Source organism: Bombella sp. ESL0380 (assembly GCF_009725805.1).
In the GTDB taxonomy this organism is placed as follows: Bacteria; Pseudomonadota; Alphaproteobacteria; order Acetobacterales; family Acetobacteraceae; genus Bombella; species Bombella apis.
Map to the genome: position 1 here is coordinate 1 of NZ_WNIH01000005.1, position 230,686 is coordinate 230,686.

At 60.3% G+C, this 230,686-nt stretch carries 207 protein-coding genes, 1 tRNA gene, 1 other RNA gene and 1 pseudogene (1 of these 210 cut by a window edge); 82 read left to right on the forward strand and 128 right to left on the reverse strand.

The genetic code is table 11. The annotated features are described in order from the left end of the window. Positions 1-394: 394 nt before the first annotated feature. The 5 genes from GM608_RS05685 to GM608_RS05705 all read right to left on the reverse strand — a co-directional run bounded on the left by GM608_RS05685 (position 395) and on the right by GM608_RS05705 (position 2,693). On the reverse strand, positions 395-1,210 hold the full coding sequence (locus tag GM608_RS05685; protein WP_081563303.1) for a TIGR00282 family metallophosphoesterase: 816 nt from the start codon (positions 1,208-1,210) through the stop codon (positions 395-397). A 10-nt stretch (positions 1,211-1,220) separates the two neighbouring features. Then, positions 1,221-1,790: a 5-formyltetrahydrofolate cyclo-ligase gene (locus tag GM608_RS05690; protein ID WP_052348921.1), complete on the reverse strand. Its 570-nt coding sequence runs from the start codon at positions 1,788-1,790 to the stop codon at positions 1,221-1,223. Positions 1,791-1,804: 14 nt separating this feature from the next. After that, a non-coding RNA gene (ssrS, locus tag GM608_RS05695) (6S RNA) lies at positions 1,805-1,964 on the reverse strand. 97 nt (positions 1,965-2,061) lie between these two features. Further along, complete coding sequence (locus GM608_RS05700; protein WP_081563301.1) at positions 2,062-2,454, reverse strand: cell division protein ZapA; 393 nt, start codon at positions 2,452-2,454, stop codon at positions 2,062-2,064. A 5-nt stretch (positions 2,455-2,459) separates the two neighbouring features. Beyond that, the gene (locus GM608_RS05705) at positions 2,460-2,693 is read right to left on the reverse strand and encodes a hypothetical protein (protein WP_103765175.1); all 234 of its coding nucleotides are present in this window, start codon (positions 2,691-2,693) and stop codon (positions 2,460-2,462) included. 128 nt (positions 2,694-2,821) lie between these two features. Between GM608_RS05705 and GM608_RS05710 the strand changes: the two genes are divergently transcribed. Next, on the forward strand, positions 2,822-3,253 hold the full coding sequence (locus tag GM608_RS05710; protein ID WP_333645194.1) for a hypothetical protein: 432 nt from the start codon (positions 2,822-2,824) through the stop codon (positions 3,251-3,253). Continuing rightward, positions 3,189-3,818, forward strand: a complete 630-nt coding sequence (locus GM608_RS05715) for a thiamine phosphate synthase (protein ID WP_333645195.1) — start codon at positions 3,189-3,191, stop codon at positions 3,816-3,818. The genes GM608_RS05710 and GM608_RS05715 overlap by 65 nt, the downstream gene beginning before the upstream one ends. A 10-nt stretch (positions 3,819-3,828) precedes the next feature. Here the strand turns inward: GM608_RS05715 and GM608_RS05720 are convergent, their stop codons facing one another. Genes GM608_RS05720 through epmA form a run of 3 tightly spaced genes read right to left on the reverse strand, consistent with a single transcriptional unit; the run spans position 3,829 to position 5,998 of the window. Then, positions 3,829-4,530, reverse strand: coding sequence for a hypothetical protein (locus tag GM608_RS05720; protein WP_086431219.1), 702 nt, complete (start codon positions 4,528-4,530; stop codon positions 3,829-3,831). A gap of 5 nt (positions 4,531-4,535) precedes the next feature. Beyond that, positions 4,536-4,940, reverse strand: a complete 405-nt coding sequence (locus GM608_RS05725; RefSeq protein WP_333645196.1) for a hypothetical protein — start codon at positions 4,938-4,940, stop codon at positions 4,536-4,538. 56 nt (positions 4,941-4,996) lie between these two features. Continuing rightward, positions 4,997-5,998: an EF-P lysine aminoacylase EpmA gene (epmA, locus tag GM608_RS05730; RefSeq protein ID WP_043557946.1), complete on the reverse strand. Its 1,002-nt coding sequence runs from the start codon at positions 5,996-5,998 to the stop codon at positions 4,997-4,999. Positions 5,999-6,119: 121 nt separating this feature from the next. On the opposite strand from epmA, the gene GM608_RS05735 reads away from it, so the two are divergent. The 17 genes and pseudogenes from GM608_RS05735 (at position 6,120) to trpS (ending at position 25,245) form a co-directional block, all read left to right on the forward strand. Beyond that, positions 6,120-7,184 carry a lysine-2,3-aminomutase-like protein gene (locus tag GM608_RS05735; RefSeq protein ID WP_333645197.1) on the forward strand — a complete coding sequence of 355 codons (1,065 nt, stop codon included), beginning with the start codon at positions 6,120-6,122 and terminating at the stop codon, positions 7,182-7,184. A 146-nt stretch (positions 7,185-7,330) separates the two neighbouring features. Further along, positions 7,331-7,897 carry an elongation factor P gene (gene efp, locus GM608_RS05740; protein WP_043557943.1) on the forward strand — a complete coding sequence of 189 codons (567 nt, stop codon included), beginning with the start codon at positions 7,331-7,333 and terminating at the stop codon, positions 7,895-7,897. Between the two features lie 2 nt (positions 7,898-7,899). Beyond that, the gene (locus GM608_RS05745; protein WP_103765179.1) at positions 7,900-8,727 is read left to right on the forward strand and encodes an inositol monophosphatase family protein; all 828 of its coding nucleotides are present in this window, start codon (positions 7,900-7,902) and stop codon (positions 8,725-8,727) included. Between the two features lie 96 nt (positions 8,728-8,823). Continuing rightward, positions 8,824-9,549 (forward strand): OmpA family protein, encoded by a 726-nt coding sequence (locus GM608_RS05750; protein WP_052348880.1) that lies wholly within the window; start codon positions 8,824-8,826, stop codon positions 9,547-9,549. Continuing rightward, a complete protein-coding gene (locus GM608_RS05755; protein ID WP_333645198.1) occupies positions 9,546-11,099 on the forward strand; it encodes a hypothetical protein in 1,554 nt (517 codons plus the stop codon). Before GM608_RS05750 ends, GM608_RS05755 begins: the two co-directional genes overlap by 4 nt. Positions 11,100-11,101: 2 nt before the next feature. After that, a complete protein-coding gene (locus GM608_RS05760; RefSeq protein ID WP_043557940.1) occupies positions 11,102-12,070 on the forward strand; it encodes a peptidoglycan -binding protein in 969 nt (322 codons plus the stop codon). Between the two features lie 78 nt (positions 12,071-12,148). Then, positions 12,149-13,951: a translation elongation factor 4 gene (lepA, locus tag GM608_RS05765; protein ID WP_043557939.1), complete on the forward strand. Its 1,803-nt coding sequence runs from the start codon at positions 12,149-12,151 to the stop codon at positions 13,949-13,951. 3 nt (positions 13,952-13,954) lie between these two features. Beyond that, the gene (locus GM608_RS05770; RefSeq protein ID WP_333645199.1) at positions 13,955-15,346 is read left to right on the forward strand and encodes a glycosyltransferase family 2 protein; all 1,392 of its coding nucleotides are present in this window, start codon (positions 13,955-13,957) and stop codon (positions 15,344-15,346) included. Positions 15,347-15,360: 14 nt separating this feature from the next. Beyond that, positions 15,361-16,707 carry an NCS2 family permease gene (locus tag GM608_RS05775; RefSeq protein ID WP_333645200.1) on the forward strand — a complete coding sequence of 449 codons (1,347 nt, stop codon included), beginning with the start codon at positions 15,361-15,363 and terminating at the stop codon, positions 16,705-16,707. Between the two features lie 187 nt (positions 16,708-16,894). Continuing rightward, positions 16,895-17,140, forward strand: a pseudogene (locus GM608_RS05780) (exodeoxyribonuclease VII small subunit); the annotation flags it as partial. A gap of 178 nt (positions 17,141-17,318) precedes the next feature. After that, positions 17,319-18,227: a polyprenyl synthetase family protein gene (locus GM608_RS05785; RefSeq protein ID WP_086431226.1), complete on the forward strand. Its 909-nt coding sequence runs from the start codon at positions 17,319-17,321 to the stop codon at positions 18,225-18,227. Between the two features lie 6 nt (positions 18,228-18,233). Further along, on the forward strand, positions 18,234-20,192 hold the full coding sequence (dxs, locus tag GM608_RS05790) for a 1-deoxy-D-xylulose-5-phosphate synthase (RefSeq protein WP_103765182.1): 1,959 nt from the start codon (positions 18,234-18,236) through the stop codon (positions 20,190-20,192). Then, positions 20,192-20,947: a TlyA family RNA methyltransferase gene (locus tag GM608_RS05795; protein WP_248630590.1), complete on the forward strand. Its 756-nt coding sequence runs from the start codon at positions 20,192-20,194 to the stop codon at positions 20,945-20,947. The genes dxs and GM608_RS05795 overlap by 1 nt, the downstream gene beginning before the upstream one ends. Positions 20,948-21,019: 72 nt before the next feature. Continuing rightward, a complete protein-coding gene (gene rlmN, locus GM608_RS05800; protein ID WP_373364578.1) occupies positions 21,020-22,231 on the forward strand; it encodes a 23S rRNA (adenine(2503)-C(2))-methyltransferase RlmN in 1,212 nt (403 codons plus the stop codon). 110 nt (positions 22,232-22,341) lie between these two features. Further along, positions 22,342-23,574, forward strand: a complete 1,233-nt coding sequence (locus GM608_RS05805) for an argininosuccinate synthase (RefSeq protein WP_043557929.1) — start codon at positions 22,342-22,344, stop codon at positions 23,572-23,574. Positions 23,575-23,660: 86 nt separating this feature from the next. Then, a complete protein-coding gene (locus tag GM608_RS05810) occupies positions 23,661-24,152 on the forward strand; it encodes an FKBP-type peptidyl-prolyl cis-trans isomerase (RefSeq protein ID WP_043558393.1) in 492 nt (163 codons plus the stop codon). 103 nt (positions 24,153-24,255) lie between these two features. Next, positions 24,256-25,245 (forward strand): tryptophan--tRNA ligase, encoded by a 990-nt coding sequence (gene trpS / locus GM608_RS05815; protein ID WP_081563501.1) that lies wholly within the window; start codon positions 24,256-24,258, stop codon positions 25,243-25,245. 66 nt (positions 25,246-25,311) lie between these two features. On the opposite strand, the gene lpxB is transcribed toward trpS, so the two are convergent. The 5 genes from lpxB to rpmI all read right to left on the reverse strand — a co-directional run bounded on the left by lpxB (position 25,312) and on the right by rpmI (position 30,877). Next, a complete protein-coding gene (gene lpxB / locus GM608_RS05820; protein ID WP_081563289.1) occupies positions 25,312-26,535 on the reverse strand; it encodes a lipid-A-disaccharide synthase in 1,224 nt (407 codons plus the stop codon). A 34-nt stretch (positions 26,536-26,569) separates the two neighbouring features. After that, complete coding sequence (gene pheT / locus GM608_RS05825) at positions 26,570-29,038, reverse strand: phenylalanine--tRNA ligase subunit beta (protein WP_103765184.1); 2,469 nt, start codon at positions 29,036-29,038, stop codon at positions 26,570-26,572. A gap of 1 nt (position 29,039) precedes the next feature. After that, positions 29,040-30,110: a phenylalanine--tRNA ligase subunit alpha gene (gene pheS / locus GM608_RS05830; RefSeq protein WP_043557925.1), complete on the reverse strand. Its 1,071-nt coding sequence runs from the start codon at positions 30,108-30,110 to the stop codon at positions 29,040-29,042. A 195-nt stretch (positions 30,111-30,305) separates the two neighbouring features. After that, a complete protein-coding gene (gene rplT, locus GM608_RS05835; protein WP_043557924.1) occupies positions 30,306-30,659 on the reverse strand; it encodes a 50S ribosomal protein L20 in 354 nt (117 codons plus the stop codon). 14 nt (positions 30,660-30,673) lie between these two features. Next, entirely contained in the window at positions 30,674-30,877 is a 204-nt protein-coding gene (rpmI, locus tag GM608_RS05840; RefSeq protein WP_043557923.1) for a 50S ribosomal protein L35, read from the reverse strand. A 387-nt stretch (positions 30,878-31,264) separates the two neighbouring features. Here rpmI and GM608_RS05845 point away from each other — a divergent pair, with 387 nt between their 5' ends. Together GM608_RS05845 and GM608_RS05850 are read left to right on the forward strand one after the other, a co-directional pair. Next, positions 31,265-33,715 carry a membrane-bound PQQ-dependent dehydrogenase, glucose/quinate/shikimate family gene (locus tag GM608_RS05845; protein ID WP_333645202.1) on the forward strand — a complete coding sequence of 817 codons (2,451 nt, stop codon included), beginning with the start codon at positions 31,265-31,267 and terminating at the stop codon, positions 33,713-33,715. Between the two features lie 315 nt (positions 33,716-34,030). Continuing rightward, positions 34,031-34,342, forward strand: a complete 312-nt coding sequence (locus GM608_RS05850; RefSeq protein ID WP_197981626.1) for a hypothetical protein — start codon at positions 34,031-34,033, stop codon at positions 34,340-34,342. A 77-nt stretch (positions 34,343-34,419) separates the two neighbouring features. On the opposite strand, the gene GM608_RS05855 is transcribed toward GM608_RS05850, so the two are convergent. From GM608_RS05855 to GM608_RS05865, 3 genes are all read right to left on the reverse strand, one after another. Continuing rightward, the gene (locus GM608_RS05855; RefSeq protein ID WP_043557920.1) at positions 34,420-34,866 is read right to left on the reverse strand and encodes a SufE family protein; all 447 of its coding nucleotides are present in this window, start codon (positions 34,864-34,866) and stop codon (positions 34,420-34,422) included. Between the two features lie 94 nt (positions 34,867-34,960). Further along, positions 34,961-36,460: an ATP-binding protein gene (locus GM608_RS05860; RefSeq protein ID WP_052348878.1), complete on the reverse strand. Its 1,500-nt coding sequence runs from the start codon at positions 36,458-36,460 to the stop codon at positions 34,961-34,963. Next, complete coding sequence (locus tag GM608_RS05865) at positions 36,457-38,373, reverse strand: hybrid sensor histidine kinase/response regulator (protein WP_081563287.1); 1,917 nt, start codon at positions 38,371-38,373, stop codon at positions 36,457-36,459. Before GM608_RS05865 ends, GM608_RS05860 begins: the two co-directional genes overlap by 4 nt. Positions 38,374-38,504: 131 nt before the next feature. On the opposite strand from GM608_RS05865, the gene GM608_RS05870 reads away from it, so the two are divergent. The 7 genes from GM608_RS05870 (at position 38,505) to GM608_RS05900 (ending at position 44,342) form a co-directional block, all read left to right on the forward strand. Next, positions 38,505-38,942 (forward strand): hypothetical protein, encoded by a 438-nt coding sequence (locus GM608_RS05870; RefSeq protein WP_154981270.1) that lies wholly within the window; start codon positions 38,505-38,507, stop codon positions 38,940-38,942. A 23-nt stretch (positions 38,943-38,965) separates the two neighbouring features. Continuing rightward, positions 38,966-39,709 carry an ATP-binding cassette domain-containing protein gene (locus tag GM608_RS05875; RefSeq protein ID WP_333645205.1) on the forward strand — a complete coding sequence of 248 codons (744 nt, stop codon included), beginning with the start codon at positions 38,966-38,968 and terminating at the stop codon, positions 39,707-39,709. Next, entirely contained in the window at positions 39,706-40,587 is an 882-nt protein-coding gene (locus GM608_RS05880) for a hypothetical protein (RefSeq protein ID WP_333645206.1), read from the forward strand. Before GM608_RS05875 ends, GM608_RS05880 begins: the two co-directional genes overlap by 4 nt. Further along, positions 40,584-41,249, forward strand: coding sequence for a YdcF family protein (locus GM608_RS05885; protein ID WP_333645207.1), 666 nt, complete (start codon positions 40,584-40,586; stop codon positions 41,247-41,249). Before GM608_RS05880 ends, GM608_RS05885 begins: the two co-directional genes overlap by 4 nt. A 67-nt stretch (positions 41,250-41,316) precedes the next feature. Next, positions 41,317-42,072 carry a 1-acyl-sn-glycerol-3-phosphate acyltransferase gene (locus tag GM608_RS05890; RefSeq protein ID WP_043558381.1) on the forward strand — a complete coding sequence of 252 codons (756 nt, stop codon included), beginning with the start codon at positions 41,317-41,319 and terminating at the stop codon, positions 42,070-42,072. 228 nt (positions 42,073-42,300) lie between these two features. Beyond that, the gene (locus tag GM608_RS05895; RefSeq protein WP_333645208.1) at positions 42,301-43,488 is read left to right on the forward strand and encodes a hypothetical protein; all 1,188 of its coding nucleotides are present in this window, start codon (positions 42,301-42,303) and stop codon (positions 43,486-43,488) included. Continuing rightward, positions 43,485-44,342, forward strand: a complete 858-nt coding sequence (locus GM608_RS05900) for an NrtR DNA-binding winged helix domain-containing protein (RefSeq protein WP_333645209.1) — start codon at positions 43,485-43,487, stop codon at positions 44,340-44,342. Before GM608_RS05895 ends, GM608_RS05900 begins: the two co-directional genes overlap by 4 nt. Positions 44,343-44,352: 10 nt before the next feature. On the opposite strand, the gene GM608_RS05905 is transcribed toward GM608_RS05900, so the two are convergent. Beyond that, the gene (locus GM608_RS05905) at positions 44,353-44,532 is read right to left on the reverse strand and encodes a hypothetical protein (protein WP_333645210.1); all 180 of its coding nucleotides are present in this window, start codon (positions 44,530-44,532) and stop codon (positions 44,353-44,355) included. Between the two features lie 525 nt (positions 44,533-45,057). Here GM608_RS05905 and nadA point away from each other — a divergent pair. The 3 genes from nadA to nadC are packed head-to-tail and all read left to right on the forward strand — an operon-like array spanning position 45,058 to position 48,426. Next, the gene (gene nadA / locus GM608_RS05910; RefSeq protein WP_081563426.1) at positions 45,058-46,044 is read left to right on the forward strand and encodes a quinolinate synthase NadA; all 987 of its coding nucleotides are present in this window, start codon (positions 45,058-45,060) and stop codon (positions 46,042-46,044) included. A gap of 11 nt (positions 46,045-46,055) precedes the next feature. Continuing rightward, positions 46,056-47,522 (forward strand): L-aspartate oxidase, encoded by a 1,467-nt coding sequence (locus GM608_RS05915; RefSeq protein ID WP_249109721.1) that lies wholly within the window; start codon positions 46,056-46,058, stop codon positions 47,520-47,522. Between the two features lie 34 nt (positions 47,523-47,556). Next, positions 47,557-48,426: a carboxylating nicotinate-nucleotide diphosphorylase gene (gene nadC / locus GM608_RS05920; protein ID WP_333645211.1), complete on the forward strand. Its 870-nt coding sequence runs from the start codon at positions 47,557-47,559 to the stop codon at positions 48,424-48,426. Positions 48,427-48,430: 4 nt separating this feature from the next. On the opposite strand, the gene gloB is transcribed toward nadC, so the two are convergent. Further along, a complete protein-coding gene (gene gloB, locus GM608_RS05925) occupies positions 48,431-49,138 on the reverse strand; it encodes a hydroxyacylglutathione hydrolase (RefSeq protein WP_333645212.1) in 708 nt (235 codons plus the stop codon). A gap of 176 nt (positions 49,139-49,314) precedes the next feature. Here gloB and GM608_RS05930 point away from each other — a divergent pair, with 176 nt between their 5' ends. Both GM608_RS05930 and GM608_RS05935 read left to right on the forward strand, forming a co-directional pair. Further along, a complete protein-coding gene (locus GM608_RS05930; RefSeq protein WP_043558376.1) occupies positions 49,315-49,992 on the forward strand; it encodes a phosphatidylserine decarboxylase in 678 nt (225 codons plus the stop codon). Positions 49,993-50,003: 11 nt separating this feature from the next. Then, positions 50,004-50,870, forward strand: coding sequence for a phosphatidylcholine/phosphatidylserine synthase (locus tag GM608_RS05935; protein WP_081562888.1), 867 nt, complete (start codon positions 50,004-50,006; stop codon positions 50,868-50,870). On the opposite strand, the gene GM608_RS05940 is transcribed toward GM608_RS05935, so the two are convergent. Beyond that, complete coding sequence (locus GM608_RS05940; protein WP_333645213.1) at positions 50,786-51,304, reverse strand: hypothetical protein; 519 nt, start codon at positions 51,302-51,304, stop codon at positions 50,786-50,788. The two genes, GM608_RS05935 and GM608_RS05940, sit on opposite strands and share 85 nt — an antisense overlap. 108 nt (positions 51,305-51,412) lie before the next feature. Between GM608_RS05940 and GM608_RS05945 the strand changes: the two genes are divergently transcribed. Continuing rightward, positions 51,413-52,402, forward strand: a complete 990-nt coding sequence (locus GM608_RS05945; protein ID WP_333645214.1) for a diacylglycerol kinase family protein — start codon at positions 51,413-51,415, stop codon at positions 52,400-52,402. Here GM608_RS05945 and GM608_RS05950 read toward each other — a convergent pair. The 8 genes from GM608_RS05950 to GM608_RS05985 form a co-directional block, all read right to left on the reverse strand. Next, positions 52,326-55,199: a TonB-dependent receptor domain-containing protein gene (locus GM608_RS05950; protein ID WP_333645215.1), complete on the reverse strand. Its 2,874-nt coding sequence runs from the start codon at positions 55,197-55,199 to the stop codon at positions 52,326-52,328. The two genes, GM608_RS05945 and GM608_RS05950, sit on opposite strands and share 77 nt — an antisense overlap. Positions 55,200-55,294: 95 nt before the next feature. Next, on the reverse strand, positions 55,295-56,734 hold the full coding sequence (locus GM608_RS05955; protein WP_333645216.1) for a hypothetical protein: 1,440 nt from the start codon (positions 56,732-56,734) through the stop codon (positions 55,295-55,297). A gap of 2 nt (positions 56,735-56,736) precedes the next feature. Continuing rightward, complete coding sequence (locus tag GM608_RS05960; RefSeq protein WP_103765205.1) at positions 56,737-57,942, reverse strand: hypothetical protein; 1,206 nt, start codon at positions 57,940-57,942, stop codon at positions 56,737-56,739. Further along, positions 57,942-58,478, reverse strand: coding sequence for a hypothetical protein (locus tag GM608_RS05965; RefSeq protein ID WP_043557906.1), 537 nt, complete (start codon positions 58,476-58,478; stop codon positions 57,942-57,944). Before GM608_RS05965 ends, GM608_RS05960 begins: the two co-directional genes overlap by 1 nt. Continuing rightward, a complete protein-coding gene (locus GM608_RS05970; RefSeq protein ID WP_154981260.1) occupies positions 58,475-59,338 on the reverse strand; it encodes a hypothetical protein in 864 nt (287 codons plus the stop codon). The genes GM608_RS05965 and GM608_RS05970 overlap by 4 nt, the downstream gene beginning before the upstream one ends. Positions 59,339-59,343: 5 nt before the next feature. After that, positions 59,344-60,672 carry a hypothetical protein gene (locus tag GM608_RS05975; RefSeq protein WP_103791287.1) on the reverse strand — a complete coding sequence of 443 codons (1,329 nt, stop codon included), beginning with the start codon at positions 60,670-60,672 and terminating at the stop codon, positions 59,344-59,346. Positions 60,673-60,680: 8 nt separating this feature from the next. Further along, positions 60,681-61,178, reverse strand: coding sequence for a DNA polymerase III subunit chi (locus tag GM608_RS05980; protein WP_333645219.1), 498 nt, complete (start codon positions 61,176-61,178; stop codon positions 60,681-60,683). A gap of 112 nt (positions 61,179-61,290) precedes the next feature. Beyond that, positions 61,291-62,808, reverse strand: coding sequence for a leucyl aminopeptidase (locus GM608_RS05985; protein ID WP_192848461.1), 1,518 nt, complete (start codon positions 62,806-62,808; stop codon positions 61,291-61,293). Positions 62,809-63,021: 213 nt separating this feature from the next. Here GM608_RS05985 and GM608_RS05990 point away from each other — a divergent pair, with 213 nt between their 5' ends. Genes GM608_RS05990 through rsmA form a run of 7 tightly spaced genes read left to right on the forward strand, consistent with a single transcriptional unit; the run spans position 63,022 to position 71,910 of the window. Further along, entirely contained in the window at positions 63,022-63,813 is a 792-nt protein-coding gene (locus tag GM608_RS05990; protein ID WP_043557903.1) for a 3'(2'),5'-bisphosphate nucleotidase CysQ, read from the forward strand. Positions 63,814-63,867: 54 nt separating this feature from the next. Continuing rightward, positions 63,868-64,920: an L-threonylcarbamoyladenylate synthase gene (locus GM608_RS05995; RefSeq protein ID WP_249109711.1), complete on the forward strand. Its 1,053-nt coding sequence runs from the start codon at positions 63,868-63,870 to the stop codon at positions 64,918-64,920. Between the two features lies 1 nt (position 64,921). Then, the gene (locus GM608_RS06000) at positions 64,922-66,097 is read left to right on the forward strand and encodes an LptF/LptG family permease (RefSeq protein ID WP_249080305.1); all 1,176 of its coding nucleotides are present in this window, start codon (positions 64,922-64,924) and stop codon (positions 66,095-66,097) included. 29 nt (positions 66,098-66,126) lie between these two features. Then, positions 66,127-67,245: an LPS export ABC transporter permease LptG gene (gene lptG / locus GM608_RS06005; protein WP_081562877.1), complete on the forward strand. Its 1,119-nt coding sequence runs from the start codon at positions 66,127-66,129 to the stop codon at positions 67,243-67,245. After that, positions 67,245-69,665, forward strand: coding sequence for an LPS assembly protein LptD (locus tag GM608_RS06010; protein WP_333645221.1), 2,421 nt, complete (start codon positions 67,245-67,247; stop codon positions 69,663-69,665). The genes lptG and GM608_RS06010 overlap by 1 nt, the downstream gene beginning before the upstream one ends. Beyond that, positions 69,662-71,062, forward strand: a complete 1,401-nt coding sequence (locus tag GM608_RS06015; RefSeq protein ID WP_408863039.1) for a peptidylprolyl isomerase — start codon at positions 69,662-69,664, stop codon at positions 71,060-71,062. The genes GM608_RS06010 and GM608_RS06015 overlap by 4 nt, the downstream gene beginning before the upstream one ends. Next, complete coding sequence (rsmA, locus tag GM608_RS06020) at positions 71,059-71,910, forward strand: 16S rRNA (adenine(1518)-N(6)/adenine(1519)-N(6))-dimethyltransferase RsmA (protein WP_333645223.1); 852 nt, start codon at positions 71,059-71,061, stop codon at positions 71,908-71,910. The genes GM608_RS06015 and rsmA overlap by 4 nt, the downstream gene beginning before the upstream one ends. A gap of 60 nt (positions 71,911-71,970) precedes the next feature. On the opposite strand, the gene GM608_RS06025 is transcribed toward rsmA, so the two are convergent. The 6 genes from GM608_RS06025 to dnaG form a co-directional block, all read right to left on the reverse strand. Further along, entirely contained in the window at positions 71,971-73,212 is a 1,242-nt protein-coding gene (locus GM608_RS06025) for a cyclopropane-fatty-acyl-phospholipid synthase family protein (RefSeq protein WP_043557898.1), read from the reverse strand. Between the two features lie 233 nt (positions 73,213-73,445). After that, positions 73,446-74,066, reverse strand: a complete 621-nt coding sequence (gene rplI, locus GM608_RS06030; protein ID WP_043557897.1) for a 50S ribosomal protein L9 — start codon at positions 74,064-74,066, stop codon at positions 73,446-73,448. A gap of 10 nt (positions 74,067-74,076) precedes the next feature. Continuing rightward, the gene (gene rpsR, locus GM608_RS06035; RefSeq protein ID WP_043557896.1) at positions 74,077-74,361 is read right to left on the reverse strand and encodes a 30S ribosomal protein S18; all 285 of its coding nucleotides are present in this window, start codon (positions 74,359-74,361) and stop codon (positions 74,077-74,079) included. Positions 74,362-74,367: 6 nt separating this feature from the next. Continuing rightward, entirely contained in the window at positions 74,368-74,817 is a 450-nt protein-coding gene (rpsF, locus tag GM608_RS06040; RefSeq protein WP_043557894.1) for a 30S ribosomal protein S6, read from the reverse strand. A 192-nt stretch (positions 74,818-75,009) separates the two neighbouring features. Continuing rightward, a complete protein-coding gene (gene rpoD, locus GM608_RS06045; RefSeq protein ID WP_043557893.1) occupies positions 75,010-76,953 on the reverse strand; it encodes an RNA polymerase sigma factor RpoD in 1,944 nt (647 codons plus the stop codon). 147 nt (positions 76,954-77,100) lie between these two features. Beyond that, positions 77,101-78,954 (reverse strand): DNA primase, encoded by a 1,854-nt coding sequence (gene dnaG, locus GM608_RS06050; RefSeq protein WP_043557892.1) that lies wholly within the window; start codon positions 78,952-78,954, stop codon positions 77,101-77,103. A gap of 127 nt (positions 78,955-79,081) precedes the next feature. Between dnaG and GM608_RS06055 the strand changes: the two genes are divergently transcribed. Then, a complete protein-coding gene (locus GM608_RS06055; RefSeq protein ID WP_043557891.1) occupies positions 79,082-80,020 on the forward strand; it encodes a DMT family transporter in 939 nt (312 codons plus the stop codon). Positions 80,021-80,102: 82 nt separating this feature from the next. After that, the gene (locus GM608_RS06060; protein ID WP_081562871.1) at positions 80,103-81,056 is read left to right on the forward strand and encodes a DMT family transporter; all 954 of its coding nucleotides are present in this window, start codon (positions 80,103-80,105) and stop codon (positions 81,054-81,056) included. 67 nt (positions 81,057-81,123) lie between these two features. Here GM608_RS06060 and GM608_RS06065 read toward each other — a convergent pair whose 3' ends face one another. Then, positions 81,124-81,576 (reverse strand): GatB/YqeY domain-containing protein, encoded by a 453-nt coding sequence (locus tag GM608_RS06065; protein ID WP_043557888.1) that lies wholly within the window; start codon positions 81,574-81,576, stop codon positions 81,124-81,126. A gap of 260 nt (positions 81,577-81,836) precedes the next feature. Between GM608_RS06065 and carA the strand changes: the two genes are divergently transcribed. From carA to GM608_RS06085, 4 genes are all read left to right on the forward strand, one after another. After that, on the forward strand, positions 81,837-83,216 hold the full coding sequence (gene carA, locus GM608_RS06070; protein ID WP_043557887.1) for a glutamine-hydrolyzing carbamoyl-phosphate synthase small subunit: 1,380 nt from the start codon (positions 81,837-81,839) through the stop codon (positions 83,214-83,216). A gap of 3 nt (positions 83,217-83,219) precedes the next feature. Next, positions 83,220-86,474 (forward strand): carbamoyl-phosphate synthase large subunit, encoded by a 3,255-nt coding sequence (carB, locus tag GM608_RS06075; protein WP_081562870.1) that lies wholly within the window; start codon positions 83,220-83,222, stop codon positions 86,472-86,474. Between the two features lie 139 nt (positions 86,475-86,613). Then, entirely contained in the window at positions 86,614-87,087 is a 474-nt protein-coding gene (gene greA, locus GM608_RS06080) for a transcription elongation factor GreA (protein WP_043557883.1), read from the forward strand. Beyond that, a complete protein-coding gene (locus GM608_RS06085; RefSeq protein ID WP_043557881.1) occupies positions 87,087-88,307 on the forward strand; it encodes a threonine ammonia-lyase in 1,221 nt (406 codons plus the stop codon). Before greA ends, GM608_RS06085 begins: the two co-directional genes overlap by 1 nt. A gap of 73 nt (positions 88,308-88,380) precedes the next feature. On the opposite strand, the gene msrB is transcribed toward GM608_RS06085, so the two are convergent. Beyond that, on the reverse strand, positions 88,381-88,788 hold the full coding sequence (gene msrB / locus GM608_RS06090; RefSeq protein ID WP_043557880.1) for a peptide-methionine (R)-S-oxide reductase MsrB: 408 nt from the start codon (positions 88,786-88,788) through the stop codon (positions 88,381-88,383). A gap of 203 nt (positions 88,789-88,991) precedes the next feature. Between msrB and GM608_RS06095 the strand changes: the two genes are divergently transcribed. The 3 genes from GM608_RS06095 to GM608_RS06105 all read left to right on the forward strand — a co-directional run bounded on the left by GM608_RS06095 (position 88,992) and on the right by GM608_RS06105 (position 92,452). Continuing rightward, complete coding sequence (locus GM608_RS06095) at positions 88,992-90,296, forward strand: murein hydrolase activator EnvC (RefSeq protein WP_282799793.1); 1,305 nt, start codon at positions 88,992-88,994, stop codon at positions 90,294-90,296. 139 nt (positions 90,297-90,435) lie between these two features. Next, positions 90,436-91,950: a S41 family peptidase gene (locus GM608_RS06100; RefSeq protein ID WP_333645225.1), complete on the forward strand. Its 1,515-nt coding sequence runs from the start codon at positions 90,436-90,438 to the stop codon at positions 91,948-91,950. 4 nt (positions 91,951-91,954) lie between these two features. Further along, positions 91,955-92,452: an RNA pyrophosphohydrolase gene (locus tag GM608_RS06105; RefSeq protein ID WP_333645226.1), complete on the forward strand. Its 498-nt coding sequence runs from the start codon at positions 91,955-91,957 to the stop codon at positions 92,450-92,452. Here GM608_RS06105 and GM608_RS06110 read toward each other — a convergent pair. From GM608_RS06110 to GM608_RS06120, 3 genes are read right to left on the reverse strand one after another with little or no spacing between them, the layout of a single operon-like run. Further along, positions 92,428-94,206 carry an ABC transporter ATP-binding protein gene (locus GM608_RS06110; RefSeq protein WP_333645227.1) on the reverse strand — a complete coding sequence of 593 codons (1,779 nt, stop codon included), beginning with the start codon at positions 94,204-94,206 and terminating at the stop codon, positions 92,428-92,430. The two genes, GM608_RS06105 and GM608_RS06110, sit on opposite strands and share 25 nt — an antisense overlap. A gap of 21 nt (positions 94,207-94,227) precedes the next feature. Continuing rightward, positions 94,228-95,469 (reverse strand): CCA tRNA nucleotidyltransferase, encoded by a 1,242-nt coding sequence (locus GM608_RS06115; protein WP_333645229.1) that lies wholly within the window; start codon positions 95,467-95,469, stop codon positions 94,228-94,230. After that, positions 95,466-96,014, reverse strand: coding sequence for a DUF1285 domain-containing protein (locus GM608_RS06120; protein ID WP_086442113.1), 549 nt, complete (start codon positions 96,012-96,014; stop codon positions 95,466-95,468). Before GM608_RS06120 ends, GM608_RS06115 begins: the two co-directional genes overlap by 4 nt. Positions 96,015-96,247: 233 nt before the next feature. Here GM608_RS06120 and GM608_RS06125 point away from each other — a divergent pair, with 233 nt between their 5' ends. The 5 genes from GM608_RS06125 (at position 96,248) to GM608_RS06145 (ending at position 103,922) form a co-directional block, all read left to right on the forward strand. After that, complete coding sequence (locus GM608_RS06125; RefSeq protein ID WP_052348866.1) at positions 96,248-97,288, forward strand: MoxR family ATPase; 1,041 nt, start codon at positions 96,248-96,250, stop codon at positions 97,286-97,288. Positions 97,289-97,321: 33 nt separating this feature from the next. Further along, entirely contained in the window at positions 97,322-98,242 is a 921-nt protein-coding gene (locus GM608_RS06130; protein ID WP_333645230.1) for a DUF58 domain-containing protein, read from the forward strand. Beyond that, positions 98,239-100,995 (forward strand): DUF4159 domain-containing protein, encoded by a 2,757-nt coding sequence (locus GM608_RS06135; RefSeq protein ID WP_333645231.1) that lies wholly within the window; start codon positions 98,239-98,241, stop codon positions 100,993-100,995. The genes GM608_RS06130 and GM608_RS06135 overlap by 4 nt, the downstream gene beginning before the upstream one ends. Further along, positions 100,992-103,097, forward strand: coding sequence for a vWA domain-containing protein (locus tag GM608_RS06140; RefSeq protein WP_333645233.1), 2,106 nt, complete (start codon positions 100,992-100,994; stop codon positions 103,095-103,097). The genes GM608_RS06135 and GM608_RS06140 overlap by 4 nt, the downstream gene beginning before the upstream one ends. Before the next feature lie 123 nt (positions 103,098-103,220). Then, positions 103,221-103,922 (forward strand): ankyrin repeat domain-containing protein, encoded by a 702-nt coding sequence (locus GM608_RS06145; RefSeq protein ID WP_193599720.1) that lies wholly within the window; start codon positions 103,221-103,223, stop codon positions 103,920-103,922. Between the two features lie 97 nt (positions 103,923-104,019). Here GM608_RS06145 and GM608_RS06150 read toward each other — a convergent pair whose 3' ends face one another. The 5 genes from GM608_RS06150 to GM608_RS06170 form a co-directional block, all read right to left on the reverse strand. Continuing rightward, entirely contained in the window at positions 104,020-104,223 is a 204-nt protein-coding gene (locus tag GM608_RS06150) for a hypothetical protein (protein ID WP_043557871.1), read from the reverse strand. 39 nt (positions 104,224-104,262) lie between these two features. After that, positions 104,263-105,348 (reverse strand): DNA methyltransferase, encoded by a 1,086-nt coding sequence (locus GM608_RS06155; RefSeq protein WP_043557870.1) that lies wholly within the window; start codon positions 105,346-105,348, stop codon positions 104,263-104,265. After that, the gene (locus tag GM608_RS06160; protein WP_333645235.1) at positions 105,345-105,980 is read right to left on the reverse strand and encodes a ribonuclease HII; all 636 of its coding nucleotides are present in this window, start codon (positions 105,978-105,980) and stop codon (positions 105,345-105,347) included. Before GM608_RS06160 ends, GM608_RS06155 begins: the two co-directional genes overlap by 4 nt. A gap of 155 nt (positions 105,981-106,135) precedes the next feature. Then, a complete protein-coding gene (locus GM608_RS06165; protein ID WP_333645237.1) occupies positions 106,136-106,861 on the reverse strand; it encodes a DUF4339 domain-containing protein in 726 nt (241 codons plus the stop codon). Positions 106,862-106,890: 29 nt separating this feature from the next. Further along, positions 106,891-107,202, reverse strand: a complete 312-nt coding sequence (locus GM608_RS06170; protein ID WP_227449673.1) for a CsbD family protein — start codon at positions 107,200-107,202, stop codon at positions 106,891-106,893. A 261-nt stretch (positions 107,203-107,463) separates the two neighbouring features. Between GM608_RS06170 and GM608_RS06175 the strand changes: the two genes are divergently transcribed. The 4 genes from GM608_RS06175 (at position 107,464) to GM608_RS06190 (ending at position 117,176) form a co-directional block, all read left to right on the forward strand. Beyond that, on the forward strand, positions 107,464-108,660 hold the full coding sequence (locus tag GM608_RS06175; protein ID WP_333645239.1) for an efflux RND transporter periplasmic adaptor subunit: 1,197 nt from the start codon (positions 107,464-107,466) through the stop codon (positions 108,658-108,660). Positions 108,661-108,715: 55 nt separating this feature from the next. Beyond that, positions 108,716-111,904 (forward strand): efflux RND transporter permease subunit, encoded by a 3,189-nt coding sequence (locus tag GM608_RS06180; RefSeq protein WP_086431355.1) that lies wholly within the window; start codon positions 108,716-108,718, stop codon positions 111,902-111,904. Beyond that, entirely contained in the window at positions 111,901-115,158 is a 3,258-nt protein-coding gene (locus tag GM608_RS06185) for an efflux RND transporter permease subunit (protein WP_333645240.1), read from the forward strand. The genes GM608_RS06180 and GM608_RS06185 overlap by 4 nt, the downstream gene beginning before the upstream one ends. A gap of 497 nt (positions 115,159-115,655) precedes the next feature. Continuing rightward, the gene (locus GM608_RS06190; RefSeq protein ID WP_043558323.1) at positions 115,656-117,176 is read left to right on the forward strand and encodes an efflux transporter outer membrane subunit; all 1,521 of its coding nucleotides are present in this window, start codon (positions 115,656-115,658) and stop codon (positions 117,174-117,176) included. 342 nt (positions 117,177-117,518) lie between these two features. On the opposite strand, the gene rplQ is transcribed toward GM608_RS06190, so the two are convergent. From rplQ to GM608_RS06405, 43 genes are all read right to left on the reverse strand, one after another. Next, positions 117,519-117,935 carry a 50S ribosomal protein L17 gene (gene rplQ / locus GM608_RS06195; RefSeq protein ID WP_043557864.1) on the reverse strand — a complete coding sequence of 139 codons (417 nt, stop codon included), beginning with the start codon at positions 117,933-117,935 and terminating at the stop codon, positions 117,519-117,521. 44 nt (positions 117,936-117,979) lie between these two features. After that, positions 117,980-118,999: a DNA-directed RNA polymerase subunit alpha gene (locus tag GM608_RS06200; RefSeq protein ID WP_043558320.1), complete on the reverse strand. Its 1,020-nt coding sequence runs from the start codon at positions 118,997-118,999 to the stop codon at positions 117,980-117,982. Between the two features lie 142 nt (positions 119,000-119,141). After that, positions 119,142-119,534 (reverse strand): 30S ribosomal protein S11, encoded by a 393-nt coding sequence (gene rpsK, locus GM608_RS06205; protein ID WP_043557862.1) that lies wholly within the window; start codon positions 119,532-119,534, stop codon positions 119,142-119,144. Positions 119,535-119,584: 50 nt separating this feature from the next. Further along, positions 119,585-119,962 (reverse strand): 30S ribosomal protein S13, encoded by a 378-nt coding sequence (rpsM, locus tag GM608_RS06210; protein ID WP_043558318.1) that lies wholly within the window; start codon positions 119,960-119,962, stop codon positions 119,585-119,587. 204 nt (positions 119,963-120,166) lie between these two features. Next, positions 120,167-120,745: an adenylate kinase gene (locus GM608_RS06215; RefSeq protein ID WP_043557861.1), complete on the reverse strand. Its 579-nt coding sequence runs from the start codon at positions 120,743-120,745 to the stop codon at positions 120,167-120,169. Continuing rightward, positions 120,742-122,118 carry a preprotein translocase subunit SecY gene (secY, locus tag GM608_RS06220; RefSeq protein WP_043557860.1) on the reverse strand — a complete coding sequence of 459 codons (1,377 nt, stop codon included), beginning with the start codon at positions 122,116-122,118 and terminating at the stop codon, positions 120,742-120,744. Before secY ends, GM608_RS06215 begins: the two co-directional genes overlap by 4 nt. Positions 122,119-122,212: 94 nt before the next feature. Further along, entirely contained in the window at positions 122,213-122,701 is a 489-nt protein-coding gene (rplO, locus tag GM608_RS06225) for a 50S ribosomal protein L15 (RefSeq protein WP_043557858.1), read from the reverse strand. 1 nt (position 122,702) lies between these two features. After that, the gene (gene rpmD, locus GM608_RS06230; RefSeq protein WP_043557856.1) at positions 122,703-122,894 is read right to left on the reverse strand and encodes a 50S ribosomal protein L30; all 192 of its coding nucleotides are present in this window, start codon (positions 122,892-122,894) and stop codon (positions 122,703-122,705) included. After that, entirely contained in the window at positions 122,887-123,456 is a 570-nt protein-coding gene (rpsE, locus tag GM608_RS06235; RefSeq protein WP_043557855.1) for a 30S ribosomal protein S5, read from the reverse strand. The genes rpmD and rpsE overlap by 8 nt, the downstream gene beginning before the upstream one ends. Positions 123,457-123,468: 12 nt before the next feature. Beyond that, the gene (gene rplR / locus GM608_RS06240) at positions 123,469-123,831 is read right to left on the reverse strand and encodes a 50S ribosomal protein L18 (protein WP_043557853.1); all 363 of its coding nucleotides are present in this window, start codon (positions 123,829-123,831) and stop codon (positions 123,469-123,471) included. After that, positions 123,831-124,367: a 50S ribosomal protein L6 gene (gene rplF, locus GM608_RS06245; RefSeq protein WP_043557852.1), complete on the reverse strand. Its 537-nt coding sequence runs from the start codon at positions 124,365-124,367 to the stop codon at positions 123,831-123,833. The genes rplR and rplF overlap by 1 nt, the downstream gene beginning before the upstream one ends. Before the next feature lie 9 nt (positions 124,368-124,376). Next, positions 124,377-124,775, reverse strand: coding sequence for a 30S ribosomal protein S8 (rpsH, locus tag GM608_RS06250; protein ID WP_043557850.1), 399 nt, complete (start codon positions 124,773-124,775; stop codon positions 124,377-124,379). 13 nt (positions 124,776-124,788) lie between these two features. Continuing rightward, positions 124,789-125,094: a 30S ribosomal protein S14 gene (gene rpsN / locus GM608_RS06255; protein ID WP_043557849.1), complete on the reverse strand. Its 306-nt coding sequence runs from the start codon at positions 125,092-125,094 to the stop codon at positions 124,789-124,791. Between the two features lie 131 nt (positions 125,095-125,225). Further along, positions 125,226-125,792, reverse strand: a complete 567-nt coding sequence (rplE, locus tag GM608_RS06260) for a 50S ribosomal protein L5 (RefSeq protein WP_043557848.1) — start codon at positions 125,790-125,792, stop codon at positions 125,226-125,228. 10 nt (positions 125,793-125,802) lie between these two features. After that, the gene (rplX, locus tag GM608_RS06265; RefSeq protein WP_081562857.1) at positions 125,803-126,123 is read right to left on the reverse strand and encodes a 50S ribosomal protein L24; all 321 of its coding nucleotides are present in this window, start codon (positions 126,121-126,123) and stop codon (positions 125,803-125,805) included. Further along, a complete protein-coding gene (gene rplN / locus GM608_RS06270; protein WP_043557844.1) occupies positions 126,123-126,491 on the reverse strand; it encodes a 50S ribosomal protein L14 in 369 nt (122 codons plus the stop codon). The genes rplX and rplN overlap by 1 nt, the downstream gene beginning before the upstream one ends. 12 nt (positions 126,492-126,503) lie before the next feature. Next, positions 126,504-126,779 (reverse strand): 30S ribosomal protein S17, encoded by a 276-nt coding sequence (gene rpsQ, locus GM608_RS06275; protein ID WP_043557843.1) that lies wholly within the window; start codon positions 126,777-126,779, stop codon positions 126,504-126,506. A gap of 13 nt (positions 126,780-126,792) precedes the next feature. Continuing rightward, positions 126,793-127,029 carry a 50S ribosomal protein L29 gene (gene rpmC / locus GM608_RS06280; protein WP_043557842.1) on the reverse strand — a complete coding sequence of 79 codons (237 nt, stop codon included), beginning with the start codon at positions 127,027-127,029 and terminating at the stop codon, positions 126,793-126,795. Positions 127,030-127,031: 2 nt separating this feature from the next. Continuing rightward, positions 127,032-127,448: a 50S ribosomal protein L16 gene (gene rplP, locus GM608_RS06285; protein WP_043557840.1), complete on the reverse strand. Its 417-nt coding sequence runs from the start codon at positions 127,446-127,448 to the stop codon at positions 127,032-127,034. Positions 127,449-127,507: 59 nt separating this feature from the next. Continuing rightward, entirely contained in the window at positions 127,508-128,185 is a 678-nt protein-coding gene (rpsC, locus tag GM608_RS06290) for a 30S ribosomal protein S3 (protein WP_043557839.1), read from the reverse strand. Between the two features lie 3 nt (positions 128,186-128,188). Continuing rightward, positions 128,189-128,614, reverse strand: coding sequence for a 50S ribosomal protein L22 (gene rplV, locus GM608_RS06295; protein WP_043557837.1), 426 nt, complete (start codon positions 128,612-128,614; stop codon positions 128,189-128,191). A 2-nt stretch (positions 128,615-128,616) separates the two neighbouring features. Further along, positions 128,617-128,895 (reverse strand): 30S ribosomal protein S19, encoded by a 279-nt coding sequence (gene rpsS / locus GM608_RS06300; protein WP_043557836.1) that lies wholly within the window; start codon positions 128,893-128,895, stop codon positions 128,617-128,619. A 16-nt stretch (positions 128,896-128,911) separates the two neighbouring features. Further along, the gene (gene rplB, locus GM608_RS06305; RefSeq protein ID WP_081562856.1) at positions 128,912-129,742 is read right to left on the reverse strand and encodes a 50S ribosomal protein L2; all 831 of its coding nucleotides are present in this window, start codon (positions 129,740-129,742) and stop codon (positions 128,912-128,914) included. An 18-nt stretch (positions 129,743-129,760) separates the two neighbouring features. Further along, positions 129,761-130,057: a 50S ribosomal protein L23 gene (locus GM608_RS06310; protein ID WP_181005181.1), complete on the reverse strand. Its 297-nt coding sequence runs from the start codon at positions 130,055-130,057 to the stop codon at positions 129,761-129,763. A gap of 41 nt (positions 130,058-130,098) precedes the next feature. After that, positions 130,099-130,713: a 50S ribosomal protein L4 gene (gene rplD, locus GM608_RS06315; protein ID WP_043557831.1), complete on the reverse strand. Its 615-nt coding sequence runs from the start codon at positions 130,711-130,713 to the stop codon at positions 130,099-130,101. 5 nt (positions 130,714-130,718) lie between these two features. Further along, positions 130,719-131,402, reverse strand: coding sequence for a 50S ribosomal protein L3 (rplC, locus tag GM608_RS06320; RefSeq protein WP_043557830.1), 684 nt, complete (start codon positions 131,400-131,402; stop codon positions 130,719-130,721). Between the two features lie 10 nt (positions 131,403-131,412). Beyond that, positions 131,413-131,721 (reverse strand): 30S ribosomal protein S10, encoded by a 309-nt coding sequence (gene rpsJ, locus GM608_RS06325; protein ID WP_018980179.1) that lies wholly within the window; start codon positions 131,719-131,721, stop codon positions 131,413-131,415. Positions 131,722-131,835: 114 nt separating this feature from the next. Next, positions 131,836-133,026, reverse strand: a complete 1,191-nt coding sequence (tuf, locus tag GM608_RS06330) for an elongation factor Tu (RefSeq protein WP_043557828.1) — start codon at positions 133,024-133,026, stop codon at positions 131,836-131,838. Between the two features lie 108 nt (positions 133,027-133,134). After that, positions 133,135-133,611 carry a 30S ribosomal protein S7 gene (gene rpsG / locus GM608_RS06335; RefSeq protein ID WP_043557827.1) on the reverse strand — a complete coding sequence of 159 codons (477 nt, stop codon included), beginning with the start codon at positions 133,609-133,611 and terminating at the stop codon, positions 133,135-133,137. 12 nt (positions 133,612-133,623) lie between these two features. Continuing rightward, a complete protein-coding gene (gene rpsL, locus GM608_RS06340; RefSeq protein ID WP_023979007.1) occupies positions 133,624-133,995 on the reverse strand; it encodes a 30S ribosomal protein S12 in 372 nt (123 codons plus the stop codon). Between the two features lie 321 nt (positions 133,996-134,316). Further along, positions 134,317-138,633 carry a DNA-directed RNA polymerase subunit beta' gene (gene rpoC / locus GM608_RS06345; RefSeq protein ID WP_043557824.1) on the reverse strand — a complete coding sequence of 1,439 codons (4,317 nt, stop codon included), beginning with the start codon at positions 138,631-138,633 and terminating at the stop codon, positions 134,317-134,319. A gap of 82 nt (positions 138,634-138,715) precedes the next feature. Continuing rightward, positions 138,716-142,882, reverse strand: a complete 4,167-nt coding sequence (rpoB, locus tag GM608_RS06350; protein WP_103765220.1) for a DNA-directed RNA polymerase subunit beta — start codon at positions 142,880-142,882, stop codon at positions 138,716-138,718. Between the two features lie 229 nt (positions 142,883-143,111). After that, complete coding sequence (gene rplL, locus GM608_RS06355) at positions 143,112-143,486, reverse strand: 50S ribosomal protein L7/L12 (RefSeq protein ID WP_333645250.1); 375 nt, start codon at positions 143,484-143,486, stop codon at positions 143,112-143,114. A gap of 62 nt (positions 143,487-143,548) precedes the next feature. Beyond that, positions 143,549-144,073 carry a 50S ribosomal protein L10 gene (rplJ, locus tag GM608_RS06360; protein WP_043557820.1) on the reverse strand — a complete coding sequence of 175 codons (525 nt, stop codon included), beginning with the start codon at positions 144,071-144,073 and terminating at the stop codon, positions 143,549-143,551. 268 nt (positions 144,074-144,341) lie between these two features. Continuing rightward, the gene (rplA, locus tag GM608_RS06365; protein ID WP_043558313.1) at positions 144,342-145,034 is read right to left on the reverse strand and encodes a 50S ribosomal protein L1; all 693 of its coding nucleotides are present in this window, start codon (positions 145,032-145,034) and stop codon (positions 144,342-144,344) included. 4 nt (positions 145,035-145,038) lie between these two features. Further along, a complete protein-coding gene (gene rplK / locus GM608_RS06370) occupies positions 145,039-145,473 on the reverse strand; it encodes a 50S ribosomal protein L11 (protein WP_043557819.1) in 435 nt (144 codons plus the stop codon). Positions 145,474-145,593: 120 nt separating this feature from the next. After that, entirely contained in the window at positions 145,594-147,201 is a 1,608-nt protein-coding gene (locus GM608_RS06375; protein ID WP_333645251.1) for an efflux transporter outer membrane subunit, read from the reverse strand. Beyond that, complete coding sequence (locus tag GM608_RS06380; RefSeq protein WP_333645252.1) at positions 147,201-148,562, reverse strand: efflux RND transporter periplasmic adaptor subunit; 1,362 nt, start codon at positions 148,560-148,562, stop codon at positions 147,201-147,203. The genes GM608_RS06375 and GM608_RS06380 overlap by 1 nt, the downstream gene beginning before the upstream one ends. Continuing rightward, on the reverse strand, positions 148,559-151,738 hold the full coding sequence (locus GM608_RS06385; RefSeq protein WP_333645253.1) for an efflux RND transporter permease subunit: 3,180 nt from the start codon (positions 151,736-151,738) through the stop codon (positions 148,559-148,561). The genes GM608_RS06380 and GM608_RS06385 overlap by 4 nt, the downstream gene beginning before the upstream one ends. 273 nt (positions 151,739-152,011) lie before the next feature. Next, the gene (locus tag GM608_RS06390) at positions 152,012-153,445 is read right to left on the reverse strand and encodes a HAMP domain-containing sensor histidine kinase (RefSeq protein ID WP_043558309.1); all 1,434 of its coding nucleotides are present in this window, start codon (positions 153,443-153,445) and stop codon (positions 152,012-152,014) included. Beyond that, entirely contained in the window at positions 153,432-154,163 is a 732-nt protein-coding gene (locus tag GM608_RS06395) for a response regulator transcription factor (protein ID WP_052348917.1), read from the reverse strand. Before GM608_RS06395 ends, GM608_RS06390 begins: the two co-directional genes overlap by 14 nt. 52 nt (positions 154,164-154,215) lie before the next feature. Further along, a complete protein-coding gene (locus tag GM608_RS06400) occupies positions 154,216-155,400 on the reverse strand; it encodes an aminoacetone oxidase family FAD-binding enzyme (RefSeq protein ID WP_103765282.1) in 1,185 nt (394 codons plus the stop codon). A 32-nt stretch (positions 155,401-155,432) separates the two neighbouring features. After that, complete coding sequence (locus tag GM608_RS06405; RefSeq protein ID WP_043557811.1) at positions 155,433-156,101, reverse strand: glutathione S-transferase family protein; 669 nt, start codon at positions 156,099-156,101, stop codon at positions 155,433-155,435. A 157-nt stretch (positions 156,102-156,258) separates the two neighbouring features. Between GM608_RS06405 and minC the strand changes: the two genes are divergently transcribed. From minC to GM608_RS06425, 4 genes are all read left to right on the forward strand, one after another. Then, positions 156,259-156,969, forward strand: coding sequence for a septum site-determining protein MinC (gene minC, locus GM608_RS06410; protein ID WP_103765221.1), 711 nt, complete (start codon positions 156,259-156,261; stop codon positions 156,967-156,969). Between the two features lie 180 nt (positions 156,970-157,149). Continuing rightward, a complete protein-coding gene (gene minD, locus GM608_RS06415) occupies positions 157,150-157,965 on the forward strand; it encodes a septum site-determining protein MinD (protein ID WP_081562853.1) in 816 nt (271 codons plus the stop codon). Further along, positions 157,962-158,270: a cell division topological specificity factor MinE gene (minE, locus tag GM608_RS06420; RefSeq protein ID WP_043557807.1), complete on the forward strand. Its 309-nt coding sequence runs from the start codon at positions 157,962-157,964 to the stop codon at positions 158,268-158,270. Before minD ends, minE begins: the two co-directional genes overlap by 4 nt. A 361-nt stretch (positions 158,271-158,631) precedes the next feature. Then, entirely contained in the window at positions 158,632-161,154 is a 2,523-nt protein-coding gene (locus GM608_RS06425) for a TonB-dependent receptor (protein ID WP_333645254.1), read from the forward strand. Between the two features lie 16 nt (positions 161,155-161,170). On the opposite strand, the gene GM608_RS06430 is transcribed toward GM608_RS06425, so the two are convergent. The 8 genes from GM608_RS06430 to GM608_RS06465 all read right to left on the reverse strand — a co-directional run bounded on the left by GM608_RS06430 (position 161,171) and on the right by GM608_RS06465 (position 174,926). Further along, on the reverse strand, positions 161,171-161,854 hold the full coding sequence (locus tag GM608_RS06430; protein WP_043558305.1) for a Fe2+-dependent dioxygenase: 684 nt from the start codon (positions 161,852-161,854) through the stop codon (positions 161,171-161,173). A gap of 145 nt (positions 161,855-161,999) precedes the next feature. Then, a complete protein-coding gene (locus GM608_RS06435; RefSeq protein ID WP_248460984.1) occupies positions 162,000-164,375 on the reverse strand; it encodes a TonB-dependent siderophore receptor in 2,376 nt (791 codons plus the stop codon). A gap of 341 nt (positions 164,376-164,716) precedes the next feature. Next, the gene (locus GM608_RS06440; protein ID WP_081563396.1) at positions 164,717-167,098 is read right to left on the reverse strand and encodes a TonB-dependent siderophore receptor; all 2,382 of its coding nucleotides are present in this window, start codon (positions 167,096-167,098) and stop codon (positions 164,717-164,719) included. Positions 167,099-167,408: 310 nt separating this feature from the next. Further along, positions 167,409-169,769 (reverse strand): TonB-dependent siderophore receptor, encoded by a 2,361-nt coding sequence (locus tag GM608_RS06445; RefSeq protein WP_333645255.1) that lies wholly within the window; start codon positions 169,767-169,769, stop codon positions 167,409-167,411. 224 nt (positions 169,770-169,993) lie between these two features. Continuing rightward, positions 169,994-171,004 (reverse strand): DNA polymerase III subunit delta, encoded by a 1,011-nt coding sequence (holA, locus tag GM608_RS06450; protein WP_043558302.1) that lies wholly within the window; start codon positions 171,002-171,004, stop codon positions 169,994-169,996. Continuing rightward, the gene (locus tag GM608_RS06455; RefSeq protein WP_227431506.1) at positions 171,001-171,747 is read right to left on the reverse strand and encodes a hypothetical protein; all 747 of its coding nucleotides are present in this window, start codon (positions 171,745-171,747) and stop codon (positions 171,001-171,003) included. The genes holA and GM608_RS06455 overlap by 4 nt, the downstream gene beginning before the upstream one ends. A 14-nt stretch (positions 171,748-171,761) precedes the next feature. Continuing rightward, on the reverse strand, positions 171,762-174,377 hold the full coding sequence (gene leuS / locus GM608_RS06460) for a leucine--tRNA ligase (RefSeq protein WP_333645256.1): 2,616 nt from the start codon (positions 174,375-174,377) through the stop codon (positions 171,762-171,764). Positions 174,378-174,386: 9 nt separating this feature from the next. After that, complete coding sequence (locus GM608_RS06465) at positions 174,387-174,926, reverse strand: DUF3576 domain-containing protein (protein WP_043558583.1); 540 nt, start codon at positions 174,924-174,926, stop codon at positions 174,387-174,389. Between the two features lie 542 nt (positions 174,927-175,468). On the opposite strand from GM608_RS06465, the gene GM608_RS06470 reads away from it, so the two are divergent. From GM608_RS06470 to GM608_RS06490, 5 genes are all read left to right on the forward strand, one after another. Continuing rightward, the gene (locus GM608_RS06470; protein WP_103765224.1) at positions 175,469-176,014 is read left to right on the forward strand and encodes a hypothetical protein; all 546 of its coding nucleotides are present in this window, start codon (positions 175,469-175,471) and stop codon (positions 176,012-176,014) included. An 83-nt stretch (positions 176,015-176,097) separates the two neighbouring features. Further along, entirely contained in the window at positions 176,098-179,928 is a 3,831-nt protein-coding gene (locus GM608_RS06475) for a Hint domain-containing protein (protein WP_333645257.1), read from the forward strand. A gap of 90 nt (positions 179,929-180,018) precedes the next feature. Continuing rightward, positions 180,019-181,005 carry an AEC family transporter gene (locus GM608_RS06480; RefSeq protein WP_333645258.1) on the forward strand — a complete coding sequence of 329 codons (987 nt, stop codon included), beginning with the start codon at positions 180,019-180,021 and terminating at the stop codon, positions 181,003-181,005. Further along, complete coding sequence (locus GM608_RS06485) at positions 181,002-181,493, forward strand: low molecular weight protein-tyrosine-phosphatase (protein ID WP_043558581.1); 492 nt, start codon at positions 181,002-181,004, stop codon at positions 181,491-181,493. Before GM608_RS06480 ends, GM608_RS06485 begins: the two co-directional genes overlap by 4 nt. Before the next feature lie 58 nt (positions 181,494-181,551). Beyond that, positions 181,552-182,499, forward strand: a complete 948-nt coding sequence (locus GM608_RS06490) for a 2-hydroxyacid dehydrogenase (protein ID WP_333645259.1) — start codon at positions 181,552-181,554, stop codon at positions 182,497-182,499. 79 nt (positions 182,500-182,578) lie between these two features. On the opposite strand, the gene GM608_RS06495 is transcribed toward GM608_RS06490, so the two are convergent. The 11 genes from GM608_RS06495 to GM608_RS06545 all read right to left on the reverse strand — a co-directional run bounded on the left by GM608_RS06495 (position 182,579) and on the right by GM608_RS06545 (position 196,493). Beyond that, a complete protein-coding gene (locus GM608_RS06495; protein WP_043558287.1) occupies positions 182,579-183,052 on the reverse strand; it encodes a TM2 domain-containing protein in 474 nt (157 codons plus the stop codon). A 127-nt stretch (positions 183,053-183,179) separates the two neighbouring features. Beyond that, entirely contained in the window at positions 183,180-183,938 is a 759-nt protein-coding gene (locus GM608_RS06500) for an NAD kinase (RefSeq protein ID WP_043558284.1), read from the reverse strand. 8 nt (positions 183,939-183,946) lie between these two features. Further along, on the reverse strand, positions 183,947-184,336 hold the full coding sequence (locus GM608_RS06505; RefSeq protein ID WP_081562697.1) for a hypothetical protein: 390 nt from the start codon (positions 184,334-184,336) through the stop codon (positions 183,947-183,949). A gap of 6 nt (positions 184,337-184,342) precedes the next feature. Continuing rightward, entirely contained in the window at positions 184,343-185,932 is a 1,590-nt protein-coding gene (gene purH / locus GM608_RS06510; protein ID WP_333645261.1) for a bifunctional phosphoribosylaminoimidazolecarboxamide formyltransferase/IMP cyclohydrolase, read from the reverse strand. An 88-nt stretch (positions 185,933-186,020) separates the two neighbouring features. Next, entirely contained in the window at positions 186,021-187,556 is a 1,536-nt protein-coding gene (locus tag GM608_RS06515) for an efflux transporter outer membrane subunit (RefSeq protein WP_227449677.1), read from the reverse strand. 2 nt (positions 187,557-187,558) lie between these two features. Further along, positions 187,559-188,725, reverse strand: a complete 1,167-nt coding sequence (locus GM608_RS06520; RefSeq protein ID WP_081562703.1) for an HlyD family secretion protein — start codon at positions 188,723-188,725, stop codon at positions 187,559-187,561. A 52-nt stretch (positions 188,726-188,777) separates the two neighbouring features. Continuing rightward, entirely contained in the window at positions 188,778-190,376 is a 1,599-nt protein-coding gene (locus GM608_RS06525) for an MFS transporter (RefSeq protein ID WP_081562705.1), read from the reverse strand. 249 nt (positions 190,377-190,625) lie between these two features. Then, on the reverse strand, positions 190,626-191,246 hold the full coding sequence (eda, locus tag GM608_RS06530; RefSeq protein ID WP_043558277.1) for a bifunctional 4-hydroxy-2-oxoglutarate aldolase/2-dehydro-3-deoxy-phosphogluconate aldolase: 621 nt from the start codon (positions 191,244-191,246) through the stop codon (positions 190,626-190,628). Further along, the gene (gene edd / locus GM608_RS06535) at positions 191,243-193,111 is read right to left on the reverse strand and encodes a phosphogluconate dehydratase (protein ID WP_043558274.1); all 1,869 of its coding nucleotides are present in this window, start codon (positions 193,109-193,111) and stop codon (positions 191,243-191,245) included. Before edd ends, eda begins: the two co-directional genes overlap by 4 nt. Before the next feature lie 328 nt (positions 193,112-193,439). After that, a complete protein-coding gene (locus tag GM608_RS06540; protein ID WP_249103278.1) occupies positions 193,440-195,206 on the reverse strand; it encodes a transglycosylase SLT domain-containing protein in 1,767 nt (588 codons plus the stop codon). A gap of 402 nt (positions 195,207-195,608) precedes the next feature. Beyond that, positions 195,609-196,493: a uracil-DNA glycosylase gene (locus GM608_RS06545; RefSeq protein ID WP_333645262.1), complete on the reverse strand. Its 885-nt coding sequence runs from the start codon at positions 196,491-196,493 to the stop codon at positions 195,609-195,611. Between the two features lie 122 nt (positions 196,494-196,615). Between GM608_RS06545 and GM608_RS06550 the strand changes: the two genes are divergently transcribed. Next, complete coding sequence (locus GM608_RS06550; protein ID WP_103765232.1) at positions 196,616-197,512, forward strand: 4-(cytidine 5'-diphospho)-2-C-methyl-D-erythritol kinase; 897 nt, start codon at positions 196,616-196,618, stop codon at positions 197,510-197,512. An 89-nt stretch (positions 197,513-197,601) separates the two neighbouring features. On the opposite strand, the gene GM608_RS06555 is transcribed toward GM608_RS06550, so the two are convergent. The 3 genes from GM608_RS06555 to GM608_RS06565 all read right to left on the reverse strand — a co-directional run bounded on the left by GM608_RS06555 (position 197,602) and on the right by GM608_RS06565 (position 199,862). Continuing rightward, positions 197,602-198,099, reverse strand: coding sequence for a hypothetical protein (locus GM608_RS06555; protein ID WP_227656506.1), 498 nt, complete (start codon positions 198,097-198,099; stop codon positions 197,602-197,604). 153 nt (positions 198,100-198,252) lie between these two features. Further along, positions 198,253-199,524 carry an ammonium transporter gene (locus GM608_RS06560; RefSeq protein ID WP_043558267.1) on the reverse strand — a complete coding sequence of 424 codons (1,272 nt, stop codon included), beginning with the start codon at positions 199,522-199,524 and terminating at the stop codon, positions 198,253-198,255. Next, entirely contained in the window at positions 199,524-199,862 is a 339-nt protein-coding gene (locus tag GM608_RS06565; RefSeq protein ID WP_043558265.1) for a P-II family nitrogen regulator, read from the reverse strand. Before GM608_RS06565 ends, GM608_RS06560 begins: the two co-directional genes overlap by 1 nt. Before the next feature lie 188 nt (positions 199,863-200,050). Here GM608_RS06565 and GM608_RS06570 point away from each other — a divergent pair, with 188 nt between their 5' ends. Further along, complete coding sequence (locus GM608_RS06570; RefSeq protein ID WP_043558262.1) at positions 200,051-201,271, forward strand: FAD-dependent monooxygenase; 1,221 nt, start codon at positions 200,051-200,053, stop codon at positions 201,269-201,271. An 82-nt stretch (positions 201,272-201,353) separates the two neighbouring features. Next, positions 201,354-202,088 carry a serine O-acetyltransferase gene (gene cysE / locus GM608_RS06575; protein WP_227449693.1) on the forward strand — a complete coding sequence of 245 codons (735 nt, stop codon included), beginning with the start codon at positions 201,354-201,356 and terminating at the stop codon, positions 202,086-202,088. Between the two features lie 253 nt (positions 202,089-202,341). On the opposite strand, the gene GM608_RS06580 is transcribed toward cysE, so the two are convergent. After that, positions 202,342-203,505 (reverse strand): aldose epimerase family protein, encoded by a 1,164-nt coding sequence (locus GM608_RS06580; RefSeq protein WP_043558260.1) that lies wholly within the window; start codon positions 203,503-203,505, stop codon positions 202,342-202,344. 351 nt (positions 203,506-203,856) lie between these two features. On the opposite strand from GM608_RS06580, the gene GM608_RS06585 reads away from it, so the two are divergent. The 4 genes from GM608_RS06585 to tgt all read left to right on the forward strand — a co-directional run bounded on the left by GM608_RS06585 (position 203,857) and on the right by tgt (position 207,651). Continuing rightward, positions 203,857-204,654: a VacJ family lipoprotein gene (locus GM608_RS06585; RefSeq protein ID WP_081563399.1), complete on the forward strand. Its 798-nt coding sequence runs from the start codon at positions 203,857-203,859 to the stop codon at positions 204,652-204,654. A gap of 47 nt (positions 204,655-204,701) precedes the next feature. After that, positions 204,702-205,307, forward strand: a complete 606-nt coding sequence (locus tag GM608_RS06590) for a phospholipid-binding protein MlaC (protein WP_227656505.1) — start codon at positions 204,702-204,704, stop codon at positions 205,305-205,307. An 89-nt stretch (positions 205,308-205,396) separates the two neighbouring features. Then, complete coding sequence (gene queA / locus GM608_RS06595; RefSeq protein WP_249080095.1) at positions 205,397-206,461, forward strand: tRNA preQ1(34) S-adenosylmethionine ribosyltransferase-isomerase QueA; 1,065 nt, start codon at positions 205,397-205,399, stop codon at positions 206,459-206,461. 41 nt (positions 206,462-206,502) lie between these two features. Then, on the forward strand, positions 206,503-207,651 hold the full coding sequence (tgt, locus tag GM608_RS06600; protein ID WP_333645326.1) for a tRNA guanosine(34) transglycosylase Tgt: 1,149 nt from the start codon (positions 206,503-206,505) through the stop codon (positions 207,649-207,651). Between the two features lie 9 nt (positions 207,652-207,660). Here tgt and GM608_RS06605 read toward each other — a convergent pair whose 3' ends face one another. Continuing rightward, positions 207,661-208,752, reverse strand: coding sequence for a purine nucleoside permease (locus GM608_RS06605; RefSeq protein ID WP_333645327.1), 1,092 nt, complete (start codon positions 208,750-208,752; stop codon positions 207,661-207,663). A gap of 38 nt (positions 208,753-208,790) precedes the next feature. Continuing rightward, positions 208,791-210,365 carry an adenosine deaminase gene (locus GM608_RS06610; protein WP_333645265.1) on the reverse strand — a complete coding sequence of 525 codons (1,575 nt, stop codon included), beginning with the start codon at positions 210,363-210,365 and terminating at the stop codon, positions 208,791-208,793. A 78-nt stretch (positions 210,366-210,443) separates the two neighbouring features. Between GM608_RS06610 and GM608_RS06615 the strand changes: the two genes are divergently transcribed. Then, positions 210,444-210,698, forward strand: a complete 255-nt coding sequence (locus tag GM608_RS06615) for a ribbon-helix-helix domain-containing protein (protein WP_086442088.1) — start codon at positions 210,444-210,446, stop codon at positions 210,696-210,698. 87 nt (positions 210,699-210,785) lie between these two features. Continuing rightward, positions 210,786-211,619: a TerB family tellurite resistance protein gene (locus tag GM608_RS06620; protein ID WP_276830389.1), complete on the forward strand. Its 834-nt coding sequence runs from the start codon at positions 210,786-210,788 to the stop codon at positions 211,617-211,619. Between the two features lie 15 nt (positions 211,620-211,634). Here GM608_RS06620 and GM608_RS06625 read toward each other — a convergent pair whose 3' ends face one another. After that, positions 211,635-213,257 carry a Do family serine endopeptidase gene (locus tag GM608_RS06625; RefSeq protein WP_333645266.1) on the reverse strand — a complete coding sequence of 541 codons (1,623 nt, stop codon included), beginning with the start codon at positions 213,255-213,257 and terminating at the stop codon, positions 211,635-211,637. A 113-nt stretch (positions 213,258-213,370) separates the two neighbouring features. Here GM608_RS06625 and GM608_RS06630 point away from each other — a divergent pair, with 113 nt between their 5' ends. The 4 genes from GM608_RS06630 to GM608_RS06645 all read left to right on the forward strand — a co-directional run bounded on the left by GM608_RS06630 (position 213,371) and on the right by GM608_RS06645 (position 215,640). Further along, positions 213,371-214,489, forward strand: a complete 1,119-nt coding sequence (locus tag GM608_RS06630; protein WP_333645267.1) for an Mrp/NBP35 family ATP-binding protein — start codon at positions 213,371-213,373, stop codon at positions 214,487-214,489. 42 nt (positions 214,490-214,531) lie between these two features. After that, on the forward strand, positions 214,532-214,738 hold the full coding sequence (locus tag GM608_RS06635) for a hypothetical protein (protein ID WP_333645268.1): 207 nt from the start codon (positions 214,532-214,534) through the stop codon (positions 214,736-214,738). 93 nt (positions 214,739-214,831) lie between these two features. Further along, positions 214,832-214,906 (forward strand) — tRNA-Thr (locus tag GM608_RS06640). A gap of 251 nt (positions 214,907-215,157) precedes the next feature. Continuing rightward, positions 215,158-215,640 (forward strand): phosphate-starvation-inducible PsiE family protein, encoded by a 483-nt coding sequence (locus GM608_RS06645; protein WP_081562771.1) that lies wholly within the window; start codon positions 215,158-215,160, stop codon positions 215,638-215,640. A gap of 88 nt (positions 215,641-215,728) precedes the next feature. On the opposite strand, the gene GM608_RS06650 is transcribed toward GM608_RS06645, so the two are convergent. The 12 genes from GM608_RS06650 to GM608_RS06705 form a co-directional block, all read right to left on the reverse strand. Next, on the reverse strand, positions 215,729-217,456 hold the full coding sequence (locus GM608_RS06650) for a carbohydrate porin (protein ID WP_333645270.1): 1,728 nt from the start codon (positions 217,454-217,456) through the stop codon (positions 215,729-215,731). A 216-nt stretch (positions 217,457-217,672) separates the two neighbouring features. Then, positions 217,673-218,518, reverse strand: coding sequence for a hypothetical protein (locus GM608_RS06655; protein WP_043558241.1), 846 nt, complete (start codon positions 218,516-218,518; stop codon positions 217,673-217,675). Positions 218,519-218,613: 95 nt separating this feature from the next. Then, positions 218,614-219,003 (reverse strand): hypothetical protein, encoded by a 390-nt coding sequence (locus tag GM608_RS06660; protein ID WP_043558238.1) that lies wholly within the window; start codon positions 219,001-219,003, stop codon positions 218,614-218,616. Between the two features lie 48 nt (positions 219,004-219,051). After that, entirely contained in the window at positions 219,052-219,513 is a 462-nt protein-coding gene (locus tag GM608_RS06665) for a chemotaxis protein CheD (protein ID WP_043558235.1), read from the reverse strand. Further along, positions 219,510-219,899, reverse strand: coding sequence for a response regulator (locus GM608_RS06670; RefSeq protein ID WP_043558231.1), 390 nt, complete (start codon positions 219,897-219,899; stop codon positions 219,510-219,512). Before GM608_RS06670 ends, GM608_RS06665 begins: the two co-directional genes overlap by 4 nt. Positions 219,900-219,982: 83 nt before the next feature. Further along, positions 219,983-221,026, reverse strand: a complete 1,044-nt coding sequence (locus GM608_RS06675; protein WP_249089587.1) for a chemotaxis response regulator protein-glutamate methylesterase — start codon at positions 221,024-221,026, stop codon at positions 219,983-219,985. A 4-nt stretch (positions 221,027-221,030) separates the two neighbouring features. Beyond that, the gene (locus GM608_RS06680; RefSeq protein WP_103765237.1) at positions 221,031-221,873 is read right to left on the reverse strand and encodes a protein-glutamate O-methyltransferase CheR; all 843 of its coding nucleotides are present in this window, start codon (positions 221,871-221,873) and stop codon (positions 221,031-221,033) included. A 10-nt stretch (positions 221,874-221,883) separates the two neighbouring features. Next, positions 221,884-222,411: a chemotaxis protein CheW gene (locus GM608_RS06685; RefSeq protein ID WP_227431512.1), complete on the reverse strand. Its 528-nt coding sequence runs from the start codon at positions 222,409-222,411 to the stop codon at positions 221,884-221,886. Between the two features lie 23 nt (positions 222,412-222,434). Then, positions 222,435-224,651, reverse strand: coding sequence for a chemotaxis protein CheA (locus tag GM608_RS06690; RefSeq protein ID WP_081562773.1), 2,217 nt, complete (start codon positions 224,649-224,651; stop codon positions 222,435-222,437). Positions 224,652-224,663: 12 nt separating this feature from the next. Then, the gene (locus GM608_RS06695; RefSeq protein WP_043558224.1) at positions 224,664-225,047 is read right to left on the reverse strand and encodes a response regulator; all 384 of its coding nucleotides are present in this window, start codon (positions 225,045-225,047) and stop codon (positions 224,664-224,666) included. Continuing rightward, positions 225,037-225,339: a hypothetical protein gene (locus tag GM608_RS06700; RefSeq protein WP_081562774.1), complete on the reverse strand. Its 303-nt coding sequence runs from the start codon at positions 225,337-225,339 to the stop codon at positions 225,037-225,039. Before GM608_RS06700 ends, GM608_RS06695 begins: the two co-directional genes overlap by 11 nt. Then, positions 225,339-226,865 (reverse strand): methyl-accepting chemotaxis protein, encoded by a 1,527-nt coding sequence (locus GM608_RS06705; protein WP_043558218.1) that lies wholly within the window; start codon positions 226,863-226,865, stop codon positions 225,339-225,341. The genes GM608_RS06700 and GM608_RS06705 overlap by 1 nt, the downstream gene beginning before the upstream one ends. Positions 226,866-227,304: 439 nt before the next feature. Between GM608_RS06705 and GM608_RS06710 the strand changes: the two genes are divergently transcribed. After that, positions 227,305-227,958, forward strand: coding sequence for a hypothetical protein (locus GM608_RS06710; protein ID WP_154981160.1), 654 nt, complete (start codon positions 227,305-227,307; stop codon positions 227,956-227,958). Between the two features lie 44 nt (positions 227,959-228,002). On the opposite strand, the gene GM608_RS06715 is transcribed toward GM608_RS06710, so the two are convergent. The 4 genes in view from GM608_RS06715 to GM608_RS06730 are tightly spaced (at most 33 nt apart) and all read right to left on the reverse strand, a layout consistent with a single transcriptional unit that may run on beyond the window. Continuing rightward, positions 228,003-228,800 (reverse strand): MotE family protein, encoded by a 798-nt coding sequence (locus GM608_RS06715; protein ID WP_081562775.1) that lies wholly within the window; start codon positions 228,798-228,800, stop codon positions 228,003-228,005. Positions 228,801-228,832: 32 nt separating this feature from the next. Further along, the gene (gene flgC / locus GM608_RS06720; RefSeq protein WP_043558212.1) at positions 228,833-229,243 is read right to left on the reverse strand and encodes a flagellar basal body rod protein FlgC; all 411 of its coding nucleotides are present in this window, start codon (positions 229,241-229,243) and stop codon (positions 228,833-228,835) included. Between the two features lie 33 nt (positions 229,244-229,276). Then, entirely contained in the window at positions 229,277-229,672 is a 396-nt protein-coding gene (locus GM608_RS06725; RefSeq protein WP_043558209.1) for a flagellar basal body protein, read from the reverse strand. 25 nt (positions 229,673-229,697) lie between these two features. Continuing rightward, positions 229,698-230,686: the 3' end of a hypothetical protein gene (locus GM608_RS06730; RefSeq protein ID WP_282802942.1), read on the reverse strand. 1,765 nt of this gene lie beyond the right edge of the window; the window shows 989 of its 2,754 coding nt (coding positions 1,766-2,754); its start codon lies beyond the right edge, outside the window; it ends in the stop codon at positions 229,698-229,700.

Genomic DNA, 230,686 nt, shown 5'->3' on the forward strand with positions numbered 1-230,686 from the left:
AGCGTTCGCTCTGAGCCAGGATCAAACTCTCAGGTTCAATCCAGACCAACAGAATAAAACATCCAGCTTAATTCAACGCATCAAACTTAAAGTCAGATACATCAGCTTCCGTCTTCCATCAGCCTTCACTAACGAAAACGCCGCCAACATATCCCTTCCAGTCTCTACTTTATAACCCATATTCTCTTGTCAATGACCACCCCAGCCGCCCCGAAACTTCCGCCCCAGCGCCGCCGGTGAATGGGCTTATACGCAGATCCCCCCGACCGCACAACCCCATCACACCAAAAAAATCAAAAAAACTTCAAAAAAAGTTACACCCCCAAAAACAGCAGAGGGAATGGACCCTGCGATCCACTCCCTCTGCCCACCCAAATAATAGAATCATCCAACCTCAGAAATTCGGCATGGAAGGTAACAAATCTCCCCCCTGCCGGAACGGACAGACCCTGATGGCAAGGCCCGTCACATCATCTGTCTCCACCATCAGGCCAGAGACAGTGGCCTTTCCACTCGCAGGCTGAAACCGTTCCGTCGGCACCTTTTTGAGCATCTTGCGAATGGCGTTCTCTTTTTCCATGCCAATCACACTATCATAGTCGCCACACATGCCTGCATCCGTCTGATAGGCAGTCCCGCCTCTCAGAATACGGTGATCGGCCGTTGGTACGTGCGTGTGTGTCCCGACCACGAGAGAGACCCTTCCATCATAAAGATGGCCGAATCCCATCTTTTCACTGGTTGTTTCTGCATGGACATCCAGAATGGCCGCATGGACGGTTCCCCCGAGACGATGCCGAGAGAGAATCGCCTCCACCGCCCGGAATGGATCATCCAGCGCATCCATGAAAACACGTCCCATCACATTGATGACCAGAACCTTCCGTCCACAGGGCAAGGTGACGACACAGCTCCCATGCCCCGGGGTTCCTTCAGGATAATTGGCCGGGCGGACAACAGCTGGAAGCTGGTCAAGCTGACCGATGAGGTCTTTGCGATCCCAGGCATGATTGCCCAGCGTGATCGCATCCACGCCACCATCAAGCAGATCCCGCGCGATCTGGGGAGACAGGCCGAATCCATGAGAGGCATTCTCTGCATTCGCCACAACCACATCCAGCGACAGCTCTTCCCGCCAGCCTTTCAGCCCACCAAGAACAGCCTCACGCCCTGACCGGCCAACAATGTCTCCCAGAAATAGCAGTCTCAATGTCTATCCTTCATTCTTTACTGATATGAATGACCTCACGCTCCGTCACGATGACTGGCAATCGATGGTCATGTTCATCCATGGGCAGGGCCTCCCTTTCCTGCGAAGACAGACCATACCCCACAAGAGCAGCCTGTGAGTGGAGCGGCAATGTCCTGTCATAATAGCCCCCCCCATAACCAAGCCGCCCTCCCTGTCTGTCGAACGCCACAAGGGGGACCAGAATGACATCCGGCGCCCACCGCCTACCTGTAGGGTGCTGCGTCCCGAAACGACCTTTCCGCATCGGCCGGTCATGCCGCCACTCCCGAAAGACGAGTGGCTGACCCCTGGGGGGAGTTTCCGGCAGAACCACACGATATCCCGCCCAACCAAGCTGCCGACACAACGGACGCAGGTCCGCCTCTCCAGGAAGGGGCCAGGTAGCAGCAATGACAGCTGGTTGCATCCGACGGAGATAGGCCAGAAGATTGGAAACAAGCTGGCGGTTCTGCCGGGGCAGGACAGAACGGCGACGGGCTAGGACTTCCTGACGGATCATCGCCTTGGTCTGATCGGAAGGAAGGGAAAGCAATGCCATGGAATCCATCACCTAGTGAAGCCGCCTTGGCCGTTGGTCTCATCAGCCCTCCCGGACCTGCTAGGGCAGGTGGGCACCGGTAATAACGTGACCACAGCCACGACAGAGCCAGTTCCCTTGGAAGTGCTTATCGGCCCAGAGGTTGATCTTGCCTGACGCACCAGGCAGCTCCGCCTCTCATATTGCACCCCTGCCCGGCGATAGACAAGCACTGGAGCCATGCTTTCTGCGGATTACAGCCACAGACAGAACCGATAGCCTCTACAGAATCTCATTCACCGGCCGCTGCCTCACCCGCAGCCGCTGCACTACCAGAAGGCCGAAGACCTTCTTCCACCCTGCTGAGCAGACTGGCCGCAATATCGGCAGCATCAGCCAGACGCCCTGCCGTCTGCTTGTAGGACGCTTCGATCTGGCGGCTACGCTCTACCAGACTGCGCTCCTCATCCGTCATCTGCTTCTTTCGAGCCTCGTAAAGATCATCCGCCATGAGAAGCGATACCAGAAACATGGCCTCGCCATCACCACGCGGCCCCAATGTTCTGCGTACTTCCTCAAGACGCTGTGAAATGGAGGCGGCAAGCGCCTTCAGATGGTCTTCCTCTCCATCCTGACAGCCAACCGTGTAGCTGAGGCCACCGACCGAAAGCGTTACCTGCGCCATGACCCTTATCTTTCCTCTTCTTCTGTTTCAGGAGACGCAGCAGCCCCGAGCGCCCCGGCATCCATCTCGAGAATTGTCCGCAGGCGGGCCTCAAGAGCATCGATCCTGTCCAGCAGGGCCTGCCTCATTTCCTTCTGTTCCGTACGCTCGGCTTCGGCCTGGATTTCCTGCTGCTCCAGAGCAAAACCAAGCTGGACAAGGGCAATTTCCAACCGTTCAAGATCCGGATTTTTCTGCATGACACTCAACTGCCTGTTCTCCTGCACTGACACCCCCACCTTCATGGCCTATGATGCACGTCTGCCATGGCAGGATTCCCCTGCACTCCCAACATGACCATCCAGCTGATTTCCCAGATGAAGCCAGAATGACCGATCTTTACAGTGCGTCAAGCACCTTTCCACCCTTTCCACGCCCCTTCATCACCATTTCCACCCGCCCTGCCCTCCTGAAGGCTCATCAACATTTCGCCACACGGCCCTTCACCATCCTCTCGCCCCTCCATGCCGGGGCAAGCCTGGGCGTAGACTGGTGGCTCCACCTCACCAGAGGAGCTGAAGCCCCTTCCATTCTTGATTGCGGTGCCAGCGCCTCACTGGCCATCAGCGCCCTGCATGAAGGGATTGACGGAGTCGTTTGCCGCGATTTCCGTGCTGGACTCCCCGACGACATGAAACATCGCCTTTTCTCCAGCCGCCCAGAAGATGACGTCATGCTGGACCTGCCTCTCTTCCATGAGACGAAATGCTGGTCAACCAGCCAACAATCTGTCACATCTGACCCTCATGAATCACTGTGACCTCTACCCTGTCATCCCCTCACTTCCCGCCCTGACACAGCTTCAGGCGCAGCTTCCTCCCCTGCTGGCGCAAGAGGCCGTCACGGCTCTGCGGCTCTGCTTCGACAGGCCACCAGAGCGGAAACAGCTGGATGCCGTTCGTCAGATGGCCTGGGAAAGAGATGTCGCCCTGATTCTGGCTCCCGCCAACCTTGATCTGCTCCATGGTCTCTCCCTCAAGGAGAGCGATGGCGTCCATCTTTCCAGCCCGAAAGATGTCAAAACCTTTGCCGGACGCAGAGACAGACCGGAAGCGTTCCAGATCGGCTGCCATTGCCTGACACTGGATGACGCCATGCTGGCCGGGGAACAGGGAGCCGATTATGTCAGCCTGCCCGCCATCGGGCTGACAGCCCTGAAGCAGTGGAGCCTGTTTGCGGAACTGCCTGTCGTGGCCGAGCATGTCTGCACCACGGAAGAAGCCTTGGCGGCCACCCAGGCCGGAGCTGACTTTCTGGCCATCACGCTGGACCCGGCAGAGAATGGCCTGGACCATTTCACGGCCATAAGTGCAGCCATCCCCTGACGAAACCCTGTTACTGGTAGGGAAGGATTGAATCCACCATATACAGAACCCCGTTGGACTGCGGATAGCCATCACCGGCCAATGTCACGGTGCCATCTTTTCCGATGACCTCCACATTCCCGAAGGCCGTGGGCTTCAGGATCACGTCATAGCCGGGGCCGGCCAATGTCCGCACCTGTATGCTCCCGCCCCTCTTCGCCGCCTTGCGCCGGATTGTCGGCATGTCCCAGTGCCCCACAAGAATCATCTGGCCAATGAAGCCCGTCAGATAACCATGCCCCGTTGCCCTCATGAGGTCCGGCCTGACCTCATGCTTGAAGGCTTCAAACGGCCCATTGGGAACAGCCAGCACGGTATGATCCTTCTCTCCCTCAAGAATGGACCAGTATCCCGCCCTTATGACGGCAGCTTCAAAATCGGCCAGCTCAATGGCACTGGCCAGATTGTCGCTCAACGGCCTGTCCTCAAAAGAGAAAGCAGGCGGCATGTGGTACCGGACCTGCGGATTGGGAGGCGCATCCGGTGCGGCAGGCCGGTATGTCGCCTGAATGCTTTTCGCCTCGGGCAAGGCCTCCGCATGGGTTGAGCCATGTACGTCAACAGGATCCTGCCGGACCACCCGGTGGCCAGAACAACCCGCCAGGACGGCAAGAACCATACAGGACAGACCCAGCCTCACGGACAGAGCCTGTCCTCCAAAAGAGCTACGCATCAGGCTCAACATCCTCCCCCATACAGCTTCCATCCCACAACCTTGTCTCCCACAACCTCAAATGTCGTCTGACAGGTAGAGCTGTAATAGCTCGGGGGAATGCTGATGCCCCCCCAGCCGCCACCATAGCCGTACCCGTATCCACCGCCCCAGCCCCAATCCCAGCTGGAATAGCCCGGCGAAACCTGCGTCTGTGTCTCGATATAAGAGAGGAAATTGTGCCCCTGTACATCGTAGGTACGGGCCGGAACCCCAAACCGCCGCAGCAGTTCAACGGTTGACTGACCAACCATGGAATCCAGAACCTTTGGCCGCTGAAGGGCCGGGACCGTACACCCGCCCAGCAGCATGACAGCCCCAAGGACCAGCCATACCCGGCGCTTTCCCGCACCATTCACATCTCGTTCCATATCCCTCCCCCTGTTCCGCACGCCTGCACCCTGAAAACAGAAAATTCCGCTCCGCCTCAGCTTAACCAAAGAATCTCCTCAAGACGAGGGGCACCCGTTGCCAGCATCACGAGCCTGTCGAAGCCCAGTGCAATGCCAGAAGTCGGCGGCATGTCGGCCAATGCCTCAAGAAAAGCTTCATCCAGCGGCCAGTCCTGCTCTGGTGTGATCTGCATCCGCCGTGCCCGGTCCGTTTCAAAACGCTGGCGCTGCTCCTGCGGGTCCGTCAGCTCCTCGAAGGCATTGGCCAGCTCCAGCCCGGCAGCATACAGCTCGAAACGCAGGGCCACCCGAGGATCAGCCGGATCACGCTTTGCCAGAGCCGCCTGTTCGGCAGGCCAGTGCGTCAGAAAGGTCGGTCGCTCCCGCCCTATATGCGGCTCGATCCTTTCCAGAAGCAGGCGGAAAAACAGGTCCTCCCAGCTTTCTCCCTCCCGCAGCACCACCCCGGCCTCACGGGCCAGACGGTCGGCATCCCCGGCACTGGCCAGCAGGTCCACCCCGACATGACGGGCAAAAGCCTCCTGCATCGTCAGGCGTTCAAAAGGCCGGTCCAGCTCCAGCATGACATCCCCATGAGAGAGACGGGGCGGCAGGACACGACGCAGCAGGTCCTCCGTCTCATCCATGAGGGACGACAGCCCGGCACCGGGACGATACCATTCCAGCATGGTGAATTCCGGCATGTGGGTCGCACTCCGCTCCCCGTTGCGCCAGACACGGGCCAGCTGGAACAGGGGCTGCCCCGTGGCCGCCACCAGACGCTTCATGGCAAATTCAGGACTGGTATGGAGGTAACGGACCTCGTCCGTGCCATCAGGACGTTCCAGAACCGTGCGGAAACAGCGCAGATGCACCTCTTCCCCCGGGGCAGGAACGGCATAGGGTGTCTCGACCTCCAGATACCCCCTGCCCTCAAAGAAGGCCCGCACGGCCTGCACCATCCGGGCACGTCGGCGCAGCAGGGGCAGGCGCTCCTGTATCCGGGCTGTCGTCTGTGTTGCGCTGGAACTCTCCATGACCGTTTCCTTCCACCCTCATCCGGCGATGCCGTTCCCTCCCTATAGGCCAGAGGCCCCGCACGGCACCATAGGCAGAGTTTTCTTGCAGGACGACGCGGCCTTTCGCTAGAGCAACTTCATGCACGATACCGCCTCATCCTCCCCGTCAGGCAGAACCCTCCGCAGCACACAATCGCTTCTCGAGGCGAAGCTCATCACGCCGGAACAGGCCCCGGCACTGGAGGAGGTGGCCAGGCATTATGCCACGGCCATTCCCCCCGCCTTCCAGCGGCTCATCACCAGCCCGGATGACCCGATCGCCCGGCAGGTCATTCCCGATGCCCGGGAGCTGCGGACCATGCCCCATGAAAGCGAAGACCCGATCGGTGATGAGGCACTCTCCCCCGTTCCCGGCATCGTGCATCGCTATGAGGACAGGGCCCTGCTCAAGCCCCTGCTGGTCTGTCCGCTCTACTGCCGCTTCTGCTTCCGGCGGGAGCATGTAGGGCCCGATGGCGGCCTGCTGGGGGAAGAGGCTCTGGAAACCGCCTTCCACTGGATAGAGACACATCCGCAGATACGGGAAATCATCCTGACCGGGGGCGACCCGCTGATGCTCTCCCCCCGCCGGATGCAACACATCATCCAGCGCCTGTCCTCCATCAGTCACATCGACATCATCCGCATCCACAGCCGTGTTCCCGTCGCCGCCCCGGAACGCCTGACCACGGCGCTTCTCGACGCCATGGAGACTGACCGTGCCCTCTGGATGGTTGCCCACATCAACCATGCCCGGGAGCTGACGGACGAGGCCCGTGTGGCTGTCCGGCAGATTCTGGGCCGGGGTATCCCCGTCCTGTCCCAGTCCGTCCTGCTGCGGGGCGTGAATGACACGACGGAATCGCTGGAGGCCCTCCTCCGTGCCCTGATCGCCGCCCGCATCAAGCCCTACTACCTGCATCACCTCGATTCCGCCCCCGGCACGGCGCATTTCCATGTGCCGGTGGAGGAAGGCCGTGCCCTGCTGGAAAGCCTGCGGGGCCGGGTCTCCGGGCTGGTCTGGCCGACCTATGTCGTGGACATACCGGGCGGGAAAGGCAAGGTTCCACTCGGGCCGGATTATCTCGTCTCCACCCCGGCCGATGAAAGCTCCGGCTCCTCGCAGGCACGGGGACCGGACGGAAAGCCTTACCCTTTTACCTAGAGTGTACAGAGGGAGCTTGCGCCCGCCCCACCGACGCGGCTAGAAGTCTCCCTGAAGTTCATCAGAGAGTTTCCGCTTCTGCCCTGCCTGCATGGCCAGAAGCCTTGAGCAATACCCGATCTTTTGCATGTACATCAGGAGCTGACATGAAACAGCAAGCCAACCTCATCCGGGCCGGGCAGGTCATCGAACATAACGGCCGCCGCTGGACCGTCCTCAAGCAGCAGATTCTGACCCCCGGCAAGGGCGGTGCCTTCATCCAGGTGGAGATGCGCGACCTCGCCAGCGGCAACAAGAGCAACGAGCGGTGGCGTACAGCCGACACCGTCGAGCGTCTCGTCACAGAGGACAACGACTACATCTATTCCTACATGGATGGCGACAACATCGTCCTCATGGACCCCGAGACGTTCGAGCAGACCATGCTGCCGAAGGACATCCTTGGCGATCAGCTCCCCTTCCTTCAGGACAACATGACCATCAGCGTCAAGCTGGTCGAGGGCGACCCGGTGGCCGTCACCCTGCCGCCGCAGGTCACGCTGGAGATTGCCGAGGCCGACCCGGTCGTCAAGGGCCAGACGGCCAGCTCCTCTTACAAGCCTGCCGTGCTCTCCAACGGCGTGAAGGTGATGGTGCCTCCTTTCATCGAGGCCGGTGAGCGCATTGTCGTCCGCACGGAAGACGCCACCTACGTCGAGCGTGCCAAGGACTGATCATGCGTCTTTCTCCCCATATGGCTGTCATGCAGAACACCGCGCAGAAAGCGGCGCGGTCTCTCCTGCGTGACTTTGCCGAGGTCGAGCAGCTCCAGGTCAGCATCAAGGGTCCGGGAGACTTTGTCTCCCAGGCCGACATGCGGGCCGAGAAGACCATCCGTGAAGAACTGGCCCGTGCCCGTCCCGGCTATGCCTTCCTTATGGAAGAGAGCGGGGCCTCTGGCGGTGACAACTGGACATGGCGCTGGATTGTCGACCCGCTGGACGGCACCTCCAACTTCCTCCACGGCATTCCGCACTGGGCCATTTCCATCGCCCTCCAGCGTCGTCATCCGAATGGGGACGTCGAGCTGGTGGCCGCCGTCGTTTACAACCCGGCCTCTCATGAGATGTTCTGGGCCGAGAAAGGCATTGGTGCCTTCCTCAATGACCGGCGCATCCGTGTCTCTGCCCGGCGCAAGCTTTCGGAAGCCATGTTTGCCACGGGGATTCCTTTCGCCAAGGTACCGGCCCAGTACCGCATGCCTTTTGGCCGCGTGCTGAGCAGCCTGATGCCCAAGGTCGCTGGCATCCGCCGCTGCGGCGCTGCCGCCCTGGACCTCGCCTGGCTGGCTGCCGGCCGCTATGAAGGTTACTGGGAGCTGGGCCTGAAGCCGTGGGACTGTGCCGCAGGGCTGCTGATTGTCCGGGAGGCCGGTGGCCATGCCACGGATGTTGAGGGCAACGACCTCGGTACCCTTGATGATGATGTCCATGTCGTCGCTGGCAACCAGCACTTCCATGCCCCCCTGCGTGAACTGGTGCACAGCGCCCTCACGCAGGACTGAAACATCATTCCACCATGACCGGGGATGGGCCGTGTTCTCTGCTATGGTACCGCCATAAAGATTGCAGGATGCGGCTCCTCCGCATAGGATGCAGGCATGAAAAACCGGCTGGCTTCCCTCTTCCCTCTGCTTTGCACGCCTCTCGTGGCGGGGCTTCTGTGCGCCCCGGCGGTGCGGGCCCAGGTTTCCACGAATCTGGATGCCCTCCCCGAGGCTGCACCAGCAACCCAGACACCCCGGCAATCCGCCCGGCAGGAAAATCGCACGGTGACCCATCCTGCCCCCGTACCGCAGGCCCCGCCCGTACCGCCGGGATATACCCGGGTTCCCAGCATTGCTGCTGAGGCTCCCAAACCGACAGTCATCACCCCACCAGAATTCCCTGTCATCCTGCACCCTGCCGTTCCCGCAGCGGACGTCCAGCCCGACGGAAGCAGCCACAGCCATACCGAGCCGCAGGAGGCGGACGCCCTGCGCATCCTGTTCGACACCGGCAGCACCGGCCTGAACGCCACAACCATCGAGTCCATCCGCCATTATGCGGAGACCATGGCCCCGAAAGCAGACACACGCTTCGTACTCCGCAGTTATGCCACGGTGCCCGGCAGCGACATTTCTGCACCCCGCCGTCTGGCCCTCTCCCGTGCCCTGGCCGTGCGTGGCCTGCTGGTACGGAGCGGCATTGCCACGACACGCATCTATCCCATCGCCCAAGGGCGGCCAGACAGTACCGACACCGCCCCTGCGGACAGGCTGGACATCCTCCCCGAAGCCAACCCCTCTCCTTCAGACAGTCCTGAAAAAGGAAACACGGCACCATGACGCGCCCGACCCGTTATCTCGTCCGTATCGTTGTTTTTCTGCTAATCATCATGGGGCTGGCCTTTGCCCTGCGGGATGTGCTGGTCCATGCTTTCATGGTCAATCCGGGACTGGACGGTGTCATCATCGCCATCCTGCTGCTGGGCATTCTCTGGAACCTCCATCTGACCATCCGGCTCTTTCCTGAAGTCCGCTGGGTCAACATCCTGCGCCAGCCACGAGCCGGGCTGAAAGTGCCGGAGCCGCCCCGGCTTCTCTCCCCCATGGCCCGTGTCCTGCGGGCACGGCGGGATGAGAATCCCGGTCTCTCCCTCTCCACCCAGACCACACGGGCCATGCTGGAAAGCCTGGAAGCCCGCATGGATGAAGGCCGGGAGATTTCCCGCTACATCACGCAGCTTCTGGTCTTTCTCGGGCTGCTGGGCACGTTCTATGGGCTGATTCTCACCGTACGTTCCGTGGCAGATGTCATCAGCGCCATGCCTTCCGGCGGGGCGGACATATCCACCATGTTCGAGCACGTCAAAACAGGACTGGTCAAACCGCTCGGTGGCATGTCCACGGCCTTCTCTGCCTCCATGTTCGGTCTGGCGGGGTCGCTCATTCTCGGCTTCCTCGACCTGACATCAGGACAGGCGCAGAACCGTTTTGCCAATGAGATCGAGGAATGGCTGGCTGACCAGACCTTTCTCGAAAACCCGGAAACAGGACCTGACAGCCCCGCAGAAGACAGACTGGCCACCATGGAAGCCTGGCTGCCACGTGTGCAGGACTTCATGCGGCTCACGACGGAAAATGTGGCCCTGCTCCAGCAGAACATCACCATCCTGCGCCGCATCCTGGAGGTGGACGGAGAGGACAACGCCAAGATCATTCTTGGCCTGCGCGCCCTGAACGAAACCATGCACAAGCTCTATGCCGATGGTGCCTTCCACAAGGACCAGTCCGCCATTCTCGGCCAGCTGACCAGCATGAATGAGACCTTCCGCAAGGGAGCTCCAGCGACACAACATGACACATCCTCCCCATCCCGTGACAATCAGGGGTCTCTCATTGAGAGACTGACGCGCATCAGCGAGAATCTCCTGCATCATCGTGAAGCAGCCGCTCAGCCTCATGATAAAGTCCTCCGTGAAGGGCAGGCCGCCATCATCGAGAAGCTGGCGGAGATCCGTGAAGCCCTGCCTCATGAACGTGAAACCACATCCCATCAGCATGATGAGGCCATCCGGGCTGGACAGACGCACATCATTGAGAAGCTGACAGAAATCAACGAGACCCTCCGCAGCCATCAGGCACCCCCTGCCGCCCCTGCGCAGGACCTCTCGCAGCTCCAGCAGATCCTTCAGCAGATCGAAGAAGGGAACCAGGCCACACTGCGGACCATGAAGGCCCTGAGCAGCAGCGTCAGCCAGCGTCACTTCGAGGATCCGGCCGTCACCCAGCTGCTTCAGGACATGGAAAGGCAGCTGCTCGGCCTGCGTACCGATATCGTTTCCCTTGCCAGAAGTGAGAAAAGCCCCTTCATCTCCCGGCGTGGGGAGGGCTGACCATGGCCCGCCGCCGTCACCGCTCCGGCTCCATCAATGCCTGGCCGGGCTATGTGGACGCCCTCTCCTCCCTGCTGATGGTGGTCACGTTCGTCCTGCTCGTCTTCGTCCTCGGGCAGGAATTCCTCTCTGCGACCATCACCCAGAGAGAACACGCTCTGGAAAACCTGAAGCAGGAGCTCACCCATCTCAGTGACATGCTCTCCCTCAGTGAGGCAAAGGTCAAAACGCTGAGCAGTGCCGAGCAGGAACAGCGTGCCATGGTCGCCACGCTGAAGAGCCAGCTTGATGAGCGACAGCATCAGCTGGACGACATGCAGACCCACTCAAAAGAGGTCGAAAGCGCCCAGCTTGGCAGCATTGCCGATCTCTCATCGCAGATCACCGAGCTGACCCGCCAGCTCCAGGCCGTCTCCAGTGCCCTGGAGATTGAAAAAAAGAACGAGGTGGACAAGGATGCCCGCATCGCCGAGCTGGGGCAGAAGCTCAACATCGCCCTCGCTGACAAGGTCAACCAGCTTCAGCGTTACCGTTCCGAGTTCTTTGGCAGACTGAGGGACATTCTCAAAAATCAGCCGGGAATCTCCATTGTGGGCGACCGCTTTGTCTTCCAGTCCGAGATTCTCTTCCCCAGTGGCAGCGCAACTCTCACCCCGACAGGCCAGAAACAGCTCCTCACCCTGGCCCGTACGTTCCGTGAGGTGGCGGCCACCATTCCGTCTGATGTCCCATGGATTCTCCGTGTTGATGGCCATGCGGACCGCAAGCCGATCCGCTCCACTTTCCCAAGCAACTGGGAGCTGTCATCCGCCCGTGCCATTACGGTCGTCAAAACACTGATCACCAATGGGGTGGACCCGCATCACATTGCTGCCACGGCATTCTCCGGCTATCAGCCACTGGACAATGGCTCAAGCCCGGAAGCTCTGGCCCGCAACCGACGGATCGAGTTCCGCCTGACAGACCGCTAGCCCCCTTCACCCGTGGCGGGGGCCTCCCCGCCACCACACATGCTGACAGAACTTTCAGAATCACCTAATTAGGGCGTCATGACCGACACACCGCTTCACCTCATCCGCAATTTTTCCATCATCGCCCATATCGACCATGGCAAATCCACCCTGGCCGACCGGCTGATCGAAGCCTGCGGCGCCCTGACTGCCCGTGAAATGAAGGGGCAGGTTCTCGATTCCATGGAGCTGGAGCAGGAGCGGGGCATCACCATCAAGGCCCAGACTGTCCGGCTGACCTATCCCGCCAAGGATGGCAACGTCTATACGCTCAACCTCATGGACACGCCCGGCCATGTGGACTTCGCCTACGAGGTCAGCCGTTCCCTCGCCGCCTGCGAAGGGTCCCTGCTGGTCGTGGATGCCTCACAGGGCGTCGAGGCGCAGACTCTGGCCAACGTCTATCAGGCAATTGATGCCAACCATGAGATCGTCCCCGTTCTCAACAAGATTGACCTCCCGGCCGCTGAGCCGGAACGTGTCCGTGCCCAGATCGAGGAGGTGGTCGGCATCCCGGCAGATGATGCCGTGGAGATCAGTGCCAAGACGGGCCTGAACATCGAAGGCGTGCTGGAAGCCCTCGTCCAGCGCCTGCCTGCCCCCAAGGGTGATGCCGAGGCTCCCCTCCAGGGGCTGCTGGTGGACAGCTGGTACGACAGCTATCTCGGCGTCATCATCCTTGTCCGCATCAAGGAAGGCCGCCTGAAGCGGGGCGACAAGATCCGCATGATGCAGACCGGGGCAACCTATCATGTCGACCAGGTCGGCGTGTTCCTGCCCAAGATGCAGCCGGTCGATTCCCTTGGCCCGGGGGAGATGGGCTACATCAATGCCGCCATCAAGACCGTGGCGGACTGCAATGTCGGTGACACCATCACGCTGGACAACCGCCCGGCGGAAAAGGCCCTGCCCGGCTTCAAGCCCTCCATACCGGTCGTCTGGTGTGGTCTCTTCCCTGTCGATGCCGACGATTTCGACAAGCTGCGCACCAGCCTCGGCAAGCTGCGGCTCAATGACGCCTCCTTTCACTTCGAAGCGGAAACATCGGCTGCCCTCGGCTTCGGGTTCCGCTGCGGGTTCCTCGGGCTGCTGCATCTGGAGATCATCCAGGAGCGTCTCTCCCGTGAGTTCAATCTGGACCTCATCGCCACCGCTCCCTCCGTCGTGTACAAGATGCACATGAACAACGGCGAGGTCGAAGAGCTGCACAACCCGGCCGACATGCCGGAGATCAGCAAGATCGACTATATCGAAGAGCCGTGGATCAAGGCCTCCATCCTCGTGCGGGACGAGTATCTGGGGTCCGTCCTCACCCTCTGCACGGAACGTCGTGGCGTCCAGATCGACCTGACCTATGTTGGAGACCGGGCCATGGTCGTGTACCGCCTGCCCCTCAACGAGGTGGTGTTCGACTTCTATGACCGTCTGAAATCCCTCACGCGGGGTTATGCCTCCTTCGAGTATCAGATGGATGGTTACGAGGAGAGCGATCTGGTCCGCATCTCCATCCTCGTCAATCACGAGCCAGTGGATGCCCTGGCTTTCATCGCCCACCGTACCGTGGCCGAGACACGGGGCCGGGCCATCTGCGCCAAGCTGAAAGACCTCATCCCCCGCCAGCTCTTCAAGATCGCCATCCAGGCCTCCATCGGCTCCAAGGTGATCGCCCGTGAGACGCTGGGGGCTCTCTCCAAGGATGTCACGGCCAAATGTTATGGTGGTGACATCTCCCGCAAACGCAAGCTGCTGGAAAAGCAGAAAGAGGGCAAGAAACGCATGCGGCAGTTCGGCAAGGTCGAAATTCCGCAGAGCGCCTTCCTCGCCGCCTTGAAGATGGACTGACCCATGCCCCGGACCGCCGCCCTTCTCTGCGTCCACAATGAAGCCAACAGGCTTGGCTGGTGGATCGCCCACCATATGGCGGCGGGTTTTTCGGCCCTGCTCATCTGTGACGACCATTCCACCGATGGTACGCAGGACATCCTGACCCAGGCAGCCCACAACTACGACATCCGCCTGCTGACAACGAACCGCCAGGAAACAGACAGCCTGCACCGCCATCAGGATGCCCTGCTGACCATGCTCCAGCAGGAGGGCGACCATTTCGACTGGATCATCCAGCTGGCCGTGGATGAATATTTCACGCCTGATGGCGGCTCCGTGAAGGCGTTCCTGACCGGGATGGAGGCAGAACTGGGGGCAGAGACCTTCCAGAAAACCAGTCATCTCCCTGTCAACTGGTGCCTGACCGGCCTTGGCCAATGGGCCCACAAAACCCTTGATGGGCAGATGCCCCATCCACGGGCCCTCTTTCAGACCCACGCCGACAGCAATTTCCCGGACAGCCGGGTCACACGGTCTTTTTTCCGTCCTTCCAGCAGACAGGGCCTGCCAGACCCGTTTGCCCATATCCATGCAGCGCCGGACTGGTCCGCTGCCCGCATCCTGCATGATGCTGCCACCAGCAGCCACACACCGCAGATGCGCCGCCACTTCGACCGCAGCGAACAGTTCTACGACAAAGGGCAGGCTCTCCTGCCCCAGACGCTGGATATCAGCGCCCATCTCCTTCAGGGCCTGATCCTCGGTGCCTGTTACGCCATACAGAATGGACAGGCCCCTACCTCCTCCACCGGGGCACCTCCCCCCGAGACCGCCTGCCGCTTCAACCGGTTCCATCTGCACCGCGATGGACAGCGGCTTGCCCTGAACAGGGACAGCCGCATGACAGGCTTCCACCCCCTTGAGGAACTCCGGGACAGTCCCACGCTGATACCGCTCTGCCTCATCAAGCCGGAAAACCCCGTACCGGGAATGGAAAATCGGGCATGGCTGTATGCAGACCGTCCGTCTGGCCTCCCATACCTGCCCGCAGCAGCCCCTGCCTCCACCTGTTTCCCGACCCTGCTGGACTGCCTGCCCCTCCATCTCCAACAGGATGACGGAGCTGTCAGGCTCTCGCTCCGCCCGACGGCGCTGGCTTTCCCCGATGACGCCCCCGTAACCCTCGTCCCCGCAGAGATCTCCTCATTCTCCAGGCTGGACCCCGTGGAAAACGCTCTCCAGCACTTTACACTCCATGGTTTTTCAGCCGCTGGACTCCATGAAGCCATACGGCAGGGCCGGTGGCTCTCACCATCCGTCATCGGGGCTCTCTATGCCCAGCTGCCAGAGCAGGAGGCCCGTACACTCTTTACCCCCCTGCTCTACCGGCTCTTCCACGACTGGCCCCGCTAGACATCCCCTCTTTCATGAAACATGACGCCGTGATCCGCTCTTCCCTTGACCATTTCTTCCAGATCACCCGGCGTCACTCAACAATCCCCCGTGAAATCAGTGCCGGACTGACCATTTTTGGCTCCATGGCCTATATCATGGCCGTCAATCCGGCTGTTCTGGCAGGTGCCGGACTGGCCCGCCATGACATGATCATGACCACCATCGCCGGTGCCGTAGCCGGAACACTGCTCATGGCCCTATGGGCACGGCTGCCCATAGCCCTGGCCCCCGCCATGAGCAGCAATGTCCTGTTTGCCCAGGTGGTCGTTCAGCAGGCCCATGTCTCACCCTCCACGGCCTTCACGGTCGTCCTCTTCAGCGGGATGTGTTTCACGCTCCTCTCGCTCACACGGCTTCGCCTGAAAATCATACAGAGCTTTCCACCCTGCATCATACTGGGCATCCAGACAGCCATTGGCGCTTTCATCGCCCGGATCGGTCTCATCTCCGCCGGAATCGCCGTCCCATCCGCAGGCGGGCTTGGTTTTGCCTCCCTCTCGCACCCGGCCGTGATCCTTGCCCTGGCTGGGGTGATGTTCTGCCTGCTGCTCCAGCTTCTCCGTATTCCCGCAGGGCTGCTTGTCACCATCATGGTCCTGACCCTTGCCGGCCTTGTCGTCCCCGGCCCTGATGGGCAGGCCCTGACCCAGCTTCCCGGCCACCTGATTGACTGGCCCCATTATCCGGTCAACATGCTTGCGCCCTTCGACTTCCATGAATTCTTTCAGCATCTCGGGCTGCTGCTGCCCATCACGCTCTATATCCTGCTCAGCGATTTCTTCGATGCCACAGGAACGATGCTGACAGTGACACGACAGGCTGGGCTCTGCGGCACCAGAGAACAACCCGACCTGCCTCCCCGCGCCTTTGCAGCGGACGGAGCAGCCAGCATCATCGGGGCCCTGCTTGGAACCTGTACCGTTTCCGCCTATCTGGAAAGCCTGACAGGCGCCGAAGCCGGTGGCCGTACAGGCCTCAGCGCCCTTGTGGTCGCCCTGCTGTTTGCCCTCTCCTGTTTCTTCTGGCCCCTGATAACAGCCATCCCCGCTCTGGCAACAGCCCCTGTACTGGTCTTTGTCGGAATCATCATGCTCAGCAACCTGACCGAACTGCCCGACAATCTGGAAGAGTCCTTCCCACCCCTCTGCATGGTTCTGCTGACGGTCGTTACGGGCAGTTTCATGCTGGCCCTTGCCTGCGGAATGCTGCTCTATACGGCCATGCTACTCATCAGACGGGCATTTCACAAAGTTACACCTGTCATAATTTGTCTTGATATAATTTTTCTCTGTTACATGATTCTGCAGGGGCGGTTTTAATGAAACTGTAAGACAAAAGCCCTGATGTTCCTCGATAAAAAACGTTAAAACAGGGTTGCCACTCTCCCGGAAAAACATCACGGCGCTCCGTGATGTTCCCCGACGGGCAGGATGAGGGCTGGAAAAAATCTCTCCATCCCTGTAATGCCCTGTAAGTTTCATGATCTGAACCCCGGCTGGATAGTTCATGCCCGACCCTACGACGACACAGACAACACCGCTGCACCAGCTTTCTTTTGAAAACGCCCTGGCCGAACTTGAGCAGATCGTCCGCGGGCTGGAAAGCGGCCAGATGAAGCTGGAAGACGCAATCTCCGCTTATGAGCGCGGTGCTGCCCTGCGCCGCCATTGTGAGGAAAAGCTGGGAGAGGCAGAAATGCGTGTGAAGGCCATCGTCCAGAAGGCTGATGGCTCCCTGTCGGAAGAACCTCTGGAGAAGGCGGAACAGCCTGCCCCACGCAGAAGGGCCAACGCCAGCCCCAGAAGGCCATCACCCGCCCCAAAGGAAGGCTGGTCTTCCCCGCCGCCTCATCTGGATGATGAGATTCCATTCTGATGAATCATTGCCTGCACACACTTACGACAGCCACCTTCCGCAAGGAGACTTCCCGATGACCGACAGCCACGCCCTTCCCCTCAAGGATGCCCTCCGCCAGGCCTGTCGTGAGATCGAGGCCAGCATTGATGCTCTCCTGCCGCCAGTGCCGGGTGATGAATCCCTGCTGATCGACGCCATGCGCTATGCCGCCCTGAATGGCGGCAAACGGCTGCGAGGATTCCTCGTGCTGGAGATCGCAGCCCTTTTCGGGGCATCCCGTGAAGCCGCCCTGCGTGTGGCTGCCTCCGTCGAGTTCCTGCACGCCTATTCTCTCGTCCATGATGACCTGCCTGCCATGGATGATGATGACCTCCGCCGGGGCCAGCCTTCCACCCACAAGAAATTCAATGAAGCCTTCGCCATCCTCGCTGGTGATGCCCTCCAGACCAGTGCCTTCGAAGTCCTGCTGGAAGACGCCACAAGTGCAGACCCCGCCATCCGGGCCGAGCTGGCGCTGGCACTGGCCCGTGCCTCCGGCAGTGCAGGCATGGTGGGCGGTCAGGTCATCGACATCCGCGGGGAAGGCAAGGCTCTTCCTCTCGAGAAGGTCAAACGCCTTCATGCCATGAAGACAGGTGCCCTCATCCGCTATGCAGCAGAAGCCGGGGCCATTCTGGCAGGGCTCAAGGCCGATGACCCACGCCGCCAAGCCATCGTCCGCTACGGAACCGACCTCGGCACGGCCTTCCAGGTGGCTGATGACATTCTGGACACTACCGCCAGCACCGAAGAACTGGGCAAAACGGCAGGGAAAGATGAAGATGCCTGCAAGTCCAACTACGTCTCGCTGCTTGGCATCGAAGGGGCCCGCAAGGAGGCCCTGCGCCTGAGCGAGCAGGCCCGCCAGTCCCTTTCCTCTTTCGGTCCCCGTGCGGATACGCTCCGTGCCCTCGCTGATTATTTCGTTGAACGCAGGAACTGATTGTTCATGAGCACGTCTTCCTCCATCCCTACTCTGGGCCGTTATCCTCTTCTGGATCGGGTAAGCGTACCGGCGGACATGAAAAACCTGTCCATCGAGCAGCTCACCACCCTGGCCGAAGAACTCCGCTCGGAGACCATCAATGCGGTTTCCACCACGGGTGGGCATCTGGGTGCCTCCCTCGGCGTGGTCGAGCTGACGGTCGCCCTCCATGCAGTGTTCAACACACCGGATGACCGGGTGATCTGGGATGTCGGCCACCAGGCCTATCCGCACAAGATCCTGACCGGCCGCCGTGAGCAGATCCGCACGTTGCGCCAGCCGGGCGGTCTCTCCGGCTTCACCCGCCGGTCGGAAAGCCCCTACGACCCCTTCGGTGCGGCCCATTCCTCCACGTCCATCTCTGCTGGACTGGGCATGGCTGTTGCCCATCACCTCTATGCGGAGGACCATCCTTCCTACCGGGAACGGAATGTCATCTCCGTCATCGGGGACGGGTCCATCTCCGCCGGCATGGCCTATGAGGCCATGAACAATGCCGGGGCCATGGGTGGCAAGGGGGCGGAACGGCTCATCGTCATCCTGAATGACAATGAGATGTCCATTGCGCCGCCTGTCGGGGCCATGTCCAACTATCTCAGCCGCCTGATGTCCTCCCGCCGCTTCCTCACCCTGCGGGACATGGCGGGCAAGCTGGCCAAACGGCTGCCCTCCCGCATTGAGCGCACAGCCAAGCGGGCCGAGGAATATGCCCGTGGCATGATCACCGGCGGCACGCTGTTCGAGGAGCTGGGCTTCTATTACATCGGCCCGGTAGATGGACACGACATGCACCAGCTCGTCCCCATCCTCCGCAACCTGCGGGATGCCGAGGACAAGGGACCCGTCCTGCTGCACGTCATCACGGAAAAGGGCCGTGGCTACAAACCGGCCGAGGCCGCCGGGGACAAATATCATGCCGTCGCCCGCTTCGACGTGGAAACCGGCAAGCAGAAAAAAGGGCCTGCTGGTCCCCCCACCTACACGGATGTCTTCTCCCGCGAGCTGCTCCACCGGGCCAACCAGGATGACAGGGTGGTTGCCATCACGGCAGCCATGCCGTCCGGCACCGGGCTGGACAAAATGGCCCAGCAGCATCCTGACCGCTATTTTGATGTCGGCATTGCCGAGCAGCATGCCGTGACCTTTGCCGCCGGGATCGCCAGCGAAGGGATGCGTCCCTTCTGCGCCATCTACTCCACGTTCCTCCAGCGGGCCTATGATCAGGTCATGCATGACGTGGCCCTCCAGAACCTGCCCGTCCGCTTTGCCGTGGACCGGGCCGGGCTTGTCGGTGCGGACGGCGCAACCCATGCAGGCTCCTTTGACCTGAACTATCTCTGCTGTCTGCCCAACATGACGGTCATGGCTCCGTCTGATGAGGTGGAGCTGCTTCACATGACGGCCACGGCATGGGCGCATGACAGCGGACCAATCGCCCTGCGCTATCCCCGTGGGGCTGGTCTGGGCCAGAAACTCCCCGATGAAGGGGAAATTCTGGAAATCGGCAAAGGCCGCATCATCCGCTCCTCCGAAGGAGAAGGCGTAGCCATCCTTGCTCTCGGCCCCCGCCTGCACGAGGCCCTGAAGGCCGCCGAAACGCTGGCCAGGGACGGTATTGCCGTCACCGTGGCCGATGCCCGCTTCGCCAAGCCCGTTGACGGTGCGCTGATCGAATCCCTCGCCCGCCAGCACAGGGTCTTCATCACCATTGAGGATGGCGCACCGGGTGGGTTCAGCACGCAGGTAGTGCAGCATCTGGCCGAAACCGGCCTGCTTGATCAGGTCCGTTTCCGCCCCATGGCCCTGCCGGATACGTGGATCGACCACAACACTCCTGCGGCCCAGTACGAAGAAGCGGGCCTGACAGCCCGTCACATTGCCGATCTGGCCCGCAAGGCCTTTGATGGCAAGGCTGGGGCCTGATGGCCAAACGCCGTGCGGACCAGCTCCTTGTGGACAGGGGGCTGGTGGAGACACGCAGCCGGGCACAGGCCCTCATCATGGCCGGGCTGGTCTATGCCGGCCCGCATGGTGACAGGCCCGTCAAAAAAGCAGGGGATCAGCTCGCTGAAGACATGCCCCTGACCCTGAAAGGGCAGGACCATCCCTGGGTCTCCCGTGGCGGGCTGAAACTGGCCCATGCACTGGAACATTTCCCCCTCTCTGCAGAGGGAAAGATCGCCGTGGATGTCGGAGCCTCAACGGGCGGCTTTACCGACGTGCTGCTCCAGAATGGAGCGGCAAAAGTCTATGCCGTGGATGTCGGACACGGCCAGCTGGCCTGGAAGATACGCTCCGATGACCGTGTGGTGGTGCTGGAGAAAACCAACGCCCGCCACCTGAATGCCGAACACATACCCGAGGCCCCGGACATCGTCGTCTGCGATGCCAGCTTCATCAGCCTGAAAACCGTTCTGGCTCCGGCCCTTGGCATGGCAAAAAATGGGGCCTGGGCCGTGGCCCTCATCAAGCCGCAATTCGAGGCAGGCCGGGCCGACATCGGCCCCAAGGGGGTCGTACGGGACCCCGCCGTGCATGAACGTGTCTGCGAGGAAATCCGGGACTGGTTTGCCAGCCTCCCCGGCTGGACCATCCTTGGCCTGGTTCCCAGCCCGATCACCGGGCCCGAGGGCAACAGGGAGTTCCTCATCGCCGCCCGCAAGGACGCCATCGGGTAAGCCCACCCTCGCCCCTCACTTTTCTGACCCGGAAACGGGTTCCCATGCTATAGCCACCACATGACACATCCGATGCCTTCTTCAGCTCCCATTTCCTCCGATGCCGTGAATGCCCTCAACGAGAGCGAGCGCAAACGCATCGAGGCCAAGTCAGCCCTGTTCGCACCGCCAACACCGGTCACGGAGGATGGACGCCGTGAGCTGGTCGGCCTCTCCCGGGAAGAGCTGGCCGGGGTCCTGACCGAGATTGGCGAGAAGCCCTTCCGGGCCAAGCAGCTCTGGCACTGGATCTATCATCAGGGTGTGACGGACTTCTCCCGCATGTCCACCATCGCCAAGCCCTTGCAGGCCAAGCTGGAAAAGCACTTCATCGTCGGCCGCCCCAGCCTGACGACGCAGCAGACATCCAAGGACGACACGCGCAAGTTCCTCTTCCGCTTCCGGGACGGGCAGGAGGCAGAGACTGTCTATATTCCAGACAGGCGGGAAGACCGTGGAGCCGTCTGCATCTCCTCCCAGGTGGGCTGCACCCTGTCCTGCACCTTCTGCCATACGGGAACGCAGAAGCTCGTCCGCAATCTGGGAGCAGCCGAAATTGTCGGGCAGTTCATGGCAGCACGGGACAGCTATGGCGAATGGCCCAGCCCCAAGGGCGACACGCCCCGCCTGCTCTCCACCATCGTGCTGATGGGCATGGGAGAGCCGCTCTACAATTATGAGAACGTCGCCAAGGCCATGAAGATCATCATGGATGGCGAAGGCATCGCCCTCTCCCGCCGCCGGATCACGCTCTCCACCTCCGGCGTCGTGCCCATGATGGACCGCTGCGGTGACGAGCTGGGCATCAATCTGGCCATTTCCCTCCATGCCGTCCGCAACGACCTGCGGGACCAGCTCGTACCGCTGAACCGGAAATACCCGATCGAGGAGCTGATGGCCGCCTGCCACCGCTATCCGGCCGCCTCCAACTCCCGCCGCATCACCTTTGAATACATCATGATCCGGGACGTGAATGACAGTGATGCCGAAGCCCGGGAGCTGGTGCGGCTGATCCGTGGCCTGCCCGCCAAGGTCAATCTCATCCCCTTCAATCCATGGCCGGGATCGGACTTCCGCCCCTCCACACGGGAGCGGCTGGCCAGTTTTGCCCAGATCGTCATGGATGCCGGTTATGCCGCCCCCATCCGCATGCCCCGTGGCAAGGACATCCTCGCCGCCTGCGGGCAGCTCAAGACACAGAGCGAGCGGAAACGGCAGGCCGAATCCCGCAAAAACGAGGCCTGAGCCTTCCCTTGCGGATATGGGCCTCTGGCCCAATGGCCTGACAGCTGTTACAAGACCATAATAACTTAACGATATCTGGTTCTGTCTTTCAGCAGAGGTATATAACGATCATGAGCAAAGCCTCAGGCATCAAGAAAGTCGTTCTGGCCTATTCCGGTGGGCTGGATACGTCCGTCATTCTCCGCTGGCTTCAGGAGCATTATGGCTGCGAGGTTGTCACCTTCACGGCTGATCTCGGTCAGGGGGAAGAGCTAGAACCCGCACGCCGCAAGGCTGAATCCCTTGGCGTGAAGGAAATCTTTGTCGAAGACCTGCGGGAAACCTTCGTCAAGGACTACGTCTTCCCGATGTTCCGTGCCAACACGGTTTATGAAGGCCAGTACCTGCTGGGCACCTCCATCGCCCGCCCGCTGATCTCCAAACGCCAGATCGAGATTGCCGAGGCCGTCGGTGCGGACGCCGTGGCGCATGGTGCGACAGGCAAGGGGAACGATCAGGTCCGCTTCGAGCTGGCCTATTACGCCCTGAAACCGGACGTGAAGGTTATCGCCCCATGGCGTGAATGGGACCTGACCTCCCGCACCAAGCTGCTGGACTTTGCCGAGAAGAACCAGATTCCTGTCACCAAGGACAAGCGGGGCGAGGCTCCGTTCTCCGTCGATGCCAACCTGCTGCACTCTTCCTCCGAAGGGAAGATTCTGGAGGATCCCTCCCTGCCGCCGGATGAGATCGTCTTCCAGCGCACCATTTCCCCGGAAGCTGCCCCGGACAAGGCAACCGAGATCACCATCGACTTCAAGCATGGTGACCCGGTGGCCATCAATGGTGAGGCCCTCTCCCCGGCCAATCTGCTGGCCCGCCTCAACGAGCTGGGCAAAGCCAACGGCATCGGCCGTCTCGACATCGTGGAGAACCGCTTCGTCGGCATGAAGTCCCGCGGCATTTACGAGACGCCCGGCGGTACCATCCTGCTCCAGGCGCACCGCTCCATGGAGTCCATCACGCTGGACCGTGAAGCTGCCCACCTCAAGGACAGCATCATGCCCCGCTATGCCGAGCTGATCTATAACGGCCTGTGGTTCTCCCCGGAGCGTCACATGCTTCAGGCCCTGATCGACAGCAGCCAGAAATCCGTCAATGGCCGTGTGCGCCTGAAGCTCTACAAGGGCAATGTCATCTGCGTGGGCCGCGAAAGCCCCGACAGCCTGTATGATGCCCGTGTCGTGACCTTCGAGGATGACGAAGGTGCCTACAATCAGGTGGATGCACAGGGCTTCATCCGTCTGAACGCCCTGCGGCTGCGGCTGGGTGCCAACAAGGGACGCCGCGGCGGCACACCCTGAGCCTGCCGTCTCCACCGGGTCTGACGGCCCGGTGGTGCCCGCCTTTTCCTCCCAGCTTGCAAAGAGGCATTTCCATGTCCCGTTGTCTGCGTTCTTTCTTCCGTTATCTGCCGGTCTGCGCTCTGGCTGGTCTGCTCGGCCTGACAGGCTGCTCTGGCGACCAGAAACCGGACCTGACACCCCAGCAGTTCATGGATCAGGTCTACAAACAGCCCGGAGTGCAGAAACTGCCTGATGGTCTGGCCTACAAGGTCCTGAAATCTGGCCCCAAGGATGCGCCCCACCCACAGAAGGGAGCCACCATGATGGTCATCTATGAGGGCCGCCTGCCAGACGGGGGCATTTTTGATGCCTCGGAAATGCACACCGGCGCCGCCTACATGGAGATGCCTCTTGATGGTGTCATCGACGGCTGGATGGAAGGGCTGCCCCTGATGCGTGTTGGCGATACGTGGGAGCTCTATGTCCCGCCCCAGCTGGGGTATGGCAAACGGTCCATGGGGATCATCCCGCCCAACAGCCCGCTGATCTTCAAGATCCAGCTTCTGGGTGTCGAGGATGACAATTCCCTTCAATAAGGGCATAGCCTTCTGCCATCTGCCCAGCCAGCAGGGTTTTCCGCCGTCCCCTCACCTCTGAGCGGGGCGGCTTTTGTCTTTTCCTTCTGTCAGGACCATGTTCATGCAGCGTGTTTTTTCAGGAATCCAGCCAACAGGCATTCCCCATCTGGGCAATTATCTCGGAGCCATCCGCAACTGGGTCACCTTGCAGAAGGACCATGACTGCCTGTTCTGCCTTGTGGACATGCACTCCCTGACCATGCCGTGGTCCCCGGAGGCCCTGCGTGAACAGACACTGGCCTCCACTGCCTGCCTTCTGGCCTCCGGCATCGACCCGACCCGCCTGTACAACCAGTCCGCCGTCAGTGCCCATGCCCGCCTCGGCTGGATTTTCAACTGCGTGTCCCGTCTGGGCTGGCTGAACCGCATGACACAGTTCAAGGACAAGGCAGGCAAGAACCGGGAAAACCATTCCGCTGGCCTGTATGTCTATCCCAACCTCATGGCGGCGGACATTCTGGCCTTCCACGCCACACGGGTGCCCGTGGGTGACGACCAGCGGCAGCATCTTGAGCTGGCCAATGACATCGCACAGAAGTTCAACCACGATATGGGTGTCGAGTTCTTCCCGCTGATTGAACCGCTCATTCCGCCTCATGCTGCCCGTGTGATGAGCCTGCGGGACGGCAGCAAGAAGATGTCCAAGTCCGACCCGTCTGCCCAGAGTCGCATCATCCTGAATGATACGGCAGACGATATCGCCCAGAAGATCCGCAAGGCCCGCACGGATGCCGAACCTCTGCCCTCCGAGGAAGCCGGGTTGGAAGGCCGCCCGGAGGCCCGCAATCTGCTGACCATCTACGCTGCCATGTCCAACAGGACGTTGGCTGACGTGCTGAGCCAGTTTGCCGGCCAAGGCTTCGGCACCTTCAAGCAGGCTCTGGCTGACCTGCTGGTCGAAACACTGGCCCCCGTGGCCGATGAAACCCGCCGCCTGATGGATGACAAAACTCACCTCATGCAGGTCCTGCGCCAGGGAGCCGAACGGGCCCGTGCCGTCTCGGAACCGATTGTGAGCGAGGCGGAAAAGCTGGTTGGCTTCCTGCGCTGAAAGCACTCCCAGGTTGCCATCCTTCGGCATGAAAAAAGCCTGTCCCCTAGCAAGGACAGGCTTTTTTCATGAGCGCCGCAATTCAGACAATGGCGTTTCCATCAATGCCAATACCTCTCTGGCCGCTGACATGGCAGGCAGCTCCCCGCCCGGAGCTTCCAGCATGGCCAGAATATCGGCAAAAGCCTCCTGCTGGGCCTGCCGCTTTGCCCCATCTGTCAGGAGAGAAGTAATTTCATCCGCCAGTTTCTGGGGAGTACAGTCATGCTGGACCAGTTCTGGCACGACTTCACGCCCTGCCAGAATATTGATCATGGAAATGAAGGGAAGCCGCAGGAAAAGCCGCCCCAGCAGGGCTGAAAGCGGATTGACCCTGTAGGTGACCACCATGGGTACCTGCCCTATGGCCAGCTCCAGAATGGATGTACCCGATTTGGTCAGGGCACAGTCAGCAGCCCGGATAGCATCGTGCTTGTCCTCCGTATCCGTCAGGATGGAGGGGTGAACCGCCCAGTGCCGCACCATCTTCTTCACGAGTGGGGCCATGCCCGACGTGGCCGGAATGACGGGCTGAAGATCGGGAAAACGTTCATGAAGAATTCCGAGAGTCTTCTCAAAAACAGGCAGCAGCTTTGGGACCTCGGAGGACCGGCTGCCCGGCATGAGGATCAGAATAGGGCTGTCCGACCGAATGTCATGCCGTTTATGGAAACGCTGTGCCTGACCATGCGCCACGCCCGATTGCAGGATGGGATGGCCGACAAACCGGGCCTCGGGCAGGCCCCGTTCGGCAAACCATGCTTCCTCAAACGGGAAAAGGCAGAGCAGCCTGTCCCACAACCCCCGATACCCTTTGACCCGACTCTCCCGCCAGGCCCATGTCTGCGGCGCTACATAATGCAGGCGCCGGACATTCAGCTTGCGGATGCGCCGCAGAAGCCGGAACGAAAAACCCGGGCTATCAATGGTGATGACAATATCAGGACGGCGCAGCTCAATATCCTGCTCAGCTTCCAGCAGCCTCTGTGACAGAAGGCGCAACCGGGGCAGGACTTCCATGAACCCCATGACCGTCAGGTCTTCCATCGGGAAGAGGCTCCGCAGGCCCCGGGCCTCCATCCGCCCTCCGCCAACACCAGCAAAGACCAGCATAGGGTCAATGCGGTGCAGGGCCTGCATCAGACGGGCCCCGATACTGTCCCCACTGGGCTCACCGGCCAGAATCCAGATCACCCGGCCATGGTGATGAAGGGGAACCTCACCCTCTACAGGGGCACTCTCATCCACCATGGCAGCCTCTCCTTCTTTCCCGCCGTTGCAGGGCTCAACGCCGCAGCGTTGCCCCCGTCGCCTTCTGGACGGCACTTTCTACAGCCGTCATCAGCGCATCAAGCTGAGTATCCGTCAGGCTGTCTTTCTGCGGCTGGAGGGTCACCTCCACTCCCAGAGAGCGATGCCCTGCCGGAACGGAGCCACCTTCAAAGATGTCGAAAAGACGCACATCCGTGATCAACTTGCGGTCTGCCATACGGACAGCCTTCAGCACATCCTGTATCTGCACCTTTTCATCAGCCAGGAAGGCAAAGTCACGACGGACAGGCTGAAGGACCGACAGCGTCGGGGCAGCCTTCCGCTTCACCTTGGGCAGCGGAACCCTGTCCAGCGTCATCTCAAAGAGCGCCACTGTGCCGCTCAGGCCGAAGTGACGGGCCACACGGGGGTGCAGCTCACCGAAGCTGCCCAGCACCAGCTTGGGCCCCTGCCGCACGACACCGGAACGCCCCGGATGGTAATAGCCCGGCGCATCCGCCGTGCTGCTCAGGGAAGCCTCGGCCACACCGAGAGCTGCAAGAGCCGCCATGAGATCGGCCTTGGCATCCATCCATGATGGTTCCTCGGCAGACTGACCCGGAGCTCGGCCACTCACGCCACCCCGCACGCCCGCCAGCACCATACGGGTGCCCTGCTGCCCGAAGCAGGGGCCAAGCTCGAAGAAGGAGGCATCCCCGCTGAAGCCCTGCCCGTGAGCCAGATTCCGCCCAAGGGCACGCAGCAGGTTGATGATTGGTGTCGGCCGCAGCTGGTTCAGGTCCGTTGCAATCGGGTTCAGCAACCGGTCCTGCTCCCGTCCTTCTTCAAACAGGGCCGCATCCTGATCGGACACGAAGGAAAAACCAACGGTCTCCATCAGGCCACGCCCCGCACACAGGCGGCGCAGAAGGGCTACCCGGGCCTGCTGTGGTGTCACCGCCGGAGCAGGCACCATATGGGCACGGGGCAGGGACAGGGCCGGAACTTCATCCAGACCACGGATGCGCAGAACCTCCTCGACCAGATCGGCCTCGGCTTCCATGACCTCCACACTGGCGGCAGCCCGTTCGGCCACAGCGGCATCGAGCGTGACAGCCTGTGCCAGACCATGCCCTGCCGCCACGTCATTCCGCCATGACGGCACGGAGAACACGGCCTTCTCTGCCGTGCGCTCCTGCACCTCAAACCCCAGGGCCTCGAGGATGTCCACGGCCCTGTCCGCCTCGATCTCCAGACCGCCCAGCGAGGCCAGACGCTCGAAACGCAGGCTGGCGGTTCTCTGCCATGCCGGTTCCGCCCCCGCCTCGGTCACCTCACTTGGCGTGCCGCCACACAGCTCCACGATCAGGGCCGTGGCGGCTTCCAGACCGGAACGTACGAGAGCCTGATCCACACCACGCTCGAAACGGTAACGGGCATCCGTCTGCACCCCAAGGCGGCGGCCTGTCAGGGCGATGCGCACCGGGTCAAACAGGGCGGATTCCACGAAGACATCGACCGTCTCATCGGTCACCGCACTAGCCTCACCGCCAATGATGCCCGCCAGCGACTGCACCCCGGCCTCATCCGCAATGACAAGATCATCCGTACCCAGAACCAGCTCCTGCCCATCCAGTGCACGGAAATGCTCCCCCGTGCCGGATGTCAGGGAAAGCCTGTCACCGGTCAGGCGGGCGGCATCAAAAACATGCAGCGGCCGCCCGACATGCATCATCAGATAGTTGGTCACATCCACCAGGGCGGATTGCGGCCGCAGCCCCACGCTCTCCAGACGACGCTTCAGCCAGGCCGGGCTGGGGCCATTCTTCACGCCACGGATCAGCCGCCCCGTAACATAACGGCAGGCCGGGTGGCTGATCTCCCACTGGATCGGGCTTTCACCCTGCCCTTCCACCGTCTCCGTCAGCCACGGCTTCAGGGTGCCCAGCCCCGCAGCGGCGAGGTCACGGGCAATGCCCCGGACGCTCAGCGCATCGCCACGGTTGGGCGTGATGGCAATCTCGATGACGGGGTCATCCAGCCGGGCATGGCGGACATAATCCTCACCCAGCGGAGAACCATCAGGCAGTTCAGCAATGCCATTGGACTCCTCACCGATCCCGAGCTCCCGCAGGGAGCAGAGCATCCCGTTGCTGGCCTGTCCCCGAATCTTGCCGGGCTTGATCGTCATGTCACTGCCGGGAATGTAGGTCCCCGGCGGAGCGAAAATGACATGCAGCCCCGTGCGGGCATTCGGCGCACCACAGACGACCTGAACGTCCTCGAAGCCCTGACCGGCTGAGACACGGCAGAGCTGAAGGCGGTCTGCATCCGGATGGGGAGAAGCCTCCAGAATCTTTGCCGTACGGAACCCGGCCAGACGTTCCGTCGGGTCATCCACGCTTTCGACCTCAAGGCCGATGCGGTTCAGCGTCGTGCATATCTCGTCCAGAGAGGCGGTAAAATCGAGGTGATCCCGCAACCATGAGAGTGAAAATTTCATGTCAGAAACCCTCCGTCAGCGTTGCCGGGGACAGTGATGAAAAACCGTAATGACGCAGCCAGCGCAGGTCACTTTCATAGAAGGACCGCAGGTCCGTGATGCCATTCTTCAGCATGGCCAGACGTTCGATCCCCATGCCGAAGGCAAAGCCCTGCCACTCTGCCGGGTCCAGCCCGCAGTTGCTCAGCACCCGGGCATGGACCATGCCGGCACCCAGCACTTCCAGCCAGTCCGCCCCGGCACCGATCACGCCTGTCTCCCGGGACCAGCCGATGTCAATTTCCATGGATGGTTCGGTAAAGGGGAAGTAGGAGGCACGGAACCGGACAGGCAGGTCCGGCTGACCAAAGAAGGCCCGCAGGAATTCGGTCAGGCAGCCCTTCAGATGGCCCAGCGTGATGCCTTTCTCGATGACCAGCCCCTCGCACTGGTGGAACATGGGGGAATGGGTGGCGTCATGATCGGCCCGGTAGGTCCGGCCCGGTGCGATGATGCGGATGGGGGGCTTCTCACCCAGCATGGTGCGGACCTGCACGCCGGATGTCTGCGTCCGCAGCACCCGCAGGTCCTCGCCTTCTCCGGCTGCCGGAAGGTAGAACGTGTCCTGCTCTGTCCGGGCCGGATGATGTTCCGGCGTGTTCAGGGCGGAAAAATTGTGCCACTGGCTTTCAATGTCCGGCCCTTCCGCCACATGGAAATCCATCGCCCCGAAGATGGTCGTGATTTCCTCGATCGTCCGGCTGACGGGATGGATGAGACCGGCCGGTGCCGGGGCGGGAGGCTGGGTGATGTCCACCGTCTCCTCCGCCAGACGCTGCTGGAGGGCCAGCTCCTCGATCTCCCTGCCACGCTGCTCGATCAGGGCCGTCAGCTCGTCACGCAGGCGGTTGAGGGCCTGCCCCCGCTCTTTCCGCTCCTCGTGCGGGAACGAACCGAGCTGCCGGAGCAGGCCGGTCAGTTTGCCTGAGCGTCCCAGCGTCCCCACACGGACAGCATCCCATTCCCCATGGGTGCTGGCCTGTTTCAGGGCCGCCAGTGTCTCATCCTTCAGAGTGTCGAGGTCATTGGCCATAGCCTGTCTTCCATCATCTCATGAGCCTGTTTCAGGAACGCTTCCTGCCCCGGCCCCTGAAGGTCCGGATGTTGAAACGTTTCTGAAGCAGCCTCAAAGAAAAACGGGCTGCTCCGTTGCCAGAACAGCCCGCCAATCATCAGTCCCATTCCTCACGGTCCATCAGGAGCAGACCATGAAGCATGAGGAATCCCCTTACAGGGCTGCCTGAGCCTTGCGTACGATCTCGGCAAAGGCCGCTGCATCGTCATAGGCGATGGCAGCCAGAACCTTACGGTCGATCTCGATCCCGGCCTTGTTCAGACCGTTGATGAAACGGCTGTAGGTCAGGCCATGCTCACGCACGGCAGCGCTGATGCGCTGGATCCACAGGGAGCGGAAATCACGCTTCTTGTTGCGGCGGTCGCGATAGGCATAACGCAGTGCCTTCTCGACGCGCTCCAGAGCGATGCGATAGTTTGTAGAAGAACGCCCGCGATAGCCTTTGGCCAGATCAAGGACCTTCTTGTGACGGGCGTGGGTGGTCGTACCCCGTTTAACACGTGCCATGGTTTCTTAACTCCTTATGACAGCCCGTAGGGTGCCCACTGTTTGACGGTACGGGCATCCATGTCCGTCATTGTCTGCGGACCACGGTTGCTGCGCTTCATCTTCTGCGGACGGTTAATCAGGCCATGGCGTTTGTTGCCGGGACCACAGGTCACCTTGCCAGTCGCGGTGATCTTGAACCGCTTCTTGACCGAAGACTTCGTCTTCAATTTGGGCATTTTCATCTCCTTACAGTTCTGAAGTTCCCATTCCCCTAGTGGACAACGGAAACCGCACGGCCGGGCATGCCACATCATATGGCCCGGGCGCGTGCACGACCTGTTGGCGCTTATAGGGACAACGGGGGACGGCCTCAAGCAAAAACCGCATCAGAACGGCATGTTTTTTGAGCAGTGAGCATTAACCATTGTGAAGTAAATATCACATGGTTGTGAATATGATGATAGAGGCACTCATCCAGTCCGAATTATTACCCCCTGATGCTTGACCCATGGCCCCTTCCCTGTGCTTAAAGGCAGGAGATCATCATCCATGACGGGACATTCCTGTCAGGGCAACGCTTATCCAGGTTGAGTGATCGAGTTTAACAACACTGAGGCTTATCCATGTCCTCCACTTCCCGTACGGGGGGAATCTGGGTCTCGCTGGTTGCCATCCTCATGGCGATCGTCGGCCTGCTGCTGGTTGCCGGTGGTATCTATGCCATCAGCGAAGGCGGTCCCTTCTATTATCTCATCAGCGGGCTGGGCACGCTGCTCAGCGCGTTCTTCGTCCATAAACGGAAGCCGATCGGCCTTGCTGTCTATGCGGTCGTCCTGCTTGGCACGCTCATCTGGGCTCTCTGCCTCGTAGGCCTCAACCTCTGGAGCCTCGTGCCCCGGCTGGATGTGGTCATCGTCATCGGCATCGTCCTGCTGCTTCCTTTCATCCGCCGTCCGCTGGCCGCCAACCGGCTGGCCACCATTCCTCTGGGCATCGGCGTGGTCCTCAGTGCCCTGGCACTGGTGGTTTCCGCCTTCATGGACCCGTATGACATCGGTGGTTCCCTGCCTACAGAGCAGGTCAATGCCAGCCCGGCAAACCCGGACAACGTGCCGGATGGTGACTGGACCTCCTACGCACGCACGCAGGATGGCAATCACTGGTCCCCTCTGACACAGGTCAACAGCCAGAACGTCAACCAGCTGAAGGTTGCCTGGGTCATGCGGACCGGTGACCTGCCGGACAAGTCCCGCGACCCGGGTGAGGCCACCAACGAGGCCACGCCGCTGGAGTTCGACAACACACTCTATTTCTGCTCCCTGCATCAGAAGGTCTTTGCCGTCGATGCCGTGACCGGGAAGACGAAATGGGTGTTCGACCCCAAGCTGAACGTCAATCCTGGCTTCCAGCATCTGACATGCCGTGGCGTCAGTGCCCACACGAAGCCTGAAAATGCCGTCGACAGCAGCGGCCAGCCTGTCACCACGACAGACTGCACCAAGCGCATCATTGCCATGGTCAATGACGGCCGCATGGTCGAGATCGACGCACAGACAGGCAAGGTCTGCCAGGGCTTTGGGGACAACGGCCAGGTCGATCTGCGCTTCTCCCACCAGCCTTACACGACGGCTGGGGAGTATGCCCCGACATCACCGCCCGTCGTTACCGACAAGCTGATCATCGTCAACAGTGCAGTGAAGGACAACGGCTCCGTCCACCAGCCTTCCGGGGCAACACGGGCCTATGACGTCTACACGGGCAAGCTTGTCTGGGTATTCGACGCCGCCAATCCTGACCCGAATGAAATGCCGAGCGAAGAGCATCCGCATTTCCATCCGAACTCCCCCAACTCCTGGTCCGTCTCGTCTTACGACAAGAACCTGAACATGGTGTACATCCCCATGGGGGTTGGCACGCCTGACCAGTGGGGTGGCTACCGTGACAAGGATGCCGAACGCTATCCGCCGGGTGTCATTGCGCTGAATGCGGACACGGGCAAGCTCGTCTGGTTCTACCAGACCGTCCATCATGACCTCTGGGACATGGATGCCTCCGCACAGCCCAACCTTGTGGACATCACCCAGAAGGATGGCAGCCTGGTTCCGGCCATCTACATCCCGACCAAGAGTGGTGACATTTTTGTTCTGGACCGCCGCACCGGCAAGCCGATCGTTCCGGCACCGGAGGTTCCTGCCCCGGGTGGCGCTGCCACGGGTGACCATACAAGCCCGACCCAGCCCCATTCCGAGCTGAGCCTGCGCCCGAAAGATCCGCTGTCCGACCGTGACATCTGGGGGGCCACGATCCTTGACCAGATGGTGTGCAGCATCTACTTCCACAGCCTGCGTTACGAGGGGCCCTATACGCCGCCTTCCACGCAGGGGACGCTGGTTTTCCCTGGCGATCTGGGCATGTTCGAGTGGGGCGGCCTTGCGGTTGATCCTCGCCGCCAGGTAGCCTTCTCCAACCCCATCTCCATTCCGTTCGTCTCCACTCTGGTTCCCCGTGGCCCGGGCAACCCGCGCTGGCCCGACCCGAATGGTGACAAGGGTGGCAGCGGCGGTGAGACGGGTCTCCAGCCGAATTACGGCATCCCGTACGCCGTCAACCTGCATCCCTTCCTGGACCCGCTGTTTGCCAAGTTCGGCCTTTTCGTGCCGTGCCGCACGCCACCATGGGGGGCTGTCGCCGGGATCGACCTGCGCACCAACAAGGTTGTCTGGCAGCACCGCAATGGTACGCTGCGTGACTCCCTGCATGGCTCGTCCCTCCCGATCCAGCTGCCACCCATCAAGATCGGTGTCCCGAGCCTTGGTGGCCCGCTGGCAACGGCTGGCAATGTAGCCTTCCTGACATCATCGCAGGACTACTACATCCGGGCCTATGACCTGACGACCGGCCATATCATCTGGAAAGACCGTCTCCCTGCCGGGGCACAGTCTGCACCGATGACCTACAGCATCAACGGTCGCCAGTACATCGTGACCTACGCTGGTGGGCATGGCTCCTTCCTGAGCCGGATGGGTGATTATCTGATCGCCTATGCTCTGCCGGAACAGGCCGAGAAGAAGTGAGACCCTGACAAACAGGTTGTCACAAAACAGAAAAGGGGAGGTCCAGCCGGGCCTCCCCTTTTTTTCATCATGCGGCTGATCCCGGACCATACAGGCCAGCAGCCAATATCCTTCCCGTGCAGCACTATCAGCAACCCGGGACGATGGAGACAATTCCAGAGCCCTGTCCCCCACCCAACCTCAATTGATAATATTTGGTAATGACTGGCCGTTATTCTTTAAAAATAACATAGACTTCACTATCACCAGCCTGAATTTCCTGTATAGGATAATGCCAGCCTATTCGTTCCCTGTTCTGACAGAAGGAAAACCCCCATGATGTTCCGTCGCATGGCCACATTCGCCCTCATTGCCAGTGCCCTGACCAGCCAGGTTGCCTTTGCCGCCTCTCATGGCAAGGCTCACCACTGCCGCAATGAGAAAGGTCAGTTCACAAAGTGTGAAAAGCCGAAGGCCAAGCCCTGCCGCGACAAGAACGGCAAATTCAGCAAGTGCAACACTCAGGATGCCGCCAGCGCCAAGCCGGCCGAAAAGGCCGAAGCTACAGCTGACAGCGTGAAGGACAGCTCCAACCCGATGAAGTCCGACATGCCTGCCACCGATGCTGCGGCTCCGGCCACGCACTGAGACACGGGGACAGCCCCTGCATGAAAAGGCCCTCTGGCTTTACCGCCAGAGGGCCTTTCCTGTTCCGGCCAACGGGCTCAGACTGCGGCGGCTCTTTGCCGGATGGCTTTTGCCATGGCCTCCACGCCATTGCCCCGATTGGCTGAAAGCGCCTTCACCAATCCCAGCTCATGCAGAAAAACCGGGTCAGTCGCCAGAATCTCATCCCGTGTACGACCGGAATAGACACGCAGCAGCAACGCCACCAGCCCCTGAACGATAGCGGCGTCAGACGCACCAGCAAAAAACAGACATCCGTTTTTTTCCTCAGCTTCAAGCCAGACCTGGCTCTGGCAACCCGGCACCCGGTGCGCGTCATCCTGCCAATCCTGCGGAAAGTCCGGCAGTTTCCTCCCCATCTCGATGATGTACTGATAACGCTCCATCCAGTCATCGAACAGCGCCAGTTCATCCCCGATGGCTGTGATGGCCTGTGCTGCATCATCTTCCTGCGGCTGAACAAAACAGGCTTCCCTATCGGCCATGCCATCCCCCTTCCTTCATCAATTTATGTTCGTGCGGTCCATCATAACTGGAGGCACCAAAATGGGAACCGCTCCCCTCCGAAATGTCCTCGGCTCACTGTTTCAGCAAGGGTAACAGAAGACGCATCACCGTTCCCTCTCCGGGCCGGCTCTGCACAACAACATCCCCATGATGGGCCAGAACGAAACTGTAAATGCCAGCCAGCCCCAGCCCTGTGCCTTTCCCCGCCTGCTTGGTGGTAAAAAAAGGCTCAAAAATATGGCGCTGGACCTCTTCACTCATGCCTTCCCCTTCGTCCCGGACATCAAGGGCCAGCGCATGATCCTGCTCGCAACTGGATGGGGCAGCAGGCAGGACGTGGCGTATCCGGCTGGCAGAAAGAGTCACGGTCCCGCCATCAGGCATCGCATCCCGGGCATTCACACACAGATTGAGCAGGGCCATTTCCAGCTGTTCCGGGCAGGTCAATACAGGGGGAACAGTCCCTTCCGGGAGGTCCAGCACAAAACGGATGGCCGGGACGGCTCCATAAAAACCATGCCGGAACAGGCTGGCCCGCTCCTCCAGAAAAGCCGCGATGTCAAACGGGCGCACCGTCCCACCATTCCGCCCCGCCCGGCCAAACTGAAGCAGACGGCGGGTCAGCCCCTCCCCCCGTTCCACGGTCTCCAACGCCCGGGCCAGCCATTTCTTCTGGGTGGCACGGGCCGCTTCATCTCCCTGCAACTGCCCGGAAAGAGCCTCCAGACAATTACCCAGAATGGTGAGCAGGTTGTTGAAATCATGCGCGACACCACCGGCCAGACGACCCAGGGCTTCCAGCCGCTCACCCCGGTTCAGCCGGTCTTCCACCATCACACGCTGGGTCACGTCCCGATCCATGCTGACCTGCCAGGCCTCTTTCAGCGGGACATCCTCCGGCCATTTCAGCGCCAGGCGGACAATCTCGTGCCAGCGTCTCTGCCCATCTTCCGCCACGACCTCCAGAAGCTCCTCTGCCTGCCCGTCCTCCCAGACCTTTTCCCGCAGACGGGCAATCACAGGCTGAAGAATGGCCGTGTAATGGTCACTCTCGCACGTCCCCTGATGATGCCGGTTGCTGCGGATACAACGGCCTTGCGCATCGGAAAAAACCAGACCGAACGGCAGGCTCTCCATGAGGCCATGCAACAGGGCCTGCTCCACCTTCAGGGCCCTCTGGGCCTGCCATGTCCTGTGTGCCTCATGGACGAGGGACAACACATGGTCCGCCTCCCACGGCTTGTGCACATAGGCAACGATCCTGCCGTGATTCAGGGCTGCCACAACGGCATCCAGATCCGCATATCCTGTCAGCAGAATAGCCCGGGCGTCGGAGCAGGCACTGGCACGGCTGAGAAACTGGTCCCCTGTCATGCCCGGCATCCTCTGGTCTGAAATGATGACCGAAATCTCCGGATGGGCGGCCAGCAGGGCAAGGGCCCTGCCAGGCTCGGCCGCTGTCAGAACCGTGCAGCTTTCCTCCAGCAGATCCCCGAGTGCCACGAGAATCTCTTCCTCATCATCCACCAGAAGAACACAAGGTTGGGCCTCGATACTGTAAGGCTCGTTCATGCCGTTTTTACTTCCTCCTGTGCCCTGTGCCGTTCAGGCTCCCGCACAGCCCAGCCTTCTGCCGTCTCGTGGACAGGAAGGCGAATCACGAAATATGCACCACGCCCGCCATTGGTCTGCCCATCTTTCTGGCAGCCATCTCCAGCCTCACAGGCGTCTGTCACGTCGATGGTTCCACCATGGGCCTGCACGATGCCATGAACGATGGAAAGGCCCAACCCTGTCCCTTCCCCCTGCGCCTTCGTGGTGAAGAACGGGTCAAAAATCCAGGGGCGGATCGACTCTTTTATGCCTGGACCATTGTCACTTACCGTAATTTCATAAACATCATCGTAAAGACGGGTCGCAATCCGTATCAGCCCATCATGATGCTTCTGCCCTTCCCGCCGCATATCATTCAACGCATCGGCAGCATTGGCAATGAGATTCATGACAGCCTGATGGAACAGTGTTTCCTGGCAGACCAGCTGCCGGGGTGCCTCAAGCTGGCAGTCCACGGCAATGGACCTGCCAAGCCTATGGCGGACCAGGGCCAGCCCTGTCTCTATCGCCTCGCCCACATCCACCATGCGCCACTCTCCTTCTTCCAGACGGGAGAAACGGCGCAGACGCACGACCAGGTCCCGGATACGCCCCAGCCCTGTCTTCATCGCAGCCAGACGGTCCCTGGCCCGCCGAATGCGGGTCTGACCATCCTCATCCTGCACGACGGTATCCATCCAGTGCAGGCATCGCTCGACCGTATCGGCATGACCCAGAGTGAACGCCAGAGGATTATTGATCTCATGGGCAATGCCGGCCACCAGCTCTCCCAATGAAGCCATCTTGGCCGTCTGGACCAGTCGGGCCTGTGTCTGCACCAGCTCCTCATTCGCCTTGGCCAGCTCCTTGTTGGCTCTGGCCAGAGCCTCCGCCAGCGAGGCCTGCGCCTGTGCAGCCTCCAGCGCCAGAGCCGACTGCTGGCGTTCCATCTCCCGCTGATGAAACGCCTCATTCTCCCGCCGCCGCCGGACCATGGCCCGGATGCGCAGAGCCAGCACCATGGGCGTCATGTCACTCGGAACAAGGTCCTCCAGGCCAGCTTCCAGAAAAGCCACGCAGGATTCACCCCGGAAGCGGGCTGCCTGTATGATGCAGAGAATGCGGAACGGTGTACCCCCCTGCTCCCGCAGGGCCTGGCGGCGCTGGTCCAGCAGACGGCAGAAAGCGAGGTCTGTCTCGTTATCCTGTATGTCCTCCAGCACGATGCAGTCCGGCCCGTCCGGGCCTGTCAGCCAGCCGCCATTCAGCAGATCACTGGAGCGGGTGACAGAGGTCACCGTGTGTCCATCCCGCCAGAGAAGCTCCCCCAGCCCAGCCTCCTCCGTGCCGTCCCGGCTGTTTTCATGATCCATGATGCTGGGGTCATTCCAGAAATCCAGCAGGGTCTCATCATCAGGGGCACGGACGATGACAACCCTGGCCCGCCGCATGTGCCATTGGGGATGAAGCTGGCGCTTTTCTTCCGCCAGATGCAGGAGCGTGCGTATCCGCAGCAGCAGCAGGTCAGAATGGGCAGAGCTGGAAAGGTAGGCATCGGCCCCGCTTTCAAAGCAGTCCAGCTCAACCCGTGAGGATACATCCTCCGTCAGCATCAGCACCGGTACGCCCTGCATGGCAGGAGTCGCCTTGGCACGGCGAACGAACTGCCCGGCGCTCATGCCTTTCTGGAGAGTGCAGCAGATGACCATGTCCACCTGATTGATACGACAGCGGGCCTCCAGCACTTCCAGCATCATTTCAGCACTCTGCCGGCAGACAACATCCATCCCCTCCCTGCGCAGAAGCTCATGGACCCGACTGTGAGCAGGACCGGCTGGATCCAGAAGAAGAACATGGACATCTTTTTCATCCAGCGTGGGTAAGATTTGCATTACGCCTCTCTTGAAGCTAGGTGCAGAAGCAGGAGGACAGAACAGAGGCCCCTCCGCCCTGTTTTCCGTCTCCCTCGCCATTACTATGCCATTGCCAGCCCGGCTGTCTTGCAGGAAGGTCTGAAACATTCATGGATACATCGCCCTCTTCCTCCCATTCCTCCCCGGCACGGGGCGAACGCCTGCTCTCGGCCACGCCATCACGCCAGCAGCAGGGCGGAGCCATCATGGGGCGGGTCCTGCTCAACCTCATATGGGCCGTGGCGCATTTCGCTTTCAGCTTTCTCATTCAGCTGACAGAACTGTTTGCTCCCATCCTGCTCATCCTTGGCGTCGGCTGGTCCCTGCTGCCGCACCTTGTCACCGTTGCCACGGCCAATCTCGGGTCCCTCACGGAAGACCAGCAGACGCATGAGATCGTCAATCACATCGCCCATACCATCCCCGAACAGCTCATGGTAGCCGGTCACACCCTTACACCGCACGGGCTGATAAAGGATGGTCTGCTCCTCATGGCTCTGGCAGCAGCCTCCTCCACGGCGGCGGCCTGGCTGGCCCGGAGGCTCTGAGGCACAGCCATGCGGAGCCCTGCATGATCGCCCTGGAGACGCTTCCGCTGCCTGTCGGCACGTCTCTCGTGCCGGGTGGCGTGCAGCACCTGTCCCTGCGGCTGGAACGGGGTGGCACCCTCTGGGTGACAGGCCCTGCCGAAGCGGGCAAGACAGCCCTGCTGGATACCATCGCCCTGCGCCGCCCTGCCACGGGCGGGATGATGACCCTCCTCAACCATGCCGCAGGACCCGGTCTTTCCGCACGGGGTCGCAGGCAGCTCCAGCAGCGCATCGGGTACATCGAGGCAGCCCCCCTTTTCATGGACCGCCTGACGCTGGCGGACAATATTGCCCTGCCGCTGGAGCTGAACCACCTGCGCAGAGCAGATGTGAAACGGGAAACCGACTCCATCATCCACTGGTTCGGGCTGGGGAGCCATGCACAGCTTCTTCCTCACTCACTCAGTCAGACCATGAGAATGCGGGCCGCCTGTGCCCGGGCCCTGATCACCCAGCCTTCCATCGTCTTGGTAGATGAACCAGCCCTGACCCTCTGCCCTATCCTGCGGGATCATCTTCTTTCCACCCTGCGGGGCCTGGCCAGAAATGGCACCACAACCCTTCTAGCCATGCAGCACCAGCCAGAAGGGACAGACCCTGATGACCAGCTCCTGACCCTGCCCCGGCTCCCCCCATCACCGGAAGTCTCCATTTCTTCTGCCTCCGGGAATGATCTGGCAGCCCCGCTGATCCTGTCCCCCAGAGATGAAAGGCTGCTCCCATGACATGCCTGTCCCGTGCTACAGACCGGCCTGCCCTATGGCCCCTGCTGCTTGGCCTCTGTCTCGTCACATGGTTGGCCGGGCTGGCTCTGGCCCTGCCCCATGGTGTGGATGGAGCTGTCCAACGCTGGGAAGGACAGGTGAACAGCCAGATCGTCATCGCCCTGCCTGTGATCGGCAAGGAGGCTCCCGCCCTGGCGGACAGCCTGCCCAAAGCCCTGACCGCCACATTCCCCGAAACCCACGCCACCCTCCTGCCAGAGCAGGAGGTTTCCCGACTTCTGGCCGCATGGTCCGCCCCGTGGGAGGGGCCTCTCCCCAGGATTCTCACCCTCTCGTATCATGGGGACATGACCAGACTGGCCGCCTTTATTCACAGCACCGCCCCAGAGGCCATCATCGTTCCGCCGCCGCCCCAGCTGACAAAGCTTACCCCACTCATGACAGTCCTCCAGCAGACTGCACGCCATGTCGCCCTGATGGCTGGGCTGGCAGCAGCCCTGATCGTTCCCGCCCTGCTCTATCTGGCAGCCAGAACCGTCGCTCTGGCCAACCGGCAGCAGCAGGCCGTCCTGTGGAGACTGGGCGGAAAGCTGTCCGTCCTTCACCGTATTTTTGCCCGGCGGGTCGCCCTGATGGCCTTTCTGGGCAGCCTTGCAGGCATCGTCCTGCTCCTGCCTTCACTGGGCCTCATCACCGCTGCTCTGCACCCTCTGCTGCGCCTGCCACCCGCAGAGGGAAGCATGTCGTCCTTCATCTCTCCATCACTGCTGCCAGTCCGGCTCTGGCTGGCCTTTTCCCTGATGCCGGTCCTGATGGCACTGGCGGGCTGGGCCATGGTGCATCTGGTCTGTGCCAGACAGGAGCAACAGGCATCATGAAACGGCCGGGCCCCACTGTCTGGTCTCTCTTCTCTGGTGGGGTGACCATCGCAGGATGGCTCATGCTGGCCAGTTTCATTTATTTCTGTGCCGATGCCCTGCGCCCCTCACCGGACCTGCACAGCATCCCGGCTGACTGCGACGGCATCGTTGCGCTGACGGGCGGCAAAAACCGCATAGAAGCCGGAATTGCCCTGCTCCAGCAGAAACCGGAGCGACTGCTCCTGATCTCCGGCGTTTCCCCCCATACGGGGCTGAACCATATTCTGGCCGCCACGGGAATCGGCCCGCTGCCGCCGGATATGACGCAGCGCATCAGCCTTGGATATCGGGCCGCCACTACCATCGGCAATGCATGGGAAACCGCCCAATGGGCAAAGCAGAAAAACCTGCATCATCTTGTTCTGGTCACGGCGGGGTATCACATGCGCCGCTCCCTGCTGGAGTTCCACGATATTGCCCCGCAGCTTCAGTTCCCCCCCTACTGGGTGCAGCCTCCCGCCATGAGCACCCCCTTTCATCCACACACCATGCTGCTGATGTTCAGCCAGTACGGAAAGCTGATCGGGGCCTTCATCCGTCTCATGGTCCTCCACCAGCCGGACCATGCCCAGGAAGGATTCCGCCCTGTTCCTCCAGCTTCAGGAACACCTCCCGCCTGATTTCTGGCTCGCCCATCTTTTTCCCTTGCTCTTCGGATAGATTCTGCGCCATGCAGGGAGCATTATGATGAGTCTCGTCCGTGGCAGCCTGTTCAACCTGTATCTCCTGATTCTGACCCTCGTCATGGGGGTCTTCGCCTTTCCCATCCGCCTGCTCAACCGGCGGGATGCCGCCTTGGGCTATGCCAAGCTCTGGTCCAGGGCCGTGCTCTGGGGGCTGGAACGCCTCTGCGGCATCCGCATCGTCATCAGCGGGCAGGAGAACCTGCCTGATGGCCCTGCGCTCATTGCCTCACAGCATCAGTCTTTCTTTGATGGTTTTGTCTGGATGAATACCGTGCCGCTGCCGGCCTATGTCATCAAGAAGGAACTGACATCCATTCCGCTGGTCGGCCCCATGCTCATTCTCAGCGGCATGATTCCTGTCGATCGTTCCGGCGGATCTCAGGCCCTGCGGGGCATGATGGATGCCGTGGCAAAGGCACAGGGAGCCGGGCGACAGATCATCATCTTCCCGCAGGGCACACGCACGAAACCCGGTCAGGCTGTTCCGCTACAGAATGGCGTCATCGCTCTGGCCCGACAGGCCACCTGCCCCATCCTTCCCGTAGTGACGAATTCCGGCCTGTTCTGGCCACATTCCCCGTGGCGGAAATACCCCGGCACGCTCCGGGTTGCCATCGGGAAGCCTCTCGCCGCCAGCCTGAAAGGACGTGACCTCATACCGGCCATCAGCGGCGCCTGGGAGGCACTCTGCAAGGAACATGACCTGCCCCATGAAGCTGTGGAAAACTCTGTGGATGTGAAGAAGGATAACCAGTAATTCCTGTCCCGCACGGAATGGACGCAGGTATAGACCATGAAAGTGCTGCCCTGTGGGTATCTGCCTAACCATCTGTAATACAACACATTTCATGAGGCCTGCAGAAGGCCTCCCTTTTTGCCCCGTATCAACATTCTGGTGTGATTACTCTACAAAAGGTGAAGAACCTTCTGGGGACAAAGTAACAGGCCCGTCGTTCTATCCTTCTTCCACAGCGGAGGACAAATCTTGAGCCTGTTCCGCCGCCATTTCATCCTGATCACCTCCTGTCTGTTCCTCGCTCTTCTGGCAGGCAGCTGGGGGTTGTACCTTCGGACGCAGGCCCTGCTTTCCAACCAGCTGGCCCATCTGGCCGTCCAGTCCCTGCCTTCGGACGGTCCCACCCCAACCCTGACCATACAGAAAACCTCTGCCAGAGGATGGCCTTTCGGGGCCTGGCGTCGGCTTTACGGCGTGTCCTTTCACACCCATCTCAACGGGGCCGATATTGTCGGGGCCACCCCCATGCTCCGCCTGGGTGGGAACTGGCTGGACTGGGCACATTCCCTGACCACACGGACCGAACTTCCACTACAGCTGCCGGACAGCACCATCCTCCGCATGGTCCGCAACGGCGAAAGCCTGACCCTGCGCCTGCGCAAGGCAAAACTGCGCATCAGCAAGGAAAGTCTTCCCTGTCCACCAGATGCCAGATGCCATGACCACGGCACGCTGCCCCTGTACTGGGCACATTTCCGCATTGCTGAACTGGAACTGGCCTCCTCCCGCCTGCCACACAGCCTCATGCTGAATCATCCTGCCGGGACCATCCGTTTTGCACCGCAGTCCCTGTCGCAACCTGACCCTGCCCTGCAGAACAGGCCGCTGCTTTCCGCTGCCATCACGGCCAGGGAGCTGACCTATCCCTCCTCATTTCTACAGAATTTTCGGGTGGAACAGGTTCATGCTGCTTTTGCCCTGCTACCCGGCACCAGCACGACACCCCTCAGATTGCCGCCAGAAACCGATCATGCCACATCCTCCTGGCCTGACATCCCATTACAGCTCAGGCTTCATGAGCTCAGTGCCACCATCCATCCGGTGGCTCCGGGAAAACAGGACACGCCACCGCCGCATCTCTCCCTTGGTGGCAAACTTTATGTCCCGGCCTTTTCTGGCATTCTGTCCGTCAGTCTGACCAACTGGCAGGAGCCCCTGCATGATCTGCTTCAGAGTTCATGGATCCAGCGCAACGTACCCATCGCCATGCAGGGGCTCCTGAACGACATGATGACCAGCCCCCGGATGCTGTCCCTCTCCTCCCATCCCCTGACGGTCAGCATCCCTCTTGACCACGGCGTTCCCCCGGGGCTTTCATCCGACCATTTACAGACCCTGTACAGCCATTTCCGCCAGCTTGCTCCTCATCCTCAATGACCTTCCAGAGCCTTTGCCCGACAGACCTGATTACCGTTCTCATGACATTGGGCGATGATGCACCCCACGTCGCCCTGCTGCGCCACGACCGGGACACTCCCCCCCTGGAGGAAAGCCATCATTCCCTGCAGAAACGCCTCTGCCATTGGGCGGAAACCCTGACACACTGCCCCATCGGTTACATGGAGCAGCTCTATACATTCAGCTCCTTTCCCATACGGGAACAGACGCCCCATATTCACATCACCTATCTGGCCCTGAGCCACAGCCATCCACGGGGCTGTCACGGTTCGCTTTACCAGCGTTTCCCTTGGGAAGACCGCCGGGACGAAAGTGGCAACAAGCAGCTGGCCGAGTTCATCACAGCCATCAGGCAATGGGCCGACGACAATGAGGAACGCCAGAGCCGCATCGCTCCAGCCTTTGGGCTGGATGGCCTGCCGTGGGACGATACCCGTGTTCTGGAGCGTTACGAACTGCTGTGGGAATCTGGGCTGGTGCCACGCAGCCCGCCCAAACAGAAAAACACGGACCGGGATGACCGTCGCCTTCTGGCCACGGCCCTGTCCCGGCTACGTGCCCGCACCCGCTACAGTCCAGCCGTTTTTGAGCTGCTTCCTTCGTCTTTCACTCTTCTGCAGCTGCAACAGGCGATGGAAACGGTATCTGGCCGCCTCATGCACAAGCCCAACTTCCGCCGCCTTGTCCTGCATCAGCAGCTTGTGGAAGAAACTGGCACCTACGACCGCCCAACCGTAGGACGCCCCGCCCAGCTATACCGCTTCCGGCCAGCTGCCATGGCTTCCTGCTATCTGGGAGCGGCATTCTTACCGCTTGAGGTGCCGACTCTTTAAGCGATTTTTATCACGTATGATGAAACCTCATTGAAACAGGCCCATCTTTAGAGAAAGACATCACAAAACTATCCCAATTTCCCTGTCCTGCTTCTTCCATAAGTTTGTGAAGTGCTGGTACACCCACCGACACTTCCCCCAAGGCATATTCACTCAGGGGGCGCAGACTGGCTTTCACTACTCTCATCATGCGAACGCCCTCCACCAAGAAGACCCGCAGAGTTCGCCGCCATCCCCTTGGCAAGGCCGACGAGCTTCTGCGACATCGATCCGGTAACCAAGCCGCCGCCTGCATGGCCGTGCTACGATAATCCGATATGTTCGCCCGTTGCATCTGCCCGAAAGCAGACAGGCTGCCATGAATGAGCCGAAGCCACTACCGTATTCCAAAGCCAGAAAGAGACAAAGGCTGAGCCTGCGATGATGCCCCCGCCACCATTACCCATCCGGTTCCCGGAGAAGGGCTGACCTTTCCGCCCACATATCTGGCTCCATTCCGGGTATCTCCGGTAACCGTACCCCCCAACCAGAAAACGCCACCTTCCCCTGATTGTGGAGAGCCTCTGCCCAGTCACTCCCATCCAGAATACGCTCCCGAAAGAACGGTACGATCTTTCCTCCTGACACACCCGGAGCAGAAACCCCTTGGCATGGTCTCCAGCAGGGCCTATATTATGCTCATAGTGAGTATAACCTTGGTAAGGACCTCTCCATGATGCAGGGCATTGCCCCTTCTCCGTCCCGCGCTGCGCTGTACAGCCCCGTGGCCTCCCTCATGGCCCGGCAGGACTGGGACCGGCTTTTTGCAGATGACATCGAGGCCATTCTCGAGCTGAAGCGCAAGCATAATGCCGTCATCCTCGCCCATAATTATCAGACGCCAGAAATCTTCCACTGCGTGTCCGACATCCGGGGGGACAGTCTGGCTCTGGCCCGTGAGGCCCAGAATCTGGAACAGGATGTCATCATCATGGCGGGCGTCCATTTCATGGCCGAAACGGTCAAGCTGCTGAACCCCACGAAGACCGTCCTCATCCCGGACGAACTGGCAGGCTGCTCCCTGGCCGAAGGTATCACGGCGGAAAATGTCCGCACCCTGCGGGAACGCCACCCCGGCGTGCCGGTCGTTACCTATGTGAACAGTTCCGCTGCCGTAAAGGCCGAGACAGACGTCTGCTGCACGTCCGGCAATGCACGCCGTGTCGTGGAAAGCCTTGGCGTACCGGAAGTCATCATGATCCCCGATGAATTCCTTGCCCGGAACATCGAGCGGGAAACCGGCATCAAGATGCACACATGGTCAGCCCGCTGCGAAGTCCATGAACGGTTCACCCCGCAGGAAATCCGCCAGTACCGGCGGATGCATGGCCCGCTCCATATCATTGCACACCCGGAATGTTCACCCGATGTCGTGGCAGAAGCCGACCATGCCGGGTCCACGGCCAGCATGATGGACTACATCGCCCAGCATAAACCTGAAAAGGTCATGCTCATCACCGAATGTTCCATGAGCGACAACCTCGCCGCCATGCACCCGCAGACCGACTTCATCCGTCCCTGCAATCTCTGCCCGCACATGAAGCGCATCACCCTGAAGAACATCCGTCAGGCTCTGGAAACCATGAGCACCGAAGTCACCATCCCGGCTGACCTTCAGGAACCGGCCCGCCGCTCCGTCGAGCGGATGCTGGCCATCAAGTGAAGGACCGTCCCATGCAGGGACATGCCCTTTCCCGCCACGCAGGCTGGCCAGTCATCATCGGGGCCGGGCTGGCTGGCCTCATGGCGGCTCTGGAAATGGACGGCCCCTGCGTGCTGCTTGCTCCCTCCTTCACAGGGGAAGGAACATCCAGCACCCTGGCCCAGGGCGGCATGGCAGCGGCGGTCGGTCCCGGTGACAGTCCGGCCAGCCACGCCGAGGATACGCTCAGGGCCGGTGCCGGTCTGTGTGATCCGGCCATCGTGCAGCGCATCACCGAGGCAGGACCGGGTGCCGTGGAAACGCTCCTGCGGCTTGGCGTGCCCCTGGCCCATGATGGAAAGGGGCAGCTTTCCCTCCATCTGGAAGCTGCCCACAGCCATGAGCGGATTGTCTTTGCCGGTGGCGACCGGAGCGGGCAGGTCATCCTTCAGCATGTTCTCCAGCAGGCCCGGGAAAAGGACACCATCCACTGGCTACAGGCCACGCTGGAAGGGTTCCACGCCCCTGATGGGACAGTGCAGGGTGTATGGACATCCGCCGGGTTCATCCCCACACGGCACTGCATTCTGGCCAGCGGCGGCTGCGGCGGGCTGTATCAGCACACGACCAGCCCGCTCTCCAACCGGGGTACGACACTGGCTCTGGCCGCACGAGCAGGAGCCACTCTGCGGGACATGGAATTCACACAGTTTCACCCTACGGCCCTCGTCTCACCGGGCCAGACAGGCCGCCTCTCCCTCATCAGTGAGGCCGTGCGGGGAGCCGGAGCCGTACTGCGTCTGGATGACGGCCACCGTTTTACGGAAGAACTCGCCCCCCGTGATGTCGTCAGCCGGGCCATCGCTGCCCAGCTGCGGGAAGGACGCACCGTTTTTCTGGATGGACGCTCCCTGCCGGGTGCCCCCTTCAGCGCACGTTTCCCCGGCATCACACAGGCCTGCCGAAAAGCCGGTCTTGATCCGGACACCCAGCTTCTCCCCGTCCAGCCCGCCATGCACTACCACATGGGCGGCCTGAAGGTGGACCAGACAGGCCGCACGACCCTAAAGGGATTGTGGGCCTGCGGAGAGGTCGCCTGTACCGGCCTTCATGGTGCCAACAGGCTGGCCAGCAACTCCCTGCTGGAGGCTCTGGTCTGCGGGCAATGGGCAGGGCGGGACGTCAACACCAGCCGGAACGACGGAACAGCTCCCCCTCCTGCCACGGTACCGGCACGCCCCACCTTCACGACGGACTGGCCTTTCCGGGCTGAAATGCAGCAGCATCTCGGCATTCTCCGCACCCGCACAGGACTGGAAAATTTTCTGGAACGCACCCTGCCACTGGCCCGCCAGAATCTCTGCGCCCTGACCGCCTCCTTCATCGGCTGGGCCGCCCTGAACCGCCCGGAACAGAGAGGGGCACACTGGCGGGAAGACACGCCCGGTCTTCAGCCGCCCCGTCACATCGACATGCAGCTGACCGACCTGCCCCTGTAACCTCCTTCCATCCAGCACCAGGAGACCCATCATCATGGCCCTTGAGACGCTTTTCCTGCCCGACCTGCTCTGGGAACCGGTCATCAGCAACGCCCTGCGGGAAGATTTCGGCACAGGTGGCGACGTCACCACGCAGGCTCTCATGCAGGGCCAGCCCACACTTCGGGCCTCCTTCGTCGCCCGGCAGGATGGACGGCTGGCCGGACTTCCCGGTGCCCGTCTGGCCTTCACGCTTCTGGATGGCCGGACCCGTTTCACACCCTTCAGACAGGAGGGCGACCGCATCACCCGTGGCGACGTTCTGGCCGAGGTGGAAGGCCCGGCCAGCGCCGTGCTGGGCGGGGAACGTGTGGCCCTCAACCTGCTGTCCCATCTCAGCGGAATCGCCACCACCACGGGCCAGATCGTGGGTGCCGTGGAAGGTACGGGGGTCAGCATCTGCTGCACCCGCAAGACGCTCCCCGGCCTGCGTGCCCTACAGAAATATGCCGTCCGGGCTGGTGGTGGCAGCAATCACCGCCACAGGCTGGATGATGCCATCATGCTCAAGGACAATCATCTGGCTCTTTTCGGCAGCAACATCCCCGCCGCACTGGCCGCTGCCCGCCAGCGGGCCGGACACCTCATGAAGATCGAGCTGGAAGTGGACTCCCTCGCCCAACTTGCCGAGGCGCTGGACTGCCCCGACGGGCCGGATGCCTACCTGCTGGACAACATGACCCCCGCCATGCTGCGTGAGGCCGTGAACATGATCGAAGGCCGGGCCATTGCCGAGGCCTCCGGCGGCATCACGCCCGACACGGCCCGCAGCATTGCCGAAAGTGGCGTGGACATCCTCTCCCTCGGCTGGCTGACCCACAGCGTGAAAGCACTGGATATCGGGCTGGACATCCGCACGGCCTGACAACTCAGAACTGGTCTTTCTGCTTCCGCAGGCGGGCCAGTTCTTCCGGCGTCCGGGCCATGAGGAACGGGTTGGTCTGCCGCTCCACGCCCAGCGGAACAGGCACCGAGGGCCGCCCTTCCGCCCGGAGCTGCGCCACTTCTGCCCTGCGGGCCTCCAGCGCAGGGGTGCTTCTGCCCAGTGAGGCAATGAATTTCAGGTTCCCCTGCGTGTATTCATGGCCGGGGCAGAGAAATGTCCCGTCCGGCAGATCATCAAACTGGCGGAAGCTGGCAAAAAGCTGTTCCGCAGTCCCTTCGAACAGGCGGCCACTCCCACCACTGAACAGCGTATCCCCACTGAAGAGGGCCGGGGTTCCACCCTCCAGCGCATAGCAGAGGTGATCCAGCGTGTGACCCGGTGTGGCCATGACACGGAATGTCAGCCCGGCCACCTTCACCTCATCACCGTCCTTCAGCGGGTGATCGACACCTGCCACATCCGCTGGACCATAAACCGGCACGTCGTGGCGCCGTGCCAGTTCTGCCGCCCCACCGACATGATCGCCATGATGATGGGTCAGCAGGATGGCAGCCGGAGCCTCTTCCCCCAGCACCGCCTCTGCTGGCCCGGCTTCACCGGGATCGATCACCACCCAGGGGTGCCCCTCCTTACGGACGAACCAGATGTAATTATCCTGAAAGGCGGGAACCGGCCTTATCTCCACATTCATGAAACCTCTCTCCAGACGAGGTTATCCCGCAGGAAACAGCGGGATAACGGAAGCCATGCCTCCAAGATGGCCCCTGCCACCTTTCCCTGCAAGCACACACCCAGCCCTGACCACGCCCTCCCCATCCCCGTCACGAAATACTTGACCCATCCAGCAGGTGACGTATGAGTAATCTCATGTCACTGATCAAATCTCTCAAACTCGTCCTTGCTCCGCCGCACCGTGCGGCAACACCCTTTCTGGGCATCGGCCTTCTGGCTGGTGTGTTCGGGCGGGCCACGCCATGGCGGCTGACACGGGCCCTGGGGACAGCAGGCTTTGCGTTCACAGGCTTCTGCCTCTATTTCTTCCGCAACCCACGGCGGACGTCTCCACAGGGTGAAGGGCTCGTCCTCGCCAGTGCGGATGGACGTGTGACAGGTGTTTCCATGGTCCCGCCGCCGGCTGCCCTGGAGATGGGCAGTGAGCCGGTCTGGCGTGTTTCGACCTTCCTCTCCGTACTGGATGTGCATGTAAACCGTATGCCCGTCAGTGGGACAGTCACGAAAATTGCCTATCATGCAGGCAAATTCCTCAATGCCAGCCTGGACAAGGCCTCCGAACATAATGAACGCAACGAACTGCGCGTAACTCTCCGGGATGGCCGCCAGGTGGCCGTCGTGCAGATCGCCGGGCTGGTCGCCCGCCGTATTCTCTGTGATGTGAAAGAAGGCGAACAGGTGCAGGCCGGGGAGCTGTTTGGCCTCATCCGCTTTGGCTCCCGCACGGACATCTACCTGCCACCGGGTATCACCCCCGATGTCCTGGAGGGACAGACGATGATCGGAGGCGAGACGGTCATAGCGAAGCTCTGAGGGCCAGACATATGCAGAAGCCATCTTCCGACACGGCCATGGTGCATAGATACCGGCGCAAGCGGCGCCGGGTCCGTGGGCTTTCCTTCAACCGGCTTGTCCCCAACATCCTGACGATGCTGGGCCTCTGTGCGGGGCTGAGCGCCATCAAATTTTCCATGACAGGCCATTTTACCCATGCAGCCGGGGCCCTGCTCATCGCTGCCTGCATGGATGGGCTGGACGGACGCATCGCCCGCCTGCTGAAGGGGACATCCCGTTTCGGAGCTGAATTTGACAGCCTGTCGGACTTTGTCTGCTTCGGCGTCGTGCCGCCCTTCATCCTCATGCTCTGGGCTCTGCCTGCCACGCAGCGGCTGGCCTTCATCCCGTTCATTCTTTTCACGGTCTGCATGGCCCTGCGGCTGGCCCGCTTCAACTCCGCACTGGACGACGATACGGCACCGGAATATGCCGCCAATTTCTTCTCCGGCGTGCCCGCACCGGCAGGGGCAGGGCTTGCGCTGTTCCCGGTCTTTCTGGGGCTGGAGGCCAAGCGTAACAACCTGACAGGCATCGAGCATTTCGCCCACTCCCCATGGCTGGCCGCTGGCTGCCTGATCGTCACCGCCCTGCTGCTGGTCTCCACCCTGCCGATCTGGTCCTTCAAGAACTTCAAGGTACCATCACGCTATATTCTGCCCATGCTGGTCGGTGTCGGTGCCTATGCCGCCATTCTGGTAACAGAACCATGGGGCGCTCTGGCCGCAGCTGGTGTCCTCTATCTCGTCATGATCCCACTCTCCCGCCGGTCTTACTGGCGGCTGCGGCGTGAGGCAGAAGATGCATGGGAGCCCGTGGGAGATGAACCACCCTCTGCCAGCTCTACCAACGCCTGAAGAATGGATGCGGGCGACGGCGGGCAGCCAGGGATGGACCCATAGACCCGGCTGAGCGCATGGAGGCCACCCAGCGTGGCGTATGTGTTCTTCCACAATCCACCATCATGGGCGCAGTCTCCCACAGCCACGAGGCTGCGTCCTGCGGGCATGGCCTCCCACGCACTGGCCAGATCGCCTGCGCAGGAGCGTGTCACAGAGCCGGTGACAAGGAGCCAGTCCGCATCCTCCGGATGCTGGACCCTCTGAAACCCGCTCCCTTCCAACGGGTAGGCGCTGCTTCCCAGAGACACCAGTTCCATCGCACAGCCTTCGCAGCTTCCCGCCTCAAGCGTGAACAGCCTGATGCGCCGCCCCTGCCGCCTCACGGGGCGGGGGCGCCATTTCTGTACATCCAGAAAAGCAAGAATCATGGTCAGGGGAGCTGACTGCATGGCAGATGTGATCCTCACAATGGGAACAAAACAGCAGAACCTGTAACAGAAGGTTCATGCCGGGCACTATATAGTGTCCCGGCCCAGAGTGAAGTACCCTCCCCCGCCATGCACCCACCATCCTCCTCACCGCACCCCCATCCCCGCAGAGCACTGCTCATCATCAACCCGACAGCGGGGCATCACTCTCCCCGGCGGCAGGCTGCCTTCGTGAAGCATCTGGAACAGGCCGGGCTGGACGTGCGTGTCATGGAAACCCGCTACCGGGGCCATGCTGCGGAGATCGTGAAAATCCACCTGCCAGAAGCGGACCTCATCATTGCCGGTGGAGGGGATGGAACGATTGCCGAAATTGCCCACGCCATGCTGGGCCAGTCTTGCCCTCTGGCCCTCTGGCCTGTCGGCTCTGCCAATGTGCTGGCACTGGAGCTGGGCGTCCCCTTCCATGACGCCCGCAACGCCACCCTGATCGCCAGCGGGCAGACCCGCACGCTCTGGCCGGGCTGGCTCACCACAGAAGGACAGGCCAGCCCAACCCTGTTCCTCCAGATGGTCGGGGTCGGTCCTGATGGCTGGGTGGTGCAGCAGCTCTCCACGGCCCTCAAGAAACGGATCGGCCGGGCCGCCTATGCCGTCACTGCCCTGCGCCTGCTGTCCACCTATCCCTTCCCCGCATTCGAGACAGACGTGGATGGCCGATGCTACCAGTCCCGCCTCACCATCATCTCCAAAGGGCGGCTTTATGGCGGTCCGTTCCGGCTGTTCCACCACAACCACCATGAAGAGGCCGCCTTCTCCGTCTTCATGCTGCACCGGCTGCACCCGCTCTGCCTGCTGAAGCAGGCATGGGCTTTCCTCTGCCGGAACGACTGCACCACCCCGGCCTTTTCCTTCATCCGGGGGCGGACCATCACCTGCCCCGGCAGCCAGCCCGTTCCTGCCCAGAGTGATGGGGACTTCAGAGGAACAACGCCGCTCCACATCACCAGCGCACCAGCTCCCCTGACGGTCATCTGCCCGGCTAAAAATCAGCCCCCATCTGGAGAAAGAAACTTCTTCCGGCAATGTAGCCTGAATATTGGGAAAAGGCGGTATTGAAGGCCCCATCCGGCACGAAGGGCGGCCGACGGTTGAACAGGTTGCTGATGCCTCCCATCAGCTGGAACTGGTGCCACGTCCCTGACACCGTCACGTCATGCAGGATCGTTCCTCCCACGTGGGTCCGCCCGGATGTGGCCGGGTCAAGATCACGGTGCCCGTCATTCATCCTCATCCCGCTGATGATGCGTGTCATCCAGATGAGGCTGACATGGTCATGCCGCCATGTCGTGCTGATGTAATGCTGCTCCCGTGGTCGGCCACTGCCATTCAGATAGAGCAGACGACCTGTATAGTCCTGCCAGCTCCCGTTACGGGTCAGCTTCTGCCTGTAATTCAGAAGATACTGGGTGTTTTCATGAAGGCTCAGCTGGTCCCTGTCGCCCAGGGGCAGGCTGTAATGCAGGCTGAAATCCAGACCATCCGTCTTCAGGGCACCGACATTCTGCGGCAGGGCCTTGATGGCCGTGATCTGCCCGCTGCTGGAACGGGGCAGGATGGCACTACAGAAATCCGGCTCGCTGCCCGTGTAACATCCATCCAGAAGCGTCTGCGTGCTGAGGGTCGAGATCATGTCCCGCAGGCTGTAATGCCAGTAATCGACAGAGAGCCGCAACGCCCTGAGAGAGTGGGGCGTGATGTCCATGCCGACCGTTGCCGTACGCCCATATTCCGGCCCCAGCCGAGGATTGCCACCGGAGAGGGTCGGCAGCTGCCCGACCAGTGAAGAGGTGAAGCTGGCCGGGTTGATTCCTTCCTTCTGGCACCGTGCCTGCACCGCTCCCGCACGGCTGCCATAGCTTCCCACATGGGCGCAGGGATCGGATGCAGAAGCATAGCTCAATGTCTGGCCGCCATAGACATCATACAGCCCCGGCTGCCGGAACGAGGTGCCCAGCGTCCCCCGGAAGGCCACGTCCTGAACCGGTGCCCAGTGCAGGCCGGTCTTCCAGTTCAGCGGTGTTCCGTAATGACTGTATGAAGAGACACGGCCCTGAAGGTCAACCGTCAGGTCCCGGGCCAGTGGCGCACGCCGCAGCAGGGGAAGCTGGATTTCTCCATAACCCTCCGAAACGGTGAACCCACCGCCCGTATAGGCCCCCGCCGCCCCTGTGGACGCCCCCTGCGCCACGAGGGCATCAGGGTGATAGCTCAGCTGCTCCCCCCTATGTTCCATGCCTGCCGCCACCCCGACCGGCCCGCCATACATCCACGGCAGGGCAAAGAGATGCGGGTTCCGCAGGCGCAGCATCGTGTCCCGCAGCTGATAGGTGGCCCGGTCCTTCTGGGTGAACCGGACATGATCCTTCGCCTGCTGGCTGTAAGGCGCAAAAGGATTCTGCAACACGCAGCCCTGCGCCGCCTGGCATATGCCCGGGTCATAGACCACGGGACTGCGGGAATCCGTCACATCCAGCTGTCTCGTCCCTGTCGTTTCCAGCAGGTTGCGGTAATTGATCATGTCCTGCGTGTGAGAGGACAGATGGCTGCGCCCGTAGGTATAGGAGAGGTCATAATCCCACCCGGCTCCCAGCTGTCCTTTCAGGCCGGGCAGGAAGGTCCATGTATCAGTGTTGATGTGATTGCGCCGTGGCCCGACATCTTCCATCCGCTTGATGATGGACGCATCCCGCCCCCACGGATTGTACGGACTGGCCGCCGGCAGCAGCCATGAAGACGGCAGTGTGGATGGCGGGACACTCCCCTGCACCGGCGCTGGCGACTGGGTCCGTTCCACGAGCGTATGGCTGTATCGCATGGTGCCATAGAGCGTCACGAACCGGGAAAACCGCTCATGGGCATCAAGAGAGGCCGTGCCGTCATCATGGCGGTTCATGATCGTGGAATAGCGGGCAAAATTGTACAGATCGTCCCTGGTGAAGCGGCGGAAGCCGCCCTGCCCGTCCGGCACCATCTTCTGCCCCGTCTGCGGATTGATGAGCACGCCGGAAGGAATGATGGACGACCCGTAACTGGGGCTGCCCGTGGCCGGATTGTCATTCTGTGGCAGGGCTGACCAGCTGCGGTCCCGGTTATAGATGGGGCCGGTCGTGCTGTAGCTGCCCGCCAGCGTGACGTTGCCCCGCCCCTCATCAAAATTCATGCCGTGATAGGCGGAGACCTCGCCACCCCGGGCATCCCCGGCCTGCGCAATGCTCCCCCGCATGGTGATGTTGCTGCCCGTGAGGTCGTGCCGCAGATGGATGTTGATGACCCCCGCCACGGCATCCGCCCCATACAGGCCGGACCCGCCATCCTTGAGAATTTCCACCTTCTCGATCTGCTGCAACGGGATGGTGTTGAGGTCTACACATTCGGACCCGGCATTGAGGGTCGCCCTGTGCCCGTCAATCAGCACAAGCACCCGCCCTTGCCCCAGATTCCGAAGGTCCGTGCAGGATGCCCCCTTGCCCCCGTTGGTCAGGCTGTTCGGCGAACCGGATGAGCCGATGGAAGGCATCCTTTGCAGATAGTCCCCCAGAGACGTCACGGCACTGCGCTGTATCTCCTTCCCCGTGATGGTCTGCACGGGATTGGGGGATGTCTTCCGCCCACCCTGAAGGTAAGACCCTGTGACCGTCAACTGCTCGACAGGCTGGAAACGGGCCTGTGCTGCCTGATGTGCTGGTCCGTTGCCCCTGTTTCGAGAATGTTCTGATGCTGAGGGAGTTTTCACCGTCCCGGCCGTCTCAGGCTCCGCCACTGGCGGTTGGGCCTGCGCGGGCAGCACCGTCAGGACCGGGCAGACCAGCCCTCCACCCAGCATGAGGGCAACGCCCTGTCTGATAAACCGCACAGCCCCTCACACAGCGCATGATGAATCTTAAATCATATTTTATATGTTATAATATAACACCCTGACGGATACCAGAGCTTTTCAGGCAGGCCACCTCACAAGGCAACTCCGGCGGGCGACAGGCCCAGAGATACCAGCGCAAGCCCCAGCTGTTCCGGCTCATGCCCTTCCAGCACGGAACCCAGCACGGCCAGAAGAGGCACAAGCGGATCCCGTATCTGCACACTGGCCAACCGTCCCTCCTTCAGCACGACATGGTACCAGACATCTCCTCGGGCTCCCTCGGCCACGCCCAACCCTTCATCAGTACGGGGCATGGCCTGGCGCTCACTCTCCGCACCATAATCGGCGACAATACACTCCAGGATTTTCAGGGCTTCCTGACTTTCTGCCAGACGCTGCCGACTGCGTGCCCAGGCATCCCCTTCATGACGCCCAGCCCCACCCATCGCCCGCGTGCGGACACCCTCATCCATGTAACGCATGTCCAGATACCGCCCACTGGCCCGGCCAATCACCCCACCCAGCGCATAATCCCACGCCAGTTCTGTCGGCACGGTGGCTATGGTCTTCAACCGTCCATCCGACAAACGGGCCAGCTGTCTGATCTGCTCCAGCCGTGGGGCCATCCCCTGCACCACGGCCTGAACAAACGGAATCATCGCATCAACGCCACTGCTTCCCTCCAGCCTGATGCTGTCTGTCAGACGGCGGGACAGACCATGCGCCGTACAGAGACCCGCAAGATGCTCCCGGGCATGGTCGCACAGGCTCGCCATCAGGCCAGCACCAGCCTGATGGGCCGTCTGCGCCAGATCAAACAGATGCAGCCCCAGCCGCTCCACCTCCAGCAAAATGAGCCGTCTGTCCCGCTCCCGTGGGTCTATCTGGCGATTTTCTGCCTGCTCCAGCGCCCGGACGAACGCCAGAGGATGGGCCACAAACCCACCTGCCGAAATCCGGGCCACCAGCGGCATGGCCTCCTGCGGTGTCAACCCGACCAGACGGGACAGGACACCACGATGGCCAGCCGCAATCTGCACCTCCACCTGCTGCATCACACCGTCGGCCAGCACATAATCCACACCCAGCAGGCCCGGTATGGCCGTACGGAAGGGCGCAATCCTGCATCGTGGCAAAGGCTGCCCCGTCCCCTCGCTGACAGGCAGGGGACGGGCAGACAATGGCGCCGCAAGGGACCAGCTGCCATCATCCAAAGCCGGACTGTCATCCAACGCAGACCAGGCCTCCACACCCCAGAGGTCCCTGGCCATACGCTCCCCCCACTGGGCCGCCGGGAAATACTGCGAGGCTGCCTGATAACGCCCCTGCACCACCGCTGTACTGAGCAGCAAAGGCTGCTCACCCTGTAACAGGAACAGGGCCGTGGCCCATTCCTCATCCGCCCAGAAACCCAGCAGGGACATCAGCCGGACATTCTGCTGCAACAGATGCAGCCAGCCCTCCGCCGTCACACGGTAATGAAACAGCCCGACACGCTCCCCTTCGGGCAGGACGACTGATCCTTCCGTCATGTTCAATGTCCTTTCAGGTCAGGCAAGGGAGGAACCAGCATGCCTCCCCAGACCAGCAGCGCAACGGCCAGCAGGGCCAGAAGAACCAGCAGCAGAAGGAGCTCCCGCATCACCCAGCCACCACGCTGCCAAACGGCCAGAACACCCTGCGGCATGGTTTCCAGCTCCAGATGCCGGAATCCCAGCATCACACAGGCCAGCAGCCCAAGCAGGGCCGGCCAGCCCAGCAGCGGCGCCATGACAGCCAGTACGATCATGATGACGGGCAGGACCATCTGCACCGGCAGGGCAGCCACACCTCCCAGAAGCAGGCCATCACATCCCAGCCGCAAGGCCGTGGCGAGCAGGGCGCCCCCATAAAGCAGGAGAAGGCATGGCATCTGCCCTGTTCCCGCAGCCAGCACGCCCAAACCCGTCATCCATGAAAGAAGTGGAAAACTGCCCTGTCGCCCCAGAAACGTGCCTGCCAGAGCCAGCAGTCCAGCCACCACCATGAGGTGCCGCATGAAAGGGGTCACGGCCAGCAGCGCCATAAGAAACAGCGGAACAAAACGCAGCCCCGCATCCAGCAGGACCAGCTCTGCCCGGCTGGACACGGCACTCCCCAGCCCCGCCATCATGCACAACCCTGTCAGCGCCAGAACCTGCCCAACCTGGGCTGCACTCTCGCTGCTGGAAAACACACCCCCTCCCTGCATCACTGCAAAGCCAAGCCCCGCCAGTATCAGGCCACTCAGCCGCAGACGGACCACCTCCCAGGCAGGCATGGCCCGCCGGGTTGCCCGGCCATCCCACCAGGCCAGCAGGACAGTCCCGGCACCATCAAAAAACAGGGCTGCCAGAGGGGGGCGCAGCAGAAGCCCCATAAACACACAACCTGTTACCAGAAAGGGCAGATAGACGCTCATCCCTTCCCTGAAGGACGCCGTCCCCGTGATCGGTTCAGTTCTGCCCCGCAGAACAAAGAGCAGCGCCGGTACACAGGCCTCCATGGCCAGACAGACCTCCTGTCCCCACGTCATGCCGGACGAACAGCCCAACAGGGCCAGGCCACTGAGACCCAGCCCCAGCCGTGCCATGAAGCTGGCCTGATCGGGCCGGCGTGAAGCCCACAGGACCCAGACCACCAGAAACGGCCAGCACATCAACCCGAACAGCACAGGAGACGCAAACAGTCCGGAAGAGAAAGACGCGGCAGCCAGCATCATCACCCTTCCTCCACCCGCAGCCAGGCCAGCCGGGGCAGAAGCACAAGTGCCAGGAACACCATGACCGCCCAGAGTGCCACAGCCGTCACGAACAGCCCCCATGAAGGCAGGATGGCCGCCATCACCATGAGGCCATCCACAGCCATGATCAGCCCGCAGAACTGGGCCAGAGCCACACCACAGGCTGCTGCACACAAACCGGCCAGCACCAGACCGATGCCAAAAGTCGGCACCAGTCCGAGACCTGCCCCAAAGAAAGCCAGAACAACCTGAAGGAGCAATGTCATCACGACAGGCAGCAAACCCCGCCCACTGGCAAGGAGACGCCCTTGCTGGCCAACAGCAAAATGCCGCACGAGCCCCCACAGGATCAGATTGAAGACCGGCAGCAGCAGGGCACAGAGACCTGCCAGCCCTCCCGTACCGGATGTCCCCGCAATGATGGCGCAGAACCCGCCATAAAGCGGCAGCCAGCGACCATCCCGCCCCAGCCTCAGCAGAACGAATACCAGTGCGCAGGCAAACCCGGCCATCATACGGCAAACCTCCCGGCAAGCGCCATCAACCCGGCCAGCCCCAGCAGAAGGGCCACAAACCGTCCATGCCGTCTCATGCCTGTCATCTGCCCCAGAGCTACCAGAACACTCCCCCCCACGAACCTGACAGACAGCCCGAGAACTCCCCCCGGCCCCTCCAGACCAAACAGGACAGGCAGCAGAAGATCCCCCAGAAGCAGCGACCAGCCAGCATGATACACGCCCACGATCACCTGTCGCTGATCCCGTGCCAACCGGCCAACAGGCTGGCCCCTCGCCACCATGTCATCAGCCAGTGTCTGGCGATCCGGCAGGGAGGTCGTCAGGGCCAGCGCCACGGCACAGCAGAGGGCTGTCCCAGCCAGACTGGACCCCGGTGCCGCCAGCAAAAGCTGCTGCACACCCCGCAGGCCGGTCACACCCGGAGCCGCCAGCACGATGAAAGCTTCTGTCAGACAGAGGACTAGGCAGCAGCGTCCATGCATCCACCAGAGCGGCCCCGGGACAGCCCAGAAAGCGCCAGCCAGCAGAACACTCCCCATCAGCAACGGGTCCGCCAGCCATGCACCCATCACGGCACCGACATCCGGCATGACGATGGACAAACCCGCCAGACAGAGCAGCACCAGCAGCCCCAGAGCCAGCATCAGCCCATCCTCCAGCGGCAGGCCATGCCGCAGGGTCAGCCGCCAGAATGCAGCCATCCGGCCATATCTCTCCCGCAATGGTGCCACAGCCCTGCCAACCAGCAGGGCCGGAACATCCTCCCCCAGCCAGAACATTACCGGCAGGAGAAGCAGGATCACGGCCAGCTGAAGGCTCAGCTCCAGCAGAACACGAAGGCCAGAAAGCAGAACCATGCCCATCATTGCGCCAGCCCCATGACAACCAGCACACCCCCCAGAAAGACAAGCCAGAAAACTGCTTCCGGCTCCTGCACAGGGAGAAGGGACAGAATCTCCCTTGCGGAAAGACGAACACTGCGAACCTGCCGCTGCCCCCGCATCAACCACCGCCGCAGGCCCCGGGGACGGACAGGCTGTGCCTGCATGTAAGGCTGGAGACTACCCAGCATGGGGCTGCTCCCTCCATCCCGTTGCAGGCCAGCATCCGGCCCATCACGCCAGCGCCCACGGGACAGGCAGAACCAGAGAGGCAGCAGGCCCGCCCAGAAAAGCGGCAGGGCCATCAGACTGCCATCACCACCGGACAGGCCATACAACCAGGCCGCCCAACCCGCACCATGGCCCGTCATCCAGCCTGCCACCATGCCACAGGCCGAAGGCAGCCCCATGGCCAGAAAGAGACCCCATATCCAGGACCGGCGGCGCTCCTCTGGCAGGACGGCCGCACCTTCACCCAGCAGCACCATGCCATCCCCACAGGCCAGCCCCATGATGGCCACCCCCAGCAAACAGCCCACCACGGTCCATCCTTCCGTACTGCTGCTCAACCCCAAAGCCGCATGAAGACCAACCCACCCTACGACAAATCCCGGCAACGGCGGAGCTGGCAACAGCAGCAGGGCCGCCCGGTGCCAGATCACAGCCAGAGACTGACAGACAAGGTCCAGCAGAAGCGCAAAAAGGGCACCCTCCACCCCAAGGTCCATGCCCTGTTGGCGTGAAATTTCCACAATGCCCAACAGAAGCACGGGCCGCACCAACCGACAGTGCCGATACAGGGAGAGCCGGTCCGGCCACGCCCCGGCCAGAAGACATACCCCCGCCAGACCGACAGCGGCCAGAACCCACCCCAGAGGATGCAGAGCAGCCAACCCATGCCCCAGCCCCAGCAGCAGGAACAGGGCGACCAGACGGGCCGCCCCATCGCTGCCGGCCCGGCCCGCAGCCCAGAGACAGACGGCCATCAACCCCACGCCCCCTGCCCCATCAGGCAGCAGACCATACCCAACCAGCGCCGGAATCCCCCAGACGGGCTGAAAAACGGTCCCTCCTCCCATGAGGGTGAGCGACACGGCTACCAGACAGGCCGCCGCCCCTACATGGTGCGAGACTGCCAGCGCCAGCATGGCCACGACCATGCCTGCCATGTGGCAGCCGCCCCGCCGCCAGAGAGCCAGTGGCACGGAACGCCAGAGCCCGCTGACAAAAATGCGGACATGCCTCTCCCCACAGAGCAGCACGGCCATAAAAACCAGCAGACAGACCATGAAAGGGTCATGAAACGACATGTCCGGCTTTACCCTGCCCTTCTCCAACCTCTGGCGTCCTGCTGCCAGTATGTCAGGCGGTATCCGGCCTGTTTCATCTCTTTCCAGCGCAGACGGGCCTGCTGGACGGCGTCCCCGTCATGCCCGTTGAACAGGTCGAAAATCCTCCTGAACCCCGTCAGCGCCCCATCCCAGGCCCCATTCATGCGGAACAGGAAGGCGCCGCCATTGGGTAATTCATCACACGCTGTCAGCCAGACAGGCTGGCGGTCCGCATGGCCCATCGCACGGCTGCCATGTGGCAGCCAGACACCGGCAGGCGTGGCCCACAGGGCCTCGTCCAGCATCTTGACCTGCCCGGCATCCTGACAGCGGATCACGGCACGCTCGCCAGCCTCAAGCGTCCGGTTCAGCAGGGCAGGCAGGGCGGTTTCAAAAGACGTCCGTGTCAAATGATAGAACCCCACCTGCACGTCCTGCGGCGGATACACCCTGTGCGTGACCAGCCCATCAGACGGCTCCTGCATGTCATGCCTCTTTCATGAAAAGCCCTTGCCGGTTTCCTTTCCCACAGGGGGGAAACCAGCAAGGGCCAGCCCGGACATGCCCCCCTGCGGGGACTGCCCGTCTCTCCATCCCTCAGTACCGGGACGTTCTCTCCTGATGCAACCGGACAAACCGGTCCAGCAGCCGTACACCAAACCCACTGGCACCTTTAGGGGTAATGGCAGAAGCCTGCTCTGCCCACGCTGTGCCGGCGATATCCAGATGAGCCCAGGGTGTATCCCCGACAAAACGCTTCAGGAATTCGGCTGCCAGAATGGAACTGCCCGGCCGTCCCCCGATGTTCTTCATGTCGGCAATGTCGGAATCAATCCGGCGATTGTAAGAGGCCCCCATCGGCATGCGCCACAGGGTCTCACCGCTTTCCTCACCAGCCTGGGCCAACGCACTGGCAAGCTGGTCATCATTGCTGAACAGCCCAGCATGATCGCTGCCCAAAGCCACGACAATGGCCCCTGTCAGCGTGGCCAGATTGACCATCAGGGCCGGTTCAAAAGTCTGCCGTGTGTAGGACAGGAGATCCGCCAGAACGAGACGCCCTTCCGCATCAGTATTCAGCACCTCGATGGTCTGCCCGCTATGGCTTTTCACGATGTCACCCGGACGTTGGGCCGCCCCGGAAACCATGTTTTCCACAAGGCCGACAACCCCCACGGCATTGACCGGTGCCTTCCGGCGGGCCAGAGCGCTCATCACGCCCACAACAGCGGCAGCACCGCCCATGTCCATCTTCATTTCATCCATGCCAGCAGCGGGCTTGATGGAAATGCCACCGGAATCAAAGGTCACACCCTTGCCGATGAAGGCCAGCGGCGCACTGTCAGTCCCGGCAGCCCCCCTATGCCGCATGATGACGGTGAAAGGCGGCTTCTCGCTGCCCTGCGCCACGCCCAGCAGGGCCCCAAAGCCAAGCTCTTCCATCCGGGCACGGTCCAGCACCTCGACCTCCAGCCCCAGAGATTCCAGCTCTTTGATGCGCTGTGCAAATTCCTCCGGGAAAAGGACATTGGCGGGCTCGTTGACGAGGTCCCGCGTCAGGAAAACACTTCTGCCAAGCCCTTCCAGCTCCTTCCAGCCTGCCCGGGCCTCTGCCAGCTGTCCGGCATCAGGCAGGACCACATGCAGTGCCTGAAGGGCCGGTGTCCTGCTGCTTACCGTTCTGTAGCGGTCAAACCGATAGCTACCCAGCTGGGCACCCAGGGCGATTTCCGCCGCCAGCGGCGCCTGCCCGGCTTCCAGCAGCAAGGCAGCGTCCTGCGCCTCGACACCGCTGGCCTTCAGCAGTTTCACAGCCTCACCCCCGGCACTCCGGGCCGCCGTCCCAACACTCTGCGGCTCATCATCCGCCGGGGCGCAGCCCAGAAGGTGGAACTGCGCCACAGCCGCTGATGGAGCTGTCAGGCTGAGAGTCTGTCCGGCCTTGCCAGAGAAGTCCCGCAAGGAAACAGCACGGGACAGGGCACCGCCCAGAGCCTCATCATGCTGGCGGAACACGGCACCCTGTGCAAACTCCGCTCCATGACAGAGCAGAACAGCGGAAAGGCCATTACCATCTTCCGGGCGGGCTGCTGCTGTAAAAGAAATATCGATCATGATCATCCTGTTTCATTCTTCTGGCAGGCCCCACCTTCTGCAGGAACAGCATGGACCCTGCCCTCATCTGCAAAGAAAGCCTCAGCCCCGGCCAGGACTGGCGGACCAGCCTCACATGAGCGTGACGGGATGGGACTTCCTCTTTTCAGTCCGCCCATCATAGCAGAGAAGAGGAGAAGTGACGAATGATCCATAATACGGTAACCTGTTGCCATGACTGTTTCCCCCGAGACCCTCCCACACGACCATGAGCTGCTGACGCTGGCTCTGGAAATTGCCACCGAAGCCGCCGGGATCGTAAGAGAGATCCGTGACCGTGGGTTCCAGACCGAGATCAAGGCCGATTCCTCGCCTGTCACGGAAGCAGACAAGGCATCGGAGCGCCACATCCTCGCCCGCCTGCGGGACGCCTGCCCGGCCATCCCCGCCATTGCGGAAGAGGAACATGCCGCAGGCATCCATGTCCCGGCGGGCAATAGCTACTGGCTGATTGATCCCCTTGATGGCACACGGGGGTTCGCCGCCGGAGGGGAAGATTTCACCATCAATATCGGGCTGATCCGCAACAACAGGCCCGTGCTGGGTGCCGTGGCCCTGCCCGCCAGACAGGGCGTGTATGGCGGGGGTATCGGGCAGGGAGCCTTCCAGCTGATCGGCACGCAGCGCCACCCCATCAGGACGACAGAGCCGGGACCGGATGGGCTGCGGGTTCTGACATCATCTCACCACACATCCGAGGCCCTGCTGAAAAAATGGCTGGCCGGGCGGCATGTCCAGTCCGTCACGCACATGGGGTCTGCCGCCAAGATCATCCTCATTGCCGAGGGCAAGGCTGATTTCTACCCCCGCTTCGGTCCGACCATGGAATGGGACACCGCTGCCCCGCAGGCCATCCTGGAAGCCGCAGGCGGGCACCTGCTGGACGATGCAGGCCAGACACTGCGCTACGGCAAAAAGGGCTGGCTCAACTCCCCCTTCTTCTGCACCGGCTATTCGCAGGACTGACCTCCCCCTCCCAACTCTCTCCCCCTCCCCGCTTCATCACCCGGTATCATCACCATGCCCCATACTGCCTCCTCCCATCACCGCACAGAACGGCTCGACCAGGACCATGATGGTATCCGGCGTGCAGCCCGGCTGCTCCGGCAGGGGGCTCTGGTCGCCTTCGGGACGGAAACGGTCTACGGGCTGGGAGGGCTGGCCACCTCACAGCGGACAGTGGAGCGTATCTTCAAGGCAAAAGGACGCCCATCCTTCAATCCCCTCATCAGTCATTTCGCTTCAGCTGATGCCGCCTTTGCCGAGGCCGACATGGCCATTCCCCTGCATGACATGGCCCGACGTCTGGCCCAGCGTTTCTGGCCCGGGCCGCTGACACTCATCCTGCCCCGCCATGCGAAGAGCCGTATTGCACAGGCGGTCACCGCAGGGTTGGAAACGCTGGCGGTCCGTGTTCCCAAAGGCCGTGCGGTGGAAGACCTGCTCCGCCTGGCCGGGGCTCCCATTGCGGCTCCTTCCGCCAATCGTTCCGGCAGGGTCAGCCCTTCCACCGCACGTCACGTTCTGGACGAGCTGGAAGGCCGGATTGATGCCGTGCTGGACACGGGGCCCTGTGCCGTCGGGCTGGAAAGCACCGTGCTGGACCTCTCCGGGTCCCGCCCCATACTCCGCCGCCCCGGAGGCGTGACGCTGGAAGAGTTGCAGGAAATCTGCGGTCCCATCATTGTGGCCGACCATGCTGGCGCAGCTGATGGCACCAGCCACCCCAACGCCCCGGGGCAGCTCTCATCCCATTATGCACCGTCCCTGCCTGTCAGGCTGGATGCTACCCACGCCCAACCCGATGAGGCCTTCCTGACCTTTGGGGACACACAGGCTGAGACAGTTTCCTCCAGCCTCACCCTCAATCTCAGCCCCGATGGCAATGTGGAAGAAGCTGCCCGCCGCCTGTTTGCCAGCCTGCGCCAGCTGGACCAATCTGCCAGTCGGCAGGGACTGGCCGGCATAGCCGTGGCTCCCCTGCCGGATGCCGGGCTGGGCCGTGCCCTGAAAGACAGGCTGAAACGGGCGGCCGCTCCCCGCCCGACGGATTCTGCCGCTCCCCCAACCTGACATGGCCCGGCTCCATGCAGGCAGGGGCGGGCGCCTCATAAAACCCGAAAGGCTCCTCCCCCTGCGGGAACGTTACATCCTCCAGCACCTGCTTCTGGGACTGGCCGCCCTGACGGGCGGAGCCACTGCCCTGATATGGCTGACCCAGTCGCTGCATTTCATCGGCATGATCGTCCAGCACGGTCTCTCCCTGCCAGCCTTCCTGCATCTGACCCTGCTGATGCTCCCCTCCTTCATCACCGTCATTCTGCCGGTGACCTGCTTCCTCGTCATTCTCTGGGTCTATCAGCGGCTGGACAGTGACCGGGAACTGACCATCCTCCAGGCTACCGGTCTGTCCCCTCTACGACTGGCCTGCCCCGGCCTGCTCTGCGCCGGTTTTGCCACTCTGACAGCTTATGGATTGAGCCTGTGGGGGGCACCTCTCGCCTATCATCACTTCCACCGGTATGAGCTGGAAATCCGCAACCGGGCGGCCGCCTTCCTGCTGGAAGAAGGGGTCTTCACCCCCATCTCGAAAGCCATGACCGTTTATGTCCGCGAACGCCGCAGCGATGACAGTTTTGGTGGTATCATGATTGAGGACAACCGGGTTCCGACCAATCCCGTGACCATCCTTGCCGAGGATGGGCTGGCAGAGCCGCACGGCAATACGCTGCGCCTGATCCTGCATAACGGCTCCCGCCAGACACTTAACCGCCGGACCGGGGAGCTGAGTACCCTGCTCTTCCAGCTTGAAACGCTGGATTTCGGCTCCCCACATGACCAGGCCCTCAGCCCGGACGTGGCGGAACTGACCATGTCCCAGCTTTTCCACCCACAGGGCGATCTGTCCCCCCATGCACGCAACAAGCTGCTCATCGAAGGCTGGACACGCCTGACCGGCCCGCTGGCCTGCCTGTCCTACGGCATGATCGGACTGCTCTGCGTGCTGCGGGGGCGTTTCAGCCGCCATGGCAACATCATCCGGCCAACAGTGGCCATCCTGAGCGTCGTGGGGCTGATGATCCTGTCCCTGATGCTCAAGAATCTGGCGGAAAGAGACCCATCACTCGTGCCCCTGCTATGGACGGAGGTTCTGCTGCCCATTACCCTCGGGGGAGGGCTTCTGCTGTGGGATGCCACCCGCCGTTACAGGCTGTCCGCCGCCCCTGTTCCCTCCCCGGCCTCCCGCTAGCCCGACACGACAGAGAGCGCTGCGCCCCCATGGTCCATTCCGGTTTCTCTTTCACTCTTGCCCGTTATGTCGGCCGCCGGTTCGTCATGACAACGTGCCTGACCCTATTGGCCCTGACCGGACTGATCTCCCTGTTTGACTTCATCGACCTCCTCCGTCGGGCTGCCGCCCATCCAGAGGCTGGCCTCATGCGCGTGCTGGAAATCACCGCCCTGCATGTGCCGTATTATGTGATCTATATCCTGCCCTTTGCCATATTGCTGGGGGGTGTGATCTGCTTCTCCCGTCTGGCCCGGTCTTCCGAACTTGTCGTAACACGGGCGGCGGGAATATCCGCCTGGCAGGTTCTCACCAGCCCTGCGCTCTGTGCCGCGCTGATGGGACTTGCCGTCAGTGCCGGGCTGTCGCCCCTTTCCTCCTTCAGCTACGGGCTGGCGGCCCAGCTGGACAAGACATGGCTGCGGGGCCAGCACGACCATGACGGAACCCGTTTTTCCGATCTATGGATACGGGACCCCGGCAATCCGGCTGCCCATGGTGATGTCATTTTTCATATCGGCACACTCCAGCAGCAGGGCCGGACCCTGCGCGGGCAGGCCATCACCATCTTCCGGCTGGGTCATGACATGACACTCCAGCAGCGGATGGAAGTCTCCGAAGGTCTGCTTGCGGATGGCTTGTGGAGACTCCATGGCGTTCTTGTCCTTTCGGATGGCCATCCCCCACAATGGAAAAATGACAGCCTGTTCCCCTCCGGAATCACTGCGGAAACCTTAAAACAGCGCACCCTTCCGGCCGATGCCCTGTCCCTCTGGGCATTGCCCGGGGTGATTAAACTGTTGCGTCATTCCGGTTTTTCCACGATACCTTATCGTCTCCACTTTCAAGGGCTACTGGCCCTTCCTATGCTGGCCGTCACCATGACGCTTGTTTCCGCCGGTTTTTCCATGCGCCCAGCCGGGCGGGGCGGGATCATGCGCATGCTGGGCGTTGGTGTCACCGCTGGCTTTGCCCTTTTTGCTGTCTCCAAAATAGCCGAGCAGCTGGGAAAGTCTGGAGCTCTACCCCCGTTCCCTGCTGCATGGGGTCCGGCGGGTGCCGGTTTGTGTCTTGCCGCAGCCCTGCTGCTGCACTTGGAGGATGGCTGATGCCACTGTCTGATGACTTTCCATTCCGCGCTGGAAAGCCCCGGTCACTGCTTAGCCAGGCCCTTGCAGGGACAGCCCTGGGGGCCCTGCTTCAGGTCATTCCTGCCTCTGCCCAGCCCGCCCCGCAGACCACTCCCGACAGCACGGCAGCCATGGCGGGCACAGCTCCCCGGGCAAAAGCCCCGAAGAATGCCCGCACTCTGCCCTCCAGCCCGACGACGGACAGTTCAGCAGATGGGCGTGTTTCCAGCTCAGACCCGGTGACGTATCTGGCCGACCATGAAAGCTACGATAAAACCGGGCTGCTCATTCTGGAGGGGAATGTCCGCCTCTGGCAGGGCGAGCAGACCCTCCGGGCTGATACGGTCACCTACGACCGGGCAGCAGGCATCATCAGGGCCATCCATCATGTAGCCCTGACACAGCCTGACGGGACCATCGCCTACGCTGACCATGTCGAGCTGGCCCACGGCATGAAAGATGCTGTCAGCTCCTCCATGTATGTCCGCATGCCAGATGAGGCCAAACTCTCCAGCAGCGGCATGCGCCGGAGCAACAGCCGCGTGACGGATTTCGCCAACCCCGTCTATACGGCCTGTCCCGTCTGTGCGGCTCACCCCGAGCGCTCACCCGTCTGGGACATCAAGGCCCATGGCATGACGCAGGACAAGGACAACCAGAACATAGAGTTCGACCGGGCCTGGCTGCATGTCCTTGGTGTGCCGGTCTTCTATTTTCCTTATCTGCCTGTCACGGATCCCAGCTCACAACGCCACAGTGGCCTGCTGAATTTCAATGTCAAACCCCATGACCATTATCTGGGTACGGTCTTCAGCCTGCCCTATTACTGGGTCATTGACGGACATCAGGACGCCACCTTCACACCGCTGGTCTCCACCAAATCCGGCCCGCAGCTTTCCACCATCTACCGCAACCGCCTGAACAACGGTTATATCCGTTTTGAGGGCGGGGTGGCTGATGACACCCTGCGGGGACGGCCCTTCTACAACGCCTTTGGCGAGCTCAGCAACGGCGGGAAAGAACACGGCGCACAGGCCTATATCGCCAGCCGTGGCGAGTTCAATCTCTCTCCGCACTGGCGGGTTGGCTTCAATGCCAATCGTGCCACCTCAGCCAACTACATGCGCGACTACAGCCTGCCAGGCTATGGCAACGACACGCTCAATTCCAACGCCTATCTGGAAGGCTTCGGGGTCGGCTCCTATCTCCGGCTGGATACGCAGGTCTATCAGGGGCTGAACCAGGGGCTCATCAACAACAGGGACCTGCCCTATTCCCTGCCCCGCTTCACCTATGAGTTCCAGGGAGAGCCGGACCGGCTCGGCGGGCGGCTGAGCATCCACACGACCGATTTCGTGGTCCTGCGCGAGCGTGGTGCCAACGACCAGCGTGGCGAGCTTGCCCTCCAGTGGGATCGCCCATGGACCAACCGTTGGGGACAGCAATGGGTGCTGACCGCTCGTGTTGACTCCATGCTCTACCACGCCACCCGCATGCATGAGCAGCCGCTCTATGAAAATGCAGGCTCCCATGTCCGGGGGCAGGCCCAGCCGACGGTGGCTGTCAAGGTCAGCTGGCCCTTTCTCCGCTCCTTTGCCAAAGGGCATGGCACGCAGGTTCTTGAGCCCATCGTGCAGCTGATCGCCGCCCCCAATACCGGTAATGCCCTGCACAGACAGCTCCCCAATGAAGACAGCTTCGCCTACGAATTCAACGATACGACGCTGTTCGCGCTGAACCGGTACATGGGCACCGACCGGCTTGATGGTGGCCTGCGGGCCAATATCGGCCTGCATCAGAACTGGAGCTGGAATGGCCGCTCCATCGACATGCTGATCGGGGAGAGCTTCATCGAGCACCCCACCCGTGGTGGTCCGGCCTATCTTGCCTATTCTGGTGTCCAGCACACCTTCTCCGACCCTGTCGGACGGATCCAGATGACACCGTCGCGCTTTTTCGACCTGACAGCCCGCGGGCGCTTCAATCCCTACAGCCGGAGCTTCGATTACGGGGAAGGGCTCGTTTCTGCCGGGCTGCCTTTCCTGCGTGTGTCGGCCGGGTATGTCTATGAGCCGATAACATCATATTACTATTACTACACCCCGCATTTCAGACATCTGGACCCCACAATCCTGAACAATCCCTATCTCAGCAAGACAAGCGAGATCAGCGGGGGCGTCACGGGCCGCTGGAAAAACTTTCACTTTTCCTATTATACGAGGCGCAGTCTTTCCCGTAAGGAATTTGTGGCGAACGGAGGTGCAATCGGTTACTCTAATGACTGTCTCACATTGAACATCTATATTTCCCGTCAGAATACCCGCATCGGTGGGCGGCGTCCTAAACCGAATGTCGGCTTCAGCATTTCACTCAAATCTCTCGGTACGTTCGGAAAATGATCTTGACCACGTCCTTCTGCTCCCGTCTCTTCCGCTCCACCCTTCTGCCCCTGACAGCCTGCGCCGCCCTGATGGTCGGCGGTGGCGCCGTGGCCGCCCGCCATGGGCAGGCCCCAGCCCAGAAGCAGGCAGCTGCGACCCCATCAGACCAAGCAGGTTCTCCCTCTGCCCTGACAGAAGACCAGATCATTGCGATCGTGAACGGGCAGATCCTCACACAGCGTGATGTGGAAGACCGGGCCCGACTGTTTGCCGTTTCCACCGGGCTGCCCCTCACCCCCGAAATCATGGCACGGATGCGCAGCCAGCTCATCAACCAGCTGATTGATGAACGGCTGAAAATGCAGGAAATCCTTGGCCGACACATCAATGTCGAACCTGAGCAGATTGCCGAGGCTATCCACACCATTGAGGCCCGCAATGGCATGCCGGAAAATGCCCTGCGGAACCGCCTGAAAGCGGATGGTATCTCCCTGACGACCCTGATCGACCAGCTGCGTGTCCAGATCGGCTGGATGCAGGTTCTCCGGGAAGACCTCGGCGTTCGCAGCCGTGTGACCCCCCTCCAGATCACCCAGCGTGAGCAGGCCCTTCAGAATGAAGCAGGCCGCCCGCAATATTTCATCAGTGAAATCTTCATCCCTGTCATTGATCCCCGTCATGATGAGACGGAACTCTCCTTTGTGAAGACCATCATTACACAGCTGCGCAACGGAGCTCCCTTTCCCATCGTGGCAGCCCAGTTCTCACAGGACCAGTCCGCCCTTCAGGGGGGCTCCCGCGGATGGATGCAGGAAGACAACATCGAGCCGGAAGTACTTTCCGTCATCAGAAAAATGCCGGAAAATGCCATCTCCAACCCCATCAAGGTTCCCGGCGGTTACGCCATTGTCACTGTTCATGCCCGCCGGACCATCGGCAAGCAGATGGGGACACTCCTCAGCATGAGGCAGGCTTTCTTCCCCTTCAGCTCTGCCCTGAATCCAGCTGAACCGACAGACCAGCAGAAGCTCTCCCTCCAGAAAGCTCTTCATGCGTCCCAGACCATCAAAAGCTGCAATGAGATGGAGAGTCTGAACACCTCCCTGGGCAATACCCGCCCCAGCAATCCTGGCCTTCAGGTCATGGAGCGTCTTGCGCCGCAGATGCGGCAGGTCGTGGAGAAAATCCCCACGGGGCATGTCTCCCGCCCGCTTGTGGCACCGGATGGCATTGCGCTCATCATGGTCTGCTCCCGTGAAGAACGCAATCTGGCACAGCAGACACCCGGCCAGATTGCCGACCAGCTGATGAATGAACGTGTTGAGCAGGCCTCCCAGCAGCTCCAGCGTTCCCTGCGCCGCCACGCCATCATCAAGCTCCGTCCGGCCGCCAAAACCGTATTGTCCCACGGATGACACCCGAGACTGCCCTGCCCCCCCTTCCTTCCCTGCGGGAGAGCATCCGGGCGCATGGGCTGGACGCCCTCAAGACACTCGGCCAGCACTTCCTGCTGGACCCCACGCTCTGCATGCGCATTGCCGCTCTGGGCGGCAATCTGACCGACAGTCACGTCGTGGAGATCGGTCCCGGGCCGGGGGGGCTGACCCGGGCCCTGCTGCAATCCAATGCCAGAAGCGTTCATGCTGTTGAAATTGACCGACGGGCCTGGCCTCTCCTTGAAGAGCTTCAGACCCATTATCCAGACCAGCTGCACATCGTCCGCCAGGATGCGCTGAAGCTGGATGCGGCCCAGCTCGCCCCCGCCCCCCGACAGATCATCGCCAATCTGCCCTATAATGTCGCCACCCCTCTTCTTGTAGGCTGGCTACGACAGGCCGGCCAATGGTCCCGCATGGCTCTGATGTTCCAGAAAGAGGTGGCTGAACGGGTCTGCGCCGCCCCCGGCACCTCCGCTTACGGGCGGCTGGCCGTTCTTTCACAATGGTGCGCTGACTGCTCCATCGCCTTGACCCTGCCACCGGGGGCCTTCTCACCACCACCCAAGGTCCACTCAGCTGTGGCGCTCATCATCCCTCATGCTGAGCAGCCTTCTCCGCCCTTGTTCAAGGCCATGGAACAGGTCACGGCAGCAGCCTTCGGGCAGCGCCGCAAGATGCTGCGGGCTGCGCTAAAACCCATCAAGGGGGCCATACTGCTGGAAGAAACCGGCATCGACCCGACCAGACGGGCAGAGACGCTCTCCATTGCCGAATTTGACAGCCTCGCCCGCTGTCATCTCCAGCAAAAGCAGAACGATACATAAACAGAAAGCCCCCCATCATTTATCTGGAGGGCTTTCTTCTTCACGGACCTATCGACAGGCTCAACCTCCCGTCTTCGCTCTGTCTTTTTCCCGCTGGGCATTTTCAGCCTCAAACATGTAATCACGGGTCAGCGGCACCGCTTCAATGCCCCGGGTGATCTGAAGCTGGAAGTTCATATGCCCCTGAATACGGAAGGCCAGCTCACTGGCCAGCAGATAAAGCTCGAACATCCGCACGAAACGGTCATCATACAGGGCCCGTATCTTTTCCCTGTTCCCATCAAAACGCTTCCGCCAGTGTGCCAGTGTCTTGGCGTAATGCAGGCGCCAGACCTCGCAATCCGTCAACCACAGACCTGTCTGCTCCAGTGCAGCCAGTGTCTCGCTCAGGGCCGGAGAATAACCGCCGGGGAAAATATATTTCGAAATCCACGGATTGGTCATGCCCGGCCCATCCATCCGCCCGATGGAATGAATGACCGCCACGCCATCCGGTTTCAGAAGCCGCTTGATGTGGTTGAAGAAGGTCTCATACTGCCGCACCCCGACATGCTCGAACATGCCGACAGACACGATACGGTCGAACTGCTTTTTCAGCGTCCGGTAATCCAGCAGCTCAAATGACACAAGATGATCCAGCTTCTCATCCTGTGCCCTCTTACGGGCCACCTGAAGCTGTTCAACGGACAGGGTAATACCCGTCACCTTTGCACCGTAATCCCGGGCAAGCGTCAGGGCCATGCCACCCCAGCCACAGCCAATATCCAGAACCTCCAGCCCCGGCTGATTCAGGTTCAGCTTGGCAGCAATGTGCCGCTTCTTGGCACGCTGAGCATCATCAAGCGACATGCCATCATGCTCGAAATAGGCGCAGGAATACTGTCTGTCCTTATCGAGAAACAGCTCATACAGGCTGCCATTGAGGTCATAATGATGAGCGACATTGCTGCGGGAACGCTTGAGCGAGTTCAGAGGGCGCAGCACACGGCTGACATAACGCAGCCTGCCGCTGATATCCTCACTCAACAGCCCCCCACGCTCCACATTGGGTATGATGACCCACAGGACGTCCTCCAGCGAACAGCCATCAGGCACGACCGTGCCGTTCATATATTCTTCACCGAAGGCAAGCGCCGGTTTGAGAGCCAGTGCCCTCTCCGCTGCGGCTGTAAGGATCCGGACAGCAGCCCTGCGCCCCGGCCTTTCTCCCTGATACTGTCGCACCGTGCCGTCGCTATAGGTCACGGACAGGCTACCAAAATAAATGAAGCGCTTCAGCAGAGCATCAAGAACCGATTTCATGCGTTATTCCATCCTGATTCGGAACGAAACAGGTCTGTTGCTACCAACCCCCTGCTTCAACTGCTTTTTCAGACTTTGGCATAGTCCAGCAATATGGCAAGCCCCCCAGCATACTGGAAAAACGTCATCAGCTGAAAGGCGTCACTTTCTTCCCGCCCCCAAAAAGAAAAAACCCGGCAGGCGCCTTGCCTGCCGGGTTCTTCTGGACGATGTCCGAAAGGAATGATCGAAGATCAGCCCTCGTGACCAGCGCCTTCAGCAACTTCGCCTTCAGCTGCCAGAGCAGCGGACTCAGCCGCAGCCTCTTCAGCAGCCTGCTCGGCATGAAGCTCACCGAGGATATTGTCCTCTTCCTCTTCATGACCAACGGCCTCACCACGGGCCTGACGCTCGGCCTCTTCCTCAGAACGGGCCACATTGACCGTGATCTGGATGGAGACTTCCGGGTGCAGGATGATGCGGGCTTCCACAAGGCCAAGAACCTTGATCGGCTCATCCAGCACAACCTGCTGGCGGGCCACTGTCAGGCCAGCAGCCGTGGCAGCGGCAGCGATGTCACGCGGTGTCACGGAGCCATAGAGGCTGCCGCTGTCACCAGCCTGACGGATCAGCGTCACGCTCAGGCCATGCATACGCTCGGAAAGACGCTCAGCCTCTTCACGCTTGCGGATGTTCTGGGCTTCCAGCTGGGCGCGCTCGTTATCAAAACGGGCACGGTTTGCAGCCGTGGCACGCAGGGCCTTGCCCTTGGGCAGGAGGAAGTTGCGGGCATAACCCGGCTTCACACGGACGACGTCGCCCATCTGGCCGAGATTTTCCACACGCTGAAGCAGAATCAGTGATGTCTGAGACATGTCGTGCTCCTCAGTTTACAACGTAAGGGAGCAGGGCGAGGAAGCGGGCGCGCTTGATCGCCTGCGCCAGTTCACGCTGCTTTTTGGCCGACACTGCCGTGATGCGGCTGGGAACGATCTTGCCACGCTCGGACAGGAAACGGCTCAGAAGACGCACGTCCTTGTAGTCGATCTTCGGAGCGTTCGCACCGGAGAACGGGCAGGATTTCCGACGGCGGTAGAAGGGACGACGTGCCCCAACAGCCAGACGGCGGGAGGCAGGGTTGACTGCCGGTGTCGTGTTTGTGTCTGACATGGTTTCTTACTCCGCTGCAGCCGCGTTGTGATCGCGCGTCTCTGAGGAATCGTTATGACGACGGCCGCCACGACCGCTCTCATAACGCCCACCGCTGCGAGCCCCACCACGGGACCCACGGTCACCACGATCATCCTTGCGGGACAGGATCGGGGACGGTGTCTCATCGATCTCATCAACACGGAGTGTCAGCAGACGCAGGACATCGTCATGCAGGCCCATCTGACGGCTCATCTCGTTCATGGCCTCGACCGGGGCTTCAATCCCCAGCAGGACATAATGGCCCTTGCGGTTCTTCTTGATGCGGTAAGCAAGGGTACGCAGACCCCAGAACTCACGCTTGCGGATGGTCCCGCCGTGCTCGCCAAGAATACCGGAGATGTTCTCGACCAGGGTTTCAACCTGAGCCTGAGAGACATCGTTACGTGCAATCAGCACGGTCTCATAAAGTGGCATGAAAACTCCCTTCGGATAAGGTCAACCCGGACCAGCCCAGTGCTGGCCTGACCGCACTCCCCCAACGAAGGAGTGCCGGGTATAGCCGTTGCGCCGCCATAGCGCACGGCAGGGAAAGCGGCCTTTAAGCACAAAAACGGCCCAAAGGCAAGGAAAACCGGCAGAGCCCGAGGCCCTTACCGGCAAAGCGGATCAATCATCAAGGAAGGAGCGCAGCTTGCGGCTGCGGCTCGGATGCTTGAGCTTGCGGAGCGCCTTGGCCTCAATCTGGCGGATACGCTCACGGGTCACATTGAACTGCTGGCCCACTTCCTCCAGCGTGTGATCGGTGTTCATGCCGATACCAAAGCGCATACGCAGCACACGCTCCTCACGAGGCGTCAGAGAGGCCAGAACACGGGTCGTTGCCTCACGCAGGTTCGTCTGGATGGCGGCATCCAGCGGAATGACGGCGGTCTTGTCCTCAATGAAGTCACCAAGATGGCTGTCTTCCTCATCACCGATCGGTGTCTCAAGGGAAATCGGTTCCTTGGCGATCTTGAGGACCTTGCGGACTTTCTCCAGCGGCATCCCCAGCTTTTCAGCAAGTTCTTCCGGGGCGGGCTCACGGCCAATTTCATGCAGCATCTGCCGGGATGTCCGCACCAGCTTGTTGATCGTCTCGATCATGTGCACGGGGATACGGATTGTCTTGGCCTGATCGGCAATGGAGCGGGTAATCGCCTGACGGATCCACCATGTCGCATAGGTGGAGAACTTGTAGCCACGGCGATATTCAAACTTGTCTACCGCCTTCATCAGGCCGATGTTCCCTTCCTGGATCAGGTCAAGGAACTGAAGGCCACGATTGGTGTATTTCTTGGCAATGGAGATCACCAGCCGCAGATTGGCCTCAATCATCTCCTTCTTTGCCCGGGTGGAATCACGTTCCCCACGGGAAATGGTCTGATAGACCAGACGGAACTCATCCACCGGCAGGCCAGTTTCCTTGGCCAGGGCAGCCACTTCGTCCCGCATTTTCTCAAGGGCGGGGAGGTGCTTGCTTGTCAGGGTCTTCCAGCCTTTGCCGGGAAGCTGGCAGATGCCTTCGATCCAGTCCGGCGCCAGCTCCTGATGACGATACCGGTCCATGAAATCTTCACGGGGAATCTTGCATGTTTCTGCCAGACGCAGCATCCGCCCCTCAACGGCATTCAGCTTCTGCACATGAGCCTTCAGGGACTGGACCAGCTCCTCAATACGATTGTTGTGCAGGCGCATCCGCTCCACAAGAGCGACAAGTTCCGTCCGCAGCTTGTTATATTTCTTCTCATCCGTATCGGACGGGGACCGCCCTTCCAGCAGGACCTTGAGACGCTGGCTCTGCATCTTTATCAGCTTCTGATAAAGCGGCTCGAAGGCTTCAAACAGCAGCATGATGTCCGGGCGGAGTTTTTCCTCCAGCGCAGAGAGTGACAGGCCACTCCCCTCGCTGCCACTGCCATCTCCATCACTGTCCTCAGACTCGTCATCCGGTTCGTTCTCTTCCTCGGATGTCAGGTCTTCCATATCCTCTGGCGATTCAGGGTCGCTCTGGCTGGCCTCAAGATCGATCACCTCACGCAGGAGCAGCGTCTCGTTCTTGAGCTGCTCATACCAGCCCAGGATGGACTGGAAGGTCAGCGGGCTGCGGCACAGCCCTCCGATCATCTCTCCACGCCCGGCCTCAATACGCTTGGCAATGGCAATCTCACCCTCACGGGAAAGGAGCTCCACCGCTCCCATCTCACGGAGATACATGCGGACAGGGTCATCCGTCCGGCTGGCCGCAACAGCATCGACATTACCACCATTCGCCTCGTCATCCGAGGCGTCGTCATTGCCAGAACGGTCTTCGCTACTGCCCTCTTCTTCCTCCTTGTCCACGCTTTCGACCACCTGTATCCCCATTTCGGAGAGGGCAGCCATGACGTCCTCGATCTGCTCGGAAGACATCTTGTCCTGCGGGAGGATGGCATTCAGTTCATCAAACGTGATGTGACCGGCAGACCGCCCCTTGGCAATCAGCTTCTTGACGGCCGAGGACTGCACATCAAGCGGAGAACTGTCCTGCTCTGGTGCATTCCTGTCTGATCCAGAGGCTGATTTTGTGGCCATGCGTCTCTCCGTCAACTTTACTCGAAAGCCAGTAATGGGGCAGCTTGGAATTGGTTAATCCAGCCCTCCAAGTCAAGGACCGGGGCACCAGAAAGTTGCGATTGCGTGCTTTATCCCGGGCATCGGGCTCAACGTCCATCCGCTACTTCAGCCGTCTTCCGGCTCCAGCTGCGGGCTTTCTCCCCGGCGGAGGGCAAACAGCACGTTCTGCTTGGCCTGCATCGCCGCCAGTAATGTCCGCTTCGTTGCCTCATCCGATTCGGAGGAAGAATTCAGAAGCTGCTCCACTGTCCGGCGCACCTCTTCTTCCACTGTTTCCTGAAGTGTCCTGAGATTTTCCAGCGCATAGAAATGCCACCAAAGCTTCATGACCGCCTGCATGCGGTCCTCATCATCCTCCACCCGCACCTGCCGGGGCATGGAACTGCTGCACAGTGCTGCCACCGCATCTGCCAGCCCCTGCCCGGCCATCCACTCCCGGCAGCTTTCCGCCGTCAGGGCACCGGTACATTCATCAGCCCAGCTCAACAGGGCCGTACGGATGTCGGCGAGAGAGCCCGACAGGGCCAGCGCATTATACTCCCGGTCAATACCCGGCAATATGTCCGGATGCTGGAGCAGGATGGCCGTGAGAATGTTCAGCCGTTCACCACTGCCCTCCTCTACGGTGCGCTCCGCTGAGACCGGAATGACAGAGGCGGTCATGCTGTCCTGCTGCCCACGCCTCCCCCATCCCGGCTTCTGACGGCGATAGCGGGCGAAGAACATATCGTTCAACGTGCTGCGATATTCACCAGCCAGCACCTTGTCCGGAATCATCCGGGCCAGGGCATTGAGTTTCTCCCGCAAGGCCGCCCGCCGCTCGGGCGTCGGGTCACGCTCCTGCGCTGCCAGCAGGCCGAACAGCTCTTCTTCCATCGGGCGGGCAGCCGCAAGACGGCGCTCCATGCCCTGTACGCCCTCCCGCCGGAGAAGGGAATCAGGGTCATCTCCACCATCCAGACGACAGAACCGCAGGCTGCGCCCGACCTTCAGCAATGGCAGGGCAACCTCGCAGGACCGCAGGGCCGCACGCTGCCCGGCGCCATCACCATCAAAACAGATGATGGGCGTGTCCGTCATCCGCCAGAGCAGTTCCAGCTGCTCATCGCCCAGAGCCGTACCCAATGGCGCCACAGCCCCGGCAAAACCTGCCTGAGCCATGGCAATGACATCCATGTACCCTTCCACCACCACGGCCTTTGCGCCCTTGTGGATGGCCTGCCGTGCCAGATCGATATTGAAGAGTGTCCGTCTTTTGGAAAAGATTTCTGTCTCTGGCCCATTCAGATATTTGGGCTGGCCATCCCCCAGAACACGCCCGCCGAAAGAGATGATCCGCCCCTTCCTGTCCCGGATCGGAAACATGACCCGGTTGAAGAACAGCTCGCCCTTGGCGTGCCCATTTTCATCGGTCCGCATCAGCCCGACCTGAACCAGCGTCGCCGCTGTAATGTTTTTCCCTTCCAGCGCCTTCAGCAGGGAGCGCCCGTCACCAGACCAGCCGAGCCCGAAACGCTCCAGCGTCTCTTCACTCAGGCCACGCTTCTGCAGGTAATCCAGCCCGGCACGACCTTCCGGCTGGTAGAGCCTGCTGCGATAGATGGCCTGGACCTCATCCATGACATCATGCAGGGTCTGCCGGACACGGGCCTTCTCGACCTGCCGCGGGTCATCAGCCGGAACCTCCATCCCGGCTTCCGACGCCAACCGCTCGACAGCCTCACGGAACCCGGCCCCCTCACTCTGCATGATGTAGCTGATCGCATCACCATGTGCGCCACAGCCAAAGCAGTGATAGTGATCATCATAGATGTAAAGCGAAGGCGTCTTTTCCCCATGAAAGGGGCAGCAGACTTTCCAGTTCCGGCCGGACCGGACCAGCTTGTTCCGCCGGCCGAACAGGGATGTAAGGGATGTCCGCTGGCGCAGTTCATCAAGAAACGCAGTGTCTATGGCCATGCACACACTGTGACACTCTCCCCCCCAAAAAGGAAGATGCTCCCGATTCCCCCTTGACGAAAGAACCCCAAACTTCAACACACGACAGGTCACACCCTCCATTCCAGAGCAGAGAGCGGGCCTTTTCATGACACGTTCCACCTTCACCGGCATTGCCTGCGGCGCCGCAGCAGGAGCATTGTGGGGACTGTCCCTCCTCGCTCCGGAGCTGATCGGCCCCTTCGCACCATTGCAGCTCGCGTCTGTCCGGTTCGTCACCTATGGGGTCATCGCCCTGCTGCTGCTCGCTCCGAAGCTGAAGACACTCCTTCCCCATCTGGGTGCTGCCGAATGGTGGGGCCTGCTGGGGCTCAGCCTGATGGGCAACATCATCTATTACAGCCTGCTCAGCACGGCCGTGCAGCTCTGTGGCGTAGCCATGCCCTCGCTGATCGTCGGTTTCATCCCTGTCACGGTGACCCTCGTGGGAGCACTGCGGCATGATTCCACCCTGCATGTCCGCCAGCTTGTCCCTTCCATGCTGCTCAGTGCAGGCGGCATTGTCTGCATCGCCTGGCAGAATTTTCACAATGCCTCTCCCCAGCATCAGGGCGGCCTCTGGGTCCAGCTGGCCGGGCTGCTCATGGCGGCCTGTGCCCTGCTCAGCTGGACAGGCTTTGTCGTCAAGAACGCCAACTGGCTGCGGCGGCTTGACCACATCACCCACAATGACTGGAACCTGCTGACGGGTCTCGTCACCGGGGCTCTCGCCCTGCTCATGCTGCCTCTGGCCTTCCTGCTGCCGCAGCATCTGCCCGCCACGGGCTGGGCGCATTTCCTCATGGTTGCCTGCGGGATGGGCCTGCTGGCCTCGGTCGTGGCCAATGCGTTCTGGAACAGCATGACACGCCTGCTGCCCCTGACGATGGTCGGGCAGATGATCCTGTTCGAGACGCTCTTCTCCCTGTTCTACGGCTTCCTCTGGGAGCAGCGTTTTCCCCGGCCTCTGGAGGCCTGCGCCATCGTTCTGGCCATCAGTGGGGTCATCTCCTGCGTCCGTGCCCACGGTCCGGCGAAGCACGGCTGAACACTCTTCCCTCTTGACGCAGGCACCATTACCTACAACACAGGCCCATATCGCATAATTAACAATTCAAGAATGAGCCTGCATGACACGTTCCATCCTCATGGGCACCGCTTATGGTGCCATGGCGGGAGCATTCTGGGGGATAACATTTCTCGCCCCGGAGCTTGTCGCCCCGTTCACGCCTTTTCAGCTGGCAACGCTGCGCTATCTGACCTTCGGGATCGTCTCCCTTCTCATCCTTCTCCCACGCCTGAAAACGCTGCTGCCACACCTTACCTTCAAGGCATTCCGGGCGCTCGTACTTCTCGCCATACTGGGCAGCGTGGGCTATTACAGCATGATGGGCGTGGCCATCCAGCTGAGCGGCGTAGCCATGCCATCCCTCATCATCGGCTTCATCCCCGTCACGGTGACACTGGCTGGCATCTGTCGCCATAATGCCGTTGTCACATTCCGCCAGCTCATCCCATCCATCCTGCTCAGCACGGCGGGCATCCTCTGCATCTCCTGGCAGAATTTCTTTGTCGGCTCCGCCCTGCATCATACCGGCCCGCTGCTACAGGCCGTCGGCCTGCTGATGGCCATCGGGTCCCTGCTGGGCTGGACACTGTTCAATGTCATCAACTCTGACTGGCTGAAAAAGCTGGATCACATCACGAGCGATGAATGGAACCTGCTGACGGGCGTCATGGCCGGTATCCTGTCGCTGGTCATTCTCCTGCCAGCCGCCTTCTTCTGGCCGGCGCACCTGCCCACGACCGGCTGGACACGCTTTATCCTCATTTCCTGCGGTGTGGGGCTGTTCTCCTCCACCATCGCCAATGCGTTCTGGAACCGCATGACCCATCTTCTGCCCCTGACGATGGTCGGGCAGATGATCCTGTTCGAAACGCTCTTCTCGCTGATCTACGGCTTCCTCTGGGAGCAGCGCCTGCCCACCATATGGGAAGCTGCTGCCTTCCTGCTCTCCGTCAGCGGCGTTCTGGCCTGTGTCCGGGCCCACAAGAACAACGAAGCCTCCCACTCCTACCACTGACACGAAAAACCCCGCCTGTTTCATCAGGCGGGGTTTTCACACTCCGGTCCGCAAAGCGGAAAAACCGTCAGCCGAGATGGGCCTTGACAAGACCGCTGGCCCGTCCGGCATCCAGTGCCGCACCGAAGCGACCTTTCAGCACACCCATCACCTTGCCCATGTCCTTCATGCCCTCGGCACCTGTTTCCTTCACGGCCTCGGCAATGGCTTCTTTCAGGGCATCTTCGGACAGTTCCGCCGGGAGATAGTTGCGGATGGTCTCGATTTCCGCCTCTTCCTTGGCGGCCAGTTCGGGCCGGTTGCCCTGATGGTACATGGCCGCAGACTCCGTGCGTGTCTTGATCATGGAACGCAGGGCCAGAAGGATATCATCCTCACTCACCTCCCCACTCTTGGCCCGGGCAGCGACATCAAGGTCCTTGATCTTTGCGGAAATGGCACGGATCTGCGCCACACGGTCAGACTGACCGGCCTTCATGGCTGCCTTGAGATCATCCATGATACGGGTACGGAGTGACATGATGGTTCTCTCTCTTAATGATGAGTTTATAAGTTCCATAAAGGAGCGTAAGAGGTACCAGCCCTGCACTATCCTGTCGATATTGCAGGAGTCCACAGGGAGCAGTCACAGATGCGGGAAAAAACTTCCCACCATTGCTTGTATTCCGGCACTCTCCCTCCATATGGGAAAAAACTTCCCATCACGCTCTGGCTGCCCTATGAAGGGACAGGCCCATCCGGGTTCAGAACAGACAGGGCACGAGGCAGAGCAGCAGACAGATGAACGTCGATTCACTCATCAAGAAAGCAGGCGGTGCGGCTGAAATCGCCCAGCTTACCGGTGTCAGCACCGAGGCCGTGCGCAAGTGGCGGCAGGCTGGTATGATACCCACAAAACACTGGCCTGCCCTGCTTCATGTGCCGGGGATCACCCTGGCCGACCTGAACGAGACGTCAGAGGAGACATCCGCCATGACCCACCCTACCGATGACATGCCCCCCAGAGGCGCAACGGCCGTCCTCGTGCTGGCGGATGGCTCCCATTTCTGGGGCCGTGGTTTCGGGGCTTTCAATGACGGTGCCGCAGGCGAGCTCTGCTTCTCCACCGGCATGACGGGCTATCAGGAAACACTGACAGACCCTTCCTTCGCCGGACAGATCATCACCTTCACCTTCCCCCATATCGGCAATGTCGGCACCAACGGGGATGATGACGAGGCCCCCACCATGGCGGCCCTCGGCCTCGTGGTGAAAGAAGATGTCACCGCCCCGGCCAGCTGGCGGTCCATCCAGCCACTGCAGGACTGGCTGAAAGCCCACGGGCGGGCCGGCATCAGCGGTGTGGACACACGGGGCATCACCCGCCTGCTGCGGGACAAGGGGCCGCAGAACGCCCTGCTTTTCTACCCGAAAGATGGCCGCTTCGACCTCGCCGCCCTGCGCCAGAAGGCTGCAGAATGGCCCGGTCTGGAAGGGATGGACCTTGTGAAGGAGGTTGCCCAGCCCGCCCGCAGCTGGACGAAAACCACATGGCACAACACCCGCCCCGAGCGGGCCGTGAAACGCCGTGTCGTGGCTCTGGATTACGGAGCAAAAGACAACATCCTCCGCAGCCTCGTTGCTGCTGGCTGTGAGGTGCATGTCCTCCCCGGCACCGCCACGGGTGAGGAGATCCTCGCCCTGAAGCCGGAAGGCGTCTTCCTCTCCAACGGTCCGGCCGACCCCGCCGCCACGGCCGTCTATGCTGTCCCGGCCATCCAGGCCGTCATGGAGGCGGACATTCCGGTCTTCGGCATCTGCCTCGGCCACCAGCTTCTGGCCCGGGCACTGGGCGGCACGACCTACAAGCTGGACCGTGGCCACCGTGGGGCCAACCAGCCGGTGAAGGACCTCACGACGGGCCGGGTGGAAATCACCAGCCAGAATCACGGCTTCGCCGTGGATGAGAAGTCCCTGCCCGATACCGTCAGGGTGACGCATGTCAGCCTGTTTGACGGCTCGAACGAAGGACTGGCTTCCACCGTGAAGGAAGCCTTCTCCGTCCAGTACCATCCGGAAGCCAGCCCCGGCCCGACCGACAGTTTCTACCTCTTCGAGCGGTTTGTCGCCGTGATGGACCGCCGCGCCGCAGCCCGCACAACCAGCAAGGCAGGAGCCTGACCCATGCCCAAACGCACAGACATCCGCTCCATCCTCATCATCGGTGCTGGCCCCATCGTCATCGGGCAGGCCTGCGAGTTCGACTATTCCGGCGCACAGGCCTGCAAGGCCCTGAAGGAGGAAGGCTACCGTGTCATCCTCCTGAACTCCAACCCGGCCACCATCATGACCGACCCCGGTCTGGCTGATGCCACCTACATCGAGCCCATCACGCCGGAATTTGTCGAGCGCATCATCCTCAAGGAGAAGCCCGACGCCGTCCTGCCGACCATGGGTGGCCAGACGGCCCTGAATGCCGCCATGGCGCTGGACAAGTCCGGCTTCCTCACCAGGCACGGCGTGGAGCTGATCGGCGCACGGGCTGACGTGATCGACCGTGCCGAGGACCGCCTGAAGTTCCGTGAGGCCATGGATGCCATCGGCGTGGAAAGCCCCCGCAGTGCCATCGCCCACACGCTGGACGAAGCCCGCACGGCCCTGGAGCATATCGGCCTGCCTGCCATCATCCGTCCGTCCTTCACCATGGGCGGCTCCGGCGGTGGTATCGCCTATAACCGGGAGGAATTCTCCCAGATCGTGGCCAGCGGGCTGGATGCCTCCCCCACCACCGAGGTGCTGATCGAAGAATCCGTCATCGGCTGGAAAGAGTACGAGATGGAAGTGGTCCGTGACGTGGCGGACAACTGCATCATCGTCTGCTCCATCGAGAACATCGACCCGATGGGCGTCCATACCGGGGATTCCATCACCGTGGCCCCGGCCATGACGCTGACGGACAAGGAATACCAGCGGATGCGTGATGTCTCCATCGCCTGCCTGCGGGCCATCGGCGTGGAGACGGGTGGTTCCAACGTGCAGTTCGGCGTGAATCCGAAGGATGGCCGCATGGTCGTCATCGAGATGAACCCCCGCGTGTCCCGCTCCTCCGCCCTGGCCTCCAAGGCTACCGGCTTCCCGATCGCCAAGATCGCCGCCAAGCTGGCCGTGGGCTACACTCTGGATGAGCTGACGAACGACATCACCGGCACCATCCCGGCCAGCTTCGAGCCGACAATCGACTATGTCGTCACGAAAATTCCCCGCTTCACCTTCGAGAAATTCCCCAGCACGCCGGCCCTGCTCTCCACCTCCATGAAATCCGTCGGTGAGGCGATGGCCGTGGGCCGCAGCTTCGCCGAATCCCTTCAGAAGGGCCTGCGCTCCATGGAGACGGGCCTGACAGGTCTGGACCCTGTGGAAGCCCCCGGCGATGGCTCCCCGGATGCCTACCGTGCCGCCCTCTCCGAGCCACGGCCGGAACGCATCCTCATGGCCGCCCAGGCCTTCCGGGCCGGTCTCTCACTGGAGGACATTCAGGAAGCCTGCCATTTCGAGCCGTGGTTCCTCCGCCAGCTGGAAGGCATCATTGCGACGGAACGTGAGATCGAAGCGAACGGCCTGCCGGATGACGCCATCAGCCTGCGCCAGATCAAGGCCCAGGGCTTCTCCGACCAGCAGCTTGCCCGCCTGAGCGGCAAAAGCGTGAAGGACGTCGTCGCCCTGCGCACGAAGCTGGACGTGCTGCCCGTCTATCGCCGGATCGACACCTGTGCAGCCGAGTTCTCTTCTGACACACCGTATCTGTATTCCACCTATGAAGGGGGCTTCGGCATCCCGGACTGTGAGAGCCGCCCGACGGACAAACAGAAAATCGTCATCCTCGGCGGTGGCCCCAACCGGATCGGTCAGGGCATCGAGTTCGACTACTGCTGCGTCCATGCCGCCTACGCCCTGCGTGAGGCCGGTTTCGAGACGATCATGGTCAACTGCAACCCGGAAACCGTCTCCACGGACTATGACACGTCCGACCGTCTCTATTTCGAGCCGCTGACGGCCGAGGACGTCATCAGCCTCGTGAAGAAGGAGATGACGAACGGCACCGTTCTGGGCTGCATCGTGCAGTATGGTGGGCAGACCCCGCTGAAGCTCTCCCGTGCGCTGGAGGAAGCGGGCATCACCCTGCTGGGCACCCCGGCCGATGCCATCGACCGTGCCGAGGACCGGGAACGCTTCCAGGCCATGCTGCGCAAGCTGGGCCTGCGCCAGCCCCGCAACGGCATTGCCCGCACCCCCGACGAGGCCCTGAAGATCGCCGAGGAAGTCGGCTATCCGGTCGTGGCCCGTCCCTCCTACGTGCTGGGTGGCCGTGCAATGGAGATCGTCTATGACAGGGCCGGTCTTTCCCATTACCTCAACACCGTCCTGCGTGCCGCCGGTGAGGATGTCTCCACCGGGCCAGTCCTGCTGGATCACTACCTGAATGAGGCCATCGAGGCCGACGTGGACTGCATTGCCGATGGTCATGATGTCTATGTCGCCGGGGTGATGGAGCATATCGAGGAAGCCGGAATCCACTCTGGCGACTCTGCCTGCTCCCTGCCGCCCTACACGCTCTCCCCGGCTCTGGTGACGGAGCTGAAGGCCCAGACCGAAGCCATGGCCCGTGAGCTGGGCATCCGTGGACTGATGAACGTGCAGTTCGCCATCAAGGATGACGAGGTGTTCGTTCTGGAGGTCAATCCCCGTGCCTCCCGCACGGTGCCTTTCGTGGCCAAGGCCACGGGTGTGCCGGTCGCCAAGATCGGGGCCCGGATCATGGCCGGAGCCAGACTGTCCGAGTTCCCGCTGGAAGGCCGGTCCGTCGCCCCACATGTGGCCGTCAAGGAAGCGGTCTTCCCCTTCAACCGCTTCTCCGGCGTTGATACGATCCTCGGGCCGGAAATGCGCTCCACTGGTGAGGTAATGGGGCTGGATGCCAACTTCGAGATGGCCTTTGCCAAATCCCAGCTGGCCGCAGGCGTGAAACTCCCCCGGACAGGCACCGTCTTCCTCTCCGTCCGGGAGAGCGACAAGGCCCATGTGCAGCCACTGGCCCGCAAGCTGGTGGAGATGGGCTTCACCATTCTTGCCACCCGTGGCACGGCGGACCGGCTCAAGGAAGCCGGTATTCCGGTCACCCGTGTCAACAAGGTGCTGGAAGGTCGCCCACACTGTGTGGATGCCATCCACTCCAACGAGGTGCAAATGGTCATCAACACCGCCCAGGGTGGCCAGTCCGCCCGGGACAGCTTTGACATCCGCCGCTCCGCCCTGACGATGAACGTACCCCATTACACGACCATCGCCGGTGCCCGGGCAGCAACCTATGCCATCTCTGTCCTGAAGCAGAAGGAGCCGGATGTGGCGCCGCTGCAATCCTATTTCCACGGCGCCTTCTAAGAGAAGGCTTGCAGCACGCATGGCGTGCTGGTTATCCTGTCCGCCACAGCGTATGCCGCCCCGCCCTTTTCCGCTCCATGTGGAAGGGGGCGGGGCGGTGTGCCATTCATCTCTTTGTACCAGTGCGAGGATTCCCTCCATGCAGAAAAGCCCCATGACCGCCCAAGGACTGAAACGCCTTGAGGATGAGCTGCGCCAGCTCAAATCAGAGGAACGCCCCGCCGTCATCCGGGCCATTGCAGAAGCCCGCTCCCACGGGGACCTCTCCGAGAATGCGGAATACCACGCCGCCCGGGAGCGTCAGTCCTTCATCGAGGGGCGGGTGCTGGAGCTGGAGAGCCTGATCTCCACGGCCGAGGTGATCGACCCCACGACCCTCTCCGGCAGCCGCATCCAGTTCGGTGCCACGGTCGAGCTGGTGGATGAGGAAACCGACAAGGAAAGCACCTACCAGATCGTCGGCGCTCACGAAGCTGACATCAAGCAGCACCGCATTTCCATCTCCTCCCCCCTTGCCAAAGCCCTCATCGGGAAGGAAGCTGGGGACAGCGTTTCCGTCCCGGCACCGGGCGGGGACCGTACCTATGAAGTTCTGAAAGTGATCTACAAATAATGCCGGACTCTGCTTCCAAGACCAGCCTGACCTTCAACGACGTCAAAGACGCCCAGAAGCGCATTGCCGCCACCATTGCCCGTACGCCCACGATCAGCAATGTGGCCCTTTCCCGGCTGACGGAAGCAGAGATTATCATCAAGCTGGAAAATCTTCAGGCCATTGGCTCCTTCAAGGAGCGTGGAGCGGCCAACCGCATGGCCCTGCTCACGCCCGAGGAACGCAAACGGGGTGTCATCACCGTCTCGGCAGGCAACCATGCCCAGGGCGTAGGGCGGCAGGCCAGCCTTCTGGGCGTGGAAGCCACCATCGTCATGCCCCGTTTCACCCCCGCCACCAAGGTGGCCGCCACCCAGAGCTGGGGAGCCAGAGTCGTTCTGGCGGGCGAGAATTTCGACGAGGCCGTGAAAACGGCCGAAAAAATCCGTCAGGAAGAAGGCCAGACCCTCATCCACCCCTTTAATGATCCTGCCGTCATCGCCGGACAGGGCACCTGCGCTCTGGAAATGATTGAGGATGCGCCCGATCTGGACGCCATCGTGGTGCCGATCGGTGGAGGTGGCCTCATGGCCGGTTTCGTCACCGTACTGAAAGAACTCAGCCCGAAGACGAAGCTCTATGGCGTGCAGGTGGAAGGCTATTCCCCACTGGGAGCCTATCCGGAACCGCTCCGCTCCGTTCCCGGCGGGTCAACCATTGCCGAGGGCATCGCCGTCGTCCAGCCGGGCCATCACTGCCTGGATGTCATTGGCAGGAACCTTGATGGCGTGTTCGTCGTCAACGAACTCCAGGTCGAAAGCGCCATCACGACGCTGGCCGAGAAGGCCCGTCAGGTGGGCGAAGGGGCCGGAGCCACGCCACTGGCCGCCATTCTGGCCAATCATGACCTCTTCAGGGGCAAGAAGGTAGGCTTTCCCATCTCCGGCGGCAACATCAATGCCCGCATCCTTGCCCATGTCATCCTCCGCTCCCTGCTGAGAGAAGGACGCATCCTGCGGCTGATCTTCCAGATTCCCGACCGCCCCGGCCTGCTGGCCGCCATCTCCGAGAAGATTGGCAGCTATGGTGGCAACATCATCGAGGTCTCCCATCACCGCCTCTTCGCCGCCCCTTCCGTGCAGACGGCAGAGCTGGTGGTGATGATCGAAGCCCGTGACACGGAACATGCCCTGGAAATCGAGCGGGAACTCTCCCGCCATTACCACGTCGAACGGGACTGACCCCCGGAACGTCCTCTGAAGCAGAAGGGAGTGGTCCTGCCCGTGTGAGACGGGGCCACTCCCTTTTTTGCGTTCAGGCTCCCTCTTCGTCCGGGACGAAATGAAGGGCCAGACCATTGGTGCAGTAACGCAGCCCCGTGGGCGGGGGGCCATCAGGGAAGACATGCCCCAGATGACCGTGACAGCCTGCGCAATGTATCTCCACCCGCACCATGCCGAGACTGCGGTCCTCACGCTCGCCCACCGCCCCGGGCACGGCCCGGAAGAAAGACGGCCAGCCTGATCCGCTCTCATATTTCGCCGTCGAGCTGAACAGCCTCTTCCCGCAGGCGGCACAGTCGTAATGACCGGGCCGTTTCTCACCATTCAGCGGGCTGGAACCCGGCGGCTCGGTCCCATGACCATGCAGGACATGCTTCTGCGCTTCACTGAGCGGCCCACAGCCACAGACGGCTGCTTTTTCAGATGTCTGGTCTTTCATCTCCACTCCTCTCCGGGGCACCATCCCGCCCCTCCGGCTGGACAGACAGCCCATTCTCCGCCACAAAAGACATACGAAAACCAATCATCGCATCTGTCCCGCATGTCCCTGTCACTCATTCCTGCCTGACTGATCTCATGCTGTCAGATGTGTTTTTCAAGCCCCATACCATCCCACCCGGAAAGGGATTCCCAGGCAGGCTCATGCTCCCGAAACGCACCAGCACATCCCTCGCCCTCTGCTGGCTGCTGCCTTGCCTGATGCTGACCTGCCTTGCCGACCAGCATCAGGCCCATGCCGCCCCAGACCAGGCCGGTACTCTGTGGGGATCAAACACGCCCATTCCCACCACGGAGGCTGGCATCCGCAAGGCACGGGCTGCACGGCGGAATCTTCAGCAGCTTCTGGCCCAGAAAGCCCAGCTGCTCCAGCAGAAGGAAGAAGAAACCCGCAAGGCTGAAGCCCAGGCGCATCTCAGTGCCCGTCAGCTGGCCCGCCTGCGCCAGAAGCAGGCCAGACTGGCCCGGCAGCACATGCTCGTGGAACGTCACCTCACAAAGGTTTCAGCTCAGCTGGACCAGCTCAGTACTGGCAATGACCAGCTGAAAGCCGAAGAAAACACCATTCTTCTGGATGAAGCCACACGTCTTCCTGCCCTCCAGCAGATGAACACCACGCCAGAACTCGCCCTTCTTATGCCACCAGACAATCCAGCCATCAGCCCTGCAGTTCCTTTTGCCCTTCTCGCCCTGCGCCACCAGCAGAACCGGGACGCCATGGCAGACAACATCCAGCGGCAGACCCATCTCCAGAGAGAGCAGATGCGGCTGACAGACCAGAGCCGTACCATCACAGCACAGGAAACCCGCCTCCAGACCAGCCAGAACGAGGCAGAAAGCCGGGCCGAGCAGGCGGCCATAAAATCGGAACAGGCCCAGCAGACCCTGCTGAAGCAGCAGGCTCTACTGACACAGGCCCGCCAGAGCACGGAGGCCCTGACAGCCATCATCACCGTCCTGGCCCGGCAGGAAGCTGAAACACGCCGCCGCCTGCGGGCCCAGAAGGCCCGGTTCCACAAGCTGCACCAGCGCCACAAGGAACAGGAAGTGGAGCAGCAGGACCGCAGCTTCAACCCCGGCAAAGGGCTGATGCGGGGCTCTGCACGGGCCCCTGTGCAGGGGCGCATCGTCACACGCTGGGCACAGCCTACCGAGGCTGGCCCCGCCACGGGGCTGACCTACCAGACGGCTCCTTCCGCCCCTGTGACCGCCCCCTGCACGGGCCGCCTGCTCTTCAGCGGGGCCTTCCGCTCCTTCGGCCCCATGGTGATTCTGGACTGCGGGCAGAAACAGCGACTTGTTCTGGCCGGTCTTGGCACGCTCCAGCTACAGAGCGGCCAGTCCGTCCAGCAGGGGGGCGTGATCGGCCAGATGCCCACCCGGGACCCTCTCCTCTTCGTACAGCTGCGGCAGGGAACAAAGCTCATGGATCCAGCCCATTTCTTCTGAGGCCATGCTGAGTCCTGCCGGGAGTTTCACCCGTGCCGAAAACACTGTAAGCTGCCTCCATCATGTCTCCGGGCCAGGGCCCTCTCATATTGATCGCAGCGAACCGCCTGTCTTCTAAATGTTAAGGAATAGACCGACCATGAACTTCCGCACTGGCCTTATGCTGGGTCTTGCCTGTTCAGCCATGGGTGTTGCCTCTGGTGCCTTTTTTGCCAGTCGCCCGTCACTCGTCCCCCCCGCCTGGGCGCAGGAGATCACACACAAGGACAGCAACACGCCGGCCAACAGCAGCGACAGCAACAATGCTGAAACCGTCCGTATGCTGACACTGCTGGGCACGGTGATGGACATTGCCCATTCGGAATATGTCTCTCCCCTTCCCAACAAGAAGCTCATCCGCAATGCCATTGACGGAATGATCAGCAATCTGGACCCTCACTCTTCCTTCATGGATGCCCAGCAGCTCAAGGACATGCAGGATGAGATGTCCGGCCAGTTTGGTGGGCTTGGGCTACAGGTGCAGGGCGATGCCGGGCATGTACGGGTCGTCTCCCCCATTGATGGCACACCGGCCGCCAAAGCGGGCATCCAGTCCGGCGATGTCATCACCATGGTGGACAACAAGAGCATCGCCAACCTCACGCTGGATCAGGCCGTCCGCAAGATGCGGGGCAAGCCGGGAACGCAGATCACCCTGACCATCCTGCGCCCCAAAACTGGCAAGCAGCAGAACCTGACCCTGACACGGGAGATCATCCATGTGCAGATCGTCCGTTCCGCCCTCTATGGGCAGACGGGCTATATCCGCCTGAGTGAATTTGATGATTCGCTGGAAAAGGAGATGCGCAAGGCTTACGGCAAGCTGGTCCAGTCCGTTGCCAAGACGCCCGGCAAGACACTGAACGGCCTCGTGCTGGACCTCCGCTCCGACCCCGGCGGGAAGCTGGACCAGGCCATCGCCGTGGCCCGTGACTTCATCAAGGATGGAGAGATCGTCTCCATCCGTGGCCGCCACCCCGAGGGCAACCAGCATTGGGATGGTGTCGGCAAGGACATCACCCACGGCCTGCCCATCATTGTCCTGACCAACGCCGGCTCGGCCTCTGCCAGCGAGATCGTGGCCGGTGCGCTGAAGGACCATCGCCGGGCCATCATCATGGGAGACCGGACCTTCGGCAAGGGGTCCGTCCAGACGATCATCCCCATTGCCGACCAGGGGGCCATCCGGCTGACAACCGCCCGTTATTACACGCCGTCGGGCCGGTCCATCCAGGGGCTGGGCATCACGCCGGATGTGCCCGTTCTGGCCAGCCGGGATGATGACAGCCTCTTTACATACCATGAGGCCGACCTCGCCCACACCATCACCAACACGGATGGCAAACTGCCCAAGGAGGCCCCACGGACGGACCTGCCCGCTTTCGCCAAGACCGTGGAACGTCTGCCCCCTGCCAAATGGCCTGCCTTCGACCCCACGAAGCCGGAAACGGACTTCCAGCTCCAGCAGGCCCTGCATTTCATCAATGCCCAGACTGGCGGGGCTGATGCAGCCCATGAGGCCGCCCTGCTCGTCCATCCACAACTGCCGCCACAGTCCCACGACACGGCCCCTGATGAGGCCAAGGACGACAGTGCAGCAAAGACGAAGAAATAAGCCCATGTCCCTGCGTGAAACACTGGCCTACCGCCCCAATGTCGGCATCGTCCTCTTCAATGGGAAAGGCGAAATCTTCATGGCCCGCCGTGCGGACCTGCCGGGGGACATCTGGCAGTTTCCGCAGGGCGGCATTGATGAGGGCGAAGAGCCGGAACAGGCCGTCTGGCGGGAAATGAAAGAAGAGATTGGCACAAACAACGCCACCATGATCGGTAAGCGTGAGGGCTGGTTTCTCTACGACCTGCCGGACCACCTTATCGGCAAGGCCCTGCACGGGAAGTATCGGGGGCAGAAACAGCAGTGGTTCCTCTTCCGCTTCACCGGCCAGGACAGCGACATCAGGCTCGACACGTTTGAGGAAATCGAGTTCACCACATGGCGTTGGGTGCCACCGGAGGATGTCCTGAGCGGCAAGTACAATCTGGGCTTCAAGAAGGACGTCTACGAACGGCTCCTGCCCGACATTCTTGCCATCTACCGGGCGGCGTCCAGAGCCTGAGCCTTCACCAGCCGGGCGTAAAGTCCGGCCCTGGCCATGAGCTGGGCATGGGTGCCCGTCTCGACAATCTGGCCCTGATCCAGCACCACGATGTGATCGACACTCTGCACGGTGGAGAGCCGATGCGCCACGATGAGCGTCGTCCGCCCCTGCCGGAGCTGGGCCAGAGCCTCCTGCACACGGGCCTCGTTTTCTGAGTCCAGCGCACTCGTGGCCTCATCCAGCAGCAGCAGGCGGGGGTTACGCAGCAGGGCACGGGCCAGCATGATGCGCTGTCTCTGCCCACCCGAGAGCCTCTGCCCACCGGGACCGATGATGGTTTCCAGCCCTTCCGGCAGATCATGCACGAAATCCAGTGCCGCCATCCGGCAGAGTGCCTCCACCTCCTCCCGTGTCGCAGAAGGACGGCCAAGATGGATGTTCTCCCGCACGCTCATGTCGAACAGGGCCGTTTCCTGACTGACATAGGCCAGATGATCCCGCAGGCTGGCCAGCGTGAGGGACCGTATGTCCACCCCCTCCAGCGTGATCGTCCCTTCCGTCACGTCAAAAAGACGGGGGATCAGGGCCAGCATGGTAGATTTCCCCGCCCCGCTCGGCCCGACCAGAGCCACGCTCTGCCCCGGCCTCACATCCAGAGATATATTTTTCAGGGCATGATGCCCATCCTGAAAACGATAGGATACATCCCTGAACACAAGGTGCCCCGGCCCTTCCGGCAGGGGCCGGGCCTCCGGCTGTTCCTGCACGCTGGCCGGTTCATCAATCACGGCAAAGATACGTCCCAGCCCGGCCAATCCTTCCTGCATGGAGGTGTTGAGCGACCCCAGGGCACGCAGAGGACGTGAGGCCGCAAACAGGGCAGCAATGAAGGCCGTGAAGTCCCCCAGCGTGGCCCCGCCCGTGGCGGCACGCCAGCCCGCAAACCCCAGCACGAAAGCGATCGCCACACCACCGATGACCTCCAGCATCGGATCCAGACGGGCACGGTTGCTGGCAATACGGAAGAACATGTCATGCAGCCTGTCGAGAGCCGAACCGATGCGGTGATGCTCATGCTCCTCCATCCGGTAGATGCGTATCTGCCGGGACAGGGAGAAGCTTTCCGTCAGCAGGGCCGAGGCTTCCCCGACCTGCTCCTGCATCCCGCCGGAGGCCCGGCGCACCCGCCGCCCGAGCTTCTGCACGGGAATGATGGCCAGAGGATACAGCACGACCGCAATCAGGCTCAGTTCCCAGTCCGTCCAGATCATGGAGGCGACAAGCCCGATGATGGTGATGACGTCCCCCAGCGCATTGACCGAACGTGTCAGGGCTTCCCTCATGGCGAGGGCATCCGTGGTGAAGCGGGCCGCCCAGCGGGCGGGAGCCTCTCTTTCAATCCGGGCCACATCCGCCTTCAGGGCATGGATGAACATGCGTTCCTGAAGACGCCGCACGACCTGAAGGACCAGTGCCTGCACGCAGACATTCTGCCCATACTGGGCCAGAGCCTTGGCCCCCGTCACGACCACAACCAGCAGGGGAATCTGATACAGGATGCGGGGATCATGTGCCGTGAACATGTCGATCGCCCGCTTGATGACAAGCGGATAGGCCGCCGTCAGCAGGGCCATGACGACCGTCAGCACGAACACGGCCAGCAGCATGAGCCGGTGCCGGGCAATGTCCTCCCGCCAGAGCCTCCGCATCAGGGGGAAGGTTGCCTCATACGCTGCCCTGTCCGCAGGGTGCCTGCCTGTCTGCTGTGTCATGCAGACCTTCTAGCAGCCCCCTCAGGAAGGGGAAAGCTGGTGGCTCACCCAGTCCCGACATGCCCCGGCATCGGGACGGCAGCCCTGTGTGAGCCACCAGTGCTGCGTCTGTTTCAACCACCGCCCCATTTCCGGCCCCGGTTTCACACCCAGAGCAATCAGGTCCCGCCCCGCCAGAGGGAAAACGGGCTGCTCCACGGTTTCCAGCCGGTGCCGCAGCTCATTCCAGCTCCCATCAGGCCGTCCCAGCTCCTGCGCCTGCACCAGCCAGCTTCGCAGCAGCAGGATGGACCTGTCCTGCTGGAAAAGAACCCGCCGGATGTCGTCATCATCCAGCGTGACCGCCAGTTCCGGCCCGAATCTGGCAAAAGCGGCCAGCATGTCCCGGCTCTCATTGGAGAGTTTCAGATGGGCACCAACATCCGCCATGCCCTGCCCGTCCCCTCCGCCGGGTGGATACAGGACGGCAAGACGATGCAGCGGCTCGGCAGGATCACCACAGGCCAGAAGACGCTCCAGACCAGACAGGGGCGCATGATGCGGCAGCAGCACGGCAAGGGTACCCGTTTCCTCCATCAGTTCCAGCGTTCGCAGAAGCTGCGGGCCTGACAGGATTTTCAGCAGCTCCATCGCCACACGCTCAACTGAAAGGCGGGTCATCGTCTCCCGCAGGCGAATGATGGCCTGACAGGCCTCGCCATCCGGTTCGCCACGGCCATAACGGGCAAAAAAGCGGAAAAACCGCAGGCACCGCAGGGCATCCTCCTCAATGCGCCGTGCCGCCTGCCCGACAAACCGTACCTTCCCGGCCCGGAGATCATCCAGTCCGCCGAAATAATCATGCAGCTGCCCATCCTGATCCAGCGACATGGCGTTGATCGTGAAGTCCCGCCGCTGCGCATCTTCCTCCCAGTCATCCGTCCAGGCGACGACAGCATGGCGGCCATCGGTACTGACATCACGCCGCAGGGTGGTGATTTCATAAGGGTGATGGTCAATCACCGCCGTGATGGTTCCATGCTCAAGGCCGGTCGGTATCACCCTGGCACCGACCTCTTCCAGCCGCCGCTGGGCTTCTCCCGGTGGAACCGGGCTGGCCAGGTCAAGATCATGCACGTCGCGACCACAGAGCAGGTCCCGCACGCAGCCTCCCACCAGCCGGGCCTGCGGCAGAGCCTGCCAGATACGGGCCAGCCCGGCGTGACCGGGCACATCAGACAGGGCTGCCAGAAGGGTGGCCGGAGATGGTGTCCTGATGGTCACACGCACAGCTCCTCAAGGTCGTCCACGGTCTCATCCGGCAGGCGGGAAAGCGGGAAGAACATCCCGTGGCTCCAGACTCCCATGCAGGGTTCACCCCCCACGCAGCCCGGAACGGCCAGAGCCGCCAGCTCGAAAAGGACCGCCCGGCTGATGCGGGCCAGAATGGGCTGCCCGCCTGCTCCGGTCCTCATGTGGATGTAGGGCACGGTCGCTCCATCAGCCGGGCGGTCCCAGTCACACAGAAGGGGATGCTCCGCATCCACACAGAAAACCTCATCCAGATTGGTCCGCAGGCACAGTGTCTGCGTCTTTTCCGAACAGCCCCTGAAATCCAGCTCCACCGCCAGAAAGGGAACATCATCCACCTGTATGACGCCAGCCTCGGTCGGCGTCCGCAGCCAGTAACGTCCCTGGCGGTCCCGGTCGAGGCAGGAGGCGAACAGGCAGAGCATGGCCTTGCGCCGGATGGGCGTCCCCCGGTACAGCCATGTCCCGTCCCGCCGGATATGGAAAGGCAGGTGCAGGACCATCTCGTCCTCGGACATCACGGCCTCATCCGGCCCCTCCAGCGGGGGCACCGGTCTCTCATAAGACTTGATGCTCATGATCTCCTCCCTTTCCGTCCTTCCATCACGATGGACCTGCATGATGGTGTGCCACTTTCCTGCGACCCTCTCTTTTTAAAAGGGCCTCTTACATGGTAGCTTACCGCCTGCCCCAGAGTTGGGAATGATCCCGGCCTGTTAAAACCCCCCTACCCTCTGTTTCCGAATCTGTAATGACCCAGCATCCTTCTGCCTCCGGCCCGACATCCTCCCCCCAGGACAGGGCGTTCCACCATGATGACACGGTCCGTGCCTTTGATGGGCTGGCCCCCAGGCTGAAAACGCTCGTACAGGAAATTGGCCGAATCGTCCTCGGGCAGGAAACGGTCATCGAGCATGTCCTCACAACCCTGCTGGGGGGGGGCCATGCGCTGCTGCTCGGGGCGCCGGGGCTGGGGAAGACGCTGCTGGTCAATACCTGCGCCCATGTTCTGGGGTTGGAAGACAGCCGCATCCAGTTCACGCCAGACCTCATGCCCTCCGACATCACCGGGGCAGAAATCCTGGAGCAGGATGAACAGGGCAGGCGCCATTTCCGCTTCCTGCCCGGCCCCCTCTTCGGGCAGCTGGTGCTGGCGGACGAAATCAACCGCGCCAGCCCCCGCACCCAGTCCGCCCTGCTTCAGGCCATGGCAGAAGGGCACGTCACGCAGGGTGGCAAAACATGGCCCCTGCCCAAGCCATTTCATGTTCTGGCCACCCAGAACCCCATCGAGCAGGAAGGAACCTACCCCCTGCCAGAAGCCCAGCTTGACCGTTTCATGATGCGTATTCCGCTGGATTTTCCGGCACGGGAGGCCGAGCGCCGGATGCTGCTCCAGACCACAGGGGCCACGAAACGGAAGGCTGAACGCATCTTTTCCACCGCAGAGCTTCTGGCCACCCAGAAACTCGTCCGCACGCTGCCGGTCGGGGAAACGGTCGTGGAAGCCATCCTGACCATTGTCCGGGGCCTGCGGCCACAGGATGAAACAGCCAGTGCCGAGGTCCGTCAGTCACTGGATTACGGCCCCGGCCCTCGTGCTGCCCAGGCCCTGATGATTGCCAGCCGGGCACGGGCCATGCTGCATGGCCGTCTCTCCCCCTCGATGGAAGATGTCCGTGTGCTGGCCGAGCCTGTTCTGGCTCACCGCCTGGGCATCAGCTTCGCCGCCCAGACGCAGGGTGTGGATGCCCGGCAGCTCATTGCCGCCCAGCTGAAGCGCCTCGGCTAGGCCGGGCTCCCAGGCGGTTCCCAGAGTACGGACATGGCCAGCTCACCCTCCTTCTTCCAGCGGTTTTTTGGCACTCGCAAAGGGCGTGATGCCGCCCCGCAGCCTGTCTCCCTGCCGGAGCTGGTTCTCTCAGCCCGAGGGCTGGCAAAGCAGCTGCGCAATGGCCCTCACGGCAACCGCAGAGCCGGGGACGGACATGAATTCTGGCAGTTCCGTCCCCATCAGCCAACAGAACCAGCCTCCCTGATCGATTGGAAACAGTCTGCCCGCTCGCCGGAACCAAACCTGCTCTGGGTTCGGGAGCGGGAGCAGCATGCCCCCCGGCCACTTTTCATATGGGTTGACCCCTCTGCCTCCATGCGCTGGCGGTCTGCCAACAGCCTGCCCAGCAAACATGACACCGCTCTGGCTGATGCCCTGGCCCTTGGGCAGGCAGCCCTGCTGGGCGGTGAGGATGTGGGCATTCCTGGCTTCCGGTCCCGTTTTTCCGGTCATCAGGCCTTGCCCCGTCTCGCCCATGCTCTCATGCAGCTTCCTCCCCGTGACGATACTGGCAGGGATGCGGTCCTGCCCAGCCTGACAGCTGTTCCCACTCATGCAGCTCTGCTGCTCGTCAGTGACTTCCTTTGGAAAGAGGCCACCATGCAGCATTGCCTGGCGCCGCTGGCCACCCATCCCGGCCGCATCGCCCTGCTGGCCGTGCTGGACCCACAGGAGCATCGCCTGCCCTTCAGCGGGTCTGTCCAGTTTACCAGCTGCGAGGCTGAACCGGACCTGACACTCCCGGCCACGGAGAACCTGCATGAGGCCTATCAGGCCCGATTGACCGAACATTTCAGCCAGCTTGAAAAGATCGGAAAGGGACAGGCGCCCTTCTTCCGCCTCCATGTCACCGACCATCCTGCCCTGCCTGTCCTGGCGGACTGCCACACCTTCCTGCGGGGGCGGGCATGATCCTTCTCTCCCCTTACCTGCTGCTGTTCCTGCTCCTCCTGCCTGCCCTGTGGTGGCTGGTCCGGGCCATTCCTCCCCACCCCCGGCAACAGCGTTTCCCCTCTCTCATCCTGCTCCGCAGGCTCTCGCCTGTCCGGCAGGATGCCGCACGCACGCCGCTCTGGCTCCTGCTCCTGCGCATGGTTGCCCTAGCTCTGCTCGTTCTGGCCTTTGCCCGGCCACTCCATCTCCCCGGACAGGACCAGCAGACCCCGCAGAAACTGGTTCTCATTCTGGATGATGACTGGGCGGCTACCCCACACTGGGATGACCGCAGGAAAAATGCCCTCGCTCTGGGAGAAGCCACACTCCGCTCCGGCGGGCGGGTGACCCTGCTGCTGAACACGCCAGAGGCGGACGGCCACATGCCTCGCCCCTTCCAGCCCGGTGACCGCACTGCCCTGCAACAGTTTCTTGCCGGTCTGTCTCCCCACACATGGCCTGGGGACCGGCAGACCCTCGCCCGCCAGCTTCAGGCGCTCGCCCCGGACCTGCATGGAGCAACGGTCATCGCACTTTCCAATGGCCTGGCACAGCCGGGGGATGAGGCCCTGCGTGCCGCCCTTCAGCCTGCCCACCGGACCGAAGATGTACGCTGGCCCCGCTGCGACCTCATCCGTCTTTCCATCCGGCAGGAAAGCCAGCTGACGGCACAGGCGGAAACACTCCCCGACTGCCCGGAGCAGACACGCCGCCTGCTGGGCATGACGCTGGAAAAAGACGGACATTTCGCCGTCCTGGCCGATACGCCACTTCCCACCGGAACCTGGCGTACCCTGCCTGACCCGGACCATTTCGATGCCTTCAGCCTGCCATCCGTTTCCGGTCCGGCAGGCATGGTGCTTCTACCCGGCAGGATGGACCAGCACCGGGTTGGCCTTCTGCACATCAATGGTGATGATACACCGCTGACAGGTAGCGGCTTCTACCTGACCCGTGCCCTGCAGGCTGTCATCCCCTATCAGGAGGGCACTGTGGACAGTCTCCTGCCCCGCCACCCGGACATCATCATCGCCACGGATGGCACACTCTCCGATGCGGGGCTGAGCGACATACTCGGCTGGGTCCGCAAAGGAGGCATCCTGATCCGCTTCGCAGGGCCGGAACTGGCCCGCCAGAGCCAGCAGACCATGAAAGACGATGACGCTGCTCTTCTGCCCGTGCCCCTCCTCTCCGGCATGAGGCAACTGGGGGGCCCCATGTCGTGGGGCAGCCCGCAGAAACTGGCTCCCTTCCCGGGAGACACCCCTTTCGCCGGGCTGACCATCCCCGAAGACGCCACCGTATCCCGTCAACTTCTGGCCCAGCCCACGGGTGACCTGTCCCGGCATGTCTGGGCCACGCTGACCGATGGCACCCCCCTCGTAACTGCCCGGCAGGAAGGCGGCGGCCTGATCGTCTTCTTCCACATCACCCCGACGGCAGACTGGTCCAGCCTGCCACTCTCCGGCCTTTTCCCCCAGATGATGGAACGTCTCATCACCCGTACTCCCATCATGCAGACAAAGACAGGCACCAATCACACCACCTCGGACGCCTTGGCGCCATGGCGGGTCCTGACTCTCGACAAGACCCTCGTACCGCCATCCCCCGCCATCCGCCCGCTGCCCAGCACGACAGAACAGCCTGTCGATGCCCTCCATCAGGCCGGATTCTACGGAGGGGCTGCCCAGCATCACCCACTCAATCTGGCAGACCATCAGCCCCCTATGGCAGATGAAGCCGCTCTCGGTCCGATCAGGGCAGCAGGGCAGGCCACGCCAGAACAGCCCCTCTGGCCACCCCTCATGCTGCTGGCCCTCGGGCTGATCCTGCTGGACCTCTACCTCTCCCTCGGTCGGGCCGGACTGTTCCGCATGGCCCGCAACGCCACTCTTTCCCTGGGAGCCGGGCTGCTCATCGTGACGCAGTTGCAGGCAGCTACGACGGGGCAACCAGCCTCGGCCCCGCAGGCTCCTGTTCCTCCTGCGGCTCTGGCCATCCGTCTGGCCCATATCCAGACCGGTAACGCAGACACGGATGAGGCAGTCCAACAGGGGCTTGAAGGGCTGACGCACTTCCTCAACCAGCGCAGCACCACACATCTGGACAGTCCCGTAGGGGTCGTGCCGGGACAGGATGATCTGGCCTTCTATCCTCTCCTCTACTGGCCTGTCATACCCGGCACCCATCTGGATCCAGCCGGGAAAACAGCGCTTGCCCATTACCTCCAGCACAATGGCATGATCCTGATTGATGAGATGGGCGCAGGCAGCGCCATGGACGGTACGGATGGCCACGCTACCCGCACCGCCCTCAGACAGGCCATGGAGGGACTGCCCATCCCACCGCTTGCCAGACTGACCGACCAGCACACCCTCTCCCATACCTTCTATCTGCTGCACGATTTTCCCGGTCGCATTGCTGGACAGCCCGTCTATGTCGCCCGGCAGGGGAACAATGATGACAGCGAAACCGTAAGCCCTGTCATCATCGGCAATGCAGACTGGGCCCATGCCTGGGCCATTGACCAGAATGGGGAGCACCCTTTCGCCGTCATTCCTGATGGCGAAAATCAGCGGACACTGGCCTACCGCTTTGGTTTCAACACCATCATCTATGCCCTTACCGGCAACTACAAGAACGACCAGCGCCATTATCCAGAGATGCTGAAACGTCTCAGGAACGGGGATGATGACAGCCCTGATGACGCTGATGAAAGTGAGGCTCCATGACGGACGCCCTGTCTTCCATCATCTGGGCACCATTCCTGCCCCCTTGGCTGCTTGCAGCACTGGCGGGCCTATGCCTGCTCCCTGGTCTCTATGGTACCCTGCGCGGAAGGCGGGATGTCCTCTGGCGGGTGGGTGCCATCCTGCTGGGGCTGCTCTGGCTGGCCAACCCCCGGCAGATACACCCCCACATGCAGACCCAGCCACAGGATGCCCTCCTCGTGGTGGATGTTTCCCCTTCCATGGACATCGGGCAACGGAAAGCCCTCGTCCAGCAGGCTCGTGCCCAACTGCTGCGCCAGGGCCGGGCACTGCATGACCTGACAATCCATGAGCTGGAAGTTTCTGGCGGGCATGGCCAGGGCACACGCCTTTTCGACGCCATGGACCATGCCGCCCTCTCCCTGAACAATCCGGCAGGCATCTTCCTGCTCACGGACGGAATGGATCACGACATTCCCGACCAGCTTCCCCCGTCCCTCAAGGACATGACAGGCCGCATCATTCCCCTGCATCTCCTGCTTTCCGCCAGAGGAGAAGAAACGGACCGGCGGCTGCGGGTTCTCAGTGCCCCCCCTTATGTCATCATCGGCCAGACGGCCCATATCCGTGTTCAGGTCGATGATCTGGGAACGCCTGGCGGGCAGCCTGTCGATATTCTGGACCATGGCCCTGACGGCCAGACGAACATCCTCGCCCATACGAAGAGCGGCCAGCCCGTGGAGCTGGATGTCCCCGTCACCCATGCCGGGCTTACCCTGAAGGAGCTCACGGCCTCCCCCCTGCCGGGTGAAGCTTCCCTGCGGAACAACAGTACCATCATCCAGCTTCAGGGCGTGCGGGACAGGTTGCGTGTCCTGCTTGTTTCCGGTGTACCCAATCAGGGGGCCCGTGTCTGGCGCACCCTGCTGAAGGCCGATCCATCTGTTGATCTGGTCCACTTCACCATTCTGCGATCCCCCGATACGGAAGATGATACCCCCCTCTCCGACCTCGCCCTGATCCCTTTCCCCACGCATGAGCTTTTTGCCCAAAAGATCAACAGCTTCGACCTCATCATTCTGGATGGCTTCCGCAACCAGAACATTCTGCCGGAGAGTTATCTGGAAAATATTGCCCGCTATGTCCGCAAGGGCGGTGGGCTGCTTGTGGTTGGTGGGCCGGAAATGACACAGCCGGGCACATTGCAGGATACACCTGTCGGCGCCATCCTCCCTGCCCATGTCCCCTCTGAACAGGGTATCATGACACAGCCCTTCTCCCCCAGACGGACCGCCCTCGGGCTGTCCCATCCCGTCACGCAGGCCCTGCCGGAACAGGGCCCCTGGGGCAAAGAATGGGGCCCATGGTACAGGGCACTCCGTACGGACCAGACGCAGGGCCGTACCCTTCTGGCCACACCTTCAGGGGCACCGCTGCTGGTGCTGGACCAGAAGGGACAGGGGCGTGTGGCCATGCTTCTCTCAGACCAGATCTGGCTCTGGTCCCGTGGAGAAAAAGGTGGAGGACCACAGGCCGAACTGCTGCGCCGCCTCTCACACTGGCTGATGAAGGAGCCGGAACTGGAAGAAAACCAGCTGGACGCCCATATCGAGCAGGGGCAGCTGCATGTCAGCCGCACCAGTCTGGCTCCTCTGGCCAATGTTCAGGCTGACATCATCGACCCGGATGGCCATCATGCTGTCCTTCCCCTCTCCCCCGTGCCGGGGCGTGACGGTATCTGGACAGGCAGCCTGCCCCTGCCATCACGGCCTGAGCAGAATGGCCGGATATGGACCGTCCAGCAGGGCGGGCTGAGCACGACCGTGGCCCTGCCTGAAACCAACCCGCTGGAAGACCAGGACCTGCGCAGTACCGCCACAAGGATGGCCTCCCTCGTGAGCCGCTCCGGTGGTGGCCTGTTCTGGCTCGGAACAGGGACCATCCCGGAGATCAGACAGGTCGCCGGAGGCCATCCCCTGCATGGAACAGGCTGGGCAGGGCTGCCCCTGCATCAGTCGGCCCTTGCAGCGGGCGGATCCAGCACGGCTTTTCTGCCAGGATGGCTGGCCCTCATCCTCATTCTTGCCATGATGGGCCTTGGCTGGTGGCGTGAAGGACGGTAAAACGACAGCAGTCCATGCTGTGGTGCCGTCACCCTGTGAAATTGACAGGCCCTGCCACTGCCTGACATGATGCCTGCGGCCTGTCCCCCGTAGCTGGTAGAAAAGAAAGCACTGTTCCCGATCATGCGTCCATTGAGTTCATTCCTGCCCCGTCTCGCTTTCGCCATCGGTCTTTCGGCTGCCTCCGTTGTGGTTCTGCCACACCGGGCCCATGCCCAATCCGCCGATGAAGCCGAGGCCGAGCAGGAAGCCATGGATGCCCAGAAACAGGCCGAGGCCCGCAAGGATGCACGACGTGCGGCGCCACCTTCTGCCCTGCCCGGCGCAGAGACGGACAGCGGCGACAACAGCCATGCCCGGATGGACATCAACCCGACAGCCGCCCTGTTTGATGCCATCAACCGTGGGTCACTCATCGGCGCCAAAGAGGCCCTCAGCCGTGGTGCTGACATCAATGCCCGCAACGTGCTGGAGCAGACGCCTCTGGACCTTGCCATAGACCTTGGCCGCAATGACATCATGTTCCAGCTGCTTTCCCTGCGGACCTACAATCCCGATGGCAAGCTCATCACCAGCGCCACGCATGATGAGAGCAGCAGCCATATTACCGTCAATGGCCAGGCCAGCCTTGCCGCACGTGCTCCTGCGCCTGTTGTGGAAAATCCGGGCCAGCCCGTCCCCTCGGTCGGCTTTCTGGGCTTCGGGGGGCCGGCAGCCCCTCCGGCACGGACTGGAACAGCCCATGCCCCACAGCGCAGGCCCCACGCTATCGTGCATCGCACATCCCATCCGCAGAAAGCTCCAGCCCCTCGGACTGCGCCCTGAGCCTCTTCCTTTGTTTTCACAAAGCATGACTGATCATGAAAAAAGCCCTTCCCGTGGTCTGACGGAAAGGGCTTTTTTCATGGCAGCTGCCGGATGGTCACGATGAAGCCATTAGCGGCAGAGCGCTATAATAGATGATGGAAATGCCCGCCAGACAGATGAGAAAAATCAGCAGGTCCCAACAGAAACAGACAAAAGCGGACTTCTTCTGCGGGCGCATGATGATGAAATGAAACAGAATGGCAAAAACCAAAGCTATGACGGCAATGACCAGCCCGGTATGTGTCTCCAGAAAATCCATGCGTCGTCCCTTCCCTTCACATCTCTGAAAAGCCGTTTTTCAGGCAGTTCGGCGCAGCAGATGTGTCTCCTGCCGCAATGTATCAATGGACAGGAACTGCCCGTCCCGTTCAAAATACCAGAATGTCCAGCCATTGCAGGAGGCCGCATTGGTCAGCAGGGCCCCCAGCTTGTGAATGGATCCCCGATGCTGGCCGGATACCAGCGTTCCATCCGGTGAGACACGAGCCTTCAGCCGCTTCTGCCGATCATATACCACCGTACCGGCAGGCAGGCTGCCATTCTCCACGAAAGACCCGAACGGAATGCGGGGCATCTCCCGTTTGGCCGGAGTGATCTCCAGCTGGTCTGCTGGCAGAACTTCCACCCGCTCCAGCCGGGCTTCTGCTGCCTTGATGTAATCCGGATGCCTCTCAATGGCGAGATAACGGCGCCCCAGCTTTTTGGCCACGGCCGGGGTAGTCCCTGTCCCGCAGAACGGGTCCAGCACCACATCATCTTCTACCGTTGCGGCCAGCAGGGTCCGGTGCAGCAGACTTTCCGGCTTCTGGGTCGGGTGCAGCTTCAGCCCGTGATCATTTTTCAGCCGTTCATTCCCCGTGCAGAGAGGCAGGTACCAGTCCGACCGCATCTGAAGGTCCTCATTGAGTGCCTTCATCGCCTGATAGTTGAAACGGTATTTGCTCTCCGGCCCCCGGGCAGCCCAGATCAGCGTTTCATGGGCATTGGTAAAGCGACGCCCCCGGAAGTTGGGCATGGGGTTCGACTTGCGCCAGATGATGTCATTAAGAATCCAGAACCCCAGATCCTGCATGATCGCACCAAGGCGGAAAATATTGTGATAGGAGCCGATCACCCAGATGGTTCCGTCCTTGTGCAGCAGACGGCGTGCCTCACCCAGCCAGGCACGGGTAAATTCATCATAAGCCTCATAGCCCGTGAATTTGTCCCAGTCATCATCCACGCCATCCACCACGCTCTCATCCGGGCGACGAAGCTCTCCCCGCAACTGAAGGTTGTAGGGAGGGTCAGCAAACACGCAGTTCACGCTGGCATCCGGAAGTGTCTTCATCACCTCCACACATTCCCCGCGTAAAATCCTGTTCAGGGGCATATCCGCTTTCATGCTGCGTGAACCTTTGCTGCGATCATCTGTCTCACAGGGGCAAAACTGCGCCTGTGATGGAGGGTTATCCCCTCTTCTTTCAGTCCCGTCAGATGATGTGCCGTGCCATAACCAGCATTCCGGTCCCAACCATAATTACCATGGCGCATGGCGAGACGGGTCATCAGCCTGTCCCGCACGACCTTCGCCAGGATGGAAGCTGCCGCAATGGACAAACTCCGGCTGTCACCCTTGACGACCGTCTCCACACGGCAAGGCAGGGATGGTGCCCTGTTGCCATCAATCAGGGCAACGGCGGGCCATTCTCCCAACGCCTCGGCGAGGCGGACCATGGCCCGCCGCATGGCCAGATGGCAGGCCTGACCAATATTCAGCCGATCAATCTCCAGGACGGATGCCGCACCAAGAGCCGCACAGACCGTATCATCCTCCAGCAGAGCGGCATAAGCCTTCTCCCGGCGGCGGGCCGTCAGCTTCTTTGAGTCATCCAGCAGTCCGGACAGCAGAGGAGATGGTGGCGCACGGAACACAACCGCAGCCGCCACGACCGGCCCAGCCAGAGGGCCACGGCCGACCTCGTCCACACCGGCTACAAGCCCGTCATACTGTTCTTCCAGGCTGTAATCCGGCATCGGGTCCTTCTTCCACTCGCCTCACACGGCACATCATCAACGTGAGGCCGATTCTGAATCACTCCGAGTCGAAAGGAAAGACCTTTTTTGAAATAAAATGAGTCAATAGGAAAAATTATGCCCCGCGGACCGGACAGACAGAAGCCGTCTGGCCGTCAGAGCTCCACATGCCCGTTCTGGTCCGGACTTCCATCAGAAGATGCCCCGGACCCTCCATCACCATGAGACGCCTGACCATCCTGCCGTGGAAGCTCACGAGGGGACGAAGCAACCGGTTTTTCTGCCTGTTTCAGCTTCAGGAGCGGTTCAAAACCCGGTGGAGGATTGGAGAGAAGAATTCCGGCTTCCAGGAACCCCAGGAAAAGGCAGGCAGCAAACAGCCCCACCCCACGGCGCAGCACTTTCATGCGGCACCAGAAATAACCCGGCAAGAACAGCCACCACCAGAAAGAAGGAGGTTTCACCCCAGCCCGGGCCAAGGTCTGGCGGTCCTTTATCAGCGTCAGAAACAGGATGACGTAAATACAGACACCCGTTACCGGCCGGTCCGGCGTGACCGCCCAATGTGTCCGCTGCCCGACAACGAGAAGAAGAAGGTCAACCAGCCCGGGAACCAGCATCAACCAGGCCCAGACGGACGACACCGCTCCCGTCACTCCTTCATCCCGTGTGGATGACCGCCCACCCACGGTGACAAGCAGCCGCACACCGGCGGAAGGCAACACAAGCCCAGCCTTGCTGGCCGGACGCCACTCATTCCCGAAACCCGGATGCCAGACGAGGGTTTGCGGCCGAATATGACGATGAATGATCAGCCGCACCATCTCGCTCTGCGATACTGGCCCAACCTCCCGACCATCCCGTTCGTAATACCAGTGCATGAACCCTCTCCGGCCTCCTGTTCCCTGTTTCAGCCACGCTTCCTGAAGAAGAGGCGTCCGATCACCAGCCCAACAAGGGAAACGATCCCCAGGGCAACGAAAGGACGCTCCTGAATGAAAGCGGCTACAGCCTCCAGGCGGCTTTCATTGGCATCGTAGAGATCCGCAAATTCATGTTTGGCACGACCACCCAGCTGGTCAATCTTCCCACCGGCCTGCATGGCAGCATCACCAGAAATCGCACCGACCGTGTCCTTCAGCCGACCTTTGGCTTCCTGCACGAAACCCTCGGCCTTCATCGACGTTGTATCAACCATTCCATCGCTCCCAATCAGCGCCATGCATTTCCATGCACCGTTTCACCTGTGGGCCCCAGTGCACTGCATGACGGGGCCACCCCGCAGATATGTAACCCTCATGGATTTTCTTCAAGAGGGGGACAGCCGTCCTCCCCCCTCAGGAGGAAGGTATTTTTGTGACTGCCGAATGTTTAGGTGCAATTCTGGCCAAGCATCTTTAATATGCGCCGGACTTTCTGACATAATGTCGATGATGTGCATGTCATGCACCGTTTCCCCAGCCTACAGGAGTGCCCTGCGACCATGAGCGCCGCCCCAGCTTCAGAAACCCGGCAGCCCGGCAGGGGGAAAAAATGGTGGATCATCGGGGCTGCCCTGGTCGCCATCCTGCTTTTCCTGGTCCTGCGTCCTCATGCCGGTGGTGGACAGACCACCATGGCCCATGGCGACGTCGCCCAGGCCGTAGCCGTGGAGGCTGCCCACCGGGCCGATGTGCCGGTCATTCTCCAGCTGCTCGGTACGGTTGTCCCCATCACCAACGTCACCATCACACCCCGTGTCAGCGGGCACATACTGGCGGTCTATTATCAGGAAGGGCAGCACGTCCACCGTGGGGATGAGCTGGAACTGATCGACCCCCGCCCCTATGAGGCCACGCTGCACCAGTACATGGGCACCCTGGCCGCCGACCGTGCGCAGCTGGCCAAGGCCCGTGTGGACAATGCCCGCTACCAGAAGCTGATAAAGCAGAACTCCACATCGGCCATGCTGGCACAGGACCAGGCCTTCACCGTCCAGCAGCTTGAAGGGCAGGTCGCTTTTGACGAGGCCAATGTCCGCAATGCCGCACTGAATGTCCTGTACTGTCACATCGTCGCCCCGGTGGATGGCCGGGTGGGTATCCGTGCCCTGGATGCCGGCAACTATGTCACGGTCGGGCAATCCGGCGGGCTGACAACCCTGACCCAGATGCAGCCCATTTCCGTCATCTTCACCCTGCCGCAGAACAGCCTGCCGGATGTGCAGGACCAGCTGAACAGTCATCCCAGCCTGACCGTAGAAGCCTGGAGCAGCGACAACACCCGCCGCCTCGCTACCGGGACGGTCAATGCGCTGGACAGCCAGATTGATACGGCTACGGGGACCGTACGCCTGCGCGGCATCTTCCCCAACGAAACGGAGCGGCTTTTCCCCAATGAGTTCGTCAATGCCCATCTCCTCGTCCAGACACTGAAAGACGCCCTCGTCGTGCCCGGCAATGCCATACAGACAGGCCCTGACGGTGCCTTTGTCTATGCCGTACAACAGGACATGACCGTGGCCATCCGCCTCGTGAAGACAGGCTATAGCGATGACCACCATACCGTCATTCTTTCCGGTCTCCAGGAAGGGGACCAGGTCGTGACAGATGGCGTCAACCATCTGCGCCCTGGCAGCAGGGTCACCATTGCTGCCGGGCCCGGTTCCTCCCCGAACCCTGCCACCACCCAACCGCACTGATGCCTGCAAGGATGCCCACGCCCCTTTCCTGCCCGCCGACCGGAAGCCCGAGCCCGTGAATCCCTCGCGCATCTTCATCGAACGTCCCGTTGCCACCAGCCTGCTCATGCTGGCCATCATGCTGGCCGGTGTGCTGGGGTACCACTTCCTGCCCATCTCGGCCCTGCCGGAAGTGGAATATCCCACCATCACGGTCTCCACCTTCTATCCCGGTGCCAGCCCGGACGTGATGAGCACCTCCATCACCGCCCCGCTGGAAACACAGCTGGGACAGATGGCCGGGCTGGACCAGATGACCTCACAGTCCTCCGGCGGCGCCTCCGTCATCACGTTGCGCTTCGGGCTGAACATGAAGATGGACATTGCCGAGCAGGAAGTGCAGGCCGCCATCAACAATGTCGGCTCCCTGCTGCCCAGCGACCTGCCTGCACCCCCCATCTATGCCAAGGTCAACCCGGCGGACACGCCTGTCATGACGCTGGGCATCACCTCCCGCATCATGCCGCTGCCGGAGGTGGAGGATTACGTCAACACACGGCTTGTCCAGAAGATCAGCCAGATTTCCGGCGTCGGGCTGGTGACGCTCTCTGGAGGCAACCGCAAGGCCTACCGGGTGCAGATCAATGTTCCAAAGCTGACCTCCTACGGCATTGCACTGGATACGGTCCGGACCATCATCGGCACAGTCAACGTCAACTCTCCGACAGGGACCTTCGATGGTCCCCAGCACGCCACCTCCCTGCGGATTGACGGGCAGATACAGTCTGTCGAACAGCTGATGGACCAGGTCATCGCCTATCAGAACAATGGGCCCATCCGCCTCCGTGATGTCGGGCGCGTGGTGGAGGGCGCAGAAAACAGCCAGCTTGCCGCCTGGGCCAACAGGACACCGGCTCTCATCCTCAACATCCAGCGGCAGCCCGGTGCCAATGTCATTGCCGTGGCGGACAATGTGCTGGCCATCCTCCCCCGCCTGAAACAGGAACTGCCACCGGGCATCGACATCATCCCCCTGACCGACCGCACGACCACCATCCGGGCGTCCGTCAAGGATGTGGGGTTCGAGCTTGTTCTGGCCATGCTGCTCGTCGTGGGGGTCATCTTCGTCTTTCTCTGCAATGTTCCGGCCACCATCATTCCGGGTCTCTCCGTCCCCCTCTCGCTGATCGGCACCCTGTCGGCGATGTACATGCTGGGCTTCTCGCTGGACAATCTGTCCCTCATGTCCCTCACCATCGCCTCCGGCTTTGTGGTGGATGATGCCATCGTGGTCATCGAGAACATTTCCCGCTTCGTGGAGGCTGGGGACGACCGCTACACTGCGGCCCTGAAGGGCGCAAAGGAAATCGGTTTCACCATCATCTCCCTGACCGTCTCCCTGATCGCCGTCCTCATTCCCCTGCTCTTCATGAGTGACGTGGTAGGCCGTCTCTTCCACGAATTCGCCATGACGCTGGCCATCACCATCACCATCTCGGCCCTGGTCTCCATCACGCTCGTGCCCATGATGTGCGCCCGGATGCTGAGCGAGCATGGCCCCACCAGACATGGCCATACCCGCCGTGAAGGTCGCCTGGCCATGTTCGCCCGAAAAACCGGCCAGATGATGGACTGGTGCATCCGCCATTATGACCATGCTCTCGGCATCGTCCTGCGGCACCAGCCCCTGACACTGCTCACCACGCTCGCCAGCCTCATCATTACCGGCCTGCTGGCCTGGTCCATCCCGAAAGGCTTTTTCCCCCCGCAGGATACGGGAGTGATCCAGGGTATTTCCATCATGCCAGCCAACATCTCTTTTGAAGGCATGAAGAAAAAGCAGGCCGAACTGGGAGCGCTCCTCCTCCAGAACCCGGATATTGTCAGCCTCTCCTCCTTCATCGGGATTGACGGCCAGAACATGACACTCAATTCCGGCCGTTTCCTCATCAATCTCAAGCCCAAAGAGATGCGGACCCACTCACTGGCAGAGATACAGGCCGGACTGGAAAAAGCCGCCACAGCCCTGCCGGGAGTTCACCTTTATACCCAACCCGTACAGGACCTCTCACTGGAATCATCCGTTTCGGCCATGCAGTACCAGTTCCTGCTGGAAACACCCGATTATGATGACTTCTCCCTCTGGGTGCCCCGCTTCCTTGATGCGCTGAAACATGAACCCTCTCTGGGAGGGGTCACCTCCGACCTTCAGGCGGATGGTCTGACCGCCATGCTGACGCTGGACCGGACCAACGGTGCCCGCTACTCCATCACCCCGCAGACGGTTGACAACCTGCTCTATGACAGTTTCGGCCAGCGGCAGGTGTCCACAATCTACACGCAGTCCAACCAGTACCGCGTGATTCTGGAGACGGACCCACGCTTCCAGAAACATGAAAGCAGCCTCTCCCAGCTCTATCTGCCCGGCATCTCTTCGGAGGCCGGAGGCAGCACGAGCGGCCCCAGCCGCCAGCCCACATCGGGACTGGTCCCGCTCCTCCAGGTCACGAGCCTTTCCCGCATCGTGTCTCCCCTGCTCATCACCCATTACGGGCAGTTCCCCGCCACGACGATCTCCTTCAATGTCGCACCGCATCATGCGCTGGGGGAGGCCACGACAGCCATTGACCATATCCGCCAGAAGATAGGCCTGCCCGCCACATTCCAGACAGCCTTCCAGGGGACAGCAGCCGCCTTCCGGAATTCCCTGACCAATGAGCTGGGGCTGGTCGTTGCTGCCATCGTGGCCGTTTATATCGTGCTGGGTGTGCTGTATGAGAGCTTCATCCACCCCGTGACGATCCTTTCGACCCTGCCCTCGGCGGCCATCGGTGCCCTGCTCGGGCTGTACGCATTCGGTATGCCGCTGGACATCATGGGCATCATCGGCATCGTGCTGCTCATCGGCATCGTGAAGAAGAACGCCATCATGATGATCGACTTCGCCCTCCAGGCCGAACGTCAGGACGGGCTGGCACCTCCCGAAGCCATACGCCAGGCCGCCCTGCTGCGCTTCCGCCCCATCCTCATGACAACCCTTGCTGCCCTCTTTGGGGCGCTGCCGTTACTTCTCAGTGTCGGGACAGGGGCGGAGCTGCGCCGCCCACTGGGCGTGGCCATCGTCTTCGGGCTGATGCTGTCCCAGCTTCTCACCCTTTTCACCACACCTGTCATCTATCTCTTCATGAACCAGTGCAGCCTGAGGGTGAAGCGCTTCTTCCGTACCTCAGCCGATGACAGCGGCCTGCCTGCCGATACACCGTGAGTCTGATCCGCCTCTTCGTCACCCGGCCTGTCGGCACCATCCTCATGACACTGGCCATGTTCCTTGCAGGCTGCATCGGCTATGTGAACCTGCCTGTCTCCGACCTGCCTGATGTCGATTTTCCGGTTGTCATGGTCATTGCCAACCAGCCGGGCGGGTCTCCCTCCGAAATCGCCAGCACGATTGCCGAACCACTGGAGCGCCACCTTGGCGCCATCGCTGGAATCCGGGAGATCACCTCCCAGTCCACCGTGAACCAGACCCGGATTCTTCTCCAGTTCGATCTCTCCCGGGACATTGACGGGGCTGCCCGGGATGTACAGTCCGCCCTGCGGGCCGCCCGGCAGGACCTGCCCACCACCCTGCGCAGCGACCCAAGCTACATGAAGGCCAACGCAAACGGGCCGCCCATCATGGTCCTTTCGTTGACTTCACCCACCCGCACGCCGCAGCAGCTCTATGATTTTGCCAACAATGTCATCATGCCCGGCCTCAGCCAGGTCGAAGGGGTAGGCAATGTGGACATCCATGGCAGTGCGCTGCCTGCTGTCCGGGTGGAAATCAACCCCCTGCGCCTCTTCCGTTACGGCATCGGCTTTGAGGACATCCGGGCCGCCCTGACCTCCGCCAACGCCCATACACCAAAGGGCTTCATAGAGCTTCAGGGGCAGCGCCTCATCCTTGCCACCAACGACCAGGCCACGAAAGCAGGTGCCTACCGGTCTCTCATCATCGCCTACCGCAACGGCCAGCCTGTGCGTCTCTCCGACGTGGCTGATGTCGTGGACAGTGCAGAGGACCTCCGACAGGCCGGTTATGTCAACGGTGAGCCGGACATCATCTGTACCGTCTATCCCCAGAGCGGGGCCAATGTCATCAGAACAACCGATGGACTGAAAGCCCGCCTGCCCCAGCTGCGCACGGCCCTGCCGGGCAATACGAAGCTGGACCTCCAGCTGGACAGGTCCATCACCATCCGGGCCTCTCTGGCCGATACGCAGCGCACGCTCATCCTGTCCGTCATTCTGGTCGTATTCGTGGTGCTGCTCTTCCTGCGGGACGGTATTGCCGTCCTCATCCCGGCCATTACTGTTCCCGCCTCCATCGTCACCACATTCGCCCTGATGGATCTCCTTGGTTATCAGCTCGACATCATGTCGCTCATGGCCCTGACTATCGTGACCGGCTTTGTGGTGGATGATGCCATCGTCGTGCTGGAAAACATCACCCGCCACCGGGAAATGGGCAAGACAGCCCAGCAGGCTGCCATAGAAGGCACCGGAGAAGTCATTTTCACCGTCATTTCCATCACACTGTCGCTGATCGTCGTGTTTGTGCCCATCCTGCTCATGGAAGGGATATCCGGCCTGTTCTTCCACGAATTTGCCATGACGATCATTCTGGCACTCTGCGTCTCCATGCTGCTCTCCCTCAGCCTGACCCCCATGCTCGGGGCCCTGCTGCTCGCCCCGGGGGACAGATACCGCCCCAGTCTGGTCCGGCGAGGCCTGCGCTGGTGTGGGGCCAGGCTGGATGATGGCTTCCGGATGCTGACAGCAGGCTACATGAGGTCACTCCATGCCATCATGCGCCATCCCGTACCCGTACTGCTCTCCCTGCCTCTCAGCCTGCTGCTGGCAGGCTGGCTCTTCGTCATCCTGCCGAAGGAACTGTTTCCCCAGCAGGATGAAAGCATGCTCATGGGACGGCTGGTAGCTGACCAGGACATTTCCTTCCATGCCTTGCAGGCCCTGACCATCCGGGTGGAAAAGCGGCTGGCAAAGGACCCGGATGTCGTCAGTGTCATTGGGGGGCCGGGCAAGCGTTCCGCCAACTCCGTGAATCTCTTCGTCACGCTGAAGCCAAAAGCCGAACGGAACGATGATATTTCCGCCACGGTCAGCCGGCTGAATCACATATTCCGACACAGGGCCGGTTTTTCCATCAGGTTGCGCCTGCCCAGCATGATCGGCGGGGGGGCACGATCAACAGACGGCGCTTATCAATACAGCCTTCAGGGCGACTCTGCGGAGGAGCTGTATCAATGGACACCCCGGGTCGTGACGGCGCTCTCCCACCTGCCCCTGCTCTCGGACGTGACCTCCGACGTGGAGGAAGGTGGCCGTGGCATCACGCTGGCCATCAACCGGGACATGGAGGCCCGCTACAGCATCACACCACAGCTTGTCAGCAACGCCCTGTACGACGCCTTTGGCCAGCGGGCTGCCTCCATCATCTATGAGCCCCTCAACCAGTACCGTGTCATCATGGAAGCTGCGCCCGTTTTCTGGGCCGATCCCGCTTTTCTGGAACAGATGCGTGTCAGTATTACAGGGGGAACGGCCAACGGGGCCTATGCGTCCAACAACATCCGTGTCCGGGCCAGCAGCCGCCCTGCCACCATGTCGCAGAGCCAGCTTTCCTATCTGAATTCCGTGGCTAATGCTCTGGCCGGTGGCCGGTCAGCCTCCAATGGTTCGGCTGTTACCACCAGCAGCGAAACCATGGTCCCCCTGCCATTGCTCGGACCGCTGAAAGCAGTCAATGCGCCGCTTGCTGTCAACCATCAAGGCCAATTTGTCGCCACGACCATCTCCTTCAATCTGGCACCGGGGGCCAGCCTGGGACCCGCCATACAGGCGGTGGAAGGCACCATGGTCCGCCTTCACCTTCCCCACACCATACAGGGGGGATTCACCGGCAACGCCGCCAGTCTGAAAAAATCCGTCAGCCGGGAGCCACTCCTGATCCTCACAGCACTGGTAGCCGTCTATGTCGTGCTGGGCATCCTGTATGAAAGCCTGATCCACCCACTCACGATTCTCTCCACACTGCCTTCTGCCGGTGTGGGGGCTCTGTTGACCGTTGATCTGTTCGGGCAGCCTTTTTCACTTCTGACCCTGATCGGCGTCATTCTGCTCATCGGCATCGTCAAGAAAAATGCCATCATGCTGATCGACTTTGCCACCCATGCCCGCCATCAGGGCAAGACGGCAGAGGAAGCCATTCTCACAGCCAGCCATCTGCGTTTCCGCCCTATCCTCATGACAACGGCAGCCGCTGCCCTCGGAGCCGTTCCACTGCTTGTCGGTGGTGATTATGGCAGTGAAATGCGCCAGCCCCTTGGCCTCGCCATCCTGGGGGGACTCTGCCTCAGCCAGCTTCTGACACTCTATACGACACCACTTGTCTATCTGTCACTCGACCGGCTGAGCCACAGGGTGCAGCGTTCACTCTTCAGGAAACATACATGACGTAATCTGCCCTCCGTATTGGAAAAACAAAAATCTCCTCCAATACGCCATGACAGATGTGATCGAATCATTCCCTAGAAAGAAAATTGCTTCAGAAAGACTGAAATACCTGATGGTTGTATGCATCGTATCTTATATATTCTTTTTTGGATCAAACCGATGAAGAAATCATAAATTCAGCCATGCGTGGGGACCGACAGACCTGTGACGGAAGGAATAGGCATCCACATACAGACCTGTCATCACACCACATTCAGACAGGCTGAGCTTGTTAAAAATTCTACTGCACATCTTTTACCATCCTGGCTCAGTCATGCAAAACATCACATCCTGCCTTTCTTTCCCCACAAGATACCGCTAGCACCTTACCGGGCTTCCCTCAGCTCGCTGATATTCTTTATTCCAAAAACGTAATAATGCTCATGAACATGCCTCCATCTGATATAACACCTCCTCACACAACACATTACCTTATCCATCATCACGCCCGGATTTTCATGTCGCTTCCCTTTCGTGCCCTTCGCTCTGCCGTTCTGACAACAGGCCTGCTTGCTACACTGGGGGGCTGCATGGTCGGGCCGGATTATCACCGGCCAAAAGCGATCATCTCCTCACGCTTCAAAGAAGCCCCTCCACCTGAGGGCTGGACAAAAGCCAATCCGGCCATGAGCAACATGCCCAAGGGAAACTGGTGGACCGTTTTCAATGATCCCACGCTGAACGGACTGGAAGAGGAAGTCAGCCGTTCCAACCAGAGCCTGAAGCAGTATGAGGCGCAATACCGCAAAGCACGGGCCATGATCGACTCCGTGCGGGCCAGCCTTTTCCCTACCCTCAACGGCAAATTCGGCTTCAACCGCAATTCCAGCGGGGGCAGGACCATCAGCGGCCTGAATGCCGAACCCCATACCTTCGTCAACACCACCAACACCTGGACCATGGGGCCCAGTGCCAGCTGGACGATTGACGTCTGGGGCATGATCCGGCGGCAGATAGAACAGCAGGTCAGCTCGACACAGTCCAGCGCAGCCCTGCTGGCCAACATGCAGCTCTCCTACCAGCTGGAGTTGGCCACCGATTATATGAACCTGCGTTATCAGGACAGCCTGATTGACCTCTTCACACGCAATGTCGGCCTATACCAGCATAATCTGGAGATTCTCAGCAACCAGCTGGCCGCCGGTGTCGCCGACCCCACCAGCGTGCTACAGGCCAAATACCAGCTGGAATCAACCCAGGCCAGTCTGGCCAACGCCCATGTGGCCCGTGCCCAATACGAGCATGCCATAGCCGTACTGATCGGCCGTCCTCCGGCTGACCTGACCATTCCCCATGCACCGCTGCCCTTCACGCTGCCACCCATTCCACAGTTCCTCCCCTCCGACCTTTTGCAAAGGCGACCAGACATCGCCCAGGCCGAGCGGGAAATGGAAGGATACAATGCTGAAATCGGGTACGAGATCGGGGCCTTCTATCCGCAGATCACCCTGTCAGCCAGCTATGGCTACAGCGGAAATCCTATCCAGCATCTGATCCAGCTGGCAACACGCACATGGTCGCTCGGTGCAGCCGCCAGCGAGACCCTCTTCAATGGTGGGGCCCGTTCCGCTGCCGTACGGGAAGCCGAAGCCGACTACGACAACGCTGTTGCCAATTACAGACAGGTCGTGCTGAAGGCCCTGCAGGATACGGAGGACCAGCTCTCCAACCTGCATTATCTCGGCGACCAGATGACCTACCAGAATCAGGCTGTAGAGAGCGCACAGCGGGCCGTGGAAGTCTCCATGAACGAGTATCTGGCCGGAACACAGATATACACCACTGTCATCACGGCGCAGCAGACAGCCCTGCAATATGAAGAATCCCGCCTTCAGATACAGCAGCAGCGCCTCAACAGTGTCATCCGCCTCATCACCGATATTGGTGGCGGCTGGAGCACAGACCAGCTCCCCAGCAAGGATTCCCTCCAGACTGACAATCCCTTCCTGCCCAGCTTCATCCAGAAAGACAAAAACTGACCGCATCAAAAAAGGCGCCCTCTCCTCTGGGGAGAGAGACGCCTTTCCACGAGGACATGATTCTGTCCCGTGCCTTCAGGAAGGCTGCTGCTCCTGACAAGGCTTCTTCTTTCGGCCCAAAAGTATCCCTACGAAAAAAGCAAATCCAGTCCATCCCCAAGGATGGTCCATTACCAGATCCTCAATTACGTCCTGCACCATCCCCAGAATCGGGCTGCTTACGTCTTTCAGATTAGAACTCATGGCATTACCTGCTTTTCTATCGGGTACTCTTACCCCGTGAAAAAAGGCCGATGCCTGATGGCACCGACCTTTCCTTTATTCTCCCATTGGAGAAAAAGCTCAAGCAGCTTCCTGATCTTCTTTCTGAACAGGGCCGCTATCTTTGCCCTTGGCCTCGACATCACGCTCGACCAGCTCAATCACGGCCATGTCGGCATTGTCGCCATAGCGGACGCCAGCCTTCAGCACACGGCTGTAGCCACCTGCACGGCCTGCATAACGCTTGCTCAGCTCAGAGAAGAGCTTGGTGACGATGGCATCATCACGCAGCTGGGCAAAAGCCTGACGACGTGCATGAAGTGTGCCACGCTTACCCAGCGTGATCAGCTTCTCGACAACCGGGCGAAGCTCTTTGGCCTTCGGCAGAGTCGTGGAGATCTGCTCATGCTTGATGAGCGCAACAGCCATGTTGCGGAACATCGCAGCGCGATGAGTGGAGGTGACGCCAAGTTTACGTCCGCTCAGATTATGACGCATGTTGTTTCCCTAATCCTTCTACCCGAACTTCCCAGCCGGGGTTCTTAGAATGTCTCGTCGAGACGCCGGGCCAGATCCTCGATGCTCTCCGGCGGCCAGGCCGGGACATTCATCCCCAGCGAAAGCCCCATGCCTGTGAGCACTTCCTTGATCTCATTCAGCGACTTACGACCAAAATTCGGAGTCCGCAGCATTTCCTGCTCGCTCTTCTGCACGAGGTCGCCAATATACACAATATTGTCGTTCTTCAGGCAGTTTGCGCTACGCACGGAAAGCTCAAGCTCATCCACCTTACGCAGAAGGTGACGGCTGAACGGCAGATCATCCTGCGGCTCTTCATTCTGAACCGGACGCGGCTCATCGAAATTGATGAAGAGCTGAAGCTGATCCTGCATGATGCGGGCAGCCAGTGCCAGTGCGTCTTCCGGAGTGACGACTCCGTTTGTCTCGACACTCAGCAACAGCTTGTCATAGTCGGTGACCTGTCCAACACGGGTCGGCTCCACCTTGTAAGACACACGCTGCACCGGCGAATAGATCGCATCAATGGGGATCAGCCCGATCGGTGCATCATCCGGACGGTTGGCAGAAGCAGGGACATAACCCTTGCCCATGTTCACCGTGAATTCCATGCCAAGCTTGACATCATCGTCAAGCGTGCAGATCACCAGCTCCGGATTCATGATCTCAATGTCATGGCCCGTCTGAATCTGCCCAGCCTTCACTTCTCCCGGCCCTGTTGCCGTGAGAACCATACGCTTCGGGCCCTCACCATGCATGCGCAAAGCAAGCTGCTTCACATTCAGCACGATGTCGGTCACATCCTCACGCACACCCGCAACGGATGAGAATTCGTGAAGGACCCCGTCAATCTGGATGGCCGTAACAGCAGCACCCTGAAGGGAGGAAAGAAGAATACGACGCAGGGCGTTGCCCATCGTCAGGCCAAAGCCACGCTCAAGCGGCTCTGCAACGATGGTTGCCATACGGGAAGGAACCGGGCCAGGCTCGACTTCAAGCTTCTCCGGTTTGATGAGAGACTGCCAATTTTTCTGGAGAACCAAGATCATGGCCTTTCAAACAACGAAGCCCGCCACAGGATGGCGGTGCCAGGCCCGCACTGTCGTGCGGTACGAACTCACCAAGGTCAATCTGGCTGCACCATCCATTCGTGACAGCCAGACCTACCAGATTTTTGCGTCCAGATCAGACGCGGCGACGCTTGCGCGGACGGCAACCGTTATGCGGCACCGGCGTCATGTCGCGGATGGATGTGATCGTGAACCCGACAGCCTGAAGGGCACGCAGAGCGCTCTCACGCCCTGAACCAGGACCGGAAACCTCAATCTCCAGCGTTTCCATGCCATGCTCGCGGGCCTTGCGCCCTGCATCCTCGGCAGCAACCTGAGCTGCATACGGGGTGGACTTGCGGGAGCCCTTGAAACCCTGTGCGCCGGAGGAGGACCAAGCGATGGCGTTGCCCTGGGCATCAGCAATCGTGATCATCGTGTTATTGAAGGTGGAAAGAACGTGAGCAACACCGGAAATGATGTTTTTACGTTCCTTCTTACGGATACGCGGTGCGGCAGCCTTGGCCATAGTATGCTTGTCCTATTAAATCTGCGATAGGGTGAAAGAAGCGGCGCCTATCAGCGCGTTGCCTTCTTCTTACCTGCAATGGCAACAGCCTTACCCTTGCGGGTACGGGCGTTGGTATGCGTACGCTGACCACGAACCGGCAGACCACGACGATGACGCAGGCCACGATAGCAGCCAAGGTCCATCAGACGCTTGATGTTCATCGCCGTCTCACGACGGAGATCACCCTCCACACGATAATCGCTATCGATCAGGTCACGAATCTTCGTCACCTCATCATCAGACAGCTCATTCACGCGCTTGGCATTGTCGATACCGAGCTTCTCACAGATAGCCTGTGCGCTCGAAGGACCAATGCCATAAACATAGCGCAGACCGATGACCACCCGCTTGTTGGTCGGAATGTTTACGCCGGCAATACGTGCCACGCCAATTCTCCCATCCACACGGCCCAAAGCCGTGTTTACAAAAATCTTTGTCTGACCGGACCATGGCCGCTCACCGGCGTCGGTCCCCAGAACGATTCCAGCCCCACCATCAGGGCCGTACGCTCACCTTATGCTGGGCGAATATACTGCCCTGCCAGACAAGTCAAACCATAAAGATCACTTTTTCGTGATCAGCTCATTCATTCAGGAGCCTGCCCGATCGAGAATGGCATCAATCGCCCTCCCGACTGTTTCGACATCCTGCATACCATCAATGCGGTTCAGACGACCGTTCTGCTCATAATAGGGCAGGATGGGGGCCGTCTGCTTCCGGTACATCTCCAGCCGGGCATGGATCACCTCAGGATGATCGTCAGCCCTGCGAGAGCCATCTTCATGCTGCCGTTCAGACAGACGCTTCACCAGCGCTTCCTCACTGACCTCCAGAAGAATGACTGCATCAATCTTAAGCCCCTGCTCCTTCAGCATGGAGTCCAGAATCTCTGCCTGGCTTTCAGTCCTCGGGAAACCATCAAGGATGACACCCTTTCCACAGTCAGGCTGAGCGATACGGTTTTCAATCATCTGAACGATGATCGGATCAGGAACAAAATGCCCCTTCTCCATCAACGCCTTCACCTCCACACCAATCGGTGACTGCGCCTTCACCTCGGCACGAAGCATGTCCCCTGTTGAGATCTGCTTCATGCCCCGGCTGTCTTCAAGACGTTTTGCCTGTGTCCCTTTGCCCGCACCCGGCGGGCCAAGAAGAATGATGTTCACCGTAAGTTCCTTCTTTCCTTGCCCGCCCGGCCACGGGCTCCCTTCCGGCCACGCTGCTTGCGGATGAGCCCCTGATACTGATGGGCCACCAGATGGGACTGGACCTGTGTGACCGTATCGATCGTCACGGAGACAATGATGATCAGACTGGTTCCCCCAAAATAGAACGGCACATTATATTTGTTGATCAGGAACTGCGGCAGCAGACAGACCAGCACCATGTAGGCGGCACCGATAGTCGTCAGCCTTGAGAGAATCCGGTCAAAATAACGGGCCGTATTCGCACCCGGCCGGATACCCGGTACAAAACCACCCTGCTTTCTCAAATTCTCAGCTGTCTCTTCAGGATTGAAGGTTACCGCAGCATAGAAATAGGAGAAAAAGACGATCATGAAGGCATAAAATGCCATGTAAAGTGGCTGCCCCTGGGAAAGCCACTGCCCGACATGCCCCAGAAATCCACCATTGTTATGCATGAAGCCTGACAGCGTTGCCGGCACCAGCAGAACGGATGATGCAAAGATCGGCGGGATGACCCCGGCTGTATTGACCTTCAGCGGCATGTGCGTGGAATCGCCACCATAAATGCGGTTACCCACCTGCCTCTTGGGATACTGGATCACGACACGCCGTTGTGCCTGCTCCATGAACACGATGAAGGCAATGACAGCCAGCGCCAGCAGCAGGAAAACCACGACAAAAACCGGAGACAGCGCGCCAGTACGTCCCAGCTCCAGCAGGCTCCCCAGCGCATGAGGCAGGTTGGCCACGATACCCGAGAAAATGATCAGGGAAATACCGTTCCCGATACCCCGGGAGGTTATCTGCTCACCCAGCCACATCAGGAACAGGGTTCCCGTTACCAGCATCACGACATAAGAGACGAGGAAAGTCGGACCCGGCGAGATGACAGCACTGAGCCCTGCCTGCGTGTGCATGCTGCTCAGCCCCATGGCAAAGCCATAGGCCTGCACGATGGCGATCAGCACCGTCAGATAACGGGTATACTGGTTCAGTTTTTTGCGCCCACTCTCCCCTTCTTTCTTCAGCGCTTCCATGGAAGGCAAAGCCGTGGAAAGAAGCTGGATGATGATGGATGCACTGATGTAGGGCATGATGTTGAGAGCAAAAATGGTCATGCGCCCCAAAGCGCCACCCGTGAACATGTCAAACATGCCCAGGATGCCACCCTGCTGCTCCCCAACAAGCTGCCCCAGCACAGAGGCATCAATCCCCGGAACCGGGATGAATGTTCCCAGTCGATAAACAATCAACGCACCCAGCGTGAACCAGATCCGTTTTTTCAGCTCCGTCGCCTTCGCAAAGGCACCCATATTCAGGTTACCGGCCAGCTGTTCTGCGGCAGAAGCCATCTCCCCGTCCTTTCATGAAAACAGCGCCACCGCACATCGTACGGGACGCTGTTCACTAGTTCACCGTCGTCCCAGCAGGCTGGGCAGGACAGGCTCAGGCTTCAGCCTGAGCATCCTTCTTTGCGGCCAGAACCTTCACAGAGCCACCGGCCTTCTCCACTGCAGCCACAGCAGCAGCAGAAGCACCGGACACTTCAAAGTTCACGCCTTGAGACAGTTCACCTTTTGCCAGAAGACGCACACCAGCAACCTTGCGGCTACCGACCAGACCAGCCTGGTACAGTGCTTCTTCCGTCACAGGAGCAGAGGCGGAAAGCTTGCCAGCCTCCAGAGCCTTGCTCACTGCACCGATATTCACCGCAGCATATTCCTTGCGGAAAATGTTGACGAAGCCACGCTTCGGCATACGGCGATAGATCGGCAGCTGACCACCCTCAAAGCCATTGATGGCCACGCCGGAGCGTGCCTTCTGACCTTTGTGACCCTTTCCGGAGGTCTTGCCCTTGCCGGAACCGATACCACGCCCGAGACGCTTCTTGTGATAGCGTGCCCCGGCGTTGTCGCGCAATTCATTCAGGTTCATATCAACCCTCCACCTTCACCAGGTGGGACACCTTGCGGATCATGCCACGGACAGAAGGGGTATCCTCCAGCTCACGGCTGGAACCGATGCCACGCAGGCCCAGCCCCTTCACCGTTTCCGCCTGACCCGGTTTGGAACCGATCACAGAAGCGATCTGCGTCACCCGGATTGTCTTGCCTTTTGTCTCAGACATTGGCAGCCTCCGTCTCTGACTGCTCACGACGTCCGAACAGCTCGAATGTCTTCTTGCCACGGCGGGCCGCAACCTGACGCGGGCTGCTTGCACGCTCAAGAGCGTTGAAAGCAGCTTTGATCATGTTGTGCGGGTTCCGGGTCCCGAGGCTCTTGGCAACAACGTCGCTGATGCCCAGGCTCTCGAAGACAGCACGGATCGGACCACCAGCGATGATCCCCGTACCAGCCTCAGCTGCACGAACGACAACCTCACCAGCACCGAAATGGCCCACTGCATCATGATGCAGAGTCCGGCCTTCTTTCATCGGTACACGGATCATGTTGCGACGGGCGCGCTCGGTTGCCTTACGAATGGCTTCCGGCACCTCACGGGCCTTGCCAGCACCGTAACCGACACGACCCTTCTGGTCGCCAACAACGACCAGAGCCGCGAAGGCGAAACGCCGACCACCCTTAACAACCTTGGCGACACGGTTGATGGTTACCAGCTTGTCAACCAGCTCATCACCCTGCTCGCGCTCACGACCACCACGGCCGCCTTCTCTTGGCTCACGTGCCATGTGTGATCCTCCTTAGAAAGACAGCCCGCCCTCACGGGCAGCCTCTGCCAGGGCTTTCACCCGGCCATGATAGAGATAGGAGCCACGGTCGAACACGACTTCCTTGACCCCAGCCTTGACAGCGCGCTCGGCAACGAGCTTACCGATAACGGTAGCTGCTGCGATATTCGCACCCGTTTTACCGGCTTCACGAACACTCTTCTCAAGCGTAGAGGCGCTGGCCAGCGTAATTCCACGGGCATCGTCGATGACCTGGACGTGGATATTCTTGCTGGAACGGAAGACCGACAAACGCGGCCGGCCGCCGCTCTTGCGACGAAGCTGGAAACGCAGCCGCTTGCGGCGGCGTTCCTGCAATCCTTGCAGCGATGCCATTACTTCTTCTTACCTTCTTTCTGACGCAGAACTTCGGTCTCATACCGGACACCCTTGCCCTTGTAAGGCTCGGGCTTGCGGAAGCTGCGGATATCCAGAGCTACCTGACCAACGCGCTGCTTGTCGTTACCTTCAACCAGAATGGCTGTCGGGCGGGGCGTCGTGATTTTCACATCGGACGGGATCGGATAGATCACATCGTGAGAGAAACCGAGGTTCATGACCAGATTGGAACCCTGAACAGCAGCACGGAAACCCGTACCCTGGATCTCAAGCCCCTTCTGGAAGCCCTCAGAGACACCTTTGATCATGTTGGCGAACACCGCACGGGATGTCCCCCACATCGTCCAGCTCTTGTTGGTACGACCACCCAGCGGAGACACGGTAACCTTGCCGTCGGCAATCTTCACATCAACATGAGAAGATACCGGCACGCTAAGCTCACCACGTTTACCCTTGACGCAGAACATACCGTCCTTGACAGCTGCTTCCACGCCTGCGGGGAGGTCAATAGGATATTTACCTACGCGAGACATATTCCCTCCTTAGAAGACGCGGCAGAGGATCTCGCCACCAACATTGGCAGCCCGAGCCTCGACGTCTGAAAGAACACCGCGCGGCGTGGAGAGGATGGAAACACCCAGACCAGCATAAACACGCGGCAGCTCTTTGATTTTGGAGTACACACGGCGACCCGGACGGGACACGCGATGAATCTCGCGGATCACCGGCTGACCATCTGTGTACTTCAGCTCGATACGGAACTGGGAAATGCCCTTGCGGACTTCCTCGGTCGTGTAACCGCGGATATATCCTTCGCGTTTCAGTGCTTCAAGAACACTGGCACGCAGCTTGGACGCCGGAGCAACGCAGGCAGCATGGCGGGCACGCTGAGCGTTACGGACCCGGGTGAGCATATCACCCAAAGGATCAGACATAGACATTCAGACTACCCTTTTACCAGCTGGACTTGACCATGCCGGGGATCTGCCCCGTAGAAGCAAGGTCACGCAGAGCAATACGGCACAGTTCAAACTTGCGGTAGTTCCCACGGGGACGACCGGTCAGTTTGCAACGCAGGCGCACACGGGTCTGGGACCCATTACGCGGCAGCTTGGCCAGTTTAAGTGTCGCTTCGAAGCGCTCCTCCATGGAGAGAGAGCGGTTCTTGATAGTATTTTTGAGAGCGGTCCGCTTTTCAAGGTCACGCTGCGCCATGGCAGCACGACGATTATTACGGTTCACCGCAGAGACTTTCGCCATCTCGAATCTTCTCCCGGAACCTGTCAGGCCTATCCCGACGGTTTTCCAATCACCGGACTTGTAACGGAAACTCCCCCCTCATGTGAAGGGGGAAAGTCCATTTTCCCGTGATTGATACGAAAAATTGTCGCTCAGGACACGAACGGCAGATCAAATGCCTTCAGAAGAGCCTTCGCTTCTTCATCAGTTTTTGCCGTTGTCACAAAGATGATGTCCATACCACGGATGGCATCAACCCTGTCATAATCAATTTCCGGGAACACGATCTGCTCTTTCAGACCCATGGCAAAATTGCCACGGCCATCAAAGCCCTTGTTCGCCGGAAGACCGCGGAAGTCACGGATACGCGGCATGGCGATCGTCACCAGACGATCCAGGAACTCGTACATGCGAGCCTTGCGCAGCGTTACCTTACAACCGATCGGCAGCCCTTCACGAATACGGAAGCCCGCAACAGCCTTGCGTGCCACAGTCTTGACCGGCTTCTGACCAGAGATCAGAGCCATCTCTTCAACAGCGGCATCCAGCTTCTTCTGGTCAGCAGCAGCCTCACCGACCCCCATGTTCAGGACAATTTTCTCCAGTTTGGGGATCTGCATGTCGCTCTTATACCCGAACTGCTCACGCAGCTTGGCGCGGAGCTTGTCCTGATATTCCTGCTGCAGACGGGGCAGAACGGCACTCTTGTTATCGCTCATCGTTCGCTCCTCAGCCTTCGATCACTTCGCCGGTCACCTTGGCAACACGGACCTTGCGACCATCTTCCAGAACACGGAAACCAACACGGGTCGGCTTACCACTCTTCGGGTCGATCAGCTTCAGATTGGACAGATGAACAGGCATCTCACGCTCGATGATGCCGCCACCCTCGCCCATACGGTTCGGCTTGGAGTGGCGCTTGGCAACAGCCACGCCACGCACCACAGCCTTTTCCACCTTCGGCAGAACGGAAAGGACTTCCCCACGCACACCGCGGGAACGCCCTGTCAGGACCAGAACCTGATCACCTTTTTTGATACGTGCAGCCATTACAGCACCTCCGGAGCCAGGGAGATGATCTTCATGAACTTGCGGGCACGCAGCTCACGAACAACCGGGCCAAAAATACGCGTACCAATCGGCTCCTGCTGCTTGTTCAGCAGGACAGCAGCGTTCCGGTCAAAGCGGATGGCGGAGCCATCTGCACGACGCACCGGGTAAGATGTGCGAACGATGACAGCCTGATGGACGTCACCCTTCTTCACCTTCCCGCGGGGAATTGCTTCCTTGACGGATACGACAATGATGTCGCCGACCGAGGCGGTCTTCCTCTTGGAGCCACCCAGCACTTTGATGCACTGCACCCGACGTGCACCGGAGTTGTCAGCTACGTCAAGGTTGGTCTCGGGATGAATCATGTGTCTACCCCCTTATGCGCCGACAGAAGTCGAAGCGGCCTCGGCAACATCGACTCCATTACGGGAAACGACCGTCCACGTCTTACGCTTGGAGAGAGGTGCGCACTCAACGATGCGGACCACATCACCAACCTTGCATGCATTGGCGCCATCATGCGCTGCATACTTCTTGGAACGGCGGATAAACTTTTTATAGAGCGGATGCATGACACGACGATCAACAAGAACGGTCACCGTCTTGTCCATCTTGTCACTTGTCACCCGCCCTGTCAGGACGCGCCTGGGCATCGTCCGTCTCCTCTCAGGACTTGGCGGCGGACGTTTTTGCGCCCGCACGGTTCTTCGACTGGTTCAGCAGTGTCTTGATGCGGGCGACAGCACGACGCACGATCCTGACACGGCTGGTGTTCTCGGACTGGCCTGTAGCCGCAGAGAAACGCTGGTTGATCTGCTCACGCTTCAGATCCAGCAGGAGAGCCTTGAGCTCATCCTCGCTCTTTGCGCGCAGCTCGGCAACCTTATAGGTCGTCTCAGCCATTCTCAAGCCTCCCCGATACGCTGAATGAACTTGGTCTTGATCGGCAGTTTTGCAGCTGCCAAGCTAAGAGCCAAGCGAGCAACCTCCGGCGGCACCCCTTCAATTTCGAAGAGGATACGACCCGGCTTCACACGGGCTGCCCAGTACTCGGGGTTACCTTTACCGGAACCCATACGCACTTCTGCCGGCTTTGTCGAGACCGGAGTGTCAGGAAAAATACGAATCCAGACACGTCCGGCACGCTTCATGGCACGCGTGATGGCACGACGGGATGCCTCGATCTGACGAGCCGTGATACGCTCAGGCTCCAGAGCCTTCAGACCATACGCACCGAAATTCAGCTGCGTACCGCCCTTGGCCATCCCATGAATGCGGCCCTTGTGGGCCTTACGAAACTTTGTCCGCTTTGGAGAAAGCATGATTTTCTATCCTCACATCAAGCACCTCGGATAAAAGACGGGGGAAGCCCCCCCGCCCCTTAACGCTGAGGAGCCTGCTCCGCAGCACGACGGTCCTGGGCCATCGGGTCGTGAGCCAGGATCTCACCCTTGAAGATCCAGACCTTCACGCCGCAGGAACCGTAAGTGGTGTGCGCTGTAGAAGTCCCATAGTCGATGTCGGCACGCAGCGTATGCAGCGGTACACGACCCTCACGATACTGCTCGTCACGAGCGATCTCGGCGCCACCAAGACGTCCACTGCATGTCACGCGGATACCCTGGGCACCCAGACGCATTGCAGACTGGATGGAGCGCTTCATCGCACGGCGGAAGGCCACACGGCGCTCCAGCTGCTGGGCGATGTTGTCTGCCACCAGAGTCGCATCGATTTCCGGCTTGCGGATCTCGACAATATTCAAAGCGACATCAGCCTTGGCCATGGCGCTGAGGGTCTTGCGCAGGGCATCAATGTCCTGACCCTTTTTGCCGATGATCACGCCAGGACGTGCGGCGTAGATCGTCACACGAGGCTTCTTGGCAGGACGTTCGATGACCACACGGGAAACACCAGCACCCGAAAGCTTCTTGCGCAGGAAAGAGCGCAGCTTCAGATCCTCATGGAGCAGACGGGCATAATCCCCGCCTGCATACCAGCGGCTGTCCCATGTACGATTGACACCGAGCCGAAGCCCGATCGGATTAACCTTATGTCCCATAGATCAGGCTGCCTTCTGCTCTTTTGAGTTCTTGCCGGCCTTCGGAGCTTCCTCAGCTTCAGCGCGCTCAGCAACAACAATCTTCAGGTGGCTGAAAAACTTCTCAACACGAGCAGAACGACCACGGCCCCGTGCATGGAAGCGCTTCATCACGATCGACTTGCCAACCTCAGCAGTCTTCACCACCAGCTTGTCAACATCAAGCTGATGATTGTTTTCTGCATTGGCCACGGCACTCTCAAGAGCCTTCTTGACCTGCTGGGCGATACGGCGACGGGAGAACGTCAGCGCAGCGATTGCCTTGCCTGCCGGCTGGTTGCGGATCGTGGCAGCAACCAGATTCAGCTTGCGTGGGCTGACACGGATGTTGCGGGCAACAGCCTGTGCCTCTGTATCAGCCAGGGTACGGATATGCTTAGGCTTACTCATGCTCAGCCTCGCTTCGACTTCTTATCGGAACCATGACCGGTATAAGTACGGGTGGGTGAGAACTCACCAAACTTATGACCGACCATATGCTCCGTCACCTGCACAGGCAGGAACTTCTGACCATTATAGACGCCGAACGTCAGCCCGACGAACTGCGGCAGGATGGTGGAACGACGGGACCAAATCTTGATCACCTCATTCCGGCCCGATGCACGGGCCTTCTCAGCCTTGCCAAACAGATACCCGTCGACGAACGGGCCTTTCCAGACGGAACGTGCCATCTTCTATGCCCCTCTCTTACTTGCCGGTTTTACGACGACGGATAATCAGGCTGTCCGTCTTCTTGTTGGTACGGGTCTTGTAGCCCTTGGTCGGCACACCCCACGGTGTGACAGGATGACGGCCACCAGAGGTACGACCCTCACCACCACCATGCGGATGGTCGACGGGGTTCATGACCACACCACGGTTGTGTGGACGACGCCCCATCCAGCGACGACGACCTGCCTTACCAAAGTGCTGGTTCATGTTGTCCGGGTTGGAAACCGCACCAACAGTTGCCATGCACTCGGCACGCACGATACGCAGCTCACCGGACTGCAGCTTGATCTGTGCGTAACCGGCATCCTTGCCAACGAGCTGGGCATAGTTGCCAGCCGAACGGGCCAGCTTGCCACCAGCACCGGGCTTCAGCTCGATGTTGTGGATGATCGTACCAACCGGCATGGAAGCCAGCGGCATGGCGTTGCCCGGACGGACGTCAGCATGATGGGCAGCAACCACACGGTCACCAGCCTTCACGCGCTGCGGAGCCAGGATATAGGCCAGCTCACCATCCTCATAGCGGACCAGTGCGATGAAGGCCGTACGGTTCGGGTCATATTCCAGACGCTCGACCGTGCCGACAACATCGAACTTGCGACGCTTGAAATCAACATAACGGTAGGACTGCTTGTGCCCGCCGCCACGGAAGCGTACGGTTGTACGCCCGTAGTTGTTACGGCCACCAGTCTTGTTCTTGCCTTCCGTAAGCTGCTTGACGGGCTTGCCCTTCCAGAGCTCGCTCCGGTCAATCAGCACGGTACCACGAGTGCTTGGTGTCGTGGGATTAAAGTGCTTCAATGCCATGGTATCTTACCCCGCGCCTCAACCAAGCTTCGCTGTGAGGTCAATTGACTGACCTTCAGCAAGCTGGACATACGCCTTCTTGATGTCAGAACGGCGACCCGGACGACCTTTGACGCGCTTTGTCTTACCTTTCTGGATCAGGGTGCTGACACCAGCCACCTTGACGTTGAAAAGCTTCTCGACAGCGACCTTGATCTGCGGCTTCGTTGCTTCCAGAGCCACCTTGAACACAACCTGGTTCTTCTCAGAAGCCATGGTTGCCTTTTCAGTGATCAGCGGTGCACGCAGCACATCAAACAGAGCTTCCTGAGACAGGCCAGCAGCCGCCTTGCGTGCATTCAGAACTGTTTTCGTTGTCATGCCAGACGCTCCTTGAGACCCTCAAGAGCAGCGTGGGTAATCACCAGCACATCATGCTTGAGAATATCATAAACATTTGCCCCGATCGTGGGCAGGAGATCGATCTTGGGCAGATTGGCAATCGCACGGGCAAACGGCTGGTCAGCAACCTGATCCACGATCAGCGCAGACGAGCAGCCAAGAGCCTTCAGACGGGCAGCAGCCTCACGAGTCTTCTCAACGCCAGCCAGATCCTTCAGGATGATCAGCTTGCCTTCAGAAGCCTTCTGGGAAACGGCAGAGCGCAGCCCGAGACGACGCACCTTCTTGGGCAGGTCGAAACCATGATCACGGGCGACCGGACCATGCACAACACCACCGGTACGGAACTGCGGAGCTCTCAGAGAGCCCTGACGGGCAGAACCTGTCCCCTTCTGGCGATACGGCTTCTTGGTTGTGCCAGAAACGACACCCCTGCCTTTTGTTGCGTGTGTGCCAGCACGACGTTTGGCAAGCTGCCAGTTCACGACGCGGGCCATGATGTCCTTGCGGGGAACAATCCCGAAAATCTCTTCCGGCAGTGCGATTTTACCGGCACTTCCGTTTTCGAGGGTTTTGATATCGTATTCCATATCCCTCACCCGGCGGCCTCAACGGTCGCTGCCGGATATGGCGCGTCCGCATTACGGGCCTTCTTGATTGCATCGCGAACCAGAACAACACTGTTCTTGGCACCTGGGATAGCACCGCGCACCATGATCAGGTTACGCTCTTCATCCACAGCAGCAATTTCGAGGTTTTGTGTTGTCACGCGCTTGTCACCGAGGTGACCAGCCATCTTCTTGCCCTTGAAGACCTTGCCAGGATCCTGGCGCTGACCTGTAGAGCCGTGAGAACGGTGACTGATGGACACGCCGTGTGTCGCCTCAAGACCGGCAAAGTTGTGGCGCTTCATGACACCAGCAAAACCTTTACCCTTGCTGCGGCCCGTGACATCCACTTTCTGACCAACTACGAAATGGGCAGCAGAAAGCTTCGTCCCCGGTTCCAGCAGGGCATCCTCTGCCACACGGAACTCGGCCAGCTTCTTCTTGGGCTCAACCTTCACACGGGCAAAATGCCCACGGTTCGCTTTTGTGACGTGCTTGGCCTTTGCAGCCCCCATACCAAGTTGGACAGCTGTATAGCCATCACGCTCCTGTGTACGGGCATCCACAACCTCGACAGCATCAAGGTGCAGCACCGTCACCGGCACATGTGTGCCGTCTTCTTTAAAGAGCCGGGTCATCCCCAGCTTTTTTGCAATCAATCCGGTACGCATCGTCTGGACCTTAGAGTTTAATCTCGACATCTACGCCAGCGGCGAGATCGAGCTTCATGAGGGCGTCCACGGTCTGCGGGGTCGGCTCGACAATGTCGAGCAGCCGGCGGTGCGTTCTCATTTCGAACTGCTCGCGGCTCTTCTTATCCACATGCGGTGAACGATTCACAGTAAACCGGGCAATATGCGTCGGCAGGGGGATGGGACCCCGAACCCGCGCACCCGTACGCTTCGCCGTATTGACGATCTCTTTCGTGCTGTTATCCAGCACGCGATGATCATACGCTTTAAGGCGAATGCGGATGTTCTGGTCGTCCATGATTTCACTTCATCCTTAATAAACCGGATGCCGTCCTACTGCATTTCTCCTAGAAATGGAACCCCGGCCGAAAAAAATTCGACCGGGGCACCAGATTCCGAAGTCAGCAGGGACTTAGGCGCTGATGGAAGCCACCACGCCGGCACCCACTGTACGGCCACCTTCACGAATAGCGAAGCGGAGACCTTCGTCCATGGCGATCGGAGCAATCAGCTCGACATCCATGGTAGCGTTATCACCCGGCATCACCATCTCGGTGCCTTCCGGCAGGGTCACAACACCCGTCACGTCCGTCGTACGGAAGTAGAACTGCGGACGATAGTTGGTAAAGAACGGCGTATGACGGCCACCCTCTTCCTTCGTCAGGATGTAGGCCTCAGCCTTGAACTTGCTGTGCGGGGTGATGGTGCCCGGCTTTGCCAGAACCTGACCACGCTCAACATCTTCGCGCTTCGTGCCACGCAGCAGAGCACCGATGTTGTCACCAGCTTCACCGCGATCCAGCAGCTTGCGGAACATCTCGACGCCCGTAACTGTCGTCTTGACGGTAGGACGCAGACCAACGATCTCGACCTCGTCACCGACGTTGACTTCACCACGCTCGACACGGCCAGTCACAACCGTACCACGCCCAGAGATGGAGAACACGTCTTCGATCGGCATCAGGAACGGACGGTCAACCGGACGCTCCGGCTGCGGGATGTAGCTGTCAACAGCCTTCATCAGCTCCAGGATGGCTTCCTTGCCCTGTGCCGGGTTACCATCTTCCAGAACGGCCAGAGCAGAACCCTTGACGATGGGGATATCGTCACCAGGGAAGTCGTAGGAGGACAGAAGCTCACGAACTTCCATCTCCACCAACTCCAGCAGCTCCGGATCGTCAACCTGGTCAACCTTGTTCAGGAAGACCACCAGAGCCGGCACACCGACCTGACGGGCCAGCAGGATGTGCTCACGTGTCTGCGGCATCGGGCCGTCAGCAGCGGAGACAACCAGAATGGCGCCATCCATCTGGGCCGCACCGGTGATCATGTTCTTCACATAGTCAGCGTGGCCGGGGCAGTCCACGTGAGCGTAGTGACGGTTTTCCGTCTCATACTCAACGTGAGCTGTGGAAATCGTAATACCACGAGCGCGCTCTTCAGGAGCCTTGTCGATCTGGTCATAAGCACTGAAGGTTGCACCACCGGTCTCAGCCAGTGTCTTTGTGATTGCAGCCGTCAGCGTGGTCTTACCATGGTCAACGTGACCAATCGTGCCGATGTTAACATGCGGCTTTGTACGCTCAAATTTAGCCTTTGCCATCGTCTCTCTCCAAAACCTTGACCCACAGGGGCCAGAGGTATGACTGAAACTTCATGCTGGCCACTCTGGAAACCAGAAAATGGCCAGAAGCCTTATTACCGGTAAAAATTACCAGCGATAATGACTGAATGCCTTATTGGCTTCAGCCATACGGTGAGTGTCTTCCCGCTTCTTGACGGCTGCACCGCGGTTGTTCACCGCGTCCATCAACTCATTGGAAAGACGGTCCTGCATGGTGTTCTCACCACGCTTGCGGGACGCCTCAATCAGCCAGCGGATAGCCAGCGCCTGACGGCGTTCTGCACGAACCTCTACCGGAACCTGATAGGTCGCACCACCAACACGGCGGGAACGGACCTCAACGGCCGGCTTTACATTATCCAGTGCTGAGTGGAACATGGCCACCGGGTCCGCAGAAGACCCGCCACGCTTACGCAGCACTTCCAGCGCTCCATAAACGATGCGTTCAGCAGTAGATTTCTTACCATCATACATCAGCGCATTCATGAAGCGCGTAATGACGGCATCTCCGAATTTTGGATCGGGAAGGATCTCACGCTTGACAGCGCGATGACGGCGACTCATTCCAAATACCCCTTATTTCGGCCGCTTTGCGCCATACAGCGAACGGCGCTGACGGCGTTTTGCGATACCCTGCGTATCCAGCACACCACGAAGAATGTGGTAACGCACACCGGGAAGATCCTTCACGCGACCACCACGGATCAGAACAACGCTATGCTCCTGGAGGTTGTGCCCCTCACCCGGAATATAGCTCACCACCTCATACCCGTTGGTCAGACGCACCTTGGCGACCTTACGCAGGGCGGAGTTCGGTTTTTTCGGCGTTACAGTATAAACACGTGTGCAAACACCACGCTTCTGCGGACATCCCTGCAGAGCAGGAACCTTGTTCCGCTTTGCGGCCGGCTCACGGCCCTTTGCGATCAACTGGTTGATGGTCGGCATGCGCCCTTCCCAATCCTTGTCCATATGCTGACGGGGAAACCCCCGCCACGACATTCCGTTCTAACCGACATGCGGCTGAACCGCCTGTCTTCGCACGATTGCACAGAAGAAAGGAAAGAATCTTCCCTCCTCCAAAGCTACTTGCCTCTGGACTTAACCTTTTTTTCCAAGAAACAAAAGTAGTGCCAGATGCTATTTTTTATTCTGGGACGATTCCTTCACCTTAACAGGCGGGAACTGTCTAAGGCGCGGACCCTAAGTTGGGTTGGCCCGAGAGTCAAGCCTCTCTGCCATAACAGAGAGGCTTGACCCCAGAATTCCTCACTCAGCAGCGTCTTCCACCTCAGCTCTCCCCTTATCGAGGCGAGCCGGGGCCTGGTCTGCTGCAAGATTACGCAGACGCCGCATGGCACCGCCCGTCCCTGCCGGGATGAGACGGCCCACGATCACATTCTCCTTCAGGCCACCAAGCGTATCGATTCTGCCAGATGTGGCAGCATCGGTAAGCACACGCGTAGTCTCCTGGAAGGAGGCCGCAGAGATGAAGGACTGCGTCTGTAGAGACGCCTTGGTAATACCCTGAAGGATCGGCATGGCCTTTGCCGGCTCACGCCCCTGCTCCAGAAGCATCCTGTTGTCCCGCTCGAACTCGATCCGGTCTACAGTCTCACCAATGAGATAGGTGGAATCACCCGGCTCCAGAACCTCAACCTTCTGCAACATCTGACGGACGATCACTTCAATATGCTTGTCGTTGATCTTCACGCCCTGCAGGCGATAGACGTCCTGAATCTCATTGACCAGATAGTCGGACAGGGCTTCCATCCCCATGACCTTGAGGATGTCATGCGGCACACGGGGACCATCGACCAGCGGGTCACCCTTCTGGACAAAGTCACCTTCCTGCACGGAAATATGCTTGCCTTTGGGTATCAGGTAATCCGTCCGCTCACCCGTCTCGTCATTATGTACGATGACACAACGCTTCGACTTGTAGTCCTTGCCGAACTCGATGCGGCCATCACCTTCGGCAATGATCGCATGGTCCTTCGGACGGCGGGCTTCGAACAGCTCGGCCACACGTGGCAGACCACCGGTAATGTCACGGGTCTTGGAACCCTCGCGCGGAATACGGGCCAGCACGTCACCGGCATGGACCACGGCCCCATTCTCCACGGACAGAATACTGTCAGGAGACAGGAAGTAGCGGGCCTCGTTGCCATTGGCGAGACGGACCACATTGCCATCCGCATCCTTGAGCTGGAGGCGGGGACGCAGATCAACACCCTTGGCGGCCTGCTTATAGTCCACGACAACACGTGAGGTCAGACCGGTCACCTCGTCAACCCGCTCGACCAGCGTGATGCTGTCGATCAGGTCCTGATATTCGACCGTCCCAGCCTGCTCCGTGATGATCGGCAGCGTGTAGGGATCCCACTCTGCCATCTTGTCACCACGCTTGACCTCCTGCCCTTCGGACACCATCAGGCGGGCACCGTAAGGCACACGGTAGCGGGCCTTCTCCGCCCCGGTTTCGTCAATCAGCAGAATCTCACAGTTCCGGGACATGACCACAGGAACGTTCTGGGAATTCTGGACGACGTTGCGGTTACGGATGGTCACCTTGCCGTCACGGAAGGCCTCGACCATGGACTGCTCGGCACCACGGGTCGCCGCACCACCAATGTGGAAGGTACGCATCGTCAGCTGCGTTCCCGGCTCACCGATGGACTGGGCAGCGATCACGCCAACGGCTTCACCGATGTTGACCGGCGTACCACGGGCCAGATCACGGCCATAACAATGGGCGCAGATGCCCGCCTTGCTGTCACAGGTCAGGACGGAGCGAATTTCCACCGCTTCAATCCCGGCACCTTCGAGCATCTCGACATCAGCTTCTTCCAGCAGACGGTTGCGCTCCAGCAGTTTCTCACCCGTCATCGGATGGAACACATCCTGGGACAGGGTCCGCCCGAGGGCACGCTCTGCCAGAGAAGCCACGACCTCACCGCTATCCGTCACCGCACGGACAACGAGGCCACGCTCGCTACCGCAATCAGTTTCGGTAATGATGCAGTCCTGCGCCACGTCGACAAGACGACGTGTCAGGTAACCAGAGTTGGCGGTCTTCAGCGCCGTATCAGCCAGCCCCTTACGGGCACCATGGCTGGACGTGAAGTAATCGAGAACTGACAGACCTTCTTTAAAGTTGGCCACAATCGGCTGCTCGATGATCTCACCAGACGGCTTCACCATCAGGCCGCGCATACCGGCAAGCTGCTTCATCTGGGCCGGTGACCCACGGGCCCCGGAATGGCTCATCATCCAGACAGAGTTTGTCGGCTTGCCCGGTACCTGCTTGGAAATCTCCTTGAGCATGGCCGCCTGCACTTCATCCGTACAGCGGGACCAGGCATCCACCACCTTGTTATAGCGCTCACCAGCGGTGATCAGACCTTCCTGATACTGCTGCTCGAACTCCTTCACCTCTTCGGTGGTTTTGTTGACCAGAGTGGTCTTTTCGGCTGGAACGATCATGTCGTCCTTGCCGAAGGAGATGCCAGCCTTGGCAGCGTGGCGGAAACCAAGAGCCATGAGACGGTCACAGAAAATAACAGCCTCTTTCTGCCCGCAGTGACGATACACGGTATCAATCACGTCGGACACCAGCTTCTTCGTCAGCTGACGATTGATCAGGCTGAACGGAATGGCCGGATGCTTCGGCAGGATCTGGGCAATCAGGGCGCGACCCGGTGTCGTCAGGATCATCTGACGGACCGGCTTGCCTTCCTCATCCTGAGCATCCAGACGCAGACGGATCTTGTCATGAAGCTTCAGCGCACCGGAAAGCAGGGCCGCCTCAATCTCGGCCACGGCCGCATAGGCAGGCGGAGCCGCCTTGATGACCTTGCCATCCTTGATCTCGGCTTCATCCGGCGTCAGACGGTACTCGGGCACCTCGAGGCTCAGATAGTACAGGCCAAGCACGATGTCCTGGGAAGGCACAATGATCGGCTTGCCGTTGGCCGGGCTGAGGATGTTGTTGGTGGACATCATCAGCACACGGGCTTCCAGCTGGGCTTCCAGCGAAAGCGGTACGTGCACGGCCATCTGATCACCGTCAAAGTCCGCATTGAAGGCGGTGCAGACCAGCGGGTGCAGCTGGATGGCCTTGCCTTCCACGAGGCTAGGCTCAAACGCCTGGATGCCGAGACGGTGCAGGGTCGGCGCACGGTTCAGCATCACCGGATGTTCACGGATGACCTCTTCGAGAATATCCCAGACTTCCGGACGCTCTTTCTCGACCATCCGCTTTGCGGCCTTGATGGTCGTGGCGTGCCCGTACTTCTCCAGCTTGGAATAAATAAAGGGCTTGAACAGCTCCAGCGCCATCTTCTTGGGAAGACCACACTGATGCAGCTTCAGCTCCGGCCCCACCACGATCACGGATCGGCCAGAATAGTCCACACGCTTGCCGAGCAGGTTCTGACGGAAGCGGCCCTGTTTCCCCTTCAGCATGTCGGACAGGGACTTCAGCGGACGCTTGTTGGCCCCGGTGATGGCACGGCCACGGCGGCCATTGTCGAACAGCGCATCAACGGCTTCCTGCAGCATGCGCTTTTCATTGCGGACAATGATGTCTGGCGCACGCAGCTCGATCAGCCGCTTCAGACGGTTGTTACGGTTGATGACACGGCGATACAGGTCATTCAGGTCGGAGGTGGCGAAACGCCCACCATCCAGCGGCACGAGCGGACGCAGCTCCGGCGGAATCACAGGCACGATGTCCATGATCATCCATTCCGGACGGGCACCACTCTCGACGAAGGATTCGACCATCTTGAGGCGTTTGACCAGCTTCTTGCGGGCCGCCTCGGATGTCGCCTTGCGCAACTTCTTGCGCATGACCGTCTTTTCCGAATCGCCGTCCATCACCTCGGCGTCGTAATCGAACGGATCCGGCTCGCCACGCTCCCGGGCAGCACGGCTCAGCTCGGCCTCCTGAGCGTTCGGCAGACCCCAGTCATAGCTGGACAGCGCACGCTTGATGGCCTCGGCACCGATACCGACATCCAGACCGTCATCAGCGAATTCATCCATCAGCTCTTCGCAACGGATTTCATCCAGCAGATACTGGTCACGACGCTTGCCGTGCTTGTAGGACTCGACCTGATCGGACTCGCAGACGCCCTTGTCGAGCACCAGGAACTTCTCGAAATACAGGACCGGCTCAACATCCTTGAGCGGCAGGTCCAGCATCGTGGCAATGCGGCTCGGCAGGGACTTCAGGAACCAGATATGAGCGACAGGTGAAGCAAGGTCGATATGGCCCATCCGCTCACGGCGGACCTTGGCCAGCGTCACCTCGACACCGCACTTCTCACAGACGATTCCACGGAACTTCATCCGCTTGTACTTGCCACAGAGGCACTCGTAATCCTTGGTCGGACCAAAAATCCGGGCACAGAACAACCCGTCACGCTCCGGCTTGAAGGTACGGTAGTTGATCGTCTCCGGTTTTTTGATCTCGCCATAGGACCATGAGCGGATCTGCTCACTGGAGGCGAGCTGGATGCGGATCTGGTCAAACGTGCCTGACTGACCAGACTGACCCAGAATCTTCATGAGTTCGTTCATTTGCCGAAACCCCACTGTGCCGGGCGGCGTCCCGCCGGCACGTTAAACATGAACAATGAAGAAGAAGCGGAAAGCACTGCCCTCACAGCCCTCCCTGCTCAAGTTCGACATTCAGACCAAGCGACTTCAGTTCCTTCACCAGAACGTTGAAGCTCTCTGGAATACCAGCTTCAAAGTCGTCCTGCTCACGAACGATCGCCTCATACACCTTCGTCCGGCCGGACACATCGTCCGATTTCACCGTCAGCATTTCCTGCAGCGTGTAGGCAGCACCGTAAGCCTCCAGTGCCCAGACCTCCATCTCACCGAAACGCTGACCACCGAACTGGGCCTTACCACCAAGCGGCTGCTGGGTGACCAGCGAGTAAGGACCGATCGAGCGGGCATGAATCTTGTCATCAACAAGGTGATGCAGCTTCAGCATGTAGATGTAGCCCACCGTGGACTGACGCTCGAACTTCTCGCCCGTACGCCCGTCGATCAGCTGGGACTGACCACTCTCGCTGACACCAGCCTTCTTCAGCATCTCCTCGATGTCAGGGATGGAGGCACCATCAAACACCGGAGTTGCGATCGGCACGCCCTTGCGCAGGTTGTTGGCCAGCTCGATCAGCTGATCGTTGTCCATCGTGGCGATATCTTCATCGAAGATCTTCTCACCATAGACATCTTTCAGACGGTCCAGCAGCTCCTGCCGACGCTCACCCGTGCGCTGATATTCATCAACCATCGCACCGATGCTCTGGCCGATATTGGCACAGGCCCAGCCCAGATGCGTCTCCAGAATCTGCCCCACATTCATGCGGGACGGCACGCCCAGAGGATTCAGCAGCAGATCAACCGGCTGACCATTCTCGAGGAACGGCATGTCCTCGACAGGAACGACACGGGACACCACACCCTTGTTACCGTGACGGCCAGCCATCTTGTCACCCGGCTGAAGCTTGCGCTTCACGGCAATGAAGACCTTGACCATCTTCATCACACCAGGCGGCAGCTCGTCACCACGCTGGAGCTTCTCGACCTTGTTGTCGAAGCGGTTGTTGATGCGCTTGATGGCACCATCAAACTCACGGCACAGCGTTTCCAGCTCGGCCATGACGGCCACGTCGGCAACAGGAATGTTGCGCCACGTCACACGGGGATGCTCACCCAGAAGCTCGGCCGTGATCGGCGTACCAGCCCGTACGCCCTTGAAGCCTGCAGCGGCTTCCTGCCCGACCAGACGCTCCTTGAGGCGGTTGTAGAAGCTGCGCTCCTGGATGGCACGCTCGTCATCACGGTCCTTGGCCAGACGCTCGATCTCGGCCCGCTCGATGGCCATGGCACGCTCGTCCTTGTCCACACCACGGCGGGAGAAGACACGGACATCAACCACCGTCCCGCTCGTGCCCGGAGGCAGCTTGAGGGATGTGTCACGTACATCAGAGGCCTTTTCACCGAAGATGGCACGCAGAAGCTTTTCTTCCGGTGTCATCGGGCTTTCACCCTTCGGCGTCACCTTGCCGATCAGGATGTCACCCGGATTGACCTCGGCACCGACATAGACAATGCCGGCCTCATCGAGGTTGCGCAGGGCTTCCTCACCGACATTCGGGATGTCACGGGTGATTTCTTCCTGACCCAGCTTGGTATCACGGGCCATGACCTCGAACTCTTCAATGTGAATTGAAGTGAAGATGTCATCCCGGGCGATACGCTCGGAGATCAGGATGGAGTCCTCGAAGTTGTACCCATTCCACGGCACGAAGGCCACGAGCACATTACGGCCCAGAGCCAGCTCACCCAGTTCGGTGGACGGACCATCAGCGATGATGTCACCGGCAGCGACCAGATCGCCAACCTTCACCAGCGGACGCTGATTGAGGCAGGTAGACTGGTTGGAACGCATGTATTTGCGCAGACGGTAGATGTCCACGCCCTGGGTGGCCCCCTGCTCGTCCGTCGCACGGATCACGATACGGGCACCATCCAGCTGGTCCACCACACCGCCACGCTTGGCAATGATGGTCGCACCAGAGTCGTGCGCCACAGGGCCTTCCATGCCGGTACCGACCAGCGGGGCATCAGCCTTCACCAGCGGCACGGCCTGACGCTGCATGTTGGAACCCATCAGCGCACGGTTGGCGTCGTCGTTTTCCAGGAACGGAATAAGCGCAGCAGCCACGGAAACCAGCTGCTTCGGCGACACGTCACAGGCGGTAACCTGTTCCGGCGGCACAAGACGGAAGTCACCGGTCTGGCGGACAGCCACCAGCTCGTCCGTCAGACGATTGTCGCTCTGCTTGGCATCGGCCTGCGCCACCAGAAGGCGTTCTTCCTCCATGGCGGAGAGATACTTCCAGCCGTCCTGGAAAACGCCATCCTTCACCAGACGATACGGCGTCTCGATGAAGCCGTACTTGTTCACCTTGGCATAAGTGGCCAGGGAGTTGATCAGACCGATGTTCGGCCCTTCCGGCGTCTCGATCGGGCAGATACGGCCATAATGGGTCGGATGAACGTCACGGACTTCAAAGCCTGCACGCTCACGGGTCAGACCGCCCGGACCAAGGGCCGACAGGCGACGTTTATGTGTCACCTCGGAGAGCGGATTGGTCTGATCCATGAACTGGCTGAGCTGGGAGGAACCGAAGAACTCACGTACGGCAGCAGCAGCAGGCTTGGCGTTGATCAGGTCATGCGGCATGACCGTGTCAATATCGACAGAGCCCATACGCTCACGGATGGCGCGCTCCATACGCAGCAGACCGATGCGATACTGGTTCTCCATCAACTCGCCGACGGAACGGACACGACGGTTGCCGAGGTTGTCGATATCATCGACCTGACCACGACCATCCTTGAGATCGCAGAGAATCTTGACCGTCCGCAGGATGTCTTCCTTGCGCAGCGTCCGCAGCGTATCGGGCGCATCCACATCCAGCCGCATGTTCATCTTTACACGGCCAACGGCAGACAGGTCATACCGGTCCTGCGAGAAGAACAGACCATGCAGCATGGCTTCTGCCGTCTCACGGGTCGGCGGCTCACCAGGTCGCATGATGCGATAAATATCGATCAGCGCCTCTTCCCGCGTGGTGTTCTTGTCCGCCATCAAGGTGTTGCGGATCCACGGGCCATGCGTCCCGTCAATTGCGAGAAGCGGAAGCTCCTTCAGGCCCAGCTCTTCCAGCTCGGCCAGTTTCTCTTCCGTCAGCTCCTCGCCAGCCTCGGCATAGATTTCACCGGTCTTTTCATTGACAAGGTCATGGGCAATGAAGCGACCCAGAATATCCAGACGCCCCACCTGCACAACACGGGTCTTCTCGGCGATCTTGCGAACGACACGGGCTGTCAGTTTGGTCTCGGCATCTGCCACAACCTCGCCGGTATCAGCATCCACCAGCGGGCTGAGCAGCTTCAGGCCACGGAAGGCATCCGGCTCAAACGGGCGGGCCCACTCGCCACCCATGCGGGTGAAGGGCACGACATCGTAGAAAGTGGAGAGAATCTCGTCCTCATCCATACCGGCAACTTCGAGTGTATCGACGTCACCACCCTCGGCCAGCTTGGCTTCACGAGCCTTGAGGTAATTGTCACCTTCCAGTGCATAGAGCAGCGTGGTAACCGGCAGCTTGCGCTTGCGGTCGATGCGGACATGGATGATGTCCTTGGCATCGAACTCGAAATCGAGCCAGGAACCACGGTAAGGGATGATACGGGCAGCAAAAAGATACTTCCCGGAAGAGTGTGTCTTGCCCTTGTCGTGATCGAAGAACACGCCGGGACTACGATGCATCTGGGAAACGATGACACGTTCCGTCCCGTTGATGATGAAGGTCCCGTTGTCCGTCATGAGCGGCATGTCGCCCATATAGACTGGCTGCTCCTTCAGGTCGTGAATGGAGCGGGTCCCCGTATCCTCGTCAATATCCCACGTTGTCAGACGCAGAATGACCTTCAGCGGGGCCGCATAGGTCAGGCCACGCTGGATGCACTCTTCCACATCGTATTTCGGTTCTTCGAATTCATAATACTGGAAATCCAGCCGCCCACGGCCAGCAAAATCATGAATCGGAAAAACTGAACGGAACACCTCCTGAAGGCCAGCCGGCTCCCGGCTGTCGGGGCGCACATTCATCTGCAGGAAAGCTTCATAGGAAGCCCGCTGCACGTCAATCAAATTAGGCATCGGCGCAATTTCGGGAATGCGCCCGAAGCTCTTGCGGATCCTCTTACGCCCTGTGAACGATTTTGTGATCGCCATCTTATCCTGCCTCTGAACCAGACCTTCAAGTCGTCCGCTATGTGACCATCCCATTAACCCCATGGAATATCAGACGACTTGAACGGCTGGCTTAATCCTGTCTATGACGCGTGACGGAATGCCTTACTATAGACAACTTCCCTGTCAACGGCAAATGGGGCGGGCACCATAAAGCACCCGCCCACTCGCTCCAACGGCTCCCCCAAAGGGGACCGCATGGATACAGCTCTTACTTGATCTCGACGGTAGCGCCGTTCTCTTCCAGAACCTTCTTGATCTTCTCGGCCTCGTCCTTCGTGGCGCCTTCCTTGATGGTCTTCGGAGCGCCCTCGACCAGGTCCTTGGCTTCCTTCAGGCCCAGACCCGTGATGCCACGGATTTCCTTGATGACGTTGATCTTCTTGTCACCAGCCTTGGCCAGAACAACATCGAACTCTGTCTTCTCGACAGCAGCTTCACCACCAGCAGCCGGAGCAGCAGCAACAGCAGCAACCGGAGCAGCAGCGGAAACGCCCCACTTCTCTTCGAGCAGCTTGGACAGCTCGGCAGCTTCCAGAACGGAGAGAGCGGACAGTTCGTCAACCAGTTTTGCCAGATCGGCCATGATAATATCCTCTAAGATGCGTAAATGTCAGGCGGCGTCGCTCATGCGGGCCACCCCGTTAATCAAGCGGCTTCCGTGTCGCCTGTTCTGGCATAGGCACCAAGAACGCGAGCAAGCTGCCCAGCCGGAGCCTGGGTGACGCCTGCGATGCGGGTTGCCGGGGTACTGATCATACCAACCAGCTGTGCACGCAGCTCGTCCAGAGATGGCAGGGAGGCCAGTGCCTTGACGCTATCAGCCGTAAGGGTCTGATTGCCAAGGGCACCACCAAGTACCACCAGCTTGTCATTCTTCTTGGCGAACTCGACCAGCACCTTCGCCACGCCAACCGGCTCATCCGACCAAGAAATGGCCGTCGGGCCTTTAAGCAGCGGCGCAATGCCGTCGAACTGGGTCCCATCCAGAGCACGGCTGACCAGCCGGTTCTTCGCAACCCTGTATGTCGCACCTACAGCGCGGATGTTGCGGCGCAGTTCTGTCGCATCGGCAACCGTCAGACCCAGATTCTGGGTGACGACAACCATGGACGTGCTACCAAACACCTTGCTGAGGGACTCGACAAAGGCCCGTTTTTCCGTACGGTCCAAAACCTGTCTCCTCGTTAGTCCGATTGCTCGGACCAGGTTACCCATAGGCCCTGCCCTGCCAACGGCACAACAGGGCCCGCTCGCCTGTCCATGATAAGGAAGACCGCATCGCACCCAGAGGGCCAGATACGCTCCGCCCGTCTCACGCCTGCGCCCGAAAAGGGCTTTAAGGGATGACACCCACATGCGTTCTAGGACAGGAAAGGAGCAGCCTGGGCTGCTCCAGAACACCACCCTGGAGGGTGGCGATTCCATAATCTCCCCTCAATCAGCCTTCAAAGCTGGAGAGATCGATACGCACACCTACCCCCATTGTGGAGGAAAGTGAAGCCTTTTTCAGATAAGTCCCCTTCGCACCGGACGGACGGGCCTTCTGGAGCGCATCCACCAGAGCCTTCACGTTCTCAGCCAGCTGGGACTCGGAGAAAGAAGCCTTGCCGACGCCAGCATGAACGATACCGGCACGCTCGGCACGATATTCCACCTGACCGGACTTGGCAGCCTCAATGGCACCCTTGACGTCCATCGTCACGGTACCGAGACGGGGGTTCGGCATCAGGCCGCGCGGACCAAGAATCTTACCCAGACGTCCGACCAGAGCCATCATGTCCGGGGTGGCAATGCAGCGATCGAACTCGATCTCACCAGCCTGCACCTTCTCGGCCAGGTCTTCCGCACCGACAACCTCGGCACCGGCGGCGGCAGCTTCCTCAGCCTTCGGGCCACGGGCGAACACACCGACACGCAGCGTCTTGCCCGTACCGTGCGGCAGGGAGATCAGACCACGGACCATCTGGTCAGCATGACGGGGATCAACACCGAGACCGATGGAGAATTCAACCGTCTCATCGAACTTGGCCGTTGCGTTGCTCTTCACCAGAGCGACAGCGTCGTTCAGGGAGTACAGCTTGTCACCATCAACCTTGGCGCGCAGGGCGGCAATACGTTTGTTCTTGGCCATGTTCTCAGCCCTCCACCACATCAAGACCGATGGAACGGGCAGACCCTGCCAGCATACGCACGGCACCATCGATGTCGTTTGCGTTCATGTCCTGGAACTTCTTCTCAGCAATCTCACGCAGCTGGGATGTCGTCACGGACCCGACGGAAGACGCACGGCCAACCGTCTGGGAACCCTTGGTGATCTTCGCTGCCTTCAGCAGGAAGTAGGTGTTCGGCGGCGTCTTCGTAATGAAGGTGAAGGTACGGTCCGCATAGGCGGTGATCACGACCGGGATCGGCATCCCCGGCTCAAGACCCTGCGTCTTTGCGTTGAATTCCTTACAGAACTGCATGATGTTCAGACCGCGCTGACCCAGCGCCGGACCGACCGGCGGAGACGGGTTAGCCTTGCCAGCCGGAATCTGCAGTTTGATGTAGCCAACTACTTTTTTGGCCATATCCGGGACTCCCTAATTTACAGTTCCCGAACCGTGGTTGAGACGGCAGGGATCATCCCCGCCTCCCACGTTCGACTGAGAGGGTGCCTAGACCATTCCCCCCATACCGTCAAGCAGGAATCAGGGGTGCGCTGGCACGGCAGCCGCCCCCGTCAGGTCACGTTCCGCAACGGGTGGTTCGATCTCAGAACCCTTCTGCGGGGTTCCCACCGGCACCTCACCGGTGGGGCGGGCATGGTGCAGCCCCTCATACTGCAACGGCCCAATCGGATCGATGCTCTTTATGTCCGGCAGGAGCCTGTCCGACCAGCCGCCGCCAAGGGCACGGATGAGCCTGACCGTGGACTGGAGCTGCCGTGTCTGCGCCTGCACCTCCAGCAGGCGGGCCTTCAGCGCATCCTGCTGGGCCACCAGTGCATCCAGATAGTTCGTCAGCCCCCCCGTATAAAGAGCCATCGTCATGGCCTGTGTCCGCAGTGCAGCATCCACTGCCTGATGCTGCTGGAGCCGTTCCTGATGGTACAGGGCTGTCTGGCTCAGCCCATCCTCAACATCCTGAAAGGCCGCCAGAACCGTCGCCCGATAGGCGTCCACGCGTTCCCGATATTGCGACCAGGCCCGTTGCAGGGCCGCACGCCGCATCCCCCCCGTGAAAAGCGGCTCCACAGCCTGCACGGCCACCCGCCAGAACGCCTTGGAGATGCTGGCCAGATCAAACCCGGCATCCTCGAAGCCACCCGTCGCACTGATGGTGATATGGGGATAGAAAGCTGCCCGGGACACACCAATGGCCCGTGCAGCGGCAGCCATCTGCCGCTCGCTCATGGCCACGTCGGGCCGTCTCTCCAGCAGTGTGGATGGGATACCTTCCTTCACCCGGATGGTATCAAAATGCAGCCGGAAATCCTTGACCGGCTGGATGTGGAAACTGGCAGGCACCATGTTCACCATGACAGCAATGGCATGTTCCTGCACCTGCCGAGTCGCCTCCAGATAGCTCCTTGCCGCCTGTGCGGAGTACAGCTCATTCTCCGCACGGGAGACATCCAGCCCCGCACCAATGGCCCCACCCTGCCGCAACCTCGTGATCTCCACGGCCGTACGGAAATACCGGATGGAATCATCATAAACAGCCAGCTGGGCATCAATCCCACGCAGTGCCATGTAGTTTGATGCCAGCTCGGCCTGGAGACTCAGCCTCGTCAGTGCATATTCAGCAGCCCCGGCCTGCGCCAGATTTTTCTGCATGTGCGTCTGGTTGCGGATGGCATCCCAGAAATCCGGCTCCCACGTGGCGGCACCGCTATAGGCGACGTTGGATTCATAAATGGGCGTATTGTTGCTCCGCCGCAGGAAGAGCCGCCCATCAGACTGCTTGTTCCGGCTCATCTGCGCCCCACCGGCCAGCTGCGGATACAGACGACTTTCCGTCTCACGGGCGATGTCACGCTCCTGCGTGAAAACCTCCGCCGCTGCCTGAAGGTCCGGATTATAGACGTTCAGCCGCTCTTCCAGCTCATCAAGCTGGGGATCGTGGAACAGCTTCCACCATTCTCCCCGCACGACTGCATCGGCCGGCTTGGCATCCCCCATGATGCCTTTGCCTGCCCACCCCTCCGGGTAAATGAAATGTGGCCTGTGATAGTTCGGAGCCAGATCACATGATGTCAGAAAAAAAGAGAGCCCTCCTGCCAGAAGGGAGACCGTCTTCCACACCCCTGTTGCCATCAGTGCTGCCCCTGTTCCTGTCTGACAGGCGCAGAATCGGATGCCGTTGCCCCTCTTTCGCCCGGCTTTGCCTGATCATCAGGGCTGTTTTCCTCCGGTGGTGGCATCGCACCGACACGCCTCAGATCATTCGATGTCACATTCGGCACTGGCTTCTCAGTATCCTTGGGTTTGACATCATTATATCCACGGGTGGGTGTCACAACCCGGACCTCATCACCATCCAGCATGTCGGCTGTCGGATTGGCCACAATCTCATCATCCAGGGACATGCCGGAAAGAACCTGTGTCGTCATGCCAAAATTCGTACCGACCTGCACAGTCTCCAACCGGACATGATGATTCACAACCTTGGCCACCTGCATCCCCTGGGCACGGAAGATGAGAGCACTGGTAGGCACGATCAGCACGTTCGGGTCGCCGGGAGCCTGGATATGCGCCGTGGCGTAAGAATTGGGCCAGAGCAGTCCATCAGGATTGTCCAGCACCAGCTCGGTCGTCACGGTCCGGGTTGCAGCATTGAAGGCATTGGCCGTGGCCAGAAAACGGGCCTTGAACACACGCCCCGGATATTGTGGCACGCTGAGCTCCGCACTGATGCGGGGCGAAATGACACTGGCAAAATCCTGCGGTACCGATACGAACACACGGATCCGATGCACATCCGCCACGGAAAACAGCTCGGCGATCGCCCCCCGTGAATTGAGATTGCCCCCGGCCGCGTTCACATAATCCCCGACATTGACCAGACGGGACGTCACGATCCCATCAAAAGGGGCTACGATACGTTTGAAATTCTCCAGCGCCTCCACCCGTTCAACTTCATGGGCGGCAGCGTCGAGCTCGGCCTTCTGGGCAGCGGCATTGGCAGCCTGCACATCCACCTCCTGCCGGGAGACGGCCTGTGTCCCCCGCAGGGCTGTCCAGCGCTGCGTGGTAATCAGCGCCAGTTTGTAACGGGCATTGATGACCTCATAATGCGCCTTGGCCGCTGCGTACTGGGCATCAATGCTCGGTGTGCTGACCTCCGCCAGAAGGTCGCCCCGCTTCACATGGGCCCCGTAATCCTTGTACCACATCTTCACATAACCAGAGACCTGCGCATAGATCGGCGCCTCATACCAGGCTACCAGATTGGCAGGCAGGTCCACGGTCCGGGTGGCAGGACCCGGCTGCGCCTTTATCAGCACGACACGGGCAATGGCACTGTCCTGCGTCTCCCGCACCAGCTCTCTCCTGTGCAGGGCACGCTGCACAAGCCCCAGTACAACCAGCCCTGCAAGCACCGCCAGAAGGATGAGAATCAGCAGGCGCCCCCTGCCACGAGCCGGAGATGGAGTCTGATGGGGGGACGGATTCATGAAGGTTCTCCTTCTGGAGTGGCCCGGTCACTCTTCGGGGCACCACCATGGATCAGGGCAAAAACGCAGGGGACAAACAGCAGCGTAGCCACCGTGGCCATCATCAGCCCGCCGATCACGGCCTTGCCCAGCGGCGCATTGGAGGAATTGCTGATGGACATGGGGATCATGCCGATCATCATGGCAAGGGCTGTCATCAGCACGGGCCGGATGCGTTCAAATCCGGCTTCCGAGGCGGCAAGAACGGCATTGCCGTGTTCCTCCAGCCGCTCCCGGGCAAAAGCCACAACCAGCACGGCATTGGCCGTGGCTGTCCCCATGCACATGATGGCCCCTGTCAGCGCCGGAACGGACAGGGTCGTATGGGTCAGGAACAGGCTCCACGCAATCCCGCCCAGAGCGGCAGGCAGAGCCATGACAATGACGAACGGATCCAGCCACGACTGAAAGTTCACGACAATGATCAGATAGACCAGCACGATGGAAAGCAGCAGCCCACCAATCAGCTGGACATAAGCATTGTTCATCGTCACGACCTGCCCACGCACCACCATGCTGGACCCATGCGGCAGGTCAGGCCGGACGCTTTCCACCTCCCGGTTTACAGCACGGGACAGAGCCCCGAGGTCGATCCCCTCTGCCGCCACGTAGATGTCAAACACAGGCATGATGTTGTAATGGGAGACTTCCGCCGGTGTCCCTGTCTGTTCGATATGGCTGACACCACCCAGTATCTGCATGGTCCCGTTCTGCGGGTTGCCATCCCCCTTGTCGAGCGGCATCTTCTCCAAGTCATTGAGGGTCTGGAGATACATGGCCGGGGCCTGCACGTCGATCAGCTGTGAAGTGCCCTGCGGGTTGAGGTAATAAGTCTGCCCGACCTGCGAACTCCCCGAAAGGGTTGTCAGCACATTGAAGGCGATATCACGCTCCGTGATGCCGGTGCCCATGGCGAAACTGCGATGGGCATTGATGAGCATGGTCGGCTGGGTCATGGGCTGCTGGACACTGACATCCACCGCACCGGGAATTCTGCGCAGACGCTGGGCCAGACGGACGGCGAAGGCATAATTATGCTGGAGATCCCGCCCGACAATCTGGACATCAATGGGAGATGGCAGGCCAAAATTGAGAATCTTGGCTGTCAGATCGCCCGGCTGGAAGGTGAAGCCTATCCCCGGGAAAGCCGTGCTGAGGGCCGTACGCAGGCGCTTGCGGTATTCGGCGATCGGACTTTCATCATCCTCCAGCTGAATGGTGACATCACAGTCCTGTGTTCCTGTCGTGGGAGAGGGCACCATGGCCTGGTTCATCTGGCTCATCGGCAGGCCGCAGTTATTGACGATCAGCTTCACCTGACCCGGCAGGGCCTCACGGATTTTCTTTTCAATCAACCCGCTGAGTTTGGCACTTTCCTCAATACGGGTTCCGACCGGAGCCCGGAAATGCATCTGCATGGTCCCGGATTTGATCTCCGAGAAAAAATCCTGCCCGACAAAGAAAAGCAGAAGAAGAGACGCCAGCGCACCGGAGAGGAAAAGAATGATGAACCGGGTCCGTATCGCCAGTACGGCCAGAAGAACATCATGATAACTTTGGCGGAACCGCTCGAAATATGCCTCAAACCTCTCCTGGAACCTGCCAAAGAAACCCTTTTTCCGGCTGGCATGGTCAGGATGGCGCTGCTGCTCCACCTGTGCGGCCAGAAGCCAGTTCGCCATCGTCGGGACGAGCGTTCTGGAAAGAACGAAAGAGGCGATCATCGCAAAAATGATGGCCTCGGCCATCGGCATGAACAGCCATCCCGCCACACCTGTCAGCTCAAAGAGCGGGAACCAGACAATGCAGATGCAGGTGGTCGAAACGAATGTCGGGATGACGATCTGGTTGGCAGCATCGACAATGGCAGGCTCAAGCTCCTTGCCCATATGAAGGTGGGCATCAATATTCTCGATCATCACCGTGGCATCATCCACGAGAATACCGACAGCCAGAGCCAGACCGCCCAGCGTCATCACATTGATGGATTGCCCGGCCAGGCTGAGGCCAATCAGAGCCGAAAGCATGGCCAGCGGAATGGAAACCGCTACGATCACGGTCGAACGCCACGACCCCAGAAAGAGCAGAACCGTCAGGCTGGTCAGGATGGCAGCGGTGATCATTTCCCGCACCACATCGACCACGGATTCCTTCACGAAGCTGGATGCATCGGTGAGAATATCCATGCTTGTGCCGGGGGGAAGCGTCTTCTGGATATCCGGCAGAAGTTTCTTCACCCCGCTCACCACATCCAGCGTGGAAGCGTTCCCGCTCTTCAGGATGACGATCATCACCGCCTGCTTGCCTCGCACCAGCACGGCGTTCGTCTGCGGCGGCCCACCCTTGTGGACCCAGGCCACATCCCGCAGATAGATGACGGAATTACCCACCTGCTTGATGGGCATCCGGTTGAAAGCGGCAATATCCATGGGGGCAGAATTGGTCCGCACCATGAAATCCATGGCACCGACCTTCTGATCCCCGGCCGGAAGCACGATATTCTGCCTGTTCAGGGCGCTGGCCACATCCACGGCAGAGAGACGGTGCGCCAGAAGCTTCACCGGGTCGATATCCACCATGATGTCCGCTGCCACACCACCATAAGGATTGGGGATGGCCGTCCCCGCTACGGAAACCAGCTCCGGCCGTATGAGGTTGGAGGCCATGTTATAGACCTCCGAAGCGGACATGTTGGGATTGTTGACCTGCAGGGTCAGGACAGGGACGGATGATGCATCCAGTGCCAGAATGAGCGGCGGCGTGGCCCCGGTGGGCAGCTGCTTGATGACCGTCTGGGACACGGAAGTGATCTGCGTCTGGGCAACGCTGGTATCCGTACCGGGCTGGAAGAAGATTTTGACAATCCCACGCCCGTAATAGGAGTTGCTCTCAATGTGCTCGATATTGTTGACGGTCGCCGTCAGGGAGCGCTCATAATAATAGACGATACGGCCGGAGACTTCCTCTGGCATCAGCCCTGTATAGGACCAGACAGCTGCCACCGTCGGAATCCTGATGTTGGGGAACACGTCCGTCGGCGTGCCCAGGATGGCCTTCACCCCGAAAATGAGGATCATGATGGACATGACCACAAACGTATAGGGCCGCCGCAGGGCGGTCAGGACAATGGCATTCATGACGGGCAGGACCCCATGTCGGACAGGGGCAGTCCCAGCATGAAGGCCCCCTCACCCATCCCCGCTTTCATTCGATAGGCTGTCTTCTCTGTCTCGATACTGCTGGGCAATCTGTCTCTCCACCTGGACGGGCCACAGGTGCCCGAAGGCCCCAACCCTGCGTCCGGGGGATTATAACGACGCAACCCAAAGAAAAAATGCTTTTTATCTGAAAAGATTTTTTAAGAACACGGTTCCGTTACCAGCCTTTTATCTGCCACGGCCCATCACACCTCACCCTGCGCACTGGGCCTGTTCAGGAACCGGGAAAACAAGACGGAACACGGTTCCGCTGCCAACATCCCCCTGACGGTTCTCATCAATCACGAGACGGGCCTCATGCAGCCGGACGATGGCCGCCACAAGGCTCAGCCCCAGCCCGCTGCCGGGCACGTGGCGGCTCTTGTCTGCCCGGTAGAAGCGGCCCATCACGGCATCACGCTCCTCCACCGCAATACCAACCCCGGTATCCCGCACCTCGAACCACGGTTCCCCCAGCTCGTTCCGCCCTGCCCGTAGAGTGACAGCTCCCCCCTCCCCCGTGAATTTCAGAGCATTGTCCAGAAGATTGGCCAGAACCTCGTTCAGCAGGTCGGCATCCCCCCAAAGCTCCACGGGGCCTTCATGAGGTATCACGGACAGGGTCAGCCCCTGCGTTTCTGCATTGGGCTCGTACAGATCAGCCATGTCGGCAATGAGAGGCATGATATCCATGCGCCTGAAACCAGCCCTGCGCTGACCATTTTCAATCTCCCCGATCCTCAGCAGGGCCGTAATGACAGAAAAACACTGCTCGAGATCCCTCTGGCACAAAGCCATTGCCTGCTCGAAGCGGAGCTCCTCCTCCGGGGTCGATGTCAACGCCTGTACAAAACCGTTCAGACGATCCAGCCGGGCCTGGACACGGGCCAATGGTGTACGGAGATCATGGGCAATGTCGTTGCCAACATCCCGCATTTCACCCATCAGCTGCTCCAGACGGTCCAGCATTCTGTTGACCGACCCGGCAAGACGGTCAAGATCATCATGACCGCGCCCGACAGGCAGGCGCTCCCGAAGCTGCCCCTTGACGATCTGCTCGATGGAATGATGCATCTTGGTGATGCGCCCCAACGCACGGCGGCTGAGGATCATCCCCGCCATGAGAGCAAACAGTACGACCGGAACCATGGAGAACAGGGCGCATTGCCGGGCCACACGCCGCAGCTCATCCACCATGTGGCGGGAGCGCCCCAATACCAGAAGGCGGGTCTTCCCCGGCTGCATCCCCGGCACTTCCACCACAAGAAAGCGCATGACCGTCACGGAATGATCCGGCAGGACAAAGGAGAGGTTCTGGGTAGAAGGACTGGCCGTAAGCCCTGCGGGCCACGTTGTCATGTCCCCGGCTATGGGGTGATGGTCCCTGTCGAACAGGGCGGCAGCATTCAGGAAGATGCGCAGCTCGCTCGTGCTGCGTTCTTTCAGCCGGACCTCCAGATCACCCGGGGCCTCCTGCATCAGGACCGAAGCAGAACGGCGCAGCAGGTCGTTGGTGCGCAGCTGCTCATAAGTACTGATCTGCCCATAAAGCAGGATCAGCTCCAGCAGCATCCCCAGCACGACGACACAGACAAGCCCCAGCGTCAGCCGGAACGCCGCCGTGCGAAACAGGTCACTCCGGGACACGCAGGCAGAACCCGGCACCACGGATGCTGTGGATCAACGGCTCCTCGCCGTCCCGGTCCACCTTGCGACGCAGCTTGCCGATATGCACGTCCACCAGATTGGTGCGGGGGACGAACCGGTAATTCCAGACATCCTCCAGCAGCATGGTCCGGGTCAGCACCGTATTGGGGCGGCGGATCATGTATTCCAGCAGCCGGAACTCCCGTGGCAGAAGGTCGATCTCCCGCCCGTCCCGTCGCACCCGCCGTTCCAGAAGGTCCATCTCCAGCGGCCCCAGCTTCAGCATGGAGGTACGGCCATAGATGGGACGGCGCAGCAGGGCTTCCAGCCGGGCGGCCAGCTCTTCCATCACGAATGGTTTTGTCAGATAATCGTCCCCGCCCGCCTTCAGGCCACTGATGCGGTCATCCACGGCTGACAGGGCCGACAGGACCAGAACCGGCATGGTCATGCCCTGCTCCCTCAGGGTCTCCAACACGCTCAGCCCGTCCATGCCCGGCAGCATGCGGTCCATCACCAGCAGGGCATAATCATCCCGGCGGGCCATCTCCAGCCCCTCGGTCCCTGTTGCCGCACGTGAAACCTCATAGCCACGCCCGCACAGATCCCCCACGATCTCTTCCGCAAGACTGTCGTCATCCTCGACAAGAAGGAGCTTTACCGGGGCCTGTCCCTCACCCTCCAGCGGAGCATCGCTGGGCCATGGCTGCCGTTCCATCTTCTTCATCTTCTTTTCCGCCGCCATCGCATCGCCCCTCCTCTGGCCACCATCACACACCAGACCGCCCTGCCGCAGCCTGTCCGGCCGCCACGCCACTGGCCCAGGCCCACTGGAAATTGTACCCTCCCAACCAGCCTGTCACATCCACGGCCTCTCCGACAACATACAGCCCCGGTACCGTGCGGGCCTCCATGGTCTGGGAGGACAGGTCTCTCGTATCCACACCGCCCCGCATGACCTCTGCCTTGGCGTAACCCTCCGTACCCGCCGGGTGGAGAACCCAGTCACTCACCTGCGCTGCCAGGGCACGCACCGCCTTCGCTGGCTGTTCCGCCAGCGGGCGGTCATCCAGCATTCCAGCAACCAACACCTTCACCAACCGGGCGGGCAGGGCCTCCAGCAGGGCGGGCGCATGGGCCTTCGGGCGCTGCTGGCAGATACCCCGCATATCCTCATGAACATCACGCCCCGGAGCCAGATTCAGGCGCAGGGCTTCATGCCCGTCCCACCATGACGATATCTGAAGGATGGCCGGGCCGGACACACCCCGATGGGTGAAGACCATCCCCCCCGTGAAGACCGGCTTCTTCCGCCCGGCCAGCGAAGCCGTGACCTGAAGGGACACACCGGCAAGATTCGGCTGGGCCGCTTCAAGACGAAAGGGCACGAGGGCCGGAGCGGGTGGCACAATCCGCAGGCCGAACTGCCGGGCCAGCTTCAGGGCAATGTCGGTGGCGCCCAGCTTGGGCAGGGCCAGCCCCCCCGTTGCCAGAATGATGGACCGTGCCCGCACCGGCCCCTGTGATGTCTCCAGTGTGAAACTGTGACCATCATGGCTCACATCACTCAGGGAACAGCCCAGCTGGAACGTAACCCCGCCAACCCGACATTCATCTTCCAGCATGGAAACAATCTGCCGGGCCGATTCATCGCAGAAAAGCTGTCCCTCTTCCTTCTCATGCCAGCGAATACGGTATTTCTCGACAAGGGACAGAAAATCCTGCGGGCGGTACCGGGCCAGAGCGGAGCGGCAGAAACGGGGATTTTCAGAGCGGTAATATGTCCAGTCCGCCTTCAGGTTGGTGAAATTGCACCGCCCACCACCAGAAATGAGAATTTTCCGCCCCGGCTGATCGGCATGGTCCAGAAGGACAGTCCGCGCGCCCCTCTGCCCTGCCGTGGCAGCCGCCATCATGCCAGCTGCCCCCGCCCCCATGACGGCCACATCCCACATCACCATGTCTGCCCCACGCCCTTCATGACCCGTCAGAAATCAAGATCGGCATAATGGGCAGGTGGTTTCACGCCGCTGACACGGTCACCCAGAAGATCACGGAAACAGGGGCGGGACTTTATGCGGGCGTACCAGTCCCGCACACACGGAGCCCGGCGCCAGTCGATATCACCCAGAAAATCCAAGGCGGAAATATGGGCCGCAGCCGTAAAATCTGCCGCTGTCAGAACAGAACCCCCCAGCCATGTCCGTGTTTCGGCCAGATAGCCAATGTAATCCAGATGGAAACGGAGATTCTTGTACCCTGCCTGAAGAATCTTCCCATCAGGATGCCCCTGCCCGAAAAGACGCTTCTCCACCTTTTCCCCCAGAAGGTTGACCATGACTTCCTGCTGGAAGAGCCGCTCAAACCAGTCCATGAGGCGGCGGACTTCCACCCGTTCAGCCAGATTGCGCCCCAGAAGAGAGGTCTCCGGGTAGGCATCCTCCAGATATTCGGCAATCACACGCCCGCCAGGCACGACCATGCCACTGTCCTCCACCAGAACGGGCACCTCGCCTGCCGGATTCAGTTCGTGAAACCGTTCGTTCTGCTCCCACGTCTTTTCCACGACGAGCTCAAACGGCAGCTTCTTCTCTGCCAGCATGAGCCGCACAAAACGCGATTGCGGAGACAGGGGTAAGTGATGCAGTATACGCATATGTTTTTCCTACGGCATTTTTGCATCAGGGAACAGAGACCATTCCAATCAGTCCAGACACAACCACGGTGATCCACAGTTCATGTCCAGCCCATCAGCATCTCCGTCGTTTCATCCGTCAGATGCGTCCGCAGTGCAAGCCCCAGGTACCAGCAGAATGACCATCCGTGCCCGGGGCCGGTCTTTCCTGGCACTCATTCTCTCCCCAGAAGCCCCGCTGAAGGACTGGCTGGCCGGACTGGATGAGCATATGAGGCGCGCCGCCGGATTCTTCAACCGCCAGCCCGTCATTCTGGACCTCAGCCTGCTGGATGAAAATACGGAAGGACTGGCCGGTTTCCAGCAGGAACTGCGCCAGCGCCATATCCATCTGATCGGCATTGAGGGGGGAGATCGCCACTGGGCAGCCCTCCAGTCATGGGAGTGGCCCATCGAACTCCAGGGCGGGCGCCCGAGCGGGCCCGTGAACCTGCCCGATGGCGAAGAGCCGCAGGCGGCCGAGCCTGCCACTGCGAACCTGAGCGAACCGCTCATCATCAACCGGGTCGTACGCTCTGGCCAGTCCATCCAGAATCCCGATGGGGACGTCATCGTGCTGGGGGCCGTCTCCTCTGGTGCGGAGATCATTGCCGGTGGGTCCATCCATGTTTACGGGCCGTTGCGCGGGCGGGCCATTGCCGGGGTGGACGGCCATCCCCAGGCCCGCATCTACACCGCCAAGATGGAGGCCGAACTGCTCGCCATTGATGGTTTCTACATGGTGGCCGAAGAAATGCCGGAAGACTCCGTGGGGAAAGCCGCACAGGTCTATCTGGAACAGGAACGGCTGAATGTGACTCCCCTTCAGGCAGGGACTGTCAAAATATGACTTTTTCCTTTTTGAAAAAGAAAACTGCCCACTTGTGATACAGAATGTCTTATCAATGCTTAATCATCACTGTAGAGTATGAAGCAACAAGGCAAGGTTCCCTTTTACTGAACCTTAATCATCTGCAATAATGTCCACAAATAAGGCTCATGAGCCGACTGCGGGAAAGCTGAAAATTTCATGGCAAAGATCGTTGTTGTTACATCCGGCAAAGGGGGCGTTGGCAAAACGACAACAACAGCCGCCCTTGGGGCCGCCTTGGCGCGAAGCGGACAGAATGTGGCTGTGGTCGACTTTGACGTCGGGCTCCGCAACCTGGACCTCATCATGGGGGTCGAACGGCGGGTCGTGTTCGACCTGATCAACGTCATCCAGGGGGAAGCCACACTCCATCAGGCCCTGATCCGTGACAAGCGCTGTGATACCCTGTCCATCCTGCCGGCCTCCCAGACCCGGGACAAGGACGCCCTGACAAGCGAGGGCATAGAACGGGTGATGAACGAGCTGCGGGAGCGCTTCGACTGGATCCTCTGTGACAGCCCAGCCGGCATTGAGCGCGGGGCCCAGCTGGCCATGCATCATGCCGATCACGCCGTGATCGTCACCAATCCGGAAGTCAGCTCCGTCCGTGACTCTGACCGCATCATCGGTATGCTCGACAGCCAGACAGCCCGGGCACAGAAAGGTGAGACGGTCGAGAAGCACCTGCTTCTGACACGCTATGACCCGAGCCGGGCCTCCCGTGGTGAGATGCTGAGTGTTGAAGATGTCGTGGGCATCCTCTCCCTGCCCCTGCTCGGCGTCATTCCCGAAAGCGAAGATGTCCTCAAGGCCTCCAACGTCGGGGCTCCGGTCACTTTTGCCTCCCCGGAGAGCGTCCCTGCCCTGGCCTATTTCGAAGCCGTGGCCCGCCTGGAAGGCAAGGACATCCCCGTCACCATCCCGACCGAAAAACGTGGTCTGTTCGACCGCATCTTCAAAAAGAGGGGATCATGAGTTTTCTGGACAGCTTCTTTTCCCGGAAACGCCCCGAGGCAAGCAGCAATGTAGCACGGGACCGGCTGCAGATCCTGCTGGCGCATGAGCGGCAGGCGCAGGAAGGTGGGGACTCAACCCTCCTCCGGACTCTCCATGCTGAAATCCTTGAAGTTCTGGCACGTCATGTCTCCATTGATGAAGACAATGTGCAGATCAAGATGGATCGGGGGCAGAAATGCTCCAAGCTGGAGATCGACATCCAGGTCCCGCAGAGTGGCCTGCGGGCGCAGGTTTCCACCATGACCCCCAATGAGGACCTGTAGTACTCCCTTTCCCTTGACCAGACCTTGTGCGGGGCCTGCCCCGCCACTGTCTCCCTATGCCTGACAGGGATGCTGCCAGGCCGGTTTCTGCAGTCTTCGCTGCTCCGCTCCCCAGAGGAGCTTTTTTTGTCCCATAATGAACGATTCATCATGGTTCATTATGTGTCCAGGACAGCACAGTACGGCGCCTTTCATGCAACAGGTGCCCTGTCACACCCTCTCTCCCATGGTCTTGAAGACGACTGTTCTATATCAGACAGGCGCATAGATGTTTCTATTTTTCACTATGAAGAATAGGAGTTTGCCCGGATGATCCCCCGTGTGCAAGGTCCTGCTTCACCTGCTGGAAAGTTGGTCTCTGATGCGTTCCCTGCCTCCTTCACGTCGCCTGACTACCCTCCCCTCCCTGCTTGGCATCGGGCTGGGCTGCATGACGGCTCTATCCTCCCAGGTCAAAGCGGCAACCAGAGACCAGACCATGGCACCGGCACAGGAAAAAATATCTGCCACAGGAAAGCCCAAACCCATCACCAGGCGGCAGGCCACCACCCCGTTGCGTCAGAAACACGTCCAGCAGGTGCCCGGCGGAACGGAAACGCTCATCGTCACAGGGACACGGGAGATCGGGAAAAAGGCCCGTGATTCCATTGCACCCATTGATGTCGTCTCCAGCCGGCAGCTCACCAGTACCGGCCAGCCAACCCTGCGGGATGCCATGCAGCTCCTGCTGCCATCCCTCACCGTCCCCACAGGCGGCTTTGATGCAGGCGCCCTGACGGATTCCATCAGCCTGAGGGGACTGAGCTCCAATGAGACGCTGATCCTCGTCAATGGGCACAGGCGGCACACCACGGCCAACATCTATGCCGATTCCGGGCCGCAGCAGGGCACGACCCCGACCGACATCGACATGATCCCCCTCTCTGCCATCGATCACATCGAAGTGCTGCGAGATGGTGCCTCGGCCCAGTACGGATCGGATGCCATTGCCGGGGTGGTGAACATCATCCTCAAGAAGCAGGATCACGGACTGACGATCCGGTCCAACAGCGGCATCACCAGCAAGGGAGACGGCTACCAGCAGGGCATCTTCATTGATGGCGGGGCCTCCTTCGGGGAGGACCGTGGCTTCATCCATGTCAGTGGCGACCTCGTGCATCAGGACCACAGCTTCCGCTCCGGACCGGACAGCCGGACCGGAACAACCATCAACAAGATCCTGAGCCAGCCGGAACAGACCCGGGAGTCCGTAGCCATCAATGCAGGCTATGACATCACCAACGCGCTCCAGCTCTACAGCACGGCCACCTATGCCCACCGCCATGCGGAGGCCTTCCAGAATTACCGTCTGCCCTCATCCCTTGCCAGCACACCCGGTTACGCCGCCATCTACCCGGACGGCTATTCCCCCCTCCAGACGCTGGAAGAAAATGATTTTGAAATCACGGCAGGGCTGAAAGGCCATCTGGCAGGCTGGCACTGGGACCTGTCCAGCACGTACGGGCGGGATTTCGACAATATCGGCCTGAAGAATGACGCCAACAAGGCCCTTCCCGCCTCCGCCCTACAAACCACCTACAACAGGGTGCAGGGCTTCAATGACACGCAGTGGAACAACGAGCTGAACCTGAACAGGAAGCTCAATCTGTCCTTCTGGCCCCACAGCATCAATCTCGCCGGAGGGGCCGGATACCGTTATGAAGCCTACTCCATTGCTGAAGGCTCCAGTGCCAGTACCTATGGCGGCGGCACCAGCCTGGCCCTCGCCGGAACAAGCCCCCGCAGTGCGGGCAACTCCAACCGTGACGTGGTCTCCGGTTATGTCGACATTTCCACCCATCTGACAAAGCACTGGCAGCTGGACATGGCCGGACGGTACGAACATTACACCGATGTCGGCAACACGCAGACCGGCAAGATTTCCACCCGTTATGACGTGTCAAGGAGGCTTGCCTTCCGGGGGACATTCAGCAACGGCTTCCACGCTCCCACACTGGCGCAGGAACATTATTCCGCCCTGACCCTCTCCCCGACCGTGGCCCGTGGGCTGGTGGCCGCCACCTCTCCCGGAGCCCTGGCCAGCGGGGCCCAGCGTCTGAAACCGGAGCAGAGCACGAATGTGGAAGGGGGCATCATTGCCGAACCCTTCAAAGGGCTGCATGTCACGACCGATTTCTACCAGATCGACCTGCGGGGCCGCATCCTGCCCGGGAACAACCTCTATGGTGTGGAAGCCGCCAACATTCTGGCAGCCAACGGCATCACCGACCTGCCCGCCAACATCACGAACAACAATCTGTCCACCCAGTGGTTTGCCAATGTGGCGAACACCCGCACGCAGGGCATGGACATGACCATCACCTACACCACGAAACTGCGCCACGCCGGGCGCATCAACTGGGATGCCGCCATCAACCTGAACCGCACCAGACTGCGCCATCAGGCGACCCGCAGCGACGGCACGCCGGTCCTCAACGCCCCCAGCCGGGCCTACATCACGACTGCGTATCCCCGCAGCAAGATCATCTTTGGTGGCACATGGGTATCCCCGGCGCATCGCTGGGCCGTTGCCCTGCATGAAATCCGGTACGGGCAGACGACCTCCGCCCTGACCTATTACCGGAACAACAATACCTCAACGGCCTCGACCACCAACTACTTCCAGTTCCATAACAGACCGAAATGGACGACCAATCTTTCGGTGACGTACAACATCAACAAAATCTGGAGTACAACACTGGGCGGGAACAACATCTTCGCCGCCTTCCCCAGCAAGGTGCCCCATGGCAACCGTTATCTGGGAGCCGCCAAATACTACCTGAGCACATCCCAGCTCGGCATCAATGGCGGCTACTATTATCTGGACGTGTCAGCCCACTTCTGAAAAGTGGGCCAGACGGTCACATCTCGGCCCATGTCCGCAGCAGGTTGTGATACACGTTGGTCAGCCGCAGGACCTCCGCATCCTTGGGGCCGTGGCTCTGGGTCAGGGCCATGATGCTCTGATCAAGGTCGAACAGGATGGACCGGTGCTCCTGCGAGCGGATGACGGACTGCGCCCAGAAAAAAGACCCCCAGCGGCTGCCCCGTGTCACCGGAGTGACCGTATGCAGGGCCGTGGTGGGATAGACAATCATGTCCCCCGCAGGCAGGCGCACCCGCTTTTCCTCTGAAGGCCCATGAAGGACCAGCTCGCCCCCGTCATATTCATCAAGATCGGAAATGAAAAGCGTGCTGGACACGTCCGTACGGATGCGGTGCCCCGTACCGGGAATGGGCCGCAGGGCGTTATCGACATGCGCCCCGAAATTCATCCCCACATCATAACGGTTGAAGAGCGGCGGCACGAGACGCAGGGGCAGCACGGCACTGTTATAGAGCGGGTTCGTGCCCAGCTTGCGCAGGACAAACGTGGAGAGCTCCTTCCCCAGCGGGCTGTCTGGAGCAATCTGAAGATTGTTCTTCACACTGCCAGACTGTGACCCGGCTGTTCCCCGGCCATCCACCCATTCTCCCGCGGCCAGACGGGACCGCAGGTCAGCCAGCTCTTCTGCCGAGAGAACTCCCGGAATATGCAACATCATGAGATCATGCCTTTCAGGCAGGCCAGCAGCCCCGCCACCTACAGGAAAAGGAGCAGACAGACCTGCCTGCTCCATGTGAAACCTTCACACCATCATCCACCAGTTTCAAGACCGGACATGCAGAAGGCATGGCCGGCCCCGACACTCAGTAATCCATGGTCAGACGGCCAAGGAATGTCCGCCCCGGTGCGGGCGTGGCATAGCCGCTGAAGAGACTGTTGTAGTTCAGCCGATTGGCCAGATTGTACCCGTTGAGAGAGACCTGCCAGTGCCGCCCGAAATGATGGGAAATGACGGTGTCAAAATCCACATTGGCAGGCACTTTGGAGGTATTGTTGTTATCCAGATACACTTTCTGACGCCATGTCAGACCACCACCGATGGTGAAGTTCCACGGCGTACCGGGGAAGGCCTCATAGGCGGACCAGAGGGTCGCCTGATTGTGCGGCACGTACTGGATCTGGTTATGCATCCGCCCGCCACCATTGGAGGACGTCTTCGGGTCATACAGGGCGTAAGTGGCCGTGATGTTCCAGCCCGGCAGGATCATGCCACCAAGGGAGAGTTCCATGCCCTGGTTGCGCTGCTGGGCACCCGTGTTGATAGTGGAGTTGGAGACCGGGTCTGTCGTCAGGGCATTGCTCTTGTCCAGACGGAAAAGCGAGATGGTGGCCCCCAGGCGGTCATGCAGCAGACTGAACTTGCTGCCGACCTCATACAGGCGGGCACGCTGCGGGCGTGTATCCACGGTTCCCTTTGATCCCGGCCGGACCGGCACGGCCCCGCTGGTCACATACATGCCCGTCGGTGTGGTGGAGCTGGCATAGGTGAAATAGACCGTCTGCCACTTCGTCGGTGTCAGCACAAGGCTGGCCGTCGGGTTGAAGGTGTTGGTCGTCTGCGGGAAGCTCCTGTCCGGGTTGTTCGGCAGTTCGGACAGGCCGGACGTCCGGTAGTTGCTCTGCCAGCGGTCCCAGCGGAACCCGCCCTTGATGGACGCCCAGTTCGTCAGCCATATCTGGTCATACAGGAAAATGCCCGTGTCGAACCCATACCCGCGGCTGTTCGGCTTCTTGCCGATACCGGCAATGTTGGGCATGGAATTGGCCTGTGCGGAAACACGGCGCACCATCGCATCCGGCACATTGTGCGGGTCTGGATACAGCATGTTGGCGGTCGGCACCGCCTTGGTGAGGGAAGCCCCCTCATAGGTGTCCTGATGACGGGAATCATGGACATATTCCATGTCAAACCCTGTCACGACCTGATGCCGCAGGAACCCTGTTTTGAAGTCGGCCTGCAAGGAGGCGACGTCCTGGAAGGACCAGCTGTTCTGCTTGTAGGGCAGCGGCACGCTCCCGTTAGTGTTGCGGGTGATCACACCGGCACCGTAATTGCCACTGTTCAGCGCATTGACGCACTTCGTGCCGCACTGCACCTTGGAGGCCTCAAAGTCACGGCTGTACTCACCGAAGCGCAGATCATTGTGGAATGTCAGATGATCGTTGAAGATGTGCTTCAGGCGCAGCGTCTCCATCGTGTCATCGGTATGATTATGGTCCTGCTGCTTGCCGTACCAGTTCTGCCGGGGCACGCCATATTCCGAGATCGGCCGCCCATAGGCGGACCCACGGGCCTTGACGACCGGCATCCCGTAATCCGGGATGCTGTTATCCGTCTCATGCATCACCTGAAGCACGACGGTCGTCTTCGTCCCCAGCCCGAAGGCCACGGATGGCGCAATGCCCCAGCGATGATCCCAGACATGGTCCCGCCCGACCACATTGTTGGACGCCCCCAGCCCTTCCAGACGGAAGGCCGTGGTGTCGTTGATCCGCTTGTTCACATCCACCGTGCCACGGAAATAATCCGCTGACCCGCCACTGAAATCCACGTTGTAATGGTCGTTGACCGTCGGCGTCTTCGTCACGACATTGATGGCACCACCGGTCGTTCCGTTACCGAAAACCTGTGAGGACGGTCCCTTGATGACATTGACGGAATCATAGTTGAAGCTGTCACGGGAATAGACGCCGAAGTCCCGCAGGCCATCTTCGTAGATGTCATTCTGTGCCGGGAACCCACGGATGAGAAACTGGTCCCCGTTGAGACCACCGGCCCCTTCCCCGACGGAGGCCGTGATGCCGGGGACGTTGCGCAGGGCCTCATCCAGAGACTTCGCATTCTGCTGCTTGATCAGTTCCCGGGGAACGACATCAATGGTCTGCGGCGTGTGCATGACATCCTGCGGCATACGTCCCATGTCGTTGCCTGCATGCATCGTGTTGAACGGATGACCGATGACATGGATACGCTCCACCTGCGTTGCCTGCACACCATCCTGTGCCGCCCGGGATGCAGATGTTCCGGCTGTTGTCTGTTCCGCATGTGTTCCATCTGATGTGGCAACGCCATCCTGATGCAGGGCTGTTGTGTCAGCAGCATAGGCCCCCCCAGCGACACCACCCAGTGTCAGGACAGCCGAAGCCGGCTTGAGGCATTGATGGATAAAACGACTCATACAAAGGTGCTCCACATCAGGGTAATACGACCTCCACCAAGGAGAGACACCTTCCATAGATGATAATTATTCTCAGTTTCAAACCATAAAAATCATACCAAATCGTTTACAGATAAGATTGTGTCTTAATTGCCACAATATGACACACCATTACCATAATGGCTGTTTCCTGATGTTTTTCAGCATGTTGCTACCTCCACTCCCATGTTGTGAACAGGTATTCCCGATTATTTCCTAGAACTGACAGGATAAACCGAACACAAAAACAAGAGCCCGTTCCCCAGCCCCAATGCGGAGCCATACCTTCAGGCCGGACAGTATGTCCGGCCTGAAAAAACAGCTCAGTAATCCATGGTCAGACGGCCAAGGAATGTCCGCCCCGGTGCAGGGGTAGAATAGCCACTGAAGAGCGTGTTGTAGTTCAGCCGGTTGGCCAGATTGTATCCGTTGAGAGAAACCTGCCAGTGCCGCCCGAAATGATGGGAAATGACGGTGTCAAAATCCACGTTGGCGGGCACCTTGGAGGTATTGTTGTTATCCAGATACACACCCTGCCGCCATGTCAGCCCCCCACCGATCGTGAAGTTCCATGGCAGGTTGGGGAAGGCCTCATAAGCGGACCAGAGAGTCGCCTGATTATGCGGCACGTACTGGATCTGATTATGCATGGGCCCGCCATTGTTGGAAGATGTTTTCGGATCATACAGCGCATAAGTGGCTGTGATGTTCCAACCCGTCAGGATCATCCCCCCGAGGGAGAGTTCCATGCCCTGGTTGCGCTGCTGGGCCCCCGTGTTGATGGTGGAGTTGGAGACCGGGTCTGTCGTCAGGGCATTGTCCTTGTCCAGACGGAAGAGCGAGATGGTGGCCCCCAGGCGGTCATGCAGCAGGCTGAACTTGCTGCCGACCTCATACAGGCGGGCATGCTGTGGCCGGTTATCCACCGTTCCTCCATTCTTGCCCGGCCGGACCGGCACGGCCCCGCTGGTCACATACATGCCCGTTGGTGTGGTGGAGCTGGCATAGGTGAAATAGATCGTCTGCCAGCTGGTCGGTGTCAGCACGAGGCTGGCCGTCGGGTTGAAGGTATTCTTCGTCTGCGGGAAACGCTTGTCCTCATTCGGGACGGGGCGGTTTTTCTCATTCAGGGTCGTCTCTGGCCCACCTGTTACGGTGTACCCACTCTGCCAGCGGTCCCAACGGAACCCGCCCTTGATGGACGCCCAGTTTGTCAGCCAGATCTGGTCATACAGGAAGATGCCCGTATCAAACCCATAACCATGATTGTCCGGCTTTCTGCCCAGCCCGGCAATGTACGGCATGCTCTTCGGATTCTCCCCTCCCGGCACACGACGGGCCTGTGCATCCGTTACCTCATGCGGATTGGGATAGAGCAGATTGGCCGCAGGAATGGTCCCGGCATAGACGTCCTGATGACGGGAATCATGGACATATTCCATGTCAAACCCTGTCACGACCTGATGCCGGAGAGACCATGTCTTGAAGTCGGCCTGCAGGGACGCAACGTCCTGGAAGGACCAGCTGTTCTGCTTGTAAGGCAGCGGCACACTGTTGCCCGGCGTCGTGCGATTGACCAGCCCCTTGCCAAAATCACCGCCATTGATCGCATCAATACAGCCAGCCCGGCACACGACCTTCGAAGCTTCAAAATTACGGCTGTATTCACCGAAGCGCAGATCATTGTGGAAGGTGAAATGCCGATTGAAAACATGCTTCAGCCGCAATGTTTCCATCGTGTCGTCGGTGTGATTATGGTCCTGCTGCTTGCCAAAGAAATTGTGCCGCGGCACGCCATATTCAGACAAAGGCCGCCCATAAGCCGACCACTTTGTCTTGATGACCGGCATCCCGAAATCTGGCACGCTGTTATCTGTCTGGTGCATCACCTGAAGAACAACGGTCGTCTTCGTCCCCAGCCCGAAGGCCACGGAAGGCGCAATGCCCCAGCGATGATCCCAGACATGGTCCCGACCCACCACATTGTTGGACGCTCCCATGCCTTCCAGACGGAAGGCCGTCCTGTTATTGATGGTCTTGTTCACATCCACCGTGCCACGGAAATAATCCGCTGACCCGCCACTGAAATCCACGTTGTAATGGTCATTGGCCATCGGCGTCTTCGTCACGACATTGATGGCGCCGCCAGTCGTTCCGTTACCGAAAACCTGTGAAGATGGCCCCTTGATGACATTGACGGAATCATAATTGAAGCTGTCACGAGCGTAGACACCGAAGTCCCGCAGGCCATCTTCGTAGATGTCATTCTGTGCCGGGAACCCACGGATGAGAAACTGGTCCCCATTCAGGCCGCCAGCCCCTTCCCCGACGGAAGCCGTGATGCCGGGGACGTTGCGCAGGGCCTCATCCAGAGACTTCACGTTCTGCTGCTTGATCAGTTCCCGAGGGACGACATCAATGGTCTGCGGCGTGTGCATGACATCCTGCGGCAGACGCCCCATGTCGTTGCCTGCATGCATCGTGTTGAACGGATGACCGATGACATGGATGCGCTCCACCTGCGTCGCCTGCACGCCCTGCGTCTGGGCATCATTGACAGAAGGCGCTGGTGTCGTCGTTTCCTGCCCTGTTGGCGTGCTTTCTTCCTGATGGGAGGCAGAAGCAGCCAAAGCCCCCCCTGCCATGCTCCCTAAAGTCAGCACCGCTGAGACCGGTTTTAGACATTGATGGATAAAACGACTCATGGAAACAACCTTTGTCCTGAAAGGGTCACGCACATCCCCAGCGGGATAGCCGCTCATAAATGCGACTAATTCTTAATTTTAACTTTAAGAAATTGTTGTCCTTTGCAGAAATTTGATGAATGTGTCGTAAAAAACACATTTATTTTAATCTTTTGTTTATTATCTGTAAGAAAGACACAGTTCCTCTCATGATTTTTGTTAATATTTAAACAATTAAATATTAACCATTGCGATCTCCCATAAAAAAACTGCGCCTTCCCAAACAGGAAAGGCGCAGAATCCAGCAGATGATCCGTGTCTGAAGGGTAGATCAGTAATCCATGCTCAACCGCCCAAGGAAGGCCCGCCCCGGAGCCGGTGTTACCCGGTTCGTGAAGAGTGAGTTGTAGTTGAGACGGTTGGACAGGTTGTAGGCATTCAACGACACGACCCAGTGCCGGTTGATGCGGTGCGAGATATAGGAATCGAACTCCACGTTGGCGGGCACCTTCGCCGTGTTGGCAAGGTCCAGATACACGCCCTGCCGCCATGTCAGCCCCCCACCGATGGTGAAGTTCCAGAGCTTGCCGGGAAAGGCTTCATAAGCGGACCACAGCGTCGCCTGATTGTGCGGCACGTACTGGATGTTCCGGCCATGATTGGGACCGGACATCACCCGCGGGTCATACAGGGCATATGTGGCCGTCACGTTCCAGCCCGGCAGGATCATGCCTCCCAGGGACAGTTCCAGCCCCTGGTTGCGTTCCTTCACACCCGTGGCCAGTACCTGCCCGGCGACCGGGTCCGTCGTCAGGGCATTGCTCTTGTCCAGACGGAAGAGCGAGATCGTGGCCCCGAGACGGTCATGCAGCAGGCTCATCTTGGACCCCACCTCATAGAGCTGGGAGCGTTCAGGCTGGGTGGCCACCTGCCCGTTCACGGGGCGGATCGGCAGGGCACCGTTGGTCACATACATGCCCATCGGCGTCGTGGAGCTTGCATAGGTGAAGTAGAAGGTCTGCCAGCTGTTGGGCGTGATCAGCAGGCTGGCCGTCGGATTGATGACGCCCTTCGTGTCATGATAATCCAGTGCCGCAGACGGCGCCTTGCCCAACGGGCCACGGGCCGCCGCACTCTCCTGCCCGTCCGCTCCCCATGTCCTGTACATGGTCTGCCAGCGGTCCCAGCGCAGCCCACCCTTGGCGGACAGCCACTTGGTGAACCAGATCTGGTCATACAGGAAAAGACCCGTATCGAATCCATAGCCACGGGAATCCGGCCGCCCCAGACTGTAATTGGTGTTCTTCCAGCAGTTTCCGGAATCCGCCCGGCAGGTCGCATAACCATAAGCGTCACGCTGCGGATGGTAGGTGTTCTGCCACGGAATGGCCCGGTGGGCACCCACGGCATCATACGCATACTGGCGGCGGGAATCCTGCACATATTCCATGTCGAATCCCGTCACGACCTGATGGCGCAGGAATCCCGTATTGAAGTCCGCCTGCAGGGAGGCCACGTCCTGAAAGGACCAGCTGGACTGCTTGTACGGCATCGGCCCGCCATTGAGGCCCACACCGGCAGCCGGATCGACCTTCTTGTACCCCGGATTGTATATCTGCATCTCGGAGCAGGACGCATTGGCACATTGCGGCGTGGAGGCCGCAAAGTCCCGGCTGTATTCACCGAAGCGCAGGTCATTGTGGAACGTGAAATGACGGTTGAAGACATGCTTCAGCCGCAATGTCTCCATCGTGTCATCGCTGTTGTCATGGTCCTGCGTCTTGCCGTACCAGTTGCCCCGGCGCACACCGAGAGACGACTGCTCCGTGATGGGATGGCCCTTGACGACCGGCACGCCATAATCCGGCACGTTGCGGGAGGTCTGGTGCATCACCTGCAACACGACCGTCGTTTTCGTGCCGATGCCAAAAGCGATGGACGGCGCAATACCCCAGCGGTGGGAATAGGCGTAATCACGCCCCACCACATCATTGGAATTCCCCATACCCTCCAGACGGAAGGCCGAGGTATCCCCGATGCGTTTGTTCACATCCACCGTGCCACGGTAGAAATTCCCCGACCCACCACTGAAATCGGCTCCGTAATGATCCTTCAGTGTCGGGGTTTTGGTGATGATATTGATGGCCCCACCTGTCGTTCCGTTACCGAACACCTCGGAGGACGGCCCCTTGATGACATTGACGGAATCCTGAAAGAAACTGTCACGGGTATAAACCCCAAAATCCCGCAAACCATCTTCATAAATGTCATTTTGCGCCGGGAAGCCACGGATGAGGAACTGGTCGCCACTCATTCCTCCAGCCCCTTCCCCCACGGAAGAGGTGATGCCGGGAACATTCTTCAGGGCTTCCTCGAGCGATTTTGCATTCTGCTGCTTGATGAGCTCCCGGGGAACGACATCGATCGTCTGGGCCGTGTGCATGACATCCTGCGGCATCCGGCCCATGTCGTTGCTGGCATGCATCGTGTTGAACGGGTGGCCGATGACATGAATCTGCTCAACCCCCTTGGCCTGAATTCCTCTGGAATCATCTGTTCCATCTGCAGGAGACGTTACATCCTGGGCAACCCTGTTTGCCGCTCCCGGCTCTGCATGGGCACCCCCTACAACACCCCCCATTGTCAGAACTGCAGATAACGGCCTGAGACCACTACGGATGAAACGACTCATATATACCACCAGAAAAACAACATTATTCAGAAGCCGTTCTAGGTGATAATAATTATCATTATATAATAAAGTTTAATTTAAAGATCGGACACACACCCTTCCTCACCAACAGAAGAATGGCAGGAAACTCATGTTTTTTCTAAAAAAAGCAGATGGGAACAGTCAATGAAACCAGTCACAATGACACAGTGAAAGGTATAACCTATTATGTGAATTAATTTATTTTATTCCCGATCAAAAGAACGGGGATGACACAGCCTGACAAGGTGACGACGACAGAGCAGATCATCCGGGGCCCCGCTCTGCTTGCAGGCCAGCTCCAGCTCCTGCGTTGCCTCCGCTGCCTGGGAGAGAGCAACCTGAGACCAGCGCCTCATGCCCGCCAGAAAAGCATCCTTGTGACGAAAAAAGACAGGTGGCTTCAGGGCAGCCATGGCCTCCTGCCGGGACTGTCCCTCCTGCACCAGAAAAAACGCCCGCTGGAAGCGCTCCAGCACGGACAGTGTCACACGGGCAAAAGCAACAGGGCTGGCCCCATCCCCCATGGCCCGCTCAAACGCCCGGTCAGCCTCCAGCCGGTTCCCCGCCAGGGCCGCATACACCGCATCATCAAGGGACGCCTGCCCCGAATCCCCCACGCAGGCCTGGACGTCATCAACGGTCAGGGTGCTACCCGGCTCACCGTAAAGACGCAGTTTTTCCACTTCACTACGGACCAGCGTCCGATCATGCCCCAGATGACCGAGCAGCCACGCCATGCCATCACGATCCAGCCGGATAGCATCTTCCGCCAGAATATCGCTCACCGTCCGGGCAAGGTTGCGCCCTTCCTCCGGATAACACCCGATGGACGCCACCTGCCTGTGTTTTTCTGCAAACTGCCGCAGCTTGGAGCGACTTCCCAATCCCGGCCCTTCCAGAACGACCAATGTATCGCTCTGATGCTCCAGAAGGGATTTCAGCTGGCCAAGAGCGCCATCCTGCACACCACGCAACCAGACAGCACGCCGCCCCCCTGTCAGGGACAGGGCCAGAGCCTCCTCCTCCAGCCTGTCCTGCTCTTCCGCTTCCAGCCGGGCCAGACGAAACGGGTCATCCAGATCATCCAGTATGGTCTGGACAGCCTCCCTCGCCCGCTCACGGATCAACCCGCCATCATCTCCGTGGAGAAGAATCACACGCCAGCTGCCAGCCTCCTTCAGAGTCTGCCTGGCAGCCTGCGTCTTGATCTTCACAGACCGTTATCCTCTTCGTCCTCCAGATTCCGGCTGTCCTCACCCGTCCATGTGGAGGCGTTGTTGCTGCTGCGCCCCGTTGCATTGGCTGGGAAGCCATCAACACCAATATAGCGCATGTCCGTCCGCTGCGTGCCGGGCAGACGGTCCAGATAGGGATCACGCCCCGGACGGATGGACTTCTCCTCTCCCAGAGACTGATGCGCCCGGAACCAGACAGCCACCTGCATGGTGATGTCATGCGCCAGGCTTTCCCCGATCCGCTTGTAAAGCGTTTCGTTATTGAGCGTCTGGGCAAAATACTGCTCAATATTCATGTTGAAGCCGTCCAGAGTGCGGGCATAGCCCCGTGCCAGCACCTTGCTGGTATCCCCGACACGATAAAGCCGCCAGTCAGCCCAGCCAACACCACGGGTACGACCCGAGGTATTGTCCTGATGGATATCGATCGACTCCAGAGAAGCCGTGGCATTCACACGCAGGATGTACCCCTCCGGCCGTTCGGGCCCATCCCCCGCCATTTCCTTTTGCAGGCCAAGGCGCAGCTCCTGCCCGAAACGGGTCGGAATGTTCGCTACATAAACATCCTTCAGCTGGGCATTGACGGCAGCATCCTTCTGCCCAGCCTGCCTGCCATAAAGTGGCTGGAAACCACACGCTCCCAGACTGGCAAGCCCGACCCCGGCCAGCAGGATGCCAAGGCCCCGGCGAGCCACTTTCTTCATCCGGGAGTTTCCGTTCATCCAGCCTCTCCCGCTCAGCCCGCTACCACAAAATTGACGATCCGGTTCGGCACATGGATCTCCTTGACGACCCGTTTGCCTTCCAGCGCTTTCGCCACATTCGGCTCGGCCCTGGCCTGTGCCAGCACAGTCTCCTTCGCCTCATCAGGGGCGCAGGTAATCGTACCACGCAGCTTGCCCAGCACCTGCACGGCAATGGTCACCTTCTTCACCGCCAGCAGGCTCTCATCCGCTTCCGGCCAGCTCCGCTCCACCACCATCGGGCCTTCCGGCTCCAGCAGCAACATCAGCTCCTCGGCCAGATGCGGCATCATGGGAGAGACCAGCATGGCCAGAACATGGGCGGCCTCACGGCGGGCAGCAGGCAGGCCCTCACCATCCCGGCCCTCAGCCTCACCCAGCGCAGAGGACAGCTCATGCAAACGGGCCACGGCCACATTCGGCGTGAACCCTTCCAGAGCCTCCGTCACGGCGGCAATGGTGCGGTGCGTCACCTGCCGCAGCTCCTCCCCGGCAGCCCCGTGGGCGGCATCTGCTCCATCCCTTGCCGCAACGGTCTGAACCTGCCGGTAGAGACGCTGCATGAAGCGCCCGGACGCTGCCACACCAGCTGCTGTCCATTCCATGTCACGCTCCGGCGGGCTGTCGGACAGGACAAACCAGCGGGCCGTGTCGGCACCGTAACGTTCAATGATCTCCACCGGAGACACCGTGTTGCGCTTGGACTTGGACATCTTCTCCGAACGTCCGACCGTCACGGGATTGCCGTTGTCCTTGCGGACCACCTGATCCCCACGCTGCTCGACCTCATCCGGGTACAGCCACTGGGTACCATCCCGGTAGCTCTCATGCGTGACCATGCCCTGCGTGAACAGCCCGGCAAATGGCTCGCTGACATCCAGATGTCCCGTCTTCTTCATCGCCCGGGTGAAGAACCGGGCATAAAGCAGATGGAGGATGGCGTGCTCGATACCGCCGATATACTGGTCCACGGCCAACCAGCCATCAGCCGCCTTGCGATCAGTTGGCGTTGCGGCCTTTGGTGCCGTGAAACGGGCGAAATACCATGAGCTGTCCACGAACGTGTCGCAGGTATCGGTCTCACGCCGTGCAGCTGCACCGCATTTCGGGCAGGAGACGTGCTTCCATGTCGGATGGTGGTCGAGCGGATTGCCCGGCCTGTCAAACGTGACATCCTCCGGCAGCGTCACCGGCAACTGATCTTCCGGCACAGGGACAGCACCGCAGGACTCGCAATAAATGATGGGAATCGGGCAGCCCCAATACCGCTGACGGGAAATGCCCCAGTCCCGCAGGCGCCAGTTGGTCACGCCACGGCCAACGCCCAACTCTTCCACCCGCTCGATGGCAGCCCGGATGGCCTCTTTCGTACTCTTCCCACTCAGGAAGCCGGAATTGTAGAGCGTGGCCTCACCCGTAACGGCCTTCTTGCCGACGCTGAAGCTGGCTTCCTCTTCCCCTGCAGGCAGCAGGACGGAAGGAACGTCCAGTCCATATTTGCGGGCAAAGTCCAGATCACGCTGGTCGCCACAGGGGCAACCGAACACTGCACCCGTGCCATATTCCGTCAGCACGAAATTGGCGATCCAGACCGGAGCCGTCTGTTCCGGGTTCAGCGGATTCACCACACGCAGCCCGGTATCGAAACCACGCTTCTCCATCGTGCTCAGGGCTTCTTCAGACGTGCCAACACGCTGACATTCTTCAATGAAGCCCTGCGCTTCCGGGTTGTCCGCCGCAATCCTGCGGGCCAGCGGATGATCCGCCGCAATACCGATGAAGCTCAGACCGAACAGCGTGTCAGGCCGTGTGGTGAAGACCTCGATGGAATCCTCATCCACGTCATAACCCTGCGGCGGGTTATGCAGGCTGAAACGGACCCGGGCCCCCTCGGAACGGCCAATCCAGCGCTCCTGCATGGTGCGGACACGCTCCGGCCACTTGTCCAGCTTCTTCAGCCCCTCCAGCAGAGGCTCGGCAAAATCAGTGATCTTGAGGAACCACTGGGAGAGCGTCTTCTTCTCCACCAGCGCACCGGACCGCCAGCCACGGCCATCAACCACCTGCTCGTTGGCCAGCACGGTCTGGTCCACCGGGTCCCAGTTGACGGACGAATCACGTCGTTCCACCAGCCCGGCAGCCAGCATGTCGAGGAACAGCTTCTGCTGCTGGCCGTAATAGTCTGGCAGACAGGTCGCAATCTCACGCTTCCAGTCCAGCGAGAAACCGAGCCGCTGGAGCGTCCCCCGCATGGTGGCGATGTTCTGGAGGGTCCATTTGCCCGGATGCACGCCCCGCTCCCGTGCGGCATTCTCTGCCGGCAGCCCGAAAGCATCCCAGCCCATCGGGTGCAGCACGGCATAGCCACGGGCACGCTTGTACCGGGCCACCACATCGCCCAGCGTGTAATTGCGCACATGCCCGACATGCAGCTGCCCAGACGGATAAGGGAACATCTCCAGCACGTAATATTTCGGTCTGTCGGCCGGGGGCACGTCCGGCACATGGAAGATGTCGGCCTCCGCCCACCGGGCCTGCCAGTGAGGCTCACGGGCGTGGAAGTCGAAACTGGAGGAGTCAGAAACGTTGCTGGCTGTCATGTCACTCATCGGATTATGTTATTTCCCACCGCCGTTTTCGGCACGCAGCTGCCGGGCCCTCTCCAGAATACGGGCCGTGATATCCGCCGCCGTATTGGGAGCAGCCGGGGTATCCTGCCACTCTCCCCCATTGATGCGTGTCTGGCGGAAGACGCTCAGCCGGATGGCATCCGACCGCAGGCGACGGTCCAGCACATAGGCCGCAATCTTGAAACGCTCATCCTGCGTTCCCGGGGGCTGGTACCAGTCTGTCAGGATGACACCCCCCTGGGCATCGGCAGAGGCCATGGGCATGAAAGAAAGCGTATCGATCGCCCCCCGCCAGAGATAGGCATTCACCCCACCACGGAGCTGGTCATCACCACCCTGTGCGCCACGGTCCACACCCAGCAGATGGTTGCGGGGCAGCGTCAGCGAGGACGGATCCCTTGGCTTGCCACCACAGCCCGCCAGCCCCCCGACAGCCATCACCGCCAGCAGCGACAGTACCATGGGGCGGCGCAGGCTGCACCGGAGAATGGAAGAACGGGATACTGGGCGGGATGATGAAAGGAACATGGGCAAACCTGCAAAGGCCGTGCCAGGGCCGGTCTTGAACAAGGCTTCCAGCATGGCAGGGGTGGAAGCATCAACTGTCAGAACAGGTCCTTCATATCGTGTTCACCCTCACAGGCCAAGGGACATGGTACGATGACAGGCTTGCGAAACCGTAAAAAAAGCGCTAGCTAAGCGTTGCGTGTCCGCGTAGCTCAGCAGGATAGAGCACAGGATTCCTAAGATAATTGGGCACCGGGATGGCAAACCGCCCGGTGAATTCGCTCAAATTCGGGGAACGCTAACGCCCTCATCAGGCCAGGCCAATCCCGAGCCAAGCCTGCCCATACGGGCAGGAAGGTGTAGAGACTGTACGGGCGACACCATGGCAGGCATAAGCCTGTGGTGAAGAGACAGTCCAGACCACGAACGGCCCTGGTACGGGTTCCGGCGGCGAAAGCCGAAGTGGCATGAATCCTGGGGTCGAGGGTTCGAATCCCCCCGCGGACACCACGCAGCACCGATAACAACCGTACTGCCGATGGAATGACAGCAGGGAAAACCCCATGACCCAGAGAGACCTCGAGGCCCTGCGGACTTTCCAGGAATGGTTTGTCTCTCTTGCCGGCCCGGGCCTGATGCGTGTTCCCCTTCATCAGCCCACCTGCCAGAGAGACGGAATGGTCGCCATTACCCTGTACCGGCGCAATGGCTATCAGGCTGAACTGGGCTACATTCCACAAGGCAGGCGATACGCCATCTCCTTCCCTGAGGGGCAATATGCCCTCCTGTCCTTTCTTGGTGGATCGTTTGACTGTGATCCCTCCACCGTACCGGGTTTCCCAGACCCGGCTGGCCGGGCCTACCTGCCAGACAGGTTTCTGGAGCAGACAGGGCCTGATACCCACGCCCCGCAGATGGAACAGGTACACCCATGCCTGTCACTATCCACAGACATACGCACCATTGCCCTGACCAACGGTGCGCCCAGCCGGGTCGTGTTTTCATCACCCGAGGGAGATGGCGTTGTCCTTCTCTTCAGTTTTTACAAAGAAGGAGAGATGGCCAGCACTATCCGGCAACTGCACATGATCGCGGAAAAAGGACCCTGATTCTTCTGGCATTTCGTAACATGATGATTTATAATTGGTTAACATTACCCGCCGCCAACAGACGCTGAGGGGCACTATCCGCCATGGCCACCTACTCCTATAACTCCAGCTACGACAATCTGAAAGCCATCGGAACCAACCAGGTTACTGGAAAAAGGAACTGGACCTTTATCCTGGGCGGCAACACGACCAGCACCACACAGGCACAGAGCAACCTCAACAATATTTACGTAGCCGGGACCAGTGGTGTTGGAAACAACATCTCAAACTCCCTCGCCTATGTCTATCAGAAGACCCTGACAAACGGTATCGCCGTAAACGGCGGCTCTCTGGCTGCCGTCGGACGAAGCGGTATCCTCTCGGGCTCCACGGCACTTTATGGGGCGTCCATCGAAGCTGTGGGGCAGGGAACCGTTCTGAATGGCATTGTCGGCTCGTCAGGGGCCGTCTTCGCGGGGGCCGTCAGCCTCAGCGCCAACGACAAAAATGCGCCTTACGTCAACGGGCCCGGCACGGCCATCAATCCCAGCGTCGGCTCTGGTGGATATGCGCTCGTAGGCGGTGGTGGTGCCGACTTCATCGTCAAAGGCTTCCAGGTCAACGGGACGGGTGGCCTCATGGTTGGCGGGACATTCAATCCTGGCAGCCTCTACGGAATTGGTAATGGGGGAACGGGAACCGGAGGCACCATCTTCGGCAGTCAATCCATTTTCTCCAACGGATTCTCACAGAACCAGATCTTTGTCGGCAAGAATGCCGTGCAGACAGTTGTCAGCAATGGTCTTTCCTCCAAAGCGACCATCATAGGCGGGACGCTTCTCAATTCCGGTGGAACCACATCCGGTGCCACGATCAGCAGTGGCGGGCAGATACGCATCACGGGCGGAACCTACGTCACCTGGCTGAATGCAGGCTATCAGAGTGTAGCTGGCAGTTACGGGCTGGGGACCTCCTATGACGACACCATCACCTCCGGTGCTACGGAGGTGGTCGGCAGTGACGGAACCGTGTACCGCTCCGTCCTTTCCTCCGGGGCGGTCGGGACCATCCTCGGTGGAGGGACCTCCCTCTCTGCCAACATCGCCGGGGGAACGGAGACTGTCAGGTCCGGTGGTATCCTCAGCACAGGAACTGTCAGCAATAACGGTTCCATTTTTGTCTCTTCCGGGGGCTATGCCTCCAGCGTGGACATCAGCCAGGGTTATGCTGAGGTCACATCCGGAGGCATCGGCTCCGAATTCTCTGCCAGCAATGGCGGCACCATCCAGATTGATGGTGGCGCTTCAGTCAGCCATCCTGTCGTAAATAGCGGTGGTACCCTGACCATTGCCTCTGGTGCCGTCATTTCCAACGGGGCAACCATCAATGCCAGCCCCAATACCAGCATCGTTTTCCCTTCCGGGGCGACAGCGGACTATGTCGTGACCAACAATGGCACGACCCTCATCACTCCCGGGGCCACAATCCTCAACAATGTCGTGTACGCTACCGGTAGTGGTACAACCCTCCTCTCAGGCTCCGGTGCCACCATCGGGACGGCCCTTGCCGGGTTCAACCCCAACAGCAGCCTGGCCAGCCGCGGGACCATCGCTGTCAGCAACGGAGGTGTTCTCTCTGCTGCCACGGTCCAGCTGGGTGGGGCTGTCATTCTCGGCTCTGGCGGGACAGTTGGTGGTACTCTCAGCCTCCTCGGGGGGACGGGCTCGTTCCTCTCCGGCGGCAAGATGGATACCATCACGCCGTTGCAGGTTTCAGGCATCAGCACTTCCGTGCCCATGGGGACATGGGTTGGAGCACCGCTCGACACAGTAACATTTGGTGCCGCCCTTTATGTCGACTCCGGCTACAATTTCACGGAAATTGACGTTGGCAGCAAAGCCACAGCCACCATCAACGGAGGTACTGTCGGTACCTTCACGATCGGCAGCGGTGGGACCGACACCATTACAGGCGGGGCATCTGTCACATCTCTTGCGGCTACAAGCGGGCTGAGCACCATCTCCGGCGGAACTGTCGACAGTTTCACGGCCACAGGAGGGACCAACAATCTCGCCGCCGGGGCCTCCATCAATACGTTCAACGTCACAGGCGGTGTCAACAGCATTGGTTCTGGCGTGCTGGTCAACACGCTCAGCGCTGGCCCGGGGGCATCCCTCGCCCTCGCCAGTGGGGCGTCCGTCTCCAATGTCACGCTCAATGGCGTCAACCTCACCGTCCCTCAGGGCGGAGCAGGGATCACGCTTCTTTCTGCCCTCAATGGGGCTACGAGCATCATCAGTTCCGGCGCCCGGATCGACAGCGTCTTCCTCTCATCCGGTAAGGCAACTGTCACCTCCGGGGCCTTCATCAGCCGCCTGACCATCATGAGTGGCGCCTCTGGCGTTCTGAACTCGGGAGCTTCCGTCCAGCATGTCGAGGTAGCCAATGGCGGCTGGGTCAGCGGGGCCCGCATCGCCAACAACAGTGAACTGGCTGTTTCCTCCGGCGGGACAGCCCTCCAGACACTTGTCACCTTCGATGCCGGTACGGGGCAGCATTCTGGTGCCTCCTACACCATGGTCCAATCCGGCGGGACCCTCTCCGGGGCCTCCATTATCGGCGCCTCCGGGGCCATCAACAAAAACAATCTGGGGGGACTGCTGACTGTGGCCTCCGGGGCGGTGCTTCTCAACACGTCCATGGGCTATAACGCCCGCATCAAGGTTGATGGGCTGAAATACAGCAATTCCGGGAATGTGACCGTCAGGAATGGTACCCTGACAGTTACAGAAAATGGGCAGACCTGGGCGGTCGGTCTCCAGGGCAATTATGACGCCACCGGATTCGTTCTGAATGACGATGGACAGGGCAACACCATCATCGCCTATCAGAAGTGCTTCCTGGCAGGCAGCATGATCCGCACCCCCAAAGGCGAAAAAGCCGTGGAGCGCCTGCGCAAGGGCGAACAGATCAATGTCTTTGTGGATGGCCGGGAAGAGATCCGTGACATTACGGCTGTCATCCAGCGTCGTGCCCGTGTCAACACATCCAGACCTGAAGACATGGCTGGCTGGTCTGTTCTCATCGCCAAGGATGCCTTTGGTGAGGGGCTGCCCAACAAGGACCTTTCCGTCACGCCGGAGCACTGCTTCTACTTTGAGGACCGCTTTGTCCCTGCCCGTATGCTCGTCAACGGCACGTCCATCCGGTATGATCACAGTCAGGTTGAATACGATTATTACCACGTGCAGACGGAACCGCACTCTGTCATCTGGGCCAATGGTGTCCTGACGGAAAGCTGGCTGGATACGGATGAAGAAGATCTGTACAAACCGGAAGACGATTCCTCGGAAGATACCCTGAAGCTGGCAGAGCGTCATCAGCTCAACTGGGACGACCACGCCGCTGCGCCGCTGGATGTCTCCCAGACTTTCGTAAAGCCGCTACATGACAGATTTGCCGCACGGGCCGTTGAACTCGGCATTGCCAAGGCCGGGACGTCGCACGGTACGCCGCATGACGGCATGACAGCCGATCCTGCTCCCTATATCCGTCTGCCAGACGGGCGGACCATCCGGCCTCAGCGGCATGAAGCCGGGCGCTACCTCTTTGCCCTCCCGGCACATGCCCGCCAGGTCACGCTGGGCTCCCGGACATTCCGGCCCTCTGAGAGTATCGGCCCACACGTGGATGACCGACGTGAGCTCGGTATTCTGGTCGGGCAGGTCTCCCTCTGGGTTGGCGAGAAGGAGCACATCATCACCCGCCATCTGACAGAAAAGAACCTGAAAGGCTGGGATGTCATTGAAGCCGGTCCCCATCGCTGGACGCAGGGTGAAGCAGAACTTCTCCTGCATGATGCCCCCGCTGCCAGTGTTGGCCAGAACATGCTCAGCATTGAAGTACAGGCTGGCGGCCCCTACCGACAGGTCTGACCACACCCCGGGGAAGCAGGATGGTTTCCCCGGGCTCCAAAACGTCATAGGCTGTTTCATCGCTTTCCAACGCAGGACTGATGGCAGCCCATGACAACAGGCCTTTTCCTGACAATCATAGAAGCCATCCTGCCCATACTGGTCACGCTCGGGCTGGGGTATCTGGCAGCATGGCGGCGGGATTTTGATTCCCATCAGGCGGGTGTCCTCATCCGCCTGGTCATGCTTTATGCCCTGCCGCTGGCCCTCTTGGCCTCCATTCTCAGCACTCCACGGGAGCGGGTCCTCTCTGCGGGCCCGCTGGCTGCGCTGATCCTTGTTGCCATGCTGGGCGTGTATGTCGTCCTCTTTGCCATCCTGCGCTGGGGGCTGGGACGCCGACAGGGAGAAGCAGCCCTGATCACCATGACCGTGACAGGCCCTTCTGTTCCCTTCATCGGGATTCCTGTTCTTGGGCAGCTTTTTGGCCCAACCAGCGCCGTTCCCATTTCCGTCGCTTCGCTCATCATGAATCTCTGCCAGATTCCGCTGACACTGATCCTGATGAATCACGACCAGCAGCGCCAACAACGGCAGCAACAGGATGCCGAAACAAACCCCACATGGCAGACCACGCTACGAGAGCTGGGGGGCCATCTGCTCCATTCCTGCCGGGAACCCGTCGTCTGGGCGCCGATGCTGGCCTTCCTGATGGTTCTGGCCAATATTCACCTGCCCCTCCCCCTCAAAAGTTCACTCCAGCTGCTGGGACACGCCACGGGCGGCACGGCGCTGTTTGCCTCCGGGGTTGTCCTCTGCGCCCGGCAGGTCCGCTTCAGCCTGCCTGTAGGACTCATGGTGCTGGGCCGAAATGTCCTTATCCCTCTTGGTGTCTGCATGCTGGCCTTTGTCTGGCGCCTTCCCTCTCTGACCTTGCAGGAAGGTGTCCTCGCCATGGCCATGCCCAGCGCTGCCATGAATGTCATTCTCGCCATGCGCTATCACATGATGGAGCGTGAAATCGCCTCGGTCCTTTTTTTCGGTACGATCAGCTCCATATTGACTCTGGCATTCTTCATATGGCTGACAAACGCATGACAGATTCATCCTCCTTTCCTTCATTTCTTTTTGTCTGCACCGGCAATATCTGCCGTTCTCCTCTGGCAGAGCTGGCCATGCGCCGAGAGGCGGAACAGCGCGGCCTGATGGTCGACATTGATTCCGCTGGCACGGGAAACTGGCATGAAGGCGACCGGCCTGACCCCCGTGCCCGTGCCACGGCACGGCGCCATGGTCTGGATGGCAACCAGCTCCGGGCCCGCCAGGTCAGGACCGTGGATTTTGACCGCTTCGACCATATCATCGCACTGGACCGGTCCCACCTTGCTGCCCTGAAAAAGCTTCAGCCTGCTGGTAGCAAGGCCCATGTCAGCCTTCTGCTGGACCATGTTTCCGGCCGGCGGGGGGATGATGTGGTCGACCCCTATTACGGTCCTGAAGAAGGCTTTGAAACTACGTGGCGGGATGTTGAAGCGGGCTGCAAGGCTCTGGCTGCCCGCTTTCTGGACAGACCTTCCACCTGCTAGGCAGCGGTCAGGTTGGACCTGATCCCCGCCTGCTCCCCACCTCTTGAAAGTGCGCATCATGACGGCAACACCAAAGACACAGCAGCATCTTCTCCTGCTGGAACCGCTCCCGGAACCCACACTGGCAACGCTGGGGGAACATTTCGTCATCCATCACTTCAGCACCATGGATGAGCTAGAAAAAATCGCACCGGAAATCCGGGCCATTGCCACGGGCGGGTCCTATGGTGTGGCACCGGAGGTCATGGCCGCCCTCCCCCATCTGGAGATCATCGCCGTCAATGGCGTCGGGCTGGACAGGATTGACCTTGCAGAAGCCAGGAGGCGGCATATCCGGGTTACCGTCACCACGGACATTTCCACCAATGACGTGGCCGACATGGCCATGCTCCTCCTGCTGGCCCTGAAGCGCAATCTCAGAAGCAATGAGCAGTTCCTGCTGAATGGCAGCTGGGCGGCTGGGAAACTGCCCCCTCTGGCTCATTCTCTCAATGGTCGGAAACTGGGAATCGCCGGTTTCGGTCGCATCGGTCAGGCCGTAGCCCGGCGGGCACAGGCCAGCAACATGGAGGTCGCCTACTTCAACCCCCACCCCCGTGAAGGCAGCCCTCTGACTTTTGAACCCAGCCTTGAAAAACTGGCCGCATGGGCGGATGTGCTCGTCATTACCCTTCCTGCCACTACTGCCACAAAACATATCGTCAATGCCGACATACTGGCAGCACTTGGCAAGGATGGTGTGTTGATCAACACAGCCCGGGGCAGCGTGATTGACGAAGAAGCCCTGCTGGCCGCCCTGAAGAACAGGACGATCGCCGGGGCGGGGCTGGATGTCTTCCAGAATGAACCGACCATCAATCCGGCTTTTTCCACGCTGGACAATGTCGTGCTCCAGCCCCATCAGGCCTCCGCCACCATCGAGACACGGCTGGCCATGGGGCAGAACATCATCGACAACCTGCTGGCTCACTTCAGCGGGAAACCCCTGCTTACACCAGCCTGCTGACCCCTACGAAACATTACAGCCCGGGCCCCGTCAGACGGGTACCCGGGCTGCAAAATTCACCCTGCTGGAGCAGGCAGGCTCAGAACCATTCCTTGCGGTTCTGTACATAGATCCGATAAAAATCTTCATCAGATTTTGTCAGGTAAATCACTCCCTCGATGAAGGCGATCAACCCGATGATGACGGGAGGGAGCACCAGAATACACCCCAGAACCGACACCAGCAGCATGATCAGACCTGCCCGGGTGTATCCCAGATAAAATTTGTGGATGCCCAGCCCACCCAGAAAGAGGGCCAGAATCCCGGCAGCCGTTTTGGACTTGCCACCCACCTCTTCAAAGAGATTTCCTGCTGGCGTCTGGCCAGACCCGGGCACGATGAAAATGGACAGGGCCTCATCACCCTGCACATCAAAATCGACAACTGCACCATTCTTCAGGAAGGCACCTTCAGAGCCGAAGCTGGCCCCCTTGAAAGAGTAACGTTTTTCATCGTTCCCGCTAATGATGCCCTCACCATTGCGTATATCATAGTTCAGGATCGTCCCGCGCATCTCATGTCTCCATTTTTACTGATTGGCCAAAACATTAAAATGAATTCGATCAGACATAAAGGAACATTTCTGTCAGAATTCCTCCCCAGACAGAAAATTGCTCCACTGGTATTTAAAAAGTAATGATTTATTCAGCAAACTGTTCCGCAATGATCCGTTCGGACAGGCTGTGATCAGGATCGAAAAGAAGCGTCACCTTCTTTTCATCGTCCAGCCTGACGATGACCTCACTCACGTCACGGATCTCCTCAGGCCCGGCCACAGCCGAAGCGGGACGCTTGTCCGTGTCATAAAGCGTAAAACGGACTGTCACGCCTGCAGGCAGGAGAGCCCCCCGCCAGTGCCGGGGCTGGAACGGAGAAATGGGCGTGAGAGACAGCAGCTCCGCCCCCAGGGGAATGATGGGCCCATGGGCCGACCGGTTATACGCTGTTGAACCAGCCGGCGTAGCCAGAATGATGCCATCACAGATCAGACGGGACATCCGCACCCGGCCATCAATCTCAATGCCTATATGAACCGTCTGACGGGTCTCCCGATACAGAAACACGTCATTGAAACCAACACCTTCATGCAGCTCGCCAGACTTTGTCCGGGCCCACATGTGCAGGGGAGCAATCTCCGTATGCTGGGCATAAGCCAGCCGCTGGGGCAGGTGATCCTCCGCCGGGCTGTTCATGAGGAAACCGATTGTCCCATAATTCATGCCAAAGACAGGAATATCACTGCCACAGATATGCAGCAGCGTCTCCAGCATGAAGCCATCCCCCCCCAGACACACCAGAACCTCGGCCTGGTCCAGCGGGACATTGCCATAACGCTCAGTAAAACGCTCCAAGGCTTCCTGTGCAGCCTCGGTGGAAGCAGCAACAAAGGCAATGTTCATGGAACGGCTCAGGGAGACCCGCCACCCTGATGCTCGATCACATCATAGGCAGCTGAACCGGGGTAGGCCCCTTTGCGGACATCCAGGACCGAAGGACAGACCAGCCTGTCCTTGTCGTACAGTGCCAGTACCCAGATTTTCCGCCCATCGAGGCTGACCAGCCCGTGCACCTTCACCTCATTGGCCAGACGCACGAACGGCAGCAGGGATTCCGGCATGACAACATCCCGCCCATCAGCGAACAGGACCCCATCACCCGTAATGCGACTGACCGTACCGGTGAAGACCGGAACGGGCTTCACGTCATACTGGCAGTCGGCTGCCTGAGCCACCACAGGAAGCCCGCCCAGCAGGCTCCCCATCAGGACGAAAAGAGCAGAAAATCGGGTGATCATCATGGAACCTCAATGTCTGAAGTGGCGCATCCCCGTGAAGACCATGGCAATCCCGGCAGCATCGGCTGCGTCAATCACTTCCTGGTCCCGGATGGACCCGCCGGGCTGGATGACAGCCGTGGCCCCTGCGGCAACCACACTCTCCAGCCCGTCCGCAAAGGGGAAGAACGCATCGGAAGCAGCAACGGACCCTTTTGTCAGAGCCTCGGACTCCCCGGCTGCATGTGCGGCATCCTCACTCTTGCGGGCGGCGATCCGGGCACTGTCCACACGGGACATCTGCCCGGCACCGATACCCACCGTAGCCTGATTCTTCACATAGATCACGGCGTTGGATTTCACATGTTTGGCAACACGGAAGGAGAAGAGAAGATCCGCCATTTCCTGCGCTGTCGGCTTGCGTTTGGTCACGACCTTCAGCATGTCCTCCGTGACATGCCCGTTATCCCGGCTCTGGGCAAGGAACCCGCCAGAAACGGACCGGAAGGACAGGCCCGGAGCCTGTGCATCCGGCACACCACCAGTCAGCAGCAGGCGCAGGTTCTTCTTCTTCGCCAGAATGGCTTTCGCCCCCTCATCAGCATCAGGAGCCACGATCACCTCGGTAAAGATCGCACTGATCTGCTCCGCCGTAGCCTCATCCAGCGTGCGGTTCAGGGCCACGATTCCACCAAAGGCTGAAACCGGATCGCAGCGCAGCGCAGCCTTCCATGCCTCAACCAGCGTGGCGGCAGAAGCCACACCACACGGATTGGCATGTTTGACGATCACCACCGTCGGCTCGTCAAACTCGGCCACAGCCTCGAAGGCAGCATCCGTGTCATTCAGGTTGTTGTAGCTCAGAGCCTTGCCCTGAATCTGCTTTGCCGTGGCCAGACCGGGCCGGGCACTGCCATCCCGATAGAAGGCCGCTGCCTGATGGGGATTCTCACCATAGCGCAGCAGCTCGTCACGCTGGCCGGAGAGTGTCAGGACCGGCGGCAGGGCGACCTTGCCCTCTTCATCACCCTGGCGGGTAAACCAGGCGGAGATCATGCCATCATAGGCTGCCGTATGGGTGTAGGCCGCAGCGGCCCAGCCCCGGCGTTCGGCCAGCGTCGTGCCGCCCTGCTCCAGAGCCGCCAGAAAGCCCGCATACTGGGCCGGGCTTGTCAGGATGGCCACGGAGGCAAAATTCTTGGCGGCAGCCCGCACCATGGCCGGACCACCAATATCGATATTCTCCACGCACTGCTCTGCATCCGCACCGGATGCCACCGTGGCCGCAAAAGGATACAGATTGACGCAGACCAGATCGATCGGCGCAATGCCATGTTCCTGCATCTGCGCCTTATGCTCTTCCTTGTCCCGCCGCCCAAGGATACCGCCATGAATCCACGGTACCAGCGTCTTGACCCGGCCATCCAGAATCTCGGGGAAGCCCGTATGCTCGGAGACTTCCTTCACCGGCAGGCCAGCCTCACGCAGCGTGCGGGCCGATCCACCCGTGGAGAGGATTTCAACATTCCGGGCCACGAGGGCACGGGCCAGATCAACCAGCCCTGTCTTGTCGGAAACGGACAGAAGGGCACGACGGGGAGAAAAGCGTGTATCAGTCATGCTTGTGGCATATCCCTCACCTTCCGGCTGTGCAAGACAGATTCACATCACGACCTCGCAAAAAAGCCACGTTTCTGTCTCCCCAGCCCTACCGGACCGATCTTTCCCCGCTCCTTCCTCCAGCCTCTGCCGTCATGCGCTGCTCGGTGGCAGCCAGCACGGGCTGCCAGCCCCCACCCAGTGCCCGATAAAGACTGACAGCGGCCAGTGTCGTCTCCATCCGCAGATCCGCCAACGTCACCTGACTGGAGAGCAACATGGACTCCGCCCGGTCCACTTCCAGAAAAGGTACGGCCCCATCCTCATATTGCAGGCGGGCAGCCCGGTAAGCCTTCCGGTTCTGCGCCACAAGTTCCGTGACATGCTGATAGCGGAGCTGAATCTGGGCCAGCCTCGTGATGGCATCATCCACATCCCGCCACGCATTCAGGACCGTCTGCCGATACGCCAGAGCAGCTTCCTGCTGCTCGGCCTTCTTCAGGGACAGCGTGCCCCGCAGGCGCCCCCCCTCAAAGATCGGCACGTTCACGGTCGGGCCAAGCGTGAAATACTTGGCCGCAGGCATGAAGAAGTCCCCGGCCGAAAGGCTCTGCGTCCCCAGATTGCCCGCCAGATTGATATCCGGATAGAAGGCCGCCTTCGCTGCCCCGACCTCCGCCGTGGCCGCATGGAGGCGGGCATCCGCCACCATGATGTCCGGCCTGCGCTGCGCCAGACTGGAGGGCACATCCACCCCGACAGAAACGGGCACATCCAGCTGGGGCTGGACCGGCAGAAGGTCCTCCTCCAGCGCACGGGGCGGAAGGTCCAGCATGACCCCCATCGTGTTGATCAGGGCGGCCTGCATGTCCCGCAGGGGCGGCAGGGCACTGTCTGTCTGCTCCACCTGCCCACGGGCCTGCGCCACTTCCAGATCATTGGCTGCCCCCTCCTTCTGGCGGGCCAGCACGAGGGCCAGATCATGCCGCACGAGGGCCTGATGCCGTTCTGTCAGGCCTATCTGGGCCTGAACCGCCCGCAGGCGCAGATAGGCCTCCACGAAATCGGCCAGACGGGCCAGCGCAATGCCACGGGCATAGGCCTGCTGCTCGTCCACACGGGCCTTTCCGGCTTCCACAAGGCGACGGATGCGGCCAAACACATCCATGTCCCACGAGGCCGAGCCGATATTGGCATACTGCTCATATTGCAGGTTGGAGCCCGGAGCTGGCTGGGCGAGCGTCAGGAAGCCCTTCCGGCTCTGCTGTGTCCATGTATAGGACCCGGCCCAGTTCAGGCTGGGAACACCTTCCGCCGCCACGACCTTCAGCTGCCCCCGGGCCTGAAGCACACGGGTGGCGGCCTGCCGGATATCCAGATTCTCCCGGGAGAGCCGCTCCACAAGCCGGTTCAGGACCGGGTCATGCCATTGCTGCCACCAGCTGACATCCACCGTGGCCGGACTGGTGAAACCACGGCTCCGCCTCTCCCGCACATCCGCCGCCTTCTGCCAGGCAGCAGGCTGATCGTTCTCCTTCGGAGTATGATAGTCCGGCCCCATCCGCACACATCCACCCAGAGAGACCAGCCCCAGCATGGCCCATCTGGCCACTTTCCCCCGACCGCAGACAGACAGACCCTTCATGCTCATTTGTCCGTCACCGCCCGGTCCGTCCGGGTCTGCGCCCTGACCACGGAACTCAGCCCCGTATCCACGGTCGTCTCGACAGAGAAACCCATCCGCAGCAGGCGGGCCAGAGGCTGCCCCGGCACCAGCGTGATCTTGACGGGCAGACGCTGGACGATCTTGGTGAAGTTGCCGGTCGCATTCTCCGGGGCCAGAGGCGCAAAGGCCGCACCGGAGGCCGGAGGCACGCTGTCCACAACACCATCAAGGTCGATGTCGTACGCATCCACATGGATGTGGGCCTTCTGGCCGGGGCGCATGTGCTGGAGGGCCAGCTCCCGATAGTTCGCCTCGATCCAGAGCTGGTCCATCGGCACGACCACCATCAGGGCTGCGCCATCAGGCACATAGTTGCCGCTCTGCACCGTGCGCTCCCCGACCATGCCATCAAAGGGCGCACGGATGGCCGTATAGGACAGGTTCAGCTCGGCCTGATGCACCCGTGCCCGGTCCACGTCCACCTGACGGCGGCTGGAATCCTGCCGGGCCTCCAGCACACGGAGCTGCGCCTCGGCGGCATCCCTCTGGGCCTCCGCTGCCTGAAGGGACGCCGTCAGATCATCCAGACTGGCCCGGGTCCGCTCACCCTCTTCCCGGCTGCCTGCACCATTGAGGGCCAGATGGGCATAGCGGCTGGCATTCTGCCGTGCGAACAGGAGCTGGGCGGAAAGCTGGGCCACCCGTGCCTTTGCCTCGGCAATGATGGCGGGCTGGCGGGCCACGCTGGCAGCGGCATCCATCACGAGGGCACGGTCATGGGCTTCCACCGCCCGGGCCTGGTCCAGGGCCGTCTGATAGTCCCGTGGGTCCAGCTGCACCAGAATGTCCCCGGCATGGACGGTCTGGTTGTCATCCACCGGGACGGACACGACCTGCCCCGGCACACGGGGAGCAATGACGCTGTAATGGGCCGTCACGTAGGCATCATTCGTCCAGACATGCGCTGCGGGCACAAAAACAATGACCAGCACGCTGATGATGAAGGCAAGGATGATCCCCCCGGCCAGCAGGAACGGCCAGCGTCGCCGTCTTTCCCGTGCCAGAGCAGCCCCGTCACTCGGAACCGTTCTGGTGACACTGGCCTGCGGGCGGGCATCTCCGGCCTGTTTGTCTGATTTCTGCGTCATCCCCATCTCCCCCGCCTTGTCATGCCCATCATCCCGTGTCTCTGCTCTTCCCTCATGCCCTGATTGTCTCCTTGTGATGAGCTGCCGGATGGTCAGGGGATTTCCTTGCTCCACGGGGAGCGAACACGACCCATGGCGGATAGGTCCGCACGGGGACAAGCAGGATGAAAACCATCAATACCCCCAGCAGGGCGGCCAGAACGCAGAACAGGTCCGACAGGGTCAGAACGGCTGTCTGATGATGGAACTGCTCCTTGAGGTACCCCATGCTTCCCCGATAGCGGGGCCGTCCGTCCGGCAGGAGCGGTGTCGGACTCTGGATGAGCGGGCTGCTGCCCTGCACCAGCGCATAACGATACTGCCCCAGATGATCCGCCAGCCTGTCCGAATGAAGCCCGCCCCGCCAGCGGCCCACAAGCTCCATCAGCCATGTACCACCAACCATCATGAAGGCCCGTGGCATGTTCACCAGAGCCACGGCAAAGGGCGATTCTTCCGCCACCACAGCATTGGTGGACATCAGCAGAAGGGAGGACAGCACCATCACACCGCCAATCCCCTGAAGAAACTGCCAGAGATAGAATTCCGGCCTCTGCCACACGGAAGTGACCAGTGAATCTCCACAACAGGCGATGAACATGCAGACCATGCCGAAGAAGCCGACAATCCGGCAATCCACATCCCGCCGGTTGAGCAGGTAACCCACCAGCGGGGCTATGGCGATCTCCACGGCGGCGACTTCCAGCGTCACGAGATAGCTCTGCTCGGGCCGGTACCCCACAACCTTCGTCAGGAACTGCAAGGGCACGGCGGAGGCCGAAAGGGACACCACCACGAACAGGCTGATCCCCCCGACCCCGTAAATGTAATTGTTCCGGCTGAGCAGCTGAAAACGGAAAAACGGCAGAGGATGCTTCCATTCATTCCAGATCAGCAGTGGCACGGCTGCCAGCCCGATGGCGCCCAGCACACAGACCAGCGGTGAATTGAACCAGTCCAGCCAGTCCCCAAGGGAGAGGACGGTCGTCAGGCACCAGGCCGCCACGGCAAAGAACAGAAGGCCATACCCGTTGAAAATCTGGAGCCGGTGATGCTGTGGCTCCATGACGGGCATCCCGTACCAGATGAGCAGCCCGGCCAATGCTCCCAGCGGAATGGCCTGAAGGAAGATCCACTGCCAGCTGAGCAGGTCCGTCCATAATCCGGCAAGCATTGTCCCAAGATAGGGGAAACAGGTGGAAACCAGCGTGTAGGCCACCAGGCCATAGGCCCGGAGGTTGAAGGGCAGTATCTTGAGAATGGAAAACATGAGCAGCGGGATGGCGAAACCACCGGCCAGCCCCTGCACACTCCGCAGGATGTAAAGCAGGAGCGGCGTCTGGCAGAACGCCGTGGGCACGATGCTGCACACCGCCAGTCCCAGCACGAAAAAGGCCCACCGCCGCAGGCTGAAAGTAATGGCCATCCACGGCGAAAGTCCGGCCCCGATGACCTGTGCTGACGTATAGAGACTGACAAACCAGCGGGACGGATCATGGCTCAGCCCCATCCCGCCCATGATGTCATTGAGACCCTGCGCCGAGACCTGTTCGTTCAGTGTCGTCATGATGGCCGTCAGCAGCACACCGGACAGGCCGATGATTGACGTCATATGAGTACGAACAGCCTGCAACAATCCCTCCTGACTGACTGGTCAGAGTTGTATCAGGGAACGGGATACATTTTAACTGAAAGATCACTTTTTCATGATTATCCGACCAGTCTGTTACCTGAATACAACAGGCACCCCGTCCACACTCTTTCCTGTAGCGAGATACAAAAATGGCGGGGTACAGCCATGCCGTACAGCCCGCCATCTTTCAGACCGGGGGAACTCCCCCCGGTTCATGCAGCGCCAGTCTTAGCGCAGGCCCAGAGCCTTGGTCCGCTTGGCGACTTCCTCAGGAGACGCATCGCCAGCTGTCAGCCAGGAACCACCGACACAGCCAACGGTCGGCAGGGCCAGCCAGTCCTTGTAGGTAGCCTCGGTGATGCCGCCTGTCGGGCAGAAACGCACGCCAAGGTTGCCAAACACGGCGGACAGACCCTTGAGGGCCGGGATGCCACCGTTGGTCATGGCCGGGAAGAACTTGAAGCGGCGCAGCCCCAGGTCCAGACCCATCATGATGTCGCTGGCATTGGCCGTGCCGGGCAGGAACGGAATGTCACGCTCCAGCGCACCCTTGGCCAGAGCCGGCGTGATGCCGGGACTGACGATGAACTTCGCACCGGCCTTGATGGCCTTGTCCATCTGCTCGGTATTCAGCACCGTACCGGCACCGACCAGAGCTCCCTCAACCTTGGACATCTCAGAGATGACATCCAGAGCAGCCGGTGTACGCAGTGTCACTTCCAGAGTGGAGATGCCACCAGCGACCAGAGCCTCGGCGATCGGACGGGCCTTGGCCACATCCTCAACCACCAGAACAGGCATAATCGGGCTGCGGTCCATCACCGCATCCAGTCTCTCGATGTAGCTCATACCTCGGTTCCTTTCTCAACATCGTCACCGATTTCTTCAAGTTCACGATCCATCATGAACAGCATCGGTGAAGCACCCTCTTCGGCGGACGGAGCCACCTCACGCATGAGGGCGAACAGTTCACGCCCCGTACCGGCTGTCGCACGGTGCGGCTTGGTCGGCGTGCGGGCGGCCCATTCCTTCTCATCCACCAGAGCTTCCAGCTTGCCGGTGCGGGCACAGACACGGATGACATCGCCATCACGCACCTTGGCGAGCGGTCCGCCCACCTGGGCTTCTGGACCAACATGCACCACGGCCGGAACCTTGCCGCTGGCACCGGAGAGACGGCCATCCGTCACCAGAGCCACCTTGAAACCCTGGTCCAGCTCGACGCCGAGGGACGGGATCAGGTTATGCAGCTCGGGCATCCCGTTGCCGCGGGGCCCCTGGCCGATGACGACCACAACGACATCACGATGCAGCTCGCCAGCCTTCTGGGCTTCCTTCACGGCGGTCTGGGACTGGAAGACACGGGCCGGAGCCTCGATGGTCAGCAGGTTGTCTGCCACGGCGCTGGACTTGTACACGCCACGGCCCAGATTGCCCTGAAGCAGCTGGATGCCCCCCACCGGGTGGAACGGCTCCTTCGCACCACGCAGGATTTCCGGATCGCTGGAAGGCTTGGCCGGCGTGTAGACGACGTTCTTGTCATTCCCCATCAGGGCACGCTTGGCGTAGTCCTCAAGGCCGTTTTCGGAGATGGTCGGAGCATCACGGTGCAGCAGACCTGCATCGGACAGCTCGGCGATGACCGTCGGCAGGCCACCAACCTCGTTGAACTTGTTCACATCGGACGGACCGCTCGGATAGACCTTGCAGAGTGTCGGCACGACGGCAGAGAGATCGGAGAAATCTTCCCAGTTCACGATGATGCCAGCAGCACGGGCCACGGCCGGGATATGGATGGTATGGTTCGTGGAACCACCTGTTGCCATCAGGCCGACAATCGCATTGACGATGGCCTTCTCATTGACAACTTCCGCCATCGGGCGGGGATCCTTGCCCTTGTTGCTGATCTCGACCAGACGATGCACACCGGCACGTGTCATGGCCTGACGCAGTGGCGTATCAACCGGAATGAAGGAGGAATCCGGCATCATCAGCCCAAGGAACTCCGCCATCATCTGGTTGGTATTGGCCGTACCATAGAAAGTACAGGTCCCTTCGCTGTGATAGGAAGCCATTTCGGCTTTCATCAGCTCATCCTTGCCGATCTTGCCCTGCACATAGAGCTGACGGACACGGACCTTTTCCTTGTTCGGCAGGCCGGAGGTCATCGGGCCGGAGGGGATCAGCATACCCGGCAGGTGGCCGAAGCGCAGCGCACCCATCAGCAGGCCCGGCACGATCTTGTCGCAGATGCCAAGCAGAGCAACACCATCATACATGGCATGGCTGAGACCGACAGCCGTGGACTGGGCGATCACATCACGGGAGAACAGGGAGAGGTCCATCCCCTCCTGCCCCTGCGTAACGCCGTCACACATGGCCGGAGCCCCACCAGCAACCTGAGCCGTGGCACCAACCTCACGCGCAAAAACCTTCATCTGCTCTGGATAACGGCCATAGGGCTCGTGTGCGGAGAGCATGTCATTATAGGTCGTAATGATCCCCAGATTGGGACGCTGCTCAAACACCAGCTCCTGCTTGTCAGCAGCGCTGGAGGCAGCGACGGCGTGAGCTAGGTTGCCACAGGTCAGCCGGGACCTGTCTGCACCTTTTTCACGATTACGCTCCATAAGAGTGAGGTAACGACGGCGGGACGTCTTGGACCGCTCAATAATTCTGGACGTTACACTCTCAACAACGGAATTCAGAGACATTGAAGCACTCGCTGTTCGGCTGGACACCCCACAGACAGACGGATAATTCCCCCTGAGAGACACGGCATCATATTATCATCGCTCGCTTTCCACTCTCATCGAGGAAAGCATGCATCGCCTTTTTTAGGGAAAGACGTCTCACCGGGCAAGCGGGCCACCCATGCACATCTCAGTCATCATCATCTCGCCTACGGCAAGTCCATTTTACGAAAAAGGGCAGTTTCCGGTGGGTTTTTAAAGAAAAACCCAGCTGGAGCCTCATGCTGCCATGCATGAAACTCCAGTCTGGGCTTTGTGAAACGAACCCCTCGGCATGCCGGATCAGAGCTCAGCTGGGCGAGTCACGCCCCTGCTCCTCCTCACGGAAGCTCGGCCACTGGCCATCAGCCAGAGAAACGAGAGACGGCGTGGCCACATGGAGACGGCGGCCATATACCCAGTCATTGGTCAGAACATTGCGTACATACTGGCGCGTTTCCGGGCTGGGCAGGCACTCTATGAACATCAGCGGGTCCTGAAGACCCTTCTGGCCGCTTTCCCATCGGAGAATGGCCTGCGGTCCCGCATTGTAGGAGGCCAGAACTTTCAGCAGCGACGCCCCATCACTCTGTTCCCCCTGGGCAAGGCTGTGGGCCAGATAAAGCATATAGAGCTGCCCGACCTCCAGATTATAGCCCGGCTCCCGCAGGCGGCGCTGCATTTCCTGATTGAAATCATCACTGGAGGCCGCTGCAACCGTCTGAGGCAGGTGGTACTGCTCACTTACGAAGCTGGCCGTCGTCGGCCTCACCTGCATCATCCCGTACGCCCCGGCAGCCGATGATGCCGTGGCGTCAAAATTGGATTCCATCCGGGCCACCGCATAAACGAGCGCCGACGACAGACGGAAACCATGATGGGGCCGCAGGTCGGGCAATGGCCCCAGAGCATCCTTGAACTCTTCTTTATGATCCAGTTTTGCCAGCGCCTGCTCCATCTGGTCAGCCAGAGCACGCATCCCGGCCTTTCTGACGACGAGCTGGAGCGAATGTGCCCGAACAGGGTCAGCCAGCGCATCCTGCCACATCTGGCGGGCCAGCATCTCGGCACGCCCCTGCTCACCGAGCTGGATCAGGGCGAAAAGATGCTCCCCCTCCCCCATGGAGGCCACGACATTAATGTCCACCTCACTCAGGGATGCCTGCTTCGCACCAGCCCGCCCGATCGTGGAAAGGGCGCCGGAAACGGCAGCAGCCTGTGATTTCTCGGAATGCAGCAGGCGCCCGGCCAGCAGGCCATAGAAACTCTCACTCTGCACGGATGTCCGGCGCAGCCATGTACGATACAGGGCTGTCTTGCCGTGCCGCTCCGCCACACGTCCGGCCCAGAAAGACGCCGCAGCCTGCACGTCACCATCCGTCTGCTCGGCATTGGCCGCCGTCTCGAACAGGCTGTAGGCCGCATCAAGCTGGCCCTCCCGCCAGGCAGCCAAGCCAGCTGCAAAAGCAGGAAGCCCAACCCGGTACTGCCCTTTCTCCAGTCCGGCAGAACCAACACGCAGCGCTGTCCGTGTATCACCCTGGCTCAGAGCCTGCATGGCAATCTCGCCATACAGCTGAGCGGCATAAGCCGGAGACATCCCCGGTGTGACACGCAGCTGGGCCAGTGCCCTGCGGACACCTTCCTCCCCGGAGGAGGCCTTGTCCATGAGGTCCCGCTCCAGAAAACCATTGCGGACCAGTGTCTGGGAAAAGGGCGTAGCCCGGTCGGACTGCTGGATATCCGCAACATTCCGGTACCCGGCAGACGGGGCAGCAGCAGACACCCCCCGACGCAGCTCTTCCTGCTTCTGCCTGAGCAGCGGGGCATCAGGAAGAGCCGGATAACGACGGAGCCAGCTGTCCAGCTCGGACTCGGAAGGAGTGAAATATATACTCAGGTACCGCTCGGCCAGATAATCCGGCAGCAGGAGCTGTCCCGCCGTGCCATCCGTCCCCGAGCCATGGGTCAATTCCCCGAGACGGGCCGCATCACCTGAGCGGACTGCCGCAAAAAGCGCCCTGTAGTGTCCGGCCACCGTGGCCGGCAAAGGATGAGGCAGGGAAACCCCCGCCATGGAAGAAGGTGGTGCATCGTGGCCCTCACCGTCTGAATACTCCGGCGCGTGGGACGGAAAAGAAAGAGCCTGCCCCTGCGCCGGAAAAACAGTGTTTCCCGCCAGAATGGCAGCACCGAGAACGGCACCACGCCACACTGCGGGAGACCCACATGGCAATATCCATCGCATAATGCCGAGGGACGTAACCCGCTTTTATTTTTCTGGCAACCCTTGACGTCAAGCCAGACAATTCCAGTGTGCCTTTCATAGTAACGGCTCCCTAGCCAGGAATCCAGAATATTCTTCTGATTTTACACGCTGTTAGCTTTTTTTCTGTATCTGGTCAGCGATAGAATTAAGAAATTATGAAATTCACTCCCATTCCGGCCCTCAGCCTCCTGCATCAGCACCTGTTCCCGACTACGAATCGGCAGCCTGCGCTGCTTCCTGTGAGAGAGTCGCATCCAGCAGGAGCATGTCAGCCCACAGCGCCTTCCGTCGTCCCGCCGTTTCCCCCAGCTGGGCCGGGTGCCAGAGAGGTAACAGAGGCACACCCCCCTCCAGCCCCGGCACATGAGCCTCATGCCAGCGCCCCCGCAACTGACTCAGCCGGGAGGTATTCTGTAAGAGCATGGCAGCGGGCGTACTGCCCATCGTCACAATCCGGCGAGGTCGTGCCAGTGCCACTGCCCTGTGCAGAATGGGCAGGCAGGCTTCCACATCACGCTGTGAGGCACGCTGCCCTCCCGGCGGGCGCCAGGGGATGGCCGGCGCCATGGAAAGCTGGGACCGCTTCAACCCTATGGAGGCCAATATCCTGTCCAACAGGGCCCCCATGGGACCAGCGAAAAGAGTTCCATGCCGGTCCTCATCCTCATTTGGCACATCCCCCACCAGCAGAAATGGGGCTCCCTCCACGATGACAGGTGCCAGATGATGCTTGGCCGTCCGCATCAGGCCAACGCCCGGCAGCTGCTGGCTGGCCTTCAGCAGGGCGGCAACATCCCGGGCCGCAGCGACATCAGCCAACACCTCGTCCCGCCCCCTGACAACACGACGGGACGCGGAAGGTTTCTCCACTGGAGCAGCAGCCTTCTGGCGGGCCCGCACACGATCCGGCAGAACAGGGCTCTCACCCCAGACATCCCACGGCATGTCCTCCATGACAGCATCCACACCCCATTCCTGATGCAGACGGAGGGCAGCAAGAGCATCCTGAGCAGAGCAGGCCGGGAAAGATGCCATGATGAGCGAGATCTCTTCTCTACAGTTCCACGGGATGAAGGGGCGGCTGCACCCCCTCATGGTCTTTGAGCTTTCAATTTGTTACATAGCCTCATCGGAAATGAACACCCCTCCCCCGGACATGGTGCCAGAGCAGATCAGTCTCCCGCCTTGCCCGGCCTCTTCTGCAAGGATGCCCTGCCATGGCGCTGCATCAGGATATGGCTCACGCCAAGATCAATCTGTTCCTCCACGTCACCGGGCGCCGTGAAGACGGATACCACCTGCTGGACAGTCTGGCTGTCTTTGCTGGAGCGGGTGACCATCTCCACCTCTCCACCGGACCACAGGGTCAGGCAGACAGCCTCACGCTACAGGGTCCTTTCGCAAAAGGGCTGGAAGCGGATGAAAACAACCTTGTCCTGAAGGCCGCCCGGGCCCTGCGCCAGACCCGGGGGGAGGAAGCAGCCAGACAGCCCGCCGCTGCCCTCACGCTGGAAAAACGGCTACCGGTGGCATCCGGCATTGGCGGGGGCTCTGCCGATGCCGCCTGCGCCCTGCGCCTGCTGACCCGTCACTGGAGCCTCCCAATGGAAGCGGCCGCCCATGTCGCCCCAACACTGGGGGCGGATGTCCCAGTCTGTCTGGCACAAAAAGCCACACGCATGGAAGGGATTGGTGACATCCTGACAGCAGCCCCGCCCCTGCCAGAGATGGGGATGCTTCTGGTCAATCCGGGGGTCGGTGTCTCCACCCCGAGCATTTTCCGACGTCTGGCAGAAACAGGCGGCATCACCCCCCGCCCGCCACTTGCCTTCCCGGAAGCAGGCTGGCCCACGCTGGACGCTCTCATCGCCTTTCTGGCGCAGACGGAAAACGACCTCCAACCCCATGCCATCGCTCAGGCGCCCGTCATTGCAACCGTACTGGAAACTCTGGCAACCCTACCGCAGGTGCGGTTCCATCGCATGAGTGGGTCAGGAGCGACCTGTTTCGCCCTGTTCGAGACAGCTGACCAGGCCATCAGGGCCGCAGACCATCTGATGGACAGGGACATAGCCCAGGCATGGTGGCACTGGGCAGGACCGGTCCTGCCCTGAACCCACCGGCATTCAGAATGCCCTGCAACAGAAAAGGCCCGCTGCGGAAGAGCGGGCCTTTTTCCATATCAGGAACAACCAGAACCAGCTTACTGTGCTGCACTCTTCAGCCGGGTGTTGCATTCGGAGTAATAACCGCCACCCTTCTGGATCCATTTCAGGCTGCCATTACGCCCGCTGCTTTTATTGGCATTATACTGTGCCAGGCAGGTCTTCATACGCGCCTTACCCGGTGAGAGAGACGCAAACTCCGGCGAAACACGAGCCGGGAACAGGACATTCCCACTGGCAACCGGAGCAGCTGCGGCTGGCGCAGCCGGCTTGCCTGTCTCAGCCGGGGCAGAAGCGACCGGCGTGGAGGCAGCAGGAGACTGGGGCTGAGCCGCCGCAGCGCTGCCCGTGCAATGGTCCAGCTTGAAATCGGCATACTTCTGACCATTCAGCGTACCGGCCTTCTTCGCATCACTGAAAGCCTGACGACAGGCCGCCGCAGACATCTTGCCCGCTGGAGACGGAGCAGCCAGAGCGCCCTGAACACCCAGTACGGAACAGGCCACCATGGGCAGGCACAGACGCAACAGTTTCATAGTCTCACCCCTTTTTCATCGTTCGTGATAGCGCAGCCACAGGGGCAGAACGCCACAGTCAGCCGGGCGGATAGCCCGGCCTCACCGTACTGCCTACCAGCCTTATAGGGCTGCCCTGCCTCCGGCAAGAGACAAAACAGCCCTGCCAGTGCCTCAGTTCAGTCGCTCGCCATGCTGGGTCAGGTCCAGACCCATCTGCTCCTCCTCGGCAGAGACACGCATACCGATCAGCCTGTCCACAACCCAGAAAATGAGGGCCGTCAGCACGACAGACCAGACAATCGTGACACCGACAGCCTCAGCCTGCCGGAGAAGCTGGCTCCATCCGCCGCTCACACCGGCAGGACTGGCTGCCGTCGCTGAAAGCGGCCCATAAGCAAACACACCTGTCAGAAGGGCTCCGACAATGCCACCAACACCATGCACACCAAAGGCATCCAGACTGTCATCATAGCCCAGCCTGTTCTTCAGCACGGCAGCGCTGTAGAAGCAGACGCCACCGGCTATCAGCCCGATGGCCAGAGCCCCACCGGGCAGCACATAGCCAGCAGCCGGGGTCACAGCCACAAGGCCCGCCACCGCACCGGAGATGATGCCCAGCGCCGTCGGCTTGCCATGCCGCCACCATTCCACCACCATCCAGCCAACACCACCACCAGCAGCGGCGATCTGCGTTGTCAGCATGGCCATGCCGGCACGGCCATTCGCACCGAGTGCCGACCCGGCATTGAAGCCGAACCAGCCCACCCAGAGCAGGGAAGCCCCGATGATGGCATAGGCCAGATTGTGCGGGGACATATCATCCCGCTTCAGCCCATACCGACGGCCGATCATGATGGCACAGACAAGACCAGCCACCCCGGAATTGATATGCACGACCGTTCCACCCGCAAAATCCACGGCACCAAGACCAGCCACCCAGCCCAGCGGACTCCAGACCCAATGGGCAATGGGAGAATAGACCAGCAGGGACCAGAGGATCGTGAACACGCAAAGTGCCGCAAAGCGGATTCGCCCGGCAAAAGCGCCTGTCAGCAGGGCTGGCGTGATGATGGCGAAGGTCATCTGATACATCAGATAGACACTTTCCGGGATGGTCATGGGGGTTTCAGCCGAAGTCCCGGCGCCCAGCGTGAAGGCTCCGTCCGCACCCTGATGGATATGCTCTGCCACACCCCCCAGGAAGAAACGGGACAGATCACCAATCCAGGGTGTGCCCGTCGTGAAGGCCAGACTGTAGCCCAGCACCATCCAGACAATGCTCACAATACAGCATATGCCAAAAGACTGGATCATGGTGGACAACACGTTTTTGCGCCGCACCATCCCGGCATAGAAAAGAGCCAGACCAGGAATGGTCATCAACAGGACCAGCGCCGTGCTGACCAGCATCCAGGCGGTATCACCCGTATCAATCGCACGCATCACAGAGCTCCCTCGCCGGTTTCCCCAGTACGGATACGCACCATCTGTTCCACATTGGTAACCATGATCTTCCCATCACCGATGCGGCCTGTCCGGGCCGTCTCCGTGATGGCCTGGATGATGTCTGGCACACGCTCATCCGCCACGACTGTCTCCACCCTGATCTTGGCAATGAAGCTGACCGTATATTCCGCCCCACGGTAAATTTCCGTCTGGCCTTTCTGGCGCCCAAAGCCCCGTACCTCCGTCACTGTCAGGCCATGCACGCCAAGCTCGGCAAGAGCCTCCCGCACATCGTCCAGTTTGAACGGTTTGATGATCGCCGTTACAAGTTTCATCCCTTGCGGCCCTCTCCCATGGCTCTTCTGCTGCATGAAGACAAAATCGTGCCACCTTCATAACGATTTCTGCAAGACTTTCTTTTCCGCAAGGATAGGGCTAGACACGATAGACCTGCTCCTTTGACGGAAAGTACCGCCATGACGGGAGCATCCTGCCATTCACCGGGCCGGAAGGAACATCTGCCATGGGCACGGATTACGACCTCTGCATAAATGGTGGTGGCCCCATCGGGGCGACACTGGCCTGCCTGCTTGCGCAGAAAGGGCTGCGCATCCTCCTTCTGGAGCGGGCTCCCCTCTCTCCCACCCCGGCGCAGAATCCCGATGGCCGGGCGTATGCCCTTGCTGAAGGCGTCCGCCCCCTGCTGGAAGAAGCGGGAATCTGGCAGGCCCTGCCCCTGTCTCCCCAGCCCATCACCACCATCCATGTCACCGATAGTCAGGGGCGCATTCCCTCGGCATCCCGCAGCAGCATTGCAGACGGGCTGAGCCTTACCGGTGATGATGCCCCAGAAGGCCGCCCCTTCGGCTGGATGGTGGAAGCCCACAACCTTCTGGCAGCCATCGCCCGTACCCTGATGGCCCAGCCGGGGCTGGATGTCCGGGCACCAGCAACGGGCCGCTTCACCTTCTCGCCCGACAGCGCCCGGATCACCCTGGATACGGGGGACACCGTTACGGCCTCCCTTGTCATTGCCGCAGACGGGCGACGCTCCCTCCTCCGCGAGCAGGCCGGCATCGGGCTGACCCGCATTCCCTATCACAAGGTTGCCCTGGTCAGCGTTCTGGCCCATGAGAAACCCCATCACGGCAGTGCTCTGGAAAACTTCCTGCCGCAGGGGCCTTTCGCCCGGCTCCCTCTTCCTGCCACCGAAGCCCACCCTCACCGCTCCGCCATCGTCTGGACAGACCGGCCCGAGCGCATCGACCATTTCACCCGGCTTGATGCCCGCAGCTTTGCCCGGCTGGTTCAGGACCGTCTCTGTGGGGAAGACCTTGGTGCGCTGGAGCAGGCAGGCACCCACTGGACGTACCCTCTGGCATCGCAATATGCCCATCGCTATTGCGCCACACGGCTGCTTCTGGCCGGGGATGCAGCGCACGGGCTGCACCCCGTGGCGGGTCAGGGCATGAATCTCGGCTTCCGTGATGTCCGCACCCTGAATGACCTTCTGGGAGATGCCCATGCGCAGGGACAGGATCTAGGAGACCCTGCACTGCTGAGACGCTATCAGCGTCTCAGCCGTCCGGGCAATCTCGCCATGCTGGCAGGCTGCGACATGATGGAGCGGCTCTTCAGCACCGACATGCCCCTCATCCGTCATGCTCGCCATGCGGGACTCATGGCCCTGAAGCGCCTGCCATCCCTGCGTCATGGTTTTGTCCAACGTGCCATGGGGCTATAAGAAAACAGCTATGGCCACTTTTCTCGACAGGTTTCCACACTCCTCATCAGAGCCCGGATTTCTGGAAGAATTCTGGACCACCATGCGGGCGCAGGCCTGCGGCTGTTCCGATGCTCTGATCCAGGGGCTTTTTGCAGTGAATATCTGCAACCATGCGGATTTTGCCTCTGCCCTGACATCACTGATCAGCGCCAAGCTGACAGACCGGGCCATGTCGGAAGCCGCCCTGATGCACCTTGTCGCCTCCACGCTGGAGGCCAGTCCCGACATCGTCCGGGCTGCAGCATCGGATATCGTGGCGACCTTCCAGCGGGACCCCGCCTGCCCGGACCTTGCTACGCCGTTCCTGTTCTTCAAGGGGTTTCATGCCCTGCAATCCTACCGTATTGCCCATCATCTCTGGCTGGCTGGCCGCAGACCACTGGCCTATCACTTCCAGAGCCGTGTGAACGAGAAATTCGGTATCGACATCCACCCTGCCGCCCGCATCGGCCAGCGCATCACAATCGATCACGGCACAGGTATCGTCATCGGGGAAACCACCATCATTGAGGATGACGTCTCCCTCTTTCAGGGGGTCACGCTCGGGGGAACCGGCAAAAACAGCGGGCAGCGCCATCCTGTCATCCGGCAGGGCTGCATGATTGGCGCTGGTGCCAAAATACTGGGCCATCTGGAAATCGGTGCCCATGCCCGTGTCGGAGCCGCTTCTGTCGTGCTGGGCAATGTCCCGCCCCGTTCCACCGCCGTGGGCAACCCCGCCCGTATCGTCCGTTTTGGCGACATGGACCAGGACTTCACGAATTATCAGATATGACCGGCACGCCCCGACTTATCCCCAGTTCAGGGGACAGGTTGGGGCATCATCCTGTGTGCCGGGACGGGAAGAATGTGGATGGAATCAGGCGACTCCTGAGAAAACCGCCCTCTTCTACTGTTGATGATCTGTTCCGGCCCTCTTTTCAGCTCACCACAAAGCCGGAACACCCACCAATGAAAAAGCCGGACCGATGCATGACTGCACCGGCCCGGCTCCTTTCCCAGGATTCAGCTCCTGAAAGCCTCAGCCCTTACTGGCGGGAAAAATGGAAGCTCATCCCGTAATCATAGGTCTGACCCGGCTTCAGCTCGATGCTCGGGAAGTTCGGCATGTTCGGGCTGTTCGGGAAGAATTCAGGCTCGAAAGCCAGAGATTCCCATTTGCCATAGGGGCGGCCAGACGGCCCCTGATAATTGCCATACAGATGGTTGCCGGAATAGAACTGCATCCCCGGCATGTTGGTGGCAACTTCCATCACACGGCCGGAACGGGGATCCGTCACACGGGCCACGACACGCTCCGTATTGCCCGGCTGGGATGGGCCGATGAGGACCATGCACTTGTCATAGCCACCCTGCGGAGCCATCTGCGGGTCTGCACTGCCCAGACCTTCACCCACCGTGCGGGGCTGACGGAAATCGAACGGCGTCCCCTCAACAGAGGCCAGCTCACCCGTCGGAATGGAGTGCTCGTCTGTCCTCAGGAAACGGTCGGCATAGATCTGCACCACTTCCGGAGCAATGCTCCCGGAACCCTCGCCATTGAGGTTCCAGTAGTTGTGCGTGGACAGGTTCACGACCGTCGGAGCCTTGGTCGTCGCATTGAACTTCAGGCTCAGCGTGTCGTTGCCGCTCAGACGATAGGTAACCTGCGTCTTCAGCTCACCCGGGAAGCCCTGATCACCATCGGGGCTGACCATCTTCAGCACAACATAGGCCCCCTGGGAGTCCACGCCCTTGCGAACGATCTTCCAGAGTTTGCGGTCAAAGCTCTCAGCACCGCCATGGAGGGTGTTCGGCCCCTCATTGACGCTCGTATGATACTTCTCACCTTCCAGAGTGAAGACACCACCGGAAATACGGTTGGCCACACGCCCCAGCACGGCACCGAAGTGCGGGTCGGAGTTATGGTTTTCGTACCCGGCAATGTTCGGAAAGCCCAGAACAACGTTCCCCAGGCGGCCATTGCGGTCCGGCACGTCCATCTCATGGATGATGGCGCCATAGGTCAGCACGACAACCTTCACCCCATGATCATTGGTCAGGGTGATTGCCTGCACCTTCTTGCCAGTGGAAAGACGACCCCAGTCCTTTGTCTGGACCGTTGGCGCTGCGGCAGCCATGCCAGACAGGGCCACACTGGCAACCAAAGCGCTGGCAGACAGAAGCCAGCTGCGACTCTTCAGAAAAGACATAAAATCTCTCGCACTCCACGAAATACAGGACCCGCCAGGACGACGGGCTGCGCTCCTCCCGGGAGGGGGCAGGAAGCGTCCCCTTCAGGGCTGGTGTCCATCAGAAAACCTAACGATGCAAAAATGCAATACTTCTTTTTCTTAACATGCCTGATATTCGAAAGGGGTAGGCAGCATGGAGCAAGTACCATATGCTTGAGTTCACTGGTCTTCATGACTTGCGCATGTGGAATCAGACGTATGTTACGGCCCGTTCCCGTTAAAGGTATGCCGCTGCCATCTCCTGGTGGATGACGTGGCAAGCCGCATAGCCGGGCCTTGAAGAAAGAAAAAAACAGGAGCGGCAGCAGCATGGCGTGCACAGGCAGCACAAAACAGCATCATCGAGGCAGACTCACTGCACTTTCCGCACTGGTCGGCTGCCTGGCCCTGCTGTCGCTCGGCGGGTGTGGTTCCCTCCACGCCAAGCCGCCGACCGACCCGGACGATCTGGCGGATTACAAGGCGGTCAACGACCCTTACGAGCCTTTCAACCGCAAGATGTTCAGCCTCAACATGTGGGTCTATCACAAGGCCCTGCGGCCGGTAGGACGGTTCTGGAAGAACAACATTCCCCAGCCCATCCGCACCTCTGTCGCCACGCTGAACGAGACATGGCGCCAACCCGCCGTCTTCTTCTCCGATGTGGGGGCAGGGCGCCCGCGGCGTGCGGGGGATTCCTTCATGCGTTTCCTGCTGAACATGACGACGGCTGGCTTCTATGACGTTGCCCAGCATCTTGGCTACAAGCAGCATGAGACAGACCCTGGCATGGTCATGGCGCTGTGGGGGGTCAAATCCGGGCCTTACATTTTCCTGCCCGGGCTTGGTCCTACCAATTTCCGTGATGCCGCAGGCTATGCCATCGGCCAGGGGCTGACACCCATCAACTACGTGCCCAGAGGGTATGGCCTCATCAGCTTCAACTGGGGCTACAACATTCTCGGCACCTTCAATACCTTTGCAGACAGTACAGACCAGCTGGACCAGCTGGAACACCAAAGTCTCGACCCTTATGCTTTCATGCGAAGTGCATGGCAGCAGCAGCGTCAGAGCCAGATCGATACCCTCAAGGCTGATCACCGCGCCACCACCCCCGACTGGTACTGACCATTCCGTCCCCATGAGGACAGCCTTTATCGGAAGGATCCCTAAACATGATGCTCCGTCAGCTTACACGCCGCACCATTCTGGGAGCTGCCAGCCTGTTCGCTCTCATTCCCACGCTGGCCTTCGCCACTCCCTCCAGTGATGAAGCAAAGGCGTTTGTCAATGATTTTGGCGGGAAACTGGTGGCCGTCCTGAACAGCGACACTTCGCTGGCCAAAAAGCGCGAAGCCCTTCTGCCCCTCCTGCGGGCCAATGTGGACGTACCAGGAATCGGCCGCTACTGCCTGGGCCGCTACTGGCGGATCGCCACGCCGGAACAACAGAAGCTTTATCTTGAGCTGTTTCAGGACGTACTGCTGAATGCTGTCACGGCCCGCGTGGGGGAATATCAGAACATTTCCGTCCGCCTGGTGGACAGTGTGCCCTCCCCGGCAGGCCAGAAGGTGACCCTTCAGATTTCCCGTCCGCATCAGCCCCCCATCCTGATGACGGCCGTCATTGATGGCGAACCGCCCAAGGTGGTGGACCTGTATGGTGAGGGTGCCAGCATGCGCCTGACACAGCGCAGCGACTACACGACCTACCTCACCCGCCATGGCGGGCAGGTGCAGACATTGATCGACGCCCTCAAGCATCAGCTGGGTCGTCACTGATCTCTCCATTCACAACGGATCAGCAACGTGGAGGGGGCCATAAGCCCCCTTTTCGCTGACTGGCCTGTTTCTCCAACCATGTCCCCGGAATGACTGACGACCTCTCCCTCTTCGATTTCACGCTCCCTCGTGACCATATCGCCACAGAACCTGCCCGCCCCCGTGACATGGCACAGCTCCTGCATGTCGTCCCACCGGCCCTTGCAGGAACTGATGATGCAACCCTCTCCCTCCATCGCATCCGCAATCTTCCCGAACTGCTGAAGGAAGGCGACCTGCTCGTCGCCAATGATACGGAAGTCATCCGGGCAAAAATGGAGGCCCGACGGGGTGAGGCAAAAATCGGCATCACGCTGGACCGCATCCTGCCGGAAGGGCAGTGGCATGCCCTCGCCCGCAATGCCCGCAAGCTCCGCCCCGGCGACCGGCTCCACTTCGAGGATGATCCCGTCACGGCGGACGTCCTGACCAATGAGGGCGATGGGGCCGTGACCCTCCGCTTCTCGGTCGAAGGCGATGAGTTCGATGACTTTCTGGAACGCCGGGCCGCCCTGGCCCTGCCGCCTTACATTGCCCGCCCCAATGGTCCGACTGAAGCCGACAACAGCGACTACCGCACCATTTTCTCCCGCTTTCGTGGGGCCGTGGCAGCACCGACAGCGGGACTGCATTTCACGGAAGAACTGCTGGAGGCCCTTGCGGCCAGAGGCATACAAAAACAGACCCTCACCCTGCATGTCGGAGCCGGGACGTTCCTGCCCGTCCGCAGCACCATTGCCGAACATAAAATGCATGCGGAATGGGGCCATATTGATGAGGAAACGGCCCGTCTCATCAACGGGACCCGTGCCAATGGCGGCCGTGTCGTTGCCGTAGGCACCACCAGCCTGCGCCTGCTGGAAAGTGCGGCGGATGAACAGGGTATCGTTCATCCATGGACAGGCGAAACCTCCATCTTCATCCGGCCGGGCTACCGCTTCCGGGCGGTGGACGCCCTGCTGACCAACTTCCACCTGCCCCGCTCCACCCTTTTCATGCTGGTCTGTGCCTTTGCCGGTACGGAGACCATGCGCCATGCCTATCATCACGCCATTGCCGAAGGGCTGCGCTTCTATTCCTACGGTGATGCCTGCCTTCTGGAACGTGCCCCATGACGACCGACTCCACCCGCCCCAACCTTACCCCATCCGACCGCATGCACTGGCAGAAAGACGCCCAGTGTGGGCGGGCCCGGGCAGGCTGGCTGCATACCCGTCATGGCAGCGTACCGACACCGACCTTCATGCCGGTCGGAACCGTCGGGACCGTCAAGGGCATCACGATGGACAATGTGCGGGCCACCGGGGCGGGCATCGTGCTGGGCAACACCTATCACCTCATGCTGCGCCCCACGGCAGAGCGGGTCCAGCGTCTCGGCGGGCTGCACCGCATGATGGACTGGCCCGGCCCCATCCTAACAGATTCCGGCGGATTCCAGGTCATGTCTCTGGGGCCGCTGCGGAAGATGGATGAAGATGGCGTCACCTTCCGTTCCCACATTGATGGCAGCTCCCACCGTCTGACGCCTGAAAGCTCGACGGACATCCAGTACAAACTGGATGCCACCATCACCATGGCCTTTGATGAATGTCCGGCCCTGCCCGCCACGAAGGACGTGCTGGAAGCCTCCATGGAGCGGTCCATGCGATGGGCCGCCCGCTCCCGTGAAGCCTTCATCGCCCGCCCCGGCTATGGGCAGTTCGGCATCGTGCAGGGCGGCACGGAACAGGACCTGCGGGAACGCTCCGCCCTTGCCCTGCGGGAGCTCGGCTTCGAGGGCTACGCCATCGGGGGGCTTGCCGTAGGCGAAGGGCAGGAGCTGATGTTCTCCACGCTGGATTACACGACTCCCATGCTGCCCGAGGACCAGCCCCGCTATCTGATGGGCGTCGGCACGCCAGATGACCTGCTGGGTGCCGTCATGCGGGGCTGCGACATGTTCGACTGCGTCATGCCGTCCCGTGCAGGCCGTACTGCCCGGGCCTATACGGAGCGGGGCACGCTGAATCTCCGCAATGCCCGCTTCGCCGAGGACACCCGCCCCATCTCCCCCGAAGATGACAGCCCGATGGCAGGCCGGTACAGCCGGGCCTATCTGCACCACCTCTTCCGGGCCAACGAGATGCTCGGGCCGATGCTCCTGACCCTCCACAATCTCGCCTATTATCAGCGGCTCATGCGCCAGATACGGGCCGCCATCGTGGCAGGAACGCTGGAACAGACCGCCACCCAGCTCCGCCAGAACTGGGCCAGGGGCGACTGGAGCGAGGATGAATGGCCCATGCCCCGCTACCAGCAGGGCTAGGTCGTTCCTTCAGGGCACCTGTCCTTCATAGCTCCCCCAATGGGTGGCCAGCTCCCGCACGATTGGGCTGGCCACCTGATAGGCCGCACTGGTGGAGGCATAAAGGCCCGGCAGGTTTTCCTCATGCGCTGCATTGGCCAGCATGGTGGCCGGTGCCACACCGTTGGGCGGCATGTCGAAATTGCTGGTCGTCCGCAGGATGAGGAGGCGCCGGTCATCCACACGTCCTGCTCTGGCCTGCAACGCCAGTGCCTGACAGAGGCCAATGTCCTCCTCTGCCGTCGTGACCATCTCGCCCTGATGGTCCGTCCAGTAAGCGACCCAGCGTTCCGCCCACCGGTTCATGAGTGCTCCAAGCCAGAATGTCTCACCGGAGATCGTATCACCCATCATCACATGCGGCGGCTTCAGTGCCTCGGAGAAACCCTGATAGGCCCGGCGATGGGCCTGAAGTTTTTCATTGTCCGGCAGAGCGATATGGCGTGTCCTTTCATAAGCCCAGCGCACAAGGGAAGGTCGCAACGTATAGGCCATGTCCCCAGCGATGGAATGGAGCGGTGGCCGTGGCTGCTCATCCGGTACATGGCCCTGCAACGGCGTAAAACCATCCGGCCAATCGGACGGAATTTCACGTGAATCAATCAGATGGGCTGCCCCGCCATTCACGACATGCAGCGCCCAGGCGGCAGACCCGATGCTGCCCTTATTGGGATTCACACCGGCAATCCCTGCCAGAACGAAATAGGCATGGCGGAGGTCAAACCGGGGGTCCAGCGCCAGAGCGGTAATGGCCGCTGCCATATGGCCCGGTCCCTCACCACTGACCAGCCCAAGCACATGGTCTTGCGCATTATAGCGAAGGACACCGTGCTCCGTCCCCGGTGCAGGCAGTGTTTGTTCCAGCGGGTACTGTTCCACCCAGTGCTGGAACTCTCCCGGCATGTCGCCACTATCCTGCCCCAGCTCGAAGGTTGTCACCACCACGACGTGTACCTCCAGCGGGACAGCCTGTGCCGGACGGGCAGACCCCGCCCCCGCTGCCACCAGCCCGACCAGAAGACCAAGACCATACATCCAGCCCGCCTTCACTGCCTGTCTCATCACATGCCTTTCCTTCCCATCGTTCTCTCCGGCCTGTCTCAGGGCACGGACCACAGCAGGGGATTCTTCATCACATCCTGCCCGAAAGCCTGAAAACGGGCCTCCAGCTGCCATTGCAGCCGTGCCTTCATATTGTCCTTCAGAAACCGTTCGCAGGCCGGAGCGGCGCTTCCACCCGGCACCATGCCCGAACAGGCCGGCACAGCCTGCCCCAGATGATGCCCGGCCCAGAGGCTCTGCCCCGGCATGAACCCATATTCCAGCCCCGTACGGGACAGCTGGACAAGTGTCGGATAAGCCAGATGGTAGGCCAATACGGCCCGCATGTATTCCTGCGTCAGATCGCTACGGGACACACCTTCATCATCTGTCGAGAGCGCCACGGGCACACCGGCCTGCCTGTAAAGCGAAAAAGGATGCCGCCCATCCCGGATACCCAGAATCTCATCATTGCTGGTCAGATTGATCTCCACCAGAATGGAGCGCCGTGCCATCTCTTCCAGCAGAGAGGCCGGGTCATGCTCCCACAGAACATCCACACCATGGCCGATCCGCTTGGCCCCCGCCACGTCAATCGCCGCCCGGATATGATGGTCCAGATCGCCCAGCGGCACGAGAGACGGTGTCACCTCCCCCGCATGAAGGCTCAGATTCGTCCCCGGATACAGCCGGTTCAGAGTATGGAACATCTGCATGTGCAGGTCATAGTCCCGCAGGGCCACCGGATCATCTTCCGGCGCCACGATGTTGACGCCGACCAGCCGGGTATCCTGGCGGGCACTCTCATACGCCGCCACGAGCTGCACCCAGACAAACGGTGCCGGAAATGTCCGCAGGGCGGAATACTGATAGCGCACCGTCACCCCACACCCTGCGGAAGCCTGCGCTGTGCCGCACTTCATGATGGTTCGGGCACGGGCCTCCATCTCATCAATGGCCACATGGGACAGGGCTGCCATCCGCCCCAGGGCGGGCTTCAGAGCCTCATAAGCCCGACTGAAATCAGCTTCCGTCCTCAAGGGAGGCAGGGCAGCAGCCTTCATCATCTCCCCCAATGCATCAAAGGTAATGGGAGCGATCTGCAATTCCAGATACTGCACATTGTCACGGGCAGCCCGCTCGGCAGCCTCGGCCAGCATGTCCCCCTGATGCCTTGACTCCACCGCCATGAACCGCAGAAAGGTCGCAAAGAAATGATCATGGCCGGAGCGGTCATGTTCCGTAGGAATGAAATTGCGCATGGACAACGCATTGACCATCTCATTCCAGCCGGTTTCATTCCCTGGCAGACCATCTGCCGGGACCTGCCCCTCCCCCGGCTTTGAGCAATGACTGGCCAGAATGGTCCGCTCCTTCAGCGAAACGCAGAGGCCATCCCCCGCTGCCCATTTGAGGAAACTCTCGGCATAGACCGCCCCGGAAAGATGGTTGTGCAGGTCCGCTCCCTTGGGGAAGGCCCTAAGGAACAGCTCCAGCCGGACAGGGTCGGTCTTCACCCTTTCGAACAGGGTCGCCACGGAAGGCGGGGCCGCCACCGGGTCAGCAGACACCCGACCTGTCTGGCCAGCAAGAAAGACAAAAAAGGCAAAAACAGCAGGACAAAAGAATCTCATGCCTCATGATGGCGGCCTGCGCCGGAGCTGACAAGAAAATCCCTTTCCACACACAATGCCAGCTGCCACACTTCCCCCATGCACGCTCCTCCTCCACCCCCACCACAGTTGCAGAAGCGCAGCCTCAGCCTGTACGGGCACAGAACCTCCATCGCTCTGGAAGCCGAATTCTGGCAGGTTCTGGAGACCATGGCCCGTGCCGAACAGCTTGCCCTGGCAGCCTTCATCGCCCGGCTGGACAGGCATCGCCCCCCGGAACAGACGCTGGCCTCCCTGCTTCGCCTCACGGCACTACGCTTTGCCCTGAACCAGGCCCCGTCAGACCCCGTGTGACCCGTCTTGGAAAGACCGCATATTCCTGTTCCGCCCTCCCCTGTCCCCGTGATAGAGTTTACAACCATGTGAACAGGGAGGGCATCGATGGCTTTCTGGGGGAAAATGTTTGGTGGTATTGCCGGTTTTGCCGCCGGGGGGCCGGTCGGCGGTCTTCTCGGGGCCATTCTGGGCCATATGAGCGATACGGACAGACTGTTGACCCCGCTCTCCGGCACATGGGGCGACCGTTTCCCCGCACGGGGGCAGCCCGACCCGCATAATGCCGCCTTCTTCACCGCCGCAAAACTCTCTGCCCTGCTGGGAAAGACGGATCAGCTCTACGGCCTTGGTGTCGTCACGCTCTCCGCCAAGCTGGCCAAAATCGATGGCCCCGTGAACCGGGCCGAGATTGAAGCCTTCAAGACGGCCTTCCGGTTCCCTGAAGACAACCAGAAAGAGGTTGGCCTGCTTTTTGATCGGGCCCGGAACCGGACGGACGATTTCGAACTTTATGCCCGTGAGCTGGGGCGTGCCTTTGCCGACAAGCCGGAGCCACTGGAAACACTGCTCAGCGTCCTCTTCCGCATTGCCAAGGCAGACCTGCCTGCCGGGGCCCCGCTGCATCCGGCAGAAATGGACTATCTCCGCCGGACGCACAAAGCCTTCCGCCTTTCAGAACGGGCCTGGGAGCGGGCCGAGGACGGCCAGCCCCGGGCTGCCTCCACATCATCAACGGCAGAGTGCTATCGTGTGCTGGGCATCAGTGCAACGGCAACGGATGGCGAAGTCCGGACACGCTGGCGTGTGCTGATCCGTGAACATCACCCGGACCGTCTTGCCCAGCGCCCCATGAGCGATGCTCAACGGAAAGCAGCACAGGAGCGTGTGGCCCGCATCAATGCCGCATGGGACCAGATAAAGCGGGACCGCGGCCTGTAAGGCGGGTCTGCCCCATCACGGCTGGGGTTGCTGTCCCCCCAATGGCACAGCCACCCAGCGCAGCCCCTCACCATCCTGCACCAACAGAAGAATATCCGTCCGCTTCAGCTCACGGGCACGGTCCAGCGCAGCCTGCAGGGCCTCCGGTGTATTGACCTCCTGCTGCCCGACCTGAAGCACCAGATTCCCTTCCGTCAACCCACGGCTGGCAGCGGGGCTACCCTCATAGACACGCATCACCAGCACACCCCTCTGGCTGTCAGTCAGGCCATACTGCGTCCGGGCCGCTTCATCGACCACGCCCAGCTTCACCCCCAGTTCTTTCAGGGTCTTTACCGGATGTTCCGGCGGGTGCGTGTCGGAAGGAAGGGGATCCTTCTCATCGGGGTTGCGCCCCAGGGTCAGATCTAGCGTCTGATAGCTGCCACGCCGCCAAAAGGTGAAATGCACCGTCTCTCCCGGTTGATACCCCGCCACGAGCCGGGGCAGGGTCTGGCCTGTCACCGGCTGACCATTCAGGGCTGTCAGAATGTCCCCAACCTGCAAACCTGCCTTCCGGGCCGGCCCATCCTTGCTGACCTCGGCAACGATGGCCCCCGTTCCCCGTTCTTTTCCGGGCACATCCGCTTTCCAGAAATCAAGGTCTTCTGCCATGTTGCGGGTGACATCCTGATAGCGCACACCCAACCAGCCACGCCGGACATGGCCTGTCTGCCGCAACTGGTTGATGATGCCTCGGGCATCATCCGAAGGAATGGCAAAGCCGATGCCGATGGAATCCCCACCAGACCCGCCATAAATCAACGTATTGATCCCGATGACCTCACCCTTCAGATTGAAGAGCGGGCCACCTGAATTGCCGTGATTGATGGCTGCGTCCGTCTGGATGAAGTCGTCATACAAACCGTGATCGACATTCCGCTTGCGGGACGAAATGATGCCAGCTGTCACCGTGCCACTCAGACCGAACGGATTACCGATGGCCAGCACCCAGTCTCCGATGCGGGCATCGTCACTATGCCCCAGCGGGACGGACGGCAGGGGCCGGTCTGCCTTCACCTGAAGGACGGCAAGGTCCTCCTTGCTGTCCCGCCCGACAATCCGTGCCGGATATTCCGTCCCATCCGACAGGGTCACGCTCACCTGCTGGGCATTGTCAATGACGTGATTGTTCGTCACCACCACGCCAGAAGGATCGATGATGAAGCCGGACCCCAGCGCCTGTACCTGACGGGCAGGGTGCCCATCGGCATGACGGCGGTGGAGATAATCATGGAAAAACTTCTCGAGCGGTGACCCTGGCGGGAAAGGGGATGATTGCGGCCCGGACGGTATACTGCCATCCGGCCCGTCCGGCTGCTGTTCATCAGGGTGGATCACGCTGGAGACGGAAATATTCACCACAGCAGGCAGGAGCCGCTCCACCAGTGCCGCAAAACCGGGCATCATGGCCGCCTCATGCGCAGCACGGGTTGTCACGCTCCCCCCCTGCGGCAGCTCTTCCCCCGGCAGGGTCGGCATCGGCACATCATCCTGCGCCCAGGCTCCACCGGACTGGCCAAGAATACCAGAAAGCACGAAACAGGACAGCCAGCGGGCCACCCTCATGCGGGAGGAAGACAGAAGAGAAGAAGACATGAATCGGCTCATGCTGTAGAATCTACTCCACGGCGGACCGGACGTCATCCTTCCAGCCTGCAAGTTTGTGTTTTTTTGCCTCATGAGGGGCGTTGCATGAGAGGTCCTGCCCCATGACAGCCACCGACATCTCTTCCCTGAAAGACCTCATCTCCGACTTTCTCACAGCAGAAGAGCCTGCACATCAGACCAGCATAGAAGCCCTGACACTGGAAAAGGGCCATCTCCACCTCATTCTGCGGACAACAGCTAAAGGTGCGGCGTTCCTCCAGGACGCTCAGACGACACTGGAGGACAGGCTCAGGCAGCACCCCGCTGTCAGCACTCTGACCCTGTCCCTCACAGCTCATCGCCCGGCAGGCCCCGCCCCCCGCAAGGCCGGTGCAGAAAGCGGGCACCGGCCTCTGGCCCTCGGGAAGCGACCCACAGGCCGCTCCGCCCCCCCGGAAGCCTGCTTGCCCGATGTGCGGGCCGTCATTGCCGTGGCGTCCGGCAAGGGAGGCGTGGGGAAGTCCACCACAGCCGTCAATCTGGCATGCAGCCTGGCCCGGCTGGACCTTCGGACCGGCCTGCTGGATGCTGACATTTACGGCCCCTCTCTTCCCCACATGCTGGGTGAAACCCAGAAACCTGTTGTCGAGAATGGCAGGCTGCGCCCACTGGAACGCTGGGGCATGGAGACGATGTCCATCGGCTATCTGGTTGACAAGGAACAGGCCATGATCTGGCGTGGTCCCATGGTCATGGGCGCCCTGACCCAGCTCATGAGTGATGTGTCCTGGGGGGCGCTGGATGTACTGGTGGTCGATCTGCCACCCGGCACCGGAGATGCCCAGCTGACCCTGACCCGCAAACTCTCGGACAAGCTGAAGGCCGGTGGGGCCGTCATCGTCTCCACCCCGCAGGACATTGCCCTGCTTGATGCCCGCCGGGGTGTCACGCTGTTTGAGAAGACCGAAACGCCCGTGCTGGGGCTGATCGAGAACATGTCCTATTTCTGCTGCCCGCACTGTCAGGAACGGACTGACCTCTTCGGCCATGGTGGGGCCCGCAAGGAAGCCGAGGCCCTCAACATTCCTTTCCTTGGGGAAATTCCCCTGCTGCGGGATATAAGATGCAGTGCTGATGAAGGGACCCCTCTTGTCCTGCGTGACCCGGATCATCCTGCATCACAGGCTTACAGAGCCATTGCCCGCACCCTGAAGGATAGACTGTTTCCCTCTTCGTGCTGACCGGCAATCCTGCCCACCTCTTTGACCAACCCACGGAAGCCCATGCCGACTTTCTGCCATCCCCGTTTCTTCCTCCTGACAGGCCTTGTGCTCTCCCTGCTCAGCATGGGGGGCTGTAACAGACCCAGCCAGGCTATCGGCCATCGTGGCCTTTCTTCTGATGGCTATGGCTTTGTACAGGATGGCCCTGTCCTTGCGCCCCCAACCCATCTCATGCAGCACCAGAAGCCCGCCACCACGGGCCGCTGACCTGCCCGGCTGTTTCCTGGCCGGGATTTTTTCCCCACTCCCCTGATTTTCCACTTGATTTCTGGAGGGAAAAATGAGATGTACGGCCCCGTTGCCGGATTAGCACAGTGGTAGTGCAGCGGTTTTGTAAACCGAAGGCCGGGAGTTCGAATCTCTCATCCGGCACCACGATTTTCCCTGAAAATAGGCCGTTCCCCAGTGCTTCATGCCTGACGCATGTAGTATGTAAGACGCTGCTTTCCGTCCCCTACCCGACACGAAACCGGGCCCCCCGCGACGCACAGGCAGACGCCCCGTCGGCATAATCATGCCAGAGGAGGCGGAAGCGTCCTGCTGCACCTACCTTTCTCCCTCCCATCAGAATGAAGTAAAAGCAGCACAACATTATCCATCCCCACATCAAAGGCATCCCCTACTCCATGAAAAGCACCCTGCCCGGCTTCGTCACACTGTCCCGCCTGTTCGACATGTTTGAAGGAGCGGCCATGTTGATCCTGTCCATCTGCATCACGCTGGTGGCCTGCCTGGGGCTGCTGCATGTCGTGGTGGCAGTGGCAAAGCTCATCATCCATGCCGGCCTCAGCCCCACGGAGCCTGCCATATTGCAGGAAGTCTTCGGGCTGTTCTTCACCGTCCTGATCGCCTTGGAATTCCGCCACTCCATCCTCGTTCTTCCCGGTTCGGAATCACAGGGAATGATCCGCATGAGGTCCGTCCTGCTCATCGGCATGATGGCAGCCGTACGCAAGTTCATCGTGCTGGACCTGAATGGCGTGAATGTCCGTGAACTTCTGGCGCTTTCAGCCGCTGTTCTGTCACTCTCCGCCGCTTACTGGCTCGTCCGTGGCAAAGCCATGACCCGCACGGACCCTACGCCTCAGCCTCCTCCATCCAACCAGTAAGCCCATAAAAAAACCCCTTTCCGGCCTGTGGCTGGAAAGGGGCCCGAACCTCCTGCTTCCCCTTTGCATCGGGAAGCAGGAAGCGTCATCAGAAGAGCTGGATGTGGGACTTGAAGCCCAGCATGGCGGCGTCCTTCAGGACACGCTGCATCCCCGGATGGAAGTAATACTGGAAATCCGGCGCAAAGGTCACACCCCGCATGACATGGATGCGGTAGGTGGCCTCCAGCGTGCTGCCCCAGCGCTGCACACCATAAGACCCCCACAGGAGCGGCGCCCCGCCACTCGCATAATAGGCGGTCGCCCCCTCCGGAGCCATCCCATGATCCACCTGGAACCGCTGCGCAGCACGGGTATAGCTGCTGGAACCGGTATAGGAGAAGGAAACACCCACCGTATCCAGCGGGCGGGCTGGCCAGAAGCCCGTATCCACAAGACCGAATGCATACAGCTTGCCACGCATGGCTGTGGCTGGCTTGTTCCAGTATGCATCAAAGAAGGCCACCAGTCCCCCTTCTGGCGTGTCCTGTGTCTTGTTCTTCATGATCATCTGGTCCGCAAGGAACCACATGCTCCAGTTGAAATTACGACGGATACCCGTACCGGGAACCTCATCGCCCACCCCCTGACAGGTCGGGCAGTTGGGAATGGTCATCCGGGTCCGCCATGCATTGCGCCGATTGGGAGGACTATACACACCAAGATAATGGTCGGACGTATCCGGGGAGAACCCAAATTTGTAGTGACCCGGCAGCTGCTGTTTACCAAACTCAGGCTCCCAGCCAACCTCGATCGGGGTCACGACCCCGCTGATGGTCCCGCCATTGAACTTGAACCCGCTGCGATTCTGCTGCACGCCATAAATACCGCGCTCGGGAAAATAGACACCGACCTGGATGTAGGTACTGTCTGTAGGACGGCCACGAATACGGGCCCCCCAGCTTGACCCCGGATAGGATGACCGTGTGTACGTATCCGTAACGGCCTTGGGGTTTCCGCAGAAAGCGTTGTTCATGAAGTTACAGTAGATCGGGCTGATGGCGAAGTCCGAATCCATGGACATGCGGCCTGCTGCGATGTTCAGCCGTCCACCCCAGAGGGTCTCTTCCCCGTAGAAATAGACGAGATGGAACGCCACGTTACCACCACCACCATAGATTTCCTGGCTGGGGTTCACATTGTCGCCAAACATCCTGCTGGCTGGAATACCGTAACGGCCTACACCGATGACATGGGTCTGGAACCCGGGGATCCCGGCCAGCTTGTACCAGTCAATGTCATTCTCGAAACCATACTGTCCCGTATTGGAGGACCCCTGCCTCAACCCCAGTCCTTTCCTCGGAGAGGTGATGGCACCAGAAAATTCGTTGGTGTTGTCCAGCAGGACGACCACACCACGATCCCGCAGCCACTCATTCCAACGCATTTTCTGGAAGAGTGCTTCTGGCCGGGGCAGCGGCGGCCCATCATTATTGGTCGGATCCCCTTCATGCAAAGGAATGTTCACGCGCTCGAGCAGCTCACGCCCGTTCTCACCGAACACACCGAATTCTTCCGTCGGATAATTGGAATATGGCCGACGCCGCAACCCCATGTCATGGATATAATGGGCCGCCGTCTTCTCGGCATCCACTACCTTCGGTTTCTGCACCACGGATACCTGCTGGACAGGTTTTCCGTCCCGTGTAAGGATGACCTGTCGCTCTGGTGCTTTCTCTGTCTGCTTTACGACGGCAGGCGTCTGCATGGCATGAGACAGGGCACCCTGGGCCGAATAGAGCAGAGGCTGACCTGCCCGGCTGCCATCAGCGGCCATCGAAGGCGATGCCCCAAAAGACATTGCCGCCACGGATGGCAGCAGAACAGAGCAGGCCCCCACACGGGACCTGTTTAAAAAAATACGCAGAATAGTCAGCATGGAAAACGCTGCCATATTCCCACTTCTCCCCAACAACTGGCCCGATTGCACAAAACACACCGCAAAAGTGGCCCCGTCACTTCTTATAGGGAAAATCTGACGAAAAAAAGTAGCTCATACAGCCTGCTTGCTCTGAAAGAAATCAAGTGACCTGCTGAGCACATCACGGCACACCCGCTCGGGACAGCCGGCTGTCTTGAGGATATGTTCCTCCGGACAGAAGGCAAGCATGCGCGCCACCCTGCCCATCATGCCAGGGTACAGCCCCATATAGGCCTCCACCAGACATTTCTTTGGCAGAACCGCCGTACTGCTACAGGCCGGGGCTGAAGGGCCAAGCTTCAGCAGTGCCAGATTTTCCATGACGATGCCACAGATGGCCAGACGCATCTTCTGCAACGCCCGGGCTGACAGGACGTCCATTCCATACAGCCACGTCACCAGAACATTGACCCAGACACCCAGGGAAAGCGCTTTGACATCCAGCTTCGTCAGCTCATAAAAGCCGCTGCTGGTCTGGCCGGGCAAAGTATCCACAAACCATGAAGCAAGGTCAAAACAGGCTGCCAGCCGCCCGATGTTCAACGCTTCTCCTATGGAACAACGCTGGAACATGCTGGCAGGGATGAAAGAAATGACAATCTCATCCACCTCCCGCACCAGGGGAGGGTGATGACGCAGGATCGAATCATAGACACTGTCATTGCCGCTGCCATCTCCCTGGCCGACAAGACACCGTTTCTCCTGCCCCAGCCCGCCCGTGCCGGGAAATGGCCATTGCCCCTCGAGAAGGACAGGGAGCATCTGTACACCCATCCCCACAAGCCCTGCGGATTCATGATACCCGGCCAGAAAACGTCTGGCCGGCCCCGCAACGTGGCCATGCGGCTGAAAAACGGCACCCCGGGCGGTTTCGGCAATGACGCCAATAAGATTCGCCCCCTGTTCCCTCCCTGCCATCAGCTCTCTCCAGATGCTCCGATGCGGCCAGCCACAGCTTGCGGTACCACACCGGATAACCTTGCCCTACTTGGCACATAGAACATAGGTCAGGGTCAGAACAAGGTAAAATTGCCCCTGTCTTCTTTCAGGTCCGCCGTCTGGCCATACCGCAGCATATCCCTTATCTGCGAAAGCTTTACACCCGCCAGAACGGTACCCATCCCATAACGGGGATTGCCGATCTCCGGAGCCGCCTGTTCCACCTGCTCCAGCACGGTACGGACGGCTTCAACCTCCTGTGTCAGGGCATCAAGACTCTGGAGCCGTTCCATCTGCCCGGCATCCAGCTCTCCCGTGCCGACATAATCTGAAACGACATCCTGAACATCCGAGAGCCGACCACAGACATCATCCAGAATGGCCCCCAGCCTCTTCATCAACACCGAGGCCCTTATGCTGTCTGCCTCCCCGACAGGCTGGGTTCCTGTATCTTTGGGCATCATCTTTCTCTCTCCATACCGGCCTCTCCCATCATCACGACCGGTCGCCGGTCAGCACAGGTTCTGAAGAACTTTTCCTGTCGTTGGCCAGAAACGGATACGCCGCACCTGGTTGCCACCAAAACTGTAAGACACACAGCGGATCTCCTCCCGCCGGAAATAATCCAGAAGAAAACCGACATTCTCCTGACCAATGTCACTGGCAATGGACAGCACGGCCGCTCCACCAAACGCCTTGCACTGGAAACGCTCCCGCACGCCCCCTGCCTTCATGAGCCCGGTTTCCAGCCCTTTCATGGCGTTTACCCCGTACAGATAGGCAGCTGCATCCATGCTCCCCATGCAGTCCTCTCCGGGCAGAAGGAAATGGTTCATACCCCCTACCCCTGCCTGAAGATCATACATGCAGACTGAAATGCACGACCCCAGCAACGTGCCGAACACCACGCCGGGGTCATCCGAAATGGCGATTTCGCCCTGGATAACAGTCGTGATCTTCAGCAGGTCCGTCACCTGATAGGCCCGAAAACTTTCTCCAGGGTTTCCTTCAGCTTGGCGACCGTATAGGGCTTGGCCAGAAAATTGTTGACCCCCGCCGCAACGGCCTTCTGCACCAGCCCGGCATTTGCCTCACCTGTCAGAATGATGAACGCCAGTTTGGCTGTCTTCGGGTTGGAGCGCACGGCCTCCAGCAGGGCCAGCCCATCCATGCCCGGCATGTTGAAATCTGAAATCACGAGATGGATGGGGTTGGCCTCCAGATATTCCAGAGCCTCCTTTCCATCCTTACGCTGCACGACCCCTTTGAAGCCGAGCGCCGCCATGTGGCTGGCCAGAACCTGCCGGATGGAGGCCTGATCATCTACAATTAAAGCGCGAATCTGAGATGCGGACGGCATTTATGAACCTTTCTGCCTTCTGATAATCACTCTTTGTCAGGATGGCCTGACATCAGGAACGCCACGCCAGGCGTTCATCTTTCCTAGTGCAGGCCCATGGCCAGGCCGGGAATGTCCATCAGGGAGCCAACCTTTTCCACAGCTCCCAGCTCGGCAGCGACACGGGGCATACCATAGACGACCGAGGAGGCCCTGTCCTGCCCTATGGTCCGTGCCCCGGCCCGCCGCATGGCCAGCAACCCTTCTGCACCATCCTGCCCCATGCCTGTCAGGATGATCCCCAGTGAGGTCCTGCCTGCCGTCTGGGCAATGGAATGGAAGAGCCTGTCCACCGATGGCCGATGACCACCAACAGGCTCCCCAGACCGCAACCTTGTGAAAAGCCGTGGGGCATGTCCCTCCAGCACGAGATGGGCCTCCCCACCGGGAGCAATACGGACCATGCCGGGAGCCAGCATCTCCCCATCCTGCGCCTCGGCAACGGAAAGCTGCGGGATCAGGCTATCCAGACGGGCAGCAAAACTGGACGTATAAAGCGAAGGCATATGCTGGCATATGACGATGGGCGGACTCTTGGCCGGGAAGTCTTTTATCACCTCTTCAACAGCTTCCACCCCACCGGTGGAAGAGCCAATCCCCACCACATCGAACGGTGTCCGCCACGCCGCCGTACCGCTGCCTGCGACAGGCTCTGTCCGTACAGGCCGGGGGCCCGGGGTCGCCTGCCGGTGGCCGGGCTGATAGCGGGCGGCTTCCAGCACGATCTGCCCCAACCCGGCAAAGGCTTCCCCGGCCCCGCCCTGCTTGGGAAAACATTCAAAAGCTCCCATCTGGAGAGCCGTGATCGCCGTATTGGCCCCCCGTGTGGTCATGCTGGACACCATCACCACCGGGATCGGCCGCAGCCGCATGATCTTTTCCAGAAACTGGAGCCCGTTCATGCCCGGCATCTCGATATCCAGCGTGATGACATCAGGCTGGTCGGCGATGATGAGGTCCCGTGCCTCGATGGGGTTCGATGCCATGCCAATGACATCAATCTCGGGATATTTGAGAAAAGAGCGCCTTATCAGCTCTCTGGCGGTTCTTGAATCATCCACTACAAGAACCTTGACCCGTTCTTTCATGGCCTCAACCCTTTTTCATGTAGATTGTCGGCGCCACAGCCTCGAGATGGCACTCCCTGATGCAGTCCACCCGCTCGGAATGACCCACATAGAGAAATCCGCCCGGCACCAGCCGTTCGGCAAGCCGCTTCCACAAGGCATTGCGGGTTTCGTCATCGAAATAGATCACGACATTCCGGCAGAAAATGACATCAAACTGACCTTTGAAAGGCCAGTCCCGATTCAGGTTGAGCTGCCGGAACGTGACAAGGCGCCGTATCTCCCGTGCCATGCTGAACTGCGCCATCTCCACGGGTTCCATGTAGGCATCCCGCCAGCGCTGCGGCACACTCTGCACCTCCTCGCCGGGGTACTGGCCAATGCGCCCTGTCTCCACCACTGCGTGGTTGATGTCCGTTGCCAGAATCTTGAGATCCATCCGCAAGGCATCCGGCAGCTCCGCCATGATGGACATGGCCATGCTCCATGGCTCCTGCCCTGTCGAACAGGCTGCCGACCAGAAACGCCCCCGCCCTCCGGCACGCAGTTTCTGCCCCAGCTGGGGCAGGACATGCGTCTCCAGATGTTCAAAATGACTTTTCTCCCGGAAGAACTGCGTCACATTGGTTGTCAGAACACAGATGAGCTCCTTCAGCTCCTCCTGCCCCTCCCTCATGCTGACGTAATCCAGATAATCACGGAAGGACGCCCGCCCGGTAGCACGGATGCGCCGGGACACACGGGAAAACACGAGACTGCGCTTGGAGATGGGCAGACTGATTCCTGCTTCCTGCCGGGCGATCTCCTGCACACGCCGGAAATCAGCCTCCGAGTAGGAGAAACCGCCCTGTGGCTCCATGTTTATCATCGGCCTGCCCTCATCCTGCGGCCGTACCGACGGCCCCATCTCCCAGCAGGCGGGTCAGAACAGTATCCAGCCGCAGGATGCGGATGACACGCTCCCCAATGCTGACAAGACCACTCAGCTCAGCTGCACCACCATCAACGGAAATGGGCTGTATCTCATCCAGGGCAATCTCCGTGATGCCGATCACACTGTCCACAAGCAGCCCGCATGTAGCACGGTTCTGGCCATCCTCAATGATGATGACCACACGCCGCTCATTGTCGGCCTCCGGCACGGCCCCCAGATAGTTGGCAAGATTGACGACCGTTACGATATTGCCGCGGATATTGATGGCCCCTTCCACATAGGCAGGGCAATGCGGCAGGTAGGTCGGGTCTTCGAACTCCCTGATTTCCTTGATGCTCAGGATGGGAATGCAGTATCGCTGGTCCCCCACGGTGAAGATGATCATCTGCTCCCGTCCCCCGGAGGGAAGGGCCGAAGCCCCGTTCACCTGTCCGTCTGTCTGTTTCTTTTCTTCCAGAGACATAAGATCCATGACTTTCTTTCCTGACCTGCCTGTTATGCTGCCCGCTCTGCGATGGCTTCCAGCGCACGGGTATCAACACGTTTCGTTGCGGAAACAATCAGTGTTGAAACATCAAGAATGAGAGACACGCTGCCATCCCCAAGAATGGTTGCAGCCGAAACACCCTTGATCTGGCGGTAATTCTTCTCGATGCTTTTGATGACAACCTGAGCCTGGTCGCGGACACCATCCACCACCAGCGCTGCCCGGGCACCAGCCTCGTTCTCCACGACAAGGACAATCAGCTGCCCCTCTTCCCCGGCGCGACCCATGTGATGGGTCTCTTCCTGCACACTCTCAACCTCCGGGAGGGTCAGCTCGTCTCCCAGATAGATCAGCGGGATGCAGCGCCCCCGCACGGAAACGACATGACTGCCATCCGGAATGGTGTACACATCATCCTTCAGCTGCACCGTGACAAGTTCCACAACGGATGATACCGGCACAACCATGGTGGACCCACGGCACTCGATGAGCATCCCATCCAGCACGGCGAGGGTCAGCGGCAGGCTGAGGGTGAAGAGTGTCCCCTTGCCCTGCGTGCTCTTGATGTTCACACGCCCACCAAGATTCTGGATGGCCTGCTTGACCACATCCATCCCGACACCCCGCCCCGAAAGGTCGGATACGGTTTCAGCGGTGGAAAAGCCCGGAGCGAAGATCAGCTCGTTGATCTCATTTTCCCCGAGCGATGCCCCGGAGGGGACAATCCCCCGTTTGATGGCTGTCTGAAGGACACGCTGGGTATTGATCCCACCGCCATCATCCCTGATCTCGATGAGAATGCGCCCGGAACGGTGACGGGCGGAGAGCCATATCGTACCCTGAGCCGGTTTCCCTGCCGCAAGACGGGCCTGCGGGGTCTCAATCCCGTGGTCCACCGCATTGCGCAGCATATGGGTCAGCGGATCCGTCAGGTTTTCGATAAGGGTCCGGTCAACCTCTGTCTCCTCCCCTTCCAGCACGAGCGCCACATCCTTGTCCGCCAGGCTGCTGGCCTCCCGCACTACACGCTGCATCCGCTGGAACACGTTGCGGACAGGCTGTGCACGGATCGCCATGACGGCTTCCTGAATATCCCGTGTCAGTGTCTTGATGACAGCCAGCCGCTTGAGCAGTTCCGGGTCATACAAGGCTCCCTCCCGTGTCAGGGCTGATTCAAGAGAGGCCTGGCCAATGACCATCTCCCCGACCATGTCCATCAACATGCCGATCCGCCCGATATCAACACGGATGGAAGCGTTCTGCTCCCGCTTGCGCCCCGATTTTGCCGGAGCAGCAGGAGCGGCGGCCTGTGCCTCACTTTCCACGGTCTCGGCAGGCACGGGAACCGCCGGAGCCATCTCCTGGACAGCCGGACTTTCCACAGCATCCGCCTCGACCGTATCGTCAGTCTGCTCCTCACGGGCAATCTGAAAATCGCAGACATCACCAACCCAGTCGAAGACGGCCTGGATATCATCCTCGGCCGTGCCGCCCGGAGGTTCCGGCAGACGGACCGTCCAGCCCAGGCAAGCCTCCTCAGGCGCCAGCTCTGACAGCACGGGCAGGTCCTGCGTGTTGCACGTTACATCCATGGCCCCGGCATCTTCGGCCGGCAGCAGCTCCTTCAGGCCCAGCAGAAGATTCCGGGCGTCATCGCCACGGCTGTACAGTTCAGCCTGTGGCCGGAAGGTCACGACCAGCTTCGGCCGGGAAGATTCACCGCCCTCTTCGGCTGGCTCATCAAAATCGAAGCCACCCAGATCTACCGTCACGGGGGTAAAATCTTCCGGAACAGGGGTTTCCCCCACGTCAGAAGCAGCGGGGGCATCCCCCCCTTGACCGATGATCGCCTCCAGCTTGCGGACAGTCTCGTCTATCCGCCCGCCATCAACCTCATCCCCGGCCTGTTTCGCCTCGGCCACCAGATCACTGAGAAGGTCCATCGCCAGAAAGAACGTCTTGATGATGGCCGGGTCCGGCTCCACCTGACCGGACCGCAGACCATCCAACGCACTTTCATAGACATGGGCAAAACGGACGAGACGGTCCAGACCGAAGGACGCCGCTCCACCCTTGATGGAATGTACCGCCCGGAAAATGGCATTGATGGTTTCCTGACTGGACTCCTCCGCAGAAAGTTCACCCAGCCCGCTTTCCAGCTCGGGGAGCAGCTCATCACATTCCTCAAAGAATATCTTGAGAATATCATCCATGACGTCGCCCATATCCACGCTCCCTTACGCTGTAACCCGCCGGATGGCCCATACGAGCTTCTCGGCATTGAAGGGCTTGGCTATCCACCCCGTAGCCCCGAGGGATCTGGCCCGGTTCTTCTTCTCCTCATCCGTTTCGGTCGTCAGGCAGATGATGGGAATACTGGAGAAAGCCTCCAGTTTCCGCACCGCCTCGATGAACTGGAAACCGTCCATCCGGGGCATGTTGATGTCCGTGATGATGGCCTGCGGCATGGGGTCCGCCTGCTGCAGCACCTCCAGCCCTTCAACACCATCACCCCCCTGGATGACATCATAACCGGCCTCACTGAGGGCCTTGCGCAGGACACCCTGCATGGTGCGGGAGTCATCAACCGTCAGGACTCTCACCTTCGGTTCATCCGTCATGGCGGCTCTCCTTCTCATCCATCGATTCCAGAAGCTGCTGCTGGACACCAAACAGCGTGAAGGCTTCCGCTGCCTTGTCAGAACACGGGCCAACTTTCAGCCCGCTGGCCAGAAGGAGCTGAAGGCACAGCCCCCCGACATAATCGACCCCGGAAGCATCCAGCAGTGGCGTCGTCCCTTCTGCCGCTCCGATCTCCTCCAGAAGAAGAGCCTTCAGCCCTGCCGCCGCACCGGTATCCAGACGCTGCGGCAGAGAAATGAGGGGGATTCCCTCCTGTACTGCCGCCGCCATCAGAAATGATCCCAGCCTGCTTCATCATCAGAGTGGGTCGGCAATATCTTGCCATCCTGCTGGATCTCACCACGCTGGCTGCTCAGCATTGGCGTGCTGCTCTTCGGCTGTGTCTGGGCAGCTGTCTCATTGGGAAGGGCCGGACGCTCATGAGAAAGCTTCAGGCTCTGGCTGGAACCAATGGTGAAAGTTGCCAGTGTCTGACGCAGCTTGACGGTCTGGGTGGTCAGGTTATGGCTGGCTGCCGTGGATTCTTCGACCATCGCCGCATTCTGCTGGGTCATGCCATCCATGCTGCTCACAGCATCGGAGACTTCTGCCAGGCTGCGGGCCTGTTCCTCAGTCGCCTTGGAGACAACCTCCACCCGATCCGCCAGAGCTTCCGTCCCTTCTTCCACATCCTTGAGCAGACCGCTGGTCCGGGCCACAAGGCGGACACCCTCCTGCACATGGGCTGTGGCGGTTTCCAGCACGTCACGGATCATGTCAGCCGCCTTGGCGGACTGCTCTGCCAGGGACTGGACCTCCTTGGCGACCACGGCAAAACCACGTCCGGCTTCACCGGCACGGGCCGCCTCCACACTGGCATTGAGTGCCAGCACGTTGGTCTTGAACGCAATGTCACTGACAGAGCGTGTGATCTGCACGATATCATCAGACGAGGTCTTGATGGAGTTCATCGCCACGCTGGTCTGTTCCATCCCGTTAGAGGCCGTCTTGACCTTTTCCAGCGTTGCCTTGGTCTCGCTGCTGGCATGGGAACAGTTGCTGGCCGTGACCTTGAAGCCGGAAGCGATCGATTTGACAGAAGCCGTTACCTGGCCAAGGCTTGCGGCCTGACGCTCCGTACGCTTTGCCAGATCATCTGATGCCGTGGAGATTTCACTGGCCCCGTTGGCGATCATGTTGGAGCTTTCCGCCACGACGGACAAAGCGCCGCCAAGGCCTGTCAGGGATTCATTGAAAGCCTCCCGCACGGGACCGAATTCACCATCAAACAGGGCACTGGTAATGCGGATGGACAGATTGCCCTGTGCCAGAAGCTGCATGACACGGTTCAGCTCTTCCACGACGGCATGTGTGCGGGCCTCACGCTCCTTGAGCTTTTCCGTCGTTTCCAGCGCCTTGTTCACAGCCTCGCTGTGCGCCTTTTCTGCTGCCTTCTGCTCCTGGAGGCTCAGGGCGAAAGAGGCCAGCATCCGGCCAACGCGTCCAACACAGTTTGTCCTGTTCTCATACAGGCTGAGATCAGGACTTTCACCACGGCTCAGGCCCATACCCATTGCCGTCAGCTTTTCAATGGGTTCGGTCAGGGCCTTGGTAAGGAAAAACCATACGGTCCAGACAAGCACCATCCCAAAGAGAAGTGTTGCCATATTGATGATGGAAACACGGCTGAAGATGCCACTCTGAACATAACCGACACCCTCCACGAGAAGCTGCACGGCGAGATAGAGCTCGATGGCCAGCATTGCCACCCGTACCTGCACGCGGAACGGGGCTGACTTATACAACCAGTTGAACATGAAAACGTCCCATCCCTCTAGAAATTTCATTCCTTCCGTCAACATGACCAAAGGCTTGGCTGATGACAGAGACTCAAGACATGAATTCTAAAAAAGACCATACAAATGCATGGTTTAGACTTGATTATGCCCAAAACATGATGAAATTTTTAACGGAATAAAAGACATTTTTTTGAAAACAATGAATAAACTATCAAAACTTAACCTGTTTTAAGGGTAAATCTGTATTTTATTTACTATCGACAGCTGTAAGATCACATGACTCCGGTCATGATCCCACAGCTTCAGATTGCTGAATTGGCACACCTCCCCGAGGAACTGTAAAATCGTGCGGACGTATTTTCTGCAGAACACCATCACAACTGCTTTATGACCTGATGTTGTTCAGAATTTTACGATATGGGATCAGCCTTTCACCAATCCATCTTTTGAGACCAGCATGAAAAAACAGAAAAAGTGCCTCCCCAAACCCCTCTGCACCATTCTGGCCCTTGCGCTGCTGCTCCTGCCCGGCGCAGGCCGTGCAGGGTCCACAATTCAGGATGTCCGTGATACGGTCCGGGTCATTCCCATCAAGCTGGACACGGAAGCGCAGGTTCCCATCCAGAAAGGGGAAGTCCTGAAACTTCTCAAACTCTATCACGACAATGCCAATGCGTGGTCATGGAACGAATATCTCGCCTTTGAACCCTGCCCCCGCGAAGCAGCCCTTCTCTGTGCCGTGCCTTTCCGGGACACGCAGGGAAAGGAGTACAGCCTGAGAGATGCACCACATGACGGTGAAGATGCCCTGACCACCGTTGGTTTCTACACAGTGCAGAGCGCACAGGGACGATGGAACCTGTTCATGATCCGCATGGAACGGCCTCTGGGGGATTCAACCTACGCAAAAACGGAAACAACAGCCCATGTCAGCCTCTTCAGGCTGGCTCCCCATGACACGGACGGGGCCACGCCGGAAAATAACTACTTCGAGGAAATCGCTACCCTGCCCATGGGCGGATACTGCAACAGCACGGTAGCTCTGGCCTCCTTCCTCAAACAGCCTCTCCCCCCCGGCACAGCACCCGATGGCTGCATGCAGGGCCAGTAAGACACATCACAGCTCCCTCCCAATGATCACGGAGGGAGCGAACCTCACGGTGCGATGTTGGAATCGATCGGACTGTTCATACGGTTGATCGTATCGGGACTGAGCTTGCGGATGCCCGCCAGATACTGGGAAAGAATATTGGCACGGTCGGGCTGCATGTTGCCAATAACATCCGAAATCCGGCGGGGAATCATGTGCTGGGCCACAGGGACCAGCACCCGCATATCCAGAATATTGAACATGGCCGCCGCATCACGTGGAGGCATCTGCTCGTAGATATGGGCCAGGCGAGCAATGCTCTGCTCGACATCCTGCCGGCGCTGCTCCTGCTGGGCAGAAAGTTCGGAAGCATTCCGGCCCAGTGCCTGTAATTTTTCGTCCAGCTCCTTCTGCTCCTGCTCGAGAGCCTTCTGCTGGTGCTGGAAACGTTCCGCCTCTCCCTGCATGGCCTGCCGATGCGAGGCAAGGTCGTCATTCAGCCCCCGTTCAGCCAGACGGACACGGGAATCAGGCTGTTCCTCATCAACCTGCCCGGTGGCAGGATCATCATCCGCAAGACCATTGGCTGGCGTCCAGCCCTGGAGGTGGTTCAGAAACAGGCGCTGCCTGCTGGGCCGCACTGTCTCTGGCGCTTTCACACCCGCAGGCGGCGGTGCAGGTACCGCCTTTGCAGCCTTGCCCTGCGGGGCGGCCTCCCCCGACTTTCCATGAGCTGTCTCGGTCTGGGCAGAAGAACTGCTGATCTGTGCCGCAAGGGAATGAAGATTCAACGCCAGCAGCACCGTCATCAGGCAGGAGGCAAGATTGGTGATCCTGCTCAGGGAGAATCCCTTTTTTCTCATGGATCTGACATTCCCTCTCATGGCGTTCTTCCTCAATCCTTCATCAGATTGATGGCCCGTGCCAGCATGGACCGGGTCACCTGCATCGTATTGAGATTGGCCTCGTAAGAGTGCTGGGCATCGTGACTGTCCATGATCTCCACGATGGAGCTGACATTTGGCATCTTCACATAGCCCTGTTCATTGGCCGCCGGATGGGCCGGGTCATACCGCATCTGGAAGTCGGACTGATCCTCCCCGACAGAGCGGATCGACACACTGGAAACACCACTCGCACGGTCCAGTGCTTCCCGGAATGTCACTGTCTTGCGGCGATACGGGTCAGCCCCGGGCGATGCGCCCGTCGTCTCCGCATTGGCAAGATTCTCGGCAGCAACCCGCAGGCGGGCTGTCTGTGCTCTCATCCCGGCCGCTGAAACACCAATCGTGTCGGAAAAATCCATCCTCTCCTCCTCTCTCCTTTACCGCACCACGACTTACTGGCCACTACCGCCAAGGGCCATGCCGTAAAGCCCCATGTACCGGCCATATACGGTAGTGGCGAAACGCTGCTGATCACTCGTCTGGGCGATTTTCCCCAGCTCGTCCTCCAGCACCACACGGTTGCCATCCAGCGAGGCCCGACCGCCCTGCCTGCGGGCATGTGTTTCCCCCGCAGGCCCCAGCATGTGCCCCGGCTGTGTACGCGTCAGCGCCACGGCATGGGCAGTCTCCAGAACACCCTGAAACGGCGAAACATCCTTCGGGCTGTAATGAGGCGTGTTGGCATTGGCGACGTTGCCCGCCAGCACGGATTCACGATTCTGGAGCCAGCTCATCCGCCGCTCGGCCAGGTTCAGAAGGTCCGTCCCGCCCGTATGTGTCACACTCATCCCACGTCACTCCTTCCTCATGCGCTCACTGTGCCTGCTGGGCCGATACAAGAAGACGGAACATCCGTCCGGCATCACCCTCAAAAGGCCGATCCCCCACACGATTGCGTATCCACTCCAGCGCACCTGCATCTCCGGCCCGGGAAGCATCCGATGCCAGCCGCAGGGCAAGAAGCTGCTGAGACACCGTCATGTCTCCCTGCGGTGGCAGAAGCTGCATCACCATGCTGCGCAGATCCGCCACGGCAGGAGACCATTCTTCCCGATTCTCATGGATATGGGCCCGTATGTCCGCTGCCTGCGGGTCCTGATCCGCTCCCAGAAGATACAGGGCGACCTCCGGCTTGCCCGAGGCAGCCGCCATGCTGGCCATGAGACGGGTCCGGCGTGCCGTTTCCTGTGGGGGCAGGGACGCCCCACCCGTATCCGCCAATGTGGCCGAGGCCTTGTCCAGCTGCCCCCGTCTGATCTCATTCTCGGCCAAGGCATCCCCGGCAGCAGCCCGGTCCTGCGGGTCTGTCATCATGGGAATGGCCGTGTTCATGGCATTCCCGGCCTGTTCCTCCAGCCCCAGCCGGCCAAGCAGCCGCCCATAGGCCAACAGCAGGTTGCCCTTCTTTGCGCTGGCCGGGAGATCCTGCATGTGCGCCTTCAGCAGGGCGGCTTCATGCAGCAGGGTGGCCTCATTCTGCGACCCACCACCATCAGGCCCGGGCAGCCCCTGAACAACGCCCGACAGCGCTGCGGACAGCAGGGCCTGCATCCTTGCTTCATCATGAGGCGGTGCTGCCTGACGGGCCTGATCCAGCGCCTGAAGAGCAGCTTCCCACTGATGGGCCCGTATATCGGCCCCAGCCCGCAGCATGTTGACAATCCCATCACGACCAGACAGCCGGGCATCTGGCAAAAGCGACGCATATTGCCGGGCCGCTTTTTCTGCCGGGAGGTGCCCGTCCCGCAGGCTCAGGGCCACACCCTCTTCCATCGCCTTCTCGGCAATGACAGGGTCATGAT

Bases quoted from the DNA above. Each gene is read 5' to 3' on its own strand.
- GM608_RS06055 (WP_043557891.1), top strand. From the start codon at position 79,082: ATGACACGTTCCACCTTCACCGGCATTGCCTGCGGCGCCGCAGCAGGA.
- rpsG (WP_043557827.1), bottom strand. From the start codon at position 133,611: ATGAGTCGCCGTCATCGCGCTGTCAAGCGTGAGATCCTTCCCGATCCA.
- rpsK (WP_043557862.1), bottom strand. From the start codon at position 119,534: ATGGCCAAGGCTGCCGCACCGCGTATCCGTAAGAAGGAACGTAAAAAC.
- GM608_RS06590 (WP_227656505.1), top strand. From the start codon at position 204,702: ATGATGCTCCGTCAGCTTACACGCCGCACCATTCTGGGAGCTGCCAGC.
- GM608_RS06675 (WP_249089587.1), bottom strand. From the start codon at position 221,026: ATGAAAGAACGGGTCAAGGTTCTTGTAGTGGATGATTCAAGAACCGCC.
- GM608_RS06705 (WP_043558218.1), bottom strand. From the start codon at position 226,865: ATGTTCAACTGGTTGTATAAGTCAGCCCCGTTCCGCGTGCAGGTACGG.
- minD (WP_081562853.1), top strand. From the start codon at position 157,150: ATGGCAAAGATCGTTGTTGTTACATCCGGCAAAGGGGGCGTTGGCAAA.
- GM608_RS06725 (WP_043558209.1), bottom strand. From the start codon at position 229,672: ATGAGTGTGACACATACGGGCGGGACGGACCTTCTGAACCTGGCCGAG.
- GM608_RS06405 (WP_043557811.1), bottom strand. From the start codon at position 156,101: ATGCGTATACTGCATCACTTACCCCTGTCTCCGCAATCGCGTTTTGTG.
- gloB (WP_333645212.1), bottom strand. From the start codon at position 49,138: ATGAATGTGGAGATAAGGCCGGTTCCCGCCTTTCAGGATAATTACATC.
- GM608_RS06425 (WP_333645254.1), top strand. From the start codon at position 158,632: ATGCGTTCCCTGCCTCCTTCACGTCGCCTGACTACCCTCCCCTCCCTG.
- GM608_RS06145 (WP_193599720.1), top strand. From the start codon at position 103,221: ATGCGTCCATTGAGTTCATTCCTGCCCCGTCTCGCTTTCGCCATCGGT.
- GM608_RS05875 (WP_333645205.1), top strand. From the start codon at position 38,966: ATGATCGCCCTGGAGACGCTTCCGCTGCCTGTCGGCACGTCTCTCGTG.
- GM608_RS06190 (WP_043558323.1), top strand. From the start codon at position 115,656: ATGTCGCTTCCCTTTCGTGCCCTTCGCTCTGCCGTTCTGACAACAGGC.
- GM608_RS06025 (WP_043557898.1), bottom strand. From the start codon at position 73,212: ATGAAATCGGTTCTTGATGCTCTGCTGAAGCGCTTCATTTATTTTGGT.
- rpoB (WP_103765220.1), bottom strand. From the start codon at position 142,882: ATGGCGATCACAAAATCGTTCACAGGGCGTAAGAGGATCCGCAAGAGC.
- GM608_RS05805 (WP_043557929.1), top strand. From the start codon at position 22,342: ATGAGCAAAGCCTCAGGCATCAAGAAAGTCGTTCTGGCCTATTCCGGT.
- GM608_RS06380 (WP_333645252.1), bottom strand. From the start codon at position 148,562: ATGAATCCGTCCCCCCATCAGACTCCATCTCCGGCTCGTGGCAGGGGG.
- rplL (WP_333645250.1), bottom strand. From the start codon at position 143,486: ATGGCCGATCTGGCAAAACTGGTTGACGAACTGTCCGCTCTCTCCGTT.
- rpmD (WP_043557856.1), bottom strand. From the start codon at position 122,894: ATGTCTGAGACAAAAGGCAAGACAATCCGGGTGACGCAGATCGCTTCT.
- GM608_RS06545 (WP_333645262.1), bottom strand. From the start codon at position 196,493: ATGAGGGGGTGCAGCCGCCCCTTCATCCCGTGGAACTGTAGAGAAGAG.
- GM608_RS05750 (WP_052348880.1), top strand. From the start codon at position 8,824: ATGAAAAACCGGCTGGCTTCCCTCTTCCCTCTGCTTTGCACGCCTCTC.
- GM608_RS06500 (WP_043558284.1), bottom strand. From the start codon at position 183,938: ATGAACATTGCCTTTGTTGCTGCTTCCACCGAGGCTGCACAGGAAGCC.
- rplF (WP_043557852.1), bottom strand. From the start codon at position 124,367: ATGTCTCGCGTAGGTAAATATCCTATTGACCTCCCCGCAGGCGTGGAA.
- rplQ (WP_043557864.1), bottom strand. From the start codon at position 117,935: ATGCGTCATAATCTGAGCGGACGTAAACTTGGCGTCACCTCCACTCAT.
- dxs (WP_103765182.1), top strand. From the start codon at position 18,234: ATGAGCACGTCTTCCTCCATCCCTACTCTGGGCCGTTATCCTCTTCTG.
- GM608_RS06060 (WP_081562871.1), top strand. From the start codon at position 80,103: ATGACACGTTCCATCCTCATGGGCACCGCTTATGGTGCCATGGCGGGA.
- GM608_RS05900 (WP_333645209.1), top strand. From the start codon at position 43,485: ATGACCTTCCAGAGCCTTTGCCCGACAGACCTGATTACCGTTCTCATG.
- GM608_RS06625 (WP_333645266.1), bottom strand. From the start codon at position 213,257: ATGTCTTCTTCTCTTCTGTCTTCCTCCCGCATGAGGGTGGCCCGCTGG.
- GM608_RS05755 (WP_333645198.1), top strand. From the start codon at position 9,546: ATGACGCGCCCGACCCGTTATCTCGTCCGTATCGTTGTTTTTCTGCTA.
- GM608_RS05940 (WP_333645213.1), bottom strand. From the start codon at position 51,304: ATGCAGTCAGCTCCCCTGACCATGATTCTTGCTTTTCTGGATGTACAG.
- rpsH (WP_043557850.1), bottom strand. From the start codon at position 124,775: ATGTCTATGTCTGATCCTTTGGGTGATATGCTCACCCGGGTCCGTAAC.
- GM608_RS05915 (WP_249109721.1), top strand. From the start codon at position 46,056: ATGCAGGGACATGCCCTTTCCCGCCACGCAGGCTGGCCAGTCATCATC.
- GM608_RS06520 (WP_081562703.1), bottom strand. From the start codon at position 188,725: ATGACGCAGAAATCAGACAAACAGGCCGGAGATGCCCGCCCGCAGGCC.
- GM608_RS06110 (WP_333645227.1), bottom strand. From the start codon at position 94,206: ATGACACAGCAGACAGGCAGGCACCCTGCGGACAGGGCAGCGTATGAG.
- pheS (WP_043557925.1), bottom strand. From the start codon at position 30,110: ATGGCCAATGACCTCGACACTCTGAAGGATGAGACACTGGCGGCCCTG.
- GM608_RS06100 (WP_333645225.1), top strand. From the start codon at position 90,436: ATGAACTTCCGCACTGGCCTTATGCTGGGTCTTGCCTGTTCAGCCATG.
- GM608_RS05705 (WP_103765175.1), bottom strand. From the start codon at position 2,693: ATGCAGAAAAATCCGGATCTTGAACGGTTGGAAATTGCCCTTGTCCAG.
- GM608_RS06490 (WP_333645259.1), top strand. From the start codon at position 181,552: ATGACGGCAACACCAAAGACACAGCAGCATCTTCTCCTGCTGGAACCG.
- GM608_RS06525 (WP_081562705.1), bottom strand. From the start codon at position 190,376: ATGACGTCAATCATCGGCCTGTCCGGTGTGCTGCTGACGGCCATCATG.
- GM608_RS05960 (WP_103765205.1), bottom strand. From the start codon at position 57,942: ATGATGCTGGCTGCCGCGTCTTTCTCTTCCGGACTGTTTGCGTCTCCT.
- GM608_RS06435 (WP_248460984.1), bottom strand. From the start codon at position 164,375: ATGAGTCGTTTTATCCATCAATGCCTCAAGCCGGCTTCGGCTGTCCTG.
- GM608_RS05735 (WP_333645197.1), top strand. From the start codon at position 6,120: ATGCACGATACCGCCTCATCCTCCCCGTCAGGCAGAACCCTCCGCAGC.
- GM608_RS06015 (WP_408863039.1), top strand. From the start codon at position 69,662: ATGATCTTGACCACGTCCTTCTGCTCCCGTCTCTTCCGCTCCACCCTT.
- lepA (WP_043557939.1), top strand. From the start codon at position 12,149: ATGACCGACACACCGCTTCACCTCATCCGCAATTTTTCCATCATCGCC.
- trpS (WP_081563501.1), top strand. From the start codon at position 24,256: ATGCAGCGTGTTTTTTCAGGAATCCAGCCAACAGGCATTCCCCATCTG.
- GM608_RS06385 (WP_333645253.1), bottom strand. From the start codon at position 151,738: ATGAATGCCATTGTCCTGACCGCCCTGCGGCGGCCCTATACGTTTGTG.
- GM608_RS05700 (WP_081563301.1), bottom strand. From the start codon at position 2,454: ATGGCGCAGGTAACGCTTTCGGTCGGTGGCCTCAGCTACACGGTTGGC.
- GM608_RS05760 (WP_043557940.1), top strand. From the start codon at position 11,102: ATGGCCCGCCGCCGTCACCGCTCCGGCTCCATCAATGCCTGGCCGGGC.
- GM608_RS06630 (WP_333645267.1), top strand. From the start codon at position 213,371: ATGACAGCCACCGACATCTCTTCCCTGAAAGACCTCATCTCCGACTTT.
- tuf (WP_043557828.1), bottom strand. From the start codon at position 133,026: ATGGCAAAGGCTAAATTTGAGCGTACAAAGCCGCATGTTAACATCGGC.
- GM608_RS06580 (WP_043558260.1), bottom strand. From the start codon at position 203,505: ATGTCTTTTCTGAAGAGTCGCAGCTGGCTTCTGTCTGCCAGCGCTTTG.
- GM608_RS06615 (WP_086442088.1), top strand. From the start codon at position 210,444: ATGCACGCTCCTCCTCCACCCCCACCACAGTTGCAGAAGCGCAGCCTC.
- rpmC (WP_043557842.1), bottom strand. From the start codon at position 127,029: ATGGCTGAGACGACCTATAAGGTTGCCGAGCTGCGCGCAAAGAGCGAG.
- GM608_RS05985 (WP_192848461.1), bottom strand. From the start codon at position 62,808: ATGATCGATATTTCTTTTACAGCAGCAGCCCGCCCGGAAGATGGTAAT.
- GM608_RS06715 (WP_081562775.1), bottom strand. From the start codon at position 228,800: ATGAGAAAAAAGGGATTCTCCCTGAGCAGGATCACCAATCTTGCCTCC.
- GM608_RS06455 (WP_227431506.1), bottom strand. From the start codon at position 171,747: ATGAACGGAAACTCCCGGATGAAGAAAGTGGCTCGCCGGGGCCTTGGC.
- epmA (WP_043557946.1), bottom strand. From the start codon at position 5,998: ATGGAGAGTTCCAGCGCAACACAGACGACAGCCCGGATACAGGAGCGC.
- pheT (WP_103765184.1), bottom strand. From the start codon at position 29,038: ATGAAATTTTCACTCTCATGGTTGCGGGATCACCTCGATTTTACCGCC.
- GM608_RS06465 (WP_043558583.1), bottom strand. From the start codon at position 174,926: ATGTTCCTTTCATCATCCCGCCCAGTATCCCGTTCTTCCATTCTCCGG.
- rplX (WP_081562857.1), bottom strand. From the start codon at position 126,123: ATGGCTGCACGTATCAAAAAAGGTGATCAGGTTCTGGTCCTGACAGGG.
- tgt (WP_333645326.1), top strand. From the start codon at position 206,503: ATGCACTGGCAGAAAGACGCCCAGTGTGGGCGGGCCCGGGCAGGCTGG.
- GM608_RS05880 (WP_333645206.1), top strand. From the start codon at position 39,706: ATGACATGCCTGTCCCGTGCTACAGACCGGCCTGCCCTATGGCCCCTG.
- rpoC (WP_043557824.1), bottom strand. From the start codon at position 138,633: ATGAACGAACTCATGAAGATTCTGGGTCAGTCTGGTCAGTCAGGCACG.
- GM608_RS06680 (WP_103765237.1), bottom strand. From the start codon at position 221,873: ATGATAAACATGGAGCCACAGGGCGGTTTCTCCTACTCGGAGGCTGAT.
- flgC (WP_043558212.1), bottom strand. From the start codon at position 229,243: ATGGATTTTTCCGACACGATTGGTGTTTCAGCGGCCGGGATGAGAGCA.
- nadC (WP_333645211.1), top strand. From the start codon at position 47,557: ATGGCCCTTGAGACGCTTTTCCTGCCCGACCTGCTCTGGGAACCGGTC.
- GM608_RS06515 (WP_227449677.1), bottom strand. From the start codon at position 187,556: ATGAAGGGTCTGTCTGTCTGCGGTCGGGGGAAAGTGGCCAGATGGGCC.
- rpsL (WP_023979007.1), bottom strand. From the start codon at position 133,995: ATGCCGACCATCAACCAGTTGATCGCAAAGGGCCGTGAGCCGGCCGCA.
- cysE (WP_227449693.1), top strand. From the start codon at position 201,354: ATGCGGGCGCAGGCCTGCGGCTGTTCCGATGCTCTGATCCAGGGGCTT.
- lptG (WP_081562877.1), top strand. From the start codon at position 66,127: ATGGTCCATTCCGGTTTCTCTTTCACTCTTGCCCGTTATGTCGGCCGC.
- rpsJ (WP_018980179.1), bottom strand. From the start codon at position 131,721: ATGGACGACCAGAACATCCGCATTCGCCTTAAAGCGTATGATCATCGC.
- purH (WP_333645261.1), bottom strand. From the start codon at position 185,932: ATGACTGATACACGCTTTTCTCCCCGTCGTGCCCTTCTGTCCGTTTCC.
- GM608_RS05690 (WP_052348921.1), bottom strand. From the start codon at position 1,790: ATGGCATTGCTTTCCCTTCCTTCCGATCAGACCAAGGCGATGATCCGT.
- carA (WP_043557887.1), top strand. From the start codon at position 81,837: ATGAACGTCGATTCACTCATCAAGAAAGCAGGCGGTGCGGCTGAAATC.
- GM608_RS06690 (WP_081562773.1), bottom strand. From the start codon at position 224,651: ATGGGCGACGTCATGGATGATATTCTCAAGATATTCTTTGAGGAATGT.
- rplE (WP_043557848.1), bottom strand. From the start codon at position 125,792: ATGAGCGATAACAAGAGTGCCGTTCTGCCCCGTCTGCAGCAGGAATAT.
- GM608_RS06560 (WP_043558267.1), bottom strand. From the start codon at position 199,524: ATGCGTGCGATTGATACGGGTGATACCGCCTGGATGCTGGTCAGCACG.
- GM608_RS05770 (WP_333645199.1), top strand. From the start codon at position 13,955: ATGCCCCGGACCGCCGCCCTTCTCTGCGTCCACAATGAAGCCAACAGG.
- msrB (WP_043557880.1), bottom strand. From the start codon at position 88,788: ATGAAAGACCAGACATCTGAAAAAGCAGCCGTCTGTGGCTGTGGGCCG.
- GM608_RS06585 (WP_081563399.1), top strand. From the start codon at position 203,857: ATGGCGTGCACAGGCAGCACAAAACAGCATCATCGAGGCAGACTCACT.
- rplD (WP_043557831.1), bottom strand. From the start codon at position 130,713: ATGGAATACGATATCAAAACCCTCGAAAACGGAAGTGCCGGTAAAATC.
- eda (WP_043558277.1), bottom strand. From the start codon at position 191,246: ATGAGCTACATCGAGAGACTGGATGCGGTGATGGACCGCAGCCCGATT.
- GM608_RS05775 (WP_333645200.1), top strand. From the start codon at position 15,361: ATGAAACATGACGCCGTGATCCGCTCTTCCCTTGACCATTTCTTCCAG.
- GM608_RS06645 (WP_081562771.1), top strand. From the start codon at position 215,158: ATGAAAAGCACCCTGCCCGGCTTCGTCACACTGTCCCGCCTGTTCGAC.
- GM608_RS06150 (WP_043557871.1), bottom strand. From the start codon at position 104,223: ATGGATTTTCTGGAGACACATACCGGGCTGGTCATTGCCGTCATAGCT.
- GM608_RS06635 (WP_333645268.1), top strand. From the start codon at position 214,532: ATGCCGACTTTCTGCCATCCCCGTTTCTTCCTCCTGACAGGCCTTGTG.
- rplO (WP_043557858.1), bottom strand. From the start codon at position 122,701: ATGAACCTGAATGAATTGCGCGACAACGCCGGGGCACGCTATCACAAG.
- GM608_RS05795 (WP_248630590.1), top strand. From the start codon at position 20,192: ATGGCCAAACGCCGTGCGGACCAGCTCCTTGTGGACAGGGGGCTGGTG.
- rpmI (WP_043557923.1), bottom strand. From the start codon at position 30,877: ATGCCCAAATTGAAGACGAAGTCTTCGGTCAAGAAGCGGTTCAAGATC.
- rplI (WP_043557897.1), bottom strand. From the start codon at position 74,066: ATGTCTCAGACATCACTGATTCTGCTTCAGCGTGTGGAAAATCTCGGC.
- GM608_RS06095 (WP_282799793.1), top strand. From the start codon at position 88,992: ATGCTCCCGAAACGCACCAGCACATCCCTCGCCCTCTGCTGGCTGCTG.
- efp (WP_043557943.1), top strand. From the start codon at position 7,331: ATGAAACAGCAAGCCAACCTCATCCGGGCCGGGCAGGTCATCGAACAT.
- GM608_RS05720 (WP_086431219.1), bottom strand. From the start codon at position 4,530: ATGCGTAGCTCTTTTGGAGGACAGGCTCTGTCCGTGAGGCTGGGTCTG.
- rplR (WP_043557853.1), bottom strand. From the start codon at position 123,831: ATGGCATCGCTGCAAGGATTGCAGGAACGCCGCCGCAAGCGGCTGCGT.
- GM608_RS06555 (WP_227656506.1), bottom strand. From the start codon at position 198,099: ATGAAACTGTTGCGTCTGTGCCTGCCCATGGTGGCCTGTTCCGTACTG.
- lpxB (WP_081563289.1), bottom strand. From the start codon at position 26,535: ATGGTGGATGAGAGTGCCCCTGTAGAGGGTGAGGTTCCCCTTCATCAC.
- GM608_RS06375 (WP_333645251.1), bottom strand. From the start codon at position 147,201: ATGGCAACAGGGGTGTGGAAGACGGTCTCCCTTCTGGCAGGAGGGCTC.
- GM608_RS05970 (WP_154981260.1), bottom strand. From the start codon at position 59,338: ATGGTTCTGCTTTCTGGCCTTCGTGTTCTGCTGGAGCTGAGCCTTCAG.
- GM608_RS05710 (WP_333645194.1), top strand. From the start codon at position 2,822: ATGACCGATCTTTACAGTGCGTCAAGCACCTTTCCACCCTTTCCACGC.
- GM608_RS05870 (WP_154981270.1), top strand. From the start codon at position 38,505: ATGGATACATCGCCCTCTTCCTCCCATTCCTCCCCGGCACGGGGCGAA.
- GM608_RS06440 (WP_081563396.1), bottom strand. From the start codon at position 167,098: ATGAGTCGTTTTATCCATCAATGTCTAAAACCGGTCTCAGCGGTGCTG.
- GM608_RS05930 (WP_043558376.1), top strand. From the start codon at position 49,315: ATGTCACTGATCAAATCTCTCAAACTCGTCCTTGCTCCGCCGCACCGT.
- GM608_RS06065 (WP_043557888.1), bottom strand. From the start codon at position 81,576: ATGTCACTCCGTACCCGTATCATGGATGATCTCAAGGCAGCCATGAAG.
- rplP (WP_043557840.1), bottom strand. From the start codon at position 127,448: ATGCTTTCTCCAAAGCGGACAAAGTTTCGTAAGGCCCACAAGGGCCGC.
- rplV (WP_043557837.1), bottom strand. From the start codon at position 128,614: ATGAGTAAGCCTAAGCATATCCGTACCCTGGCTGATACAGAGGCACAG.
- rpsE (WP_043557855.1), bottom strand. From the start codon at position 123,456: ATGGCACGTGAGCCAAGAGAAGGCGGCCGTGGTGGTCGTGAGCGCGAG.
- rplK (WP_043557819.1), bottom strand. From the start codon at position 145,473: ATGGCCAAAAAAGTAGTTGGCTACATCAAACTGCAGATTCCGGCTGGC.
- GM608_RS06000 (WP_249080305.1), top strand. From the start codon at position 64,922: ATGGCCCGGCTCCATGCAGGCAGGGGCGGGCGCCTCATAAAACCCGAA.
- GM608_RS06495 (WP_043558287.1), bottom strand. From the start codon at position 183,052: ATGCGCGGGACGATCCTGAACTATGATATACGCAATGGTGAGGGCATC.
- GM608_RS06470 (WP_103765224.1), top strand. From the start codon at position 175,469: ATGACCCAGAGAGACCTCGAGGCCCTGCGGACTTTCCAGGAATGGTTT.
- GM608_RS06605 (WP_333645327.1), bottom strand. From the start codon at position 208,752: ATGAGACAGGCAGTGAAGGCGGGCTGGATGTATGGTCTTGGTCTTCTG.
- GM608_RS06165 (WP_333645237.1), bottom strand. From the start codon at position 106,861: ATGCACTGGTATTACGAACGGGATGGTCGGGAGGTTGGGCCAGTATCG.
- GM608_RS06140 (WP_333645233.1), top strand. From the start codon at position 100,992: ATGACGGACGCCCTGTCTTCCATCATCTGGGCACCATTCCTGCCCCCT.
- GM608_RS06610 (WP_333645265.1), bottom strand. From the start codon at position 210,365: ATGAGATTCTTTTGTCCTGCTGTTTTTGCCTTTTTTGTCTTTCTTGCT.
- GM608_RS06400 (WP_103765282.1), bottom strand. From the start codon at position 155,400: ATGTGGGATGTGGCCGTCATGGGGGCGGGGGCAGCTGGCATGATGGCG.
- rpsN (WP_043557849.1), bottom strand. From the start codon at position 125,094: ATGGCGAAAGTCTCTGCGGTGAACCGTAATAATCGTCGTGCTGCCATG.
- GM608_RS06125 (WP_052348866.1), top strand. From the start codon at position 96,248: ATGACCCAGCATCCTTCTGCCTCCGGCCCGACATCCTCCCCCCAGGAC.
- GM608_RS06540 (WP_249103278.1), bottom strand. From the start codon at position 195,206: ATGGCGGGGGTTTCCCTGCCTCATCCTTTGCCGGCCACGGTGGCCGGA.
- GM608_RS06655 (WP_043558241.1), bottom strand. From the start codon at position 218,518: ATGGCAGGGAGGGAACAGGGGGCGAATCTTATTGGCGTCATTGCCGAA.
- rpsS (WP_043557836.1), bottom strand. From the start codon at position 128,895: ATGGCACGTTCCGTCTGGAAAGGCCCGTTCGTCGACGGGTATCTGTTT.
- rpsQ (WP_043557843.1), bottom strand. From the start codon at position 126,779: ATGCCCAGGCGCGTCCTGACAGGGCGGGTGACAAGTGACAAGATGGAC.
- GM608_RS05785 (WP_086431226.1), top strand. From the start codon at position 17,319: ATGACCGACAGCCACGCCCTTCCCCTCAAGGATGCCCTCCGCCAGGCC.
- GM608_RS06480 (WP_333645258.1), top strand. From the start codon at position 180,019: ATGACAACAGGCCTTTTCCTGACAATCATAGAAGCCATCCTGCCCATA.
- GM608_RS05975 (WP_103791287.1), bottom strand. From the start codon at position 60,672: ATGTCGTTTCATGACCCTTTCATGGTCTGTCTGCTGGTTTTTATGGCC.
- GM608_RS05935 (WP_081562888.1), top strand. From the start codon at position 50,004: ATGCAGAAGCCATCTTCCGACACGGCCATGGTGCATAGATACCGGCGC.
- GM608_RS05945 (WP_333645214.1), top strand. From the start codon at position 51,413: ATGCACCCACCATCCTCCTCACCGCACCCCCATCCCCGCAGAGCACTG.
- rpsF (WP_043557894.1), bottom strand. From the start codon at position 74,817: ATGCCACTTTATGAGACCGTGCTGATTGCACGTAACGATGTCTCTCAG.
- edd (WP_043558274.1), bottom strand. From the start codon at position 193,111: ATGTCTCTGAATTCCGTTGTTGAGAGTGTAACGTCCAGAATTATTGAG.
- GM608_RS05990 (WP_043557903.1), top strand. From the start codon at position 63,022: ATGACTGTTTCCCCCGAGACCCTCCCACACGACCATGAGCTGCTGACG.
- GM608_RS05850 (WP_197981626.1), top strand. From the start codon at position 34,031: ATGATGTTCCGTCGCATGGCCACATTCGCCCTCATTGCCAGTGCCCTG.
- GM608_RS05965 (WP_043557906.1), bottom strand. From the start codon at position 58,478: ATGATGGCCGGGTTTGCCTGCGCACTGGTATTCGTTCTGCTGAGGCTG.
- rpoD (WP_043557893.1), bottom strand. From the start codon at position 76,953: ATGGCCACAAAATCAGCCTCTGGATCAGACAGGAATGCACCAGAGCAG.
- GM608_RS05725 (WP_333645196.1), bottom strand. From the start codon at position 4,940: ATGGAACGAGATGTGAATGGTGCGGGAAAGCGCCGGGTATGGCTGGTC.
- GM608_RS06120 (WP_086442113.1), bottom strand. From the start codon at position 96,014: ATGTCCGAGGACGAGATGGTCCTGCACCTGCCTTTCCATATCCGGCGG.
- GM608_RS06700 (WP_081562774.1), bottom strand. From the start codon at position 225,339: ATGGCGGCGGCAGTACAGGAGGGAATCCCCCTCATTTCTCTGCCGCAG.
- GM608_RS06485 (WP_043558581.1), top strand. From the start codon at position 181,002: ATGACAGATTCATCCTCCTTTCCTTCATTTCTTTTTGTCTGCACCGGC.
- rplC (WP_043557830.1), bottom strand. From the start codon at position 131,402: ATGCGTACCGGATTGATTGCAAAAAAGCTGGGGATGACCCGGCTCTTT.
- GM608_RS06550 (WP_103765232.1), top strand. From the start codon at position 196,616: ATGGCGCTGCATCAGGATATGGCTCACGCCAAGATCAATCTGTTCCTC.
- rplA (WP_043558313.1), bottom strand. From the start codon at position 145,034: ATGGCCAAGAACAAACGTATTGCCGCCCTGCGCGCCAAGGTTGATGGT.
- GM608_RS06135 (WP_333645231.1), top strand. From the start codon at position 98,239: ATGATCCTTCTCTCCCCTTACCTGCTGCTGTTCCTGCTCCTCCTGCCT.
- rplT (WP_043557924.1), bottom strand. From the start codon at position 30,659: ATGGCACGTGTTAAACGGGGTACGACCACCCACGCCCGTCACAAGAAG.
- rplN (WP_043557844.1), bottom strand. From the start codon at position 126,491: ATGATTCATCCCGAGACCAACCTTGACGTAGCTGACAACTCCGGTGCA.
- GM608_RS06685 (WP_227431512.1), bottom strand. From the start codon at position 222,411: ATGGATCTTATGTCTCTGGAAGAAAAGAAACAGACAGACGGACAGGTG.
- GM608_RS06710 (WP_154981160.1), top strand. From the start codon at position 227,305: ATGAAAAAACAGAAAAAGTGCCTCCCCAAACCCCTCTGCACCATTCTG.
- dnaG (WP_043557892.1), bottom strand. From the start codon at position 78,954: ATGGCCATAGACACTGCGTTTCTTGATGAACTGCGCCAGCGGACATCC.
- queA (WP_249080095.1), top strand. From the start codon at position 205,397: ATGACTGACGACCTCTCCCTCTTCGATTTCACGCTCCCTCGTGACCAT.
- GM608_RS05855 (WP_043557920.1), bottom strand. From the start codon at position 34,866: ATGGCCGATAGGGAAGCCTGTTTTGTTCAGCCGCAGGAAGATGATGCA.
- minC (WP_103765221.1), top strand. From the start codon at position 156,259: ATGACCATCCGTGCCCGGGGCCGGTCTTTCCTGGCACTCATTCTCTCC.
- greA (WP_043557883.1), top strand. From the start codon at position 86,614: ATGCAGAAAAGCCCCATGACCGCCCAAGGACTGAAACGCCTTGAGGAT.
- GM608_RS05955 (WP_333645216.1), bottom strand. From the start codon at position 56,734: ATGACGGAAGGATCAGTCGTCCTGCCCGAAGGGGAGCGTGTCGGGCTG.
- GM608_RS05885 (WP_333645207.1), top strand. From the start codon at position 40,584: ATGAAACGGCCGGGCCCCACTGTCTGGTCTCTCTTCTCTGGTGGGGTG.
- GM608_RS05865 (WP_081563287.1), bottom strand. From the start codon at position 38,373: ATGCAAATCTTACCCACGCTGGATGAAAAAGATGTCCATGTTCTTCTT.
- GM608_RS05905 (WP_333645210.1), bottom strand. From the start codon at position 44,532: ATGATGAGAGTAGTGAAAGCCAGTCTGCGCCCCCTGAGTGAATATGCC.
- GM608_RS06105 (WP_333645226.1), top strand. From the start codon at position 91,955: ATGTCCCTGCGTGAAACACTGGCCTACCGCCCCAATGTCGGCATCGTC.
- secY (WP_043557860.1), bottom strand. From the start codon at position 122,118: ATGGCTTCTGCCGCAGAACAGCTGGCCGGTAACCTGAATATGGGTGCC.
- GM608_RS06155 (WP_043557870.1), bottom strand. From the start codon at position 105,348: ATGAAAGCGGATATGCCCCTGAACAGGATTTTACGCGGGGAATGTGTG.
- leuS (WP_333645256.1), bottom strand. From the start codon at position 174,377: ATGAGTGACATGACAGCCAGCAACGTTTCTGACTCCTCCAGTTTCGAC.
- GM608_RS06660 (WP_043558238.1), bottom strand. From the start codon at position 219,003: ATGATGCCCAAAGATACAGGAACCCAGCCTGTCGGGGAGGCAGACAGC.
- GM608_RS05860 (WP_052348878.1), bottom strand. From the start codon at position 36,460: ATGAACGAGCCTTACAGTATCGAGGCCCAACCTTGTGTTCTTCTGGTG.
- GM608_RS06475 (WP_333645257.1), top strand. From the start codon at position 176,098: ATGGCCACCTACTCCTATAACTCCAGCTACGACAATCTGAAAGCCATC.
- nadA (WP_081563426.1), top strand. From the start codon at position 45,058: ATGCAGGGCATTGCCCCTTCTCCGTCCCGCGCTGCGCTGTACAGCCCC.
- rsmA (WP_333645223.1), top strand. From the start codon at position 71,059: ATGACACCCGAGACTGCCCTGCCCCCCCTTCCTTCCCTGCGGGAGAGC.
- rplB (WP_081562856.1), bottom strand. From the start codon at position 129,742: ATGGCATTGAAGCACTTTAATCCCACGACACCAAGCACTCGTGGTACC.
- GM608_RS05715 (WP_333645195.1), top strand. From the start codon at position 3,189: ATGAGACGAAATGCTGGTCAACCAGCCAACAATCTGTCACATCTGACC.
- GM608_RS06170 (WP_227449673.1), bottom strand. From the start codon at position 107,202: ATGGCGCTGATTGGGAGCGATGGAATGGTTGATACAACGTCGATGAAG.
- rlmN (WP_373364578.1), top strand. From the start codon at position 21,020: ATGCCTTCTTCAGCTCCCATTTCCTCCGATGCCGTGAATGCCCTCAAC.
- GM608_RS05995 (WP_249109711.1), top strand. From the start codon at position 63,868: ATGCCCCATACTGCCTCCTCCCATCACCGCACAGAACGGCTCGACCAG.
- GM608_RS06620 (WP_276830389.1), top strand. From the start codon at position 210,786: ATGGCTTTCTGGGGGAAAATGTTTGGTGGTATTGCCGGTTTTGCCGCC.
- GM608_RS05745 (WP_103765179.1), top strand. From the start codon at position 7,900: ATGCGTCTTTCTCCCCATATGGCTGTCATGCAGAACACCGCGCAGAAA.
- GM608_RS06695 (WP_043558224.1), bottom strand. From the start codon at position 225,047: ATGACGGATGAACCGAAGGTGAGAGTCCTGACGGTTGATGACTCCCGC.
- GM608_RS06395 (WP_052348917.1), bottom strand. From the start codon at position 154,163: ATGGAACGGCAGCCATGGCCCAGCGATGCTCCGCTGGAGGGTGAGGGA.
- GM608_RS05980 (WP_333645219.1), bottom strand. From the start codon at position 61,178: ATGCAGGAGCCGTCTGATGGGCTGGTCACGCACAGGGTGTATCCGCCG.
- rpsR (WP_043557896.1), bottom strand. From the start codon at position 74,361: ATGTCAGACACAAACACGACACCGGCAGTCAACCCTGCCTCCCGCCGT.
- GM608_RS06570 (WP_043558262.1), top strand. From the start codon at position 200,051: ATGGGCACGGATTACGACCTCTGCATAAATGGTGGTGGCCCCATCGGG.
- GM608_RS06160 (WP_333645235.1), bottom strand. From the start codon at position 105,980: ATGCCGGATTACAGCCTGGAAGAACAGTATGACGGGCTTGTAGCCGGT.
- rpsC (WP_043557839.1), bottom strand. From the start codon at position 128,185: ATGGGACATAAGGTTAATCCGATCGGGCTTCGGCTCGGTGTCAATCGT.
- GM608_RS06445 (WP_333645255.1), bottom strand. From the start codon at position 169,769: ATGAGTCGTTTCATCCGTAGTGGTCTCAGGCCGTTATCTGCAGTTCTG.
- GM608_RS06130 (WP_333645230.1), top strand. From the start codon at position 97,322: ATGGCCAGCTCACCCTCCTTCTTCCAGCGGTTTTTTGGCACTCGCAAA.
- GM608_RS06085 (WP_043557881.1), top strand. From the start codon at position 87,087: ATGCCGGACTCTGCTTCCAAGACCAGCCTGACCTTCAACGACGTCAAA.
- minE (WP_043557807.1), top strand. From the start codon at position 157,962: ATGAGTTTTCTGGACAGCTTCTTTTCCCGGAAACGCCCCGAGGCAAGC.
- GM608_RS06505 (WP_081562697.1), bottom strand. From the start codon at position 184,336: ATGATGATCACCCGATTTTCTGCTCTTTTCGTCCTGATGGGGAGCCTG.
- GM608_RS06650 (WP_333645270.1), bottom strand. From the start codon at position 217,456: ATGGCCGCTGATGGCAGCCGGGCAGGTCAGCCTCTGCTCTATTCGGCC.
- GM608_RS06565 (WP_043558265.1), bottom strand. From the start codon at position 199,862: ATGAAACTTGTAACGGCGATCATCAAACCGTTCAAACTGGACGATGTG.
- GM608_RS05890 (WP_043558381.1), top strand. From the start codon at position 41,317: ATGAGTCTCGTCCGTGGCAGCCTGTTCAACCTGTATCTCCTGATTCTG.
- GM608_RS06175 (WP_333645239.1), top strand. From the start codon at position 107,464: ATGAGCGCCGCCCCAGCTTCAGAAACCCGGCAGCCCGGCAGGGGGAAA.
- GM608_RS06010 (WP_333645221.1), top strand. From the start codon at position 67,245: ATGCCACTGTCTGATGACTTTCCATTCCGCGCTGGAAAGCCCCGGTCA.
- GM608_RS06670 (WP_043558231.1), bottom strand. From the start codon at position 219,899: ATGCCGTCCGCATCTCAGATTCGCGCTTTAATTGTAGATGATCAGGCC.
- GM608_RS06430 (WP_043558305.1), bottom strand. From the start codon at position 161,854: ATGATGTTGCATATTCCGGGAGTTCTCTCGGCAGAAGAGCTGGCTGAC.
- GM608_RS05845 (WP_333645202.1), top strand. From the start codon at position 31,265: ATGTCCTCCACTTCCCGTACGGGGGGAATCTGGGTCTCGCTGGTTGCC.
- carB (WP_081562870.1), top strand. From the start codon at position 83,220: ATGCCCAAACGCACAGACATCCGCTCCATCCTCATCATCGGTGCTGGC.